The 211,522-nt window shown below is 70.3% G+C and carries 210 protein-coding genes, 5 tRNA genes and 4 pseudogenes (1 of these 219 running past the window's edge); 121 read left to right on the top strand and 98 right to left on the bottom strand.

Features of this window, described 5'->3' with window-relative positions; translation table 11 throughout:
• Window positions 1–143: 143 nt before the first annotated feature.
• The 3 genes and pseudogenes from ADL03_RS34865 (at window position 144) to ADL03_RS34860 (ending at window position 1,305) form a co-directional block, all read left to right on the top strand.
• Window positions 144–332 (top strand): hypothetical protein, encoded by a 189-nt coding sequence (locus ADL03_RS34865; RefSeq protein ID WP_157529574.1) that lies wholly within the window; start codon window positions 144–146, stop codon window positions 330–332.
• Window positions 305–397, top strand: a pseudogene (locus ADL03_RS49960) (transglutaminase family protein); the annotation flags it as partial. The gene ADL03_RS34865 and the pseudogene ADL03_RS49960, both read left to right, overlap by 28 nt.
• A 62-nt stretch (window positions 398–459) precedes the next feature.
• On the top strand, window positions 460–1,305 hold the full coding sequence (locus ADL03_RS34860; protein WP_197288905.1) for a helix-turn-helix transcriptional regulator: 846 nt from the start codon (window positions 460–462) through the stop codon (window positions 1,303–1,305).
• A 47-nt stretch (window positions 1,306–1,352) separates the two neighbouring features.
• Here ADL03_RS34860 and ADL03_RS34855 read toward each other — a convergent pair whose 3' ends face one another.
• Window positions 1,353–1,775, bottom strand: coding sequence for a type II toxin-antitoxin system PemK/MazF family toxin (locus tag ADL03_RS34855; RefSeq protein ID WP_053737874.1), 423 nt, complete (start codon window positions 1,773–1,775; stop codon window positions 1,353–1,355).
• 89 nt (window positions 1,776–1,864) lie between these two features.
• Between ADL03_RS34855 and lepA the strand changes: the two genes are divergently transcribed.
• From lepA to ADL03_RS34835, 4 genes are all read left to right on the top strand, one after another.
• On the top strand, window positions 1,865–3,700 hold the full coding sequence (lepA, locus tag ADL03_RS34850; RefSeq protein ID WP_053737844.1) for a translation elongation factor 4: 1,836 nt from the start codon (window positions 1,865–1,867) through the stop codon (window positions 3,698–3,700).
• A 229-nt stretch (window positions 3,701–3,929) separates the two neighbouring features.
• Window positions 3,930–4,002: transfer RNA gene (locus tag ADL03_RS34845), tRNA-Asp, on the top strand.
• Window positions 4,003–4,023: 21 nt separating this feature from the next.
• Window positions 4,024–4,095 (top strand) — tRNA-Phe (locus ADL03_RS34840).
• Between the two features lie 50 nt (window positions 4,096–4,145).
• Window positions 4,146–4,796, top strand: coding sequence for a TetR/AcrR family transcriptional regulator (locus ADL03_RS34835; protein ID WP_053737873.1), 651 nt, complete (start codon window positions 4,146–4,148; stop codon window positions 4,794–4,796).
• 39 nt (window positions 4,797–4,835) lie between these two features.
• On the opposite strand, the gene ADL03_RS34830 is transcribed toward ADL03_RS34835, so the two are convergent.
• From ADL03_RS34830 to ADL03_RS34820, 3 genes are all read right to left on the bottom strand, one after another.
• A complete protein-coding gene (locus tag ADL03_RS34830) occupies window positions 4,836–8,045 on the bottom strand; it encodes a hypothetical protein (protein ID WP_157529573.1) in 3,210 nt (1,069 codons plus the stop codon).
• Between the two features lie 70 nt (window positions 8,046–8,115).
• Window positions 8,116–8,484: a PPOX class F420-dependent oxidoreductase gene (locus tag ADL03_RS34825; RefSeq protein WP_053737842.1), complete on the bottom strand. Its 369-nt coding sequence runs from the start codon at window positions 8,482–8,484 to the stop codon at window positions 8,116–8,118.
• A 32-nt stretch (window positions 8,485–8,516) separates the two neighbouring features.
• Window positions 8,517–9,107 carry a dihydrofolate reductase family protein gene (locus ADL03_RS34820; protein ID WP_053737841.1) on the bottom strand — a complete coding sequence of 197 codons (591 nt, stop codon included), beginning with the start codon at window positions 9,105–9,107 and terminating at the stop codon, window positions 8,517–8,519.
• A gap of 90 nt (window positions 9,108–9,197) precedes the next feature.
• Between ADL03_RS34820 and ADL03_RS34815 the strand changes: the two genes are divergently transcribed.
• Window positions 9,198–9,665 carry a helix-turn-helix domain-containing protein gene (locus ADL03_RS34815; RefSeq protein ID WP_053737840.1) on the top strand — a complete coding sequence of 156 codons (468 nt, stop codon included), beginning with the start codon at window positions 9,198–9,200 and terminating at the stop codon, window positions 9,663–9,665.
• Window positions 9,666–9,703: 38 nt separating this feature from the next.
• On the top strand, window positions 9,704–10,318 hold the full coding sequence (locus ADL03_RS34810; RefSeq protein ID WP_053737839.1) for a bifunctional 2-polyprenyl-6-hydroxyphenol methylase/3-demethylubiquinol 3-O-methyltransferase UbiG: 615 nt from the start codon (window positions 9,704–9,706) through the stop codon (window positions 10,316–10,318).
• A 63-nt stretch (window positions 10,319–10,381) separates the two neighbouring features.
• Here ADL03_RS34810 and ADL03_RS34805 read toward each other — a convergent pair whose 3' ends face one another.
• Window positions 10,382–10,609 carry a hypothetical protein gene (locus tag ADL03_RS34805; protein ID WP_053737838.1) on the bottom strand — a complete coding sequence of 76 codons (228 nt, stop codon included), beginning with the start codon at window positions 10,607–10,609 and terminating at the stop codon, window positions 10,382–10,384.
• A 73-nt stretch (window positions 10,610–10,682) separates the two neighbouring features.
• Window positions 10,683–11,114: an HD domain-containing protein gene (locus ADL03_RS34800; protein WP_053737837.1), complete on the bottom strand. Its 432-nt coding sequence runs from the start codon at window positions 11,112–11,114 to the stop codon at window positions 10,683–10,685.
• A gap of 97 nt (window positions 11,115–11,211) precedes the next feature.
• Between ADL03_RS34800 and ADL03_RS50570 the strand changes: the two genes are divergently transcribed.
• Window positions 11,212–12,687 carry a chitinase gene (locus tag ADL03_RS50570; RefSeq protein ID WP_053737836.1) on the top strand — a complete coding sequence of 492 codons (1,476 nt, stop codon included), beginning with the start codon at window positions 11,212–11,214 and terminating at the stop codon, window positions 12,685–12,687.
• Between the two features lie 13 nt (window positions 12,688–12,700).
• Here the strand turns inward: ADL03_RS50570 and ADL03_RS34790 are convergent, their stop codons facing one another.
• Window positions 12,701–13,834, bottom strand: coding sequence for an alkaline phosphatase family protein (locus tag ADL03_RS34790; protein ID WP_197288904.1), 1,134 nt, complete (start codon window positions 13,832–13,834; stop codon window positions 12,701–12,703).
• A gap of 113 nt (window positions 13,835–13,947) precedes the next feature.
• Between ADL03_RS34790 and ADL03_RS34785 the strand changes: the two genes are divergently transcribed.
• Genes ADL03_RS34785 through ADL03_RS34775 form a run of 3 tightly spaced genes read left to right on the top strand, consistent with a single transcriptional unit; the run spans window position 13,948 to window position 18,069 of the window.
• Window positions 13,948–14,994, top strand: a complete 1,047-nt coding sequence (locus tag ADL03_RS34785) for a nitronate monooxygenase (RefSeq protein WP_053737834.1) — start codon at window positions 13,948–13,950, stop codon at window positions 14,992–14,994.
• A gap of 10 nt (window positions 14,995–15,004) precedes the next feature.
• Complete coding sequence (locus ADL03_RS34780; RefSeq protein ID WP_197288903.1) at window positions 15,005–16,531, top strand: DUF885 family protein; 1,527 nt, start codon at window positions 15,005–15,007, stop codon at window positions 16,529–16,531.
• Between the two features lie 20 nt (window positions 16,532–16,551).
• Window positions 16,552–18,069, top strand: a complete 1,518-nt coding sequence (locus ADL03_RS34775) for a DUF885 family protein (RefSeq protein ID WP_197288902.1) — start codon at window positions 16,552–16,554, stop codon at window positions 18,067–18,069.
• Here ADL03_RS34775 and ADL03_RS34770 read toward each other — a convergent pair.
• Together ADL03_RS34770 and ADL03_RS34765 are read right to left on the bottom strand one after the other, a co-directional pair.
• Window positions 18,050–19,462, bottom strand: a complete 1,413-nt coding sequence (locus ADL03_RS34770; RefSeq protein ID WP_053737832.1) for an amino acid permease — start codon at window positions 19,460–19,462, stop codon at window positions 18,050–18,052. The two genes, ADL03_RS34775 and ADL03_RS34770, sit on opposite strands and share 20 nt — an antisense overlap.
• 108 nt (window positions 19,463–19,570) lie before the next feature.
• Complete coding sequence (locus ADL03_RS34765) at window positions 19,571–20,539, bottom strand: quinone oxidoreductase (RefSeq protein ID WP_053737871.1); 969 nt, start codon at window positions 20,537–20,539, stop codon at window positions 19,571–19,573.
• Window positions 20,540–20,609: 70 nt separating this feature from the next.
• Between ADL03_RS34765 and ADL03_RS34760 the strand changes: the two genes are divergently transcribed.
• From ADL03_RS34760 to ADL03_RS34745, 4 genes are read left to right on the top strand one after another with little or no spacing between them, the layout of a single operon-like run.
• The gene (locus ADL03_RS34760) at window positions 20,610–20,819 is read left to right on the top strand and encodes a hypothetical protein (protein WP_053737831.1); all 210 of its coding nucleotides are present in this window, start codon (window positions 20,610–20,612) and stop codon (window positions 20,817–20,819) included.
• Window positions 20,816–21,274, top strand: a complete 459-nt coding sequence (locus tag ADL03_RS34755) for a ribonuclease domain-containing protein (protein ID WP_053737830.1) — start codon at window positions 20,816–20,818, stop codon at window positions 21,272–21,274. The genes ADL03_RS34760 and ADL03_RS34755 overlap by 4 nt, the downstream gene beginning before the upstream one ends.
• On the top strand, window positions 21,271–21,534 hold the full coding sequence (locus ADL03_RS34750; protein WP_053737829.1) for a barstar family protein: 264 nt from the start codon (window positions 21,271–21,273) through the stop codon (window positions 21,532–21,534). The genes ADL03_RS34755 and ADL03_RS34750 overlap by 4 nt, the downstream gene beginning before the upstream one ends.
• Before the next feature lie 43 nt (window positions 21,535–21,577).
• A complete protein-coding gene (locus tag ADL03_RS34745) occupies window positions 21,578–21,994 on the top strand; it encodes a DUF2690 domain-containing protein (RefSeq protein ID WP_157529572.1) in 417 nt (138 codons plus the stop codon).
• A gap of 7 nt (window positions 21,995–22,001) precedes the next feature.
• Here ADL03_RS34745 and ADL03_RS34740 read toward each other — a convergent pair whose 3' ends face one another.
• Window positions 22,002–22,778, bottom strand: a complete 777-nt coding sequence (locus tag ADL03_RS34740) for an enoyl-CoA hydratase family protein (protein WP_053737827.1) — start codon at window positions 22,776–22,778, stop codon at window positions 22,002–22,004.
• On the opposite strand from ADL03_RS34740, the gene ADL03_RS34735 reads away from it, so the two are divergent.
• Complete coding sequence (locus tag ADL03_RS34735; RefSeq protein WP_053737826.1) at window positions 22,777–22,974, top strand: hypothetical protein; 198 nt, start codon at window positions 22,777–22,779, stop codon at window positions 22,972–22,974. The two genes, ADL03_RS34740 and ADL03_RS34735, sit on opposite strands and share 2 nt — an antisense overlap.
• 30 nt (window positions 22,975–23,004) lie before the next feature.
• Here the strand turns inward: ADL03_RS34735 and ADL03_RS34730 are convergent, their stop codons facing one another.
• Complete coding sequence (locus tag ADL03_RS34730) at window positions 23,005–23,616, bottom strand: hypothetical protein (RefSeq protein ID WP_053737825.1); 612 nt, start codon at window positions 23,614–23,616, stop codon at window positions 23,005–23,007.
• Between the two features lie 186 nt (window positions 23,617–23,802).
• Between ADL03_RS34730 and ADL03_RS34725 the strand changes: the two genes are divergently transcribed.
• Entirely contained in the window at window positions 23,803–24,285 is a 483-nt protein-coding gene (locus ADL03_RS34725) for a nuclear transport factor 2 family protein (RefSeq protein ID WP_053737824.1), read from the top strand.
• Window positions 24,286–24,304: 19 nt separating this feature from the next.
• Here the strand turns inward: ADL03_RS34725 and ADL03_RS34720 are convergent, their stop codons facing one another.
• The 9 genes from ADL03_RS34720 to ADL03_RS34680 are packed head-to-tail and all read right to left on the bottom strand — an operon-like array spanning window position 24,305 to window position 32,539.
• Entirely contained in the window at window positions 24,305–25,006 is a 702-nt protein-coding gene (locus ADL03_RS34720; RefSeq protein WP_053737823.1) for a sirohydrochlorin chelatase, read from the bottom strand.
• Window positions 25,003–25,875 (bottom strand): ABC transporter permease, encoded by an 873-nt coding sequence (locus tag ADL03_RS34715; RefSeq protein ID WP_082373714.1) that lies wholly within the window; start codon window positions 25,873–25,875, stop codon window positions 25,003–25,005. The genes ADL03_RS34720 and ADL03_RS34715 overlap by 4 nt, the downstream gene beginning before the upstream one ends.
• Window positions 25,859–26,635, bottom strand: a complete 777-nt coding sequence (locus tag ADL03_RS34710; protein ID WP_053737821.1) for an ABC transporter ATP-binding protein — start codon at window positions 26,633–26,635, stop codon at window positions 25,859–25,861. Before ADL03_RS34710 ends, ADL03_RS34715 begins: the two co-directional genes overlap by 17 nt.
• Window positions 26,636–26,656: 21 nt before the next feature.
• On the bottom strand, window positions 26,657–27,706 hold the full coding sequence (locus tag ADL03_RS34705; RefSeq protein ID WP_053737820.1) for an ABC transporter substrate-binding protein: 1,050 nt from the start codon (window positions 27,704–27,706) through the stop codon (window positions 26,657–26,659).
• Window positions 27,707–27,720: 14 nt separating this feature from the next.
• Entirely contained in the window at window positions 27,721–29,064 is a 1,344-nt protein-coding gene (locus ADL03_RS34700; RefSeq protein WP_053737819.1) for a sulfate adenylyltransferase subunit 1, read from the bottom strand.
• The gene (gene cysD, locus ADL03_RS34695; protein WP_197288901.1) at window positions 29,065–29,991 is read right to left on the bottom strand and encodes a sulfate adenylyltransferase subunit CysD; all 927 of its coding nucleotides are present in this window, start codon (window positions 29,989–29,991) and stop codon (window positions 29,065–29,067) included.
• A complete protein-coding gene (locus tag ADL03_RS34690) occupies window positions 29,973–30,668 on the bottom strand; it encodes a phosphoadenylyl-sulfate reductase (RefSeq protein WP_053737817.1) in 696 nt (231 codons plus the stop codon). Before ADL03_RS34690 ends, cysD (ADL03_RS34695) begins: the two co-directional genes overlap by 19 nt.
• Window positions 30,665–30,823, bottom strand: coding sequence for a hypothetical protein (locus tag ADL03_RS34685; RefSeq protein ID WP_030472080.1), 159 nt, complete (start codon window positions 30,821–30,823; stop codon window positions 30,665–30,667). Before ADL03_RS34685 ends, ADL03_RS34690 begins: the two co-directional genes overlap by 4 nt.
• A gap of 36 nt (window positions 30,824–30,859) precedes the next feature.
• Window positions 30,860–32,539: a nitrite/sulfite reductase gene (locus ADL03_RS34680; RefSeq protein ID WP_053737816.1), complete on the bottom strand. Its 1,680-nt coding sequence runs from the start codon at window positions 32,537–32,539 to the stop codon at window positions 30,860–30,862.
• A gap of 369 nt (window positions 32,540–32,908) precedes the next feature.
• On the opposite strand from ADL03_RS34680, the gene hemW reads away from it, so the two are divergent.
• A complete protein-coding gene (hemW, locus tag ADL03_RS34675) occupies window positions 32,909–34,117 on the top strand; it encodes a radical SAM family heme chaperone HemW (RefSeq protein WP_053737815.1) in 1,209 nt (402 codons plus the stop codon).
• Between the two features lie 47 nt (window positions 34,118–34,164).
• Here the strand turns inward: hemW and ADL03_RS34670 are convergent, their stop codons facing one another.
• Genes ADL03_RS34670 through ADL03_RS34660 form a run of 3 tightly spaced genes read right to left on the bottom strand, consistent with a single transcriptional unit; the run spans window position 34,165 to window position 36,329 of the window.
• Window positions 34,165–34,368: a hypothetical protein gene (locus ADL03_RS34670; RefSeq protein ID WP_053737814.1), complete on the bottom strand. Its 204-nt coding sequence runs from the start codon at window positions 34,366–34,368 to the stop codon at window positions 34,165–34,167.
• A 31-nt stretch (window positions 34,369–34,399) separates the two neighbouring features.
• Window positions 34,400–35,140 (bottom strand): 3'(2'),5'-bisphosphate nucleotidase CysQ, encoded by a 741-nt coding sequence (locus ADL03_RS34665; protein WP_053737813.1) that lies wholly within the window; start codon window positions 35,138–35,140, stop codon window positions 34,400–34,402.
• 19 nt (window positions 35,141–35,159) lie between these two features.
• Window positions 35,160–36,329 carry an MFS transporter gene (locus ADL03_RS34660; protein WP_063798808.1) on the bottom strand — a complete coding sequence of 390 codons (1,170 nt, stop codon included), beginning with the start codon at window positions 36,327–36,329 and terminating at the stop codon, window positions 35,160–35,162.
• Window positions 36,330–36,376: 47 nt separating this feature from the next.
• On the opposite strand from ADL03_RS34660, the gene ADL03_RS34655 reads away from it, so the two are divergent.
• Window positions 36,377–37,534 (top strand): ROK family protein, encoded by a 1,158-nt coding sequence (locus tag ADL03_RS34655; RefSeq protein WP_197288900.1) that lies wholly within the window; start codon window positions 36,377–36,379, stop codon window positions 37,532–37,534.
• On the opposite strand, the gene ADL03_RS34650 is transcribed toward ADL03_RS34655, so the two are convergent.
• The 3 genes and pseudogenes from ADL03_RS34650 to ADL03_RS50920 all read right to left on the bottom strand — a co-directional run.
• Window positions 37,531–38,835 (bottom strand): FAD/NAD(P)-binding protein, encoded by a 1,305-nt coding sequence (locus ADL03_RS34650; RefSeq protein ID WP_063798815.1) that lies wholly within the window; start codon window positions 38,833–38,835, stop codon window positions 37,531–37,533. The two genes, ADL03_RS34655 and ADL03_RS34650, sit on opposite strands and share 4 nt — an antisense overlap.
• Window positions 38,832–39,848 (bottom strand): AAA family ATPase, encoded by a 1,017-nt coding sequence (locus ADL03_RS34645; RefSeq protein WP_231642623.1) that lies wholly within the window; start codon window positions 39,846–39,848, stop codon window positions 38,832–38,834. Before ADL03_RS34645 ends, ADL03_RS34650 begins: the two co-directional genes overlap by 4 nt.
• Window positions 39,849–39,908: 60 nt before the next feature.
• A pseudogene (locus tag ADL03_RS50920) lies at window positions 39,909–40,106 on the bottom strand (helix-turn-helix transcriptional regulator); the annotation flags it as partial.
• A 228-nt stretch (window positions 40,107–40,334) separates the two neighbouring features.
• On the opposite strand from ADL03_RS50920, the gene ADL03_RS34640 reads away from it, so the two are divergent.
• Complete coding sequence (locus tag ADL03_RS34640; protein WP_063798806.1) at window positions 40,335–43,202, top strand: BTAD domain-containing putative transcriptional regulator; 2,868 nt, start codon at window positions 40,335–40,337, stop codon at window positions 43,200–43,202.
• Between the two features lie 536 nt (window positions 43,203–43,738).
• On the opposite strand, the gene ADL03_RS34635 is transcribed toward ADL03_RS34640, so the two are convergent.
• From ADL03_RS34635 to ADL03_RS34590, 10 genes are read right to left on the bottom strand one after another with little or no spacing between them, the layout of a single operon-like run.
• Window positions 43,739–44,968: a sulfate adenylyltransferase subunit 1 gene (locus ADL03_RS34635; RefSeq protein WP_053737808.1), complete on the bottom strand. Its 1,230-nt coding sequence runs from the start codon at window positions 44,966–44,968 to the stop codon at window positions 43,739–43,741.
• A complete protein-coding gene (gene cysD, locus ADL03_RS34630) occupies window positions 44,968–45,894 on the bottom strand; it encodes a sulfate adenylyltransferase subunit CysD (protein WP_053737807.1) in 927 nt (308 codons plus the stop codon). The genes ADL03_RS34635 and cysD (ADL03_RS34630) overlap by 1 nt, the downstream gene beginning before the upstream one ends.
• Window positions 45,891–46,460 carry an adenylyl-sulfate kinase gene (gene cysC, locus ADL03_RS34625; RefSeq protein ID WP_053737806.1) on the bottom strand — a complete coding sequence of 190 codons (570 nt, stop codon included), beginning with the start codon at window positions 46,458–46,460 and terminating at the stop codon, window positions 45,891–45,893. The genes cysD (ADL03_RS34630) and cysC overlap by 4 nt, the downstream gene beginning before the upstream one ends.
• Complete coding sequence (locus ADL03_RS34620) at window positions 46,457–47,710, bottom strand: FAD-binding protein (protein WP_053737805.1); 1,254 nt, start codon at window positions 47,708–47,710, stop codon at window positions 46,457–46,459. Before ADL03_RS34620 ends, cysC begins: the two co-directional genes overlap by 4 nt.
• Entirely contained in the window at window positions 47,707–49,314 is a 1,608-nt protein-coding gene (locus ADL03_RS34615) for an alpha-amylase family glycosyl hydrolase (RefSeq protein WP_063798805.1), read from the bottom strand. The genes ADL03_RS34620 and ADL03_RS34615 overlap by 4 nt, the downstream gene beginning before the upstream one ends.
• Window positions 49,311–50,285 carry an aldo/keto reductase gene (locus ADL03_RS34610; protein ID WP_053737804.1) on the bottom strand — a complete coding sequence of 325 codons (975 nt, stop codon included), beginning with the start codon at window positions 50,283–50,285 and terminating at the stop codon, window positions 49,311–49,313. The genes ADL03_RS34615 and ADL03_RS34610 overlap by 4 nt, the downstream gene beginning before the upstream one ends.
• Window positions 50,285–51,694 (bottom strand): glycosyltransferase, encoded by a 1,410-nt coding sequence (locus ADL03_RS34605; RefSeq protein ID WP_053737803.1) that lies wholly within the window; start codon window positions 51,692–51,694, stop codon window positions 50,285–50,287. Before ADL03_RS34605 ends, ADL03_RS34610 begins: the two co-directional genes overlap by 1 nt.
• Window positions 51,687–55,124 (bottom strand): DUF4915 domain-containing protein, encoded by a 3,438-nt coding sequence (locus ADL03_RS34600; protein ID WP_053737802.1) that lies wholly within the window; start codon window positions 55,122–55,124, stop codon window positions 51,687–51,689. Before ADL03_RS34600 ends, ADL03_RS34605 begins: the two co-directional genes overlap by 8 nt.
• Window positions 55,124–57,352, bottom strand: coding sequence for an HAD-IA family hydrolase (locus ADL03_RS34595; protein ID WP_053737801.1), 2,229 nt, complete (start codon window positions 57,350–57,352; stop codon window positions 55,124–55,126). Before ADL03_RS34595 ends, ADL03_RS34600 begins: the two co-directional genes overlap by 1 nt.
• A gap of 3 nt (window positions 57,353–57,355) precedes the next feature.
• A complete protein-coding gene (locus tag ADL03_RS34590; protein WP_053737800.1) occupies window positions 57,356–57,985 on the bottom strand; it encodes a transaldolase family protein in 630 nt (209 codons plus the stop codon).
• Between the two features lie 265 nt (window positions 57,986–58,250).
• Between ADL03_RS34590 and hrcA the strand changes: the two genes are divergently transcribed.
• From hrcA to ADL03_RS34560, 6 genes are all read left to right on the top strand, one after another.
• Entirely contained in the window at window positions 58,251–59,273 is a 1,023-nt protein-coding gene (hrcA, locus tag ADL03_RS34585; RefSeq protein ID WP_053737799.1) for a heat-inducible transcriptional repressor HrcA, read from the top strand.
• 39 nt (window positions 59,274–59,312) lie between these two features.
• Window positions 59,313–60,458 (top strand): molecular chaperone DnaJ, encoded by a 1,146-nt coding sequence (gene dnaJ, locus ADL03_RS34580; RefSeq protein WP_053737869.1) that lies wholly within the window; start codon window positions 59,313–59,315, stop codon window positions 60,456–60,458.
• The gene (locus ADL03_RS34575) at window positions 60,455–61,186 is read left to right on the top strand and encodes a 16S rRNA (uracil(1498)-N(3))-methyltransferase (protein WP_053737798.1); all 732 of its coding nucleotides are present in this window, start codon (window positions 60,455–60,457) and stop codon (window positions 61,184–61,186) included. The genes dnaJ and ADL03_RS34575 overlap by 4 nt, the downstream gene beginning before the upstream one ends.
• 653 nt (window positions 61,187–61,839) lie before the next feature.
• A complete protein-coding gene (locus ADL03_RS50915) occupies window positions 61,840–62,496 on the top strand; it encodes an alpha/beta hydrolase (RefSeq protein ID WP_053737797.1) in 657 nt (218 codons plus the stop codon).
• Window positions 62,497–62,505: 9 nt separating this feature from the next.
• Window positions 62,506–63,096 (top strand): TetR/AcrR family transcriptional regulator, encoded by a 591-nt coding sequence (locus tag ADL03_RS34565; protein WP_053737796.1) that lies wholly within the window; start codon window positions 62,506–62,508, stop codon window positions 63,094–63,096.
• Window positions 63,097–63,107: 11 nt separating this feature from the next.
• A complete protein-coding gene (locus ADL03_RS34560; RefSeq protein WP_053737795.1) occupies window positions 63,108–63,425 on the top strand; it encodes a histidine triad nucleotide-binding protein in 318 nt (105 codons plus the stop codon).
• Here ADL03_RS34560 and ADL03_RS34555 read toward each other — a convergent pair.
• On the bottom strand, window positions 63,422–64,225 hold the full coding sequence (locus tag ADL03_RS34555; protein ID WP_063798804.1) for a GNAT family N-acetyltransferase: 804 nt from the start codon (window positions 64,223–64,225) through the stop codon (window positions 63,422–63,424). The genes ADL03_RS34560 and ADL03_RS34555 overlap by 4 nt on opposite strands.
• A gap of 18 nt (window positions 64,226–64,243) precedes the next feature.
• Window positions 64,244–65,005: a GNAT family N-acetyltransferase gene (locus ADL03_RS34550; RefSeq protein ID WP_157529569.1), complete on the bottom strand. Its 762-nt coding sequence runs from the start codon at window positions 65,003–65,005 to the stop codon at window positions 64,244–64,246.
• A gap of 145 nt (window positions 65,006–65,150) precedes the next feature.
• Here ADL03_RS34550 and ADL03_RS34545 point away from each other — a divergent pair, with 145 nt between their 5' ends.
• Genes ADL03_RS34545 through ADL03_RS34495 form a run of 11 tightly spaced genes read left to right on the top strand, consistent with a single transcriptional unit; the run spans window position 65,151 to window position 74,658 of the window.
• A complete protein-coding gene (locus ADL03_RS34545) occupies window positions 65,151–67,283 on the top strand; it encodes a PhoH family protein (protein WP_053737792.1) in 2,133 nt (710 codons plus the stop codon).
• Between the two features lie 5 nt (window positions 67,284–67,288).
• A complete protein-coding gene (ybeY, locus tag ADL03_RS34540; protein WP_053737791.1) occupies window positions 67,289–67,849 on the top strand; it encodes an rRNA maturation RNase YbeY in 561 nt (186 codons plus the stop codon).
• 22 nt (window positions 67,850–67,871) lie between these two features.
• Complete coding sequence (locus ADL03_RS34535; RefSeq protein WP_053737790.1) at window positions 67,872–69,161, top strand: hemolysin family protein; 1,290 nt, start codon at window positions 67,872–67,874, stop codon at window positions 69,159–69,161.
• Window positions 69,154–69,501 carry a hypothetical protein gene (locus ADL03_RS34530; protein WP_053737789.1) on the top strand — a complete coding sequence of 116 codons (348 nt, stop codon included), beginning with the start codon at window positions 69,154–69,156 and terminating at the stop codon, window positions 69,499–69,501. The genes ADL03_RS34535 and ADL03_RS34530 overlap by 8 nt, the downstream gene beginning before the upstream one ends.
• Before the next feature lie 54 nt (window positions 69,502–69,555).
• Window positions 69,556–70,452, top strand: coding sequence for a GTPase Era (era, locus tag ADL03_RS34525; protein ID WP_053737788.1), 897 nt, complete (start codon window positions 69,556–69,558; stop codon window positions 70,450–70,452).
• Window positions 70,452–71,204, top strand: a complete 753-nt coding sequence (recO, locus tag ADL03_RS34520; RefSeq protein ID WP_053737787.1) for a DNA repair protein RecO — start codon at window positions 70,452–70,454, stop codon at window positions 71,202–71,204. Before era ends, recO begins: the two co-directional genes overlap by 1 nt.
• 48 nt (window positions 71,205–71,252) lie before the next feature.
• Entirely contained in the window at window positions 71,253–72,071 is an 819-nt protein-coding gene (locus ADL03_RS34515; protein WP_053737786.1) for an isoprenyl transferase, read from the top strand.
• The gene (locus ADL03_RS34510; RefSeq protein ID WP_053737785.1) at window positions 72,068–72,466 is read left to right on the top strand and encodes a YbjN domain-containing protein; all 399 of its coding nucleotides are present in this window, start codon (window positions 72,068–72,070) and stop codon (window positions 72,464–72,466) included. Before ADL03_RS34515 ends, ADL03_RS34510 begins: the two co-directional genes overlap by 4 nt.
• Before the next feature lie 13 nt (window positions 72,467–72,479).
• Window positions 72,480–72,905, top strand: coding sequence for a hypothetical protein (locus ADL03_RS48955; protein ID WP_063798802.1), 426 nt, complete (start codon window positions 72,480–72,482; stop codon window positions 72,903–72,905).
• Entirely contained in the window at window positions 72,902–73,912 is a 1,011-nt protein-coding gene (locus ADL03_RS34500) for a permease (protein ID WP_053737784.1), read from the top strand. The genes ADL03_RS48955 and ADL03_RS34500 overlap by 4 nt, the downstream gene beginning before the upstream one ends.
• The gene (locus ADL03_RS34495; protein WP_053737783.1) at window positions 73,909–74,658 is read left to right on the top strand and encodes a TIGR03943 family protein; all 750 of its coding nucleotides are present in this window, start codon (window positions 73,909–73,911) and stop codon (window positions 74,656–74,658) included. The genes ADL03_RS34500 and ADL03_RS34495 overlap by 4 nt, the downstream gene beginning before the upstream one ends.
• Window positions 74,659–74,741: 83 nt before the next feature.
• Here the strand turns inward: ADL03_RS34495 and ADL03_RS34490 are convergent, their stop codons facing one another.
• From ADL03_RS34490 to ADL03_RS34480, 3 genes are read right to left on the bottom strand one after another with little or no spacing between them, the layout of a single operon-like run.
• Window positions 74,742–75,140 (bottom strand): Fur family transcriptional regulator, encoded by a 399-nt coding sequence (locus tag ADL03_RS34490; RefSeq protein WP_053737782.1) that lies wholly within the window; start codon window positions 75,138–75,140, stop codon window positions 74,742–74,744.
• A complete protein-coding gene (locus ADL03_RS34485) occupies window positions 75,137–75,487 on the bottom strand; it encodes a helix-turn-helix transcriptional regulator (protein ID WP_053737781.1) in 351 nt (116 codons plus the stop codon). The genes ADL03_RS34490 and ADL03_RS34485 overlap by 4 nt, the downstream gene beginning before the upstream one ends.
• Before the next feature lie 11 nt (window positions 75,488–75,498).
• Window positions 75,499–75,777 (bottom strand): hypothetical protein, encoded by a 279-nt coding sequence (locus ADL03_RS34480; protein ID WP_197288897.1) that lies wholly within the window; start codon window positions 75,775–75,777, stop codon window positions 75,499–75,501.
• Between the two features lie 17 nt (window positions 75,778–75,794).
• Here ADL03_RS34480 and ADL03_RS34475 point away from each other — a divergent pair, with 17 nt between their 5' ends.
• Window positions 75,795–76,172 carry an antibiotic biosynthesis monooxygenase gene (locus ADL03_RS34475; protein ID WP_053737780.1) on the top strand — a complete coding sequence of 126 codons (378 nt, stop codon included), beginning with the start codon at window positions 75,795–75,797 and terminating at the stop codon, window positions 76,170–76,172.
• A gap of 10 nt (window positions 76,173–76,182) precedes the next feature.
• Here ADL03_RS34475 and ADL03_RS34470 read toward each other — a convergent pair whose 3' ends face one another.
• Window positions 76,183–76,860, bottom strand: coding sequence for a tetratricopeptide repeat protein (locus tag ADL03_RS34470; RefSeq protein ID WP_053737779.1), 678 nt, complete (start codon window positions 76,858–76,860; stop codon window positions 76,183–76,185).
• Between the two features lie 94 nt (window positions 76,861–76,954).
• Between ADL03_RS34470 and ADL03_RS34465 the strand changes: the two genes are divergently transcribed.
• Window positions 76,955–78,340, top strand: coding sequence for a glycine--tRNA ligase (locus tag ADL03_RS34465; protein WP_053737778.1), 1,386 nt, complete (start codon window positions 76,955–76,957; stop codon window positions 78,338–78,340).
• Window positions 78,341–78,488: 148 nt separating this feature from the next.
• Window positions 78,489–79,376, top strand: coding sequence for a hypothetical protein (locus ADL03_RS34460; protein ID WP_053737777.1), 888 nt, complete (start codon window positions 78,489–78,491; stop codon window positions 79,374–79,376).
• Here the strand turns inward: ADL03_RS34460 and ADL03_RS34455 are convergent.
• Together ADL03_RS34455 and ADL03_RS34450 are read right to left on the bottom strand one after the other, a co-directional pair.
• Window positions 79,366–80,256, bottom strand: a complete 891-nt coding sequence (locus tag ADL03_RS34455; RefSeq protein ID WP_197288896.1) for a serine hydrolase — start codon at window positions 80,254–80,256, stop codon at window positions 79,366–79,368. The two genes, ADL03_RS34460 and ADL03_RS34455, sit on opposite strands and share 11 nt — an antisense overlap.
• Window positions 80,257–80,272: 16 nt before the next feature.
• Window positions 80,273–81,004 (bottom strand): peptidase E, encoded by a 732-nt coding sequence (locus tag ADL03_RS34450; RefSeq protein WP_053737867.1) that lies wholly within the window; start codon window positions 81,002–81,004, stop codon window positions 80,273–80,275.
• Window positions 81,005–81,055: 51 nt separating this feature from the next.
• Between ADL03_RS34450 and ADL03_RS34445 the strand changes: the two genes are divergently transcribed.
• The 4 genes from ADL03_RS34445 to ADL03_RS34430 all read left to right on the top strand — a co-directional run bounded on the left by ADL03_RS34445 (window position 81,056) and on the right by ADL03_RS34430 (window position 84,684).
• Window positions 81,056–81,730, top strand: coding sequence for a YdcF family protein (locus ADL03_RS34445; protein WP_053737775.1), 675 nt, complete (start codon window positions 81,056–81,058; stop codon window positions 81,728–81,730).
• On the top strand, window positions 81,730–82,968 hold the full coding sequence (locus ADL03_RS34440) for a deoxyguanosinetriphosphate triphosphohydrolase (protein ID WP_053737774.1): 1,239 nt from the start codon (window positions 81,730–81,732) through the stop codon (window positions 82,966–82,968). The genes ADL03_RS34445 and ADL03_RS34440 overlap by 1 nt, the downstream gene beginning before the upstream one ends.
• A 67-nt stretch (window positions 82,969–83,035) precedes the next feature.
• A complete protein-coding gene (locus tag ADL03_RS34435; RefSeq protein ID WP_053737773.1) occupies window positions 83,036–84,043 on the top strand; it encodes a serpin family protein in 1,008 nt (335 codons plus the stop codon).
• A gap of 122 nt (window positions 84,044–84,165) precedes the next feature.
• Window positions 84,166–84,684 carry a Scr1 family TA system antitoxin-like transcriptional regulator gene (locus ADL03_RS34430; protein WP_053737772.1) on the top strand — a complete coding sequence of 173 codons (519 nt, stop codon included), beginning with the start codon at window positions 84,166–84,168 and terminating at the stop codon, window positions 84,682–84,684.
• Between the two features lie 11 nt (window positions 84,685–84,695).
• Here ADL03_RS34430 and ADL03_RS47630 read toward each other — a convergent pair whose 3' ends face one another.
• Window positions 84,696–84,872: a hypothetical protein gene (locus tag ADL03_RS47630; RefSeq protein WP_157529567.1), complete on the bottom strand. Its 177-nt coding sequence runs from the start codon at window positions 84,870–84,872 to the stop codon at window positions 84,696–84,698.
• 82 nt (window positions 84,873–84,954) lie between these two features.
• On the opposite strand from ADL03_RS47630, the gene ADL03_RS34425 reads away from it, so the two are divergent.
• Both ADL03_RS34425 and ADL03_RS34420 read left to right on the top strand, forming a co-directional pair.
• Window positions 84,955–85,512 carry a carboxymuconolactone decarboxylase family protein gene (locus ADL03_RS34425; protein ID WP_053737771.1) on the top strand — a complete coding sequence of 186 codons (558 nt, stop codon included), beginning with the start codon at window positions 84,955–84,957 and terminating at the stop codon, window positions 85,510–85,512.
• A gap of 40 nt (window positions 85,513–85,552) precedes the next feature.
• Window positions 85,553–86,329 carry a class I SAM-dependent methyltransferase gene (locus ADL03_RS34420; RefSeq protein WP_053737866.1) on the top strand — a complete coding sequence of 259 codons (777 nt, stop codon included), beginning with the start codon at window positions 85,553–85,555 and terminating at the stop codon, window positions 86,327–86,329.
• Between the two features lie 20 nt (window positions 86,330–86,349).
• On the opposite strand, the gene ADL03_RS34415 is transcribed toward ADL03_RS34420, so the two are convergent.
• Together ADL03_RS34415 and ADL03_RS34410 are read right to left on the bottom strand one after the other, a co-directional pair.
• Entirely contained in the window at window positions 86,350–86,979 is a 630-nt protein-coding gene (locus tag ADL03_RS34415; RefSeq protein ID WP_053737770.1) for a hypothetical protein, read from the bottom strand.
• 114 nt (window positions 86,980–87,093) lie between these two features.
• Window positions 87,094–87,978 (bottom strand): sigma-70 family RNA polymerase sigma factor, encoded by an 885-nt coding sequence (locus tag ADL03_RS34410; protein WP_053737865.1) that lies wholly within the window; start codon window positions 87,976–87,978, stop codon window positions 87,094–87,096.
• 40 nt (window positions 87,979–88,018) lie between these two features.
• Between ADL03_RS34410 and dnaG the strand changes: the two genes are divergently transcribed.
• The 3 genes from dnaG to ADL03_RS34395 are packed head-to-tail and all read left to right on the top strand — an operon-like array spanning window position 88,019 to window position 91,165.
• Window positions 88,019–89,905 (top strand): DNA primase, encoded by a 1,887-nt coding sequence (gene dnaG / locus ADL03_RS34405; RefSeq protein ID WP_053737769.1) that lies wholly within the window; start codon window positions 88,019–88,021, stop codon window positions 89,903–89,905.
• Window positions 89,906–90,400: a hypothetical protein gene (locus ADL03_RS34400; protein ID WP_053737768.1), complete on the top strand. Its 495-nt coding sequence runs from the start codon at window positions 89,906–89,908 to the stop codon at window positions 90,398–90,400.
• A gap of 24 nt (window positions 90,401–90,424) precedes the next feature.
• Window positions 90,425–91,165 (top strand): trans-aconitate 2-methyltransferase, encoded by a 741-nt coding sequence (locus ADL03_RS34395; protein WP_053737767.1) that lies wholly within the window; start codon window positions 90,425–90,427, stop codon window positions 91,163–91,165.
• An 8-nt stretch (window positions 91,166–91,173) separates the two neighbouring features.
• Here ADL03_RS34395 and ADL03_RS34390 read toward each other — a convergent pair whose 3' ends face one another.
• Window positions 91,174–91,443, bottom strand: a complete 270-nt coding sequence (locus tag ADL03_RS34390; protein ID WP_053737766.1) for a hypothetical protein — start codon at window positions 91,441–91,443, stop codon at window positions 91,174–91,176.
• Between the two features lie 137 nt (window positions 91,444–91,580).
• Here ADL03_RS34390 and ADL03_RS34385 point away from each other — a divergent pair.
• Together ADL03_RS34385 and ADL03_RS34380 are read left to right on the top strand one after the other, a co-directional pair.
• A tRNA-Asn gene (locus ADL03_RS34385) sits at window positions 91,581–91,653 on the top strand.
• Between the two features lie 70 nt (window positions 91,654–91,723).
• Window positions 91,724–92,581, top strand: a complete 858-nt coding sequence (locus ADL03_RS34380) for an oxygenase MpaB family protein (protein ID WP_082373708.1) — start codon at window positions 91,724–91,726, stop codon at window positions 92,579–92,581.
• Here the strand turns inward: ADL03_RS34380 and ADL03_RS34375 are convergent.
• Window positions 92,536–92,997, bottom strand: a complete 462-nt coding sequence (locus ADL03_RS34375; RefSeq protein ID WP_053737764.1) for a GNAT family N-acetyltransferase — start codon at window positions 92,995–92,997, stop codon at window positions 92,536–92,538. The two genes, ADL03_RS34380 and ADL03_RS34375, sit on opposite strands and share 46 nt — an antisense overlap.
• A 105-nt stretch (window positions 92,998–93,102) precedes the next feature.
• Between ADL03_RS34375 and ADL03_RS34370 the strand changes: the two genes are divergently transcribed.
• Window positions 93,103–93,180 (top strand) — tRNA-Ile (locus ADL03_RS34370).
• A gap of 90 nt (window positions 93,181–93,270) precedes the next feature.
• The gene (xerC, locus tag ADL03_RS34365) at window positions 93,271–94,557 is read left to right on the top strand and encodes a tyrosine recombinase XerC (protein WP_053737763.1); all 1,287 of its coding nucleotides are present in this window, start codon (window positions 93,271–93,273) and stop codon (window positions 94,555–94,557) included.
• On the opposite strand, the gene ADL03_RS34360 is transcribed toward xerC, so the two are convergent.
• Window positions 94,546–95,697: a hypothetical protein gene (locus ADL03_RS34360; protein WP_053737762.1), complete on the bottom strand. Its 1,152-nt coding sequence runs from the start codon at window positions 95,695–95,697 to the stop codon at window positions 94,546–94,548. The two genes, xerC and ADL03_RS34360, sit on opposite strands and share 12 nt — an antisense overlap.
• A gap of 329 nt (window positions 95,698–96,026) precedes the next feature.
• Here ADL03_RS34360 and ADL03_RS34350 point away from each other — a divergent pair, with 329 nt between their 5' ends.
• The 3 genes from ADL03_RS34350 (at window position 96,027) to ADL03_RS34340 (ending at window position 98,157) form a co-directional block, all read left to right on the top strand.
• The gene (locus tag ADL03_RS34350) at window positions 96,027–96,290 is read left to right on the top strand and encodes a hypothetical protein (RefSeq protein WP_197288895.1); all 264 of its coding nucleotides are present in this window, start codon (window positions 96,027–96,029) and stop codon (window positions 96,288–96,290) included.
• Window positions 96,291–96,407: 117 nt separating this feature from the next.
• A complete protein-coding gene (locus ADL03_RS34345) occupies window positions 96,408–97,280 on the top strand; it encodes a helix-turn-helix transcriptional regulator (protein WP_053737760.1) in 873 nt (290 codons plus the stop codon).
• 136 nt (window positions 97,281–97,416) lie between these two features.
• A complete protein-coding gene (locus ADL03_RS34340; protein ID WP_157529565.1) occupies window positions 97,417–98,157 on the top strand; it encodes a DUF5753 domain-containing protein in 741 nt (246 codons plus the stop codon).
• Window positions 98,158–98,353: 196 nt separating this feature from the next.
• Here the strand turns inward: ADL03_RS34340 and ADL03_RS34335 are convergent, their stop codons facing one another.
• The 5 genes and pseudogenes from ADL03_RS34335 to ADL03_RS50910 form a co-directional block, all read right to left on the bottom strand.
• Window positions 98,354–100,504, bottom strand: a complete 2,151-nt coding sequence (locus tag ADL03_RS34335) for an FtsK/SpoIIIE domain-containing protein (protein ID WP_053737863.1) — start codon at window positions 100,502–100,504, stop codon at window positions 98,354–98,356.
• Entirely contained in the window at window positions 100,497–101,327 is an 831-nt protein-coding gene (locus ADL03_RS34330) for a hypothetical protein (RefSeq protein ID WP_053737758.1), read from the bottom strand. The genes ADL03_RS34335 and ADL03_RS34330 overlap by 8 nt, the downstream gene beginning before the upstream one ends.
• Window positions 101,324–101,641: a hypothetical protein gene (locus tag ADL03_RS34325; RefSeq protein WP_053737757.1), complete on the bottom strand. Its 318-nt coding sequence runs from the start codon at window positions 101,639–101,641 to the stop codon at window positions 101,324–101,326. The genes ADL03_RS34330 and ADL03_RS34325 overlap by 4 nt, the downstream gene beginning before the upstream one ends.
• Window positions 101,638–101,979 (bottom strand): WhiB family transcriptional regulator, encoded by a 342-nt coding sequence (locus tag ADL03_RS34320; protein WP_231642620.1) that lies wholly within the window; start codon window positions 101,977–101,979, stop codon window positions 101,638–101,640. The genes ADL03_RS34325 and ADL03_RS34320 overlap by 4 nt, the downstream gene beginning before the upstream one ends.
• A 103-nt stretch (window positions 101,980–102,082) precedes the next feature.
• Window positions 102,083–102,241 (bottom strand): annotated as a pseudogene (locus ADL03_RS50910) (helix-turn-helix domain-containing protein); the annotation flags it as partial.
• Between the two features lie 167 nt (window positions 102,242–102,408).
• On the opposite strand from ADL03_RS50910, the gene ADL03_RS46075 reads away from it, so the two are divergent.
• The gene (locus ADL03_RS46075) at window positions 102,409–102,783 is read left to right on the top strand and encodes a helix-turn-helix transcriptional regulator (RefSeq protein ID WP_082373723.1); all 375 of its coding nucleotides are present in this window, start codon (window positions 102,409–102,411) and stop codon (window positions 102,781–102,783) included.
• Window positions 102,784–102,929: 146 nt separating this feature from the next.
• Window positions 102,930–104,102 carry a hypothetical protein gene (locus ADL03_RS34315; RefSeq protein ID WP_053737755.1) on the top strand — a complete coding sequence of 391 codons (1,173 nt, stop codon included), beginning with the start codon at window positions 102,930–102,932 and terminating at the stop codon, window positions 104,100–104,102.
• Here ADL03_RS34315 and ADL03_RS46070 read toward each other — a convergent pair.
• Window positions 104,070–104,642 carry an NUDIX hydrolase gene (locus tag ADL03_RS46070; RefSeq protein ID WP_082373706.1) on the bottom strand — a complete coding sequence of 191 codons (573 nt, stop codon included), beginning with the start codon at window positions 104,640–104,642 and terminating at the stop codon, window positions 104,070–104,072. The genes ADL03_RS34315 and ADL03_RS46070 overlap by 33 nt on opposite strands.
• A gap of 47 nt (window positions 104,643–104,689) precedes the next feature.
• Between ADL03_RS46070 and ADL03_RS46065 the strand changes: the two genes are divergently transcribed.
• The 3 genes from ADL03_RS46065 (at window position 104,690) to ADL03_RS34295 (ending at window position 109,307) form a co-directional block, all read left to right on the top strand.
• Window positions 104,690–107,047, top strand: a complete 2,358-nt coding sequence (locus ADL03_RS46065) for a restriction endonuclease (protein ID WP_082373705.1) — start codon at window positions 104,690–104,692, stop codon at window positions 107,045–107,047.
• Window positions 107,048–107,553: 506 nt separating this feature from the next.
• Window positions 107,554–108,159, top strand: a complete 606-nt coding sequence (locus tag ADL03_RS34300; protein WP_157529564.1) for a hypothetical protein — start codon at window positions 107,554–107,556, stop codon at window positions 108,157–108,159.
• Window positions 108,160–108,443: 284 nt separating this feature from the next.
• The gene (locus ADL03_RS34295; protein WP_231642618.1) at window positions 108,444–109,307 is read left to right on the top strand and encodes an exodeoxyribonuclease III; all 864 of its coding nucleotides are present in this window, start codon (window positions 108,444–108,446) and stop codon (window positions 109,305–109,307) included.
• On the opposite strand, the gene ADL03_RS34290 is transcribed toward ADL03_RS34295, so the two are convergent.
• The 5 genes from ADL03_RS34290 to ADL03_RS34275 all read right to left on the bottom strand — a co-directional run bounded on the left by ADL03_RS34290 (window position 109,282) and on the right by ADL03_RS34275 (window position 112,664).
• Complete coding sequence (locus ADL03_RS34290; protein ID WP_053737750.1) at window positions 109,282–110,595, bottom strand: HAMP domain-containing sensor histidine kinase; 1,314 nt, start codon at window positions 110,593–110,595, stop codon at window positions 109,282–109,284. The genes ADL03_RS34295 and ADL03_RS34290 overlap by 26 nt on opposite strands.
• Window positions 110,592–111,269 carry a response regulator gene (locus ADL03_RS34285; RefSeq protein WP_053737749.1) on the bottom strand — a complete coding sequence of 226 codons (678 nt, stop codon included), beginning with the start codon at window positions 111,267–111,269 and terminating at the stop codon, window positions 110,592–110,594. The genes ADL03_RS34290 and ADL03_RS34285 overlap by 4 nt, the downstream gene beginning before the upstream one ends.
• 3 nt (window positions 111,270–111,272) lie before the next feature.
• The gene (locus ADL03_RS50320; protein WP_255353443.1) at window positions 111,273–111,404 is read right to left on the bottom strand and encodes a hypothetical protein; all 132 of its coding nucleotides are present in this window, start codon (window positions 111,402–111,404) and stop codon (window positions 111,273–111,275) included.
• A complete protein-coding gene (locus ADL03_RS34280) occupies window positions 111,401–111,763 on the bottom strand; it encodes a hypothetical protein (protein WP_157529563.1) in 363 nt (120 codons plus the stop codon). Before ADL03_RS34280 ends, ADL03_RS50320 begins: the two co-directional genes overlap by 4 nt.
• Before the next feature lie 112 nt (window positions 111,764–111,875).
• Window positions 111,876–112,664 (bottom strand): hypothetical protein, encoded by a 789-nt coding sequence (locus ADL03_RS34275; RefSeq protein WP_053737747.1) that lies wholly within the window; start codon window positions 112,662–112,664, stop codon window positions 111,876–111,878.
• A gap of 211 nt (window positions 112,665–112,875) precedes the next feature.
• On the opposite strand from ADL03_RS34275, the gene ADL03_RS34270 reads away from it, so the two are divergent.
• Window positions 112,876–115,080: a LuxR C-terminal-related transcriptional regulator gene (locus ADL03_RS34270; RefSeq protein ID WP_053737746.1), complete on the top strand. Its 2,205-nt coding sequence runs from the start codon at window positions 112,876–112,878 to the stop codon at window positions 115,078–115,080.
• A 21-nt stretch (window positions 115,081–115,101) separates the two neighbouring features.
• Here ADL03_RS34270 and ADL03_RS34265 read toward each other — a convergent pair whose 3' ends face one another.
• On the bottom strand, window positions 115,102–116,160 hold the full coding sequence (locus tag ADL03_RS34265; RefSeq protein ID WP_053737745.1) for an LCP family protein: 1,059 nt from the start codon (window positions 116,158–116,160) through the stop codon (window positions 115,102–115,104).
• Between the two features lie 35 nt (window positions 116,161–116,195).
• Between ADL03_RS34265 and ADL03_RS34260 the strand changes: the two genes are divergently transcribed.
• The 7 genes from ADL03_RS34260 (at window position 116,196) to ADL03_RS34235 (ending at window position 121,877) form a co-directional block, all read left to right on the top strand.
• Window positions 116,196–116,615, top strand: coding sequence for a DUF6542 domain-containing protein (locus ADL03_RS34260; protein ID WP_053737744.1), 420 nt, complete (start codon window positions 116,196–116,198; stop codon window positions 116,613–116,615).
• Window positions 116,576–116,701 (top strand): hypothetical protein, encoded by a 126-nt coding sequence (locus ADL03_RS50315; RefSeq protein WP_255353442.1) that lies wholly within the window; start codon window positions 116,576–116,578, stop codon window positions 116,699–116,701. Before ADL03_RS34260 ends, ADL03_RS50315 begins: the two co-directional genes overlap by 40 nt.
• Complete coding sequence (locus tag ADL03_RS34255) at window positions 116,698–118,587, top strand: glycosyltransferase (protein WP_053737862.1); 1,890 nt, start codon at window positions 116,698–116,700, stop codon at window positions 118,585–118,587. Before ADL03_RS50315 ends, ADL03_RS34255 begins: the two co-directional genes overlap by 4 nt.
• Before the next feature lie 19 nt (window positions 118,588–118,606).
• Window positions 118,607–119,155: a TetR/AcrR family transcriptional regulator gene (locus ADL03_RS34250; RefSeq protein WP_157529562.1), complete on the top strand. Its 549-nt coding sequence runs from the start codon at window positions 118,607–118,609 to the stop codon at window positions 119,153–119,155.
• A gap of 95 nt (window positions 119,156–119,250) precedes the next feature.
• Window positions 119,251–120,444, top strand: a complete 1,194-nt coding sequence (locus tag ADL03_RS34245) for a cytochrome P450 (protein ID WP_053737742.1) — start codon at window positions 119,251–119,253, stop codon at window positions 120,442–120,444.
• A gap of 2 nt (window positions 120,445–120,446) precedes the next feature.
• Window positions 120,447–120,641: a ferredoxin gene (locus ADL03_RS34240; RefSeq protein ID WP_053737861.1), complete on the top strand. Its 195-nt coding sequence runs from the start codon at window positions 120,447–120,449 to the stop codon at window positions 120,639–120,641.
• 402 nt (window positions 120,642–121,043) lie between these two features.
• On the top strand, window positions 121,044–121,877 hold the full coding sequence (locus ADL03_RS34235; RefSeq protein WP_157529561.1) for a hypothetical protein: 834 nt from the start codon (window positions 121,044–121,046) through the stop codon (window positions 121,875–121,877).
• A 118-nt stretch (window positions 121,878–121,995) separates the two neighbouring features.
• Here ADL03_RS34235 and ADL03_RS34230 read toward each other — a convergent pair whose 3' ends face one another.
• Window positions 121,996–122,433: a hypothetical protein gene (locus ADL03_RS34230; protein WP_053737740.1), complete on the bottom strand. Its 438-nt coding sequence runs from the start codon at window positions 122,431–122,433 to the stop codon at window positions 121,996–121,998.
• A gap of 72 nt (window positions 122,434–122,505) precedes the next feature.
• Between ADL03_RS34230 and ADL03_RS34225 the strand changes: the two genes are divergently transcribed.
• Both ADL03_RS34225 and ADL03_RS34220 read left to right on the top strand, forming a co-directional pair.
• The gene (locus ADL03_RS34225; RefSeq protein WP_053737739.1) at window positions 122,506–125,427 is read left to right on the top strand and encodes a BTAD domain-containing putative transcriptional regulator; all 2,922 of its coding nucleotides are present in this window, start codon (window positions 122,506–122,508) and stop codon (window positions 125,425–125,427) included.
• A gap of 132 nt (window positions 125,428–125,559) precedes the next feature.
• On the top strand, window positions 125,560–125,991 hold the full coding sequence (locus ADL03_RS34220) for a hypothetical protein (RefSeq protein ID WP_053737738.1): 432 nt from the start codon (window positions 125,560–125,562) through the stop codon (window positions 125,989–125,991).
• A 31-nt stretch (window positions 125,992–126,022) separates the two neighbouring features.
• Here the strand turns inward: ADL03_RS34220 and ADL03_RS34215 are convergent, their stop codons facing one another.
• The 5 genes from ADL03_RS34215 to ADL03_RS34195 form a co-directional block, all read right to left on the bottom strand.
• Entirely contained in the window at window positions 126,023–126,823 is an 801-nt protein-coding gene (locus tag ADL03_RS34215) for a phospholipid scramblase-related protein (RefSeq protein ID WP_053737737.1), read from the bottom strand.
• A gap of 153 nt (window positions 126,824–126,976) precedes the next feature.
• Window positions 126,977–127,168 (bottom strand): ferredoxin, encoded by a 192-nt coding sequence (locus tag ADL03_RS34210; protein ID WP_053737736.1) that lies wholly within the window; start codon window positions 127,166–127,168, stop codon window positions 126,977–126,979.
• Between the two features lie 2 nt (window positions 127,169–127,170).
• Entirely contained in the window at window positions 127,171–128,373 is a 1,203-nt protein-coding gene (locus ADL03_RS34205; RefSeq protein WP_053737735.1) for a cytochrome P450, read from the bottom strand.
• Window positions 128,374–128,392: 19 nt separating this feature from the next.
• Window positions 128,393–129,964 (bottom strand): ABC-F family ATP-binding cassette domain-containing protein, encoded by a 1,572-nt coding sequence (locus tag ADL03_RS34200; RefSeq protein ID WP_063798800.1) that lies wholly within the window; start codon window positions 129,962–129,964, stop codon window positions 128,393–128,395.
• 106 nt (window positions 129,965–130,070) lie between these two features.
• Window positions 130,071–130,607 (bottom strand): TetR/AcrR family transcriptional regulator, encoded by a 537-nt coding sequence (locus tag ADL03_RS34195; RefSeq protein ID WP_053737734.1) that lies wholly within the window; start codon window positions 130,605–130,607, stop codon window positions 130,071–130,073.
• A gap of 69 nt (window positions 130,608–130,676) precedes the next feature.
• On the opposite strand from ADL03_RS34195, the gene ADL03_RS34190 reads away from it, so the two are divergent.
• The 6 genes from ADL03_RS34190 (at window position 130,677) to ADL03_RS34165 (ending at window position 136,925) form a co-directional block, all read left to right on the top strand.
• Complete coding sequence (locus tag ADL03_RS34190) at window positions 130,677–131,744, top strand: FAD-dependent monooxygenase (protein WP_053737733.1); 1,068 nt, start codon at window positions 130,677–130,679, stop codon at window positions 131,742–131,744.
• Window positions 131,745–131,931: 187 nt separating this feature from the next.
• Window positions 131,932–133,095, top strand: coding sequence for a nitric oxide synthase oxygenase (locus ADL03_RS34185; protein ID WP_197288891.1), 1,164 nt, complete (start codon window positions 131,932–131,934; stop codon window positions 133,093–133,095).
• Window positions 133,096–133,099: 4 nt separating this feature from the next.
• Complete coding sequence (locus tag ADL03_RS34180) at window positions 133,100–134,170, top strand: APC family permease (RefSeq protein ID WP_255353441.1); 1,071 nt, start codon at window positions 133,100–133,102, stop codon at window positions 134,168–134,170.
• Between the two features lie 39 nt (window positions 134,171–134,209).
• Window positions 134,210–135,307 carry a Re/Si-specific NAD(P)(+) transhydrogenase subunit alpha gene (locus tag ADL03_RS34175; RefSeq protein ID WP_053737860.1) on the top strand — a complete coding sequence of 366 codons (1,098 nt, stop codon included), beginning with the start codon at window positions 134,210–134,212 and terminating at the stop codon, window positions 135,305–135,307.
• A complete protein-coding gene (locus ADL03_RS34170; RefSeq protein WP_053737731.1) occupies window positions 135,304–135,570 on the top strand; it encodes an NAD(P) transhydrogenase subunit alpha in 267 nt (88 codons plus the stop codon). The genes ADL03_RS34175 and ADL03_RS34170 overlap by 4 nt, the downstream gene beginning before the upstream one ends.
• Window positions 135,567–136,925: an NAD(P)(+) transhydrogenase (Re/Si-specific) subunit beta gene (locus ADL03_RS34165; RefSeq protein WP_053737730.1), complete on the top strand. Its 1,359-nt coding sequence runs from the start codon at window positions 135,567–135,569 to the stop codon at window positions 136,923–136,925. Before ADL03_RS34170 ends, ADL03_RS34165 begins: the two co-directional genes overlap by 4 nt.
• On the opposite strand, the gene ADL03_RS34160 is transcribed toward ADL03_RS34165, so the two are convergent.
• The 3 genes from ADL03_RS34160 to ADL03_RS34150 all read right to left on the bottom strand — a co-directional run bounded on the left by ADL03_RS34160 (window position 136,891) and on the right by ADL03_RS34150 (window position 140,767).
• Window positions 136,891–138,864 carry a diguanylate cyclase domain-containing protein gene (locus ADL03_RS34160; RefSeq protein ID WP_082373699.1) on the bottom strand — a complete coding sequence of 658 codons (1,974 nt, stop codon included), beginning with the start codon at window positions 138,862–138,864 and terminating at the stop codon, window positions 136,891–136,893. The genes ADL03_RS34165 and ADL03_RS34160 overlap by 35 nt on opposite strands.
• 52 nt (window positions 138,865–138,916) lie before the next feature.
• Entirely contained in the window at window positions 138,917–139,720 is an 804-nt protein-coding gene (locus ADL03_RS34155) for an SAM-dependent methyltransferase (protein ID WP_053737729.1), read from the bottom strand.
• A gap of 75 nt (window positions 139,721–139,795) precedes the next feature.
• Entirely contained in the window at window positions 139,796–140,767 is a 972-nt protein-coding gene (locus tag ADL03_RS34150) for an MFS transporter (RefSeq protein WP_053737728.1), read from the bottom strand.
• Between the two features lie 123 nt (window positions 140,768–140,890).
• On the opposite strand from ADL03_RS34150, the gene ADL03_RS34145 reads away from it, so the two are divergent.
• The 3 genes from ADL03_RS34145 to crcB are packed head-to-tail and all read left to right on the top strand — an operon-like array spanning window position 140,891 to window position 141,970.
• Window positions 140,891–141,331: a MarR family winged helix-turn-helix transcriptional regulator gene (locus ADL03_RS34145; protein WP_053737727.1), complete on the top strand. Its 441-nt coding sequence runs from the start codon at window positions 140,891–140,893 to the stop codon at window positions 141,329–141,331.
• Window positions 141,315–141,635 (top strand): CrcB family protein, encoded by a 321-nt coding sequence (locus ADL03_RS34140; RefSeq protein WP_197288889.1) that lies wholly within the window; start codon window positions 141,315–141,317, stop codon window positions 141,633–141,635. The genes ADL03_RS34145 and ADL03_RS34140 overlap by 17 nt, the downstream gene beginning before the upstream one ends.
• Window positions 141,632–141,970, top strand: coding sequence for a fluoride efflux transporter CrcB (crcB, locus tag ADL03_RS46060; protein ID WP_082373698.1), 339 nt, complete (start codon window positions 141,632–141,634; stop codon window positions 141,968–141,970). The genes ADL03_RS34140 and crcB overlap by 4 nt, the downstream gene beginning before the upstream one ends.
• Window positions 141,971–143,507: 1,537 nt before the next feature.
• On the opposite strand, the pseudogene ADL03_RS49945 reads toward crcB, so the two are convergent.
• The 3 genes and pseudogenes from ADL03_RS49945 to ADL03_RS34125 form a co-directional block, all read right to left on the bottom strand.
• A pseudogene (locus ADL03_RS49945) lies at window positions 143,508–144,101 on the bottom strand (NACHT domain-containing NTPase); the annotation flags it as partial.
• A 679-nt stretch (window positions 144,102–144,780) separates the two neighbouring features.
• The gene (locus tag ADL03_RS34130; RefSeq protein ID WP_231642632.1) at window positions 144,781–146,976 is read right to left on the bottom strand and encodes an AAA family ATPase; all 2,196 of its coding nucleotides are present in this window, start codon (window positions 146,974–146,976) and stop codon (window positions 144,781–144,783) included.
• A 153-nt stretch (window positions 146,977–147,129) separates the two neighbouring features.
• A complete protein-coding gene (locus ADL03_RS34125; RefSeq protein WP_053737724.1) occupies window positions 147,130–147,558 on the bottom strand; it encodes a MarR family winged helix-turn-helix transcriptional regulator in 429 nt (142 codons plus the stop codon).
• A gap of 135 nt (window positions 147,559–147,693) precedes the next feature.
• Between ADL03_RS34125 and ADL03_RS34120 the strand changes: the two genes are divergently transcribed.
• The 3 genes from ADL03_RS34120 (at window position 147,694) to ADL03_RS34110 (ending at window position 149,223) form a co-directional block, all read left to right on the top strand.
• Window positions 147,694–148,296, top strand: coding sequence for a hypothetical protein (locus ADL03_RS34120; protein ID WP_053737723.1), 603 nt, complete (start codon window positions 147,694–147,696; stop codon window positions 148,294–148,296).
• Window position 148,297: 1 nt separating this feature from the next.
• A complete protein-coding gene (locus ADL03_RS34115; RefSeq protein WP_053737722.1) occupies window positions 148,298–148,516 on the top strand; it encodes a DUF6343 family protein in 219 nt (72 codons plus the stop codon).
• A 95-nt stretch (window positions 148,517–148,611) separates the two neighbouring features.
• Window positions 148,612–149,223: a TetR/AcrR family transcriptional regulator gene (locus ADL03_RS34110; RefSeq protein WP_053737721.1), complete on the top strand. Its 612-nt coding sequence runs from the start codon at window positions 148,612–148,614 to the stop codon at window positions 149,221–149,223.
• On the opposite strand, the gene ADL03_RS34105 is transcribed toward ADL03_RS34110, so the two are convergent.
• From ADL03_RS34105 to ADL03_RS34095, 3 genes are read right to left on the bottom strand one after another with little or no spacing between them, the layout of a single operon-like run.
• Window positions 149,211–150,551: an NAD(P)/FAD-dependent oxidoreductase gene (locus tag ADL03_RS34105; protein WP_053737720.1), complete on the bottom strand. Its 1,341-nt coding sequence runs from the start codon at window positions 150,549–150,551 to the stop codon at window positions 149,211–149,213. The genes ADL03_RS34110 and ADL03_RS34105 overlap by 13 nt on opposite strands.
• A 21-nt stretch (window positions 150,552–150,572) precedes the next feature.
• Complete coding sequence (locus tag ADL03_RS34100) at window positions 150,573–150,935, bottom strand: VOC family protein (protein WP_053737719.1); 363 nt, start codon at window positions 150,933–150,935, stop codon at window positions 150,573–150,575.
• A 12-nt stretch (window positions 150,936–150,947) separates the two neighbouring features.
• On the bottom strand, window positions 150,948–152,186 hold the full coding sequence (locus ADL03_RS34095; protein ID WP_053737718.1) for a hypothetical protein: 1,239 nt from the start codon (window positions 152,184–152,186) through the stop codon (window positions 150,948–150,950).
• A gap of 668 nt (window positions 152,187–152,854) precedes the next feature.
• Here ADL03_RS34095 and ADL03_RS34090 point away from each other — a divergent pair.
• Window positions 152,855–153,358 carry a DUF3145 domain-containing protein gene (locus ADL03_RS34090; RefSeq protein WP_157529558.1) on the top strand — a complete coding sequence of 168 codons (504 nt, stop codon included), beginning with the start codon at window positions 152,855–152,857 and terminating at the stop codon, window positions 153,356–153,358.
• A 17-nt stretch (window positions 153,359–153,375) separates the two neighbouring features.
• Here ADL03_RS34090 and ADL03_RS34085 read toward each other — a convergent pair whose 3' ends face one another.
• The 4 genes from ADL03_RS34085 to lanKC form a co-directional block, all read right to left on the bottom strand.
• Window positions 153,376–155,094 carry an ABC transporter ATP-binding protein gene (locus tag ADL03_RS34085; protein ID WP_053737717.1) on the bottom strand — a complete coding sequence of 573 codons (1,719 nt, stop codon included), beginning with the start codon at window positions 155,092–155,094 and terminating at the stop codon, window positions 153,376–153,378.
• Window positions 155,094–156,713 carry an ABC transporter ATP-binding protein gene (locus tag ADL03_RS34080; RefSeq protein ID WP_053737716.1) on the bottom strand — a complete coding sequence of 540 codons (1,620 nt, stop codon included), beginning with the start codon at window positions 156,711–156,713 and terminating at the stop codon, window positions 155,094–155,096. The genes ADL03_RS34085 and ADL03_RS34080 overlap by 1 nt, the downstream gene beginning before the upstream one ends.
• 143 nt (window positions 156,714–156,856) lie before the next feature.
• The gene (locus ADL03_RS47625; protein ID WP_157529557.1) at window positions 156,857–157,018 is read right to left on the bottom strand and encodes a SapB/AmfS family lanthipeptide; all 162 of its coding nucleotides are present in this window, start codon (window positions 157,016–157,018) and stop codon (window positions 156,857–156,859) included.
• Between the two features lie 39 nt (window positions 157,019–157,057).
• Window positions 157,058–159,625, bottom strand: coding sequence for a class III lanthionine synthetase LanKC (gene lanKC / locus ADL03_RS34075; RefSeq protein ID WP_053737715.1), 2,568 nt, complete (start codon window positions 159,623–159,625; stop codon window positions 157,058–157,060).
• 600 nt (window positions 159,626–160,225) lie between these two features.
• Here lanKC and ADL03_RS34070 point away from each other — a divergent pair.
• Entirely contained in the window at window positions 160,226–160,792 is a 567-nt protein-coding gene (locus tag ADL03_RS34070; protein ID WP_063798797.1) for a hypothetical protein, read from the top strand.
• 96 nt (window positions 160,793–160,888) lie between these two features.
• Here ADL03_RS34070 and fabF read toward each other — a convergent pair whose 3' ends face one another.
• The 5 genes from fabF to ADL03_RS34045 form a co-directional block, all read right to left on the bottom strand.
• Window positions 160,889–162,124 carry a beta-ketoacyl-ACP synthase II gene (gene fabF / locus ADL03_RS34065; protein WP_053737713.1) on the bottom strand — a complete coding sequence of 412 codons (1,236 nt, stop codon included), beginning with the start codon at window positions 162,122–162,124 and terminating at the stop codon, window positions 160,889–160,891.
• Window positions 162,121–162,357 (bottom strand): acyl carrier protein, encoded by a 237-nt coding sequence (locus tag ADL03_RS34060; protein ID WP_053737712.1) that lies wholly within the window; start codon window positions 162,355–162,357, stop codon window positions 162,121–162,123. The genes fabF and ADL03_RS34060 overlap by 4 nt, the downstream gene beginning before the upstream one ends.
• Before the next feature lie 31 nt (window positions 162,358–162,388).
• On the bottom strand, window positions 162,389–163,366 hold the full coding sequence (locus ADL03_RS34055; protein ID WP_053737711.1) for a beta-ketoacyl-ACP synthase III: 978 nt from the start codon (window positions 163,364–163,366) through the stop codon (window positions 162,389–162,391).
• Window positions 163,363–164,292 carry an ACP S-malonyltransferase gene (locus ADL03_RS34050; protein WP_082373695.1) on the bottom strand — a complete coding sequence of 310 codons (930 nt, stop codon included), beginning with the start codon at window positions 164,290–164,292 and terminating at the stop codon, window positions 163,363–163,365. Before ADL03_RS34050 ends, ADL03_RS34055 begins: the two co-directional genes overlap by 4 nt.
• Window positions 164,293–164,486: 194 nt before the next feature.
• Window positions 164,487–165,701, bottom strand: coding sequence for a CdaR family transcriptional regulator (locus ADL03_RS34045; RefSeq protein WP_053737709.1), 1,215 nt, complete (start codon window positions 165,699–165,701; stop codon window positions 164,487–164,489).
• Window positions 165,702–165,823: 122 nt separating this feature from the next.
• Between ADL03_RS34045 and ADL03_RS34040 the strand changes: the two genes are divergently transcribed.
• The 4 genes from ADL03_RS34040 (at window position 165,824) to rfbB (ending at window position 170,526) form a co-directional block, all read left to right on the top strand.
• On the top strand, window positions 165,824–167,386 hold the full coding sequence (locus ADL03_RS34040) for an alpha/beta fold hydrolase (protein WP_197288887.1): 1,563 nt from the start codon (window positions 165,824–165,826) through the stop codon (window positions 167,384–167,386).
• Window positions 167,387–167,599: 213 nt separating this feature from the next.
• Window positions 167,600–168,367 carry a hypothetical protein gene (locus ADL03_RS34035; RefSeq protein ID WP_053737708.1) on the top strand — a complete coding sequence of 256 codons (768 nt, stop codon included), beginning with the start codon at window positions 167,600–167,602 and terminating at the stop codon, window positions 168,365–168,367.
• 132 nt (window positions 168,368–168,499) lie between these two features.
• The gene (locus ADL03_RS34030) at window positions 168,500–169,555 is read left to right on the top strand and encodes a glucose-1-phosphate thymidylyltransferase (protein WP_053737707.1); all 1,056 of its coding nucleotides are present in this window, start codon (window positions 168,500–168,502) and stop codon (window positions 169,553–169,555) included.
• Window positions 169,552–170,526 (top strand): dTDP-glucose 4,6-dehydratase, encoded by a 975-nt coding sequence (gene rfbB / locus ADL03_RS34025; protein WP_053737706.1) that lies wholly within the window; start codon window positions 169,552–169,554, stop codon window positions 170,524–170,526. Before ADL03_RS34030 ends, rfbB begins: the two co-directional genes overlap by 4 nt.
• On the opposite strand, the gene ADL03_RS34020 is transcribed toward rfbB, so the two are convergent.
• Window positions 170,516–171,565 carry a winged helix DNA-binding domain-containing protein gene (locus tag ADL03_RS34020; protein WP_053737705.1) on the bottom strand — a complete coding sequence of 350 codons (1,050 nt, stop codon included), beginning with the start codon at window positions 171,563–171,565 and terminating at the stop codon, window positions 170,516–170,518. The two genes, rfbB and ADL03_RS34020, sit on opposite strands and share 11 nt — an antisense overlap.
• A 9-nt stretch (window positions 171,566–171,574) precedes the next feature.
• On the bottom strand, window positions 171,575–172,666 hold the full coding sequence (locus ADL03_RS34015) for a phytase (protein ID WP_053737704.1): 1,092 nt from the start codon (window positions 172,664–172,666) through the stop codon (window positions 171,575–171,577).
• A 55-nt stretch (window positions 172,667–172,721) separates the two neighbouring features.
• On the opposite strand from ADL03_RS34015, the gene pnuC reads away from it, so the two are divergent.
• The 3 genes from pnuC to ADL03_RS49940 all read left to right on the top strand — a co-directional run bounded on the left by pnuC (window position 172,722) and on the right by ADL03_RS49940 (window position 175,568).
• Window positions 172,722–173,345, top strand: coding sequence for a nicotinamide riboside transporter PnuC (pnuC, locus tag ADL03_RS34010; protein WP_053737703.1), 624 nt, complete (start codon window positions 172,722–172,724; stop codon window positions 173,343–173,345).
• Window positions 173,342–174,514 carry a M14 family zinc carboxypeptidase gene (locus ADL03_RS34005; protein WP_053737702.1) on the top strand — a complete coding sequence of 391 codons (1,173 nt, stop codon included), beginning with the start codon at window positions 173,342–173,344 and terminating at the stop codon, window positions 174,512–174,514. The genes pnuC and ADL03_RS34005 overlap by 4 nt, the downstream gene beginning before the upstream one ends.
• 127 nt (window positions 174,515–174,641) lie before the next feature.
• Window positions 174,642–175,568: a GNAT family N-acetyltransferase gene (locus ADL03_RS49940; protein ID WP_231642616.1), complete on the top strand. Its 927-nt coding sequence runs from the start codon at window positions 174,642–174,644 to the stop codon at window positions 175,566–175,568.
• A 229-nt stretch (window positions 175,569–175,797) separates the two neighbouring features.
• Here the strand turns inward: ADL03_RS49940 and aceE are convergent, their stop codons facing one another.
• Window positions 175,798–178,587, bottom strand: a complete 2,790-nt coding sequence (gene aceE, locus ADL03_RS33995; RefSeq protein WP_197288909.1) for a pyruvate dehydrogenase (acetyl-transferring), homodimeric type — start codon at window positions 178,585–178,587, stop codon at window positions 175,798–175,800.
• A gap of 294 nt (window positions 178,588–178,881) precedes the next feature.
• Here aceE and ADL03_RS33990 point away from each other — a divergent pair, with 294 nt between their 5' ends.
• The 10 genes from ADL03_RS33990 (at window position 178,882) to ADL03_RS33945 (ending at window position 184,782) form a co-directional block, all read left to right on the top strand.
• Complete coding sequence (locus tag ADL03_RS33990; RefSeq protein ID WP_053737700.1) at window positions 178,882–179,313, top strand: DUF3052 domain-containing protein; 432 nt, start codon at window positions 178,882–178,884, stop codon at window positions 179,311–179,313.
• Between the two features lie 86 nt (window positions 179,314–179,399).
• Entirely contained in the window at window positions 179,400–179,864 is a 465-nt protein-coding gene (locus tag ADL03_RS33985) for a peroxiredoxin (protein ID WP_053737699.1), read from the top strand.
• Between the two features lie 37 nt (window positions 179,865–179,901).
• Window positions 179,902–179,973 (top strand) — tRNA-Val (locus ADL03_RS33980).
• A 351-nt stretch (window positions 179,974–180,324) separates the two neighbouring features.
• Window positions 180,325–180,696, top strand: a complete 372-nt coding sequence (locus tag ADL03_RS33975) for a hypothetical protein (protein ID WP_053737698.1) — start codon at window positions 180,325–180,327, stop codon at window positions 180,694–180,696.
• A gap of 31 nt (window positions 180,697–180,727) precedes the next feature.
• On the top strand, window positions 180,728–181,924 hold the full coding sequence (locus tag ADL03_RS33970) for a cytochrome P450 (RefSeq protein ID WP_053737697.1): 1,197 nt from the start codon (window positions 180,728–180,730) through the stop codon (window positions 181,922–181,924).
• 13 nt (window positions 181,925–181,937) lie between these two features.
• Window positions 181,938–182,438 (top strand): GNAT family N-acetyltransferase, encoded by a 501-nt coding sequence (locus ADL03_RS33965; RefSeq protein WP_053737696.1) that lies wholly within the window; start codon window positions 181,938–181,940, stop codon window positions 182,436–182,438.
• Window positions 182,439–182,504: 66 nt separating this feature from the next.
• Complete coding sequence (locus ADL03_RS33960; protein WP_053737695.1) at window positions 182,505–182,798, top strand: hypothetical protein; 294 nt, start codon at window positions 182,505–182,507, stop codon at window positions 182,796–182,798.
• Between the two features lie 9 nt (window positions 182,799–182,807).
• On the top strand, window positions 182,808–183,833 hold the full coding sequence (locus ADL03_RS33955) for a trans-acting enoyl reductase family protein (protein WP_053737694.1): 1,026 nt from the start codon (window positions 182,808–182,810) through the stop codon (window positions 183,831–183,833).
• A gap of 209 nt (window positions 183,834–184,042) precedes the next feature.
• Complete coding sequence (locus tag ADL03_RS33950) at window positions 184,043–184,366, top strand: hypothetical protein (protein WP_053737693.1); 324 nt, start codon at window positions 184,043–184,045, stop codon at window positions 184,364–184,366.
• On the top strand, window positions 184,363–184,782 hold the full coding sequence (locus ADL03_RS33945; protein ID WP_053737692.1) for a MerR family transcriptional regulator: 420 nt from the start codon (window positions 184,363–184,365) through the stop codon (window positions 184,780–184,782). Before ADL03_RS33950 ends, ADL03_RS33945 begins: the two co-directional genes overlap by 4 nt.
• 55 nt (window positions 184,783–184,837) lie before the next feature.
• On the opposite strand, the gene lipA is transcribed toward ADL03_RS33945, so the two are convergent.
• The 3 genes from lipA to ADL03_RS33930 all read right to left on the bottom strand — a co-directional run bounded on the left by lipA (window position 184,838) and on the right by ADL03_RS33930 (window position 187,300).
• Window positions 184,838–185,839 carry a lipoyl synthase gene (lipA, locus tag ADL03_RS33940; RefSeq protein WP_053737855.1) on the bottom strand — a complete coding sequence of 334 codons (1,002 nt, stop codon included), beginning with the start codon at window positions 185,837–185,839 and terminating at the stop codon, window positions 184,838–184,840.
• A 241-nt stretch (window positions 185,840–186,080) separates the two neighbouring features.
• A complete protein-coding gene (locus ADL03_RS33935) occupies window positions 186,081–186,971 on the bottom strand; it encodes an oxidoreductase (RefSeq protein ID WP_053737691.1) in 891 nt (296 codons plus the stop codon).
• Window positions 186,968–187,300, bottom strand: a complete 333-nt coding sequence (locus ADL03_RS33930; RefSeq protein ID WP_157529556.1) for a hypothetical protein — start codon at window positions 187,298–187,300, stop codon at window positions 186,968–186,970. Before ADL03_RS33930 ends, ADL03_RS33935 begins: the two co-directional genes overlap by 4 nt.
• Window positions 187,301–187,364: 64 nt before the next feature.
• Between ADL03_RS33930 and ADL03_RS33925 the strand changes: the two genes are divergently transcribed.
• The 3 genes from ADL03_RS33925 to ADL03_RS33915 all read left to right on the top strand — a co-directional run bounded on the left by ADL03_RS33925 (window position 187,365) and on the right by ADL03_RS33915 (window position 189,586).
• Window positions 187,365–187,955 (top strand): TetR/AcrR family transcriptional regulator, encoded by a 591-nt coding sequence (locus ADL03_RS33925; protein ID WP_053737689.1) that lies wholly within the window; start codon window positions 187,365–187,367, stop codon window positions 187,953–187,955.
• Between the two features lie 65 nt (window positions 187,956–188,020).
• Window positions 188,021–188,701, top strand: a complete 681-nt coding sequence (locus ADL03_RS33920; protein ID WP_063798812.1) for an SDR family NAD(P)-dependent oxidoreductase — start codon at window positions 188,021–188,023, stop codon at window positions 188,699–188,701.
• A gap of 279 nt (window positions 188,702–188,980) precedes the next feature.
• Window positions 188,981–189,586, top strand: a complete 606-nt coding sequence (locus ADL03_RS33915) for a DNA-binding response regulator (RefSeq protein WP_053737687.1) — start codon at window positions 188,981–188,983, stop codon at window positions 189,584–189,586.
• Window positions 189,587–189,590: 4 nt separating this feature from the next.
• Here ADL03_RS33915 and ADL03_RS33910 read toward each other — a convergent pair whose 3' ends face one another.
• Window positions 189,591–190,511, bottom strand: coding sequence for a sensor histidine kinase (locus ADL03_RS33910; protein ID WP_157529555.1), 921 nt, complete (start codon window positions 190,509–190,511; stop codon window positions 189,591–189,593).
• Window positions 190,512–190,964: 453 nt separating this feature from the next.
• Here ADL03_RS33910 and ADL03_RS33905 point away from each other — a divergent pair, with 453 nt between their 5' ends.
• From ADL03_RS33905 to ilvN, 3 genes are read left to right on the top strand one after another with little or no spacing between them, the layout of a single operon-like run.
• Window positions 190,965–191,780 carry an AfsR/SARP family transcriptional regulator gene (locus ADL03_RS33905; RefSeq protein ID WP_053737685.1) on the top strand — a complete coding sequence of 272 codons (816 nt, stop codon included), beginning with the start codon at window positions 190,965–190,967 and terminating at the stop codon, window positions 191,778–191,780.
• 42 nt (window positions 191,781–191,822) lie between these two features.
• Window positions 191,823–193,541: an acetolactate synthase large subunit gene (locus ADL03_RS33900; RefSeq protein ID WP_157529554.1), complete on the top strand. Its 1,719-nt coding sequence runs from the start codon at window positions 191,823–191,825 to the stop codon at window positions 193,539–193,541.
• Window positions 193,542–193,548: 7 nt separating this feature from the next.
• Entirely contained in the window at window positions 193,549–193,818 is a 270-nt protein-coding gene (gene ilvN / locus ADL03_RS33895; RefSeq protein WP_197288886.1) for an acetolactate synthase small subunit, read from the top strand.
• Window positions 193,819–193,890: 72 nt separating this feature from the next.
• Here ilvN and ADL03_RS33890 read toward each other — a convergent pair whose 3' ends face one another.
• A complete protein-coding gene (locus ADL03_RS33890) occupies window positions 193,891–194,376 on the bottom strand; it encodes an SRPBCC domain-containing protein (RefSeq protein WP_053737682.1) in 486 nt (161 codons plus the stop codon).
• A gap of 155 nt (window positions 194,377–194,531) precedes the next feature.
• Between ADL03_RS33890 and ADL03_RS33885 the strand changes: the two genes are divergently transcribed.
• Window positions 194,532–194,954 (top strand): nuclear transport factor 2 family protein, encoded by a 423-nt coding sequence (locus ADL03_RS33885; RefSeq protein ID WP_053737681.1) that lies wholly within the window; start codon window positions 194,532–194,534, stop codon window positions 194,952–194,954.
• A 36-nt stretch (window positions 194,955–194,990) separates the two neighbouring features.
• Entirely contained in the window at window positions 194,991–196,112 is a 1,122-nt protein-coding gene (locus ADL03_RS33880) for an acyl-CoA dehydrogenase family protein (RefSeq protein WP_063798796.1), read from the top strand.
• A gap of 135 nt (window positions 196,113–196,247) precedes the next feature.
• On the opposite strand, the gene ADL03_RS33875 is transcribed toward ADL03_RS33880, so the two are convergent.
• Together ADL03_RS33875 and ADL03_RS33870 are read right to left on the bottom strand one after the other, a co-directional pair.
• Window positions 196,248–197,666, bottom strand: coding sequence for an alpha/beta fold hydrolase (locus tag ADL03_RS33875; RefSeq protein ID WP_197288885.1), 1,419 nt, complete (start codon window positions 197,664–197,666; stop codon window positions 196,248–196,250).
• A 19-nt stretch (window positions 197,667–197,685) separates the two neighbouring features.
• A complete protein-coding gene (locus ADL03_RS33870; protein WP_053737678.1) occupies window positions 197,686–199,092 on the bottom strand; it encodes an MFS transporter in 1,407 nt (468 codons plus the stop codon).
• 130 nt (window positions 199,093–199,222) lie between these two features.
• Here ADL03_RS33870 and ADL03_RS33865 point away from each other — a divergent pair, with 130 nt between their 5' ends.
• The 5 genes from ADL03_RS33865 to ADL03_RS33845 are packed head-to-tail and all read left to right on the top strand — an operon-like array spanning window position 199,223 to window position 204,463.
• Complete coding sequence (locus ADL03_RS33865; RefSeq protein ID WP_231642614.1) at window positions 199,223–200,656, top strand: NDP-hexose 2,3-dehydratase family protein; 1,434 nt, start codon at window positions 199,223–199,225, stop codon at window positions 200,654–200,656.
• Window positions 200,657–200,658: 2 nt separating this feature from the next.
• Window positions 200,659–201,624 (top strand): Gfo/Idh/MocA family protein, encoded by a 966-nt coding sequence (locus ADL03_RS33860; protein WP_197288884.1) that lies wholly within the window; start codon window positions 200,659–200,661, stop codon window positions 201,622–201,624.
• On the top strand, window positions 201,621–202,469 hold the full coding sequence (locus tag ADL03_RS33855) for a superoxide dismutase (protein ID WP_157529553.1): 849 nt from the start codon (window positions 201,621–201,623) through the stop codon (window positions 202,467–202,469). Before ADL03_RS33860 ends, ADL03_RS33855 begins: the two co-directional genes overlap by 4 nt.
• 16 nt (window positions 202,470–202,485) lie before the next feature.
• Window positions 202,486–203,115 (top strand): VOC family protein, encoded by a 630-nt coding sequence (locus tag ADL03_RS33850; RefSeq protein WP_082373689.1) that lies wholly within the window; start codon window positions 202,486–202,488, stop codon window positions 203,113–203,115.
• A 55-nt stretch (window positions 203,116–203,170) separates the two neighbouring features.
• On the top strand, window positions 203,171–204,463 hold the full coding sequence (locus ADL03_RS33845) for an acyltransferase (RefSeq protein ID WP_053737675.1): 1,293 nt from the start codon (window positions 203,171–203,173) through the stop codon (window positions 204,461–204,463).
• 69 nt (window positions 204,464–204,532) lie between these two features.
• Here the strand turns inward: ADL03_RS33845 and ADL03_RS33840 are convergent, their stop codons facing one another.
• Window positions 204,533–205,129, bottom strand: a complete 597-nt coding sequence (locus ADL03_RS33840; protein ID WP_053737674.1) for a malonic semialdehyde reductase — start codon at window positions 205,127–205,129, stop codon at window positions 204,533–204,535.
• A gap of 196 nt (window positions 205,130–205,325) precedes the next feature.
• Between ADL03_RS33840 and ADL03_RS33835 the strand changes: the two genes are divergently transcribed.
• The 3 genes from ADL03_RS33835 to ADL03_RS33825 all read left to right on the top strand — a co-directional run bounded on the left by ADL03_RS33835 (window position 205,326) and on the right by ADL03_RS33825 (window position 209,176).
• On the top strand, window positions 205,326–206,804 hold the full coding sequence (locus ADL03_RS33835; RefSeq protein WP_053737673.1) for an MFS transporter: 1,479 nt from the start codon (window positions 205,326–205,328) through the stop codon (window positions 206,802–206,804).
• A gap of 78 nt (window positions 206,805–206,882) precedes the next feature.
• Window positions 206,883–208,043, top strand: coding sequence for a nucleotide disphospho-sugar-binding domain-containing protein (locus ADL03_RS33830; RefSeq protein ID WP_053737672.1), 1,161 nt, complete (start codon window positions 206,883–206,885; stop codon window positions 208,041–208,043).
• Window positions 208,040–209,176, top strand: a complete 1,137-nt coding sequence (locus ADL03_RS33825) for an epoxide hydrolase family protein (RefSeq protein WP_053737671.1) — start codon at window positions 208,040–208,042, stop codon at window positions 209,174–209,176. The genes ADL03_RS33830 and ADL03_RS33825 overlap by 4 nt, the downstream gene beginning before the upstream one ends.
• A 95-nt stretch (window positions 209,177–209,271) precedes the next feature.
• Here ADL03_RS33825 and ADL03_RS33820 read toward each other — a convergent pair whose 3' ends face one another.
• Window positions 209,272–210,426 carry an RNA-guided endonuclease TnpB family protein gene (locus tag ADL03_RS33820; protein ID WP_197288883.1) on the bottom strand — a complete coding sequence of 385 codons (1,155 nt, stop codon included), beginning with the start codon at window positions 210,424–210,426 and terminating at the stop codon, window positions 209,272–209,274.
• A gap of 118 nt (window positions 210,427–210,544) precedes the next feature.
• Here ADL03_RS33820 and ADL03_RS33815 point away from each other — a divergent pair, with 118 nt between their 5' ends.
• Window positions 210,545–211,522 carry the 5' portion of a winged helix DNA-binding domain-containing protein gene (locus tag ADL03_RS33815; RefSeq protein WP_053737670.1) on the top strand. Its footprint extends 168 nt past the window's final position, so only the first 978 of its 1,146 coding nucleotides appear in the window; the start codon lies at window positions 210,545–210,547; the stop codon falls past the right edge of the window.

Raw genomic sequence — 211,522 nt, 5'->3', positions numbered from 1 at the left:
GATGGTACTGCACTGGTTACGGTGTGGGAGAGTAGGTCGCCGCCGAACTTAATTTAGCCCTGCGGGTTGAGCGCCATGAGCGCTCCCCGCAGGGCTTTTCACGTTCTCGACAAGCCAGCCGCTCGGCAGGAGAGCCAGCGTCGGTGCGAGTGGGCGCGCGGGCGGAGACGTTGCGGCTGCTCGGCAAGGCGCTCAGCGGCCTGGAGCTGCTGCGGCCGCACCCCGGCCTGCCGAAGAGGCTCTCGGTGCTGCAGAAGACGGCCAGGGGACGCCTGCGAGGCCGTGTCGCAGCACTACTCCCACTCGTGACTACGCTGACGTGGCGCCGTTGAAAGGGGGCTGCTCCGGCGGTGCGGCGACGGCGTTGGAGGCCACGGTCGCCATCACGAGGCTTGCCCAGCGGTTTTTCACCCGAACGAGCCCGTACCATGGAATTAATACAAGCCATAACTTTCTGGCGTGACTGCATTTACTTCTACCGCGTACAGCAGGGATCTTGGCGACGAGTTGCGCCGGCTACGGGAGACCGGCACGGGCATGAGCGGGGCCGCGCTCGCGATGCGGCTGGGGTGGGACCCGAGCAAGGTGTCCAACCTCGAACACGGCAAGGTGCGGGCCACCGAGATGGACCTGGTGCAGCTGTTCACCATGTGCGGCAAGGACATCCAGACCATCGACGAGTTCCGGAGCCGCTACCAGTACGCCTTCGACGAGTACCTCGTGCACGGGCCGGACGACGTGCGCACGGTGGCGATAGCCGAGTCCACCGCCACGTCGATCACGTGCTACTCGGCGACGAAGGTGCCCGGCCTCGTGCAGACCGAGGAATACGCCGACGCGCTGCACCGGCTCGGCGGATTCTCGACCAAAGAGCGAATTGCCGAGGCTGTGCGGCGCCGGATGGACCGGCAAACCGTTCTCCGCCGGCCCGACCGGCCGAAGTGCCTGTTCTACGTCCACGAGTTCGCGTTGCAGCAACGGGTCGGCGGCAAACGGGTCATGGAGGACCAGTGCGCCCGGCTGCTGTCCGAGGAGCACATGATCAGGGTCGTGCCCGCGCGCGTCGTGGTGCCGTCGAACGGCTGCCTGCTCTGGGAGTACGAGAAGGCGATGCCGGTCGCCTTCAGCGAGAACGAGATCGCGCAGGTGTTCGTGCAGGACCCCGCCGTCATAGCGCGGGTCAGGTTGCTGTTCGACCGCCTGGCCGAGGTGGCGCTGGATGCGGAGCAGTCGCGGGTCAAGCTCGCTGACTACGCCGGCCGGGCGCGGAAGGGCAACGACGACCAGGGGCCGCACGCGGCGTGAGAGACGGCTGCGGGGGCACCGCCGGGTGTCCCCGCAGCCGGGTGCGGTCAGCGCCAGCCGTGGCGGTCGCGCAGGGCGTCGACGACCTGGCCGAAGGCGACCGGGGCGAGCACGGCGCCCTCGCGGCGGATGTCGTCGTCGGAATCGAGCGCGAAGACGCGGTCGAGCCGCAGGTAGGAGGGGCGGCCCTCGCGGTCCCAGGCGCCGGCGCCCAGCTCCAGGTAGTCGTCGCGCGGCTCCTTCGAGGAGAGCATCAGGGCGACCAGTTCGCCCTTCGCGCGGCCGACCACCAGCAGCGGGCGGTCCTTGCCGCGGGAGGCGTCCTCCTCGAAGGGCACCCAGGCCCAGACGATCTCACCGGGGTCTGCGTCGCCGTCAGCGGAGGGCTCGTACTCGAGCTTCGCGGCCTCGGCGGCGTCGTGGATCTCGCGGACCGCGCCCTTGGCCGGGCGGGGGTCCTCACCGTTCATCAGCACGGACGCACCCTAGTGGTGCAGAGCACGGCGGGCTCTATGGGACCATAAGGGGACACCCGTCCGATTTCCTGCTGAGGACCGCCTTGACCACGTTCGCCGACACGACGTTCACGCCGCCGGAGCTCATCCGGAACTTCTGCATCATCGCGCACATCGACCACGGCAAGTCCACGCTGGCCGACCGGATGCTGCAGCTCACCGGCGTCGTCGAGGCGCGGGCGATGCGCGCTCAGTACCTCGACCGCATGGATATCGAGCGTGAGCGCGGTATCACCATCAAGGCGCAGAACGTGCGCCTGCCGTGGCAGCTCGAAGGGCAGGACCACGTCCTGCACATGATCGACACGCCGGGCCACGTGGACTTCACCTACGAGGTGTCCCGCGCGCTGGAGGCCTGCGAGGGCGCCGTGCTGCTCGTCGACGCCGCGCAGGGCATCGAGGCGCAGACGCTGGCGAACCTGTACCTGGCGATGGAGAACGACCTCACCATCATCCCGGTGCTGAACAAGATCGACCTGCCGGCCGCCGACCCGGACAAGTACGCGAAGGAGATCGCGCACATCGTGGGCTGCGAGCCCGAAGAGGTGCTGCGCGTCTCCGCGAAGACCGGTCTCGGCGTCGAGGCGCTGCTCGACGAGGTCGTGCGGAAGGTCCCGTCCCCGGTCGGTGCGGCGGACTCCCCGGCCCGCGCGATGATCTTCGACTCGGTCTACGACACCTACCGCGGCGTCGTCACCTACATCCGCGTCGTCGACGGCAAGATCACGCCGCGCGAGCGCATCAAGATGATGTCGACCGGCGCCACCCACGAGATCCTCGAGGTCGGCATCGTCTCCCCGGAGCCGAAGCCGTCGCAGGGCCTCGGTGTCGGCGAGGTGGGCTACCTGATCACCGGCGTGAAGGACGTGCGCCAGTCGAAGGTCGGCGACACCGTCACGTCGGAGCGCAAGGGCGCCACGGAACCGCTGGCCGGCTACCGCGAGCCCCGCCCGATGGTCTACTCCGGCCTGTACCCGGTCGACGGCTCCGACTACCCGGAGCTGCGCGAGGCGCTGGACAAGCTCCAGCTCAACGACGCCGCGCTCACCTACGAGCCGGAGACCTCCGCGGCACTGGGCTTCGGCTTCCGCTGCGGCTTCCTCGGCCTGCTGCACCTGGAGATCACCCGCGACCGCCTCGAACGCGAGTACGGCCTCGACCTGATCTCCACCGCCCCGAACGTCGTGTACCGCGTCGTGATGGAGGACGGCACCGAGCACGTCGTGACGAACCCGTCCGACTGGCCGGAGGGCAAGCGCGCCGAGGTCTACGAGCCCGTCACCAAGTGCACCATCATCGCCCCGTCCGACTACATCGGCGCGATCATGGAGCTCTGCCAGTCCAAGCGCGGCCAGCTCGGCGGCATGGACTACCTGTCGGAGGACCGCGTCGAGCTGCGCTACACGATGCCGCTCGGCGAGATCATCTTCGACTTCTTCGACTCCCTGAAGTCCCGCACCCGCGGCTACGCCTCCCTCGACTACGAAGAGGCCGGCGAGCAGGACGCGGAGCTCGTCAAGGTCGACATCCTGCTGCAGGGCGAGACGGTCGACGCGTTCAGCGCGATCGTGCACAAGGACTACGCCTACGCGTACGGCACGCGCATGGCGACCCGTCTGCGTGAGCTCATCCCCAGGCAGCAGTTCGAGGTGCCGATCCAGGCCGCGATCGGTGCCCGCGTGATCGCCCGCGAGACGATCCGCGCCATCCGCAAGGACGTGCTGGCCAAGTGCTACGGCGGTGACATCACCCGTAAGCGCAAGCTGCTGGAGAAGCAGAAGGAAGGCAAGAAGCGGATGAAGATGGTCGGCCGCGTCGAGGTGCCGCAGGAGGCCTTCGTCGCCGCGCTGTCCACGGACGAGCCGAAGGGCAAGAAGTAGGCTTTCCGCTGAAAGAGCCGGACCTGCGGGTCCGGCTTTTTATTTGGTTGACCGGTGTCGTTGTCGTGGCTGATGCTGTGGGCAACGTCGAGCTGAGAGGGGACCGCCATGACTGACTTCTTCGATCTCCGGTCCGACGTGTTCGCCCTGGTGGCGGCCCACTGCTGACCTTTTTCCGGTCAGGTGGCCGTCCGTTCGGGTGATCCGATGCGGGCGGCCTTTTTCATTTGCTCACGTGGCCCAGCGGCTAGGCACCGCATTGTCGATGCGGCGATACGCGGGTTCGAGTCCCGTCGTGAGCGCGCGTTTTTCTACGCAGAAAAGGCTCTTCAGCTCAACTGGCAGAGCACCGGGGTGAAGATCCGGAGGACAGGGTTCGACTCCCTGGGGAGCCACGCACGAGCACGTACCGGACACCCCCGTCCGTTTGGCTAGGGTGGGTGGGGTGACCGCTGCTCCGTCCCACCCGCGCCGTTCCGACGCGCGCGACAACCGCGAACGCATCCTCGAAGCGGCTCGCGCGGTGTTCGCCACCGCCGGCCTGGACGTGCCGATGCGGGAGATCGCCCGGCGCGCCGAGGTGGGACCCGCCACCGTCTACCGGCACTTCCCGACGAAGGAGGTGCTGGTCACCGAGGCGTTCACCGACCAGATGCGCGCGTGCAAGTCCGTGGTGGACGAAGGCCTCGCCGACCCGGACGCGTGGCACGGCTTCTGCGTCGCCATCGAGAAGCTCTGCGACCTCTACGCACGCGACCACGGCCTCACCGCGGCGTTCATGTCCACCTTCCCGCACGCGATGGACTTCGCCGCGCTGCGCACCTCCGCGCTGACCGCCGCCGCCGAGCTCACCCGCCGCGCCAAGGTCAGCGGCCGCCTGCGGCCCGACGTCGTGCTGGACGACCTGATCCTCATGATCATGGCCAACAGCGGCATCCACGCCACCACCCCGGCGGCCCGCGTCGCGGCGTCCCGGCGCTTTGCCGCGCTCATGATCCAGGCGTTCGAGGCCTCGCCCACGTCGTCGCCACTGCCGCCGATGCCACGGCTGGCTCCCGCGTTGGTGACGGGACGAACCAAACCTGCGGGCGCGTAGGTCGCCGGGGTGCCGGAACGGCGTGGTGCGAGTCGAGCATCACCTGCCCCCACCGTGGAGCCGATCCAACTCGTCGGTGATAGCGGCGTAGACGTCCGGGTCCTCGTCGACGGCCCGGTCGACTACGTCGAGCCAGCTGCCGATGGTGAACGCCTTGGCGAGCCGTGCCCGGAACGGGAGGCCTGACGAACCCGCGAACAACGGCGGTGCTCCGAAGCGGACCATCGGAGCCTCCGCATCCCACAAGTCTGGATCGTAGCCACGTGCCAGCCGTTCTGCGAGTTCGGTCAGTGTGTTCAATCGGCGAGGCAGGTACACCGTCCGAGCGTGATCGCCGGCGCGTCGCGCTTCGGCGGACATCTGGTCCTGGACGGTGCGCAGCCTGTCGAGCAGGAGATCGGCTGTGGTCCGGTCGCCCAGGTCGGCTGCGGTTCGGAGTGCGGAGCGCAGGATCGTTGCTTGTTCGTCGAGGTTGGTCGATTTCGCCGCCAGAGCGATCACCTCGTCGAGCAGTGCCCGGTCGCGGTTGGCTTCCGCGATGAAGTCGAGGGCCGCCGCGCGTTGGCTGATGACTTCTGCTGCTCGTGCGAGTCGGACGGCCTCACCCTCCTCACCGCCGGCCAGCAGCATCCGGATCATCTCCATGCGCGGCCGACGTTGCTGTGACGGACGGGTGACCTGGGCCAGGGCGGCTTCGAAGCGGCGGGCGTCGCCAGTGGTCGCGATGGTCTCGGCGAGCCGTTCCCAGGCCGCCGAGCGGATCTCGGCGTCCTGGAGCGGGCGAACCTCCGCTTCGGCGCGATCGAAGTCTCTGAAGTCCGCCATAACGTCGATCCACCGCAGGAGTGCGCGCTCGTCCGCGTCCGATGACGTCGAGCGGGCCGCCTGCTCGATGGCCTCGAGGAGGCGCTCGGCCTGGTCGCGTTCGTCGCGGCGCAGGAGCGCGGTGGCCACTGACAGTGCTCCAGTGAAGTCCCCGGTGGGGAGCAGGTGCGTGAAAGCCGCATTCTCAGCCCGGTCACCATGTCCCGCGTCCGCGGCGGCCACCGCAGACGCCATGACGGCGTACCGGCGGAAGCCGTCTTTCGGCAGTCGGTCGAGAGTTGCCTCGACCTCGACTCGGAGGCGGTGAGCTCGGGCCGGCTCTCCACGCCTGCCTGCTGAAAGCGCAACGGCCGCGAGCCGGGCGCTTCGGTGCTTTGTCTGCGCGGCGGTCCGGGCGAACGCCTCCACGCCGTCAAGGTCGTCGATTTCTGCCATCATCTGCACGATGTTCAGCAACGCGTCTTCGCGATCCTCCACGCTGGCGCAGGTATTGGCGATCGCCCGCGCCAAATTGCAGAAACCGCCCTGGGTCAACATCTTCACCACGTCGGCCACATTTCTTCGTGACCGCAGTTCGAAGGCCACTTCGGGATCAATGGCGGTGGCGGCCAGTTCTGCCGCCCTCTGCTGGTGCCCCAAAGCCGCAGCGACGGTCGCCATCGTGGCGAAAACGATGGCGTCCGCTCGGTTGATGCGCCAGCCAGACGGCTTCGTCGGCGCGGGCTTGACCGCGAGCGCTTCCTCGGCGGCGTGGTACAGCTGTTCAGCCTGCCAGCGTTGCGCGGAGGACAACGCCGTGAGAGCTGCCGCAGCGCATACATGAGCTTTGCTGACGGCATGCCGGAGTTCGTCGATCACACGCCAGGTCCTGTTGTAATCCCCTGTCCGCGTTGCCGCTTTGGCCAGCTCAAGGTGCAGCCAACTGCCCAAGGTCTGGTTGAAGGCCGACGTTATGGCCCCGGCAGCGTCGAGCATCTGGGCTGCGCGCTCCGGATGACCCGCGTGGTGCAGTTCCTCCGCAGTGCCCATCAACGCACGGGCACGCGTGACAGGAGCGTTGATCAAGTTGATCAGCATCTGGGCGTGTTCGACCCGCCCGCATATGACCCACAACTCCGGGAGCGAGTCCGGGATCGAGTTTCCGCTTGCCTGCAGGCTGGTCCGGTGCACGGCGAGCCGGGCCAGTGCGGTGAGATCCGGCTCGTCATCGTCGAGGAAGACCGCTTGCGCGATCTCGATCTCGCCCAGAGAGGCGTCGTGGTGACCGAACACCGTGTACGCGGTCTGGTGCCGACGAGGGTCGGTGACGTGGTCGAGCAGACGGTCCCTGGCGCCGACCGCGGCCAGCACCGCGGCATGGCCTTGCAGCAGGTGGCGCGGTGTGCTCGGTGGCCATCCCCGCGCGCGGTAGGTGATGGCCCACCGGTCCAGCCGCTCGCGGTAGGAGCCCAGCCGGTGATCGAGCATTCGCACGACCTCAGCGTGCAGCTGGTCGTGGGCCAGGAGGTGGACAGGGGGATTCCCGGGACGGCGGGCGAAGCTGCGTCCTGCGGTGGTGCGCAGGTCTTCCTCGATCTGCCACGGCGAGGCGCCGGTCAGTTCGGCGAGGTCTGCCGTGGAGAGGCCGCCGCCTGCCGCGGTGACGAAACCGAGCAGGTCCTGCTGGACTTCGTTGCCGTGCAGCAGTCGTTTGAGATCCCTGATCATCACGTCGCGCACGGCTCTTGCCTCCGGCGAGGGGGACAGTGGGACAACGCGTGCGGTGGTGCACAGGGGGTGATCCGCCGACACGTCCGCGGGCAGTGCCGGAGTGGGGCGTCCGGCGACGACAACGCGGACACCATGGCGTGGAAGCAGCGCGGCGATGCTGTGGGCGTCGGCTGATCCGTCGAGGCCCCGGTCCTCGTCCAGACCGTCGACCACCAGGACGAGGTGCTCACCTCGCGCGCGGATTTGGTTTGTCACGTCCGCGAGCAGGTGCAGCAGGTACGGCTCTCGGGTGGCGTCGGTGAGGTCGGTGCGGGGAGGAAGCTGTGCGAGGTCGTGCAGTTGGTCGAGAACGTTGTCCACGAAACCGCGCCGGTCGTTCTGGCCCGGCAACCGGGAGGTGACGAAGAACGACACCACCCGCACGCCGGCAGGCGGGTGCAGGACGAACCACGACAACAACGCGGACTTGCCCGACCAGGCCTCCGCTCGCCACCACAGGTAGTCCTCGGCGGTCGCCTCGGAGGAGCAGAATTCCGCCAGGACGGCCAACTCGCCGTCCCTGCCGCTGATGTGGTCAGGTGCGAGTGCACGCACCTGGGCGGAGTAGGCGGAACGGACCGGCCGCGCGGCGTCCACCCGGACGTCTCCCAGCACCACGCCGGCCTGCACCAGGTGCCCGTCGACCCGGCCGGACACCTCGTTGGTCCACGGCATGCGGACGATGATCCCGCCATCCACGGGCCCGTGACAGAGACGTAAGGGTGAGTCTCGAACCCCACGCCGGTCACGGTTGAGCGTTGGGCTCGATCAACGCCACAACGCGTTCCTCGTCACGGCTGTAAGGGCCGCCGATGTACTTCTCGGCGATCCGGTCGACAACCTCCCACGCCTCGTCGCCCGTCAGCCACCGCACCACGCGGCCGCGCAGGACGACCGGCTGGTACGGGTTGTCCGGCGGGGTCAGGGAGATCGCGGTCCGCGGGTCGCGGCGCAGGTTGCGGGCCTTGCGGGAGGACGGGCCGGTGAGGATCGCGACGTGGTCGCCGTGGGTGCCGATCCAGACGGGGACGGAGTGCGGTGCGCCGTCGGGCAGCACGGTGGCGAGGTGGGCGATCGGGGTGCCGTCGAGGACGGTGCGGACGTCGGGGGTCATGGCGGGCTCCCAAGGGTCAGTGCTGGAGGGACTCAGTGCCGGACGGCGTAGTGCAGGTGGGTGACGCCGGGGGCGGGTACGGCGTTGAGCAGGTCGAGGCGGATGTGGGACGGGAGTTCGCGGAAGAACGGGCGGCCTGCGCCGAGCAGGACCGGGACCTGGTGCAGGACGATCTCGTCGACCAGGCCGGCCGCCAGGGCCGAGGTGAGGACGCCGCCGCCCATCAAGCTCACGTCCTTGCCGCCGGCGAGGGTGGGGGCGGTGGCGATGGCGTCCTCGATGCCGGTGGTGACGAGGGTCTGGCGGTCGCTGACCTCGATCCGTTCGTGGCTCAGGACGACCACGTGCGTGCCGGGGACCGGGCTGGCGCCGCCGAAGCGGTCGGAGTCCTCGAAGGTGGTGCGGCCGGCGACGATCGCGCCGACGCGGGTGGCGAGGGTGTCGAAGAGCGGGGCGCTGGCGGCGCTGAGGGTGAAGCCGTCGAAGGCCTGGCTCGGGGTGTCGCCGGTGAAGTACCAGTCGAAGAGCGTGCCGCCGTCGCCGAGGCCGTGTCCGGCGCGGGGGTCGCGGCCGGTGATGTAGCCGTCGACCGAGACCGAGTGGGCGCTGATGACCTTGCTCATCGGGCGGCTCCTTTTGAGTTCCTTCAAGAGACTCAGGAACCGTAGCAGGTGTCAGTTCCTTGAGGGAACCCCAATTGCTAGGGTGGTGGCATGCAACGGACGAGCTTCGGTGACATGGCGTGTTCCATCGCGCGCACGCTGGACGTCGTCGGGGAGCCGTGGTCGCCGCTGATCCTGCGGGACGTCTGGGTCGGGATGAGCCGGTTCGAGCAGATCCAGGGCGACCTCGGGATCTCCCGCAAGGTGCTGACGGAACGACTGAACCACCTGGTGGAGCAGGGTGTGCTCGAACGGCGGCCCTACGACAAGCGGCCGCGCTACGAGTACGTGCTGACGCAGAAGGGGGTCGAGCTCGTGAGCCTGCTCATGGTCATGACGGCCTGGGGTGACCGGTGGCTGGCGGGGGAGGCCGGCCCCCCTGTGCTGTACCGGCACCACGCCTGCGGGGAGATCGCGCAGGTCGAGCTGCGGTGCAGCCACTGCGGTGAGCCGATGGGTCCCAGTGACGTCGATCCGCTGGCCGGTCCGGGCGCTGCTGTTGCCGGATCAGCAACATAGTTTGCCACTACGGCACAGCGCGCAGCATCGTGAACGGCATGACGACGACTGCGCAGGAGTTCTGGGAAGCCTTCTACTCCGAGCGGGACCAGGTGTGGTCCGGCAAGCCGAACCCGTTGCTGGTGCGCGAGACCGAGCACCTCGAACCGGGCAGCGCGCTCGACCTCGGGTGCGCCGAGGGCGGTGACGCCGTGTGGCTCGCGAGCAGGGGGTGGCGGGTGCTCGGTGTCGACGTGTCGCAGGTGGCGCTGGACCGGGCGCTCCGGCACGCGCGGGACGCCGGCGTGGAGATCTCCGTGGAGCGGCACGACCTGAAGGAGACGTTCCCGGAGGGGGAGTACGACCTGGTCAGCGCGCAGTTCCTGCACTCGCCGGTCGAGGAGGACGGGGAGCGCGACAGCATCCTCGGGCGGGCCGCACGGGCGGTCGCGCCGGGTGGGGTGCTGGTCATCGGCGGGCACGCCGGGGCGCCGTCGTGGTCGGAGCACCGCGACCACTACTTCCCGACGACGAAGGACGTGCTCGACCACCTCAAGCTCGCCGACAACTGGATCGTCATCACCGACGACGTGGTCGAACGGCCGCTCGTCGGGCCCGACGGTCAGCGGGAAGCGCGCAAGGACAACGTCCTGACCGTCAAGCGGCTGTACTAGGAACCCGGAAACGCAAAGGCCACCCGCGGCGTCGTTGCCGGGGGTGGCCCACACATGTACCGGTCAGGCGGTGCGGATCAGCCGATCCATGGCCTGCCGGTTGATGATCGAACGGAGCTCGGTCGTCTCGTCCGCGCTGTGGCGGGAGAGGATGGCGTCCAGTTCGAGGCGGTCGCTCTCGGAGGTGTAGCTGGCCAGCTGCCGCTCCAGGCTCTGGCGCTTCAGCCGAGCGTCACGGCGGGTCGCCAGGCTCGAGCGCAGGGACTTCACGGACAGGTCGTGGCGGGTCATCGCGTCCTTCCAATCTTGGTTACGATTCGATAATACACCCTGCTCACGGCATCTGTACCGATGAAGAAGTCGGCTATCTCACGAACTTGTCGAGCAACCTCAGCGCCTGCGCGTACTTGGCCTTCAAGCGATCTTGCGTGGCGGCGTCGAGGCGGGCGATCCGGGCCGGCGAGAGGTTGTCGCCGATGTCCGCGCGCTTCACCGTGACGGCCAGCGGGTTGGCGGCGACGCGGCGCAGGTAGTCCTCCTGCGGTTCGTCCGGCAGGTGTGACAGCGCCACGACCGCGTCGACGACCTCGGGCGGGCAGCCGCCGGCGAGCAGGTCCGCGGCCGTGACCTCGGTGTCCTCGACGACGTCGTGCAGGACGGCGGCCATCTGCTCGTGCTCGCCCGTCACGGCGGCCATCACGCGCAGCGGGTGCCCGATGTACGGCCGGCCCGACTTGTCGACCTGGCCGTCGTGGGCGGCGGTGGCGATCGCGACCGCGTCTTCGAGGGTGAACACGGCCCCAAGCTAAACCAGGGCTTGACCAAGTGCAGTGGTCTAGTCCATTTTTAGTCCACTCACAACATGGCCGCCGCATGATGTGTGGAGGTGGACCATGTCCAAGACCAGACGAGCAGCGATCGCGCTGCTGTCCGCGTTCATCGCCTGTGCCGGTCTGGTGTTGGTGATCAACGGCAGTGCCGCCGCGGCGAACCTCGCCGCCAACAGCGGGTTCGAGGCCGGCAACCTGAGCGGCTGGACGTGCACCGAGGGCACCAGCGCCACTTCCGGCACCAAGCGCACCGGCAGCTACGCGTTGCAGGGCGCTCCCGCGGGCCAGAGCAAGGCACAGTGCCAGCAGACCGTCTCGGTGCAGCCGAACACGGCCTACAAGCTGTCGGCGTGGGTGCAGGGCAGCTACGTCTACCTGGGCGTCACCGGCGGGGTGGAGAAGAACACCTGGACGCCCGGCTCGAGCAGCTTCACCCAGCTCACCCTCGACTTCACGTCCGGCAGTGCCACCAGCGTGACGATCTACCTGCACGGCTGGTACGGCCAGACCGCCTACTACGCCGACGACGTGAGCCTTGACGGTCCCGGCACGCCGCCGACGACCACGAGCACCACCACGTCGACCACCACCACCACCACGACAACGACGACCACTACCACCACCACGACCAGCAACCCGCCGAACACCGGCCTGCCCAAGCACGTGCTCACGGGCTACTGGCAGAACTTCTACAACGGTGCGCGCGCTCTGCGCCTGTCGGACGTGCCCACCACCTACGACATCATCGCGGTGTCGTTCGCCGATGCGACGGCCACGCAGGGCCAGGTCGCTTTCAACCTCGACCCCGGCCTGAGCAGCCAGCTCGGCGGTTACACCGACGCGCAGTTCCGCGCCGACGTCAAGACCGTGCAGGCCCGCGGCCAGAAGGTGATCATCTCCGTCGGCGGTGAGAAGGGCACGATCAGCGTCGGCAACTCCACGGCGGCGACCAACTTCGCCAACAGCGTCAAGTCGCTGATCTCCACCTACGGCTTCAACGGCGTCGACATCGACCTGGAGAACGGCGTCAACGCCACCTACATGGCGCAGGCGCTGCGCAGCATCCACGCCGGCGGCGGCACCGTCATCACGATGGCGCCGCAGACGATCGACATGCAGAACGTCAACGCCGAGTACTTCAAGCTGGCGCTGGCCACCAAGGACATCCTGACCGTCGTCAACATGCAGTACTACAACTCCGGCGCGATGCTCGGCTGCGACGGGCAGGTCTACAGCCAGGGCACGGTCAACTTCCTGACCGCGCTCGCGTGCATCCAGCTGCAGAGCGGCCTGCGCGCCGACCAGGTCGGCCTCGGCCTGCCCGCGTCACCGTCGGGCGCCGGTGGTGGCTACCAGTCGCCGGCCAACGTCAACAACGCGCTCAGCTGCCTGGCCCGCGGCACGAACTGCGGGACGTTCAAGCCGAGCACGACCTGGCCGTCGATCCGCGGCGCCATGACGTGGTCGATCAACTGGGACGCCTCCAACAACTGGCAGTTCGCCAACACGGTCGCCCCTCATCTGGACTCCCTGCCCTAGATGATGGTCCGGCTCAGATGACGGACTGCCCGTCATAACCGCCCGGCGGCTCGGGGAGGCCGAACAGCCTCCCCACCGTCGGTGCGACATCCACAGTGGACACCGGCGTGGCGGAGACCCCGCGCCCCACCACCGGATCACCGCCCGCGACGAGCAACGGGACCGGTGCCGGCGCGGCGAGGTGCCGCCCTGCCTCGCGGAGCACCACCAGGTCGCCGGCGTCCGGACCGAGCCGCAGCTCGGCCGGCCGGTGCACCGACAGCACGCCGGGCGCCCGTGACACCACCGACTCCAGGTGCCGCAGCGCCAGGTCGCGGTCCGAGGCGGGCCCGGTCCAGGACACCAGGTCGGCACCGGCGTTCTCGGCGATGACGACCCTGTTGCGCAGCAACGCATCCGCGTCAAGACGACCCCGCAGCGACCCGTCCGGTGACGACCGGTCCACCGGGTGGTCCGCGGTGACGACGAGCACGGACCGTTCCCACCGGCCGGAGGCTTCGAGGTGCCGGACCAGCTTGCCCAGCTGCTCGTCCGCCGTCCGCACGGCCAGCGGACGCCCGAGACCGCCCTCCCGGTCGTGGTCGCCGAAGTGCACGAGCACCAGGTCGGGGTCGGCCTCGTCGATCATGGCGTGCAGCGCGTGCGAGGTGAACGCGTCCGGCGCGTTCCCCTCGACCGGCGGTCCCGGCTCCCAGCGGTACGACGCCCGCGCGCCGAACACGCCGCGCAGGTTCTCCTTCGGCAGCACGGAACCCGTGCGGAAACCCAGTGCCGGCAACCGTTCCAGCACCGTGGGAAAGGTCAGGTCGCTCGCGCGGCCGAGCGTGCGCACCACGCCCCTGGCGCGGTCGAAGATCGTGTCCGCGGACACCCCGCCTCGGTCGGGCCGCACCCCGGTCATCATCATCACGTGGTGCGGGATCGTTCCCACGGCCGGCGCCGACCGGGCGCGCGGGAAGTACGTGCCGTTCGCCCGCAGCGCGACGAGGTTCGGCGTCAGCGCGGTCCCCACCTCGTCCGGTCGCAGCCCGTCGACCACGACCACGTACACCCGCCGGCCCACGCCGGTCGTGCCGAGGGCGACTCCCGGTGCGGCGGACAGCAGCACCGACCCGGCGGCGGCTTTGAGCAGACTGCGGCGTTTCACGGCCGGGAGTGTCACCCACCGGCATGACCGGCAGGTGAACTGCGTCCCTTGCGTCATCAAGGACACAGCCACTTCACCGGGCATCCACCGGCCGGTCCAACTAGGTTGAGCTCATGTTCCACACGCTGGCCGTGCCCGTGATCGCCGCGCCCATGGCGGGTGGCGCCTCCACCCCCGAGCTGGCCGCCGCGGTGAGCGACGCCGGAGGGCTCGGGTTCCTGGCGGCCGGGTACGTCACGGTCGAGCAGCTCGCGGAGAAGATCAAGCGCACCCGGGAGCTGACCTCGGCGCCGTTCGGGGTCAACCTGTTCGTGCCCGGCACCCGGCCGACAGCGGACATCTCGTCGTACGTGCGGCGGGTGACCCAGTGCGCGGACAAGGTCGGTGCGGTGCCGGGCGATCCACGCTGGGACGACGACAACTACGGCGCGAAGCTCGAACTGGTGCTGGCGTTGCGGGTACCGGTGGTGTCGTTCACGTTCGGGCTGCCCGACGCCGATGACGTGCAGCGGTTCAAGGCGGCGGGCACGACCGTCGTCGTCACGGTCACGACTCCGAGCGAGGCGCGGCAGGCGCAGCAGGTCGGCGCGGACGTGCTGTGCGTGCAGGGATCGGACGCGGGCGGGCACCGCGGCACGTTCACCGACGACGGCATCTCGCCCGGCGGTGGCGAGCTCTACGGCACGCTGGCGGCGCTGCGGCTGGTCCAGGGCGCGGTCGACCTGCCGGTGATCGCGACCGGCGGCCTGGTGCACGGCGCGGACGTCGCCGCCGTGCTCGCGGCGGGAGCGGTGGCGGCCCAGCTGGGCACCGCGTTCCTCGGCTGCCCGGAGGCCGGAACCGCCGCGCCGCAACGGGAGGCGTTGCGCGAAGGCGCCCGCAGGACGGCGCTGACCCGCGCGTTCAGCGGACGCCCGGCACGCGGTCTGGTGAACCGGTTCCTGATCGAGCACACCCCGCACGCACCCGCCGCGTACCCGAACGTGCACCACCTCACGAGGCCGGTGCGCGCCACCGGTGAGCTGGAGGTCATGTCGCTGTGGGCGGGCACCACCTACCCGCTCGCGACGGCGGAACCGGCCGGTGAGGTCGTGCGCAGGCTGAACGAGGAGCTGCTCGACGCCGTCAACTCGCTGGCGCGGCGCTTCAGCCGCGGCTAGAACTCGACGTGTGACCTCTCTCGCAGACGACATGTTCCGGGCCGCGATGGACCGCGACCCCATCTTCGCCTCGATGCTCGGGCTCTCCGGGTGGGACGACCGGGTCGAGGACCTCGGCGCCGACGGTGAGCAGGAGCTGCGCGCCCGGCTCGCCGGGATCCTGGTGCGGGCGGAGACCAGCGACGAGGACCCGGTCACGCTCGCGGTGGTCCGGCACCAGGCGACCGCGATCATCAACCAGATCGACGCGCGGCTGGTCGAGCACACCGTGGCCGAGGGGCTGGCCGCGCCGGTCAACCGGCTGCTCACGATGGCACCGCAGGTCGACATGTCGAAGCGGCTGCACCTGCTCCCGCGCTTCCTCGGCCAGGCGGGCGAGCGGCTGCTCGACGCCGAACGCCGGCCGTTGCGGCGGCACCTGCGCAGCAGCGCCGACCGGATCGCGGGGCTGCTGGCCGGTTCGGTCCAGCCGTGGGAGGGCGAGGCGGACCTGCGGCCGGCGTTCGCGCGGTTCCGCGAGGTGCTGCTGTCGGTGGACGGCCGCGACGACGAGCAGCCGGGACTGTGCTGGTTGCCGGAGGGCGAGGCGAACTACCTCAAGCTGGTGGGCGACTACACGACCACCTCCCACACCCCGGCCGAGCTGCACCGGCTCGGGCTGGACCTGCTCGCGCGGTTGCGGGAGGAGTACGCGGAGGTCGGTGCGCGGGTGTGGGGGACCACCGACGTGCCGGAGATCTTCCGCCGGTTGCGCACAGAGCTGTTGTGGGACAACGAGAACGACATGGTCACCAGTGCGGCCGACGCGATCGCGCGGGCCGAGGCCGTGGCGCCGCGGTGGTTCAGCCGGCTGCCGAGCGCCGGGTGCGAGGTCCGGCTCGTCGAGGAGTCCGAACGCGCGACCGCGCCGATCGCGTACTACCTGGAGGTGCCGCGGGACGGCAGCCGGCCGGGCACCTACTGGCTGAACCCGTTGGGCGCCACCGAACGCAGCCGCACCCAGGCGGAGACGACGGCGTTCCACGAGGGCGTGCCCGGCCACCACCTGCAGACGACCCTCGCGGCCGAGACCGACCTGCCCGACCTCCGCAAGTACGCGTCGATCGACGCCTACCTGGAGGGCTGGGGCCTCTACGCCGAACGCCTGGCCGACGAGATGGGCCTGTACTCGTCGCAGGAGCAACGCCTCGGGATGCTGTCCGCGGACGCGATGCGCGCGGCCCGGCTCGTGGTCGACACCGGCCTGCACGCGTTCGGCTGGTCGCGTCAGCAGGCGGTCGACCACCTGCGCGAGAACACCGTGATGCCCGAGCCGGAGATCCAGTCCGAGGTCGACCGGTACATCGAGGTGCCCGGTCAGGCGCTGGCGTACATGGTCGGGCGGATCGAGATCCAGCGGCTGCGGTCGGAGGCCGAGGCCGCGCTGGGGGAGCGGTTCGACGTGCGCGCGTTCCACGACCTCGTGGTGGGCACCGGACCGGTCCCGCTGAGCACCCTGGGCGACCTCGTGCGCGAATACGTTGGCGCCGGCCGGTGAGCACGGCTAAGAAGGACGGCGTGACTTCGCTCTCCGATGAGACGTTCCAGGCGATGATGGACTTCTCGCCCACCTTCGCGACGATGGTCGGCGTACCGGGCTGGGACGACCGGCTCGACGACCTCAGCGTCGACGGCCACGCCGCCCTGCGCGCCCGGCTCGCCGACATCGTGAGCCGCGTCGACACCAGCGACGAGGACGCGGTGACCAGGGCGGTGATCCGGCACGAGGCCGAGTCGATCATCACCAGGATCGACGCGCGGCTGGTCGAGCACACCGTCGCCGCCGGCCTGAGCGCACCGGTCGCGGGCCTGCTGGCGATGGCCTCCCAGGTCGACTTCTCGCAGCGGCTCGGCGCCATCCCGCGGTTCCTCGACCAGGCCGCCGCGCGGTTGCAGAACACCGACCGCAAACCGTTGCGCAGGCACGTGGCCAACGGCGCCGCGCACGTGGAGCGGTTCCTGGCCTCGCCGAAGCAGGAGTGGGAGGGCGACGCGGACCTGCGGCCGGCGTTCGCGCGGTTCCGCGAGGTGCTGCTGTCGGTGGACGGCCGCGACGACGAGCAGGCCGGGCTGTGCTGGCTGCCCGAGGGCGAGCAGAACTACGCCCGCCTGGTGCGCGACTACACGACCACGTCGTACACCCCGGCCGAGCTGCACCGGCTCGGGCTGGACCTCGTCGCGCGGCTGCGGGAGGAGTACGCGGAGATCGGCTCACGGGTGTGGGGGACCACCGACGTGCCGGAGATCTTCCGGCGGCTGCGGACAGAGCTGTTGTGGGACAACGAGAACGACATGCTCACCAGCGCGGTCGAGGCCGTCGCGCGGGCGGAGGCCGTCGCGCCGCGGTGGTTCGGGCGGCTGCCCCAGGCGCCGTGCGAGGTGCGGTTCGTGCCCGAGATCGACCGCGAGGTGGCGCCGCTCGCGTACTACATGGACGCCACGCTGGACGGCTCACGTCCCGGCATCTACTTCCTGAACCCGCTGGGCGCCACCGAGCGCAGCCGCACGCTGTCGGAGGTGACGGCGTTCCACGAGGCGATCCCCGGCCACCACTTCCAGCTCACGATCGCCGCCGAGACCGAGCTGCACAACGTGCGCAAGTTCGCGTTCATCGATGCCTACCTCGAAGGCTGGGGCCTGTACACCGAGCGCCTGGCCGACGAGATGGGGCTGTACTCGTCCGACGAGCAGCGGCTGGGCATGCTGTCGCTCGACGCGATGCGCGCGGGCCGGCTCGTGGTCGACACCGGCCTGCACGCGTTCGGCTGGTCGCGCCAGAAGGCGGTCGACTACCTGCGCGAGAACACCGTGATGCCCGCGCCGGAGATCGACTCCGAGATCGACCGGTACATCGAGGCACCCGGGCAGGCGCTCGCGTACATGGTGGGGCGGCTGGAGATCCTGCGGGTGCGCGCGGAAGCGGCCGCCCGGCTGGGCGACCGCTTCGACATCCGCGCGTTCCACGACCTCGTGCTGGCGAACGGGCCGGTGCCGCTCGCCACGCTCGACGACCTCGTCAGCTCTTGGACTCCATGAGGGAGTGGCGCTTCGAGTAGGTGAAGTAGATGACCAGGCCGATCACGAACCAGATGACGAACCGCAGCCAGGTCTCCGGCGTGAGGAACGTGATCAGCCAGATCGAGAAGATCACGCCGATCACCGGGACGACCGGCATGCCCGGCGTCCTGAACGTGCGCGGCAGGTCGGGCTGCTTGTAGCGCAGCACGATCACGGCGACGCAGACGACGACGAACGCCAGCAGGATGCCGATGTTGGTGAGCTCGGCGGCCTCCGCGATCGGCAGGAACCCGGCGATGACCGCGGAGGCGGTGCCCAGCACCCAGGTGATGCGCGACGGCACGTGCTTCACCGGGTGCGTCTTCGCGAACCACTGCGGCAGCAGGCCGTCGCGGCTCATGGAGTAGCCGACGCGGGCGGCGCCGAGGAGGAACGTGAAGAGCACCGTCGTGATGCCGAGGATCGCGCCGACGGAGATGACGATGCCCAGCGCGGGCAGGCCGACGTCGGCGAACGCGGTGGCGAACGCGGACTCCGCGTCGACGTCGCGGTAGTTGACCATGCCGGTCAGCACGAGGCAGGCCAGCACGTACAGCACCATCGACACCGCCAGGGAGTAGATGATCGCCCTGGGCATGTGCCGCTGCGAGTCCTTCGACTCCTCCGCGGCCGTGGACATCGCGTCGTAGCCGAACACCGCGAAGAACACCGTGGCCGCACCCGTGAGGGCGCCGGAGATGCCGAACGGGAAGAACGGGTTGTAGTTGTCGGTGTTGATGTGGAAGGCGCCGACGATGATCACCAGTGCCACCACGGCGATCTTCAGGTACACCAGCGTCGTCTCGAACCGTGCGGCGTTCTTCATGCCCTGGTTCAGCACGAACGCGATCAGCAGGCACAGCAGCACCGCGAACAGGTTCACCTTGTACGTGCCCGCGGCGACACCTTCGGCCTCGGTGCCGGGCGCGCCCAGCATCCACTGCGGCAGCTGGACGTGCAGCAACGACAGCAGCTCGGTGAAGTAGCCGGAGATGCCGATCGCGACCACCGCCACGATCGCGGTGTACTCCAGCAGCAGGTCCCAGCCGATGAACCAGCCGACGATCTCGCCGAGCACCGCGTAGCCGTAGGTGTAGGCGCTGCCGGCCTTGGGGATCAGACCCGCGAACTCCGCGTAGGAGAACGCCGCCGCCGCGCTCGCGACACCGGCGACCAGGAACGACACCAGCACGGCCGGTCCCGCTGTCTTGTTCGCGACGGCGCCCGCGAGCGAGAAGATGCCGGCGCCGATGATGCCGCCGATGCCGATCGCCGTGAGCTGCCACAGGCCCAGTGTTCTGGTGAGCCCGTCGCCCCGGTCCTCCGCGATCTGGTCGATGGGCTTGCGCCGGAAGACGCCCCGCGTTGTCATGCCTCAGCTCCCTTGGTGGTGGGTCCGGGCGAACCTATGCGTGCCCACTGTCACGCGGTTTGTCCGAACCCACCAATCAAGGGACCGATTTTTGGCTTGATGTGCTGTTTACGGGCGGGTGAACACGATCTTTCCCGCGGTCTCGCCGTCCAGCATCGCCCTCAGGCCCTGCTCGGCGTCCTCGAACCGCAGCTCGGAGCCGATCTGCGGCCTGAGGTCGTTCAGGGCGCAGAACCGGATCAGGTCGCCGAGCTCCTCGCGCGTGCCCATGGTCGAGCCGACCACGCGCAGCTGCAGGAAGAACAGCCGCTGCAGCTCGGCGGCGCTCGCGTCGCCGGACGTGGCGCCGGAGATCACGACGATGCCGCCGGGCTTGAGCGCCTTCATCGAGTGCGACCAGGTGGCCTTGCCGACGGTCTCGAACACCGCGTCGACCCGTTCCGGCAGGCGGGCGCCCGAGGAGAACGTGTCGTGGGCACCGAGCGAGGTGGCCAGCGCGCGCTTCTCCTCGGTGCGGCCGGTGACCCACACGCGGAACCCGGCGGCACGGCCGAGCTGGATCAGGGCCGTCGACACACCGCCCGACGCGCCCTGCACGAGCATCGTCTGGCCGGGGCGCAGGCCGGACTTCACGAACAGCATCCGGTACGCGGTCAGCCACGCCGTGCCCATGCACGCGGCCTCGGCGAACGACAGCCCGGCCGGCTTGGGCAGCGCGTTGCGGGCCGGGACCACCACGTAGTCGGCGAACGTGCCCTGGTGCTTCTCGGTGAGCAGGGTGCGCTTCGGGTCGAGCGTCTCCTCACCCGACCAGTCCGGGTCGCCGATGACGGAGTGCAGCACCACCTCGGTGCCGTCGTCGAGGACGCCCGCGCCGTCGCAGCCCAGGATCATCGGGAACTGGTCGGGCTTGATGCCGACCCCGCGCAACGTCCACAGGTCGTGCATGTTGAGGCTCGCTGCCTTGACCGCGACCCGCACCCACCCGGCGGGCACCTCGGGGTCGGGGCGCTCGCCGACGCGGAGCGAGGCCAGCGGGTTCTCGGGACTGGGTTCTGCTGCGTAAACGGCGAACATGGTCCGCAACATACCCAGCCGCGCACCGGCCGGACGTCGTGACGCGGGTCACGGGACTAGGCTCGGGTGCGTGGACTGGCTTTGGCAGTGGTGGGACGGGGTCGAGCTGTGGCTCGTGCAGCTGCCCGTCGCGGTGCAGTTCCCCATCGTGATGGTCGTGGTGCTGCCGCTGTGCCTGGGCGTGGCGCGGCTGGTCGACCGGGTCGCGGACCTGGGGGCGAAGAACCCGGCGTCGCCGGCACCCGAGTCCGACCCGGAGCCCGAGAAGGTGCCGGTGTGAGCCCCGGCCGCCGCCTCACCGTCGCACTCGTCGGCCTGGTCCTGCTGGTCCTGGTCGGCTGGTTCGTGCGCGACGGCGCCTCGGAGCCGCAACCGCAGAGCAGCCCCGCCACCAGCACCGCGAGCAGTGCGGTCAGCACGCCCGCGGAGGTGCCGGGCGCGAAGTCGGGCCTGGAGGTCAAGCCGCTGTCGGCGCTGCCGCCCGAGGCCGCGAAGACGTACAAGCTGATCGGCTCCGAGAGCCCGATGCCGTACCCGAAGAACGACGGCGTGACGTTCGAGAACCGCGAAAAGCGGCTCCCGCAGCAGAAGTCCGGGTACTACAAGGAGTACACCGTGCCGACGCCGGGCAGTCCCGACCGCGGCGCGCGGCGGCTCGTGACCGGCAGCGCGCGTGAGGTCTTCTACACCGGCGACCACTACGCCACGTTCGTCGTCGTGGACGTGAAGAAGTGAAACGGCACATTCTCGTTTCGGAGAAGAAAGCGGCGATCCGTGCCATCGCCGAGGCGTTGTCGTTCCCTTCCTGGTTCGGGCAGAACCTCGACGCCCTCTACGACAGCCTGACCGACCTCTCCTGGTTGCCGGCGGGGAAGTACGTGCTGGTCGTGCCCGCCGACCTGGACCCGTCGGTGGCGGACGTGCTGCGCGACGCCGCCAGGCGGAACGCCGGATCAGGTGACCGGACGCTGCGGGTGATTCGCACAGAACGGTGACACGGGCTGCGCATTCGCTGTCCGGAGTGGACAGTGCGGGCCTATGGAAACGCAATTCCGCCGCATGGGCTATGCGCTCATGGTCGTCACGGCTGCGGCCGTCTTCTGCCCGGCCGTCTCGTTCGCCGGCGACCCCGGTTGCTCGCAGGAGGAGGCGTTCACGCCGTTCGACACGAGCGACGGCGACAACCCCGTGACCACGCAGACCGGCCGCGTGGTCGAGCTGCGCGCGTCGAACCGGTCGCACTGCGCGTGGGGACGCATCTCGTCCGGCACGCCCGGCGAGGAGATCTGGACCGACCGCAGGGAACCCTCGTCCCAGTCGCACGAGGGTTTCCTCGGGTACACGCGGATCGACTCGGGCTCGGCCAAGTACACCGAGGCGTTCAAGAACGACGGGCGCGTCATGCGTGCGTGCGGCTCGTCACGGGGCGTGATCGAGTGCACCGGCTGGTTCTGACGCCGGCTCAGTCCTCGGCGGGCACCCAGGACGGCTTGCGCTTCTCCTTGAACGCCGTGATGCCCTCCTGGCCCTCGGGGCCGCCGAAGTGCCGCGCGGAGAGCTTGAGCATGTCCGCGAACACCTCGCCGAGGTCCGTGGAGCGTTCCTGCTGGAGCATCCGCTTGGTCGCCGCGAGCGCGTTCGGTGCGCCGAGGGCGAGCATGTCGGTGTAGCGGCGGACCTCGGCGTCGACGCCGTCGACGGGCACCGCCGAGTTGAGCAGGCCGATCTCCACGGCGCGCTGCGCGTCGAAGGTCTCGCCGGTGAGGAACAGCTCGTGCGCGGCGCGCGGGAGCAGGCGGGGCAGCACGGTCACCGAGATCACCGCGGGCACGACGCCGATGCGGACCTCGCTGAACGCGAACGTCGCCTCACGTGCCGCGACCGCGATGTCGCAGGCCGCGACGATGCCGACGCCACCGGCGCGGGCCGGACCCTTCAGTGCGGCGACGACCGGCTTCGGGCTGGTCCAGAGCTGTTCGAGGATCGCGGGGAACTCGTTGACGCCCTGGTCGCCGGCGCTCGCACCGGCGGCCTCCTTGAGGTCCATGCCGGAGCAGAACACGGTGCCCGTGTGGGTCAGCACGACCACACGCACCCCGTCGTCGTCGGCGGCCGCCGTCAGGTGCTCGCGGAGCTCCCGGCGCAGCTGCGCGGACAGGGCGTTGCGGTTGTGGGGGGAGTCCAGCGTGATCGTCGCGATGCCACGCCGCACCTCGTAGTGGACCAGCTCGTCTGCCATGGCGCTGACCTTAGCCGCCGGTCCGTCGACGACGACGCCGGCGGACGGCTTCGCGGACCGGGAGCACGGCCACGAGCAGGACGAACACGCCCGCAGCGTTCGGGGAGCCGACTGCGTGCCGCCCGGCACGGGCGAACCGCGTCGGTGCGCAGGTCTCGCCGGAGACCTGCGCACGACGACCGCGGCTCACCTCTGATGCCCGGCAGGGGGTGGGCATCGCCGAGGGTCAGCCGATCGTGGTGCTCGTGAGGACGGGGCTGGGGTCCGGGTAGCCCTTCGCGGGGGCGTTGACCGGGAACCCGATGACCGAGATGACGGCGGTGAACGTCAGTCCGGGCGCGTCGTAGCTCGTGCCGCCCAGCCTCGTGGTGACGGTGCCGGAACCGCCGGCCTGCAGGGTGATCGTGACGACCGGCAGCTCGAAGTCGGCGCCGCCCTTGATCGGGCCGGGCACGCTGAGCACGACATCGTTGCCCTGCAAGGCGATCGACGGAGTGCCACCCAGCCCGGAGCCACCGGACAGCTTCGCGGACCGGAACGCCGAGTTGGCCGGCACCGGCAGCCGGAGCGCGAGCCCCCTGATCTCCCGCACCTGCCGCCCGGCCGCCTCGGACGGAACCTTGTTGAGCGCCGGGTCGATGGTGACCGTGAGCGTGCCGTTCGGTGCGACCGCCGACGGCGCCGAGGCGTCGAGCCCCTGGTCGAGCGTGAAGTCCGCCGTCTGCCCGACGGCACTGGCCCGGAGCTTGAAGGTGATGGTCTGCGGAGCTGCTGACGCGTCGGTGGCGAACATCAGCATCGGTACCAGTAGCAGCGAAGCGATTCCGGCTAGCTTCATGGCCTCTCCCCGTTGAGTGGTCGAGGGGCATTTCCAGCACGCGGGGCAATCACTTGACTACTCATGAGTAGGTTTCACGTCAACGGTTCGGGGTGCACATCGCCCGAACGGCGCTGTGGGTTCGATCTCGTGGCGGCGGCCGGAAGTGTCACGTCCCGCAACACGAAAGCCGCGACAGTGGCGGGCATGAGCGACATGCGTGATCTCAGCGCCAGGCTGGAACGGGTCGAGGCCGAGCTGGCGTTGCACCGGCTCGCGTACCGGTACTGCGTCGCGGCGGACCACCGCGACCTGGACCTGTGGCGTGCCGTGTGGACGCCGGACGCCGTGTGGGACACCGGCGGCCTCGACCACGAGCACAGCGGGATCGACGCCATCTGCGCGGCCGTGCAACGCCAGTGGCAAGCGTTCCCGGTGATGCAGCACGGCACCGTCAACCACGTCGTGGACCTCGGCACCGCGCCGGAAGGCATCACGTCGGAAGGCACCGCGACCGGCCGCAGCGACGTCATCGTCCACGTGCGGACCGGCGACGGCTGGATCACCGGGGGCGGGACCTACCTCGACCGGTACCGGCGGCACGACGGCGAGTGGCGGATCTCGCGCCGGACCGTGACCCGGCCGTTCGACCTCGGCCCGCTGCCGGGCCTGCCGCAACCAGCCGGGTGAGCCCACCCGGTGGCGCGGCTCAGGCCGAGCGCGCCACCGTCTGCCGGGCCAGCGCCTCGTCGTACCGGTCCAGCACCAGCTGCGCGACCTCCACGTCGTCACCCAACGGCCCTGCCACCACGGCATCCCCGGCCAGCGAGGCGACCTTGTCCGGCAACCGCCCCGGCGCGAGGAACCACGACGCGACGGCGATCCGTTCGGCGCCGCGGGCCTTCAACCGGGCCACGGCTTCCGGCACGGTCGGGGTGGCCATCGATGCGAACGCCGCCTCCACCCCCGCCCAGCCCGACTCGCGGGCCCAGCGCCGGGCGACGCGGGCCACGGCCTCGTTGGCCGGTGCGTGTGACGAGCCGGCGCCGGCCAGGACCACGCCCAGGGAGCGGTCGTCGAACGACACGCCGGCCTCGGACAGCCGCCGCAGTGCCGCGGACTCCAGGCGCGGGTCCGGGCCGAGCACGTCCGCCACGACGGCGGGCACGCGGGACTCGGCCACCGCGGCCGGCACGTCCACCCGTGCGTGGAAGGCCTTGCCCAGCAACAGCGGCACCACGACCGAGGGGCCGCGCAGGACGTCGTTCAGCCGTGGCGCGCACAGGTCCAGGAACGCCCCGCGCACGTCCAGCTCCGGCCGCAACCACCGCACGACGTCCAGCAGCGCGTGGATCGACGCGGCCGAGCGGGGGTCACGGCTGCCGTGCGCGACGGCGACGAGCGCGGTCACAGCGCCCCGGTCAGGCCGCGTGCCCGCAGCACCGCGCGCTCCAGCGGGCGGAACAGCAGCAGCTCGATCCCGATGCCCACCAGCAGGATCAGGAAGATCGCCGCGATCACCATGTCGATGTCGTTGAGCGACGAGCCGTTGTGCAGGTACTGACCCAGGCCGGTGCCGAGCTGCGGCGAGGTCGCGATGATCTCCGCGGCCATCAGCGACCGCCACGAGAACGCCCAGCCCTGCTTGAGGCCCGCCAGGTAGCCGGGCAGTGCCGCGGGCAGCAGGATGTGCCGCGCCGACGCCAGCCGGCCCGCGCCCAGGGCACGTCCGACCCGGGGCAGCAGTGGCGGGATCTGGTCGATGCCCGCCACCAGGCCGTTCGCGATCGACGGCACCGAGCCCATGAGCACGACGAAGTAGATCGTCGACGGCGTCACGCCGAACCACAGGATCGCCGCGGGCACCCAGGCCACCGAGGGCAGCGACTGCAGACCGGTCAGCAACGACCCGATCGCCGCGCGCACCACCCTGACCTTGGCGACCAGCAACCCCAGCGGCGTCGCGATCAGCACCGCCGCGACGAACCCGAGCACCGCGCGGTGCAACGAGGTCCACAGGATGCCGAACGCCTCGCCCGAGCCGACCGAACGCACCAGCTCGTCCCACACGTCCACCGGCGCGGGCAGCTGGAACTCCGGCAGGACCGCCGAGGCCCACAGCGCCTGCCACACGCCGAGCAGCAGCGCGAACGCGATGATCGGCGGCACGCCCGTCTTCAGGAACCGGCGCCACAACGGCGGCCGGTAGGCCTCGACGGGCACGTCCAGCGCGTCGAGACCGGCGCCGACCTTGTCGAGCGTGTCAGGAGGCGTGGCCACTGATGACCTCTCGCAGATGCGTGTTGATCTCGTCGAGGGCCTCGTCGCGCGAGTCGGTCACGTCCCACTCGCGCACCACGCGACCGGGACGTGAGGACAGCAGCACGACCCGCTGGCCGAGCCGCACCGCCTCGCGGACGTCGTGCGTGACGAAGATGATCGCGGTGTTCGTGGTCTCCCACACGCGCAGCAGCTCGCTCTGCAGCACGTCACGCGTGATGGCGTCCAGCGCCGCGAACGGCTCGTCCATCAGCAGCAGGGCGGGCGCGCCGTCCGCGGAGACGGTGGTGGAGGCCAGCGCGCGGGCCAGTGCCACGCGCTGGCGCATGCCACCGGACAGCTCGTGCGGCCGCTTGTCGGCGACGTCGCCGAGCCGCACCAGCTCCAGCAGCTCCAGCGCACGGCGCTTGCGCGCCAACCGGCCGACACCCGCGAACCGCAGCGCCAGCTCGACGTTGCGGATCGCGGTGAGCCACGGCATGAGCGCGGGCTCCTGGAACATCACGGCCGGGCGCGACGTGTTGAGCCGCAGCTCACCCGACGTCGCGCCGTCCAGGCCGGCGACGATGTTGAGCAGCGTGCTCTTGCCGCAGCCGGAAGCACCGAGCAGGCACACGAACTCACCCGGCTTGACCCTGAGGTCGACGCCGTCGAGCGCCACCACGGCCGAGCTGCCGTGGCCGAACACCTTGCGGACGCCGGTCAGTTCGACGGCTGTATCCACAGTGGACTGAAAAGTGGTCTCGAGCGTGGCGGTCATGTCCGTGGTCCCCTCGGAGCGTTACTTCCGGTCCAGTCCGGCTGCTTGCACCTGCGGCTTGCCCTGTGCCTGAAGAACCTTGTTCAGCAGCGTGAAGTCGGCGTACCCGGCGACGTTCGCGGCCTCCTTGGCCACGCCCGCCGTCACGGCGTCCTTCGCGAGCTGCGGGAAGTGCTTGGCCTGCGCGTCGGTCGTGAGCTCGATGTTCTCCCACGCGGCGTCGAGGATCTTGTCGCCGAGCTTCTTGGACGTGAGCTTCTCCAGCGCGGCGTTGGCCGTCTTCTTGGCCTCGTCCTTGTTGGCCTTCGCCCAGTCGATGGCCGCGACGTGGCCCTTCAGGACGGCCTCGACGGTCTCGGGGTGCTCCTGCAGGAACTTGGTCCGCACGATGACCACGGTCGTCGGGAAGGCCCCGCCCTCCCACAGCGTCTTCTCGTCCAGCAGCACCTTCGCGCCCGCCTCGGCGACCAGGCGCGCCGACCACGGCTGCGGCGACCACGCGGCCTGGATGTCGCCCTTCTTGAACAGGTCGAGCGAGGCCGCGTTCTCGACGTTCTGCACGGTGACCTGGCCGGTGAGGTTCTTCTCCGCCAGGTACTTCTTGAGCGACACGTCCTGCGTGTTCGCGAGCTGCGGCGTGGCGACGACCTTGCCCTTGAGGTCCTCGATCGAGTTGATCTCGGGCTTCACGACGAGCTGCGCGCCACCCGAGGTCGCACCCGCGATGAGCTTCACCGCCTCGCCCTTGGACTTCGCGTAGGCGTTGATCGCCGGGCCGGACCCGATGTAGGCGATGTCGAGCGACTCGCCGAGCAACGCGTTGACCTCGTCGGGACCCGCGTTGAACGTCTGCGTGGTGAGCTTGGTGCTGCCGAGCTCCTTGGCGAACAGGCCCTTCTCGACGCCGATCAGCGCGGCGGCGTGGGTCACGTTCGGGAAGTACCCGAGGCGGACCTCGGTGGCTGCGCCCTGGGACTGGGCGGCGGCCGGTTCCTCGGCGGCGCGGCGGCTGCAACCGGACAGTGCTGTCAGTGCGACGAGTGCGATGGCGACGGCGGGCTTGAGGTTCACGGGGATGTGGCCTTTCAGGGACCGGGGGAGACGAGGGCGTGGTTGTCAGGGGTAGCCGCGCTACCCCCGGTACAGCTCTCCACGCCGTTCTCGAGCAGCGGCAGCGGAGCCCCGACCAGTCCGGCGGCGAGCGTGGAACCGTCACTCGCGTCGATCACCAGGAAGGACCCGGTGCGCCGGCTGAAGCTGTAGTCGTCCAGCGGTACTTCCTCCGCGAGGCGCAGCGCCACGCGGCCGATCTCGTTCAGCTCCAACGAGCTGGGGCTGTCCACACTGGACAGGTTCTGCTCGTCGAAGCGGTCGCGCAGTTGGGTGACCACCGCCTGCACGGTGCGCGTGCCGTGCTTGACGAGGACTCGGGCACCGGCGCGCAGCGGCTTCTCCGCGAGCCAGCACAGCGTGGCGTCCAGCTCGTCGGTGACCTTGGGCTCGTTGCCCGCCACCGCGATCAGGTCGCCGCGAGAGATGTCGATGTCGTCGGCCAGCAGCAACGTCACGGACTGGCCGGCCGCCGCCTCCGCCAGTTCGCCGTCCGCCGTGTCGATCCTCGTGACCGTCGAGCGACGGCCCGACGGCAGCACCACGACCTCGTCGCCCGGCTTGACCGTGCCGGCCGCGACCAGACCGGCGTAACCGCGGTAGTCGAGGTACTCGGGCGTGCGCGGGCGGATCACGTACTGCACGGGGAAGCGGAACGGCGCGTCATGGGGGTCGGGCTCGACCGGCACGTTCTCCAGGTGCTCCAGCAGCGTCGGGCCGGAGTACCACGGCGTGTTCGCGGACTTCTCCACGACGTTGTCACCGGCCAGCGCCGACACCGGGATCTCGACCACGGCGTCCTCGGTGTAGCCGAGGGCGGTCGCGTGCGCGGTGAACTCCTTGGCGATGCGGGAGAACGTCACCTCGTCGTAGTCCACGAGGTCGATCTTGTTGACCGCCAGCACCAGGCGCGGCACACCCAGCAGCGCGAGAACGGCCGCGTGGCGCCGGGTCTGCTCGATGACGCCCTTGCGCGCGTCGACCAGCAGGACCGCGAGCTGCGCCGTGGAGGCGCCGGTGACGGTGTTGCGGGTGTACTGCACGTGGCCGGGGGTGTCGGCGAGCACGAACGACCGCTTCGGCGTCGCGAAGTACCGGTACGCCACGTCGATCGTGATGCCCTGCTCGCGTTCCGAGCGCAGGCCGTCGACCAGCAGCGACAGGTCCGGCGCTGCGAGACCGCGGTCGGCGCTCGCGCGGTGCACGGCGTCGAGCGTGTCCGCCAGCACCGACTTGGTGTCGTAGAGCAGCCTGCCCACGAGCGTGGACTTGCCGTCGTCCACGCTGCCCGCGGTGGCCAGCCTCAACAGGTCGCTCATCTAGAAGTACCCCTCCCGCTTGCGGTCTTCCATGGCGGCCTCGGACATCCGGTCGTCGGCCCGCGTGGCGCCGCGCTCGGTCAACCTGGAGGCGGCGACCTCGGCGATCACCGCGTGGATGTCGGCGGCGTCGGACTCGACGGCACCGGTGCAGGAGCCGTCGCCGACCGTGCGGTAGCGGACCGTCTTGCGCACCAGCGTCTCGCCCTCGCGCGCGGTGCCCCACGGGCCCTCGGCGAGCCACATGCCGTCGCGCAGGAACACTTCGCGCTCGTGCGAGTAGTAGATGTCCGGCAGCTCGATGCCCTCGCGCTCGATGTAGTTCCACACGTCGAGCTCGGTCCAGTTCGACAGCGGGAACACCCGGACGTGCTCACCGGCGCGGTGCCGGCCGTTGTACAGGTTCCACAGCTCGGGCCGCTGGCGCTTCGGGTCCCACTGGCCGAACGCGGTGCGCAGGCTGAAGATCCGCTCCTTGGCACGGGCGCGTTCCTCGTCGCGGCGGCCGCCGCCGAACACCGCGTCGAACCTGTGCTGCGTGATGGAGTCCAGCAGCGGCACGGTCTGCAGCGGGTTGCGCGTGCCGTCCGGGCGTTCTTCGAGGCGGCCGTCGTCGATCCAGTCCTGGACCTTCGCGACCTCCAGGCGCAGCCCGTGCCGTGCCACCACCCGGTCGCGGAACTCGATGACCTCGTCGAAGTTGTGCCCGGTGTCGACGTGCAGCAGCGGGAACGGCACCGGCGCCGGGTAGAACGCCTTGATCGCGAGGTGCAGCAGCAGCGTCGAGTCCTTGCCGCCGGAGAAGAGGATCACCGGCCGGTCGAACTCGCCCGCGACCTCGCGGAAGATGTGGATCGCCTCGGATTCGAGGCGTCCCAGGGTGTCCAGTGCTCCAGGAGTCGTGACCGTCATCCGTGCAACCCGCATTCCGTCTTGGCCTGACCCGCCCAGCGGCCGCTGCGGGCGTCCTGCCCCGGCAACGGCTTCGCGGTGCACGGCAGGCAGCCGATCGAGGGATACCCCTCCTGCACCAACAGGTTCTCGAGGATGCCCTTCTCGCGGATGTAGGCGTTGAACTCGTCGTCGGACCACGGCGCGATCGGGTTGACCTTCACCAGGCCGTTGCGCTCGTCCCACTGCACGATCGGCGTGTTCGCCCGCGTCGGCGCGTCCACCCGGCGCACACCGGTGACCCACGCGTCGTACTTCGCGAGCTCACGCCGCAGCGGCACGACCTTGCGCAGGTCGCAGCACCTGGCCGGATCCGTCCGGTGTAGCAGGCCGAACTCGCGTTCCTGGTCCTCCACCGACTGCTCGGCCTCGGCGTTCACGATGCGGACCTCCGGGTAGACGACCCCGACCGCGTCGCGCACGCCGATGGTCTCCGGGAAGTGGTACCCGGTCTGGAGGAACAACACGTCGAAGTCCGGCTTCACCTGAGCGGCGAGGTCGATCAGCACGGCGTCCTGCATGTTCGACGCGACGATGTAGCTGTCGCCGAACGTCCGCGCGGTCCACTCCAGCGCCTCGATCGCCGTGGCGCCGGCCAGCTCCTCCTGAGCGGCTTCAGCGACGATCCTGAGGTCTTCCTTGAGATCGCTCACTTCTTCACCTCCTGCGGCAGGTTGAGACCGACGAACGAGACCTTGAAGACCCGGCGGCAGCCGGTGCACAGCCACGCGTAGCTGGGCTCCTCCTGCGGGCGCAGGTCCTCGTCGCCGCAGTAGGGGCAGTAGAACGGCGTCGCGCGTTCACTCATCGCAGCCTCCGCTGAGACACGTACGTCGGCTGGCACTCACCTGAGAGCACCTTCCTCGGCACGGGCGACCCACTGGGCGAACCGCTCGTCCTGCTCGCGCTGCGCGACGAAGTTGCGCACCACGCGTTCGACGTAGGCGGACAGCTCGGTCGCGGTGACCTTGTGGCCGCGCAGCTTGCGGCCGAAGCCGGCGTCGAGGCCGAGGCCGCCGCCCAGGTGCACCTGGAAGCCCTCGACCTGGTTGCCGTCGTCGTCGGTCACGATCTGGCCCTTCAGGCCGATGTCCGCGGTCTGGATGCGGGCACAGGAGTTGGGGCAGCCGTTGATGTGCACGGTGATCGGCGCGGTGACGCCGTCGACGATGTCCTTGAGGTTGGCTTCGAGCGTGGTGACCAGCTCGTTCGCCCGCGCCTTGGTCTCGACGATCGCGAGCTTGCAGAACTCGATGCCGGTGCAGGCCATGATGCCGCGCCGCCACGGTGACGGGTCGACCTGCAGGCCCAGCTTGGCGAGGTCGCTCTTGAGCGCCGGGACCTCGGTCTCCGCCACGTCCAGCACGATGATCTTCTGGTGCGGCGTGAACCGGACGCGGCCGGAGCCAGCGCGTTCGGCGACCTTCGCGACCTCGACCAGGACCGAGCCCGACACCCGGCCCGCGACCGGGGCGGCACCGACGTAGAACAGGCCGTCCTTCTGCCTGTTCACGCCGATGTGGTCCACCTGCTGGTCCAGGACCTCGGGTGCCGGACCGTCGAGCATCTTGCGCTGGAGGTACTCGTCCTCCATCACCTGGCGGAACTTCTCCGGGCCCCAGTCGGCGACGAGGAACTTGATCCGCGCGCGGTGCCGCAACCGGCGGTAGCCGTAGTCGCGGAAGACGCTGATGACCGCTTCCCACACGTCCGGGACCTCGTCGAGCGGCACCCAGGCGCCGAGTCGCTTGCCCAGCATGGGGTTCGTGGACAGGCCGCCGCCGACCCAGAGGTCGAAGCCGGGCCCGTGCTCGGGGTGGTGCACGCCGACGAACGCGACGTCCTGGATCTCGTGCGCGACGTCCTGCAACCCGGAGATGGCGGTCTTGAACTTGCGCGGCAGGTTCGAGAAGCGCGGGTCGCCGATGTAGCGCTCCAGGATCGTGTCGATCGCGGGCTGGCCGTCGACGACCTCGTCCTGCGCGATGCCCGCGACCGGCGAGCCGAGGATGACGCGCGGGCTGTCGCCGCACGCCTCCATCGTCGTCAGGCCGACCGCTTCGAGCTGCTGCCAGATCGTGGGCACGTCCTCGATCCGGATCCAGTGGTACTGGATGTTCTGCCGGTCGGTGATGTCCGCAGTGTCCCGCGCGTAGGTCTGGGAGATCTCGCCGAGCACCCTCAGCTGCTGCGTGGTGAGGGCGCCACCGTCGCTGCGCACCCGCATCATGAAGTACTCGTCGTCCAGCTCCTCCGGTTCGAGCGTGGCCGTGCGGCCGCCGTCGATGCCGGGCTTGCGCTGGGTGTAGAGGCCGTACCACCGGAACCGGCCACGCAGGTCCGCCGGGTCGATCGAGTCGAAACCGCCGTGGGCGTAGATGTTCTCGATGCGGGCGCGGACGTTGAGCGGGTTGTCGTCCTTCTTGCTCCGCTCGTTGGGGTTCAGCGGCTCTCGGTACCCGAGCGCCCACTGCCCCTCGCCGCGACGCTGCTTGGCGCGCGGTGACGTCTGCGGCGGGACCATCGCCATCCTCCGGGTTTTCGAGGCGCTCGGTGCGCGTGCGAGCCCGGAGGTGCTTGTGGTGGGGGCGTCGTCAGCGCGCCGGGCGCCGACGGGAACAAATCAGCGCGCGGTCAGGCCGAACGACGGCACATCGCGCTGGAGACACGACGGAAGTCGACGTGGCGGCGGGCCACCAGGCGGACTCCGGTCGAATGCATGACCTCAGCGTGCCACGCGTCCAGAACCTGGTCCACCGCCAACCGAATGCTGGGATTGACCAGCGGAGGTTGACATTCTAGGATGGTTTCGCTCAGTGATATCTCTGTCACCGACAGACACATCCGCTGGCTGGACACCGCCGTTCGGGGCGTGTGGGGGACACTGGGCGTCATGCCCTCCGCTTTGCCCGAAGGCGAGCCCGTGCCCGCCGACGGTTCGCTCCCCCCGTCCGCTCTCGCCGGTGTCGGCTCCCGCCCGTTCGGCATCTACGTGCACGTGCCGTTCTGCGCGACCCGCTGCGGCTACTGCGACTTCAACACCTACACGCCCGGCGAGCTCGGCACGTCCGCCTCGCCGCAGTCGTGGCTGGAGGGCCTGCGCCGCGAGCTCGACCTGGCGGCCGCGGTGCTCGGCTCGCCACCGCCCGCCGAGACCGTGTTCGTCGGCGGTGGCACGCCGTCGTTGCTCGGAGCGTCCGGGCTGACCGACGTGCTGGACGCGGTGCGCCACTCGTTCGGCCTGGCACCGGGAGCCGAGGTGACCACCGAGTCGAACCCGGAGTCGACGTCACCGGAGTTCTTCGCGGGCATCCGGGAGGCGGGGTACACGCGGGTGTCGCTGGGCATGCAGTCCGCCGCACGGCACGTGCTGCGGGTGCTCGACCGCAAGCACACGCCCGGCCGTCCGGTCGACGCCGCCCGCGAGGCACGCACCGCGGGCTTCGAGCACGTCAACCTCGACCTGATCTACGGCACACCGGGGGAGCGCCCGGACGACCTGGCGGCCTCGCTCGACGCCGTGCTCGCCGCGGGCGTCGACCACGTCTCGGCGTACGCGCTGATCGTCGAGGACGGCACCGGGCTCGCCCGCCGGATCCGCAGGGGCGACCTGCCGATGCCGGACGACGACGTGCTCGCGTCGTCCTACGAGCTGGTCGACTCGGTGCTGGGCGGCGCCGGGTTCTCCTGGTACGAGGTGTCGAACTGGGCCACCTCCGCGCAGGCGCGGTGCCGGCACAACGTCCTGTACTGGAAGGGCGCCGACTGGTGGGGCTTCGGTCCCGGCGCGCACAGCCACGTCGGCGGCGTGCGGTTCTGGAACGTGAAGCACCCGGCGCGGTACTCGGCGTTGCTGGCCGAGGGGCAGTCGCCGGCCGCGGGACGTGAGCTGCTCTCCGCCGAGGACCGCCGGGTGGAACGGGTGCTGCTGGAGCTCCGGCTCGCCGAGGGCCTGCCGATGGATGTCCTGGACAGCGCCGGACGTGAAGAGGCCAAGCAGGCGGTCGCCGACGGGTTGCTGGAACCGTTCGACGACCGTTGCGTGCTCACGGACCGGGGCCGGCTGCTCGCCGACGCGGTCGTGCGCAGGCTGCTGCCGTAGCTGCTGTTGACCGCCGGCTGCCCACAGCCGGCGGTCAACAGCCGTTCTCACTGGGCGCGCACGTCGTGCTGGCTGCGCACCTCCGTGACGAGCTGGCCGTCGCGCAGGTACGTGACCGCCGCCCACCAGAGGCCGTCGGCGCGCTTGGCCGGTTCCCACGTCAGCGTGCCGTGCTGCCACTCGCCGTCGCTGAGCACCAGACAGGGTTTTCCGGGGTTGTCGCCGTCGACGGACGACAGGTGCCTGGACACGTTTGGACCCTAGTGACCGGCACCGGTCGAGTCAGCCGCCGATTGCCGCCTGTACCGCTGACAGGACGGCCTCGGCGTGCCGTGGCGAGCAGATCAGCAGGTCCGGCAGGTACGGCTTGGGCTGGTTGTACTCCAGCGGTGATCCGTCGACGCGGGACGCGTGCAGCCCGGCGGCGAGCGCGACGCCGACCGGTGCGGCGGAGTCCCACTCCCACTGACCGCCGGCGTGCAGGTAGACGTCGGCCTCGCCGCGCACCACCGCCATCGCCTTCGCACCCGCCGACCCCATCGGCACGAGCTCGGCGTCGAGCTCGGCGCTCACGGCGTCGGCGAACGCGGGTGGTCTGCTGCCGCTCACCAGGATCCGCAGCGGGCCCCTGCGTTCGGCGGCCGTCGTCGCGGAGCTCGTGTAGACGGCGTCCAGCGCGGGCTGGGCGACGGCGGCGTCGGTGATGCCGTGGCCGCGTTGCCACAGCGCCACGTGCACGGCCCAGTCGCTGTGGCCGGGCAGCGCGTACTCACGGGTGCCGTCGAGCGGGTCGATGATCCACACCCGGTCGGCGCCGAGGCGGCGCGGGTCGTCATCGCCCTCCTCGGACAGCACGGCGTCGGACGGGCGGGCCCGCGCCAGCGCTGTCATCAGCGCCTCGTGGGACTGTTCGTCACCGGCCTTGCCGAGCTCGTCGCCGCGCAGCGGGCCCTCGCGCAGCTCTTGCAGCAGTTGCCCGGATCGTGCGGCCAGCGTCGCGGCGAGCTCGACGTCGGAAACCATGGGCACCCCTCCCGGTCGGTCAGCGGTTGCGGACGATGAACCCGATCGTCGCCGCGGCCGCGACCATGAACGCGATCAGGCTCAGTGCGATCGGCAGGCCGACCTCGCCGGCCAGGAACCCGATCGTCGGTGGTGCCAGCAGGATGCCCCCGTAGCCGAGGGTCGATGCCACCGCGACGCCGTTCGGTCCGCCGAGCTGTCCCGCGCGCGCCATGGCGACCGGGAAGATGTTGGCGAGACCGAGGCCGGTCGCGGCGAGACCCGCGAACGCGAGGGTGAGGTCGGGGGCGAGTGCGGCGACCAGCGTGCCGGCGCAGGCGAGCGCGCCGCCGAAGACGACGACCCTGGTCTGGCCCAGGCGTTCCAGCAGCCGAACACCGCCCAGGCGGCCGACGGTCATGGTGCCCTGGACGACGGCGTAACCGGCGGCGGCGAGGCCCTGGCTCGCGCCGAGGTCGTCGCTCAGGTGCAACGGCACCCAGCTGTCCAGCGCACCCTGGCTGTAGGCCGCGCACAGCCCGACCAGGCCGAAGAGCAGCACACCCGAGGTGAACCTCGGCAGCCGCAGCCCGGTGGCGCCGTCGTCGGCGTGCGAGCTGGGCAGCGGGTGCGCCAGCAGGACCCGCCCGAACCACGCCGTGAGGAGCAGGCCGACGGGGGCGAGGAGCAGCATGTGCGCCGTGGGTGTCAGGTGGGAGGCCAGCAGGCCGCCGAGTCCCGCGCCGGCGAGGCTGCCGAGGCTGTTCGCCGCGTGCAGGCTCGGCATGACCGGTCGCTGCATCGCGTCGACCAGGTCGATGGCAACGCTGTTGACGGCGACGTCGATGCCGCCGTACGCGACACCGAACAGCAGCAGTGACAACCCGAGGGTCAGCGCCGAGTGCGTGAACGTCGGCAGCACCACGCTGACCGACAGCAGCGCGGCCGTGGCGATCGTGACCTGCTTGCTGCCGAAGCGCTGGCAGAGGCTGCCGGCCACGCTCATCGTCGCGACCGCCGAGCCCGTCATCGCGAAGAGCGCGAGGCCGAGGGCACCCGGCGAGGCCGCTGTCTGCTCCTTGATCGCGGGGATGCGCACCGCCCACCCGGCGAAGAGGAAGCCGCCGAGCGCGAAGAACATCGTCACCGCGACGCGCAGCCGCACGAGGGCCGCTGGCGCCGGATTCGTGGTCGTGGATAATTTGTTCATCGGCGACACAAAATGAGTGTAGGGGCATGGCGGAGACGAGGCCAAGGTTGAAGCGCGGGCACGCGGTCCTGGGACAGGTGCTCTCGCTGGTGCACGGCGGGCAGGTGGCGACCCGTGCCGACCTGACCGCTGAGCTGGGCGTGACCCGTGCGACGACGGGTGCCGTGACCGGTGAGCTGGAGGCGCTCGGACTGATCCGCAACGTCACCCGTCCGGGGGGTCCCGCAGCGGCGCGCGGCCGGCCCTCGCACCGGATCGTGCTCGACCCGGACGGCCCGGTCGTGCTGGCGGTGCAGGTGCACGTGGACGGCTACCGGGTGGCCGTCGTGGGTCTCGGCGGGGTGGTCGCGGCGACCACGGCGCGACGGCACCGGGTCGGCGCCGATCCCGCGGACGTGCTGTCCGCCGCCGTCGGTGCCGGGGCCGAGCTGGTCGGGCGGACCGGCAGACGCTGCCTGGGCGCCGGGCTCGCCGTGCCGTCCGCGGTGGCCGAGCCGGACGGCACCGCGCTGAACCCGTTGCACGTGGCGTGGCCGGTCGGCGCGCCCGTGCGGGACGTGTTCACCGAGCAGGTCGCGCTGGCCGGGCTCGACGTACCGGCGTTCGTCGCGAACGACATCAACCTCGCCGCGCTGGCCGAGCACAGGCACGGCGCCGGGCGGGGCGCCACGCACCTGCTGATGACCGCCACCGGTCATCGCGGGGTCGGCGGGGCGTTCGTGGTGGGTGGGCGGCTCTACACGGGTAGTTCCGGGCTGTCGATGGAGGTCGGTCACGTCACGGTCAACCCCTCTGGTCGGCGTTGTCACTGCGGCAACCGCGGCTGTCTCGACGTCGAGACGGACCCGGTGGCGCTGCTGGAGGCGGCTGGGCTGGAGGTGGGACCGGACGTCGCACCGCTGGTCAGGGCCGTGGAGCTGGTGCGGGCCGGTCATCCGGCGGTGGAGGGCGTGGTCGAACGGCTCGCCGTCGGCCTCGCCGGGCTGGTGAACGTGCTGAACCCGGACCGGATCGTGCTCGGCGGCCTGCACGCCGCGCTGCTCGACCGGGACCCGGAGCGGTTGACGGGGCTGGTCGCCGACCGCGGCCTGTGGGAGCGCAGCGTGCCGCTCGTGCCGTCGGCGCTGGAGCACAACAGCCTGGTGGGCGCGGCGGAGCTGGCGTGGCAGCCGGTGCTCGACGACCCGCTGGGCGTGCTGGGCTAGCACGACGGCACCTCCGAGGACCACGCCGTCGTGGTGACCGACCTGGCCACGTCCGCTGCCTGGGCGCGGATCTCCGGGTACGCCGTAGTCTCCCAGAGGTTCCCGCGCCGCAGCGCGCCGAGCGTCCACAGTGGAGCGTCACCGCGCACGCGGCCGTCGGGCAGCGTGTCGAAGCCGAGCCCGAGCGGGCCGGGGGCCGCGATGCCGTCCGCGAGCAGGCCGGCGACGAGCGGGTCGGGGCAGCGGCGCACGTCGTGGCGCAGGCCGGTGCAGTTGATCACGGTGCCCGCGGTGAGCTCCGTGCCGTTGCCCAGGTGCAGCACGACGCCGTCGGGGAGCATCCGGACGGCGGTGACGCCGGTCCGGTGGGTGCGCAGGGTTCCGTTGCGGCGCAGGCGGATCAGCGTGCGCGCGGTGGTGCTCGGCATGCGGTGGCGGTGGACCTCCCACGAGCGCAGGTCCTCCGCCAGGAAGCGGGACCGGTCACGCAGCGGCAGCAGGTCCCACAGCCGGGCGGTGACCGGGCGCAGGCTGTCCACCGCCGGGCGCCAGTCGCCGTGCCGCCGCACCGACTCCCGCACGTGCGCCGAGACCAGGCGGCGCACGTCGTCCAGACCGGTGCAGCCGGTGAGCTCCGGCGGGCGCATCGGCTCCGCCGGCCGGTGCCTGCGGGGCAGCAGGCCGGTGCGCGACACGGCGTGCACCACGCGGCCGGGGCGGTTGAGGGTCATCGCGAGGTCGACGGCGGTGAGGCCGGTGCCGACCAGGACGACGTCGCGGTCGTCGCGCACGCCGGTCAGCGCGCCGGGCGCCCACGGGTCCGGGACGAACGCGGCCGAGTCCGGGGTGTCGGTGGGCACCCAGTCGTCCCGGTCGCCAACCGCGCCGATCGCGAGGACGGCGGCGTCGGCGGTGACGAAGTCCCCTGCTGCCAACGAGATCCGCACACCGTCGCGTGAGCGTTCGAGCCGGGTGGCGCGGTCCCGCACGACCCGCAGCCGGCCGGGGTTGCGCGCCGACGCGCCGTCGAGGTGCGCGGCGAGGTAGGCGCCGAAGACCCGGCGCGGCACGAACTCCGTCACCGCCACCCCGGCCCACCGCGCGAAGTCACCGGGATCGTCCTGCAGCGCGCTCATCTTCCCCGCGGGAACGTTGAGCAGGTGCCGCGGGTCGTCCGTGCGGTAGGCCACCCCGCGCCCGCGTTCCTCGGCCGGGTCGACCAGGCACACCGACGCCCCGCGCTCCAGCAGGCGGGCCGCGGTCGTCACCCCCGCGGCACCGGCTCCGATGACGGCGATCACGCGGCACCCACCGTGGCCGGTTCGGCGCACCGCAACGACCGCACCAGGCTGAGCACGCCGAACCGGGACCGCCCCTCCGCGGAGGCCGGCCGGACCAGGCCGGTGACGAGCAGCGCGCGCACGAGACGGGCGCAGGTGCTCGGCGGCAGGCCGGTGGCACTCACGGCGTCGGTGACCGACCAGGCGCTGTCGAGCACCGAAAGCCGTTCCAGCAGCAGGCGTTCGGCGCCGTCCAGGGTGTCCAGGCGGGCGGTGATCCGTTCCCGCAGGCCCTCGAAGAACCCGAACGGGTCGTCGTTCATCTGCTCGCACAACGCTTCCGGCTCGTACACGGCGAGCCACTGGGCCACCGAGGCGAGCACCGCGGGGATGCCGTCGGCGCCGCGGGCGAGCCCCGTGACCGCGGGCAGGTTGGCGTCGGTGAGGCGGAAGCCGGGCCGGACCTGGCGCGCGTAGCGGGTCAGCAGCTCCACCGACGGCACGCGGGCGAGCTCGGCCGGGTCGGTCTGGCGGCGGCTGGGCACCGTGAGCGGGCCGAGCGGGAAGACGCGTTCGCCCGGCAGCCGCAGCGGATCGGGCGCGGTGATCAGCACGCGGACCCGCGGGCAGTCGTTCAGCAGCGCCAGCACCAGCTCCGGGCGGTGCGCCGACCACGCGTCCAGCACGACCAGGGCCGGTTGGTCGGCGATGACCTCGGCCAGCGTGCCCGCCCCGTGCCCGCGCAGCGCGTCGAGGCCGGCCCGCAGCGCCGCGCCGAGCTGCGCGGACGCGCGCACGGACGTCGGGTGCAGCGAGTCCGGCGAGGACCACAGCACGGCGAGGCCGTCCATGTCGTGCAGCGCCACCGCCACTTCCAGCGCGAGCCGGGTCTTGCCGACGCCGCTGAGACCGGCGATCGTGACGAGGCGGTCGCCGCCACCGCGCAACGACCCGGCCAGCGCGGCGAGCTCCGCGCGCCGGCCGACGAGTGCGTCAATGGGAGACGGTGGTGGTAATGCGCTTGTAGCGAACACGAAACGCAGATCGTCCGTTGTCGCACGACGACCTGAGGCTGCCTCTAATCGTGTGTGTTCCTCACTGGACAGGCCAAGGGCGTTGGACATCAGCCGGACCGTCTCCCGGCGAGGTTGCTGGGAGGTGCCGAGCTCGATGTCCCTAATCGTGCGCACACTGACACCCGACAGTTTCGCCAATTGGCGTTGCGTCAGGTGCCGTTCTGTTCTGTAGGACCGGAACAGCAAGCCGAGCTGCCGCTGTGCTGAAGAATCCATGCAGACCAAGCCCCCGAGAGTCGGTTGCTCACCAGAGTGCTGTGCGCCTGTACCGCATCGATTCCGTTTCTGCTCCCGTCACCCTGAGCAACCCCGACTGGTATGGACGGGTGAATATTCCACTCGCGTGTTTAAATGGATCGAATTCCGTTGAATCCACTGTCCAGCGGTGCTCTGGGTTCATTCTGGCTGATGTGGAATGGTTACCGCTGATCATGGGGGGCGTGCGTGGAATTTCGTTTGCTCGGCGCGTTCGAAGCGTGGTCGGGTGGGGCCAGGGTTCCGCTGGGTGGCGCACGCGCGGAATGCGTGCTGGCGGTGTTGCTGCTGGAGAGAAACCGTGCGGTCATGGTCGAGCGGCTCGTCGAGGCCGCGTGGGGCGAACAACCGCCGATGACCGCGGCGACCCAGGTCCGCAAGATCGTCGCGGACCTGCGCAGGCGGCTGCCGGGCGGTGCGGGTCTGATCGTCACCGATGGCGCCGGCTACCGCGCGGTCGTGCAGGACACCCAGATCGACCTCGGCATGTTCGACCGGCACGTGCGGCTGGCCCGTGAGGCCGACGAGGCCACCGGGGTGATCGAGCACCTGACGGCGGCGCTGTCGCTGTGGCGCGGCCCGGCGCTCGCGGGCATCGACAGCCCGGTCGTCCGCGCGGCCGTGGCGGTGCTGCACGAACGCCGCATCGCCGCCGCCGACCAGCTGATGGAGACCCGGCTGGGCATGGGCGCGGCCCGCGAGCTCGTCGCCGACCTGCGCGCGTTGCTCGACGAGTACCCGTTGCGGGAGACCACCCGCGCCCAGCTGATGCTCGCGCTGTACCGGTCGGGACGGCAGGCCGAGGCGTTGCGGGTCTTCGAGGACGGCCGCCGGCTGCTCGCGGACGAGCTGGGCATCGACCCCGGCCCGGAGCTGATGCACCTGCACGAACAGATCCTGCGCAACGAGCCGGAGCTCGACATCGTTCCGTACACGGCGCCGGAAAGGCTCGCACCGCAAGCGTTGCCGTACGACATGACCGACTTCGTGGGCCGCGTGAGCGAGCAGCGCCGGATCAGCGAGTTCGTCGGCGGTCAGGCCGGCAAGGGCCTGATGATCGTCGCGGTCGACGGCATGGCCGGTGTCGGCAAGACCTCGCTGCTGGTGCACATGGCGCACCGGCTCGCGGACGGCTTCCCGGACGGGCAGTTCTACGTCGACCTGCTCGGCTACGCCGTCGACCGCAAGCCGATGCACCCCGTCGAGGCGCTCGGCACGTTGCTGCGCCAGGCCGGCGTGTCCCGCGACGAGCTGCCGGACGACCTGTCCGCGCGGGCGGTGCTGTGGCGGATGCGCACGGCCGGGCGGCGGATCATGGTGCTGCTGGACAACGTTGTCGACAGCGCGCAGGTGCGTGCGCTGTTACCCGGCTCGCCGGACGGCCTCGTGATGATCACCAGCCGCTCCCGGCTCACCGGTCTCGACGGCACGCTGTCGTTGTCGCTCACGCCACCACCGACCGAGGAGGGCCTGCAGCTCGTCATCGGCATCCTCGGCGCCGACCGCGTCGCCCGCGAACCGGAGGCGGCCCGCGCGCTCGTCACCGTGTGCGACCACCTGCCGCTGGCGATCCGGATCGCGTGCACCCGGCTGCACAACCGGGAACGCTGGACCATCCGGTACCTCGTCGGCCGGTTGCACGACGAGGAACGCAAGATGAGCGAGCTGGCCGTCGGCGACCGCAGCGTGGCGGCCGCGATCGGCCTGTCCTACGACGCGCTCGAACCCGGCCACCAGCGGGTGTTCCGGCTGCTCGGCCTGGTGCCCGCGACCGAGTTCGACGTCCGCGCCGTCGCCGCGCTGGCCGACATGGCGGTGAGCAGGGCCGAGACCGTGCTGGAGGACCTGCTCGACATGCGGCTCGTCGTGCAGCTCGCACCCGGCCGCTACGGCCTGCACGACCTCGTGCACAGCCTGGCCCGCACCCTGGTCGGCCGGGTCGAACCGCCGGCCCTGCGCACCATCGCCGTGCACCGGCTGCTCGACTACCAGCTCAGCGCCGCCAACGCCGCCGCCGACCTGCTGGTCCAGCGCCGGGCCCGGCCACGGCAGCGGTACGTCTACCCACCCGCGCAGCTACCGCGGTTCCGCGGCAAGAACGGTGCCGTGAAGTGGTTCGACGCCGAATGCGGCGGACTGCTCGCCGCCGTGCGCGGCGCCGCGGACAACGAGCTGCACGAGCACGTGTGCCACCTGTCCGAGGCGCTGCACCCGTACCTGCGGATGCGCGGCCGCATGTCCGACATGCTCTGGGTGCACGAACACGCGGTGGAGTCGGCCCGCGCGTTCGGCGACCGGACCCTGGAGGGCCGCGCGCTGCACCGGCTCGCCACCCCGCACTGGCACTTCGGCCGCCTCGGCCAGGCGTTCGACTGCGCCGAGCAGGCCCTCGCCATCGCCCAGGACAACGACGACGTGCTACTGCGCCGCGCCGCCGAGGCCGCGCTCGGCAAGCTGCTCAACGAGTTCGGCCGCTTCACCGAGGCGCTGCCCTACCACGAGTCCGCCGCACGCGACGCCCACCGCCTCGACCTCTCGTGCGAGGTGGCCGTCCTGGCCGACTACGCCTCCGCCCAGGCCGCCGTCCACGACTTCACCGCGGCCCGGCTCACCCTCGACTCCGCACTGCGCCTGGCCAGGGACACCGCCTCACCCGGCGACGAGGGCGTGGTGCTCGCCCGCTACGCCGACGTCTGCCGCCGCGAAGGCAACCTCGACGAGGCCGGCCAGTTCAGCTCCTACGCCTCGTCGTTGCTGCGGCACCTGGGAAACCAGGCCCAGGCCGCCTGGGCCACGAACCTGATCGGCCGCGTGCACTACGAACGCGGCGAGCTGGACGTGGCACTGGAACGGCACAACCGCGCCCGCAAACTCGCCGAGGACACCGGCTTCCGGGTGGAGATCGCCCGCGCGCTGGATGGTGCGGCACGGGTCCTGGCCGACCGCGCCGACGCGGGTGGGGCGGCGGAGAACTGGCGGATCGCGTTGGGGCACTTCGAGGAGATGGGTGTGCCGGAGGCCGCGGGGGTGCGGCAGGGGCTGGCGGCGGTGAGCTGACCGGCGTTGCGGTTCGGCGTTCGGGGGGTGGGTGCGCTCGCGCTCTCGGTTTACCACTCGTGCTCAGAGCCCCGTCGCGAGCCAGCTGGCGTGCTAGCGGCTCGCTGGTCGTGGGCTGGGCACCGCATATAGGCCGCCAGCGTCCCGTGAGTCAGCCACGTCCTGTGTGGCAGCCACGGTGTGTGAGTCGGGGCCGCGCGTGCGCCGCCCACCGCTAGTGGCCTGCCACCACCCGTGGGCTGCCCACCGCGTGTAGGTCTGCCGCCGCCCGTGCGCCGCCCACCGCCAGTGGCCTGCCATCGCCCGTGAGTCGCCCACGGCGCATGCGTTGCCCAGCGCTCGTGAGCCGGTCGCCGCCCGTGGGTCGGCCACCGCTGCGGGGCTGCCTAGCGCCCGTGAGCTGCGCACCGCCCGTGGGTCGCGCACCTCCTGTGGTCGCCCACCGCCCGCGAGCCGCCCCGTCCGCGAGCCGCCCACCGCCCGCGAGGCACGCACCACCAGTGGGCCGGACACCACGCCGTGCCCGGCCCACCGCGCTACACCGCCTCGATCAACCCAACGGCCGCCGTCCCGCCGCTGCTCTCGTCGACCAGCACGAACCCGCCCGTCGCGCGGCTGTCGCGGTACCGGTCCACCACCAGCGGGTCGGCGAACCGCAGGCGGATGGTGCCGATGTCGTTGAGCGCCAACGACTCCGCGGGCTCGGAGCCGAACGTGGTCACGTTCAGCCGGCTCTCCACCGCCTCGACGACGGCCCGTGACTCGCTGGTGGTGTGCCGCACGACGTAGCGGGCGCCTGGTTCCAGCGGCTTCTCGGTCATCCAGCACACGGTCGCGGACACCGCCGACGTCACGGTGGCGGGGGCGCCGGTGCTGAGCATCGCGCCGCGGCCGGCGTCGAGGTCGTCGGCGATGCTGATGACGACGGACTGGCCCGTGGTGGCGCTGGGCAGGGGGCCGTCGTAGGTGTCGATCGAGGTGATCGTGGTCTGCCAGCCGCCGGGCTGCACGACGACCGGGTCGCCGACGTGCAGGGTGCCGGCGGCGACCCGGCCGCCGTAGCCGCGGAAGTCGCGGTGCTCCGGTGTGCGGGGGCGGATCACCAGCTGCACGGCGAACCGGCCGCCGGGTGCGGGGGCCGGGGGCAGGGAGAGCTCCTCCAGGTGCGTCAGCAACGGCGGGCCCGCGTACCACGAGGTCCGCGACGACGGCGACACGACGTTGTCGCCGCGCAGCGCGGAGATCGGGATGGCGGTCCAGGAGCTGTTGCAGACCTCGGCGAACTCGGTCACCACCGAGTCGAACACGTCCTCGCGGTGGTCGACGAGGTCCATCTTGTTCACGGCCAGCACCACGTGGCGGATGCCGAGCAGGCCCGCGATCGCGGTGTGCCGCCGGGACTGCTCGGTCAGGCCGGTGCGCGCGTCCACCAGCACGACCGCGACGTCCGCGGTGGACGCGCCGGTCACCATGTTGCGGGTGTACTGGACGTGGCCGGGGGTGTCGGCGAGCACGAACGAACGCCGTGGCGTCGCGAAGTACCGGTAGGCCACGTCGATCGTGATGCCCTGTTCCCGTTCCGCGCGCAGGCCGTCGACCAGCAGCGCGAGGTCGGTCTCGGCGTAGCCGCGTTGCCGGCTCGCCGACGTCACGGCCTGGAGCTGGTCGGCGAGCACGGCCTTGGAGTCGTGCAGCAGCCGGCCGATCAGCGTGCTCTTGCCGTCATCGACGCTGCCCGCCGTCGCTACCCGCAACAATCCTGGCATCAGAAGTACCCCTCCCGTTTGCGGTCTTCCATGGCGGCCTCGGACGCGCGGTCGTCGGCTCGGGTGGCGCCGCGTTCGGTCAGCGTGCTGGCCGCGACCTCGTCCACGACTTCGTCCACTGTGGACGCCTCGGAGCGCACGGCGCCGGTGCACGTGGCGTCGCCGACGGTCCGGTAGCGCACGGTCTCGACGTGGACCTCCTCGCTCTCAAAGGGAGGCGTGAACGGGGTGACCGCGATGAGCATGCCGTCGCGCCGCACGACCTCCCGCCGGTGCGCGTAGTAGATGGACGGCACCTCGATCTCCTCGCGCCGGATGTAGCCCCACACGTCGAGCTCGGTCCAGTTCGACAGCGGGAACACCCGGACGTGCTCACCGGCGCGGTGCCGGCCGTTGTACAGGTCCCACAGCTCCGGCCGCTGGTTGCGCGGGTCCCACCGGCCGAACTCGTCGCGCACCGAGAACACCCGTTCCTTGGCGCGGGCCTTCTCCTCGTCGCGCCGCGCGCCGCCGAGCACGGCGGTGAACCGGTGCTCGGCGATCGCGTCGAGCAGCGTGACGGTCTGCAACGGGTTGCGCGACTGGCCGGGCCGCTCGCTGACCCGGCCGCTGTCGATCGACTCCTGCACGGACGCCACGACGAGCTGCACGCCCAGCTCGGCCACCCGGCGGTCGCGGAACTCGATGACCTCGTCGAAGTTGTGGCCGGTGTCGACGTGCATGACCGGGAACGGGATCCGGCCCGGCCAGTACGCCTTCTCGGCCAGGCGCAGCATGACGATCGAGTCCTTGCCGCCGCTGAACAGCAGCACCGGCCGGTCGAACGTCGCCACCACCTCGCGCAGGATGTGGATCGACTCGTCCTCCAGGTCGGCGAGCGCGGCCTCGCGGTCGCTCACCCTGGTGTCCACCGCGGTCAGCGTCATCGCAGGATTCCCTTCTCGCGCAACAGGGCCACGACCGCGTCCGCGCTGTCGTCGACGGTGTTGCCGCGGGTGTCGATCCGCAGCTCCGGTGCGGGCGGCGGCTCGTAGACGTCGTCGACGCCGGTCAGGCCGGTGATCGCACCGGCGCGCTGCTTGGCGTACAGGCCTTTCACGTCCCGTTCCGCGCACTCCTCCACGGGGGTCGCGACGTGCACCTCGACGAACGGCGTGCCGCTCGCCCGGTGCCGCCTGCGCACCTGCTCGCGTGCGGCGCGGAACGGGGAGATCACCGCGGCGAACACCAGCACGCCGTTGCGCGCCAGCAGGTCCGCGACGAAGCCGATGCGGTCGATGTTGGCCTCGCGGTCGGCGCGGGAGAAGCCGAGGCCGGCGGACAGCGTCCGCCGCACCTCGTCCCCGTCGAGCAGCTCGACCCGGCCGGCCGGCAACCGGTCGGCCACGGCGCGGCTGAGGGTGCTCTTCCCCGCGCTGGGCAGGCCGGTGAACCAGACCGTGCCGCCGCCGGTGATGGTCAGCGGCGACGTGAAGCTGGCAACGTTCGTCACCTGTTCCTCCCAGAAGTCTCAGGTCCGGAGAAGTGGCGTTCGGTGAACGCGTTGGCGAACTTCCCGGCCGGGTCGTAGCGGCCCATCAGCGCGCGGAAGTCCGGCAGCCGTTCGTACTCGCCGGTCGCCACCGAGGTCTTGGCCCAGTGCGGCCGCGGCGAGAACGGTGCGAGCCGCTCCTCCACGAGCCGGACGACCGGCAGCACGACCGACAGGTCGGACACCCACGTGAAGTGGATGCTCACGGTGTCGCGGCCGGTGCAGGTGCTCAGCCACAGGCCGTCGCGCGCGACGGTGCGGACCTCGCAGATCTGCAACGCCGGCCGGATCCGCTCGCGCACCTCGTCGAGCGCGTGCAGCGCGGCCACGGCGTCGGTCGCCGGGATCATGTACTCGGACTGCAGCTCGTCGCCGGAGCTGCTCGGCGGCTGGTCGGAGCGGAAGTGCGGCAGCCGGTCGAACCACGGGCCTGCCACGCCGCCCTGCGTGGTGCAGCTGACCGGGTCCATGCCGTCGACCGGGTGCCGCGGCCCCTCGGCGGGCTCCGCGGTGAACCACGACGGCAGCGCCGCGGGCTCGTCCACGCGTTCCTGCACCCACACCTGCGTGAGCGCCGGTGCCCGCCAGTCGGTGAACAGGCACACGCTGTACGCGCACGACATCAGCTCGGCGAAGTGGTCGTCGAGCGCCTCCAGCGCCAGGCCGCCGTACACGCGTTGCCGCATCTCGTACGCCGGCACCAGGTCCAGCGTCACGTGCGTGACCACGCCCAGCGCCCCGAGCCCGACGACGACGCCCTCGAAGTCGGGGTCGCCGCGGCCGATCGTGACGACGTCGCCGCCCGCGGTCACCAGGTCGAGCTCGGTGACCGACGCGGACAGCACCTGGTTGCGCACCCCCGAGCCGTGCGTGGCCGTCGCGACCGCCCCGCCGACGCTGATGTGCGGCAACGACGCCATCGACGGCAACGCGAAGCCCGCCGCGTCCAGCCGGGGCGCGAGCTCGGCGTAGCTCAGGCCCGCGGCCACCCGTGCCGTGGCACGGGTGGTGTCGACGTCGACGATTGGCGGCAGGTCGGCCACCGACAGCAGCACGCCGGGGGAGTCGGCCAGGTCGTTGAACGAGTGCCGGGTGCCCAGCGCCCGCACCCGGCCGGCGTTCGCGACGGCCTTGCGCACCTGCTCGACGGTGAACGGGCGCACGTACTCCGACGCGGTGTAGCGGACGTTGCCGGCCCAGTTCACGGTCACGGCGCCGCCTCCGCCGCGTCCTGCCCAGGAAGGTTCTGCCCAGGAAGGTTCTGCCCAGGAAGGTTCTCCACGGAGAGCCGCAGCACGACACCCTCACAGGCCTCCAGCTCCAGCGGCCGCATCGAGACGACGCCCTCGCGGTCGAGGCGGGTGGACACCTCGACCCGGCCGGCGGCGTCGCCCGGCACGTCGAACGCCACCGGGTGGTCGGCGAAGTTGAGCGCCACCAACAGGTCGCCCCGCCGGTACGCGAACACCTCCGCCGGGCTGTCCAGCGACACGTAACCGCCGCGCCGCAGGTCCTCGCTGCCGCGCCGGTAGGCGATCAGCCGCCGGTACAGGTTGAGCAACGAGCCGGGGTCGTCGGCCTGAGCGGCGACGTTGACGACGTGCTGGTCCGCCGCCAGCGGCAGCCACGGGTTCCCGGTCGTGAACCCGCCCGTGGCGTCCCACTGCATCGGCGTGCGCTGCCCGTCGCGGCCGTCGACGTCCTGCTCCAGCGCGGGCGGGGCGTCGGCCATGCCGATCTCCTCGCCGTAGTAGACGCAGGCGACGCCGCGCAGGGTCAGCATCATCATCGCCGCGACCGGGGCGTGCTCGATGCCGTACCTGCTGACCGTCCGCGAGATGTCGTGCGTGGACAACGCGTACGTGGGCAGCGCATCGGTGCGTGTGCGAGCCACCAGCCCGTCGATGCACCTGCGGAACGCCCTGGCGTCCCACGGCTGCTCCCAGAACGCGATGTGGAACGCCGTCTGCATGCCGTCGCCACCGAAGTAGGTGGCCAGCCGGGCGTCGTCGCTGATGGGCACCTCGCCCAGTGCGAACCGGTCGCCGTAGCCGTCCAGCACGACCCGCAGGTCGCGCAGCACGTCGTGCACCTCGGGCAGGTCCAGGTTGCGTTGCCGCACCACGGGATGCGAGAAGTGCCGGCGTGCGTGCGCGACCTCCGGCGGGTTGTCGCGCAGCTGCGGGTCCTTCATCAGCCGGTGCGCGACGTCGATGCGGAACCCGTCCACGCCGCGGTCGAGCCAGAACTGCCACACCTTGTGCATCGCCGCGTGCACGTCCGGGTTGCGCCAGTTCAGGTCCGGCTGGCCGGGCGTGAAGCTGTGCAGGTAGTACTGGCCGGTCGCCGCGTCGAGCTTCCACGCGGTGCCGCACCGCTCGAACGCGCTGAGCCAGTTGTTCGGCGGACCGCCGTCCGGCGCGGGGTCGGCCCAGATGTACCAGTCCCGCTTGGGGTTCGTGCGGTCCGACCGCGACTCCAGGAACCAGGGGTGCTCGTCCGAGGTGTGGTTCATGACGATGTCGATCACGACCCGGATGCCGCGCGAGTGCGCCGCGGTGACCATCGCGTCGAAGTCGTCCAGCGTGCCGTACACCGGGTCGACCGACTCGTAGTCGCTGATGTCGTACCCGAAGTCGGCCTGCGGCGACGGGTAGAACGGCGAGAGCCAGATCGCGTCGGCACCGAGCTGCGCCACGTGGTCGAGCCGGGCGGTGATGCCGGGCAGGTCGCCGATGCCGTCACCGTCGGAGTCGGCGAAGCTGCGCGGGTAGATCTGGTAGAGGACGGCGTCGCGCCACCACTGTCCACTCATATGTCCACCTTCGTCATGCCTGCCGCGAAGTACCGGTCACCCCGCACGGCGCCGGGCGGCGCGATCTCGTCGAGCAGCGCCAGCTCGTCGGCCGACAGCTCCACGTCGAGCGCGCCGACGTTCTCCTTGAGCCGCACGGAGTTCTTCGTGCCGGGGATGGGGACGACGCCCTGGCTGCGCACCCAGGCGATCGCGAGCTGTGCGACCGAGACGCCCTTGGCCCACGCCAGCTCGGCCACGCGCGCGACGATCTCGTTGTTGTGCGCCAGGTTCTCCGGCTGGAACCGGGGCAGCTGCCGGCGGAAGTCGTCCGGCCGCAGGTCGTCGAACCGGCCGAACCGCCCGGTGAGCATGCCCCGTCCCAGCGGCGAGTACGCCACGAACCCGATGCCCAGCTCCCGCAACGTGCCGAACAGCCCGGCCTCCGGGTCACGGCTCACGAGCGAGTACTCCGTCTGCACCGCGGTGACCGGGTGCACGGCGTGCACCCGCCGCACCGTCGGCTCGGCGGCCTCGCAGATGCCCAGGTGCCGGACCTTGCCCTCGGCCACCAGCTCCGCCATGGCACCCCACGTCTCCTCCACCGGGACGCCTTTGTCGATGCGGTGCTGGAAGTAGAGGTCGATGTGGTCGACACCGAGCCGCCGCAACGACCCCTCGCAGGACGTGCGGACGTACTCCGGGTTGCCGTTCACGCCGACGTTCTCGCCGGCGCCGTTCTTGAGGTTGCCGAACTTCGTCGCGATCACCACGTCGTCGCGGCGGCCGCGCACGGCCCGCCCGACCAGCTTCTCGTTGGTGTAGGGGCCGTACATGTCGGCCGTGTCCAGCAACGTGATGCCGAGGTCGACCGCCTCGTGCAGCGTGCGGATCGACTCGGTGTCGTCCCAGGTGTCGTAGAACTGCGACATCCCCATGCAGCCGAGTCCGAGGTCGGACACGACCGGCCCGTTCGCTCCGAGCCTGCGCATCACACCACCTCCATCGTGACGGCGGACCGGATGAGGCCCGCCCAGTCGGTCAGGTGCCGGTCGGGCAGGTAGCACTCGTTCACCCGCCGCCGCGCGCCCTCGCCCAGGCGGTGCGCCAGGGCGGGGTCGGTGAGCAGCTGCCGGATGAGCTGCGCCGTGGTGGCGAGGTCGTGCGGGTCGTCGACCAGCAGGCCGGACTCGCCGTGCACGATCTGCTCGCGCAGCCCGCCGACCGCACTGGCGATCAGCGGCCGGCCCTTCCACATCGCCTCGGTCGCGGTGAGCCCGAACCCCTCGGCGATGCTCTTCTGCACCACCACGGTCGCGTGCCGCTGCAGGGCGTTGACGACGACCGCGTTCTCCCGCAGGTCGGTCATCGGCAGGCACAGCAGCTGCACGCGCCGGCGCTGCTCGACGGGCAGCGCCCTCCACTGCGCGACGCACTCGTCCCAGAACCGCTGTGCGTCCGGGTCGTCGGCGACCCCGACGACGTCCGCGCCGGCCAGCGTGAGGTGGGCGCCCTCGACATCGGCGTCCAGGAACGCCCGCAGCACGCCGGCCATGTCCTTGAGCTCGTCCCACCGCGACACCTGCACCACCATCGGCGCGTCGGCCGGCGGTGCGCTCTCCCGGACGACGGTCGCCCTGTGCCGCACGAGGATCTGCTCGCCGACCGGCGGGCGGATGGTGAGCGGTTCGGCCGAGCCGTCGAGGATTCCGGTGCACCGCAGTACGTCCAGCGTCTGCTCGTCCGTGAGCTCCATGTTCTTGGGGGCGCACGGGTCGATCGACGGCGGGATGATGTGCGGACGCGGCGCCCAGTCCGGGCAGGCGCTCTGCGTGAGGAACACCGTGGCGTCGGCGTTCTCCACGAACCTGCGCAGGAACGCCCAGCCCTCCTCGGTGTGCTCGTTCGGCTCGTCACGGCCGATGTGCCGGCGCCACACGGCGGTGGCGCCGAGCCTGCGGGCGATGTCGACCAGCCCGGCCGGCTGTGCCTCGTGCACGATCACCAGGTCGCCGGGCCGCACCCGGTCCGCGAGCGCGAGGCCCTCCAGCTCGGTGATCGCGCGGTAGTGTTGCAGCTGCTCGGGTCCCAGCGGCTCCGGGTCGCCGGGAGCGCCGTACAGCCTGGTGCACAACCGTTTCGCGATGGCGAAGAACTCGGTGTCACCGTCGATGACCAGCCACCGGCAGTCGATCCCGACCGCGCGGGCCAGCGGCATCAGCGCGTGCAGCAGCTCGGCCACACCACCGCCCGCCGCGGTCGAGTTGATGTTCCACACGGTCCGGCCGTGCAGTGCTCCGGACGCCTCCGCGGCGGTGTCCCGCAGGGCTTCCATCCGCTCGTCCCCGAAGACCTTCCGGTACGGCGTCAGCGGTGCCGCACCTATCGCGACCTCATGCACTGGCCACCTCCTCCGCCGGTGCCGCCTTCTTCTGCTGCTCGAAGCCCTCGGTGATCCACACGCCGGTCCAGAACTCCGGGTCGGAGGGCAGCACCAGCTCGATCAGCGTCGGCCCGGTCTCCTCCGCGGCCACCTGCAACGCCTGCGCGAACGTCTCCAGCCGGGTCGTGGAGCGGTCGTGGTCGAGCCACTCGCTCAGGTCCACCCGCCAGCTGCGCACGCCCCACGCCTCGGCGATGTCGACGTACCGCATGCCCGCGGCGTTGTCGAGGTACTGCCCGTGGCCCGCGTCCAGCCAGCCCTCGGGCCGCGACTGCTTGCGCAACGACACCGCGCCACCGTTGTTGCACACGATGAACGTGACCGGCGCGGACTCCTGCACCGCCGCGGCGAGGCCCTGCACGGAGTTCGTGAAGCCCTGGTCACCGAGCGTGCAGAACACCTTGGCGGCCGGCTCGCCCAGCGCGAGGCCGGTCGCGATCGTGATGCCGCAGCCGACGAACCCGCCGTGCCCGCCGAACACCCGCAGCCCGTGCGGGAACTGGTCGTAGTCCTCGGCGAGCATGCCGCCGAACATCTGGCTGTCGTCGACCAGCACGGCCCGGCGCCGCGACCGTGCGGCGACCTCGCCCAGGGCCCGTGCGACACCCGTGCGGATCACCGCGGCCTCGGCGGGCACGGGGTCTCCCGCGGGAGCCGGCTCGTCGGCGATGCCGGTGTACCAGGTGCCGTCGAGGTCGGGCGCGCCGTCGGTCAGCTCGCGCAGCGCGGCCACGATGTCACCGGCCAGCAGCACGTCGCCGGCAGCGAGGTAGCCGTTCTTCTCCACGGCGGTGGGCTTGGTGTTCACCGCGATCTTGGGGCAGTCCGGCAGCGGACCGACCACGCGCGGGTACATGTTGCGGTCTTCCAGCGTGATCAGCAGGTCGGTCGTGTCCAGCACCGCGCGGTGCATCGGCGACTTCGGGTCGTACCAGCCGATGAACTCCGGCACGTCCGCGGTGTGCAGCCGTTCGAACAGCATCGGGCCGCGGCGGTACTTCACCTGCAGCACCGGTGCCCCGGTGCGGGCGCAGAACGCGGCCAGCGCGGCCTGCACGCCCCGGTGGGTCAGCGCGTAGTCGTCGATCAGCACCGCGGGCCTGCGGGCGTCGGCGAGCAGCTCGGCGGCCCGGTTCAGCGCGTTCTCGTCGCACACCGGCTGTTCGGCGGCCGGGATCGCCGGCAGCGCGGTCAGCGGCAGCCACTCGGCCTCCGCCACGTCCTGCGGCAGCGCGAAGAGCACCGGTCCGTGCGGGGCCTCGCGGACGTCGTCGATCGCCCGCAGCAACGACGAACCGAAGTTCTCGACGTACTCGCGCAGCGCGGCGGGGTCGTCCTTCGGCACGGCACCGAGGTCGTACCACGACTTGGCGAAGTCACCGGAGGTCGCGACCAGGTCCGGCTCGCCGTGCGGCGGCAGGAACGGCTGCGAGCCGGTCGACGGCATGCCGACCACGGCCAGCGTGCCCATCTCGTTGCGCCGCAGGTCGGCCAGCGCGCCCAGGGCGTTGGTGAGACCACGCGCGCCGTGCAGGATCGCGGCACCGGTGCCCGCGCTCAGCCGGCTCGCGCCACCGGCCTGGAACAGCGACTCGCGGTCACCGCGGCCGTTGACCAGCAACCCGACCCGTGCCAGCGCGTCGCACAGCGCCAGCTCGGACGTGCCCGCGTAGGCGAACGCGACCCTGGTGCCGCAGCGGTGCAGCGCCAGCGCGACGGCCTCGGCGCCGGTGAGCTTGACGTCGTCGTACTCCGGGATCGCGGCCAGCACCATGTGCTCGATCGCGGAGGCGGACCCGCGCAGCACGGCGGCGACCGCCTCGACGAACGCGCCGGTGCCGTGCTCCTGCACCAGGCCCAGCGTGAGGCCGTTGTAGGTGCCGCCCGGCCGGGTCAGCAGCGCCCGCACGACGTCGGACACCGTGCCGCCGGAGTTGCAGGCGGTCCTGACCTCGTTGGGGTACAGGCCGAAGCTGTTCAGCGCCTCGTAGTCGGGGTGACCGGAGACGACGCTCAGGTCGAGCACCAGCGCGCTGTCCGGGTCGATCTGGTCGAACGGCACGCCGTTGTCCTGCGCGAGCGTGATGTGCAGCCGGTAGCGGCCGGGCACGTCCGGCACGCGGGTGCGCACGGGCACACGGGTGACGGCCTCCGGCGGCAGCGACTGGGGGAGCGCGGAGCGGATCGGCTGGGTGGTGACCTCGCTGCCGTCGGCGGCGACCCAGCGGTGCACCACGCGCACCGGGAACGGCGGCGCCGGCGTCAGCATGCCCGAACCGGTGTTGCGCACCAGGCAGTCCAACGTCAGCAGGCCGCCGGCCTCGGCGTCGTCGACGACCGGGCCGTCCAGCGTGATCGAGGCCTGGCACTCGTCCTCGGCCAGCGGGTCGCCGACCGCCCACAGCCGCCGCGGCCGCACGCCGAGCCGGTCGAACATCTGCCACTGGCCCTGCTCGTGCACCCGCGTCTGGTTGGCGCCGAAGCCCTGCCGCGCCCCCTCGACGAGCGCGGCCGGTGCCAGCGCGAGCGCGTAGACCTCGCGGGCGGGCAGGTTGACCGTGCCGAGGACCGACCAGTTCGCCCGGTCGACCACCGCGACCGCCGCCGTCTCGACCGAGGTCGCGGCGTGCCGGTGCGGGCTCAGCCCGACGAACAGGTGGTCGCCTGAGACGACCAGGCCGCGCGGCCAGCCGGGCAGGGCGAGCCTGCGCTGCTGGGTGCGGTCGGTGTCGTCGATCTCGACCAGGTCGCCGGTCGCGGAGTCGCAGACCAGCCACGTCCCGTCGGCGTAGTACGGGTTGTGCGGGGCCTTGAGGCCTTCCAGGACCGGCTCGCCGGTCTCCAGGTCGACCACGCGGCCGCTCGCGGGCTTGCCGTTCTCGTCCCAGCCGCGGCGGCGCAGGAACTCGCCGAACCCGCACACGACGGTGCGGTCGCGGTAGCGGGCGAGGCTGTTGAGGTGCCAGCTGTCCGCCTCGCCGGGGGCCTGCCAGCGCCACGCGACCTCGCCGTCGGGGCCGACGCACTGCACCTCGTTCTGCATGGTCGCGGCGACCAGCACGTTGCCGTCGACGACGAGGATGTCGTGCGGCGTCGAGACGTTGTCGAGCCGGTGGTAGCGGCGCACGCCGGTCTCGTCGTAGACCACGAGCTCGGCCGGGCTGCCGTCGGCGCTCCACAGGCAGCGGTACAGCAGGCCGTCCTCGGCGCACAGCCCGGAGCTGGAGATCCGGTCGATCTCCTCGACCGCCTCGCCGATCGCGAACAGCCCGCCGCCGATCGTGTGGTGGGCGTCGAAGCACGACGCCAGCAGCCGGAGCCCGCCGGGCAGCAGCCCGTCGAGCCCGATCAGCTCCGCGGTGCTCTTCTTGTCGGTCGTGAGACTCATCAGGCCTCCTGCCTGTCGTGCGTTGCCGGAAGTGGTGTCGATGCGGAAAGAACTGCGTGGGCGAGTGCCTCGGGGTCGGTCCCGGTGTCGACGACGACGTCGAAACCGCCGTACGCCAGCACCGCCTCGCGCTCGGGGTCGTTGCCCGGCAACGCGACCGCGCGCCGTTCGCCCTGCTGCTTCTGGATGTCCTCGACCGCCGCGGCGATCCGGGCGTGGTCGCGGCCCGCGATGGCGACGTGCGCGGCGGCGGCGGTGAGCCGTTCCGCGAGGCCGATGGCGACGTCGTCGTCCAGGCCGGTGACCAGCACGACCTTGCCCGCGAGCCGGCCGTCGCGGGGGACGAGCTGCGGCTTCATCCGGATCAGCGGCCAGTACTCGTCGGCGATGCTCTGCTGCTCGGTGAGCGTGACGTAGCCGCCGGCCGCGTCGGCGGCGCGGATGACCGTCATCGTCTGTCCGAAGTGGTCGGCGCACAGCCGTGCCTTCGCCGCGTCCGGGCCGGAGGAGACCACGCCGATCCCCGGCAGCACGACCACGTGCGGTGCGCCGGTCCGTTTGGCGGTGGGGAAGGAGATGTACCGCTCGAACGCGGCGTCATACCACTCGCGGTGGCGTTCGATGCCGTCCACCATGGACTCGCCGGGCGCGAGCACGAGCGGCCGGTGCCCGGCGGTGACGACGTGGTCGGGACAGCCGGGCCCGGCCTGGCTCAGCTCGGGGCCCCGTGCCGACGAGGCGAACGCGACCGCCTGCTCGCTGCGGTCGACGTGCAGGATCGCGCCGTCCAGCGCCTTGCGCAGCACCGGGAGCACCTCGACGAGCACGTCCTCCGCGTTCTGCGCCGGTGCGACGACCTGGCCGCCGAGGTCGGCGGGCCGGGTGATCGCGCGGCGCAGCGCTGCGGTGGACCGGGAGACGGCCTCCAGCGAGTTGCGGTAGCACTGCTCGCTCGTGGCGGCCCAGGTGAAGATGCCGTGGTTGGCCAGCAGCACGAACCGGGCCTTCGGGTTCGCGCGGATCTTGCGGCCAAGCTCCCGTGCCACGTCCACGTCGAACTGCCGGTAGTCGAACCAGATGGCCTCCTCGCCGAACTCCTCCTCGGCGTGCTCGCGGCCGCCGGGGAACGACGTCAGCGCGATGACCGCGTCCGGGTGGCAGTGGTCGACGTGCTTGGCCGGGATGAACGCGTGCGTCAGCGTCTCGATCCCCGGCCGCTTCTGGTCGGCGGTGAGGCCGCTCGCGACCAGGTGCTCGACCATCTCGCGCTCGTCCATCGGCCCGCCGTCGAGCGCCGGCAGCAGGGCGTCCAGGCGCAGCACCGGGAAGTCCTCGTGTGTGGTCACCGCGCCGTCACAGCCCCACGAGCTCATCCACAGCACCGTGGTGGGCTCGCCGTGCTCGTCGGGCGTGATGCCCTTGACGGAGAAGTTGCCGCCGCCCTCCCTGGTCAGGGCGGGGTCGGCGCCGACCAGGTGCGAGCGGTAGAGCACCTCGTCGCGCCCCACGAGCGTGTCCGCGACCGCCGCGTCCCAGCGGTCGCGCGGCTCCACGAACAGGTCGTTCGGCACGAACGGGAGCTCACGCTCCGGCGTGCGCAGCGCGGTGCCGCTGAACGAGACCTCCCGGAAGTCGCGGACGACCGCCGCCGCCCCCGCCTCCCGCACGTCGGTCTCGCGCTGCGGCGGGGCCAGCGCGACGCACGTGGCGCCCGCGGCGACCGCCGAGGTGATGCCGCTGACGGCGTCCTCGAACACGACGCACCGCTCGACCGGCACGCCGAGCCGCCGCGCGGCCAGCGCGTAGCAGGCCGGGTCGGGTTTGCCGTGCTCGACGTCGGTCGCGGTGACCGTGACGTCGAAGCGGAGCCCGAGCTGCTTGAGCACCGCCGTCGCCTTGTACGGCTCGGCGCCGGTGACCAGCGCGGTCGGCGTCCCGGCCGCGCGCAGCGACCCGAGCAACGGCAGGACACCGGGGATCGTGGAGTAGTGCAGTGTCTCGTTGTCGACCCGCATGAGGTCGTAGACCTCGTCGTAGCGGTCCGGCGGCAGCATCGGGAACAGCTCGCGCAACGTGTGCAGCGCGCTGCGCCCGTACACGTGCCGGTCCAGGTCCTCCGCACTGATCGCGAAACCGTGAGAACGCGCCAGGTCCTGCCAGAAGTCGGCGACCGACGCCTCGGTGTCGACCAGCACCCCGTCCATGTCGAAGAGCACCGCCTCGAACACGGCTCAGCCCCCGTACTCGCCGGCGAAGGCCTGTTCTGCCTCCAGCGCGGCGGGGTGGGCGAGCACCTGGGTGAGGACGCTCAGCGGTGCGGTGACCGCGTCCGCGCCGTCGGCGAACGCCTGGGTGAACTGCCCGGCGTTCTTCACCGACGCCGCGACGACGCGGGTGTTCTTGCGGCGCAGCGAGCTGAGCTGCCGCACGAGGTCGTTGCCGATGCGCGGGTCGCGCCACGCGCGGTCGACGTACGGGATGACGCTCGCCGCGCCGATCGCCTCGGCGATGATCATCGCGTTCGGAGACTGCGCCGCGGTCAGCGAGACGGCGACGCCCTCGCGGACGAGCTGCCCGGCCAGAACGGCGCCGCCGGGAGTCGCGGGCACCTTGAGCACGATGCGCTCCGGCGCGAGCTTCCAGGCCTGCAGCGCTTCGTCGAACAGCTCGCCGTGCGCGCCGGTCGGCTGGTAGTAGATCTCGGGGAAGTCGGTGGCGGCCAGCAGTTCGGCCGCGTGCTTGAGCGGGTCGTCGGTGACCTGCCGCAGCAGCGTCGGGTTCGTCGTGACACCGGTGACGAAGCCGAGCGCCGCGGCAGCGGACACGTCGTTCAGGTCAGCGGAATCCAGCAGAACAGTCATGTGGATCGAAGCCCCCGTGTCGTCGGCAGGTGACCTCGACGCTAGGGAGACCGGTGCCCCGCCGAGGGGGTCCGGCGGCGGTCCTGCCGCCGAACTGCCGCTCCCGCTGCCCGTCCGCCGCCTCCCCGATATCCCATATATTGGATATCGCCCGACCTGGCCGGGTATCCGCTTGAGCCCGGCTGGAGCAGGTCCGCCGAGCGGGCACCGCGCAGGAAATCGGCTGGGTAAACTCGGGAGTAGAGGGACACGGAGGTGAACAGCGGTGAATTCCGATGAGCGTCGGTTCGAGGTGCTGCGCGCCATCGTCGCCGACTACGTGTCCAACCAGGAGCCCGTCGGGTCCAAGGCCCTGGTCGAGAGGCACAACCTGGGTGTGTCGAGCGCGACCGTGCGCAACGACATGGCCGCGCTGGAGGACGAGGGCTACATCGCCCAGCCGCACACCAGCGCGGGCCGCGTGCCGACGGACAAGGGCTACCGCCTCTTCGTCGACCGGCTGAGCGAGGTCAAGCCGCTCTCGCAGGCCGAGCGGCGGGCCATCCGCAGCTTCCTGGACGGGGCACTCGACCTCGACGACGTGATGCGCCGCAGCGTGCGGCTGCTCGCCCAGCTCACGCGGCAGGTCGCGGTGATCCAGGTGCCGACCCTGTCACGTGCGGCGGTGCGGCACGTCGAGGTGCTGCCGATCACACCGGCCCGGCTGATGCTGGTGCTGATCACCGACACCGGCCGGGTCGACCAGCGCATCGTCGAGATGGGCGACGTCGTCACCGAGCAGGACGTGGCCGAGCTGCGCTCGTCGCTGAACCAGGCGATGGCCGGCAAACGCCTGTCCGACGCGAGCGCCAAGGTCGCCGAACTGCCCGACGAGGTCCGCCAGGACCTGCGCGACCCGATGCTGCGGCTCGCGACGGTGCTGATCGAGACGCTCGTCGAGCACCCGGAGGAACGGCTGGTGCTCGGCGGCACGGCGAACCTCACCCGCAACGTCGCGGACTTCCCCGGCTCGCTGCGCCAGGTGCTGGAGGCGCTGGAGGAACAGGTCGTGGTGCTCAAGCTCCTGGCCGCCTCGCGCGATCCCGGCCGTGTCATGGTGTACATCGGCGAGGAGAACGAGGCCGCCGAGATGCGCAGCACGTCCGTGGTGTCCATCGGGTACGGCAGCCGCGACAACCCGCTGGGCGGCTTGGGCGTCGTCGGACCCACACGCATGGACTACCCGGGAACCATGGCGGCCGTCCGCGCGGTCGCCAACTACGTCGGTGAGATCCTGACCGGTCGTTGAACCAGGACTTCAGCTGAGATGAACACGAAAGCGAACAAGGTGGCCAGGGATTACTACGGCATCCTCGGTGTTGCGCAGAGCGCGACACAGGATGAGATCAAGCGCGCCTATCGCAAGCTCGCCAGGCAGCTGCACCCGGACGTCAATCCCAACGAGGAGGCCCGCTTCAAGGAGGTCACGGCCGCCTACGAGGTGTTGTCGAACCCCGAGAAGCGCCGCGTCGTCGACCTCGGCGGCGACCCGCTCGACTCCGGTGGTGGCCGCGGTGGCGGCGACCCGTTCGCGGGCTTCGGCCTCGGCGACATCATGGACGCGTTCTTCGGCGCCTCCACCGGTGGTGGCCGCGGACCGCGCAGCCGCGTGCAGCCGGGCTCCGACGCGCTGATCCGCCTCGACATGACGCTGGAGGAGTGCGCCGCCGGCGTCACCCGCGAGCTGACCGTCGACACCGCGATCCTCTGCGACCGCTGCCACGGCGCCGGCACCGCGGGCGACTCCAAGCCGATCCGCTGCGACACCTGCAACGGCCGCGGCGAGGTCCAGTCCGTGCAGCGCTCGTTCCTCGGCCAGGTCGTCACGTCCCGCCCCTGCCCGGTCTGCCGCGGCTTCGGCGAGGTCATCCCCGACCCGTGCCAGCAGTGCGCCGGTGACGGCCGCACCCGCTCGCGCCGCACCATCTCGGTCAACATCCCCGCCGGTGTCGCCGAGGGCATGCGCGTGCGCCTCGCGGGCCAGGGCGAGGTCGGCCCCGGCGGCGGCCCGGCCGGCGACCTCTACGTCGAGGTCGAGGAACACCCGCACGACATCTTCGAACGCGACGGCGCCGACCTGCACTGCGTCGTGCAGATCCCGATGACGACCGCCGCACTGGGCGCCACGCTGCCGTTCAAGACGCTCGACGGCGAGGAGGAGCTGCAGATCGACCCCGGCACCCAGCCGAACACCCAGCTCGTGCTCACCGGCCGCGGCATGCCGAAGCTGCGCTCCACCGGCCGCGTCGACGGCCGCGGCGACCTGCACGTGCACCTCGACGTCGTGGTGCCCACCAAGCTCGACGCGGCCCAGGCCACGCTGCTGCGCGACCTGGCCGACCTGCGCGGCGAGAGCGAACCCTCGTTGTCGCACAACGGCAAGGGCGGCGGAGGCCTGTTCTCCCGCCTCCGCTCCTCGCGCGGCAACCGGTGACCCTGCCGGTCTTCCTCGTCCTCGCGCTGCCCTCGGGTGAGTCGTTCGTCCTGGACGGCCCCGAGGGCCGGCACGCGGCCACCGTGAAACGCCTGCGCGTGGACGAGGAGCTCGTGCTGTCCGACGGCTCCGGCACCCAGGTCCGGTGCGTGGTCGTGGCCGTGGAACGCGACGCGCTGTCCCTGCGCGTCGCCGAACGCTGGACCGAACCCGAGCCGTCCCCCCGCGTCGTCCTCGCCCAAGCCCTCGTGAAGGGCGACCGCGGCGAGCTCGCCGTCGAGCTCGCCACCGAAGCCGGCGTCGACGAAGTGGTGCCGTGGCGTGCCGCGCGGTGCGTGGCCAAGTGGGAAGACGGCCCCCGCGGCGACAAAGCGCTGGGACGCTGGCGCTCCACCGTCCGCGAAGCAGCCAAACAAGCCCGCCGCGCACGCGTGCCGTCCGTCGACCACCCCGTCACCACCGCGCAACTGGCGCAGCGCGTGTCGTCCGCGGCACTGACGCTCGTGTTGCACGAAAGCGCCGCAGAACGCCTGTCCGACGTACCACTGCCCGAAACCGGAGACGTGCTGCTCGTCGTCGGTCCAGAAGGCGGAATCTCACCCGACGAGCTCGACGCGTTGCGATCTTCGGGTGCACGCGTGGTCCGATTGGGCCCAACCGTCCTGCGTGCATCTACCGCCGGTGCGGTTGCTCTCGGTGCCATCGGGGTACTCACCGCGCGGTGGTGACCCCGATCACTCGAAAGAGGAACACCGGATGGATTGGCTCGAAGAGAGCTGTAGCGAATCGCAGGATCCGGGGTTACCCTAGTCCGCAGAGGGGACGATTGGTCTATCCGGAAACGGAGTAGACGATTAGGCCCTTCTGCCCACAGACTCGCCGGACACCTCCCCCCTCGGTCCGGCGTCGGCGCCTCGCGGCGAAGCGACCCCCAGGCTTCGGACCGCGAGGCGCCTCCACCTCGCCTCTGGCTTGTGCTGCTTCGGCGCCTTTGGCGCCTCGCCAGCGGTCGCGAGGTGGCTGTTTTTTGGGGGCCGAGCCCCCAAACCCCAGCCGGGCGGCTAGCGCCCCCGGACCCCCGGCCGGCTCGCCTTCGGCGTCGCGGCCCATCAGACCCGGCTCGCCTTCGGCGTCGCGGCCCATCCACCCCGCCTGGCTCGCCTTCGGCGTCGCGGCCCATCCACCCCGCCGGGCTCGCCTTTGGCATCGCGGCCAATGCCTGGGGGATTGACCGGCTCGCCTTCGGCGTCGCGGTCCAATCAACCTGCCTGGCTCGGCTTGGCGTCGGGGCGCATCGGCCCGGGCTGTCTGCGGCCAATGTCGCGGGTCATTTTGTGAGTCGTCTTTGAGGTGGCCGGGAATGAGTGGGTAGCGTTTGGGGGTGCAGCGGATTGCTTACGGTGAGCACGAGAGTCAGTTCGGCGAGTTGTTTGTTCCTGAAAGGGCTGCGGAGGGTGGCGTTGTCGTCATCCACGGTGGTTTTTGGCAGCAGCGGTACGGGCTGGAACTCGGGCGGCCGTTGGCTCGCGAACTGGTGTGGGCCGGGTTTGCTGTGTGGAACGTCGAATATCGTCGCCTTGGGGGTGGCGGTGGGTGGCCGGCCACCGGGCAGGACGTGCTGGCCGCGATCGAGGCCGTGGACATCGGGCCGGTTGTGACGCTGGGGCACAGTGCGGGCGGGCATCTCGCCGTGTGGGCGGCCAAGCACAGCGAGCGTGTGGTCGGGGCGGTCGCGCAGGCCGCGGTGCTCGACTTCACCAAGCACATCACCGCGCGAGCGCTGGAGCTGTGCACCGAGGAGCAGTTCGCGCAAGCGTCGCCGGCGGCGCTGGTGCCGATCGGCAAACCGGTGATCTGCGTGCACGGCGACCAGGACGAGGACGTGCCGGTCGAGCAGAGCGTCGGGTTCTGCGCCGCCGAACCGCAGGCGGAGCTCGTCGTGGTCGAGGGCACCGGGCACATGGACGTGATCACACCGGGAACGGCCGCCTGGCAGCGGTGCGAGGAGGCGGTCGTCCGGCTTGCGCGCGGCTGCTAGAAAGGGCCGGTGCCGAAGGTTGTCGACCACGAGCAACGCCGCCGCGAACTGGCCGAGGCCGTGTGGCGCATCGTGCGACGCGACGGGATCGACCACGCGTCCGTGCGGGCCGTAGCGGCCGAGTCCGGGTGGTCCAGCGGCTCGCTGCGCCACTACTTCCCGACGCAGGACGCGTTGCTGGGCTTCGCGATGGAGCTCGCCTACCGGCGGTTCCTCGCGCGGTTCGAGCAGATCGACAGCACCCTGGGCAACCGCGAGCTGGTGCGGGCGATCGCGCACGAGGTGCTCGCACTCGACGACGATCGGCGGGTCGAGGCGGCGGTGCTGCTGGCGTTCCTGCCGCGCGCCATGGTGGAACCGTCGCTGCACGAGCTGGAGCGCTACGGCACACGCCGGCTCTACGACGAGGTCGCACGGGTGTTCGCCGCCGCGCACGAGGCCGGCGAGCTGCGTGCCGGGGTCGTGCCGCTGAAGGCGGCCCGGCGGTTCATCGCACTGGTCGACGGCCTCAACATCCACCACCAGCTCGGACCGGACGAGCTCACCGCCGACGACCTGACCGAGGCGGTCGACCACCACCTGGACACCGTTTTCGCCTAGCGTGTGGGCGCATGGCCTGTCTGTTCTGCAGCATCGTCGAAGGCGAGATCCCGGCGACCGTCGTGCACGAGACCGCGACGACGCTGGCGTTCCGCGACATCCACCCCAAGGCACCGGTGCACGTGCTGCTCATCCCGCGCGAACACGTGCCGCACGCCGTGGCGCTCGACCGCGACCAGCTCGGCGACCTCTTCGCCGCCGCGAAGGAGGTCGCCGACGCCGAGGGCGTGGCCGAGAGCGGCTACCGGCTGCAGTTCAACACCGGACCCGACGGCGGCCAGGAGGTGTTCCACGCCCACCTGCACCTGCTCGGCGGCAAACGGCTCTAACCCAGCGCCTGCAGCAGCGGAGCGTGGTAGCGGGCGCGGTCACCGGGCAGCCGGTCCGCGCCCATGACCATCCAGGTGCACTCGCCCCACGACTCCAGCCCGTGCGCCCGCACGAACGCGACGACCTCGGGGTCGTGCACGTCGACGCGCACGCCGCGCGACCCGGCAGCGCAGTCCGCGATCAGGTCGCAGGCGTCGCGCGGCGTGCCGGCGAGGACCGGGCCGATCAGCAGCCGCTCCGGCCCGGCCTGCCACGAACCCGCCACGCCGTGCGCCGAGATCCGGACCGTCCCCCTGGCGAGCAGCCACTCCCACAGGAACGGCCGCGTGATGCCCGTGACCTCGATGTCCAGCGCGACGAGCTCGTCGAGGTCGGCACGCGTCGCGATGCGCGACGTGTTCGGCATCGGTGCGGTCAGCTCACCGGCGTGGATGTCGGTGAAGCCGACGGCGTGGAAGCCGAGCTGCTCGTACAGCGGACGGCCCATCGCCGTCGCGAACAACGTCGACACACCGCCGTCCAGCACGTGCGACACCAGCCGCCGGGCCAGGCCCTGACGCTCACGGCGTTGCGCGACGAGCACCATGCTGACCGAGGCCACCTCCGGATACCGCGTCACGACCGTCGTGCCGACCAGGCCCCCGGAGTCGAAAAGCCCCCAGCCCTCGCCGTGGGTGAGCAGGAACCCCCACTTGCCCTCCTCACGCGGCCACGACCGGCTCTCGGCCAGGTCGGAGCACGCCGTGAGGTCGTCCAGCGTCAACCGGCGCAGCTCCACCGGCTCTCCCTCAGTTCCCACCGGTTCCCCCAACGCAAGTCACCCCAGCGCGTGCGACGCGGGCGCGAAGTAGCGCGACCGGTCACCCGGCACGTCGTCGGCACCGCGCACCATCAACGTGCAGCCACCGCCACCCTCCTCGAAGCCCCGCCCCCGCAGGAACGCCGCCACCTCCGGGTCGCCGGTGTCCACGCGGACGCGCCCCGCACCGGCGGCCAGGTCCGCGACCAGCGCGCACGCCACCGCCGCCGAGGGCGCGATCAGCGGCCCCACCGTCACCCCGCCGGGGTTCGGGCGGGAGGCGACCACCCCGGAGTCCGACATCAGCACCCGGTAGGGCGAGGCCGGGTCGAGCAGCCGCTCCCACAACGCGGGCCGCGCGAACCCGCTCACCTCGTGGTCGAGCGCCGCGAGCACCGCCAGGTCGGCCGGCGTGGCCGGTCGCGTCACCCCGGCGGCGGCACCGGCGAACTCGCCGTGCAGCTCGGTCGTCCCCCCGACCGGGTGAAAGCCGAGCCGGGTGTAGATCGGCTCGCCCATGGCCGTCGCGAACAGCACGCTGCTCAGCCCCGGCGGAGTGACGTCCAGTACGTGGGTCATCAGCCCGGTGCCGACACCCCTGCGCGCGGCCCACGACCCCACCAGCACACCGCTGATCGCCTGCATCCGCGGATAAGGCGTGGTCAACGCCGTGCCGAGCAGCCCGGTCGCGTCGAACGCGCCCCACCCCGGACCCAGCGCGAGCATCATCTCCCACTGCTCCGGCGGCCACGCCCAACCCCGGTCCGTGATGAGCTTCATGCAGTCGGGTACGTCGGCAACGGTCAACCTGCGGATCTCCACGGTCAATGAGCACACACGGTGAGCAATCCGGTAGCCACTCATTTTCGGCCGGACTAGCATCGTGGCCATCAGATCCGAGCGACAGGAAGCAGGCCGGGGCCACGTGGCCGAAGAGACACAGCAGAGCAACAAGGAAGGTCAGTCCCGGTTCGCCGTGCCCGACGGCGCGGTGCTCAGCCTGCTGGGGTCGCGCGACGAGAACCTCCGGCTCGCCGAGGAACTGCTCGACGCCGACGTCCACGTGCGCGGGAACGAGATCACCCTCTCCGGCGCCCCCGCCGACGTCGCTTTCGCGGAACGCGTGTTCACCGAGCTCGTCACCCTCGCCAGCCGCGGCCAGGCCGTCGACACCAACACCGTCCGCCGCACCGTCGCGATGCTGAGCGCCAACGCCGACGAGTCGCCCGCCGAGGTGCTGAGCCTGGACATCATCAGCCGCCGCGGCCGCACGATCCGGCCGAAGACGCTGAACCAGAAGCACTACGTCGACGCCATCGACAAGAACACCGTGGTGTTCGGCATCGGCCCCGCGGGCACCGGCAAGACCTACCTCGCCATGGCCAAGGCCGTGCAGGCCCTGCAGGCCAAGCAGGTCAACCGGATCATCCTCACCCGCCCCGCGGTCGAGGCCGGCGAGCGCCTGGGCTACCTGCCCGGCACGCTCTACGAGAAGATCGACCCGTACCTGCGCCCGCTCTACGACGCGCTGCACGACATGGTCGACCCCGAGTCGATCCCGCGCCTCACCCAGGCGGGCACGATCGAGGTCGCACCCCTGGCCTACATGCGTGGCCGTGCCCAGCCGATCTTCACGCCGGTGCTCACCCCGGACGGCTACCGCCCGATCGGCTCGCTCCAGGTCGGCGACCTGGTCATCGGGTCGAACGGCGAGCCGACGCCGGTGCTGGGCGTGTACCCGCAGGGCGAGAAGGACGTGTACCGGGTCACGGCCCAGGACGGCTCCTCGACCCTCGCGTGCGGCGAGCACCTGTGGACCGTGCGCACGGCTTCCGACCGTCGGCGCAACAAGCCGTGGCGCGTGCTCCAGACGCAGGAGATGATCGGCAACCTCCGCGCCGCGCACGCCCGCCGCTACGAGCTGCCGGTGCTCAGCGCCCCGGTGTGCCTGCCGGAGCGCGAAGTGCCGATGGACGCGTACGCGCTCGGCCTGCTGATCGGTGACGGGTGCCTCACGGGCTCGACGACGCCCTCGTTCTCGACCGCCGACCCCGCTCTCGTCACCGCGCTGCAGCGGGCACTCGCCCCGCAGGTCGCGGTGACGAGGAAGAACCGGATCGACTACACGCTGAACCGGGTCAGGACGCCTGGCGACGTGATCACGATCGCGAACCCGGTGACCGCGGTGATGCGCGAGCTGGGGCTCAGCGGAACGCGCTCGCACACCAAGTTCGTACCTGAGCTCTACCTCCACAACAGCGCCGACGTGCGGCTGGCGTTGCTCCAAGGTCTGCTCGACTCCGACGGCGGACCGGTCACCCAGACCGGTCGGACATGCCGCATCCAGTACACGACGACGTCGGAGCGGCTGCGGGACGACGTGGTCGGCCTGGTGCGTTCGCTTGGTGGTGTCGCCTACTGGCGGTGCCGTCCCGCGGCGGGTCGCAAGCCGGGCATGGCCAACGGCCGGGAGGTCGGCTACCGCCACGACGCCTACGTCCTCGACATCAGGCTGCCCGAGGGTGTCGAGCCGTTCCGCCTCGAGCGCAAGCGCGAGAAGTACCACGCCGCCGGTGGCGGTGGCCGTCCGATGCGGTTCATCGACAGCATCGAGCCGGCGGGCCGCACGGAGACCGTGTGCATCCAGGTCGCGGCCCAGGACTCCCTGTACGTGACCGAGGACTACCTCCTCACGCACAACACGCTCAACGACGCGTTCATCATCCTCGACGAGGCGCAGAACACGACGCCCGAGCAGATGAAGATGTTCCTCACCCGCCTGGGCTTCGGTTCGAAGGTCGTCGTGACCGGTGACATCACCCAGGTCGACCTCCCCGGCGGCCAGCGCAGCGGGCTCAGGGTCGTCAAGGAGATCCTCGACGGCGTCGACGACGTGCACTTCTCGGTGCTGACCAGCCAGGACGTGGTGCGTCACCGCCTGGTCGGCGACATCGTCGACGCGTACGAGAAGTGGCAGGTCGAGCAGGACGTGCTGGACCAGGACGGGCGGCACCAGGGACCCGGTGCGCGGCGGGGGAACCAGCGGCGGGGACGATAGGCGCCGTGAGCATCGAGATCGCCAACGAGTCGGGCGTCGCGGTCGACGAGGGTTCCATCGTCTCCGCCGCCCGCTTCGCGCTGGACCGCATGGGCGTGAGCCCGCTGGCCGAACTGTCCGTGCTGCTCGTGGAGCTGGACGTCATGGCCGACCTGCACGAGCGCTGGATGGACCTGCCCGGTCCCACGGACGTCATGGCCTTCCCCATGGACGAGCTGGACTCGGCCCGCCGGCCGGATGCGGCAGGGCTCGGCCCGGCGTTGCTCGGGGACATCGTGCTGTGCCCGGCGTTCGCGAAGGACCAGGCCAAGAAGGCGGGTCACGGCCTGCTGGACGAGCTGCACCTGCTGACCGTGCACGGTGTGCTGCACCTGCTCGGCTACGACCACGCCGAGCCCGCGGAGGAGCGTGAGATGTTCACGTTGCAGAACCGCATCCTCGCGGACTTCCGCAACGCGCGGGACGAGGCGGAACGGGCGGCGCACCAGCGCAGTGCCGACGACAAGGTGCTCGGCGCCGTCGGTCTCGACGAGCAGAAGCCGCCGCAGCACCCCGAAGAAGACTGATCGCGGTCAAGAGAGACTGAGAATGAGCGAGAGCCCTGCCAGTCTCCTGCCGCTGGCCGTCGTCCTCGTGCTCGCCGCGGGCCTGTTCGCGTGTGCTGACGCCGCGCTGGGCACCGTGTCGCGGGCGCGGGTGGAAGCGCTGCAACGGCAGGGGCGCTGGGGTACCGGACAGCTGTTGCAGGTCCTCAACGACCGGCCGCGGCACGTCAACCTGTTGCTGTTGCTGCGGCTGTTCTGCGAGTTGTCCGCGACGGTGCTCGTCACGGCCGTGTTCCTGCAGTACGTGGAACGTGAGTGGCTGGCGGCGCTGTACTCGTGCCTGAGCATGCTCGTCGTGTCGTACGTGCTCGTCGGTGTGGGGCCGCGCACGATCGGCCGTCAGCACCCGTACGGGGTGAGCCTGCTCGCCGCGGGCACGGTCCGTCAGCTCGGGCGGGTGCTCGGGCCGTTGTCGAAGCTGCTGATCGTCATCGGTAACGCGATCACGCCCGGCAAGGGCTTCCGCGAGGGGCCGTTCTCCTCCGAGGTGGAGCTGCGCGAGCTGGTGGACATGGCGCAGGAACGCGGCGTCGTGGACGAGGGCGAGCGGGAGATGATCCACTCGGTGTTCGAGCTGGGTGACACGATCGCCCGCGAGATCATGGTGCCGCGCACCGAGATCGTGTGGATCGAGCAGGCGAAGTCGTTGCGGCAGGCGCTGGCGTTGTCGTTGCGCACCGGCTACACGCGTGTGCCGGTGATCGGCGAGAGCGTGGACGACATCCTCGGTGTGGTGAACCTCAAGGACCTGATGCGGGCGACGCTCGCGGAGGACGAGGACCCCAAGCACGTCGCGGAGCTGATGCGGCCGGTGAGCTTCATCCCGGACACCAAGCCGATCGCGGACCTGCTGCGCGAGATGCAGCTGTCGCGGCGGCACATGGCGATCGTGGTGGACGAGTACGGCGGCACGGCCGGTCTGCTGACGATCGAGGACATCCTGGAGGAGATCGTCGGGGAGATCACCGACGAGTCCGACACCGACGACCGGCCGCCGGTCGAGCACCTGGCCGACGGCGCGGTGCGGGTCAGCGCGCGGCTGCCGGTCGACGACCTCGACGCGTTGTTCGGCACCGAGCTGGACGACCACGAGGTGGAGACCGTCGGCGGTCTGCTCGCGCAGCGGCTGGGCCGGGTGCCGCTGCCCGGTACGGAGGCCGAGATCGCGGGCCTGCGGATGCGGGCGGAGGGCGGCAAGGACGAACGCGGGCGCATCCGGGTCACCACGGTGCTCGTGCGGCCCGTGCAGAAGGAGGCGGAAGAAGATGACTGACCCCGGTTTCGAAGGCCTGGGCGCCGAGGACGCCAAGCTGGTCACGCTCGCGCGGTCGGTGCGTGCGCGCAACGGTGCCGCGGAGGGTGCGGCGGTGCGGGACCTCGACGGCCGCACGTACAACGCGTCCACGGTGGCGTTGCCCTCGTTGAAGCTGACCGCGCTGCAGGCCGCCGTGGCCGCGGCGGTGTCGAGCGGTGCGGAGGGGCTGGAGGCGGCGGCCGTGGTGAGCGGTGCGTCCGCGGTGGACGCGGAGTCGCTGGCGGCGGTGCGGGACCTGACGGCGTCCGGTCCGGTGTTCCTGGCCGACGCCGCGGGGGAGCTGCGCGAGCGGCTCTGAGCGCTGGCGGCGGCCCCGCGAACGGCCGTGGCGGGCTAGAGGGACAATGGTCTGATGGATGGTTACCGCTCCGGGTTCGCGTGCTTCGTCGGCCGCCCGAACGCAGGGAAGTCGACGCTGACGAACGCGCTGGTGGGCACGAAGGTCGCCATCACGTCGAGCAAGCCGCAGACCACCCGGCACACGATCCGCGGCATCGTGCACCGCGAGGACGGCCAGCTGGTGCTGGTGGACACGCCGGGGCTGCACCGGCCGCGCACGTTGCTGGGGCAGCGCCTGAACGACCTGGTGCGCGAGACGTGGTCGGAGGTCGACGTGGTCGGCTTCTGCGTGCCGGCCGACCAGAAGGTGGGTCCCGGTGACAAGTTCATCGCCGCCGAGCTGGAGAAGGTCGCGAAGCGCACGCCGGTGGTCGGCATCGTCACCAAGACGGACCTGGTCTCGCAGCAGCAGGTGATGGAGCAGCTGCTGGCGTTGCAGAAGGTCATGGAGTTCGCCGAGATCATCCCGGTGTCGGCGGTCGACGGCTTCCAGGTGGACAAGCTGAGCGACCTGCTGCTGCAGAAGCTGCCGGAGGGTCCGCAGCTGTTCCCGGACGGCGACCTGACCGACGAGCCGGAGCAGACGCTGGTCGCCGAGCTGATCCGCGAGGCGGCGCTGGAGGGTGTGCGCGACGAGCTGCCGCACTCCATCGCCGTCGTGGTGGAGGAGATGCAGCCGCGTGAGGGCCGCGACGACCTGATCGACATTCACGCTTTCGTGTTCGTGGAGCGGCCGTCGCAGAAGGCGATCATCCTGGGGCACCGGGGTGAGCGGCTCAAGCAGGTCGGCACGACCGCGCGCAAGCAGATCGAGGGGCTGCTGGGCAGCCGCGTGTACCTGAACCTGCACATCAAGATCGCCAAGGACTGGCAGCGCGATCCGAAACAGTTGCGCCGCCTGGGGTTCTGATGGCGAACCTGTACCGCGACACCGGGATCGTGCTGCGCGTGCAGAAACTCGGTGAAGCGGACCGGATCATCACCTTCCTCACCCAGCGCCACGGCAAGCTGCGCGCCGTGGCGAAGGGTGTGCGGCGCACGACGTCGAAGTTCGGTGCGCGGCTGGAGCCGTTCTGCCACGTCGACGCGCAGTTCCACCCCGGCCGCTCGCTCGACATCGTCACGCAGGTGCAGACGCTCGACGCGTTCGGCGTGGGCATCGTGGACGACTACCAGCGCTACACGGCCGCGTGTGCGGTGCTGGAGACCGCTGACCGGCTCACGGCCGAAGAGGGCGAACCGGCCGTGCGGCTGTATCTGCTCGTGGCGGGTGCGCTGCGCGCGTTGGCGGCGGCCGAGCGTGATCCGTCGTTGGTCCTGGACGCGTTCTTGATGCGTGCGATGTCGTTCGCCGGGTGGGCGCCCGCGGTCGACGAGTGCGCGAAGTGCGGTGATCCCGGTCCGCACCGGGCGTTCAGCGTGCAGGCCGGTGGGTCGGTGTGCCCGAACTGCCGTCCGCCGGGGTCCGCGTCGCCGTCGGGTGACACGTTGTCGTTGCTGTCGGCGCTGCTGCACGGGCAGTGGGACGTGGTCGACAAGATCCCGCACGTGGCCCGCAGGGACGCGAGTGGCCTGGTGGCGGCGCACCTGCAGTGGCACCTCGAACGGCAGCTGCGCTCACTGCCCCTGGTCGAGCGGAAGGCCCGGCCGGACGACGGCTAATGTGGCGCCTACCGACAACCATTTTCGCTCGAAAGGATGCCTGGTTCCATGCTGCGTCGACGTCGTGCCGAGGCTGAGAAGCGCGTGCCGCGCCCGCCGGAGCCGCACCCGTCCGGCGCCGTGGCTCCGGCGATCCCCGCGGAGTTCGTGCCCAAGCACATCGCGATCGTGATGGACGGCAACGGCCGCTGGGCCAACCAGCGCGGGCTGTCGCGGGTCGAGGGGCACAAGCGCGGCGAGCAGGTCGTGGTCGAGGTCGCCAAGGGTGCGATCGAGATGGGTGTGAAGTGGCTGTCGTTGTACGCCTTCTCCACGGAGAACTGGCGCCGCAGCCCCGAAGAGGTCCGGTTCCTGATGGGCTTCTCGCGTGACGTGATCCGCCACCGCACCGACGAGCTCGACGAGCTGGGGGTGCGGGTGCGCTGGGCGGGGCGGCGGCCGCGGTTGTGGCGCAGCGTCATCAAGGAGCTGGAGGTCGCGGAGGAGCGCACCCGCGGCAACGACCGGCTCAACCTCGCGATGTGCATCAACTACGGCGGGCGGGCCGAGATCGGTGACGCCGCCCGCGAGATCGCGCGGCTGGTCGCCGCCGGGCAGCTCAACCCGGACAAGGTCGACGAGAAGACCGTCGCGCGGTACCTGTACCAGCCCGAGATGCCGGACGTGGACCTGTTCATCCGGCCGTCCGGAGAGCAGCGGACGTCGAACTTCATGCTGTGGCAGTCCGCGTACGCCGAGCTGGTGTTCCAGGACATCCTCTGGCCCGACTTCGACCGCCGCGACCTGTGGCGTGCCTGTGAGAAGTTCGCCGAGCGCGACCGGCGCTTCGGTGGTGCGATCGACAAGCCCGATGCGGAGGTCTCGTGAACGCGACAGGTGACGCCCTGGAGGCCGCGCGCAAGGCGTTGGAGCTGTTCCACGACGTGGCGGTGGACGACGACGGCGCGCTGAGCTTCCGCCACGGCGACGTGCCGTGCGCGGTGCAGGGCATGGAGCTGGCCGAAGGGCTGACCGTGCTCTCGCTGACCTGCGTCGTGGCGTGGGACCTGGTCGGCGATGTCGCCTTGTGGGTGGCCGAACGCGCTGGTCAGGGCCTCTTCGGCACGCTCGGTGTGATCGCCTCGGACCGCGGCACGGACGTGATGCTGCGCTACGCGTTCCCGGCCGACGGGCTGGAGCCCGAACCGCTGAGCACGCTGCTGATGCTCGTCGTCTCGACCGCGTCGCAGGTGCGCGGCGAGCTCCTCTCCCGCTTTTCCTAGAAAGGACCCCCCGATGGGTGGCGTGATCATTTACGAGCCGGAAGAGGACTCCGAGGTCAACGAGTTCCCGTGGACGGTGACGTTCGAGCCGTCGGGCGGGGACGAGTGGGACTCGTTCATCTGCGGGCCGTACGAGCGCGACCACGCGGTGGCGCTGGCCGAGGCCGTGGCGCTGGACGACACCGAGGGCGGCGTGCTGGCCGTCGTGGCGCCCATGCTGCCGGCCCTGAGCGCCGCCGACGTCACCGCGACGATCGAGGACCTGCGCGAGGCCGCCGCCGAGGAGGAAGAGGCCGAGGACGACACCGTCAACGGCACTCCCGTCGACTTCGACGACGACGACCTCGAAGAAGAGGCCGAGTTCGCCGAGCCGCCCTCGCGCGAGGAGATCCGCGCCGGGATGGAGCGCACCTACCGCAGGTTGCTGGAAGCGGAATGACGATCACCGGCGAGATCCGCTCGTCGAAGCGGCGCTCCGGCCCGCCTCGGCTGAAGATCACGTCGTTGGAGGTGCTGTGCGGGGTGCTGATCCTCGCACTGCTCTTCCAGTCCCGGCTCGTGGACCTCCTCGACGTGCCGAAGCTGCGCACCGCGTCGACCGTGTTCGTCGCGATCTGCGTTCAGGCCATGCCGTTCCTGGTGCTGGGCGTGCTGATCTCCGGCGCGATCGCCGCGTTCGTGCCGGCCTCGGCACTGCGGCGGCTGCTGCCGTCCCGCACCGCGCTGGCCGTGCCGATCGCCGGTGTCGCCGGGGTGGCGCTGCCGGGCTGCGAGTGCGCGTCGGTGCCGGTGGCGCGGCGGCTGATGCAGCAGGGCGTGGCCCCCGCGGTGGCGCTGACGTTCCTGCTCGCGGCACCCGCGGTGAACCCGATCGTGCTGGTGGCGACGGCGGTGGCGTTCACCGACACCCCGATGATGGTCGTCGCCCGGTTCACCGGGTCGCTGCTGACCGCGGTGGTCATGGGCTGGCTGTGGGTCCGCTTCGGCAAGGCCGAGTGGATCGCGGAACGGGCGCTGGCCCGCCTGACCGACCACTCGGGCACCAACCGGTGGGCCGTGTTCGCCGAGAGCGCGCGCCACGACCTGGTCGACGCCGGTGGGTTCCTCGTGCTGGGTGGCCTGTTCGCGGCGGCGTTCAAGACGTTCGTGCCGGTGGCGTGGATGGAGACCATCAGCGGGCAGATCGTCCTGGGCGTGTTGGTCATGGCATTCCTGGCCGTGGTCATGGCGCTGTGCTCCGAGGCCGACGCCTTCGTGGCCGTCGCGTTCTCCGCCCTGCCGCTGCTGCCGCGCCTGGTGTTCCTGGTCGTCGGCCCGGCCGTCGACGTGAAGCTGATCGCGCTGCAGGCGGGCGCGTTCGGCAGGTCCTTCGCCTTCCGGTTCGCACCGGCCACGTTCGTGGTGGCGATCCTCTGCGCGGTCGTGACCGGGGTGGTGCTGCTGTGAGGCGGGAAACCCAGAACATCCTGCTGGTCCTGCTCGGCGGTGCGCTGCTGAAGATCAGCTTCTCGGGCCTGTACCTGCGCTACGTGAAGCCGGGCCTGCTGCCCCTGCTGATCGCGGGCGGGGCCGTCATGATCGGCCTGGCGCTGTTCGCGATCATCACCGACATCCGCCGCGGCAAGCCGGCCACCGAGGCCGACGCTGCCGACGAGCACGCCGAGCACGGCGGTCACGCCGATCACGGTGCTGAGCACTCGCACTCGTCGCGCTCGACGTGGCTGTTGCTGCTGCCGGTGCTCGCGGTGTTCCTGATCTCGCCACCCGCGCTGGGCGGCGACGTCGTGGGCTCCGCGGCCGACACCAACCAGACCCAGCGCGCCCGCAACCTGCTCGGCGAGCTGCCCTCCGGTGAGGTCATCCCGCTGTCGATGACCGAGTTCGTCACCCGCACCGCCTGGGACGAGTCCGGCACGCTGGACAACCGCCGGGTCAGGCTGACCGGCTTCCTGACCCGCGCCGAGGGCACCACGTACGTGGCCAGGATCGCCATCTCGTGCTGCGCCGCCGACGCCCGCCCGCTGAAGGTCAGGCTGCTCGGCGACGTGCCGGCGCTGCCGGACGAGCAGTGGGTCGAGGTGACCGGCCAGGTGGTGCCGAAGTCGGCGTCGGAGCAGACGTCGTGGGTGCCGAGCTTCACCGTGGAGTCGGTCAACCCGGTGGCCGAACCGACCGAGCCCTACGAGTCCTGACCCCGTCGTTCGAGTGTGCACGCGGGGGACCTTTCGCACCCCGCATCGGTGCGAAAGCTCCCCGCGTGCGCTGGGCCGGTGGGCTACTTGAGGCCCTTCGCGGTGCACTCCGAGCACGTGCCGAAGATCTCGACGGTGTGCGAGACCTCGGAGAAGCCGTTCTCCGCCGCCACCCGGTCCGCCCACTTCTCCACGGCGGGGCCCTCGACCTCGACGGTGCGGCCGCAGTGGCGGCAGACGAGGTGATGGTGGTGGTGCGCGGAGCAGCGGCGGTAGATGGCCTCGCCGGTGTCGGTGCGCAGCACGTCGACCTGGCCGGCGTCCGCGAGTGACTGCAGGGTGCGGTAGACGGTGGTCAGGCCGATGCCCTCGCCGCGGCGGCGGAGCTCCTCGTGCAGTTCCTGGGCGCTGCGGAAGTCGTCGAGCTGGTCGAGCAGGTTCGAGACGGCCGTGCGCTGCTTGGTGGACCTGAGTCCGGTCACAACTTCTCCTCGACGTGCGTCACGGCGTCCACCACGATGTGCGCCAGGTGTTCGTCCACGAGCCGGTAGACGACCTCGCGGCCATGCCGTTCACCGTGCACCACGCCCGCCGACTTGAGCACGCGCAGGTGCTGGCTGATGAGCGGCTGTGCGACGCCCAGGGCCTCGACGAGCTCGTGGACGCAGCGGTCGTGCTCCTGGAGCTGGAGCACGATGGCGATGCGCACCGGGGCGGCGAGCGCCCGCAGCAGGTCGCCGGCCGCGGCCAGGGTCTGCGTGGAGCGTGGCGGCAGGGGCGCGGGGGCCGCGCGTTCGGGGGAGTGCTCGCCGTGCAGCTGGACGGTCATGGCGGCACACCTCACCTGGTAGGGATTTTCAGAACCAATTCTAGTGCGATGACGGCGAGAACCAGCAGGACCACCACACGCAACGTGCGTTGAGCTGGGGAAAGCACCTTCCAGGTGGCCGCCAGCAGGGCTACGGCGCCGAGGATCAGCACGCCCAGCAGCACCGCGCCGACGGTGCCACCGACGAAGACGCCGGTGATGAACAGGCCGAGCACGACGAGGAACGCCACCACCGGGCGCACCCGCGCGAGAGGGCCGTCGCCGGGCAGGAGAGGGCGCTTGGAGTTCACCGTGCCATCCTTGCACCGTGCTGCTCGTGTCCCGGTTCCGCGTGTCCGACCCGGCGTCGTTCACCGCGCGCGTCCGGCGTGCCCTCGAACTGCTGACGGCCCAGCCGGGGTGCCGCGCCGGCACGCTGGCCCGCTCCACCGACGAGGACGACCGCTGGGTGCTCACGGTCGAGTTCGAGTCCGTCGTGGCCTACCGGCGCGCGATGTCGCCGTTCCCGGTGCGCGAACACGTCATCCCGCTGCTGTCCGAGGCGCTGACCGACGAGCCCGCCATGTACGAGCCGACGCTGACCGGCACCGGCGGCGAGGTCGAGGAGCACACGAGCGTGCTGGCGCAGGACGCGTTCACGGTGCGGCTCGGCGAGGCGAGCGGGCCCGCCACCCCGCGGTCCTAAGGCTGCGGTCCTAGGCTTCGGCGGCGATGGCTTCCATCTCCTCGACCCACTCGTCGTGCGAGTCGTGGGGGAGCAGCTCCAGCGCCTTGCGCGCCGCCTGCGCGGCCTCGGCCGTGCGGCCCAGCGCGTGCAACGTCTTGGCCTTGCCGCTCTCCGCGTAGGCCTCCGGCGTCTTCTCGAACGCGTCCAGCGCCTCGTCGAAGCGGCCGTTCTCGAAGTAGTACCAGCCCAGGTTGTTGTGCAGCGGGCCGAGCCAGCGCGCGAGCTCCGGGTTCGCGCCGACCAGCTCCAGGCCCTGCTTCGTCCACGTCTCGGGGTCGTCGACCAGCGACGCCATGTGCGCGGCGTCCACGGCCAGCGACAGGTCACCGCGGGTCTTGGCGAGGATGAACGCCGCCACGAACAGCGGTTGCGCCGCCGCCGGGTCGCCGGCCGAACGGTGCAGCCGGCCGCGTTCGAGCAGCACCCGCACCCGGCCCGTGGAGTCGGGCGCGATCAGCGTCTCCGCCTCGTCGATCAGCGTGTGACCTGCGGTGAAGTCCTCCCGCAGGCCCTCGACGCGGGCGAGCTGGGTCAGCACCTCGGCCCGCTCGTCGTCGCTCTCGACGTTCTCCAGGAACGCGCGGAACCGCGCCTCGGTGCCGTCCAGGTCGGCGAAGTCCCACAGCTCTCGCAGCCGGTCTTCCATTCGTGCAGGGTAAGGCTCCGGTCGCCCGTTCGGGGTGCGACGTGACGGGCTAGGCTGTGGCCCCCGATTCTCATTCCCCCGATGGAGTCCGAAGTTGGCCGCCGATCGCATCGAGACCGTTGTCAGCCTCTGCAAGCGCAGGGGGTTCGTCTACCCGTGCGGCGAGATCTACGGCGGTACCCGTTCTGCGTGGGACTACGGTCCCCTGGGCGTCGAGCTCAAGGACAACATCAAGCGCCAGTGGTGGAACTTCATGGTCCGCGGCCGCGAGGACGTCGTCGGCCTGGACTCGTCGGTGATCCTGCCGCGTGACGTGTGGGTCGCCTCCGGTCACGTCGAGGCGTTCGTCGACCCGCTGATCGAGTGCGAGTCGTGCCACAAGCGGTTCCGCGCGGACACGCTGTCCGAGGAGTACGCCGAGCGCACCGGCAAGGCCGTCGCCGAGGGCGACGTGTCCGACGTGCCGTGCCCCAACTGCGGCGTGCGCGGCAAGTACACCGAGCCGAAGATGTTCAACGGCCTGCTCAAGACGCACCTCGGTCCGGTCGAGACCGAGGAGGGCCTGCACTACCTGCGCCCGGAGACCGCGCAGGGCATCTTCACCAACTTCCTGAACGTGCAGACGACCTCGCGCAAGAAGCCGCCGTTCGGCATCGGCCAGATCGGCAAGTCGTTCCGCAACGAGATCACGCCGGGCAACTTCATCTTCCGCACCCGCGAGTTCGAGCAGATGGAGATGGAGTTCTTCGTCGAGCCGGGCACGGACGAGGAATGGCACCAGTACTGGATCGACGAGCGCACCCGCTGGTACACGGACCTGGGGGTGTCGAAGGAGAACCTGCGCCACTACGAGCACCCGCGGGAGAAGCTGTCGCACTACTCGAAGCGGACCGTCGACATCGAGTACCGCTTCCAGTTCGGCGGCCAGGAGTGGGGCGAGCTGGAGGGCATCGCCAACCGCACCGACTTCGACCTCACCACGCACTCGAACGCCTCCGGCGTCGACCTGTCGTACTTCGACCAGGCCACGAACTCGCGCTACAAGCCGTTCGTCATCGAGCCCGCGGCCGGTGTCGGCCGGCCGATGATGGCGTTCCTGCTGGAGGCCTACACCGAGGACGAGGCCCCCAACGCCAAGGGCGGTGTCGACAAGCGCGTCGTGCTGAAGCTCGACCGCAGGCTCGCGCCGGTGAAGGTCGCCGTGCTGCCGTTGTCGCGCAACGCCGACCTCTCGCCGAAGGCCCGTGACCTGGCCACGGCCCTGCGCCGCAACTGGAACGTCGACTTCGACGACGCGGGCGCCATCGGCCGCCGCTACCGCCGCCAGGACGAGATCGGCACGCCGTTCTGCGTGACGGTCGACTTCGACACGCTGACCGACCTCGCCGTCACGGTGCGGGAGCGGGACACGATGTCGCAGGAGCGGGTGGCGATGGACCAGCTGGAGTCGTACCTGGCCGCACGCCTGGTCGGCTGCTGAGTCCGACGCGGTGTCGCGAAGCGGGCCGGGCGTCTTGCCCGGCCCGCTTCCGCGTGTCCGGGGCGTGCGCTGTCGGGTTTGTGCCGCTCTGAGGGGACGTGTCGGCCGGGCAAGGCAACACAACGGCGGCCGTGGGCGTGTAGTGGGCATGACGGGGGAGCGGGCGCACGGCCCCGCGCAGGTCGTGGCGGGGATCGGGCTCGTCGCGTGGGTCGTGGCGTTCGCGGTGACGACCGACGTGGGCAACCCGCCGGTGCTGGTCGCGGCGGCGGTGAGCGCGGGGCTGGTGTGCCTGTGCCCGGTGGCCGCGGGGGTGCTGACGGCGCGGGTGGTGGACGCGGTGTCGGCGCGGCGGTGGCGGCCGGTGTTCGTGGTGCTGGAGGGGACCTCGCTCGCGGTGTTCTCCCCGTTCTACTGGTCGGTGTTCGGCGTCGAGCAGGCCGGCCCGCCCGGTCGCCTGGCGGTGGGGGTCGTGGTGGTGCTGGCGGTGCCGGTCGTCGGCGCGCTGTGGCTGACGATGCGGGCGAGCCAGGCCGTGCACAACGTCGTCCTCGACGCGAATGGGCCGCTGGTGCCGGGAACGGGCGCGGGTGCCCCGGCGCGGCGGATCTGGGTGCTGGGGACCGTGCTCGTCACGGCGGGGACCGCGTTGTCGGTCGCGGTGGTGGCGGTGGCGCTGACGGCGGAGCGCTACCAGGAGGTGTACCTGGTCGCCGGGCTGCTGGGGACGCTCCCACCGGTGCTGCTCGGGGTGGTGCTCACGCGGGTGCAGGACGTCCGTTCGGCCCGGCGCGCGAACGTCGGTGCGTTCCTCGCGGTCACCGGCACGGGCGGGATCGGCGTGGTCACGTCCGGGTTCGGGGCGGGGGTGACCGGGGTGCTGATGGCGGCGGTGCTGTTCGGCGGGACCGTGCTCGTCGTGATCGCGTACGTGGTGGTGCGCGAGTACACCGGCGCGTGGGAACGGCCGCGGCAGGGACGGGCGCCGCAGGGACGGGCGCGGCAGGGACGGGTGCTGAGCCTGCTCAGCCGTTGACGCCGAGCTTCGCGAGCAGGGCGGTGGAGACGGCGTCGACGGCCTGCCGCGCGGTGCTCCACGACCCGGTCGGGCTGGTGGTGAGGACGGCGACGGCGTAGCGGTCGTCCAGCACGCCCGTGCTGTGCAGGTAGACGTCGTCGGGCAGGTAGTACATCCAGCCCTGCTTGGCGTAGGCGCCGGTGACACCGAGCAGGCCGAACGCCTGGTCGAAGCCGTCGGCCGCGGTGGCCGGGGCCGCGGACAGCGCCTCGACGACCGCATCGCGCACGGGCGAGCCCAGGATGAACCGGTAGAGCCGCACCATGTCGTTCGCGGTGACGACGACCTCGCCCCACTGCGTCGGGTCGGCCGGGGCGTGCGTGCCGGTGAGGCCGGCCTCGGCGGCGACGCGGCCGATGGCGGCCATGCCGTCGAACCTGGTCCAGAGCTCGTCCATCGCCTCGTCGTCGCTGACGCTCAGCGCGCGATATATCAGTTCGCGGTCCTCATCGGACAACGGCTGCTGCAACGCATCGACCGCCAGCACGAGCTTCGACAGCGACGCCGAGTAGAACGGCCGGTCACCCTGCTGCCCGATGAGCTGACCGGACTCCAGGTCCAGCACCGCGACGCCGACGTCGGACGCTCCACCCGCGGCCACCGCAGCCGATATATCAGTGGCTGATATATCGGATATCGCCGACGGGCTCAGAGGTGATCGGTCCGGTCCGGTGGGCGAGATGTCGCCGCCGGCCGCGGCTTCGGGGCTCGGGTCCACCTCGTCGGGACCGCGGAACACCGCTGTGTCCGATGCCGGTCCGCTGTGGGCGAAGCAGGGGGCGGCGTCCGGAACCACGTAGACGGCCGCCGTGACGAGGAGGATCAGCAGCCGGCGCACACCTCCAAGATCTGCCTCACAGCAGCCGGGTGTCGAGCTTTTCCTCCTGTGCGGTTGCTGAAGAATCATCCCTGGTCACGACGTACGCGCCGCTCCCGCGGCGTTCCGAGACGGCCTCGACGAGCTCGGTGCCGCGGTAGAGCAGCCCCACCCCGTCGTCGGTGCAGTAGGTCGTCGGCAGCACGCCCGCCGCCACCGCCTCGTGGATCTTCGGGCGGCGCTGCTCCTCGGAGTCGTAGTGCACGCCGTTGCCGTAGGGCAGCAGGCCGAGGCCGTTGGTGACGATGCGCAGGTCCGGGCCGAACGAGTCAGTCGCACCGCCGAGGTGCCAGCACAGCGAGCCCGCCGAGACACCGCTGAGCACGACACCGGCCTCCCACGCCCTGCGGAAGATCGGGCCGAGGCCGTGCACCTCCCACACCGCGAGCAGGTTCGCCACCGACCCGCCGCCCACCCACACGACGTCCTGGGACAGCACGAACGACTCCAGGTCGTCGGTCGGCGGCATGGTGAACAGGTTCAGCATCGACACGTCGACGCCCGCGACGCCGCCGGCCTCGGCGACGTTGGCGTTCATCGCCCGCTGGTCACCCCCCGCCGTCCCGACGTGGCAGAACCGCGGCCTGCGGCCCTGCACCCCGGACAGCTCCAGGGCGAAGTGGATCAGCTTGTTGAACTCGAGGGTGGTCCGGCGGCCGGAGCGCCAGCCGCCGGACGTCGCGAGGATCGTGGGCTGCTCAGCAGGCATGACGTGCATCCTCGCAGGGGCGTCAACGCGAGACTCGCGCGGTCTGGAAGCATGCGGGGTGTGCGGACGACCTCCCTGAGACCACTCGCCAGGATTCGCCGGATCGTGTTGCGCCTCGTCTTCGGTGCGGTCGTCATCGGTCTGCTGGTCGTGGGTGGCACGGCGGTGCGCGTGTGGCAGGTCGCGCGGGTCGACGACTGGACGAAGGCCGACATGGCGATCGTCCTGGGTGCTGCGCAGTACAACGGCGTGCCCTCCGACGTGCTCGAAGCCCGGCTGGAGCACGCCCTGGGCCTCTACCAGGAGGGAGTCGTCGGCTACATCGCCACGACCGGTGGGCGGCAGCCCGGCGACAACTTCACCGAGGGCCAGGTCGGCAAGCTGTGGCTGGTCAAGCGCGGCGTTCCGGAGGACCGCGTGCTGCAGGTCGGCGAGGGCGCGGACACGCTCGGCTCGCTGCGCGCCGTCGCGTCGGTGGCCAAGGAACGCGACCTGAAGACCGCCGTGATCGTCAGCGACCCGTGGCACTCGCTGCGCGCCCGCACCATGGCCGTGGACGCCGGTCTGCGCGCGTGGACGTCGCCGACCCGCGTCGGCCCGAACGTGCAGACGCGCGGGACGCAGTGGTTCTACATCAAGCGCGAGACCGGAGCGTTGCTGTACTACCGGTTGATGAAGGCCCACGCCGGCGTGTTCGACGAGCTCAAGCTCCCTAAAATCGGCTGATGGGATACACCGGCCACGACGCGGAACGCCTGCTCCCCGAGGGACCCAAGAGCGCCGCGTTGCCGGGTGCCCGCACGGAGACCCGCACGCCGTTCGCCCGTGACCGCGCCCGCGTGCTGCACTCCGCCGCGTTGCGCAGGCTCGCCGGCAAGACCCAGGTCGTCGGCCCCGGTGAGGGGTCCGAGGTCACCGGTGTGCCGCGCACCCGCCTCACGCACTCGCTGGAGGTCGCGCAGATCGGCCGCGGCATCGGCGCGGAGCTCGGCTGCGACCCGGACATCGTCGACACGGCCGGTCTCGCGCACGACATCGGCCATCCGCCGTTCGGCCACAACGGCGAGAGGGCGCTCAACGAGCTCGCGGGTCCGTGCGGTGGCTTCGAGGGCAACGCGCAGACGTTCCGCATCCTCGCCCGCCTCGAACCCAAGTCGCGGCACGGCCTGAACCTCACCCGCGCGGTGCTCGACGCGGCGACGAAGTACCCGTGGCCGCGCACGCCCGGCATGGTGAAGTTCGGCGTGTACGAGGACGACATCGAGGTGTTCGAGTGGATGCGCGCCGGGGCACCGCACCGGGAGAGGTGCATCGAGGCGCAGGTGATGGACTGGGCCGACGACGTGGCGTACTCGGTGCACGACGTCGAGGACGGCGTGCTGGCCCACCGCATCAGCCTCGCCGCGCTGGCCCGTCCCGACGAACGCACCGCGATCGCCTCGCTGGCCGCGAAGACGTTCTCCGACGAGTCCGTCGCGACGCTGGAGGCCACCGCCGAGCAGCTGCTCGAACTGCCGGTGATCGCCTACTTCACCGAGAACGAGTACGACGGCTCGCTCGGCGCGCAGGTGGCGTTGAAGAACCTCACCAGCGAGCTCGTCGGCCGGTTCGCGAGCGCCGCCGTCACCGCGACCCGCGATGTGCACGGCGACGGCCCGCTCACGAGGTACCGCGCCGCGCTGGAGGTCCCCAGCCAGGTCGCCGCCGAGGTCGCGCTGCTCAAGGCGATGGCCGTGCGCTACGTCATGAGCGACCCGGCCCGCCTGGCCATGCAGGCCGTGCAACGCGACCTGATCACCGAGCTCGTCACCCGGCTGCTGGACCGCCCGGCGCTGCTCGACCCCGCGTTCCGCCCGGTGTTCGCCGACGCGCCCTCCGACGCGGCCCGGCTGCGCGTGGTCATCGACCAGGTCGCGCTGCTGACCGACGCGCAGGCCGTGGCCTGGCACCGCGCATCGGCGTAGCTTCGAGGGCATGGGGGACGGGTAACCGCCGGAATCACGCCACGCGCTTCGTTGGAGGAGACTCTTCGTGACCGATCAGGCCGACTTCGCCCTGACCCTGCACCGCGTCGCCGTCCCTGATCCGTCCGAGAACGCGTGCTGGTCGCCGTTCTCGGTGGCCTCCGCGCTCGCGCTGGCCCGCGAGGCCGCCCGCGGCCAGACCCGCACCGAGCTCGACGCGCTGCTGGCGGGCTTCTCCGCCGCCGACTCGCTCGACGTGTCCGAGCTGGCCGTCGCGAACACGCTGTGGGCCGACGACGACCTGACGCTGAACCCGGACTTCTCGCTGGCGGACTCGGTGCGCCGCACGGCGTTCTCGGACCCGCAGACCGTGCGCAAGCTCGTGAACACCGACGTCGCCGAGACCACCCGCGGCCTGATCCCCGAACTGCTCGCCGCACCCCCGCCCGCCGACGCCGCCGCGATCATCGTCAACGCGCTGTACCTCAAGGTCGGCTGGCTGAACCCGTTCCCCGCCCACGACACCGAGCCGCGCCCGTTCCACGCGCCGGGCGGCGACGTGGACGTGCCGACCATGCGGGTGACCGAGAAGCTCCGCTACGCCCACCACGCGGGCTGGCAGTCGATCGCGCTGCCCGCCGACTCCGGCGTCGAGACGGTGGTCCTGCTGCCGGACGACTCGCTGGACCAGCCGCTCGACCCGGCCGTGCTCACCGCGGGCCGGCACGTGCGGCTGGAGCTGTCGGTGCCCACAGTGGACGTCCGGGCGCGGTTCACCCTCAAGGGAACGCTGCGGCAGCTCGGCGTCGAGCGGATGTTCACCCGCGAGGCCGACTTCTCCGGGCTCTCCCCCGACGAGCGGATGTTCGTGGACGACGTGGTGCACGAGGCGGTGCTGCGCCTGGACGAGGAGGGCCTCGAAGGCGCCGCCGCGACCGCGGTCACGTTCCGCACGGTGTCGATCGAGATCCCGGCGGACCCGGTCGTGGTCAACGTCGACCGGCCGTTCCTGCTCGCCGTGCGCAACGTCTCCTCCGGCGCCATCTACTTCCTCGCCCAGGTGAGCCGGCCCTAGCGGTGCGCAACCGCCCACAGTGGACGCGGAGAGTGCGCGGGGTCGCCCATCCGTGACCATTCGCCCTGATGGGCGAGCGTTTCGCCCGGCAAGATCATGATCTTGCCCTTACCGTTCCACGCATGACCCAGCACGGTGCCGGCGAGCAGTACGTGGTGCTCGCCGCGGCGGGCGCCACGCGGATCACCTGCTTCAGCGGCATCACCATCCCGGTCCTGCTGCGCACCGAGTGCTACTCGAAGGCGCTGACGGCCGCGCTGGGCCTCGCGCCGACACCGGAGCTGCTGCGCGACGGCGTGCTGCCGCACTGCGTCTTCTTCATCCACGAGTACGCGCTGCGCACCGTCGTCGGCGGCGACCGGCTGATGGAGGACCAGGTCCTGCACCTGCTGTTCCACGCCCCGTCCATCCGGGTCGTCCCGGCCAGCGCGGGCGGGGCGGCGGCGATCGGCGCCGACCTCGCGCTCATCCAGTACGCCCACGAGCCGCCGCTGGTCTACCTGGCCAACTGGACGGTGACCAGCGACACCGAGACCGTCGAACGGTGCGTGCGCGCCTTCCGGCGGCTGCACGACGTGGCCCTCGACAACGAACGGTCCCGTGACGTGCTGATGGAGTACGTGGCCGTCTACGACCGCTAGCCGAAGAACGGTCACCGGGTGTTGCGCCGCAGGTAGAGCCGCATGCCGTCCTCGGCGGGCAGCGCGCACAGCAGCAGGCGGACGTTCTGGTGCCGCACCGGCACCGCGCACGAGTCGCCCGCCAGCAGCGTCCCCGCCAGCAGGCCGGCCGACTCGTGGTCGATGTCCAGCACGAAGTCGTTGCTCATGCGAGGACCCTATGAGCTGCCAGGTCCGCGACCCAGTCACCCAAAGGTGTCACGTTCCGGCGGGCTGCCCCGTCCACCGGTCATGACGAGGATCAGGACAGTCACCAAGAAGGACGCGGGCCTGCTGACCAAGGCCGTCTACTGGTTCGCACGCAGGGAGTTCGGTGCCGTGCCCGAGCCGGTCACGGTCATGGCGCACCACCCGCGACTGCTGATGGCGAGCAGCCGGCACGAGCTCGCGGTCAAGAAGGCCGCGCACGCGCCGTTGTTCGAGCTCTGCGTCTACCGCGTGGCCGTGAAGCTCGGCTGCTCGTGGTGCGTGGACTTCGGCGCGATGCTGATGAAGCACGGCGGGCTGGACGTCGAACGCCTCCAGCACATCGACGACTACGCCACCTCCGGGCTGTACACCGACCTCGAACGCAAGGCGCTCGCCTACGCCGACGCGATCACCGGCACGCCCGTCACCGTCACCGACGAGCAGGTCGCGGAGCTGGAGGGGCTGCTGGGGCGCAAGGAGCTCGTCGCGCTGACCTACCAGGTCGCGCTGGAGAACCAGCGGGCCAGGTTCAACAGCGCGTTCGGCATCAGGGACCAGGGGTTCGCCAGCGGCGACGCGTGCCGGGTCCCGGCACACTAGAGGCGTGGAGAAGATCACGCTCACCGGAGCGCAGGAGACCATGCTCGCCACGCTGTACGGCCGTGCGCTGGACAGCGGGCGAGCGGCCTCCGTGCTGCACGACGTGGAGGCCCAGCGCGCCGTCGACCGGATCGACTACGACTTCGCCAAGACCGGCATGAACACCACCAGCGCCGTCGGCGTCGCCATCAGGGCGAAGGTGCTGGACGACTGGACCGCGGACTTCATCCGGCGCACCCCCTCGTGCACGGTGCTGCACCTCGCGTGCGGCCTCGACACCCGCGTGCACCGGGTGCGGTGGCCGGAGACCGTGCGGTGGGTCGACGTCGACATGCCGGACGTGGTCGCGTTGCGGCACAAGCTCCTGCCGGTGCCGTCGGGGGAGTACCGGCTCGTGGCGTCGTCGGTCACCGAGGACGAGTGGCTCGACGCGGTGTCCCCCGCACGGCCGGTCGTGGCGGTGTTCGAGGGGCTGTCGATGTACCTCACGCGGGCCGAGGGGCACGCGTTGGTCCGGCGCATCACCGAGCGGTTCGACAGCGGCGAGCTGCTGTTCGACGTCTACGGGGAGTGGGGGATCAAGATGCAGAAGCTCGTTCCGGCCGTGCGCAACGCCGGGGCGACGCTGCACTGGGGCGTCGACGACCCGCGCGAGATCGAGGCGCTGCACCCCGGACTGACCACTGTGGACGCCTGGCGCAGCGTGGACCTGCCGCACCTGGACGCGTTGCCCAGGTCCGGCAGGATCCAGATGAAGATCGTCAGCGCGCTCCCGAAGCTCCGCGACGTCGGGAAGCTGCTGCGCATGCGGTGGTGACTACCCGTGCGGCCACATCGTCAGCCCTCCACGACGAAGTCGAACTTCGCGGTGTAGCGGTTGCCCACGAGCGGGCCGAGCGCGACCTCGCACTCGCGGTCGAGGTAGGCGTCGCGCCGGTTGAGCCAGGCCACGTTCATCCCGTACGCCCTGAGGTTGTCCGGGAAGAACAGCTGCGTGGTGAGGATCGGGCCGTTGCGGGCCTGCACCTTGACGTGGATGTGCGGGGTGCGTCCCGGGTAGTCCTTCGGGATGATCGTCTCCAGCACGTACGCGCCGGAGGCGTCGGTGAACTGGTGACCGCGCATCTTGAACGTCGTGTTGTCGTACACACCGCGGTCGTCGGCCTGCCAGAAGTCCAGCAGGACGTTCTGGATCGGCGCGCACTTCATCGTGTAGACGAACCCGGTGAGGCTCAGCACCACACCGGTGACGCCGGGCGTGCGCAGGTTCGTGCGCTGCGGGGAGTTCCGCTTGAAGTAGGGACCCTCGATGTTCGACGGGGTGTCGTCGTCATCGACGCAGGTCGGGGTCAGGGGCAGGGGCGCGCTGCGCGCCGTGGTGGTGCCGGCGGCGGTCAGTGCGACCACAGCGGCCGCACCGGTCGCCAGGAACGCCCGGCGGGTGGGGACTTCGTCGTGTTCGGGCATGTTCGAACTCCGGTGGTTGCAACCCGCGGCAGGGGGGCTTGGGCTGGCCAACTCGATCGAACGTAAGCGACGAAACGATCCCGGCACCAGTAATGGTCCAAACCAAAACGCGGGCTAGAACGACACGTGCCCGAGCTTGTCCGGGTTCACCACGTCGTAGACGGCGAGCACCCTGCCGTCGTGCACGGTCATCGTGACCACGCGCCGGGCCGCGTCGCCCGTCGCGGCCACGACCACGCCCAGCTCGCCGTTGACGAGCACCGGGCGGAGCTCGGGCATGCCGGTCTCGTCGAAGCCGTACTTGCGCATGAGCCCGAGGAAGAAGCGCGCGACCTTCTCCGCGCCCGTGACCGTCTGCACGGCCGTGCGCGCCTTGCCGCCGCCGTCGCCGACCATCACCGCGTCCGGGTGCAGCAGCCCCAGCACGGCCTCGATGTCACCGCTGGACATGGCCCGCAGGAACTTCTCCAGCACCTCCTGCTGCTCGGCCAGCGCCGCGCGAGGCGGTGGTTGCGCCCCGGCCACGGCCTTGCGCGCACGGGAGGCGTGCTGGCGCGCGGCGGCCTCCGAGACGCCCAGCACGTCCGCGATCTCACCGAACGGCAGGGCGAACGCGTCGTGCAGCACGAACGCCACGCGCTGGTCGGGGGTGAGCCGGTCGAGCAGCACGAGCGCGGCCATCCGCACACCGTCCGCCTGGACCACCGCCGCCAGCGGGTCGTCCTCCGCGCCGGTCGTGAGCAGCGGTTCGGGCAACCACGAGCCCACGTACGTCTCCCGGCGCACGGCCGCGGACCGCAGCCGGTCCAGGCAGATGCGGCTCACGACCGTGGTGAGCCAGGCGCGGGCGTCCTGGACGCCGGTGGCCGCGGCGAACCTCGGCCACGCCTCCTGCACCGCGTCCTCGGCGTCCGCGACGCTGCCGGTCAGCCGGTAGGCGACCCCGATCAGGTGCGTTCGGTGGAGTCCGAAGACGTCGGCCGCGGTCACGGGACGCAGTCTGCCACTCCCGGATTTCGGCAGGCCGTAGACTCGGGGTGTGGCAGGACGCATCAGGGAAAGCGACATCGCGTTGGTGCGTGAACGCAGCCGCATCGACGAGGTCGTCGGTGATCAGGTCTCGCTCAAGCGGGCCGGCGGGGGAGCGTTGAAGGGCCTGTGCCCGTTCCACGACGAGAAGACGCCGTCGTTCAACGTGCGCCCGTCGCACGGCACCTTCCACTGCTTCGGCTGCGGCGAGGGCGGCGACGTGATCGCCTTCGTGATGAAGGTCGAGCACCTGTCGTTCGTGGAGGCCGTCGAGCGGCTCGCCGACCGGGCGGGCATCCAGCTCACCTACGAGGGCGGCGGCAACACGATCCAGCGTGACCGGGGCACGCGCAGCCGGCTCATCGAGGCGCACAAGGCGGCCGCCGAGTACTACGCCGAGCAGCTCGCCACCCCGGAGGCCCAGGCGGCGCGCGAGTTCCTGGCCGAGCGCGGGTTCGACGAGGCCGCGGCACGCCAGTTCGGCTGCGGGTTCGCCCCCGGCGGCTGGGACAAGCTCACCAAGCACCTGCTGGGCCGCGGGTTCGAGCTCGCGGAGCTGATCAAGTCGCAGCTGGTGAAGGAGGGCCGCCAGGGCCCGATCGACCGGTTCCACCGGCGGCTGCTGTGGCCGATCAAGGACATCGGCGGCGAGGTCGTCGGCTTCGGCGCGCGGCGGATCTTCGACGACGACCCGATCCAGGCGAAGTACCTCAACACCAGCGAGTCGATGATCTACAAGAAGTCGCAGGTGCTGTTCGGCCTCGACCAGGCCAAGCGGGAGATCGCCAAGCGCAAGCAGGCCGTCATCGTCGAGGGCTACACCGACGTGATGGCGATGCACCTGGCCGGCGTCCCGACGGCGGTCGCCTCGTGCGGCACGGCGTTCGGCACCGACCACATGAACGTGCTGCGCAGGCTGCTGATCGACGACGACGTCAACGGCGAGGTCATCTTCACCTTCGACGGCGACGAGGCCGGCCAGAAGGCGGCGCTCAAGGCGTTCGAGGGCGAGCAGCAGTTCTCCGCGCAGACCTACATCGCGGTGGCACCCGACGGCATGGACCCGTGCGAGCTGCGCCAGGCCAAGGGCGACGTGGCCGTGCGCGACCTGGTGGCCCGCCGCACACCGTTGATCGAGTTCGCGATCAAGGCCCAGCTGCGCTCCTACGACCTCGACTCCGTCGACGGCCGCGTCGAGGCGCTGAAGAAGATGGTGCCGTTCGTCGCACAGATCAAGGACCGCGCCAAGCGCGACGGCTACGCCACCCGCCTGGCCTGGTGGGTGGGCTGGGACGACGAGGCGATGGTCGTGCGCCGCGTGCGCCAGGTCGCGGGCGGCAAGGCCCCGGTCGCCGCACCACGCGCCGACCCGAACCAGATGGCGCTGTCCGTCGACGTCGACGGCCCCGCGCGCCCGAACCCGCGCGACCCCCGCCTGGTGCCCGAACGCGAGGTGCTGAAGGTGGCCCTGCGGCTGCCCGAGTACGCGGGCCCGCTGTACGACTCGCTGCCCGACGAGGCCTTCACCGACCCGGCCTACGTCGCCCTGCACCGCGCGATCCGCGCCGCCGGTGGCGCCTCGTCCGGCCTCGCCGGCTCGGCCTACCTGGACGCGATCTCCCAGAACTGCTCGCACGCCTCGGTGCGGTCGGTGCTGACCGAGCTCGCCGTGGAACAGCTGGCGGTCAAGCAGGACGACGAGTTCCGCTACGTGTCGATGGTCATCGCGCGCCTGCAGGAGGTGCAGGTCGGCAAGCAGATCGAGGACGTGAAGTCACGGCTGCGGCGCCTGTCGCCGATCAAGGACGCCGACGAGTACCGGGCGCTGTGGGGCGACTTGGTCGCGTTGGAGGAGTACCGCAAGGCGCTCCTGCAGCAGAGTGCCGGGGTGCTGTAGATGGGCCTGTGGCAGCGGTTGTTCGGCTCCGGCGCACCCGACGGTTTCACCGGCGAGCTGGAGCCCGACGAGACGGTGGTGGCGTTCACCGCGGTCACCGGCGGCGGCCACGTCGTGGTGACGTCGCTGGGGCTGTGGGTGCCCGGACCGCGGCGGATCGGGTGGCACCTCATCAGCAAGGTCAAGTGGGAGGGCTCGCTGCGGGTCGTGGAGGCCCGTGAAGCCGGCGTGCTCGACTCCGTGGTGCTGCTGGAAGACCTTGCACCGCAACGGTTCGCGCTGGCGGAGCCCGGCCGGGTGATGCGGGCGATCTCACAGCGCGTGGAGGGCTCGATCCGGCACCGCGAGCGCGTCGAGCCGCCCGGCGTGTGGGTCGTGCAGCGCAAGATCCCCGGCCGCGACGGCGCGGTGTGGCAGGCCCGTGGCGACGCCGGGGTGGACGAGGCGGCAGTGCGCGCGGCGGTGTCGTCGTTCGTCGAGGGACTGGCGCGCTAGCAGTACGCGTGTACTGTTAGCGGCATGTGGGATCCGGCGCAGTACCTGGCCTTCGCCGATCACCGGGCGCGGCCGTTCTACGAGCTGGTGGCGCGCGTCGGGGCCGAGGCTCCGCGCCGCGTGGTCGACGTCGGGTGCGGGCCCGGCAACCTGACGGTGTCGTTGCGCGAACGCTGGCCGGACGCGGCGATCGAGGCGTTCGACTCGTCGGCGGAGATGGTCGAGGCGGCGCGGGCGGCCGGTGTGGACGCGCGGGTGGACGACGTGACGACGTGGGAACCGTTGCCGGACACCGATGTCGTGGTGTCCAACGCGGTGCTCCAGTGGGTCGCGTCACATCCCACGATCGTGCAGCGGTGGGCCTCCGTGCTGCCCGGCGGGGCGTGGCTGGCGTTCCAGGTGCCCGGCAACTACGCCGACGCCTCGCACCGGTTGATCCGGGAGGTGGCGGGGCCGGGGCTCGCGCACGTCTTCCGCGCCGAGAAGCCCGTGCTGGACCCGGTGGAGTACGCCGAGCTGCTGGCCGGCTGCTCCTCCGTGGACGCCTGGGAAACCACGTACGTGCAGCGGCTGTCCGGCCCCGACCCCGTGCTGGAGTGGGTGTCCGGCACCGCGTTGCGGCCGGTGCGGGCGGCACTGTCCCCATCGGACTGGGACGCGTACGTCGCCGAGCTGGCGCCGCGGCTGCGCGAGGCCTACCCGCGGCGGGCCGACGGCACGACGTGGTTCCCCTTCAGGCGGATCTTCGCGGTCGCTCAGGTGTGACGACCGTCTCAGCCGACGGTCTGCCCGTTGCTCCAGGTGGCCTTCTCCTTCACCCAGGGAGCCTTCTCCTTGGCGACGTGGGCCGCCTCGACCGACTTCTCCTTGGCGAGGTGAGCCGCCTCGAACGCCTTCTCCTTGGCCGTACCTGCGGCTTTGCGCACGGTCGGGCTTTCGGTGAGCCGGTGCCAGGCGCGCACGATCTGGTCGTAGCGCTCCCGTCCGGCCTTCGCTCCGAGCACATAGCCGGCGGCCGCTCCGAGCAAGATGGCCTTCATCATCCGGGTTCCCTCCGCATCGTGCCTGGTCAAGTGGTGTTTCTGGGCTAAACGGGGGGTCCTTGCAGAACCCGTTTTGAGCCTCATGTAGAGTTACCCACTGTCAGGAGGAACCAAGCCTGACAGATACAACAGAACATTCCCCCATAGCTCAATTGGCAGAGCATGCGACTGTTAATCGCAGGGTTACTGGTTCGAGTCCAGTTGGGGGAGCTCACCGAGTAGGCCTCAGTCATCCGACTGGGGCCTTTCGCTTTGCGCGGCCGTGGGCGAGGTTGGACAGGTGCCGCGCTTCGCCAACCTCCGCCGCATCACGGCGCTGGACCCGCAGACCGACCACGAGGAGATCCTGCGCATCTCCGCGGGCCTGGAGTTCCCGTGGGACTACAAGAAGGCGCTGGAGCTGGCGCTCTTCCGCACCTACTGCGTCCCGACGATCTCCGGCCTGCTGGAGCGCACCGGCGAGTTCGAACGCCGCCCCCAGAAGCGCTACGACGACACCGCCGTGCTGATGGCCGAGCTCGTCGAACACGGCTACGACTCCCCACGCGGCCGCGAAGCCCTCCGCGTCGTCAACCGCCAGCACGCCCGTTACGACATCTCCAACGACGACATGCGGTACGTGCTCGCCACGTTCATCTACGACCCGATCGACTGGCTCGACCAGTACGGCTGGCGCCCGCTCTCCCGCACCGAGCAGCTCGCCGCGTTCCACTTCTACCGCGCGGTCGGCGCCCGCATGGGCATCCGCGACCTCCCCGCCGACTTCGGTGAGTACCGCGCCTTCAAGGCCGCCTACGAGGAACAGCACTTCGTCCACGCGGCCTCGAACCGCCGCATCGGCCAGTACACCCTCGACCTGTTCTGCTCCTGGTACCCGTCAGCAGCCCGACCGGCCGTCGCACAGGCCGTGGTGGCACTGCTCGACCCACCCATGCTCCGCGCCTTCGGCTTCACCCCGGCCCCGGCGTGGGTCAGCACCCTCGCCCACCTGGCCCTGCGCACCCGTGCCGCGGTGGTGCGCCACCTGCCCGCGCGCCGCACCCTGAAACTCACCACCACGCGCAACCGCACCTACCCCGGCTACCCGAACGGCTACCGCCCCGCGGACCTCGGCGCGAGCTCCAGCACCGCACGCTGACCGTCGGCCACGAACCCCATCGCCCTGAGGAACTCGTTGCCCGGCTTGAAGTCGCTCAGCGCCACGTGCACCCGCGTGACCGCGGGAAAGCGCTCCCGCAACGCCCGCACCATCTCACTGCCGATCCCCCACCGCCGCAGGTCCTCCGGCACCAGGAAGAACCCGACGCTCGCCTCCCCGGCCTCCGGGTGGCCGACCACGAGGTCCACGAACCCGATCATCCCCTCCGCCTCGGCGACCAGCAGGTGCTTCTGCTCGAACGCCGCCCCCTCCGGCAACGCGTAGAACAACCCCTGCACGTCCCCCGGCCCCGACGGATGCCCCGTGACAGCCTGGAACCAGTCATCGCAGCCGGCGAACAGCCGCAACACCTCGGCCTCGTCCGCCGGCGTGAAGTCGCGGAGGGTCAAACGCACGCGTGCAGCCTATGTGGCGCTCGCCACGGGGGCGCGCAAGGCCCGATCGGCGTGATCGGTATCCTGCCTCACGCGGTGTGAGCCGGTCGGACGGCCGCTGCGACGGGGGCAGTAGCTCAGTTGGTCAGAGCAGCGGACTCATAATCCGTCAGGTCGTGGGTTCGAGCCCCACCTGCCCCACCAACTTGACCTGCGAATACGTGGCTTCTCAAGATCTTGAAGTGATCGCTTGTCCATGGCGCTGTCCATTGACAGTGGGCTGACCATGAGGTCATGACCAGGGCAGACGGCTCGCAGGACCGCCGGACACGGGGCAGCATCCGCGTTCGCGGCAACTCGCTTCAGGTCCGCGTGTTCGCGGGCAAGGACCCGGTGACGAACAAGGACGTCTATCTCACCGAGTCGGTGAGGGGGACGGACAAAGCGGCCTACAAAACTGCTGACAAAGTGCAGACGCGGCTGCTGGCTGAGGTCGACGCACAGCAGTCAGCCAGCACCACCGTGACGTTCTCCTACGCTGTCGACGAGTGGTTGCGGACCTCTGATCTTGAGGACAGCACGCGCGACGGCTACAAGGGGTACATCGAACGCACGATTCGTCCCGCGCTCGGCAGGGTGCAGGTGAAGAAGCTGACCGCGCGGATGCTCGAAAACCTCTACGCGGATCTTCGACGCTGTCGCACGCGATGTGATGGCAAGCCGTTCGTGGAGCAGCACAAGGCAGCCGGAGAGCACGACTGCAAGGAGTCGAAGTGCAAAGCACACAAGTGCTCTCCGATGGCCGCTTCGACCGTGCGGCAGATCCACTCGATCATCAGTGGTGTTCTGAACGCGGCGGTCCGCTGGGACTGGGTCACGAGCAACCCGGCCAAGGTGGCGAAGAAACCGGCTCAGAAGCCGCCACAACCTGATCCGCCGTCCTCGGCTGAAGCCGCCCGCTTGGCTGAGGAAGCGTTCGTCATGGATGACGACTGGGGAACGCTGGTGTGGCTCGTGATGACCACCGGTGTGCGGCGCGGCGAGATCTGTGCGCTGAAGTGGTCTCGCGTCGATCTGGACGAAGGCGTGATCGAGGTTCGCCGCAGCTACACCCTGCGTCGCGGCGTGGGCAAGGAGAAGGACACCAAAACCCATCAGATGCGTCGGATCGCGCTCGACACGGAGACCGTGGTTCTACTGATGGAGCACCGGCAGCGATGCGAGCAGCGGTTCGCCGAACTCGGGATTGAGCTGACCGACGACATGTACGTGTTCACCGGCGTGCGGAATGTCGATCCCACGACGCCCTATTCGCCGCACGCCGTGTCGAGCCGCTACAAGGACATGGCGGAACGCCTCGGGATCAAGACGCACATCCACGCCCTGCGGCATTACTCCGCGACTGAACTGCTCACGGCCGGTGTCGACCTCCGCACCGTCGCTGGCCGTCTCGGGCACGGCGGCGGTGGCGCGACAACGCTGCGCGTCTACGCGGCCTGGGTTGCGGCGTCCGACCGCAAGGCAGCCGAACTGCTCGGGTCGCGCATGCCGAAGCGGAAGCCGAAGAAGTCAGCCGACTAGGGCGGCGAGCCGTTTGCGCTGACGCACCGAACCCACCTGAGCCGCCAGCAGCCGCGCACGTTCCGCGTGCGCGGCTGCGGCGTCTTTGTCGCCGGTCGCGGTGAACACCTGAGCAAGGTCGATCCTCAGAGCGGTCTCGGCGCGCGCGAAACTGGGGTCAAGGCGTTCCAGGACGTCGGAGAGAACGTCGATCGCTTCAGGTGCTCCCAGTCGAGCAAGGGCGTTGCCACGCCACCGTGACAGGTGGGTGCCGTCGAAGACGAGGTACGGGGTCTCGCTGCTGTCGGAGGCGGACATAGTCCGCAGCGCATCGTCAAAGGCCCTCATGGACTTCGCGTGTTCACCGTTCGCGGCACACGCCTCGCCATGGCCCGCTGTGAGCCACGAGAACAGCAGACGCGGCACTCGACCTCTCGCGATGTGGCGCGCGTGATCCGTCAGATCAACGGCTGCCTGAGTCTCGCCGAGATCGAGCAGAACGACCGCTTTGCCAGCGCTCGCATAGGCCTCAAGCGCGGGTGATTCTGCGTGCCTCGCTGCCCGCACAGCCCTGTTGTAGAAAGCCCACGCGTCCTTTGCATCTCCCTGGTCGAGCAACTGCCATCCGGCGAGCGCGGACGCATCGACCACGACCGCGGCCAAGCTCGTCTGAACCGACCGATCAAGGACGTCATCCAGCATTCCGTCCATCTGCTCGACCTGTGCTCGAAGCTCGCCGAGCAACCCGGACGCGCCCAGTCGGCGATCAATCACGCGCGTGAGGTCGAGCTTCTGCTGAAGGAGTCGCACGGTCTCGCGGTCGAGATTTCTTCCTCGGGTGATCCGCGCCAGCAACTCCAGGTCTTCGGAGACCGATGGGGCCGGAGCCTTCACGGGGGCAAGAAGGCGCTCAATCGACACGCTGAACATCTCTTCGAGCAGGCTCTGAGTGACGGGCCGGGGAAGACCAAGCGGACGACCGTCCTCCCGGACGCCAGACGCCAGGCGCTGAACCTGGCGTGCTCCTAGCGTCACCTTCATGCCGCGTTGCCGTGCGAACAGTTCGGCTTGCCGGCTGAACTGCTCGGCTGTCAGGTGACGCTGCCGCAACAACTCCCCGAACAGCGTCCCCGGCCGTCTGCCTCGCTCTGACGAACCCATGGGCTGACCTCTCCGTCTCGCTAATGTCAGCGCCAACGAGTGTAGGTCGCTTTATGTCGCCTTAGGTCGCTGCCAGGTTATTTACGCCCGATCTGCCGTCCGACACGCTGATGTTGGCTGATCTGACGTCAACGGAGGCGGGTGGCTGTCGTGGTGTGGGACGAGACCGGACTTCTGCTGTTCCTTCTCTGGCTTCTGCTGCCTCCTCTGTACGCCGTGGCGCTCGGCAGGGCCTACGTACGACGGTGCTCCGAGATGCTCCACCGCACGGCCACCATTCGTGACGAACTGCTGGACCTCATGGAGGGCCTTGAAGGCGTACGGGAGCCATGCGCACCGCCCGAAGTCCTGATCTCGGTCAGGCGGTGATCGTGATGGTGCAGGGCTCCGTCTTCTTGCTCGTGCGTCTGCTGCCGGGACACGTGGGCGAGTCGCAGCGCACCTGTCACGTGATCTCGATGCCAGCGACAGACGTGACACCCGAGCGTCTTACCGCCCACTGCGGCCTTGTGATCGAGCGCGGCACCGCCGAAGTGGTTGAGCGAGGTGAAGGCATGCCTTGCGTCAACTGCCTGCTGCGGGCGCCTCGCTGACCTTGTCAGCACTCATGACCACCAGCTCCGCCTCAACTCCGTCTCAGGAGCTGGTCAGGGGAGCCGACGCGGCTCACGTCGCGTCGGCTTCCCCCTCACCACCTAGCGGGATGCGTTATGCCGAAGAACTTCAAGTCCAACCTGCAGAACCGCGCTGTTGCCCGCGCGCTTGCGTTGTGGCGGCAGGAAAGCGGCTTGAGCCTGTCTGAGGTGGGCAAGCGCGTGCACTGGTCGTCGGCCAAGACGTCGATCATGCAGAACGGGCTGACTCTGATCACTGACACGGACGTCATAGCGCTTGCGCTCGCATACGGGATCGACGATGAGCGGCGGGCACCTGTGTTCCACGGCGCACAGCGGGCACGAGACCCCCGGACGTTCGACCTGCTGACCGGCGGCAGTGTGCCGTGTGTCGAGTGGACCTACCCCGAGGTCGAGCGCGAGGCGAACTACCTGCAGCTCGTGGCGCTGGACGTCTTGCCGCCGTTGGTCCGCACTCCCGAGTACTCGGCCGGGCTTGGTGGCGCTCAGGTCGAGTCCGTGGCGGAGCGTGGTCACCGGCAGTACCCGGACAGCCATCGTGAGCAGGTTCTGCGGAAGCTCGCTGACGGCGTGTCGCTGCGGATGGACCTCGTGGTGGGTGAGTCGGTGTTGCGGAAGCCAGTCGGCAGCGCGCTGGTGATGGCGGACCAGCTGTTCGGGCTGGCGTCACTGGCCGAGCTTGCCGCCGTGCAGGTCTTCCTCGTGCCGGATGACGTGACCACGTTCGCGGGGGCCGTCTCCTTCTCCGTCCTGTCGTTTCGCGAGACGCAGTTCGACACCGTGGTCTACCTCGACCACCTGCACGGCTGCACGTGGTTGGAGAGCGAGTTCGAGCGGCGTCCCTACGTGGATACGCACGAGCGGTTGATGGACGTGGCGCTTCCGGCAGACGTGACGACTGAACGGATCGTGGAAGCCGCGCAGAACTTCAAGAACATCGCGTCCTGACCGGCCGCGACTCAGAAACCGTTGCAAGGAAACAGGTATGCCGAAGCGAGTCTCAACCGCGCGTGGCCGTGAGTTTGGTGAAGGCCTTCGCGTGGCCCTCGAACGCACGGGCTTGGCATCGCACACAGTCGCCAAGATGCTCGACTGGGACCCGGCCAAACTGTCCAACGCCGTGAACGGCAAGGGCGGCGTCAGCCAACTCGAAGCCGCCGCGCTGCTCGGCATCTGTCGGGCGGATTCTGCTGAACTCGCCCACCTGTTGGCGCTTCACCAGGACTCGCACATCCGAGGATGGTGGCAGCAACATGGTGTGTGCACGCCCGTACAGCTTCGGACAGTGGTTGAGCATGTTCGGTTGACCAAGACGCTGATCAGCTGGCACACGCACATGGTGCCGCTCTTCCTTCAGACCGCCGACTACATGCGAGCGGTGCTGATCGCGTCCGCCACAGTGCCGTCGGACGAGGTCGAAGATCGAGTTCAGGCGCAGCTCGGGATCCAGGAGGCGCTTCAGCGCAGCGGGGCACAGTGCACGTTCTTCATCCACGAGCTGGCGCTGCGCCTCAAGATCGGTGGTCCTGCGGTCCATGACAAGCAGTTGCTGCACCTGTTGTTCATGATGAACTGGCAGAACATCCGGGTGCGGATCGTGCCTGCCGCGTTGGGCGCTCATGCGGGTCTGGCTGGACCGTTCACGCGGATGACCTTCGCCAAGTACGAGCCGTTGGTGTGGGTGGCCGCTGAGAACTCCAGCCTGTTCGTTGAGTCGGCAGACGCGGTTGCGGGCTATGGGCGGCTCGTTCGCGCGCTTGAGGAGACGAGTTGGGACGAGGAAGAGTCCAGGGCGTTCCTGGTCCGTGAGTGCGACGACTTGTAGGGATCGACGCAAGGCGTGCTGGTGCCGTGCCCTTCTCGAAAGGGCACGGCACACGGCTGTCCGAGGTGGTTGTGACGGGTCATCCGTCACGTGTCACACCCGTCACGGCGGCTTGTTTCCGCTGGTGAGTGCTGGTTGCTGAGCTGTCACAGGGCGTGTGACGGGTGCCGGGTTCGGTGGGACGGGTTGTGACGGGTCAGCGGTCGTCATCGGGTCCCTCCGGATCTATCACCGCGCCGCGTCGGACGCGTTCGGCCGCCGCGAGGATGTCCACCACGTCGTATCCGCGTACCTGCTTCACCCCGTCTTCGGTAAGCACCCGGTCACGGGTGGGCCGACAGCCGAACCCCGCCATGTCGAGCCCGAAGCTCTTGGGTTCAACGCCGAGTGCTTCCACGAGTTCGGCTGTGGGCACGAAGTCCCGGCCGTCTTGACCGCTGAGGTAGTCCACTACGGACCTCAGTGGCTCTGGCAACTCGACCTCCGTGAGTCGTTCGGCACTGGCAGAGGCACCGCCGCCGATCGCCTTTGCGACGGCCATGCGGTCGACCATCGGCGGTGTGGCCTGTCCCGCAGCGTGGCCGGTGAGGGTTCCTTCCTGTTCTCGTAGTGCTCGGCCTTGTGCGCAGATCGTGCGCCAGTCCTCATTGGGCATGTAGAACGTGCGCACCGTCAGCGCCAGCACGTCCGCACCGGCCTGGGTTTCGCCGTCCGGGCGCAGGATGCCCACACCCTTGTGAGAAGGCAGCAGGCGACTGGAGTCGTATCCGCGGGTGTTCATCTGCTCTCCGAGGATGATGTTGCTGTCGCGCCAGTCCATGACTCGCAGTGCGAATCGCGATCCGAGTACCGCCCGCAGCCCGGACGGGATCGTCTTGCCGTCCGGCCGTTGCGTCGCCAGCATCAGGATCACCCCGGCCGCCGGTGCCTTCTTTGCGAGCCACATCAGCAGTTCGCCGCAGTACTCCCCGGCGGTGAGCTTCTTGCCCTGCACCTCCACCGGCGTGCGGTCTTCCAACGGGATTTGGACCTCGTCCACGACCAAGGCGGTGATCGGCATGCCCAGCGTGATGTCGCGGGTCATTGCCGGCGTGACCTTTGACTCGGGGCAGGTGATGTCGTCGAGCTCCTGCATCCGCCGGTACCGGGCCTGCACGTCGGCCACGAGCTCCACGAGCCAGTCCACGAACCTCAGCACGTGCTCGGAGTCGTCCCCGGCCATGAACCGGTGCGCCACCTGTTCGGCTGCCTTCCAGTCCTTTCCGTTCTTGAAGTCGGCGACGTAGAGCCGCACGTGCGGGTCCAAGATCAAGCCCGCGGCCGCCAGCCGTTCGGCCATCGTCTTGCCCTGCCTCGGTATCGCCCCGATCAGCACCGACGTCCACACCAACGGCAGGTCGATCCGGCGCCCGCGCGCGTCGGTGCCGAACGGCACCGGCCGCCACGCATCCCACCGCTGCACCGCCAACAGCGGCGTGCGGACCGGCGGAGCGCTGTAGGGGTCTTCGTCGGCGACCCACAGGGCTACCCGGCCGGCGTGACCGCCGCTGCCCCGGACGCGCTCTACGTTGAGCTGGATCTCGTCCACGGCGAGCGCGGAGGCCAGCGCGTCGCGGTTCTTGACCACGTCCATCGCCTTGCGGGTGGCGGGCAGGTCGACGGTGACCGCCCACCCGGCGCCATGCCGGGTGGCGCGGTGGACCAAGCGCAGCGTCTCGTCCTTGCCGATCAGCTTCGCGTCCCGGAACGCGTCCACGAGCACCTGCGGGTCCAGCGTCCACGTCAGCGTGCGCGGCCCGGCCAGCACCGCCCGACGCCCCGGACTGCCATCCTTCCGGCGACCCAGCACCGCCAACGTCACCGCCACGACCAAACCGGCGAGCCACAACGAACGCGGCCCGTAGAGCACCCACAGCACCAGACCCACCGTCGGCACGACGGCTGCCACGGCCCCGGTGACCTTCCACCGGAACAGGGTCAGCGCGCGAATGTCACCGAACTTGTCCGCCAGCTTCTCCGACTGCTCGGCAGCCTCGCGGTAGTCCCGCACCGTCACCCACGACCGCCACCACCGCAACGCCACCACCAGCCCACGCACCACCGCCCCAACGAACCGGAACGGCGAACGCAGCACCGCCACGACAACATCCTTCGCGGCCTGCACCGCGTGAACACGGTCCTTCGCCCACAACGGCACACGCGGTGAACGCCGCCATGCGTTCACGAACCGCCGCCACCACGAAGGCCGTTCGGCAGGAGCAGCGTCGTTCACGAACTCACCCTCGAACACCTTCCGCACCGGAAGATCACGCCCGATGTCGGTGAGTTCCCGACCCTGTTCAGTCATCGCCGCCACCGCCCTCAACCTCAGCCGTGAGCGTCGCTGCTAGGCGTGACGACAGTCCGCGTGAGCACCCGGTGACCTCACGAACCCACGCCGGACTCACGACGACATCAGGCGACCACGCTTCCCGCGCCACTGTCAGATAGTCCGCAAACGACACCCGCGCCTGCCGTGACTTTCTGTTGCGAGGTATGGGCTTCGTGGGTTCATGAACCGTCACCGCACGTGAATCCGCGGTGACGTGTACAGCCCGTGTGGACGCTTCCGTGAACGCCGCCGACACCGCCTCCGTGAGCTTGTCCCGCAGGTCCGTGACCGCCTCCGCCGCGACGAAGACCACGAGCGGTGGAACCGAGTGCAGCACGACACCGGACACCGATCCGGCCGCCCACGAGTGCCAGGTGTTCATGACGTAGGTGGCGGCGAGCGTGAACCACTTCGCCCGCCTCGTCCACGCACCCGTGCGCACCCGGTACCGCGCGGTCACCTGCTCGGCCCGCAGGATCGCCAGCAACACCAGTGAGACGGTGGGATCGAGCAGCCACGCCGCCAGCCACGGCAGCGACCACGCCGGCGTGCCCGCCGCCGCGAACGACTGCACGTTGGTCATCGTGAACCCGAGACCCAGCACGATCCCCGACCAGCACAACCGGTCCACCTGAGCGCGCACCCGCTCCACCCGCAACGCGATCACATCCGGATGCGTCGCATACGCCCGCAGCTCCGCCGCCTCCGCCGCATCAGCAGCCAGCCTCTCCGCCGCCGGGGCGGCGGGTGGCCGCCCGAAGGCGGCCACCCCTTCCCGAACCTTGCCCAGCGTCCTCATCGCCGGTCACCCCGACGGGGACTGTCGTGCGTGGTGATCGTGAGCGCCTTCGTCAGCGTGTACGCCGCGAACAACGCGGGCAGCCCCAGCACCACGAGCAACAACGTCACGTCACCCCGGTGCGTGATCACCACCCACTGCACACCCACAATCGCCCCGGCCATCACCAGCACCCGCCCGGTCAGCGACAACAACCGAGCACCGGCACCCGCCGCTGCCTTCGCCCGCCGGGCACTGGCCCGCCAGACCCATAGCAACACCACGACCACACCCACAACCGCGAGGATCTGCGTCGGCGTCAGGTTGATCGTCATGACGACCCACCACCCTCACGGCGAGCACACCACACCCGGAACACCTCACGGCGGTCCTCCTGCGACAGACCACCCCACACACCCACGGTGTCCTCACCGGCCGTGCGCAACTCCAACTCCAAGCACACGCCCCGGACCGGGCAATCCGCGCACAGCCGCGCAGCCGCTTCGCGGTCGGTGATTTCCTCCTGCTCCCACTCCGGACCGCCCTCATCACTGGCCCACAACCACATGCACGCGCCGTCCCGCGTCACGATCTCCAACAGGATCTCGTCCGGCACCTTCGCGTAGCGGTCCAGTTCGGCCGCCACCACCTCGTAGTAGTTCTCCGGGCTCACCACGCCCCCCGGTCGCCCGCTCGAAGTCACGGGCGTTGCGCCGGTCTGCGGCCATCTGCGCGACGTCGACAACGCCGCTCGACTCCGCCGCCTGCCGGGCCAGTTCCTCAACCGCCCGCGCGGGCACCACGTACCTGGTGCGCACCCGCACGGCGGGAAACGCGTCCTCCCGGATCGCCCGGTAGATGGTGGCCGCGTCGACGCGCAAGATCCGCGCGGCCTCTGTCACCGTGTAGAAGATCGGCGAGCGCTCGCCCGCCATGCTGTTCGATGTCATTGCGGTAAGCCCTTCAGAAGACTGATTTCTTCGATGAAGGCGCTGACATTGGCGGCAATAACTGCTGATTCTCCGCTGATGTCTGCGCAAACTCCGTTTCCTGCTCGCAGGCCGCGCTAATGTCGGCGCTGAGGCGGAGCACGGAGGCGCACGTGGCGGAGGACTGGTCGGCAGTCGCGAAGGCAATCAATGCCCGCGCGGCAGAGCTGGCTTTGAAGCAAAAGGAAATCGCCGAGAGGTCCGGCGTATCGCACGCGATCGTTCGCGAGATGCAGCAAGGCCGCATTGAGCGCCGGCGAAACCCGCGCACTCTCGAAGCGCTGTCGATCGCGCTCGACTGGCATCCGCAGCACCTGACCGCTGTGCTGCAAGGGAAAACGCCACCCGAGGCGGACTCTGCGGCCACAGCCGCGGAGGACCCTCTGGTTCCATTGCTGCAAACCATCATTCGTGAGCTTCGGGGTCTCCGAGCTCAGGTCGGAACGCTGGCAAGTCGTCTCGACGATGGGAGTCGTCGAAAGGACTAGACAGAATTCCTGAATCAGTCGCGGTGTTGCTGTCATGCGAATAGCAGACCGCTGAGAAGGGGGTGTAAATAATTGCTCGCGGTTAGCAAGCCGCGTGTTAGGAGGAGTTAAGTACGCAGGTCACGACCGTTGGGGAGCGGGGGAACGTGACGAGAAGAAGACCGGGAGAACCGCCGCGTACGCGCTTGCAGGCGGTCCGTGAAGAGCTGGGCCACACCCAGGAACACGTCGTCAGGTACTTCCTGACACGGGGTCCGCAGATCGGTGTTGGCGTGGCGTCGAAGTCAGCGCTGAACATCATGATCTCGCGCTGGGAGAACGGCCACGTAGAGGTGACCGAACCTGGCTACCGGCGGCTGTTCCGAGAGGTCTACGGCCGCTCGAACGAAGAGCTTGGCTTCCCACCGGAAGCCCTCAACCAGTCCGCCGAAGAGCTTCGCGACCGTCTGGTCGTCGCGCGCACCATCGACACCGCGACGCTCGACCTGTTCCAGCGTCAGGTCAACGACCTTCGCCGCTCCGACCGCCAGTTCGGCGCGGTCGTCGTGCTCGATCAGCTCAACAGCCTTGTGCGCCAGATCGAATCCGTGCGCGTCTTCAGCGTGAACTCACGGCTACGTGAGCGTCTAGCCGCGATCCTCACGGATGCTCGGACGCTGGCGGGGTGGACGGCGCTGGACCGGGGATCGCAACTCCAGGCATGGCAGTACCACGAAGACGCGAAAGTCTCTGCGCGAGAAGCGGATTCGCCGTACCTGCTGGCGCACGCGGCGGCTCAGCAGGCCGTGATCCTGCTCGACATCGGTGAGGCTGATGCGGCGGTCGAGCTGCTGGAGTACGCGCGGTACGTCGCGGAGAACCGTGCGCCATCATTGCTGCGGAGCTGGCTCGCTGCTGCGCACGGTGAAGGCTTGGCGGCAGCCGGCCGTCGTGACGAGTCGTTCCGTGCCTTCGACGCGGCAAGCTCTTTGCTGCCAACGAATTCGGTCGATCCGGCGATGCCGTTCCTGTTGCTGAACGAAGGCCAGCTCACGCGTTGGCGTGGCAACGCGCTGCTCCGGCTGGGAGATCCTGACGCGATCGTTCAGCTTGAGGCGTCAGTGCGGGATCTCGCCAACCCGGAGTGGTCGGCGATCCGTGGACTAACGAACACCTATGTGGACTTGGCGTTCGCGTACGCCGCCGCTGGCGACAGCAAGGGAGCGATGCGGCACGCGCAGACTGCGCGTCAGCTCGCCAAGCGCATCGGGTCTGACCGTCAGCGGCAGCGTCTCGCGAGTTTGGAGCTACCGGGTCCCGGAGGTCCCGGTGTTGCGTGAGGCTAGGTAGTAGAGCAGGGGGATGATTGCGCCGGAGCCGAGCACTTCGCCGCGCCGAACGAGGTCCAGGACGCGGTCAACCGGAATCCACTCGATCCGCGCAGCCTCTTCGCCATCGGTCGGTTCGCCTATCTTCTCGGCCGTGCGCCAGAGATAAGCGTCTACTGGCGAATCGATGATGCCGGGCAGTGGCTGGAATGTTCCGATGTGCTCAGGCTCACCAATCGGGCGCCATCCGGTCTCCTCCACCGCCTCGCGTGCAGCCGTGGTTGCTGGCTCTTCGCCCTCCTCAACTAGACCGCCGATCAATTCGTATCCCCATTGGTCGATAGCGAACCTATATCGCCAGAGGGTAAGTACTTCCTCGCGCTCGTTTACCAAGAGCGCAACAGCGACGTGATCGAGCTTTACAACGTGGTGCTCGAATCGACTTCCGTCCGGCGGCTCGACATCGACGAGGTTTACTTTAACCCATCGGTTATCATACACACTCCGCTCGCCATGAACCTTCCACTTGAGTTCCTCTGGGTACTCCGTCACCGTGCAAGTGTAGGACCGGCGGGCATTCTTCAAAAGGTGAGGATCTGGTGCTGCGCAGCCACGGGTGTCTGATGTATTCTGTCGTGCCGGACAGCTGTCATCCTGGAGCGCCAATGCAACGCCGCAACTATCACGAGCTTTCGCCCTATGACTTCGAATGCCTCGTCAGGGATCTTCTGGGCGCGGAGTGGTCCGAACGGTTGGAATCCTTCCCTCCAGGCGCGGACGGCGGAATTGATGTTAGGCTCCTGAGAAGTGCTGAAAACTTCGAGACAGTTATCCAATGTAAGCATTCTCCGGGTAAGACCTGGACGGGTATCTCCGGCGCTCTAGCTCGCGAAGCCGAGAAGATCAAAGGGAAGCAGTGGTCCGAATACTGGCTTGCGACAAGCGCGTCCCTATCGCCGCAAGGTAAAGAAAAGGTAGCGAAGCTCTTTTCTTCTCAAAGCCTGGTTCCTGAGCATGTAGTTGCTAGCACGGATCTCGATGCTTTGCTTAATAGGCACCCAGATGTGGAACGTAGTAACTATAAACTATACCTGACTAGCGTCGCAGTCCTGGAAATGCTGTTGCATAATGATCTATTCATTCACGCTCAGGATCTTCTGACAGGTATTGAGTCTCGTCGTAAGTACTATGTTCAGGGGCGGTCCCTTGCGAAGGCGCAAGAGATTCTCGGTGAAAGCCGCGTTTGCATCATCAGCGGCCCTCCTGGCGTAGGTAAAACAACGCTAGCTGAGATGATCTCACTCAACCTAATCGAGGAAGGTTATAGGCCTTTCTGGATTAGTGAGGATCCGCGGGAAGCGGACATTCTGTGGCGAAGCGGTGAGAAGCAGTTCTTTCTGTATGACGATTTCCTTGGCAAAAATGCCCTCGTTGAAAAGATGGGCGTCAAGGGGGATGCCAGGCTCCTGGCACTCATCGATCGGGTAAAGAATAGCACTAACCATTACCTCATTATGACTACGCGCGAGTATATTCTTTCTGCCGCGCGACAGACCTACGAGCTGCTTCGCAGTCCAACGATCGATTACTCTAGGATAATCGTCGACCTTTCGTCTTACAGTGTCTTTCATAAAGCTCATATTTTGTACAACCATGTCTACTTCTCCGGCTTGGGTGCTGATGCCAGGAAGTCACTGGTTACAGGCAAGCAATACAAGAAGATAATCTCGCACTGGAACTACAATCCTCGCCTCATCAGGTTCATCGTTGACTCGGCGGTAGCAGCTGGCGGTCGAGAGGCCGGGGCTGGATTTGCGGAGTTTATGTTGAAAAGCCTGATGAACCCGACTGAACTCTGGGGGCATATTTTCACCCATCAGATCAGTCAGGTCGCCCGCGACATGTTGATTGTTTTGCTCACTTTTGAAGGGGTTGTCGAGCTTTCTGAATTTCGTTCTTCTGTTAAGTTCTACCGCGAAGCTGTTCGTGGTGGGAATAGCGCCATGGAGGACATTCAGAACGGACTTTCAGTGCTCGACGGGGCGTTCATAGATGTATTTGAATCCGATCTTAGGGGGCGTATGGTTCGCTTCGCTAACCCTGGTATCGCTGACTATCTCTACCGATACTTGCGCGACAACCCTTATCTCTACGAGGGTCTTGCGAATGGTTCACGTTCATCGGGACAAGTGATCGCAGTCTGGAAATTTGTGCATGCAGACAGGGCTGTTCAGGGAGAGTTGTATCTTCCTGAGCTTGCAAGTGAGTTTAGGCAATCTCCTCACGTTCTGCTCGATGCCATGGTTCGTGTGATTGGCGAAGCTGTAGAAAGTCAAAGCTATTCCTTCCGGATTCCGTCTCTTTCCTTCTCGCTAGAGCGTGTGGCGACGCTTGCAGTCAGCTTGGCAAAGACCCTTACTGTGGCAGTGCTATCGGAGACTGTGTCGAAGATTTGTGAAACACTTAGTGGGCGCTGGCAATCTAAATCTGGCGATAAGTACTGGGCTCTTTCTCTGGTCGGTGCTTCCTATGCAATTCTTGCGCAAAGTGAGTCTGGGGTTCGGCTGGTTGAGAGTGCGCGTACATGGTTTTCGGAAACCTTGGACGAGGCTGATGACTACGTTAAGTACAGAGAATTTGAGGAGGTGACAGGAAGTCAAAGTGATGAAGATGACGAGTGGATTCGTGAAGATTTCGTTGAATTTGCGAAGAGTCAACTGGATGCAATGTATGAATCTGATGATCTCGACACAATTGTACGGGACTTTGACGAGCTGAAGTCGGCGCTTATCGACTTTGATATCTCGGGTGAGATCGAGTCCTACATTGAGTCTGTCGAACAACGTATCTCTGAGCTTGAAGCACAGGATCCGGATGAGGAAGATGATGACGAATGGAGAGGTAAGGGAGAAGATGGTGATGGTGATATCGATAGCTTGTTTGCGTCTCTCGAATGATCGTCTGTAGTGGAGTGTGGTGTCCATGGCCTTGTCCATGAACTGCTGCCTGGCGGGCCGAACATGCGGCAGTTGGCCTCAGCACCGTCGCGAATAGTCGCAGTTCGCCGCACGATCAATGTGACCTTGGACACTCATAATCCGTCAGGTCGTGGGTTCGAGCCCCACCTGCCCCACCAACTTGACCTGCGGATACACGGATTCTGAAGATCTCCTGGTGATCCACTGTCCATGGAAGCGCGGCTCGGAAGCCGGCCGCCGTGGCGAACCCCCAACAGCGCGCTGGTCGGACTGACGGTGGACGCCGCGGCGATCGCTTGGGCGAACGTCGGGCAGCTGCAACGAGACCTGTGGGATGTTTTCGGCGATGCCAGACTCACCTCGGGTCGAGGTGTGACAGCGGCGAGCCCGTCCAGGCGTCGCCCTTGTCCCGAGGAAGCCGATCCAGAGTAGGACCTGTGGAAGGGGCTGGGGGCGCAGTGAACCGATCCGCTGGGATTGTGGCCGTGGCAGTGCTCGCGTTGAGTGCGGCGGCGTGCACCGGCGACGGCGCGGGGAGCGGCAGTTCGAAGAGCACGTCGATCGTCCCACCGCCGTCCACCACGTCGTCCGCATCCGCCCACGCCAAGTACACGGCACTGCCCACCTGCCGGGAGGTGACGCAGAGGATGCCGGGTCTGCCGCCGTTCCGGTCCGGCAATGAGAAGCCCTTGGTCTCCGACTTGCTCGCCGCATGCGAGTTCCAGCGCATCCCGGACTGGCCACGAGTGAATCTGAAGGTGTCAGCGTGGCGAGACGAGAACGGCGACATCTCGTTCCCGGCTGGTCCCGGCCGAGGAGCGCTCAAGGCCCGTGAAGCGTATGACGTGACTTCCAAACCAGGCGCCGATCCGGCAGACGACGGCGCAGCCGAGGACGTGGAGGTCGGCGAAAAGGCGAAGTGGCTGACGCCGAAGGACAAAGGCAGTTGCACGCTGGTGATCCTCGACGCGAACGCCGTGCTGGTCATCGAGAACAAACCTGCGGACAAGCCAGAGCCGAGGTCGCAGGAGTGCCGAGGGCCGCTACGTGAACTCGCGAAGTCGTTCTACGACGCGGTCCGGATGCAGTGAGCGCCGAGAAGGCTCCGTTGCCCACAAGAGTGGGTGACCCAGCGTTGCCGCGGATGTCGACGATCTCCCCGGACGCGGTTTGCGGCGACCACCAGCGCGGGGGCGATCGGGCTGCGGTGGGCCCTGCTGTCGCTGACCGTGCCGCCGCTGGTCACCCGAGTCGTGGGCCCGGCAGAGTCAAGTCCACAAAGGACTTCCCCTGTGGTCCGGTCTGGGCACCCGCGTGACCAGGCCCATCGGCCGCCTCCAAGCAGACTCCAGGCCGGATGACTACCGTGGTGGGCGTGCGAGTGGCGACGTGGAACGTGAACTCCGTCAAGCAACGTGTGCCGAGGTTGTTGCCGTGGCTGGACCAGCGGCGGCCCGACGTGGTGTGCCTGCAGGAGACCAAGCTGGCCGACGAGGCCTTCACCGCCCTGCTCGGCGAGGAACTGGGCAACCGCGGGTACGAGGTCGCGTTGGCCGGTGAGACGCAGTGGAACGGGGTTGCGATCCTGTCGCGCGTCGGGCTTGAGGACGTGACGGTCGGTGTTGCGAACGCGCCGGGCTTTCCGCACCAGGAGGCACGGGCGGTGGCCGCGACGTGTGGTGGTGTGCGGGTGCATTCGCTGTACGTGCCGAACGGGCGTGAGCCGGAGTCGGACCACTACAAGTACAAGCTGGAGTGGCTCGCCGCGCTGAAGGACGTGCTGGCGGCGGGGCCGGCGGACGCGCTGGTCTGCGGTGACATCAACATCGCGCCCGCGGACGCCGACGTGTTCGATCCCGAGGCCTTTGCCGGGCACACGCACGTCACGGAGCCGGAGCGTGCGGCGTTGCGGGCGATCGAGGCGCTCGGGTTCCACGACGTGGTGCGGGAGCGGTGGCCGGACCAGCGGATCTTCAGCTACTGGGACTACCGGGCCGGGATGTTCCACCGCGACCTGGGCATGCGGATCGACCTGGTGCTCGCGAGTGACAGCGTGGCGCCGCGGGCGAAGGCGGCGTGGATCGACCGGCAGGCGCGCAAGGGGACCGGGCCGAGTGACCACGCGCCGGTGGTCGTGGACCTCGACGAGGCGCCGGACGGCGACGTCGGGCCGGTCGTGCCGCCGCCGTCGGCGCCGGGTGCGAAGAAGAAGGTCAAGCTGCCGCAGGCGAAGGACTGAGCGGCAGCGTCACGGTGAACGCGGCCCCGCCCTCGGGAGCGGGGCCGGCCTTGATCGTGCCGCCCATCCGGGTCACCAGGCCGTGCACCAGCGCCAGGCCCACGCCGGTGCCGACCGGGCGGGTTTCCTGGTAGCGCGCGTGCAGCACGCCGCGGTCGAACGCCACGTCGTAGTCCTCCGGTGCCAGGCCGGGGCCGCCGTCGCGCACTTCGAGGACCGACGACACCGCGAGCACCACCGGGCGGCCGGGCGGTGTGACGCGCAGGGCGTTCTCCAGCAGGCCGTCGATCACCTGGCGCAGCCGCCGGGCGTCCGCGCGCACCACCGGCGAACCCTGCACGTCCAGCGAGAACCGCACCCCGGCGGCGTTGCAGCGGGCGTGCCAGACCTCGGCGGCCGAGCGCGCCACGGGGTCCAGGTCGACGGCGGCGAGGTCCAGGCGGAAGTCGTCGGCGCCCAGCCGGGCCAGGTCCAGCAGGTCGGACACGAGCCGGTCGAGCCTGCGGGCCTCGGAGAGGATCACCGCGCCGACCGGGGCCACCTGCTCGCCGGAGACCACGCCGTCGGCCAGTGACTCGGCGAAACCGGTCACCGCGGTCAGCGGCGTGCGCAGCTCGTGGGAGACCGACAGCAGGAAGTCGCGCTGGCGGGACTCGCTGTGCTGCAACGCGTCCGCGAGGTTGTTCACCGACTTCGACACCTCGGCCAGCTCGTACGGGCCCGACACCGGAACGCGCAGGTCGCGGCGGCCGCCGCTCATCGAGTGCGCGACGCCCGCGACCCGGCGCAACGGCCGCGCCAGCACCGTGCCCAGCGCCAGCCCGGCCACGCACGCCACCACGAGCCCGATGACCAGCGCGAAGAGGATGTTGCGGATCAACGCGCGGGCGTTGCCGCCGGTCTCGGTCTCCTGCACCAGCGCGAACCCGCCGTTGCCCGACGGGCGTGCCTCCACGAGCAGCCGCCCGCTCGTCCTCGACACCCGCTGACCGGCCAGAACGTCCTCGGCGTGCACGGAACGGGCGGCGCGCACGGCCGCCTTGTCCTGGCCGGAGACCTCGCCCGCGGCGGACACCTTGACGATCGCGATGCCCTGCCCCTGGAGCACCTGCTCGATGCGGTTGTTCGACACCTGCCCGGCGACGACGTCGGCCTGGTTCGCGAGGATCTCCCTGCTGACCTCGCGGGAGGTGTTGAGCACCAGGCGCGTGGACACGAACCCGGCGACGAGGACCGCGACGAACGCGACCCCCAGGCACAGCAACGCGATCCGGGTGGCGAGGTTCACGACGCGTCCGCCGAGTACCCGACGCCGCGCACCGTCCGAATAGGACTGGACGCGCCGAACTTCGCACGCAGCTGGGCGATGTGCACGTCGACGGTCCTGGTGCCGGCCACGGAGGCGTACCCCCACACCGCGCTGAGCAGCTGCTCACGGGAGAACACCTGGCGCGGGTGGCGCATCAGGTGGGCGAGCAGGCCGAACTCCGTCGAGGTCAGCGCGACCTCGGCGGAGCCGGCCCACGCGCGGCGTTCCCCGACGTCCAGCCGCACGTCACCCACCCGCAGCGCCTCGGCGGCAGCGGCGGGGGCGGTGGCCCTGCGCAGCACCGTCCGCACCCGCAGCGCGAGCTCGCGCGGGCTGAACGGCTTGGTGACGTAGTCGTCCGCCCCGAGCTCCAGCCCGAGCAGGCGGTCGACCTCGTCGTCGCGGGCGGTCACGAACAGCACCGGCGTCCAGTCGCCCGCCGCCCGCAGCGCACGGCAGACCTCGATGCCGCTCAGCCCCGGCAGCCCCACGTCCAGCACGACCGCGACCGGCGCGAGCGAGCGGACCGCGGCCAGTGCCGCGTCCCCCGACGACTCCAGGTGCACGCCGAACCCGTCGCGCCGCAGGTAGAGGGCGACGAGCTCGGCGATCGCCGGTTCGTCCTCCACGACGAGCACCAGGCCACGTTCCACTGCTCACCCCGGCTGGTTGATCTCGGACTCGACGCTGTTCAGCGTTGATTCCACAGCATCGAGGTCCGACGCCGGTTCCTCACCCCGGCACGCCGTCAGCGACACCAGCAGCACGGCCGCGAGCACCCACCTCACTTGGCACCGCAGTGCTCGGTCTTGAACTTCGACACCCGCTCGGAGGCCTTGCCGAGCTGCACGAGCTGGGCCGCACGCAGCTTCACCCGCGCGTCCAGCACGTCCGCACGCGCCGTGTTGCCGGCCTTGCGCGCGTCGGCCGCCTTCTGCTCCAGCCACTTGGTGGAACCGAGCGTCTCGGGCGTTCCGTTGATCTTGTCGGTCAGCGCCTTGACCTTGGCCTCGACCCGCGGCACGCGCTGCTCACAGATCTTGCGCACCTTCTCCGGGCTGATCGTGATCGGTTCCTGGGCCACCGCGGTACCCGTCCCGAGCAGCAGCATTCCGGCCACGACCACGCCGATTCGCGAAATGTTCATGACAGGAACGATGACCGCCCGCGATCAGGGACAGGTCCGCCGGATGTTCGGGTTCTGCAAAGATCAGCTCGACCGAGAGGCAAGTCACTCCGGGTAGAACGACCCGGCCAGGTTAAGCCTGGTGGGTGAAGACGGTGGTCTCCGTGAGCCGGCTCGGTGGCCGCCGGCTGTCCTCCGGCACGTCGAGCAACGTCCAGATGATGTGCCGTCCGCCGCCCGCGGGCGTCTCGCCCATGGTGAAGTTGCAGACGGCGATGGACGCGACGTTGCGCCGCATGATGTTCCACTGCCGCAGGTCCAGCCGTGTCGTCGTGCGCACGGCGACGGACATCTTGTTGTCGTGCATGCGCAACAGCAGTGAGACCGGCTGCTCGTCCTCGACGTGCGACACGAGCTCGACGGCGAGCTGCGGGGCGACGTCCAGCAACGCCTGCACGCCCCACCGTTCGCACGCGCGCTCGGTGACCCGTTCGGCCACGTGCGGCATGCACCGGCAGGTCGGCAGCACCGTGTCCACCCGGTCCTCGTGCCGCGGCCGCACCAGGCCGGAGAGCGCGTCCCGCGTCGTGGTGTGCATCGGGATGTGCCGCGGCAGGCCGCGTGCGCGCAGCGTCGACCGCAGCAGCTGGTCGCTCACGACCAGGCTCAGCGAGATGCCCGGCCAGCGCGCCGCCGACAGCCACACCACGTCGAACACCACGAGCAGCGCGGGCGACTCGGCCACGAGGTCGTCGAGCTCGACGACGACGCCGACGAGCTCCTTGGTGGCGCAGTCGAGCAGCACGTCCTGCACGCGCAGGTAGGTCGACCAGTCCAGCCGGCCGGTCAGGCGCACGACCACCACGCCGTTCTGCTCGCGGATGTCGATCTGCAGATCGTGGTCGGCGATCTCGACGGTCATGGTCCGCCCTCCCCGGAACGCGGTGGCCTCCTCCGCTCCACCCTGATGGCGCCGGCACGGGTGCCCTAGGGGGTAACTACCCGTGTTTCGGCGTTGGTGCCTCCGGGGGACCGCGTTGCAGCGGTAGATCGCGCCGACCTAGGGTTCCGCTGTGGGCAGCGCGCTTTCCCCGGGTCGCAACGGCAACTTGCCTGCCGACACAAGTACTTTTGTGGGCAGGAAACAGGATGTCGCCGAGGTCAGGAGACTCCTGGCGGACTCGCGCCTGGTCACGCTGACCGGTGTGGGCGGGGTCGGCAAGACCCGGCTCGCGCTGCGGGCCGCCGCCGAGCTGCGCAGGGCCTTCCACGACGGCGTGTGGTTCGTGGACCTGAGCCGGGTGGTCGACCCGGACCTGGTGGTGCACAGCGTGCTGGAATCGTTGGGCGTGCACGACGACACGGTCCGTCAGCACCGCACCGTCCTGGTGGAACACCTGCGCGACCGGCAGGTGCTGATGGTGCTGGACAACTGCGAGCACGTCATCGGTGCCACCGCCGACCTGGTGGACGCCCTGCTGCGCGGGGTGCCCGGCCTGCGGGTGCTCGCGACCAGCAGGGAACGGCTGGGCGTGGACGGCGAGCACCTGTGGCAGGTGCTGCCCCTGTCACGCGACCCGGCCGTGGCGCTGTTCGCCGAACGCGCGTCCGCCGTCGAACCGGGGTTCACCCTCACCAGCGGCAACCTGGACAAGGTGAATCAGATTTGCGTGCTGCTGGGCGGGATTCCACTGGCCATCGAACTGGCCGCGGTGCGCCTGCGGGTGCTCACGCTCGACCACCTCCTGTCCAGATTGGACGACACGTTCCGGGTGCTGGCGGAGGGCAGGCGGGGCGGCGACCCGCGTCACCAGACGTTGCTCGCCGCGGTGGACTGGAGCTTCCACCTGTGCACCCGCGCCGAGCAGGTCCTGTGGGCGCGGGCGTCGGTGTTCTCCGGCACGTTCGACCTCGCGGCCGCGGAACGGGTCTGCTCCGGCGACGGCGTGGAGCGGCGGGAGGTCATGCGGTCGCTGGCCGGGCTGGTCGACAAGTCCGTCGTCGTGGCCGAGCAGCACCCGGCGGGCACCCGGTTCCGGCTGCTGGAGCCGCTGCGCCAGTACGGCCTGGACAAGCTGCGGTCCGCCGGTCGCGAGCAGGTGCTGCGCGAACGGCACCGCGACCACTTCATCGAGTGGGCGCAGCGGCGTGAACAGGAGTGGTTCGGACCGGCCCAGGCGCAGATCTTCGCGCTCACGCACCTGGAGAGCGCGAACCTGCGGTCGGCGCTGGACTTCTGCTTCTCCGCCGAGAACGAGGACTGCGTCCACCTCGCCGGCACGCTGTGGTTCTACTGGGCGGGCTGCGGCATGCTCGGCGAGGGCCGCTACTGGCTCGACCGGGCCCTGGCGGCGTCGAAGCAGGGCCCGCTGAGAGCCAAGGCCCTGTGGGTCAACGGCTACGTCTCCACCCTGCAGGGCGACCTCACCTCCTCCGTGCGCATGCTGGAGGAGTGCCGCAGCTACGCGCGCACGGCCGGCGACGAGTCCGCGCTCGCCTACGCCACCCACAGGCTGGCGTGCACCCATCTCGTCGGCGACGACCTCGACCTCGCCGACGAGCTGTTCGAGGAGGCGCGGGCGCGGTACCGCAGCCTCGGCACGGTCAACAGCCACACCATGCTCGCCGGCATCGAGCTCGCGATCTCGGCGACGTTCCAGCGCGACTTCGCCACCGCCGAACGGCTCTGCGTCGAGGCCAAGGCCATCGGCGAGGAGCACGGCGAGCTGTGGGCGCAGGCGTACGCGATCTACGTGCTGGCGCTGTGCGCGTGGGTCAGCGGCGACCTCGACCGGGCCGACGCGCTGGGCCGCGACTGCCTGCGGATCAAGCGCACGTTCCACGACCTGCTCGGCATCGTGCTCGGCATGGAGGTGCTGGCCTGGATCGCCGCCTCACGGGGTGACGCCGGCCGCGCGGCCACGCTGCTGGGCGCGACCAGCGAGATCTGGCAGTCGGTCGGCTACCCGATGTTCGGCTCCCGCCACTTCGGCACACCGCACGGCGAGTGCGAGTCGACGGCGGTCTCCGAGCTGGGCGAGGCGGAGTTCCGCGCGGCGTTCCGGCGCGGCATGGACCTCGGGCTGGACGACGCCCTCTCGTTCGCGATCGGCGAGGAACCGGCCGAACCGGAGCCCGTCGCGCCACCCACACCGCTGACCCGCCGCGAGCAGCAGGTGGCCGACCTGATCGCCGGTGGCATGTCGAACAAGGAGATCGCCGCCCGGCTGGTGATCGCGCGGCGGACCGCGGAGGGGCACGTCGAGCGGATCCTGCAGAAGCTCGGGTTCACGTCACGGGCGCAGATCGCGACCTGGGTGACCGAACGCCGCAACTAGGCGTCCGCGGGCACCACCGGGTCAGTCGACGCAGGGCACGCCGTCGTTGGCCGGGGGCGGTGGGGGAGCCGTGGCCAGCTCGGTGACCCTCGCCTGCACCTTCGCCGGGTCGACCCGGTTCACGTCCTGCCCGCCGACGTGCGCGCCGCCCTCGACCGGCAGCGTCTCGAAGCGGACCTCCGAGGGCAGGTCGCGGGCGAGCTCGGCCAGGTCGAGGCCCGCGTCGAGCACGACGTCCTGCTTGGCCATGTCGATCATCGCCGACACCGCGGCCGGGTCGTCGAGCCGGCGGGCCACGGCCGACAGGAACGCCTGCTGGCGGCGGGTGCGTGCGAGGTCTCCGCCGGGCAGGCCGTGGCGTTGCCGCACGAACGACAGCGCCTGGCCCGCGTCGAGGTGCTGTGGCCCGGCCGCGAAGTCGGCGCCGGACAACGGGTCCCGGGTGGCCTTGCGCACGCACACGTCCACGCCGCCGAGGCCCTGGGCGATGTGGAAGAAACCGATCAGCGAGATCTCCACGAGGTGGTCGACCGGCTGGTTGAGGAACGCCGACACGGTCCGCACCTGGGCGCGGCGGCCGGCCTCGCGGCCCGCGTGCTCCAGCTCACGCGGGTCGGCCAGGCCGGCCGCCCGCAGGCGGTCCTCCTCGGCGATCTTCGCCCGGCCGTAGGCCTCCTTGATCTTGCCCTCGCCGCCGGACGCCAGCGGCACGAGGTTGTCGCGCGGCACCGACATCGCCACGGCCGGGCCGGAGGTGGGGATGTGCACCAGGATCAGCGTGTTGGCGTTGTAGCCGCCGCGGTCGCTCTCACCGGCCTGCATGCGCCGCAGCACGTCGTCGGGCAGCGGTTCACCGTGCAGGTCGAGCCGAGTGGTGAGACCCATGACCAGGATGTTGCGGCCGGATGAGGACCGCGGCGCGTCGTCGGCGATCGCGTGCGAGCGCTCGACACCGGTCGAGATCGTGGACACCGTCGACCACGCGACGCCCGCCACGACCAGCACTGCGGCGCACGCGGTGACCCACGCCGTGCGCAGCATCACCAGCAGCGCACGCCGGAAACGGCCGATCGATCGCATGGAATCCCCCATCCCCTCCTCTAACCTACGTCCTCATGGGGGTTCAGCTGCCCAGCTTGGCAGCGTTGGCGGTGCTGGCGGTGTTCGCCCAGACGGGGATCTGGGTGGACGGGGGCAACCTCGGCTGGCCGTTCGGCGTCTGGTTGGTGCTGGGTGCGGTGATCGCTTCGGCGTTCGTGCGCCGGGTCGGGCTGTGGACGGTGGCACCGGCGCCACCGGTCGTCTTCGTCGTCGTCGCCGCCGGCGACGCGGCCTGGCGGCGGCAGTCGACCGGACAGCCGTTCTGGGGAAACAGCAAGGAGTTCGCCGCGGACGCGGTCCCGTGGTTCGTCAACGGGTTCCCGTGGCTCGCGGCGTCGGTCGGCGCGGCCGTCGTGGTCGCGCTCGTCCGCACGGTTTCTGGGGGGAAGCGGAAATGCAGGTCTTCGTCGACGGCAACGGCGGCAGACGGGTAGTCGCGAAGCTGGTCAGCGTCACGCTGGCGAGCGGGTTGATCGTGTTCGCGACGGTGGTCGGTGGCACGCTGCTGGCGGTGTGGTGAGGCGCGCGCCCCGGTTGCACTGGGTGTCCCTGCTGCTCGCTCTGCTGGTGCTGATGTGCGTCGTGTCGTTCCACGCGTACACGGCGCTCCGGCCGGAGCCGGTGCAGGTCACCCGTGCCACCCACGAGCTGCCCGAGCACACGGTCGCGCTGGCGTTCCACGGCGGCCCGGATCCGAAGTGGACACCGCACCTGCTGGACGCCCTGCGGGAGGTCGACGTCAAGGCGACCTTCTTCGTGCTCGGCACGCAGGTGACCCGCAACCCGGAGGTGACGCGCAGGATCGTCGCCGAGGGCCACCGGATCGGCATCGACGGCTTCCGCGCCGAGGGCGACTGGACGAACCCGCTCGACCTGGCGTTCGCGCAGGCCGCGCTGGCCGACGTGCTGGGTGTCCACACGGGACTGGTCGGCGCGCCGGTCGAGGTCGACAGCGGCGACCGCGACCACCAGGACATCGGCACGCTGGTGCGGATGTCGCTGCGGGAGGGCCGCGGTGTGGTCCGGCTGCACGACGACGGCAGCATCGGCGCGGACGTCGCCCGTGCGCTGGCGACGACACCCGGCCACCGGTTCGCCCAGCTCGACGACGGCCTGGCGCGGGCCGGTGCGGCGGACCGGTTCACCGGCGCCGTCACCGCGTGGTCGCAGCGCAACGGCGGCATCGTGCTCTCGTTGCTGGGCACGGCGATCGCGGTCGCGGCACTGCTGGGCATCCTGCGGACCCTCATGCAGCTCGGCCTCGCGCACACCGACCGCCGCCTGCGCCGCGAGAGCGAACACGCGCCACCACCGTGGATCGCGCCACCGGTCTCGGTGATCATCCCGGCGTACAACGAGGCGGTGAACATCGCGGCCACGGTGCGGTCGATCGCCGCGAACACCCACCTCGCCGACGTCGAGGTGGTCGTGGTCGACGACGGCTCCACGGACGGCACCGCGGACCGGGCGGAGGAGCTGGGCCTGCAAGGCGTCACGGTCATCCGCCAGGCCAACCAGGGCAAGCCGGCCGCGTTGAACACCGGAATCCGCGCGGCCCGCCACGAGCTGCTGGTGCTGCTCGACGGCGACACGATCTTCGAGCCGGACACGATCGGCCAGCTCGTGCAGCCGTTCGCGGACACCGGCGTCGGCGCGGTGTCGGGCAACGCCAAGGTCGGCAACCGGCAGGGCCTGCTCGGCCGCTGGCAGCACCTGGAGTACTGCGCGGGGTCCAACCTGGACAGACAGATCCTGCACGCGCTGCGGTGCGTCCCGACCGTGCCCGGCGCGGTCGGGGCGTTCCGGCGCAGCGCGCTGACCGACGTCGGCGGCGTGCCGGAGCACACGCTGGCGGAGGACACCGATCTCACGATGGCCATCACGCGCGCGGGCTGGCGGGTCGCCTACCGGCCGGAGGCCAGGGCGTGGACCGAGGCGCCGGTGACCGTCCGCGGGCTGTTCCGGCAGCGCTACCGGTGGTCCTACGGCACGTTCCAGGCGATGTGGAAGCACCGCGGCGCGTTGCTGGAGAACGGGCCGATGGGCCGCTACGGCCTGCTGTACCTGCTGGCGTTCCACCTGCTGCTGCCGCTGCTCGCACCGGTGATGGACCTGTACGTGCTGTACGGGTTCATCGTCGCTGACGCACCGCTGGCGCTCGTCGTGTGGGCGGTGTTCCTGTTGCTGCAGACCGCGAGCGCGGGCTATGCGCTGCGGCTGGACGGTGAGTCGCTCAAGCCGCTGTGGGCGTATCCGTTGCAGCAGGTGGTCTACCGGCAGCTGATGTACGCGGTGGTGATCCAGTCGTTGGTCACGGCCCTGCACGGGACGCGGCTCGAATGGATGTCGGTCCAGCGCACGGGTCGGCTCGCGGACGCACCCGGCGGTAGCGTGGCCCGCACCTGAACCGGCAACTAGGAGCGCCGTGGGCCGCACGCCTTTGGACACGCCTGCGCGTCAGCAGGAGGTCTTCGCCGCCGTGCTCCACGTGTTCGCCGACGTCGGGTACGCCCGGTTCAACATGGACCTCGTCGCGAGCCGGGCCAGGGCGAGCAAGGCGAGCCTCTACCAGCGCTGGCCCTCGAAGGCGCGGCTGATCGTGGACGCGCTGAAGGCGAACATGCCGGTGCTGGCCCAGCCGGACGAGGGCTCGTTCGCCGAGGACGTGCGGGCGATCATGCGGTCGTGGGGCGAGCCGATGCCGTTCGACCTGGCGGGGATCTTCCTCGGCCTGCTGGAGGGCAGCAGGCAGGACGCCGACCTCGTGCGGCTGCGCGAGGAGCACATCGACCGCACCTACACCGAGCCGCTGCGCGTGGCCGTGGACCGGGCGAAGGCCCGCGGTGAGCTGCCGCGCGACCTCGACGCCGAGTTCCTGCTGACCGCGCTGGTCTCGACGTTCGTGCTGCGGTCGGCGGAACACGACGTGGTCGGGGGCATCGTCGACGGCCTGCTGAGACCGCTGATCGGCTGATCCTTCGCCACCGAACCACTCGTCACGGAGTAGCTGCTGCGCTACGTTCGGTCATGGACGCAAAAGAACAGTTCTGTTCTGTTGAAGGGAACACCGTGACCGAAGCCGCTGTCTGCCCCGTTCACCACGAACGCGACCACCCCCTCCAGCCGCCGATCGGGTTCGCGGAGGCCGTCAGCGACGGCCCGGTCAAGATGCTGTGGCCCAACGGCGTCGAGGCGTGGGTGGTCTCCAGCTACGCCGGTGTGCGGAAGGTGCTGTCCGACCCGCGCTTCAGCACCCGCAAGGGCGGCCACCCGGAGATGCGCACCGACGACGGTGAACCGGTCCTCGACGCCGACCAGCCGGGCAACATCAACGCCATCGACGGCGAGGCGCACCTGCGGCTGCGCCGTCCGCTCTCGCGCGGGTTCATGGTCAAGCGGATGAACCAGCTGCGTCCACGCATCCAGCAGATCGTCGACGAGCACCTCGACGCGATGGAGGCCAAGGGCGCACCGGCCGACCTGGTCAGCTCGCTGTGCCTGCCGCTGCCGTCGCTGGTGATCGCCGAGCTGCTGGGCGTGCCGCCGGAGCACCAGGAGCTGTTCCAGGCCACCGCGGGGGAGATGTTCGGCAAGAACGGCTCGAAGGACGAGTACCTCGCGCACGCCACCAAGCTCGCCGAGGTGCTCGCGCCGATCGTCGCCGCGAAGAAGGCCGCCGGCACGAACGACGACCTGATCGGCCTGATGGCCAACGACACCGACTTCAGCATGGAAGAGCTGATCTTCCTGTGCATCGGGCTGCTGGCGGCCGGGCACGAGACCACGTCGAACTTCCTCGGCCTGTTCACGCTGCACCTGTTCGAGCGCCCCGACCAGCTGGAGGTCCTGCGGCGCGACCCCGGCCGCGCCGACGTGGTGGTCGAGGAGCTGATGCGCTACACCATCGGCCAGCTCGGCGGTCCCGGCCTCACCCGGCGCGCGACCGAGGACGTCGAGGTCGACGGCGTGCTGATCAAGGCGGGCGACTGGGTGAGCGTGTCGCTGATGGCGAACCTCGACGAGGAGCTCTGCCCGCGGGCCGGGGAGCTCGACCTGGAGCGCGACGCCGTGTCGCACCTGGGTTTCGGCTTCGGCCCGCACCAGTGCCTGGGCGCCAACCTGGCCCGCGCCGAGCTCCAGATCGGCCTGCGGTCGCTGTTCGAGCGGTTCCCGGACCTGCGCCCGGCCGTGCCCGTCACGCAGCTGACCTACCGCAACGACATGATCACCTACGGCGCTGCCGAGATCCCGGTGGTGTGGTGAGCATGGTCGTCCGGATAGACCAGGAGAGGTGCATCGGGGCGGGCCAGTGCGTGCTCGCCGCACCGGAGGTGTTCGACCAGTCCGACGAGACCGGCACGGGTCTCGTGCTGCTGCCGGAACCGCCGGCGAGCCTGTTGCCGGGGGTGCGTGACGCGGTGGACCGGTGCCCCGCCGGGGTGGTGACCCTGGAAGAGTGACTTGATCGGCCGTTCCGGTGAGGCGTCATCACCGGGAATGGAATCAGCACCCTTTCGCTGACACCTCGATGGCCCTTTCCCGTCACGCTGTTCGTCCAGAATCGTGGGCGCGCCCGCCACACCGCTGTGGCGGGCGCGCCCACGTCCGTTCCCGGAGCCGAAAGACCCTTCCCGGCCAGGGCGGACGACGAGATGGTGACGACGGGGCGGTGAGTACCGGTGGTGTGGCGGGTACCCGTTCCGGCGGGTGGCCGACGCATGTCAGGAGGGCCAGCGATGTTCGACGGTGACGCATTTCCCGCTCGCGTGGACAGAACAGACGTGCGGCACGTGGAAACGTTGACCAGCGCGCTCCGTGCGCTGGACCACGAATACGGTGGCGGTGCCTGCCGGGACGCCTGTGTGGCCCTGTTGAACTGGGCCACCCCGTTGCTCGGCACCGGCGAGCCGGCCCGTGTGCTGCGGCGCCTGCAGGTGGCCGTCGCGGACCTGCACAACCTGGCCGGCTGGGCGTCGTTCGACCTGGGCCTGCTGGAGTCGGCGCACCTCCACTTCGGCCGTGCGATGGACCTCGCGCGCGCGGCCGGCAACTGCGCGTTGGAGGCGAACATCCTCTACCGCATGGGCCGCGTGCACCTGCACCACGAGCTCGCCGAGGACGCGCTGGCCTCGTTCCGCCGCGGCCTGCCCGTCGCGCAGGCCAGCGGCTCCACGCTGGCGATGGCGATCCTGCACGCCAACGAGGCGTGGGCGCTGGCGAAGATGGGCGCCGAAAAGCACGCTTTGCGCCAGTTCGCCTGCGCGGAGGAGGAGTTCCACCGTTCGTCCCGGGAGGACCCACCGCCGTGGGCCCGGTTCTTCGACCTGGCCGACCTGGTGTCCATCGGCGGCATGGTGCACACCGAGCTGGCCCGCACCTGCGATGTGAGGTACGCGCGGTCCGCGATCCCGTTGCTGACGCGGGCGATCGCCTCCTGCGGTGCGGACGCGGCGCGCAGCCAGTCGTTCCGGCTGGCCGCGCTGTCGATGAACCACCTGGTGCGCAACGAGGCCGAGCAGGCGCGGGACGTCGGGGTGCGGGCGATCGAGGTCTCCGGGCCGATCAGGTCGGTGCGGACGCGGGACCGGATGCGGCCGTTGAAGAAGGAGGCGGAACGGCTGCGCGGCAACGAGGCCGCCGACGAGCTGTGCGCGCGGCTGGGGGAGTTCATGGCGGCACCCAGGGGCGCGGCCTGAGCCGTGGAAGGCGTCGCCAGGGCCCGAGGAGAGGTTGGGCTTCGAACCCCGGCGACGCCGTCGAGCAGGAGCGGCACCCCGCTGGGGGGCCAAGGGTGCCGCTCCCGGTTCAGGGGTGTCAGCAGCGGATCTCGGTGCTGGCGCGGTAGACCATGGCGCCGGAGTTCCACTCGGCGTAGGCGGAGGTGCAGGTGTTCAGCGTGTCCGTGCCGGACGACCACAGCTCCTGCTGCCGGTAGCCGCCGTCCCTGCGGCCCGCGTGGCCGTACGGCTCACGTGACCACTCGTTGCCCCACTTCTCGATGATGACGAACTCGGGCGTGTACGGCGCACCGCCGCCGTGGACGCTGTCCCAGGTGTAGATGTAGGCCCAGTTCTTGCCACAGCCCTTGAACTGCTTGACCGAGGCCCACTTCTGCCCGCCGGACCCGATGTAGGCGGTCTTGCCGATCTGCGTCACCGGCCCGCAGCCGGGAGCGCTCTCGGCCTGCGCCTCGCCGGACGTCACGACACCCAGGAGCAACGCGGCGACGGCGAGGAAGGTTGTCCTCTTCATGGGCGAGAAGCATCACGTCACCCGCTGACATTTCGCTGACACCTTGGGTTACCGGCTGGTTAGGATCGGGCCATGCCGCGGTGGGAGTTCAAGGTTCTCGGATCGTTGCAGGTCATCGACTCGGGCCAAGCTGTGGAACTGCGCTCGGCCAAACAGCGCGTCCTGCTCGCCGCGCTGCTGATGAAGGCCAACGCGCCGGTGTCGTCCTACGAGCTGATGGAACACCTGTGGGGCGAGGAACCTTCCGGCTCGGCGCGCGCGACACTGCAGACGTACGTCATGCGGTTGAGGCAGTCGCTGGACGACCTCGCCGACCGCAAGCTCGTCCGCACGTGGCCGACCGGCTACTCGATCCACGTCACGGACGACCAGCTCGACCTGCTGACGTTCCAGCGGCTGCGGGCCGAGGCCAGGCGCGCTCCGGACCTGGAGACCGAGGCGCGGCTGCTCGGCGAGGCGGCGGCGTTGTGGCGGGGGCCCGCGCTCGACCAGCTGTCGTCGTTGCGGATGGAGCAGACCGACGTGCAACGGCTGAACGAGCAGCGCTGGGAGGTGCTGGAGCGGCGCAACGACGCCGAGCTCCAGCTGGGACGGCACGACCAGCTCGTCGACGAGCTGCGCTCGCTGGTCGCCCAGCACCCGCTGCGCGAACGCTTCTGGTACCAGCTGATGCTCGCCCTGCACCGCACCGGCCAGCAGGCGCAGGCGCTCGACGTCTACCGCAGGGCCAGCGAGGTGCTCGCCGACGAGCTGGGCATCGACCCGAACGCCGAGCTGCGCGCGTTGCACATGGAGGTGCTGGCGGGGTCGTCCGCACCGGTGTCCGTCCAGTCGGGACCGTCGTGGCTGCCGCCCGCGGTCGGCGACTTCTCCGGCCGCGCGGACGAGGTGGCGCGGCTGACGGCCGGGCTGCGCCGCGGTGGCACGTGGACGATCACCGGGTCCGGCGGGGTCGGCAAGACCTCGCTGGCCGTGCACTGCGCGCACCTGGTGCGCGACGCGTTCCCCGACGGCCAGCTGTACCTGAACCTGCGCGGTGGCGAGCAGAAGCCGGTCGAACCGGCGGCGGCCCTGGACCGGCTGCTGCGCGGCCTCGGTGTGTCCGGCGGCGCCATCCCGTCCTCTGTGGACGACCGGGTCGACCTGTACCGGGACCTGTTGTCGGACCGGCGGATCCTGGTCGTGCTCGACAACGCGGTCAACGAGGCCCAGGTGCGGCCGTTGCTGCCCGGCACGTCCTCCGGTGCGGCGCTGGTGACGTCACGGGCGGCGCTCGCGGGCCTGGAGGCCGCGCACGTCGTGCCGCTCGACGTGCTGCCCGCCGCGGACGCGCTGGGGCTGCTGCGATCGGCACTGGGTGACGCGCGGGTGGCCGCGGAACCCGCTGCGGCGCAGGCGATCGTGACCTACTGCGGGCAGCTGCCGCTGGCGTTGCGCGTCGCGGCCGCCCGGCTGGTCGCCCGCCCGCACTGGCAGCTCGCGAAGCTCGCCGGCCGCCTGTCCGACGAACGCCGCCGCTTCGACGAGCTGTCGCTGGGCGACCTCGACGTGCGGGCGTCGCTGGCCCTGTCCTACGACGGCCTCGGCGAGACGCACCGCCGCGCGTTCCGCCTGCTGTCACTGGTCGACACGCCGGACTTCCCGGCGTGGGTGGCGTCGCCGTTGCTGGGCCTGGACCTGGACGACGCCGAGGACCACGTCGAGGCCCTCGTGGACGCCCGCCTCGTCGACTACGCGGGCCGCGACGCCGTGGGCCAGGTGCGCTACCGCCTGCACGACCTGCTGCGCGCGTTCGGCCGGGAAGCCGCCGACGAGGACCCGGCCGTCGCGCTGAAACCGCTGTTCGAGCACTGGCTGAACCTGGTCGCGCGTGCCGACGCCGACCTGCCGCACCAGGGCATCCGGCTGGAACCGCTGCCACTGCGGCCGTTCGACCTGGGCGACGCCGCCGAGTGGTTCGACGCGGAGTGGCTCAACATCCAGGCGGTGCTGACCCAGGCCGCCGCGCTGGGCCACGGCGACCTGGCGGCGGACCTGGCGATCCGCTCGTCGGCGTTCTGCGACCTGCGCGCCCGCTTCGACGACTGGGAGCAGCTCAACCAGATCGGCCTGACCCACGGCCCCGCCTCCCGCAAGCCCGTGCTGTTCCAGCAGCGCGGCATCCTGTGCGTGCGACTGCACGACTACACCGAGGCGTCACGCAACTTCCAGGCCGCCCAGGAGGGGTTCGCGCAGGCCGGCGACGCGTGGGGCGAGGCCTACGGCTGGTACGGCATGGGCTGGATGCACGAGTGGAGCGGCCGGTCGCTGGAGGCCCGCGCGGCACACCGCGAGGCGATGGCCCGGTTCGTCGCCTCCGGCAACCCGCACGGCGAGATCGAGGTCCTCTGCTCGCTGGGCGCCATCGAACGCCGCGCCGGCGGGCTGACGGCCGCGCAGGGCTACCTGGAACGCGCGCGGCGCCTGGCCGGGCAGCTGGGCGACGAGCAGAGCGAGCTGATGGCGACGCTCGAACTGGGGCGGCTGCACCAGTTCACCGGCGAGCTGGACCTGTCGGCGACGTTCCTGCGGTCGTCGCTGGCGGCGGCGCAGAAGCTCGGCGACCCGGACATGGCGGCGAACATCCGGCTGTTCCTGGCGGACACACTGGTGCGCTCGGGGGCTGCCGGGCCGGCCGAGGAGCAGCTGCGGCAGGCGTGGGAGTTCTTCGAGGAACACGACGACCGGCAGGGGCGGATCTGGGTGTGGCGGCTGCGGTCCGGGCTCGTCTCGGCGCCGGAGGAGGCGTTGCGGCTGGCGACGCTCGCGCTGGACGAGGTGCGGCAGATGGACTCGCCGCCAGAGCTCGGGCGGTCGTTGCGCGTCATGGGGGATGCGTTGGAGCGGTGCGGGCGGGGGGAGGAGGCTCGGGGGTACTGGCGGCGGGCTGAGGAGACGTTGACCGCGGCCGGGTTCCAGGCGGAGGTGGATGAGCTGCGGGTGGCGATGTCGTGACGGGAGCGTTCGTCTGTCGCCTTGGGGCCGGGGTTGGGTTGCGTCCGTTGGCCTGTCGCGGGGCATCGGCCGTCCGGCCGTATTCGCGCTGAACCGTCCCGCTGAAACCCACGACGTGTTTAAGGTGGCGGAATGGCGGAGGACGGGTTCGTCGTGGTGCACGGCGCCAACCGGGGCAGCAACGTGTTCCTGCACCTCTTCGCCGTGGCGTTGATGCTCACCGGGCCGATCGTCTACGTGACCAACGACGGCAGCACGGTGGGGATCGTGCTCACGGTGCTGCTGGTGCCGCTGGGCATCGGGGTGTGGCGAGGTGTCGGGCGTGCCAAGCGGCGGTTGCTGCGGCTGGACGAGGTGGGGTTGCCCGCGACCGCCGTGGTGCTGTCCATGGAGCCGATCAGCGAGGACGCCACGGTGCGGGCGCGGCTGTGGATCAGCGGGCCGGACGTGCCCGCGTTCGGGGCCGAGCACGACGCCCGGTACCACCCCGCCCTCAGGCCGGGGAACAGGCTCGCCGCCGTGGTCGATCCCGACGACCACCACGACTTCGAGCTGGACTACTAGTCGGCAGCCGGTCAGCGGACGTGCGGCGGCGCTAGCCCTGGTTCTGGCTGAGCACCGTGTCGACGGTGACGCCGGAGGCCACGATCATGCTCAGCAGCGGGTCGGGGACCTGCCGGTGGAACTGCACGACGTAGTTGTCGGCGGTGGAGAAGAGCGCCTTCGTCATGCCCTGCCAGGTCTTCGTGATCCGCGCGACCTCGGTGTCGGTGTGGTCGCAGATCGAGAAGTTCCACGCGCGCCAGTTCTCCGCGTAGATGCCGCCGACCTTCATGCCGTTCGACACGAACGCGAACCGCACCTTGCCGAAGACGTTCTCCTGCACGATCTCGCCGATCGGCATGCCGTCGCCGCGTTCGACCAGGACCTTGGACTTCCACATGGTCGCAGGGCGGGTGAGGCGGAGCAGGGGGCGGCCGTGGACGTCGCGGATCTCCAGGCGGACGTCGAGCATCGAGTCGAGCTTGGTGAAGGCGCGCAACGCTTTCGCCGCGCCGCTCTGGCCGACCTGTTCGACGGTGCCGATGTGGCGGGCGTGCTGGTCGTAGACGACGTAGGAGTTCGACATCTCCACGAGCTTCGCCTTCTGGTTCACGACCAGGACCGGCTCGGTGAAGAGGGTTCCGCCGCCGCCCGCGACCGGTTGCCCGACGCCCGCGCGCTGGACCTGCTGGGCGACGCGGTCCTGGCCGGTGCCGCCCACCGCCAGTTCCAGGTGGTGGGCGTCGGTCTGCTGCTGCCGCGGCTGGACGTGCTGGGTCCACTGGGTGCCGTCCCACCAGCGCACGAAACGCTGGTCGGCGTTGTCGGGGTACCAGCCGGGCGCGAAGTTCATGCGCACGAGACTAGTGTGGGAGTTGTTGTGGCACGCCGAGATGCACGGGTTCGCGCAGCGCAAATGGCCTGAGGTGGCAGGAACCGGACAGGGTGGCGGAGCCAGGCGACGAGGTGTCGCCTGGCTCCACGCCCCACGGCTACCGCGCGCGGATCAGCTGATGGTGATCGCGCTCGCCGGGCACAGGCCCGCCGCTTCCTTGGCGGTGGCCTCGTGCGCGGCGTCGGGGTGCTCCTGCAGGAGCACGACCGTGCCGTCTTCCTCGTTCTGGTCGAAGAGGTCCGGGTCGGTCAGGACGCACATCCCCGATCCGCAGCACTTCGACTGGTCGACCGAAATCTTCATGCTCACCACGCTACTGGCAACGAGTGGACCCCGTAGATGCCCATGTCGCTGCGCAGCGGCACCTCCTCCGGCTCGACGTCGAGGCGGAGGTCGGGGAACGCCGCGAACAGCTTCGTGAACCCGACCCGCATCTCGATGCGGGCGAGCTGCTGGCCCAGGCACTGGTGGATGCCGTGGCCGAACGCGACGTGGCCGGTGGCCGGGCGGCGCAGGTCGAGCTCGTCGGGGTTGTCGCCGAACTTCTCCGGGTCGCGGTTCGCGGCCGGCACGTGCATCAGCACGGTGTCACCGGCCTTGATGAGGTGGCCGTCGATCTCCACGTCCTCGGCCGCGGTGCGGACCGGTCCGAAGTGGATGATCGACAGGTACCGCATGAGCTCCTCGACGGCGTTGTCGATGACCTCCGGCTCGTCCTTGAGGATCTTGAGCTGGTCGGGGTGCTGCAGCAGCGTGAACGTGCCGAGGCCCAGCATGTTCGCCGTGGTCTCGTGACCGGCGAGCAGCAGGAGCATCGCCATGTTCGACGCTTCCTCGTCGGTCGGCTCCCCGGTGGCGAGCAGGTCGCTGATCATGTCGTCGCCGGGGGCGGCCTTCTTGCGGTCGATCAGCTCCCGCATGAACTCCTGGATGCGCGCGAACGCCGCCATGGCCTCCTTGAAGGTGGTGTCCAGGGACAGCATCTTCGCCGTGTCCTCCTGGAAGCGGTGCCGCTCGTCGTAGTCGACGCCCAGCAGCGCGCAGATCACCAGTGAGGGCACCGGCAGCGCGAACTCCTTGACCAGGTCCGCCTTGCCGCCCAGCGAACGCATGTGCGCCAGCTGGTCGTCGACGATCTGGCCGATCCACTCGGACAGCTGGTTCATCCGCCGGACGGTGAACTGGCCCTGCAGCATCCGGCGCAGCCGGGTGTGGTCCGGTGGGTCCTGGCTCAGGAACATGCCGGGCTGGGTCTTGCGGCCCTCCTCCGGCGCCTCGCCCTGGAACCGGGCGTCGATCAGGTGGTGCTTCTCCGGTGCGTTCGTGAACTTGGGGCTCCCCAGCACCTCGCGCACCTGGTGGTGCCCGGTGACCAGCCAGCCCAGGTGGCCGTCGGAGAACCGCAGCCTGCTGATGCGGGCCTGTTCCCGGATGGCCGTGATCCCGGCGGGCGGGTCGAACGGGGCCTGTCGCGTGATGGGCAGTTCCTCGGAGATCAGTTCGGTCATCTCGCACACCTCCCAGTGCTCAGTAGAAGACCTGTTCGGAAGCTACAGAAGTTTCACGACTTTGTGAAGGTGAATTGGGGGTGACGGTCCGCCACCGGCCGAAATCTGTCCGCATCTGCCGGTCGTGGGTCGCTACGGCCACGGCCGCCCTCGTCCGCAGCAGTGCCTCGGTCAGCTCGTCGACCAGGGCGATCGACAGGTGGTTGGTCGGTTCGTCCAGCAGCAGCACGTCCGGGCCGCCGCTGAGCAGGACGGCCAGCTCCAGCCGCCTGCGCTGCCCAGTGGACAGGTGGCGGACCGGGCGCGCGAGGTCTTCCGCTGTCAGCAGACCGAGTTCCGCCGCCCGCGAACACACCTGTGCCGCGGTGGCGTCCTCGTCCTCGAACGCCGACTCCTGCGCGAGCAGCGCGATCTTGCCCGCGTGGTGCACGGTGCCGTGGGCGGGCCTGATGCGGCCGGCGAGGACGTTGAGCAGCGTGGTCTTGCCCGCGCCGTTCGGTCCGGTGATGAGCAGCCGGTCGCCCGCGCCGAGCGAGATCGGCTCGGCGAGGACCAGCCGTCCTGGCACCTCCAGTGGCGTCGCGTGCAGGAGGTCGCCGTCGGCGGTCAGCTCGGGCGGGGTGAAGCGCAGCGGTGGCGGGGGAGCGGTGACGCGGTGCTCGTCCAGCTCGTCCAGCCTGCGGGCGACGTTGCGCATCTTGCTCGCCGCACGGGTGCCGCGCTTGTGCTTGGACGCGCCCTTCGGCGGGCGCCAGGCGTCCTGGAGCCGGCTCTGCGCGCGGTCGACCTTCTCCGCGAGCTCGTCGTGCTCGGCGGCCTCCTGGGCGAACCGCTGCTCCCAGCGCCGCCGTTCGGCGCGCTTGGTCTCCTTGAACGCCCGGTAGCCGCCGCCGTGCAGGCGCACCTCGCCGTCCGGCGTCGGGTCGAGGTCGAGCAGCTGGGTGCAGACGTCGTCGAGCAGCGTGCGGTCGTGGCTGACCAGCACCACCACGCCGGGGTGCCGCAGCAGGCGTTCGGTGAGGAAGCCCAGCGCCGCGGCGTCCAGGTGGTTGGTCGGCTCGTCGAGCAGCAGGACGTCGGCGCGTTCGGCCAGCAGGCAGGCGAGCCGGACCCGGTAGCGCTGGCCCACCGAGAGGTGCGCGAGCCGGGTGGCCGGGTCGTGGTCCGCGCCGAGCGCCTTGAGCGCGACGTCGGCGCGGCGGTCCGCGTCCCACGCCTCGATGTTCTCGGCGTGCGCGAGGGCCTCGGCGTAGCGCTGCTCGTCGAACGGCGCCGCGGCACTGTCCAGTTCGGACAGTGCCGTGCGGCTCGCGTGCAGCGCCTCGGTGAGCAGGTCTCCGACCGCCTCCTGTTCGTGGAACGGCATCTCCTGCCGCACCAGGCTCAACGAACCGTGCCGCGTGACGGTTCCGTGGTCGGGTGCCAGGTCGCCGGCGAGCAGGCGGAGCAACGTGGTCTTGCCGCGGCCGTTCTCGCCGATGACGCCCAGGCGCTGGCCCGCCGAGACCGTCAGCGAGATGCCGTCGACGACGGGGCCGGCCTCATAGCCCTTGGTGAGGTCATGGGTCGTCAGGTGAACATGCGAACGCATGGGAGATCTTCTTCCGGGTACGCGAAATCAGGACGTGTGGCTGGGCGACACGTCCTGGCTCAGAGGTAGAAGACCCCGTACCCGAATCCCATGAGGACCAACGTACCTACGGTCGCAACGCCTTTTCGATCGCCCTGCGCAGGTCCTGGCGGCTCTCCTCGGTGCCCGGCCGCGGGCCGCCGGTGCTGCCGCCGCCGACGAGCCGGTAGAACAGCAGGCCTTCGAGGAACGCCATGATGTGCCCGCCGGACGCCTCCGGGTCCTCGTGCCCCAGCGCCCGCGCGAGCTCCGTGGCCCGTTCGCGCGGGGAGTGGACGAGGATCGACCTGAGCTCCGGGTGGTGTGTGGCCTCCAGCATCGCCGCGTACCGGGCGAGCGTGCGGTTGCGCCCGACGAGCCAGCTGTCGATGGTCTTCGCGAGGCTGCCGGCCAGGTCGTCGGTGTCGAGGACGACCTCCTCCTGCTCCTGGACGGCGAGCCGCTCCACGAGCCCCTCGATCAACGCCTTGCGCGTGCGGAAGTACGCGCTGGTCGACCCCTCCGGCAGCCCGGCGTGGCGGTCGACGGCCCGGTGGGTGAGACCGCGCATGCCGGAGGTCGCCACCAGTTCGATCGCGGCGTCGGTGATCAGGTCCCTGCGCATGTGCTCCCCGGCATCTCTACAGCTGTAGTCTACAGGTGTAGTGTCCTCTACGCCTGTAGAGGAGGAACCGTGAAGGCGATCGTGGTCGGCGGCGGCATCGGTGGGCTGGCCGCGGCGGTGTCGTTGCGGCGCGTGGGCTGGGAGGTCGAGGTCCGCGAACGGGCCGCCGCGTTCGGCGAGATCGGCGCCGGTGTGGGTGTGATGCCGAACGCGCTGCGGGCGCTGGCGTGGATGGGCCTGGAGGACGAGGTCCGGCGGCTGGGCACCCCGCGCGTGTCGGGTGGCGTGCGCGCGTCGGACGGCCGTTGGCTGGCGCACGTGCCCGACGTCGGCCAGGAGAAGATCATCGCGATGCACCGCGCCGACCTGCACGGCGTGCTGCTGCGCGCGTTGCCGCCGGAGATCCTCTTCAAAGACGCCGAGGTGACCAGCGCCGAGGAGCTGGACGCCGATCTCGTGGTGGCGGCGGACGGGATCAACAGCCGCCTGCGGGCGGAGGTGCTGCCCGGCGCGCCGGGGCCGGTGTACGCGGGCGCCACGGCGTGGCGAGGGGTGGCGCCGGGGCCGCACGTCCTGCCGATCACACAGACCCTCGGTCCGGGCGGCGAGGCGGGGGTCCTGCCGCTGGGTGACGGCCGGGTCTGCTGGTACCTCGCACGGGTGGCGCCGCCCGCCGCGGAACTCGACCCCGTGGCGTTGTTCGCCGACTGGCACGACCCGATCCCGGAGCTGGTGGCGTCGACCGCGGACGTGATCCGGCACGACATCCACCACCTGCCGCCGCTGCCGACGTTCGTCTCCGGGCGGGTGGCGCTGCTCGGCGACGCGGCGCACGCGATGACGCCCTACCTCGGGCAAGGCGCGTGCATGGCGCTGGAGGACGCCGTGACGCTGGCGGTCTGCGACGGTGACCTGGCCCGGTACGACGCGGTGCGCCGGCCGCGGACGCAGGCGGTGTGGCGGGGGTCGTTGCTGGCCGGGCGGTTCGGGATCGAGGTGCGGTCGCCGCTGGCCGTGGCGGTGCGCAACCTCGTGTTCCGGGCGGTGCCGTCGAAGCTGGCCGTGCGCGGGATGGCGCGGTTCACCTCGTGGGAGGTGCCTGGGGTTGTCACTCGAACGGGTCGGATTCCGTCGTGAACTGGATCACCGGTCACCGTTCGGTCGCGGCGAGATAACGGCTCAAAACCACTCCATGTCCCCGCCTCCGCCACCCGGTTGCGGTATCAAGTAGTCGCTGAGCGTGTCGGACGCGGTCCGGTGCTCCGAGCGGCGTAGCACGTCAGGCGGTTTCCGGCACCCGGAAGCGCAACTACGGTGCCTCGCCATGATCCCCGTCCCGACTGATGTGATGCCCCGTTCCCTCACCGCGTTCCCCCCGGCGCAGGTCGAGATCGACATCGCCGAGGTGGAGGACTTCGTCCGCCTGCACCACGCAGAACACCCCGACCTGGGTCCGGTCGAAGCCCGTCTCGCCGAGGTGCACGCCGAGATCGCGGCGACCGGCACCTACCGCCACACCACCGCCGAGCTGACCTTCGGCGCGCGGGTGGCCTGGCGCAACAGCTCCCGCTGCATCGGCCGCCTCTACTGGCGCAGCCTGAAGGTGCGCGACCTGCGGGAGGTGTCCGCCCCCGCCGACGTGGCCGCGCAGTGCGTCGAACACCTCCGCCTGGCCACGAACAAGGGCAAGATCCGGCCGCTCATCTCGATCTTCTCCCCGGCCGAGCCCGGCATGCCCGCCCCGCGGATCGTGAACGAGCAGATCGTCCGCTACGCCGCCTACCGGGGCCCCGACGGCGGCGTGCTCGGCGACGCCCGCAACCTCGCCCTCACCGACCTGGCGGTCGAACGCGGGTGGCGGCCGCCCGCCGTGCGCGGGCCGTTCGACGTGCTGCCGCTGCTGGTGTCCTGCGAGGGCCACGACCCCGCGCTGGCCGAGATCCCGGCCGACGCGGTCCTGGAGGTGCCGCTGTCGCACCCGGAGCTGCCGTGGCTGGCCGCGCTGGGCGTGCGGTGGCACGCGGTGCCCGCGATCAGCAACATGCGCCTGCGCATCGGTGGCATCGACTACCCCTGCGCACCGTTCAACGGCTGGTACCTGGGCACCGAGATCGGCGCCCGCAACCTCGCCGACCACGACCGGTACGACCTGCTGCCCTACATCGCCAAGCGGATGGGCCTGGACATGTCGTCCGAGGCGACGCTGTGGCGCGACCGCGCCCTGATCGAGCTCAACCGCGCCGTCCTGCACTCGTTCGGCGAGTCCGGGGTGACGATCACCGACCACCACACCGAGTCGAAGAGGTTCCTGACGCACCTGGAGAAGGAGGAGGCCGCCGGACGTTCCTGCCCGGCCGACTGGTCCTGGATCGTGCCCCCTGTGTCGGGCGGCCTCACGCCGGTCTACCACCGCTACTACGACACCGGTGAACTGCTGCCGAACTTCTTCCCCGCAGAGACTCCCGGGAAGTGCCCTGTCGCACACTGACCAGGTGCAGCTCGCCAGAAGCCTGACCCTCACCGACGCCGTCTTCGTCGGGCTCGGCTCGATGATCGGCGCCGGCGTCTTCGCGGTGTTCGCCCCGGCCGCCGCGGCCGCCGGGTCCGCGCTGCTCGTCAGCCTCGTGATCGCCGGCGTGATCGCCTGCTGCAACGCGTTGTCGAGCGCCTGGCTCGCGGCGCGGTATCCGCGGTCCGGCGGCACGTACGTCTACGGCAGGGAACGCCTCGGGCGGGTGTGGGGCGACCTGGCCGGGTGGGCGTTCGTGCTGGGCAAGACGGCGTCGTGCGCGGCGATGGCGCTGACCGTCGGCACGTACGCCGGAGCGCCGAAAACCGTTGCCGTGGCGGCGGTCGTGGCGCTGACGGTGCTCAACCTGACCGGCGTCCAGAAGTCCGCGCTGGCCACCCGGATCATCGTGGTCGCGGTGCTGCTCGTGCTGGTCGCCACCACCGTCACCGCACGCGATGCCACACAGCCAGCACAGTTCCTGCCCGCGGGAATCCTCCCCGCCGCCGCGCTGCTGTTCTTCGCGTTCGCCGGCTACGCGCGCATCGCGACCCTCGGAGAGGAGGTCAAGGAACCGGAGCGGACGATCCCGCGTGCGGTGGTCATCTCGCTGGCGATCACCCTGGTCGTCTACGCGGTCGTGGCGGTCACGGCGTTGTCCGCGCTGGGCGGTGACCTCGCCACGAAGACGCTCGCCGACGTGTCACCCGCGCTGGCGCCGGTGATCAGGATCGCCGCCTGCCTGGCCGCACTGGGATCGCTGCTGTCGCTGCAACTCGGCGTGAGCCGGACGGCGCTCGCGATGGCGCGCGATCGCAGGCTGCCCCGGCAGCTGGCCGACCTGCGCGCCGCCGAGGTCGCCACCGGCGTGGTCACGATCGCGTTGGTGCTCACCGTCGACGTCACGCGTGCGATCGTGTTCAGCTCGTTCTGCGTGCTGCTCTACTACGCCATCGCCAACGCCAGCGCGTGGACGCTCGGTAAGCGGGTCGTGCCCGCCGTTGGGCTCGTCGGGTGCCTCACCCTGGCCGGTGCGGTGCTCTGGCAACTGTGATGTGGCCCAGGTCACCTTTGATCGCGTAACGTGCGTACGGTGAAAGTGGGAACACCCGCAGAGTCGCGGCCCGCCGAGCGTCGCGTCGCCTGCGTACCGGAAACGGTGTCGTCGCTGGTCGATGCCGGGCTGACCGTGCACGTCCAAGAAGGTGCGGGGCGCCACGCGCACGCTCCCGACGCCGCGTACCGCGCGGCCGGGGCGACCGTGACGCCCGAGGACCCGTCGGCGGAGTCGGACGTCGTCGTGTCCGTGCAACCGCTGACCGTCGAACAGGCCGGGAAGCTCAAACCCGGCGCCGTCACGATCAGCTTCCTGCAGCCCGCGACCGAGCGGGACCTGATCGACACCTACCGGGAGCGGCGGGTCACCTCGTTCAGCTTCGACCTGCTGCCCCGCGTCACCCGCGCCCAGACCGCCGACGCGTTGTCCTCGCAGGCACTCGTCGCCGGCTACCGGGCGGTTCTCGTGGCGGCGGAACGGCTTCCGCGCTTCCTGCCGATGTTCACCACCGCCGCGGGCACCGTGCCACCGGCCAAGGTGCTCGTCCTGGGCGCCGGGGTCGCGGGCCTGCAGGCCATCGCGACCGCACGCCGCCTCGGTGCCGTGGTCGAGGCGTACGACGTGCGCAAGGCGGCGGGCGAGGAGGTCCGCAGCCTGGGCGCGAAGTTCCTGGAGCTCGACCTGGAGACCCAGTCCGGCGTCTACGCGTCCGTGCAGTCCGAGGAGTTCCTGGAACGCCAGCGGGAGCTCATCGGCGAGCACGTCGCCGCGTCCGACGTCGTGATCACCACGGCCGCGATCCCCGGCCGCAAGGCGCCCGTGCTCGTGACCACCGACATGCTCAAGGCGATGGCACCCGGTTCCGTGGTGGTCGACCTGGCGGCGGAGTCCGGCGGCAACTGCACGAGCTCCGTTGCCGGAGAGGAGACCTGGGTCGGCGACGTGCTCGTGCACGGCGTGCGGAACCTGCCGTCGACCATGCCCGTGCACGCGAGCCGCCTGTACTCGCGCAACGTCCTCAACCTGCTCAAGCTGATGGTCGTGGACGGCGTCGTCATGCCGGACCTCGCCGACGAGGTGCTCGCCGGCTGCTGCGTCACCCACGACGGTCAGATCCGCAAGGAGCTGCCGTGATCGACCTGCTGACGATCTTCGTGCTGGCCGTGTTCGTGGGCTTCGAGGTGGTCTCGAAGGTGTCCACGATCCTGCACACGCCGCTGATGTCCGGCGCCAACGCCATCCACGGCGTGATCCTGGTGGGCGCGATCCTGATCACCGGGTCGGCCGAGAGCACGCTGGAGCTCGTGCTCGGGCTGCTCGCGGTGTTCCTGGCCACGGTCAACGTGGTCGGCGGCTTCGTGGTGACCGACCGGATGCTGGAGATGTTCAAGAGATGACCGTCGGGCTGATGTACCTCGTCGCGGCGCTGTGCTTCATCCTGGCGCTGAAAGGCCTGAGCTCGCCCAAGTACGCGCGCCACGGCAACTTCATCGGCGCGTTCGGCATGCTCGTCGCCGTCGTCACCGCGTACGTGCACGGCGTCGTCCACAACGGACTGTGGATCCTGCTCGCCGTCGCACTCGGTGTGGTGGTGGGCGTTCCGGCGGCGCGGTCGGTGAAGATGACCGCCATCCCGCAGATGGTGGCCCTGTTCAACGGGGTCGGTGGCGCCGCGGCCGCGCTCGTCGCCCTCGCCGAGTTCTTCGCGGTCCCCGTCCCCGGCCTGCTGTTCACGCTCGCGACCGTGCTCACGGTGCTGATCGGCTCGGTCAGCTTCTCCGGTTCGGTGGTGACGTTCCTGAAGCTGCAGGAGCTGATGACGACCAGGCCGGTGCTGTTGCCGGCCGGTCAGCAGCTCGCGATCGCCGCGGGGGTGTCCTCGGTCGCCCTGGGCGCGCTCGTGGTGACGTCGGGGTCGGGGCTGCTGCTGTGGTTGCTGGCCGTCGCGGGGCTCGCGCTCGGTGTGCTGTTCGTGCTGCCGGTCGGCGGTGCGGACGTGCCGATCGCGATCTCGTTGCTGAACGCGTTCACCGGGCTCGCGGTCGCGGCCTCGGGCTACGTGCTGGCCAACACGCTGCTGATCGTCGCGGGCACGCTCGTCGGCGCGTCCGGCACGATCCTGACCCGGCTGATGGCGCAGGCGATGGGGCGGCCGCTCACCAACATCCTGTTCGGGGCGTTCAAGGCCACGACCGCCGCCGTGCAGGGGGAGGAGCAGCGGTCGGTCAAGTCGGGCACGGTCGAGGACGTCGCGATCCTGCTGGGGTACGCGAACAACGTGGTCGTGGTGCCCGGCTACGGGCTGGCCGTCGCCCAGGCCCAGCACGCCGTGCGCGAGCTCGTGGCGCAGCTCGAACGCCGCGGGGTCTCGGTCTCCTACGGGATCCACCCGGTCGCCGGTCGCATGCCGGGGCACATGAACGTGCTGCTGGCCGAGGCCGACGTGCCCTACGAGCAGCTCAAGGAGCTCGACGACGTCAACCCCGGCATCACGTCGGTCGACGTCGCCGTGGTGGTCGGCGCGAACGACGTGGTGAACCCCGGTGCGCGCGACGAGCCGTCGAGCCCGATCTACGGCATGCCGATCTTCGACGTCGACCGCGCGAAGTCCGTGGTGTTCATGAAGCGGTCGATGCGGCCGGGTTTCGCGGGTGTGGACAACGAGCTGCTGTACAACCCGAAGACGACGCTGCTGTTCGGTGACGCCAAGGAGTCGCTCACGAAGCTGCTGGCGGCGGTGAAGCAGCTGTAGCCAGCAGCTCGGTCACCTCGGCCGCGGTCAGCGCGGGCAGCAGCCCGATCACGGCGTCCGCGCCGGCCTCCCGCCAGTGCCCGGCGTCCTCCAGCGTGTGCACCTCGTCCACGCCGAACCGCACGCCGAAGCTGTGCACGGTCGCCACCAGGTCGCGCATCGCCTGGCGCAGCGGGGAGTCCGGGCCGGGAGCGGGCGCGCGGGCGATCACCGAGCGGACCGGGACCTCGGCCAGCACGGCCAGTTCGTCGTGGCCGCCCCGGAAGCCGTCGAGCGCGACGACGATTCCGTTGTCGTGCAGCACCACCGCGTTGTCGTCGCCGGCCAGCACCGAGGAGATGTCGAGCGCGATCCGCAGCCGTTCCGGTGGCAGGCCGGTCTCGTCGAGGGCGCGTTTGACGTCGGCGACCAGGTCCTCGTCGCGCGACTGCAGGGCGCCCAGCGCGACGTGCAGCGTGGGCGCGCGGTCACCGAACTCCGCCACCCACCTCGCGGCCTGTCCGCACGCCTCGCGCAGCAGCCACCGGCCCAGCGGCAGCGACAGGCCGGTCGAGTCGGCGAGCGCCATGGTGTCGTTGTGGCTCAGGTCGTCCCAGTGCAGGCGGGCGACGGCGCCGAGCACCGCGCGGTTCTCCAGGTCGTGCGCCGGCGCGTAGACGATCTCCAGCTCGCCGTGCTCCCACGCGCCCGGCATGGACGCGGCCAGCGCGTACCGGCCACGTCTGCGCGCGTCGTCGTGCGGGTCGTGCAACGCCCACTGCCGCTTGCCGCGGGCTTTCGCCTGGCGCAGGGCGGCGTTCGCGCACCGCATCAGCTCGCCGGCGGTCGCGAACGCCGGCGGCCGGTCGACCACGCCGATGCTGACCGACAGCGCGATGCCGTGATCGTCCACAAAGGTCGGTTCGGTGAGCGCGCCCTGGATCTCCTCGATCGTCGCGGTGACGTTGTCGGAGGTCGTCATCAACGCGAACTCGTCGCCGCCGATCCGTGCCAGCACGGCGCGCTTCTCGCCGGCCAGGTTGCCGAGGCGGCTCGCGACGATCTTGAGCAGCTTGTCGCCGGTGTCGTGCCCGAGGCCGTTGTTGACCACCGAGAACGCGTCCAGGCCCAGGTGGTAGAGGGTGATCTGGTCGGTGTCGCGCCGTCGTTCCACCTGCGTCATGAAGTGCTGGCGGTTCGACAGGCCGGTCAGCGAGTCGTGCAGCAGCTGGTGGTCGAGGCTGCGCTGCAACAGGTGCAGCTCGCTGATGTCCTCGACCATCGTCACGAAGTGGGCCGGCTCGCCGTCCGCGTCGCGCAGCAACGACACCGCCAGGAGCACCCACACCGGTTCGCCGTCCACGCGGATCAGCGTGCGCTGGTCGCGGAACCGGTCGGCGCGCCCCTCGCGCACCCGCTGGTACGAGACCCCCAGTGCGGCGGCGTCCTCCGGGTGGAAGAACTCGATCAGCTCGCGGCCGGCGAGCTCGGTACCCGCCTCCAGCCCGACGATCTCGGCCAGCGTGTCGTTCGCCTCCACGCACCTGCCGTCGAAGCCGGTGATCACGATGCCCAGCGCGGAGGAGGCGAACACCTCCCGGAACCGCGCCTGGCTCACCTTCAGCGTGCGCTCGACCCGCTGTTTGGCCCGCACGATCGCGACCTTGATCTGCTCCTGCTGGTCGAACGCGTCCAGCCGCATGGCGTGTGCGTACGCGGAGCTGAGCCGGGCGAGCACGGGCAGCCCGAAAGCGGGGGAGAGCTCCTCGATCGTGACACGCAACGAGTCGGGACCGGTTGCGTGCAGTGACACCAATCGATTCGCGACCGTTTCAGGGGACTCCGGCAGCTCCCGCAGCGCGTCGAGCAGCGTGCGCTCGATCTCGGCGTGGGACAGCGGGATGTACGCGGTCGAGATCAGCGCGTGCATCCAGCGGCGGGCGAGCGGCGGAAGTTCCATGCTGTCACAGAGCGTACGGATTGACCGCCGCCCGGCCAACATGGAACGGGGGCTAGACCTTGCGGCCGACTACTGCGTAGATGCCCGCCTTGTCCGGATCATCGGTGTTCGTGCCCTCCGGCCGCCACAGCGGCAACGGCACGATGCCCGGCTCGACCACCTCGAACCCGTCGAGGAACCCCTCGATCTCGCTCCTCGTGCGCGGGAACATCGGGTTCTGGCTCTTCTTCATGACCTCGACCACGCCGGCCATCTCCTCCGGCTGGAGGTCCTGCGTGAACTGCGAGAACGCCAGGTAGCTGCCCTCGGGCACGGCGTCGCGGTAGGCGGCCACGACCGCACGCGGGTCAGCCTGCGGCGGCACGAAGTGGAAGACCCCCACGGTCAGCACGCCGACGGGCTGGGAGAAGTCGACGAGACCGCTCTCCCGTGCCGCCGCCAGCACCGCGGCGGGCTGGGTCATGTCCTCCTGGATGATCGTCGCGTTCGGGTGGTCCTCCAGGATGAGCTGGCTGTGCGCGACCGCGACCTCCTCGAAGTCCACGTACACGACCCGAGCGCGCGCGTCCGCCGTCTGCGCGATCTCGTGCACGTTGCCGACCGTCGGGATGCCGCTGCCGAGGTCGAGGAACTGCCGGATCCCGTTGACCATCATGAACAACACCGCCCTGCGCAGGAACGCCCTGTTCAGCCGCGCGATGGTGCGCGCGTTCGGCTGCGCCTGCAGGAACCTCTCCGCCAGCGCCCGGTCGGCCGCGAAGTTGTGCCCCCCGCCGAGCAGGTAGTCGTACAGGCGAGCGGCACTCGGCTTGCCGGTGTCGACGCCCTCAGGAACCCAGCTCACCCGTTCAGACATGCGCCACAGGCTACTGAGACGGAGCCCGCACATGGCAGGGGTGGCGCCCTTTTGGACTAGTGGATGTTGGTGCGGTCATTGGAAAACGTGAACCACCAGCGACGCGACGGCGACACCGAGCGCGGTGCCGAGCCCGCGCGAGACGTTGACCATCCCGCTGCCCACCCCCGCCTGCCGGTCCGGCAGCGCGGTCATCACCCGTTTCGTGCAGGACGGCGCGACGATCCCCAGCCCGATGCCCGCCGCGAGCAGCTGGAGCACCGGCGGCACCGGCAGGACCACCGCGGTCGCGACGATCAACGCCCCCGTCCGCGCCCCCGGCCCGTGGACGAGCGTGGCGGCGATCGCGAACCCGATCGGCAGCGCGGCGACCGTGAGCCCGATGTGCGCCAACGGCTGGTTCATCGTGAACGGCAACAACGTCATCGGCGCGAACAACGCCGCGTACGTGAGCCCGACCCCCACGAGCCCCGGCAGCACCTTGACCGTGGGCCTGGCCCGTTCCTCCGGCGTGGTCCTGGTGCGGGGGAGCAGGTAGTGGCCCGCGATCATCGCCGTGACGCCGATCGGCACGTTGATCGCGAACACCGCCTGCCACCCGTGGTGCTCGACCAGGTACCCGCCCAGCAACGGCCCCGCCGCGAGCCCGGCCGCCTGCGCCGCGGCCTGGATCCCCAGCGCCTTGCGCCGCTGGCCGACCGGCACGTTCGTCGTCACCAGCGCGACGCTGTTGGCCTGCAGCATCGCCGCCCCCGCCGCCTGCGCGATCCTGGCCCCGACGAGCAGCTCGAAGCTCGGCGCGTACGCGCACGCCACCGACGCCGCCGTGAACAACGCGAACCCGTAGATGTAGACGATCTTGCGTCCGGCCCGGTCCGCGATCCTGCCCATTGGGACGAGCAACGCCACCAGCGTGACCAGGTAGCTGATCGAGATGAGCTCCGGGTCGTGCCCGAAGTGCTCCGCCATCGCCGGGAACGCGAGCGTGACGATCGAGGCGTCCAGCTGCCCCATGAACGCCCCGAAACACACCGTCGCGATGACCAACCAACGCGCCCTCGGCCAGCGCGCGATCCACGCCGGCCGGGGAGACTCCGTGACGAACCAGTTAATCGTACCCAGATCATATCTGACACAGAGCTATTAGCCGGTGTTCAGTAGGATTTCCGCATGTCAGACGAAGCCCGCACGCTCACCGACGTCGTCACCCGCCTGCGCCGGGCGCTGCGGACGAGCATCCGGGCGGACTGGCCGTGGGAGTCCCTGCCGATGGCGCAGGTAGAGCTGCTGCAAACCCTCGCGGAACGCCCGCCGATGAAGGTCGGCGACCTCGCCGCGGTCCTGCGCTTGGCCCCCAACACGGTCTCCGGCCTGGTGTCCCAACTGATCGACTCGGGCCTCGTGGTCCGCGGCGCCGACCCCAGGGACCGACGGGTAGCACGGCTATCCGTCTCACCCCGTGGACACGAACAGCTGCTCGTCTGGCAGCGCGAGCACGAGAAGCGCATCGGCGCCGCCCTGGGCAAGCTGGAGGCGTCCGAACGGGAGGACGTCGTGCGCGCGCTGAAGGCCCTGGACCACCTGGTGGAGCACCTTGCCGAACCGTCCTGACCCCCGGTTCGTGGCCCTGGTGTCGCTGGGCGGCGGCATCGGCGGTGTCGCGCGCTACGGCCTGTCGGTGTTCGTGCCGGGGGCGCTGGGGCTGTTCGTCATCAACGTGCTGGGCTCCTTCCTGATCGGCGTGCTGATGGGGACCGTGCCGCGGCCGTTGGTCCGGGCGTTCTTCGGGGTCGGTTTCCTGGGCGGGTTCACGACGTTCTCGTCCTACGCCGTCGCCGGGCGGCCGTTGTTCCTGCTGCTGACGCCGGTGTGCGCGATCGCCGCGGCGTTCGTCGGGTTGCGGGTGACGCGGTGACGGTCGTGGCGGTGTTCGTGGGCGCGGCCCTGGGGGCTCCGGTGCGGTACCTGATCGACTGGGCCGTCAAGGCGCGGTACGGGTCCGGCTTCCCGTACGGGACCCTGGTCGTGAACGTGCTGGGGTGTTTTCTGATCGGGTTCTTCGCAGGGACGGCCTGGATGCCGTTGCTCGGGGTCGGGTTCTGCGGTGGGCTGACGACCTATTCGACGTTCAGCTATGAGACGGTTTTGCTGCTGGAGCAGGAGAAGTACCGGCCGGCACTGGTGAACGTGGTGGTCGGCGTGACACTCGGCGTGGGAGCGGCGGCGGCAGGTTTGGCTCTGTCACGCTGATCTCGTCCCGCAGCCAGCGACCGATGAACGTGCGCACCGCGGCGGTCAGTTCGGCTTTGTCCAGCCACCGAAGTGCGTCGGCACGCGAGGATGCCTCCATCCTGCCGTTCATGAGCATCGTGTGGACCGGCCCGCACGTTCCAGACGCCCGATAGGTGTCGAGCAGCTCCAAGTACGGCAAGGCGAGCATGAGGCGCAGGCTGTCGGTGCGCCCCGCGCACGTGTTCAGGAAGACGTCCGATTCGGCGAACGTGGTCGCCGGCGCCCACGGGACCGGCTGCTCGGCGATGGTGTCGGCGATGGTGTCGGCCGCGCTGTCCGCGAACGGCAGCGTGTGGGGGTAGAGCAGGTTCTGCGCCGCGCTGGGATGGGTGTCGCGGTGGAATGTGCCGCGGACGTACATGGCCGCCACTCCGAAGCGTCGTACCAGCCGCTCCAACGACTCGGGCTGTGCGAAGAGGACCGCCGCTCCCCAGGGCGAGGTGTTCCACACCTGGACGAGGTCCTCGCGGTGCCGGGCGACCAGCTCACGCTGCACCGCCGCCCACCTGGTGTCCTCCGACGTGGCGCCGCGGACGAGGTTGGCGAGCACGACGGCGGCACTGACGGCGTGCTCCCGGATGTGCCGTCCGAGCTCGTCGGCCACCGCTGTCTCGATCACCCGGAGGTTGGCGGGTGAGGCGGTGTGCAGGCAGTTGTACAGCGCGTCGTCGATGTCGGAGAGATCGGCTCTCGCGATCGTCACCCGGCCGCGGACACCGACCGACCTGTTCACGGCGGCCGCTGCGATGGCCTTCACCGTTCGGGTGCGCGGGTGCACGTAGTGCAGTGATCGCGCGGCGAAGTCGAGGCCACCGTGGTCGAGTGCTTCGGCCAGCAGCTCGTCGGCGCCGCCGGCGACGTTGCGGTCGTGCAGCTGCAACGCGATCTGGGCCACCACCTCCCACTGCGCGATGTTGGGGCCCAGCGCGGACCACAGGTCCTTCGCCGTGCGGTGGCTGCGCACCAGGTGCTCGGCGGCGAAGTACTCCAGGAAGGTCCGGTGCGTGAAGCCGAACTGCGGTTCGAACCTGGTCGCGCCGACATCGGTGAGGATCCAGGCGCGTCCGGTGCAGAACTCGAGGAACTCCTCGGCGGTCGCGGTGGACTCGTCGTGGTCGTCGAGGATGCTCTCCAGGTAGCTCGTCAGCGTCTGCACGATCGTGGTCCGAGACTGGGCCTGGCCGGGCTCGGGCGCGGTGAACACCTTCCAGGCGAGGTGCTGCACGGCGCCACGCAGTCGTCCGTGGAAGTTCATGGGCAACGGGATGCCGCGTTTGGCGTCCCACTGCTCGAACAGCATCAGCGCGCAGCGTTCGTAGACCTGCGCGAGGTTGCGCGGCAGGTAGCGGTCGCTGGAGTACATGGCGCACAACAGGGTGAGCAGCAGCGGGTTGCTCCGCAGGTCCGGGATCTGGCTGCTGTCCTCCATGAACGAGGTCACGAGCCGCTGCCGTTCGGCGGGTGAGGTGGCTTCGTCCAGCACGAACCACCGTTCGACGTACGCCTTCACCTCCTGCTCGCCGAAGTCGAGGATGCGCGCCGTGGTGAACAGCTCGTCCGGCAGCGGTGCCTCGCCGTATCCGATCCGCCGTGCGGTGACGAGGATCGGGACCAGGGGGTAGGTGTGCGCGAACCCCTCGACCAGCTTCACGACGCGGCGGCGCAGCTCGGTCCGCACCACCTCGTCCAAGCCGTCGAGGACCACGACGGCACGCCCGCTGCGCAGCAGGTAGTCGACGGCGTCCTGCGGCGGCTTGGTGTTGTAAGGCGCCTGGCACAACATCTCCAGGTAGTGCACGAGATCGCGGCCACCCTCGTCGAACGTGGCGGTGAACTCCCGCAGCACCAGCAGGAACGGCACCCGTCCCGACCCGTCGGACGCGATGTCGTGCGCGAACTTGGCCGCGAAGGTGGACTTGCCGGCGCCGGGGTCACCCAGGACCACCCGGCGGTCTCCCGGAGCGCCGAACGGGCCGGGATGGGTCCGGATCGACGGCCGCACGTAGAGCTCCTCGTACCGCACCGCCCGGCTGACCCCGATGTGCGGCAACCTGATCCTGCTGTGCAGCGCGACGACCTGGCTGCGCATCCGGGCGGCGAAGTCGTGGCACTCGGTCAACGACTCCAGCTGGGCCAGCACGCGGCTCGCGCCCGTCGCGGAGACCGCCACGTCGTTCGGGAGGATGCGAGCGCTCGGCCGGTGGAAGAGCCAGAGCGCCTCGCGGCAGGCCGCGTCGAGCACCTCCCGGACGACCCCCACGGTCCGCGTCCGCAGGTGCTCGGGCAGCCCTGCCAGCCGGAGCCCTTCCCGCAGCTGGCGCGTGACGGCCTCCGTCGCCGTCGGACGGACCCTGAGCTGGGCGATCAGCACCGCGAAGTCCGGCGACCGCAGGTACTCCAGCAGGGTGCCGGCCTCGTGGCCCAGTTCGTCCAGCAGCTGTTCGGTCGCCGCTCTGGAGATCCCGCTGCAGCGGATCCGCGGATTGACCTCGAGGCTCGGAGCCAGCTGTCTGCTGACGTTGACGACAATGCGGCTGATCGTCGACTCGACGCTGGGCACCCAGGTCTCCGTTCCCGTACGTGGACTCAGTCCAGCTGGAATAGCACACCGGACAGCACGCGACGGGGCACAACGCCGTTTTCGTTTGCGGTAAAACAAAGACAATAAGTGGACACGGGGTCGCCCGCCCGGCCTCCTCCGCGCACGGTCCACGCCAACGACGTCGCTGACGGCACCGCGATCGGCTCGCGCAGGAGGCCGGACCGGCTCAGTTCTTCAAGCGGGACAACACGTCCGGCAGATCGTCGCTGTGCACGACCCCCAGCCGCTGCGTCGCACGGGTCAGCGCCACGTACAGGTCCGAAGCCCCCCGGGGCGACTCCGCCAGGATGCCCGACGGGTCCACCACGACCACGGAGTCGAACTCCAGGCCCTTGGCGTCGGTCACCCCCAGCACCACGACCTGCGCGTCCTCCAGCTCGCCCGTGGACGAGCTCGGCACGCCGTCCACGACCGCCGCGCCCACCGACGGCAGCAGCGCGGCCGGCACGATCACCGCCACCTTGCCGTCACCGACGGCCGCGACCTCGGCGGCGATCAGCGCGGGCACCTCGGCGGCGTAGGAGGCGACGGTCGAAACCCACGGCGGCACACCGGTTTCGCGCACGGAGGCGGGTGGGACCAGGGACGGGTCGACCGACGCCAGCACGTCCGCGGCCACCTCCATGATCTCGGCCGGGGTGCGGTAGTTGACGGTGAGCTCGGTGAGCCGCCAGCGGTTCTGCACGTACGGCGAGAGGACGGTGTCCCACGAGGTCGCGCCGCCGATGTCGCCGGTCTGCGCGATGTCGCCGACCACCGTCATGGACTTGCTGGGGCAGCGGCGCATCAGCGTGCGCCACGCCATCGCCGACAGCTCCTGGGCCTCGTCGACGATGATGTGGCCGAAGGTCCACGTGCGGTCGGCCGCGGCGCGTTCCGCGGCGGTCTCGTAGCGGTCGACGCCGTGGCGTTCGGCCAGGCGGTAGGCGTCCATCAGGTCGGTGGCCATCAGGATGTCGGGGTCGGCGTCGTCCTCCAGGTCGAGGATGTCCAGCACGCCCTGGGCGTACTCGATGGCCTGGCGGCGCTGGCGTTCGGCGCGGGCCTTGGCCTCGGTGTCGTCCTCGCCGAGCAGCTCCGCGGCCTCGTCCAGCAACGGCACGTCCGCCGGGGTCCAGTCGTCGGAGGTGCGCTGCAGCAGGTCGCGTTCCTCGCGGGTGAACTTCGCCATGGCGCGGTTGCGGCGCTTGGGGTTCGCGTAGAGCTCGGAGAGCAGCGTGAACGGGGTCAGCACCGGCCACAGGGACGCGATCGCGGCCTGGACCTCGTCGGACTCGCGCAGCTCGCGGCGGATGTCGTCCAGGTCCGCCTTGTCGAGCAGGTGGCCGCCCAGCCGGGACGCCACCAGGCCGGCCAGCGTCGAGATGATCTCGCGCGCGAACGTGCGGCGGGCCTCGTTGTGCGGGCGGCGGGTGCGGCGGGCCCGGCCGCGGGCGTCGGAGATCGCGCGGCGGTCCAGGCGCAGCACGTCGTTGTCGAACCGGATGTCGCAGAACTGCGGGGCTTCCTGGCGGTCGCGGATCGCGGCGGCGATCACGTCGGCCATCTGGACGCGGCCCTTCAGCGCCGCGACCTCGGGTGCCTCGCGGCCGGTGGCGGTCAGGCCGGGGAAGAGCTCGCCGACGGTCGAGAGCAGCACGCCGGTCTCGCCCAGCGAGGGCAGGACCTGGCTGATGTAGCGCAGGAACGTGGTGTTCGGGCCGACCACGAGCACGCCGCGTTTGGCGAGCTGGCGGCGGTGCGTGTACAGCAGGTACGCGGCGCGGTGCAGGGCCACGGCGGTCTTGCCGGTGCCGGGTCCGCCCTGCACGACGACGACGCCGTTCAGCTCGGACCGGATGATGATGTCCTGCTCGGCCTGGATCGTGGCGACGATGTCGCTCATCTGGCCGGTGCGGGAGGCGTTCAGCGCGGCCAGCAGGGTCGCCTCGCCGGTCAGTCCCTCGTTGCGGGACGGCTCGGCCGAGTTGATGTCGAGGACCTCGTCGTCGAGACCGATGACCTTGCGGGAGCGCGTGCGCAGGTGCCGGCGGCGGCGCACGCCGTCGGGGGAGGCGGCGGTCGCGAGGTAGAACGGGCGGGCCGCGGGGGCGCGCCAGTCCATCAGCAGCGGCTCGTATTCCTTGTCCTCGTCGAAGAGACCGATTCGGCCGATGTAGAAGCGGTCGCCGTTGTGGAAATCGAGCCGGCCGAACGCGAGGCCGTTCTCCACCGCGCTGTACTGGGCCAGCTGATCTGTGTACATCGCGACGGAGGTGTCCCGCTCGGACCGCATCTGGTGGGTGCCGCCGGTTTGTCGCAACGATTGTGCGAGTCGTTTCGACGTCTGTTCACGGAGGTCGTCGAGCCGGCCGTACAACATGGCCACGTATTCCTGCTCCGGCTCCATTTCGGCCAACCGGAGGTCATCGGAGGGGCTTGACAACGTGCCTCATTTCTCGATACCGTGCGATGTCAGGTTTTATCCTGCGTCGCTCATTCCTGCCCGCGCCATCTAGTGCCGTGCGCAGACTGGCTAATCTACACGCATATCAGCGTGGTGCAGGTAGGCCTTCCGCAGCAGTGTGGTCAGCGCGACCCGCTCGGTCTCGGTCAACGGCGCCAGCAGCTCCTCCTCCGACGCCCGCGCCGCCTCCATGCGCTCGCGCAACGCCTCCCGGCCCGGCCCGGTGATCGACACGGTGAACCGCCGCCGGTCCCGCTCGTCACGCCTGCGCTGCGCGAACCCGTGGCGCTCCAGGTCGTCGAGCACCGACACCAGGTCGCTGGGGTCCATCCGCACCTGCTCGCTGATCCGCTTCTGCGCCACGGCCTCCTGCTCGGCCAGGCACGCCAGCACCGTCACGTGCGGCCCGCGCAGGCCGCCCCGGCTCAGCCGCCGCGCCTCGCGCACCAGCTGCAGCATCAGGTAGCTGGGCAGCCGCAGAAGCTGATCGATGCTCATCAACTCAGCATAGGAAAGATCTGTCACACGATCGTGGATAGCGCTGCGTGGTCGACACCCCCGGACGAGGGCCGCACGGGTGAGCATCGGGGTGACGTTTCTCCACAAACCACCGGAAAGCGGCAAGGTGGGGGTATGACGCGCGCGGAGATCGTCCGGCTCGCCCGGTGTGTGGTGCGCCGGCCCCGGTGGCAGCTCGCACTCGCGGTGCTGCTGTCGGCGTGGCTGCTCGCCTGGGTGCTGGCCCAGCTCACCGAGCACCCGCCGACACCGCTCGGCCTGCTCGCCTGGACGGGCATCCCCCTCGACGCGGCCACGGACTGGGCGCGCGACCGGGCCGACGTGCTCGCCTGGCTCGCGACGATCGGCGGTCTGAGCTGGGCCGCGACCACCGAGCAGGGGCAGCTGCCCGCCCTGGCCGGCTGGTTCGCGGTGCTCGTCGCGGGCGAGGCGGCCGGGTACGAGCACGCGGTGCAACGGGCGATGCTCAGCATGGTCGCGTTCCTGCTGGTCCTCGCGGCCGTCTCGCTCACCGGCCGGCGCGCGTTCGTCGTCGACCGCGTCGCCGTCATGCCGCGGGACGTGCTGCGGGCCGGCGTCACCGCCGCCGTGCTGACCGCCGTCGTGCCGCTGATCGCGCCCGGCCTCGCGCTGACCCGCCTCGTGCGGCCCTACGTGACGAAACCGCCGCGGCCGCTGAGGTCGGTTGAGGCGCCCCTGCTGCGGGAAACCGGGTGACGTGAGTGACCACCTGCCGCCCCCGGCGCCGCCGCGCAGTGCTCTGACGCTGCGGCTGTGGCTCGCCGGGTTCGGTCTGGTCTTCAACTCGGTCGCGGGCTGGCTGGCCCTGCGCGCCGACCTCGGCTGGCTCGGTGTCCTGCTCCTGCTGCTCGCCGTCGTCTGCCTGGTGGACTTCGGCTGGGTGCTGCGCCGCAAACGCCGCGGGGAGCCCGGCTGAAAACTGCCGGGAAACTGTGCTTGGGTCTACCCGGTCGTATGGATAAAGATGTCGGAGTGCATGAAGACCCGGCCAGGGGCAGGTTGGCCAGGGTGATGCGTCGGCAGCCGGTGCAACAGCGTGGTGCGGCTACTGTCTCCGCGATCCTGGACGCTTGTGCGAGCCTGCTGAACGAATACGACTACGACGACATCACCACGGCGCGCATCGTCGATGTGGCCGGAGTGCCCATCGGTTCTTTCTACCAGTACTTCCCGGACAAACGATCCGTGGTGCACGCTCTCGCGTTGCGCGGCATGGAGGCATATCTGCGCGAGGTCGAGGAGCTGTTCGCCGGCGACCTCATCGCGGACACGTGGCGCGGGGCGATGACGCAGATCGTCAGCGTGTACCTGCGGATGCTCGCGGAGCTGCCCGGTTTCGGCCGGGTGCGGTTCGGCGACATGCTGGACAGCCACCGGCTCGACTCCAGCGTCGACCAGTACGAGCTGATGGCCGAACGGCTCGCCGAGCTGTTCGTCAACCGCTTCGGCGCGCACGGCGACGCCCCGGTCATGCTGACCTTCCGCATCGCCGTGCAGACCGCGGACGCGTTGTTCAAGCTCGCCGAACGGGTCGACGAGGACGACCGCGCGTACGTGGTCGGCACGGCGAACGAGCTGCTCACCGACGTGCTCGGGAGCGTGCTGGAGCCTCAGAGCCCGTAGGCCTCCAGCATCCGCAGCCACACCTCGCTGATCGTCGGGTACGCGGGCACCGCGTGCCACAGGCGGTCCACGGTCACCTCGCCGACGATCGCGACGGTGGCGGAGTGCAGCAGCTCGGCCACGTCCTGGCCGACGAACGTGACGCCGACCAGCGTCCGCGTGCGTTCGTCGACCACCATCCGCGTCTTGCCGTGGTAGCCGTCCGCGTGCAACGACGACCCGGCCACCGCGATGTCGAGGTCCACGACCTTGACCTCGCGCCCGGCGGCCCGCGCCTCCTCCGCGGTGTGCCCGACGAACGCCACCTCGGGGTCGGTGAACACGACCTGCGGCACCGCCACGTGGTCGGCGCTGGCCTGACCGGCCGACCACGGCTTCGGCTCGCCGCCGCGGGAACGCTCCAGGATCGCCGACCCGACCGCGCGGGCCTGGTACTTGCCCTGGTGGGTGAGCAGCGCCCGCCCGGTGACGTCACCGGCCGCGTACAGCCACTGACCGTCCACACCGGACACCAGGCCGGTGTCGTCGGTGCTCAGCGGCTTGCCGTCCTTCGTCGCCGGGATCCGCCCGGTCGCGACGAGGATCTCCGCCCCCGTGACCACCCGGCCGTCCTGCAACGTCAGCGCACCCGGCGCGACGGCGGCGGCACGGGCGTTCAGCAGCACCTCGACGCCGTCGGCCTGCAGGCCTTCCACGACCAGCGGCCCGACGAAGTCCTCCAGCCGCGGCAACGGCCGGTCACCCGACACCACCAGCGTGACCTTCGACCCGAGCCGGGCCCACGCCTGCGCCATCTCGACACCGACCACGCCACCGCCGAGCACCACGAGCGACTCGGGCACCGTGCGCGCCGACGTCGCCTCGCGGGAGGTCCACACCGGAGTGTCGGCGATGCCGTCCAGCGGCGGCATCTTCGGCACGCTGCCGGTGCACACGACCACCGCGACCCGCGCCCGGTGCACCTCGCCGCCGACGGTGACCTCGCGTTCGCCGGTCACCTCGCCCTCGCCGCGCAGGACGTGGATGCCGACCGACTCGGCCCACTTCACCTGGCCCGCGTCGTCCCAGTCGGACGTGAACTCGGTGCGCCTGGCCAGCACCGCCTCCGGGTCGAGGTGGCCGCCGACCACGCCCTTGACGCGCTGGGCGGCGGCGAGAGCGTGACCGGAGCGCAGCAACGCCTTGGACGGCATGCACGCCCAGTACGAGCACTCGCCGCCGACCAGCTCCTTCTCGACCATGGCGGTGGACAGGCCTCCCGCGGCCGTCCGCCACGCCACGTTCTCACCTACGGGGCCACCACCGATGACGATGACGTCGAAATCCATGGCCGCCAGACTAGGCCCGAACTACGTGAGCCACACGAGGCAGAAGGTGTGCCCCACCGGGTCGGTGTAGACGCGGTAGGTGTCGTCGTTGTCGCGTGAGAGGAGCTTGGCGCCGAGGGCGAGCACCTTCTCCTCCGCCTCCTCGACGTCCTCGACCAGCACGTCGAGGTGGAACTGCTGCGAGCCGTGCGGATCGGGGAACACCGGCGGCACGTACTCGGGCGCCCGCTGGAACGCGAGCCGGACACCGCTCGCGACGACCACGACCCAGTTCGGGTCGCTGCCGTCGGCGACGCGGTCGCCCCCGAGCAGCTGCTCGTAGAACGACGCCAGCTCGGAGGGGTCGGGGCAGTCGACGACCACGGAACGAAGTTGACCGATCATGCTCCCCACCCTCTACCGGGAGGCGGGCAGCCGCAACGCCTGCTTGGCGATCGGGTCGAGCGCCGGGTCGCCCGCACCGCCGGACCACACGACGAACGCGAGCTGCACGTGGCTGCCCTTCATGCCGCTCGCGAACGCCGCGTTGGCCAGCGGGGTGCCGTCGGGCCCGTTGACGCCGCCGGAGCCGGGTGCCGCGACGATCGCGTGGAACGCCTTCGCGCTCGGGCCGTCGAGCACGTCGAGGTCCGCGACCAGCACCGTGGCCTTGCGGGTGCTGACGGTCGTCTCGTAGGTGGCGCGCAGGATCTGGCCGCACTCGTTCGCGACCAGCCACGCCTTCACGTCGCCGAACGCCTGTGCAGCGCAGTCCTTGTCCTTCTTGGTGTCTTTCGGCACGAACGTCGTGCCGTCCACGACCACCGTCGTCGGTCCCGGCGGCGGTGTCTCCGTCGCACCGACCTGCGCGTCACCGCCGGGCAGCGCGACGACCAGCCACCCGAGCAGGACCAGCACCAGCAGGCCGGCGGCCGCGAGGTAGGGCCAGCGCAGCCGCGCCCAGTTGTGCGGCAAACGTTTGCCCACCGGCGGACGTGCGTTGATCTTCGGGATCAGCATGGTGCTGGCCGAGGCCAGGTCGGGGGAGACGGCGTCGGTGAAGCCCTCGCTCAGCAGCAGCGCGGCGTCCGGCGGCGTGCCGGTGGTCTGCAGGACGGCGAGCAGCTTCGCCGCGTGCTCGGCCGAGCACGGCACCGCCGACGTCGCGAGCTCGCGGGCGGCGGTGAGCAAAGTGGACGGTTTGGGGTGCAGCACCCGCACGCCGCGGTTGAGGTCGGCGGAGGGCTGCACGACCTGGCTCACGAACGGGCCGACCGCGACGACCGTGCTCACCGGCAGCGGTTCCGCGCGCATCGCCTGCAGCCGCTGCGCCACCGCGGTCGCCGCCGCCACCGCCTCGGTCGCGGGGTTCGGCGAGCCGTCCTGGCTGACCAGCGGCCACCCGTCGATCGACCACGGCCCGCCGAGCGGGGCCTCCAGCTTCACGGCCGGGTCGGGCAGGTCCACGCCGACGATCACCAGCACGCCCTTGGGCAGCACGACGACCGCGTCCAGCGGCAGCGGGCAGTCGGGCGGCTGCACGCCGGTCAGCGCCACCCCGCCGAGCACCTCCGTGCCCGCGCCGCACGCAGTGAGGGCAGCACGGACGTCCGCCCCGATGGCCGAGGGTTCAGCGCCCAGACGGATCAACCGCACGAGTCCCCACCTTTCCGCACGGGGGCACACGGTAGCGCTCCGGGGGCGGCCGGAAGGAATCGAACGCCACTCCCAGCAGTCGAGACGTTGCGCGACCGCGTCACCTGAAAGTGGATCACTCGTTGGACGGATTGTCTGTCCAAGCTCACGGAGGGTCCATGTACGGACACGCCGTGGTGCTCGTGGCCGCCGCATCCCCCTGTCGCGGCGGCCGCGACCACCACCACCTCAGCGGCGCGGACCACCGGCGGCCCGGTGGTCCGCGGCGCGGCGCCCGGCGCGAAGGGCGTTGCCGATCAAGGTCCTCACCAGCTCCTGTGGGCCGTCCGGCGGCGGGGCTTTCGGCCCCGGGCGGGTCACGGCCGAGCCGCGGCGCGGTACGGCACCACCGGGTCGTCGGCCCGCACACCTCCTCTTCCAACAGGGCACCGGCCTCGTCGGCGTCGTCGCCGCGATAAACGCGTTGTAGATCACGATCAGGCATCACTCGGCCGCTGAGATCGGGACTTTAGACCTGTATCTGCCCCGGTCGGGTGATGATCGAGCTGGTTCTTATGGCGGACATGCCTCAAGTCGAGGCAGAATGCAGCGAACGGGTTTCACGGTGATCACCTCACTCGGCAAAGGCGTAGGGGAAGACGTCCCTCGTCGAGTAGCGGAGGTCAGCAGTGAGCACCCGTGGCAGCACCAGTGGCGTGGTCTACGTCCACTCGTCGCCGTCTGCGGTCTGTCCGCACGTCGAGTGGGCGATCTCGGGCACCCTTGGCGAACGAGTGGACCTCAGGTGGGCAGCGCAACCCGCGGCACCAGGCCAGTTGCGCGCTGAATGCGCATGGGCCGGAGATGCCGGCACCGGCGCCAAACTCGTGGCTGCGCTGCGCGCGTGGCCGATGCTCCGTTTCGAGGTGACCGAGGAACCGTCCCCAGGACAGGACGGCGAGCGGTTCTGCTTCGCGCCCGTGCTGGGGCTGTGGCACGCGCGCACCTCCGCCAACGGCGACATCGTCGTCAACGAGGACCAGCTGCGCGCACTCGCGGCACGCTCCCGCGGCGGTGAGTCCTTCGCGCACGGCGTCGACGAGCTCCTCGGCGCGGCGTGGGACGACGCGCTGGAGCCGTTCCGCCGCGCGGGCGACGGCGCGCCGGTCACCTGGCTGCACCGCGTCGGATGAGTCCTGAGTGGACCCCGCTACCGGTTGGGCAGCGGGGTTTCCTCGTGGTGCGTGGGATCCCAGGCCAGCATCAGCCGGCCGTAGGTCGGTGAGGTCTTCAGCAGCTGCTCGTGGGTGCCCAGAAGTGGTGCGCCACCGTCCATGACCAGCACCCGGTTGGCCCTCAAAGCCGAGCTCAGCCGGTGTGCGATGACCACCAGGACGCCTTGTCGTGCCGCGAACGCGCGCTCGACCCGTGCCTCGGCCGCCGGGTCCAGGTGCGAGGTCGCCTCGTCGAGGATGACCACCGCGGCGGCCGAGACGTGGACCCGTGCGAGTGCGAGGAGCTGCGCCTCACCGGCGGAAAGCCCTTCGCCCGCGTGGCCCAGCCGTGCGTCCAGGCCACCCAGCCGGTCCAGAAGTGGTTTGGCCCCAACGCTTTTCACCGCGGCGACCAGCTCGTCATCGGTCGCCTGCGGTGCCAGCAGGGCGAGGTTCTCCCTGACCGTCCCGGTGAACAGGTAGGTCTCCTGCGGGATCAACGCGATCGCGTGGTGCCGGATCGCCGGGACCACCCGGTCGACCGGAACGCCACCGAACAGCACCTCGCCGTGCCCCGGCGGCATCAGACCGGTGAGCAGACCGGCCACTGTGGACTTGCCGATGCCGGACGGTCCGACGACGGCCAGGTGGTCGCCCGGCACGACGCGCAGGTCCAGGTCCCTGACCACGGGCTCGGCGTCCGGGCTCCAGCCGAACGTGACGTCCTTCAGCGTGAACTCGCAGTTCGAGGGGATCTCCGTGCCGTCGGCTCGGGTTCGCTGCGGCGCGGCCTCCTGCAGTCGTTTGAGGGCGACCATCAGCCGCATGACCACCGTGCTGGTGGTGCGGGCCAGGCCGTGCAACGCCGGGTTCACGCTGTTGGTCAGGTAGATGACGGCGGCGAGCACCGCGCCCGTGGTGAGCTCGCCGGAGCGGACCAGCGGCGGTGCGAACGCCACCAGCAGCACGATCGGCGCGAAGCCACCCACCGCGATCACCGTGGCACGCAACGCGTTCGCCCACGCCACGGTGATCGTCGCCGCGGCCTGCTGGTCGACCTGCGCGCGGATGTCCTCGAACGCCTCGCGTTCGGCGCGGCACGCGGCCACGTCGCGCAGCCCGGTCAGCACGCCACCGGTGGCCTCGGCGGTGCGCTCGTCGGCCATGACCGCGTTGCGCTGCCGCTTCGCCAGCGACGGCAGCATGAGCCCGAACAGCACGAGCGCCACGACGATCGGGAGGACGACCAGCCACGTGAGCGCGGCCGCGGTCGTGGCGAGCCCGACGAGCGCGGCGACCGTGGTGACCAGCAGCGCGCGGGCCTGCACCAGCACACCGGCGGTGGCGTCGCGGACCACCTCGACGTGCCGGGTGATCATCGCGACGGCGCTGGCGTCCGGGGTGCGCCGGTGCGTGTCCGTGGTCAGCACGCCCCTGACGACCTGCGTGACCAGGGCGTCGCGCATGGGTTCGACGACGTCGCCGAGCCGGGCGAACACCTGGCGCTGGCCGAGCGCCCCGGCCACGGCCAGAGCGGCGAACGCGAGCAGCCAGAGCAGGCCGGCCACCGGACGGCCGGCCGCGAAGCCCCGGTCGACGGCGGTGCCGACGAGCTTGCCGCCGAAGAACGCCGGAATGCCCTCCAGCGCGGACCAGGCGAGCAGGACCAGCACGCCGCGGCGGTGCCCGGCCAGCGTGGAGAGGTAGAAGCGCATCACTCGCCCCCGGTGAACACGGCGCGGTAGTCCTCGTCGTTCCACAGCTCGCGGTGGGTGCCGGTCGCGCGCACCCGGCCGTTCTCCAGCCACACCACCAGGTCCGCGCGCGCGGCCGTGGCCGGCCGGTGCGTCACCACGACACGGGTGCGGCCGGGCAGTGCGGTGGTCAGCGCGGTGTCCACCCTGGCCTCGGTGACCGTGTCCAGACTGGCGGTGGCGTCGTCGAGCACCAGCACCTCGGGATCGCGCACGATCGCGCGCGCCAGGCCTATTCGCTGCGCCTCACCGCCGGAGAGCGGGGTGTCGGCGACCGGTGTCTCGTAGCCCCGGGGCAACCGGATCAGCACGTCGTGGACCTGCGCGGCGACGGCGGCGTCGCGGATCCGGGCGTCGTCGGCGTCCGTTCCGTAGCCGATGGAACGGCCGATCGTCGCGCCCAGCAGCACCGGCCGTTCGAAGGCGTACCCGACGTCACCGGACCGCCGCACCTCACCGGAGTCCACTGCGGACAGTCCGCCGAGCACCGCGGCCAGCACCGACTTGCCCGCGCCGGAGCTGCCCACGACCGCGCAGAACGCACCGGCCGGGACGACGAGGTCGACGTCGTGGAGCGCGCCGTCGACGCTGACGGCGCGCAGTTCGAGGGCCCCGGCCACGGGAGGCCGGGCGCGGGGGCGTTGCGGTGGCGCGGTGTCGAGCACCTCGGCGATCCGACCGGCGGAGGCGCGGGTGCGTTCCAGGACCGTGAGCTGGGTGATCTGGCCGACGATCCCCATGCCCAGCGCGGCGTAACCGAGGGCGGCGAGCACGTCACCGGTGCTCAGCCTGCCCTGCAGCACCCCGAAACCGGCGGCCGCGAGCACCGCGACCTCCACGGCGGGCAGCAGCAGACCGGCCCGCCACATCATCTTCGCCTGGGTGCGCCACATCCCGGCGCCGGCCGCGGCGAGCCGGGGGAGCGGCTGCAGCACGCGGGCCGTCTCGCGGTCGGCGATACCCGCGGCGGAGATCGTGCGCAGGCCGGACACGGAGTCGAGCAGCCGGGCCGAGACCTCGCCGGAGACCTCCTGGTAGGTCAGCACGTCGTCGGCGGTGAGGCGCATGTGCGTGCGGATCAGCAACGCGGCGACGGGGGCGCTGACCAGGAAGACCACCGCGAGCCGCCAGTCCAGCAACGCCAGTGCGACGACCGAACCTGCCGAGGACACGACGGTGACGACCAGACCGGTGAACGTGACGGCGACGCTGCCCGCGTTGCCGCAGTCCCCGGTGACGCGGCTGACGGCGTCCCCGTGGGCGAACGGCGCGGGATGACCGAGCGTGAGGAGGTGCTCCGACAGCCGCCGGCGCAACCACGCGGTCCCGCGGGCGGTGATGCTGGCGGCGAGCACGATGCCGATCGCGTCACCGAGGATCTCGACGGCCGCGAGCACCAGCAGGAACAGGATCGTGGCCGGCACGAGCTCGCCGCCGAGCGCCATGTCCACGGCACGGGCCAGCGCGGTCGGCAGCAGCAGACCGGCGGCGGTGGTGACCGCGGCGTTGAGCAGCAGCAGCCACGGCCGGTAGTCGCGCTTGACGGTGGAGAACAGCAGAGCGTCACCGGGTTTGGTCATCGCTGTTCCTCCGGGAGGTGATCAGGGCGCATCATGAGCGAGGGCCCGACAGCTGGCCGGCTGCCGGGCCCTGCAGGTGGCGGGTGAGCGGCATACTTCGCCTATGCCGCTCACCGGCCGGAGTGGATCAGTTGTGACGCAGCTCAGCAGGCCAGCAGGCTGACGGTGCTGTGCGAGCAGGGGAGCAGCAGCGAGGCGTTGGACGCGGTCGTGGAGCCGCCGCCACCGCCGCTGGAGCCGCCGGCCAGCACGTTCGCCGGCGCCTCGGGGGTCTCGAGGTCCTGCATGTCGAGGATGAAGCCCATGACGGTCTCCTTGCTCAGAGGGATCTTGCTGGATTACTGCTACCGGTCCGCGAGGACCGGGGTCTGGGTCCTCCCCAGGAAGGGGAGGGGTGCGCGGCCGTCCACAGTGGACGCGATGGCGAGCAGGACGCCCGCACCGCCGGTGGTGAGGTCCATCGACAGCCGGCGCAGCTGCACGCCGGGGAACGCGAGCCCGCCGCCGAAGCGCACGGCGTGCCAGCCCAGTGCCCGCAGGTGCCGCCGGATCGACCGGTCGTACCGCTCGTCCGGCGCGTGCCGGACGGCGTGGGCGAGGGTGGCCAGCTGACCGGCCCTGCCCAGCGTCAGCGCGGGCTGGATCACGAACTCGCTGGTGCAGGCGTCGAGCAGCCCGGGGAGCTGCTCGACGCACGGCCGTTCCGGCGCGATCGCGGCGAACTCGGTGAGCACGAGCGCGATGCCCGCACCGCCGATGCCGACGTAGGGCAGCGACCGGAAGTTGCCGTCCCGCACCTGCACCGAGCCGTCCAGCGCGATCATGGTCTCGGCCAGGTCGCGTTCCAGCGCCTGTTCGGCGAGCCGGAGCCAGCGGCGTTCGGTGGTGCGCTCGAACAGCCGCAGGAAGAACAGCGCGGGACCCGACCAGCCGTGCAGCAGTCCCGCCTTCGCCTTGCCACCGGGGCCCGGCGCGTCGGCGAGCTGTCGTGCGAGCCGCTCGGCCAGCTCCTCCGCCCGCACGGCGAAACCGTCGTCCTGACGGGTGTCCGCGAAGTGCAGCAGGTTGAGCCCGACACCGGACAGGCCGGCGCTCAGCCCGTGGTCCTTCGTGGTCGCGACGAGCGGCGCGTAGCTCTCGACCAGGTCGGTCGCGAGGTCGTGGTGGCCGAAGTTCTCCAGCACGTGGGCGATGCCGTGCGCGCCGACGTAGAAGCCGGGCTGCTTCGGGGGTTCCCGCCGGACCGACCTGATCAGCCAGTCCTCGTGCTCGGGGTAACGGCCCTCGCCGCTCACGTCGAGCGCGTGCAGCACACCCGCCGCGCCGTAGGCGAAGCACGCGCCGCCGACCTCGAACTGCTCGATGTCGCCGGGGAAGAGCCGGTCGGTCCGGTTCGGGGTCGCGCTCTGCAGCACGGCGGTGGCGATCTCCTTGCGCACCACCGTCCAGTCCGGTTCCGCGTCGTCGAACGCGGTGAACGCCGGCTCCGACGGCGGGTCGACCCGCGGCCGCAGCACGTCGACGATGCCCTGGCAGTACTCGTCGCTCAGCCCGAAGCGGTCCTTGACCACCCGCACGTGCTGGTCGAGCTTCGCCGGGGAGAGCTCCAGCACCGCGTTGAGCGGCAGGAAGATCCACAGCTTGAGCGCGGCCAGCGGGTAGGCGTCGATGTCGAAGCCCTCGCGGTCGTTCGGTGCCTGGAAGCCGGGAGCGCCCAGCGTCGGCCGGTGCACGTCCTCGATCGTCGACGACAGCTCGAAGTCGATCAGCGAGACCTCGTCGTCCTCGTCCACCAGGATGTTCATCGTGTGCAGGTCGCCGAAGACGACGCCGCGCTCGTGCACCCGCGCCATCAGCGCCTCGACCCTGCCGACCAGCGCGAGGGCCCGGTCGCGGTAGGCGGTGACCTTCTCGTCGCCGGCTTCCTTGTGCGTCAACGGGTAGTTCATCCCGAGCCACTGCCCGAGGGACCGGCCCGGCATGAACTCCATGGCGACGAACAGGTGCTCCCACTCGGTGAAGCGGTCGTACACCGCGGGCACGCCCTCGACGCCGGCGAGCCGGGTGAGGACCTGGTGCTCGAGCTCCAGCCGTGCCACCGCGTCGCGTCCCTCGCGGTCGAGCCCGGCGTGTGGCCGCGCCTCCTTGAGCACGACCTCCCTGCCGTCGCTCTTGCGGGTCGCGAGGTAGACGCCGCCACCGTTGGAGAAGTGCAGCGAGCTCTTGATCTGGTACGGGAACCGCTGCGGGTCACCGGCGTTGCGCTCCGCGAGGTGCGGCGCCAGGAACTCCGGCAGCTCCACCCACTCCGGCAGGCTGAAGACCGGCTTGCGCTGGTCGGCCACGAGCTCGCCGTCCGGCCCCTCGATCGCGAGCACCTGCTGCCCGTCGACCTCGAGCCACTGCTCGGAGAACCCGCCGTAGCGCACGTACAGCGGGCCCTTGCCGTAGCGCAGGTCGCTGAGGATGTACGCGCCGTGCTGGCCGTCGAGCACCGCGGCGAGCTCGGACAGCACCTGCTCCAGCTGCTCCGTGCTCGTCGGGTAGATCGTGACCAGCTTGCCGCTGCCCTCCCGGGGCGCGTACTTGGAGTTGCGCGCCAGCACGATCGAGACGGTCTGCAGGTACTTGAAGGGGATCTTCCGTTCGACGCAGTAGTCGAAGGTGGTCTTCAGCACCGCGCTCGCGTTGTCCAGGCCGGCCGAGACGTGGATCTTCCAGCCCTGCTTCGGCAACTGCACGCCGTGCGGGTGCAGGTGCCGCCACACGTTGCGTTCCGCCTGCACCCAGCCGTCCGGCAGAGGCGGCAGCTCGTGGGAGAAGTCATCACCGGGGAGGCCGCTTTCGGTGCTGCTCTGCAGATCGTAGAACCGTCGATCCGCGAAGCAGAACGCCTCGTATCTGAGGTCCACCGAATTACCTCCCTCGCTGTTTCGCATTTTGTTTACGCCGCATATTCCCGCACATTCGCGCAGCGATGGCCAATCCGCCATTCGAGGCATATGGGTGGGCCGTTCGAGACCGAAAGACCGGTGGTTACCGGCGCGTATGCGACTCTGGGTGAAGAGGTTTGGGACCACATCACCCGGTTGAGAGGTTTGCTGAGTGGCGAGTCAATGACGGTCAGATCGACCGCCGCTAAACGAAACGAGATCGTTCCTCAAATCGCAGACCGCTGATCTGCACTATTCCAGATGAACGGCGACGTATAGTTAGGGGTGGGCAACGGTCGGGCACAGCGCGTGTTGTTTGAGCTGTTCGGGTGAAGCTGCAAATCCCGGCAAATGCGTGTTTGGTACGGCCGAACGGCGTAGTCCTCTCCCCCGGAAGAACTAATTCGTAGTATGGGATTGGTCATCGGAAATTTATGTGCCAATCATTGTCTTGCTGCATGCAACGGGGACCGACCGGACAATCGAATCTTTCGGGTGAATCTTTCTATTCCGCGTAACGGCCACCCTTTGTGAGCGGTCCCCCGCGTCCTGCGCCTGCCTGGGGCTAGGCTTCGGCGGGTGGGGAGCGCAGCGAGTCGCTGGCTGGTGCCGGCCGTCGTGGTGATCACCGGTGCGGCGGTGGCGGCCGGGATGGTCGGACGGGCCGTGTACCTGCGCCCCGCGGAGGCTTCCGGGGAGCCGGCCGTGGCGTCGTCCGCCGGCCAGCAGCCGGGGTCGGGAGAGGTCCGGCTGAGCGCCGACTCGTTCACGCACCCCGACCGGCAGCAGGTGCAGGCCGTGCTGCAGCGGTACTTCGACGCGATCAACGCGCGGAACTTCGACGCCTGGGCCGGTGCGGTCACGGAACGGCGGGCCTCGCAGGCGGTCGAGGAGACCTGGCGGGCCGCCTACGAGACCACGCGCGACAGCGGGATGGTCGTGCAGCGGATCGAGTCGGACGTGGCCGGGCGGCGGGTCCGGGTGCTGATCTCGTTCGTGTCCACCCAGGACGTCGCCAAGGCACCGGTCGCGCTGCCGGAGGGCTGCATCCGGTGGCGGGTGGTCTACGTGGTCGTGCGCGAGGGCGGGGACTGGCGGGTCGACGAGGCCCCGGAGAACCGGATGCCGCAGATGGAGCGGTGCTGAGGCACACCGGGCGCTGAGCGCGGCCCCGATCACCGGCGAACGGCAGTGCCCCGGTCCGCGTGGCGGGCCGGGGCACTGTGCGTCGTGCGGTGGGAGCTAGGCCGGGGTGAAGGCCAGCGCCACGTTGTGACCGCCGAAGCCGAACGAGTCGTTCACGGCGGCGTCGAGCTTGACCTTGCGGGGCTCTCCGGCCACCACGTCCAGCGTGACCGCGGGGTCGAGGTTCTCCAGGTTGAGGGTCTGGGGAACGATGCCGTCGCGGATCGACAGGACGGTGACGATCGCCTCCACGGCACCCGCCGCGCCGAGCAGGTGCCCGAGGGCGCCCTTCGGTGCGGTGAGGACCGGGTGGTCGCCGATGGCCTTGCGGATGGCCACGGTCTCCGCCACGTCGCCCACCTGCGTGGAGGTGGCGTGGCAGTTCACGTGACCGACGTCGGACGGGTCGAGGCCACCGGACCGCAGGGATGCGGCGATGGCACGCGACTGGCCGACACCCTCGGGGTCGGGGGCGGTGATGTGGTAGCCGTCGGCCGAGGTGCCGATGCCCGCCAGGCGGCCGTAGATCTTGGCACCGCGGGCCTCCGCGAACTCGCGGCGCTCCAGCACCATGACGCCCGCGCCCTCGCCGAGGACGAAGCCGTCGCGGTCCGTGTCGAACGGGCGCGAGGCCTTCTCCGGCTCGTCGTTGCGGGTGCTCATGGTGCGGGCCTGGGAGAAGCCCGCGACCGGGATCGCGGTGATGCAGGCTTCCGCCCCGCCCGCCACGACCACGTCGGCCTCGCCGGCCTTGATCATGCGGTACGCCCAGGCGATGGCCTCGGCGCCGGACGCGCAGGCCGAGACCGGCGCGTGGACGCCCGCCTGTGCCTTCAGCTCCAGGCCCACGTGCGCGGCCGGGCCGTTCGGCATCAGCATCGGGACGGTCAGCGGCGACACCTTGCGCAGACCGTGCTGCTCCAGGAGGTCGTCCTGGGTGAGCAGGGTGATCGCGCCGCCGATGCCGGTGCCGATGATGACGGCGAGGCGCTCGCGGTCGACGGTGTCGTCGTTGTGACCCGCGTCGGCCCACGCCTGGCGTGAGGCGACGATGGCGACCTGTTCCGAGCGGTCCAGGCGCCGCGCCTCGACGCGGGGCAGGACCTCGGTGGGATCGACGACGAGCTGCGACGCGATCTTGACCGGCAGGTCGTACTTCTCGACCCACTCGTGGGTCATGGGGCGGACCCCGCTCTTGCCTGCCAGCAACGCGTCCCAGGTGGACGTCACGTCACCACCGAGCGGGGTGGTGGCACCCAGCCCGGTGATGACGACGTCGATGGTCGAACTCATGCGTGGCTGGTGATGTACGTCACCGCGTCACCAACGGTCTTGAGGTTCGCCAGCTCGTCGTCCGGGATCTTCACGCCGAACTTGTCCTCCGCCTGGACGGCGATCTCGACCATCGACAGCGAGTCGATGTCGAGGTCGTCCACGAAGGACTTCTCAGCGGTGACGTCGTCGGCGGCCACACCGGCGACCTCTTCGACGATCTCGGCAAGACCGGTCAGGACGTTGTCGCTCACTGAAGTTCCCTTTCGATTGACACGTGAAAAATCATGGGCAGCGGACCACCTGTCCCGCGTAGGACAGGCCTGCGCCGAACCCGACCATCAGCACCACGTCTCCGCTGGAGATCTCGCCCGCGGTCCGCATGTGGTCCAGTGCCATGGGGATCGAGGCCGAGGAGGTGTTGCCGGACTCCACGATGTCACGAGCGACCTTCAGGTCCTCGCGAGCACCGCCTTTCCTGAGCCGCTTGGCAATCGCCTCGATGATGCGCAGGTTCGCCTGGTGCGGCACGAGCACGTCCACATCGGACAGTTCGACGCCGGCGAGCTGGACGGCCCTGATCGCGACGGGCGCGACCTGGGTCGTCGCCCAGCGGAAGACCGTCTGACCCTCCTGGTGGATGAACGAGTCGCGGTCGTCGATCCTGATCACCTCGGACATCGTGCCGTCCGAGCCCCAGGCGACGGGGCCGATGTGGTTCTCCTCGCTGGCTCCGACCACGACGGCACCCGCGCCGTCCGCGAAGATGATCGCGGTCGAGCGGTCGTCCTGGTGGGTCCAGTCGGTGAGCTTCTCGGCTCCGATGACGAGAACGTTCTTCACCGTACCCGCGCGGACGATGTCCGCGGCGGTCGCGACGGCGTAGCAGAAGCCGGCGCACGCGGCGTTCAGGTCGAACGCGGCGGCGGCCGTGATGCCGATCCGGGTGGCCACCTGGGCGGCGGCGTTCGGGATCGTCGACGGCATGGTGCACGTCGCCACGATCACGCCGCCGATGTCGGCCGGGGTGAGGCCCGCGTCCTCGATCGCCCTGGTGCCCGCCGCGACGGACATGTCGACGACGCCCTCGTCCTTGGCCGCGACGTGCCGGTTCACGATGCCGACGCGCTCGCGGATCCACTCGTCGGAGGTGTCCATGCGCTGCGCGAGGTCGTGGTTGCTGACCACCGTCTCGGGCTGGTAGCTGCCGAGCCCGACGATGCGGCACCCGGCGGACGCCACAGGCGCCTGGAAGGTCGTCACTGAGCGGCTCCAGCGGTGTCGAAGAGCTCCGCGACCTTCTCCAGCTGGTCGGGCGTCTTCAGGGCGAGGGTGGCGGTGCCCTTCATCGCGCGCTTGGCCAGACCGGTGAGCGCGCCGGCGGGCGGCAGCTCGACCGAGCCGGTCACGCCCTTCTCGACGAGGGTGGCCTGGCAGACGTCCCAGCGCACCGGGCTGGTGACCTGGGAGACCAGGCGGCTCAGCACCTCGGCGCCGTCGGTCACGACGGCGCCGTCCCTGTTGGACAGCAGCGGCAGCGCAGGGTCCTGCGTGGTGACCTCGGCGGCACGGGCGCGCACGGCGTCCTCGGCCGGAGCCATGTACCTCGTGTGGAACGCACCCGCGACGGCCAGCTTGCGGACCTTCGCCGTGCCCGGCGGGTTCTCCGCGAGCTCGTCCAGCGCGGGGCGCGGACCGGCGGCGACGATCTGACCGGCGCCGTTGCGGTTGGCGGGCACGAGACCGAGCTCCTCCAGGCGGGCGAGCACCTCCGCCTCGTCGCCACCGAGCACCGCGGCCATGCCGGTCGGCTCCAGCGCGCACGCCTCGGCCATCGCACGGCCGCGCACGGCGGCCAGCGCGACCGCGTCGTCGGTGCTGATCACACCGGCGACCGCCGCGGCGGCCAGCTCGCCGACGGAGTGGCCGGCGACGACCACGTCGGAGGGCAGCGCGACGCGGCGGCGCAGCTCACCGAACGCGAGCAGCGCGAGCGCCACGACCAGCGGCTGGGTGATGGAGGTGTCGACGATCTCCTCGGCCTCCGCGGTGGTGCCGAGCCGCACCAGGTCGAGCCCGGTGAGGTCCGACCACGTGCGCACCTGCTTCTCGGCCCCCTCCAGTTCGAGCCAGGGGCTGAGCATGCCGGGCGTCTGGGACCCTTGTCCGGGCGCGAGGAGTGCGATCACGTGGGCTACTAAAGCCGGTCGCCCCGCCGCAACCCCATGCCGCAAAGGACGAAGTACTGCGATCGTATTTGTAGAGACCCTACAAAAGTGTCCGCGCGGTGCGCGCTGCGCGACATAAGGCCAGCTCAGCGTGGTCGACGGTCGTTTGGCCCTCACCCCAACGGATGTGTGCGAAGTCCGTCACAGCCCGGCGGCTACCACAGGCCGCGGGAGCGGGCCAGGCGTCCTACGGACAATGCGACGCGAAGCACAAGTGCGTCTCGAGCGTCATGTGCATTTCTTCCCGTCATTTCCTGAACGCGCCGAAGGCGATATCTGACCGTGTTCGGGTGCACGAAGAGTCTTTTGGCGCACGTCTCCAGCACGCCGCCGACCTCCAGGAACGCGTCCACGGTCTCCAGCAGCGCGCCGCCCGCGTCCTCCAGCGGCCGCGCCACCCGGTCGACCAGCTGCCACTCCGCCTCCGGGTCACCGGCCAGCGCCCGTTCCGGCAGCAGGTCGAGCGACCGCACCGGCCGCGGTGCCGCCGGCCAGCCGACGACCGCGCGCAGCCCGCTCAACGCGTCACTGGCGCTGCGGTGCGCCTCGGACAGGCTGCTCACCGTGGGTCCCGCCACCACCGGGCCCTCGCCGAAGCCCTCGGAGATGCGGCCCAGCACGTCCTCGCCGGTCTCGGTCGGCCCGCCCAGCACCACCACGAGCCGCGAGCCCTGCACGGACAGCAGCACCGGCCGTCCCGCCCGCGCCGCCTTGCTGCGCACCGAGTAGATGATCGCCGGCGGGTCCTCGCCGCCGGGGTTGCCCACCAGCACGGTCGCCTCGGCCGCCGGGTCCCAGCCCAGCGCGGCCGCCCGCGACAGCAGCGACTCCTCGGGGTCGCCGCGGACGATGCCGTCCACGACGAGCGCCTCCAGCCGGGCGTCCCACGCACCGCGCGCCTCGGCCGCCGCCGCGTACGAGGTCGCCGCGGAGAACGCGATCTCCCGGCCGTACCGCAGCACGCCCTCCATCAGCATCGCGCGTTCGGCCTCGTCGGCCGCCATCTGCGGCATCTGCTCCTCGAACAGCTCCAGCGCTATCCGGACCAGCTCGACGGTCTGGCGCAGGCTCACCCAGCGGGAGATGTCCTTGGGGGCGCTGCGGAACGCGTCCGCGGTCAGCCGGATCGCCTGCTGCCGGTCGTGCAGCCACTCGACGAACCCGGCCACGCCGTTCTGGATCAGCAGCAGCACGCTGGCCCGCTGGTCGGCCGGCATCCGCGCGAACCACGACAGCCGCTGCTCCATCTCGGCGACGCTGGCCGTGGCGAGGTTGCCGGACGCGCGTTCGATCTTGCGCATCGTGCGGGCGGACAGGACGGGAGGGTGAACCTCCTTCTTCGCGTTCGCCGAGGCCGGGCCGGTCGTCATACCCGCACCCTATGCGGTTGCCGGAGACACCACCGGAACAGGTGACAGAACCCGTGGCGGCGTCTGCGCGGCCATACCTTCGGGCACTGATGGTCCAGTCAGTCCGGCGCGGAGGTTTCGACTTGCGTACGTTCCCGGCTCTTGTGATGGGGGTCGTCGTGCTCATGACCGCGAGCACGACCGCTTCCGCCGACCCGCCCGACCCGTTGGCCGACTTCACCGCCCAGCCGGTGAAGTGGGCGCCGTGCGGGGGAAAGCTCACCGAGCTGGAGTGCGCCACGCTGACAGCGCCGCTCGACTACGCCAGGCCGGCCGGCGACCGGATCAACCTGACCATCAGCCGCAAGAAGGCGACGGCACCGGACCGGCGCCGCGGTGTGCTGCTCACCAATCCGGGTGGACCTGGGGGGTCCGGGCTCGGCCTGCCGCAGTTCCTGGCGAAGACCGAGCTCGTGCAGGCCTACGACGTGATCGGCTTCGACCCGCGCGGCGTCGGCGGCTCGACCATGATGAACTGCCGCACCGCGCCCGCCATCGCCGCGCCGGACTCCCGCCCGGCCGACAGCGAGTTCGGCAAGTGGGCGGCGGAGGCGCGCGAGTCGGAGGAGGCGTGCCAGCACTCCTCCGGCGGGATCCGGCAGTACGTCAGCACCATGAACACCGCGCGGGACATGGACGTCATCCGCGGCGTGCTCGGTGAGGCGAAGATCAACTACCTGGGCTACTCCTACGGCACGTACCTCGGTGCGGTGTACGGCACGATGTTCCCGAGCCGGCTGGACCGCAGCGTGCTCGACAGCTCCGTGCACCCGGAGTGGATCTGGCGCGAGCAGTTCCGCCAGCAGGCCGTGGCCTACCGGCGTGACGTCGACGCGTGGGCCACGTGGGTGGGGGAGCGCAACCAGAAGTTCGGGCTGGGCCGGTCGCAGGCCGAGGTGCTGGCCGAGGTGGAGAAGGTCGCGGCCAAGCTGTACGCCACCCCGGTCGAGGGGCACACCCGGTCCTCGTTCGACGGCGCGGTCGGGGTCGGGTCCCGCTACCGTCCACTGTGGAGCGAGCTGGCGGACATCGTGGTGCAGCTGCGGTCGGGGGAGAAGCCCGCGAACGCCCAGGGCGCCCAGGCCGCGCAGCTGCTGGCCCAGTCCGGGCTCGAGGAGCTGCGGTCGGGTGTGTTCGACACGGTCACGTGCGAGGCGGACTGGCCGACCGACCTGGACATCTACTACGAGGACATGCGCACGTTCCGCGAGCGCTACCCCTACGGCTACGGCGTGATCCGCGCGGCGCCGATGACCTGCACGTTCCGCTCGTTCAGCCCGCCGGAGCCGCCGGTGCGGCTCGTGCGCGACGGCTACCCCGTCGGCATCGTCGTGCAGGCCGAGGGCGACACGCAGACGCAGTACGCGGGCGGCCCGGCGATGGCGGCGCGGCTGGGCCACAACCTGATCACCGTCGTCGACGAGGGCAAGCACGGCCTCTACGGCGGCAACGCCTGCGTCGACGCGAAGGTCAACCGGTACCTGCTCAGCGGCGCTCTGCCGGGCAGCAGCTCCGAGTGCCGCGGCGACCCCCGCCCGAACGTGCCGAAGGACGGCGAGGGGGCAGCGACGGGACCCGCGCCCGCCCTGTCCGTCGAGCACATCCAGGAGTACCTCGACGGCCGCGGCCTGAGCGCTCAGCCATAGGGCCGGAAATGCGGAAGCGCCCGACACGGAGCGTGTCGGGCGCTTCCCTCTCCCCGGTCCCCACCGGTGGTTCCACTCTGGACTGAACTACGACGAAAATCCACGTCAGCCACCCTTTCGTGTCACAGTGTCGCGGTTGCCCGGTGGTGTGATCCGCGACACGATCAACCGGTCGGATCTTCACTCACCGCAACTTCGTATCCGGGAGGGCCCGTGGGCTCGCAAATCACCGAGGGCCTGGGCCAGGCGTGGGCGATGGTGGCCACGTTCGTGCCGAAGCTGCTCGGCTTCCTGCTGGTGCTCGTCATCGGCTGGTTCATCGCGAAGGCGCTCTCGAAGGGCGTCAACTTCCTGCTGACGCGGCTCGGCTTCGACAGGCTCGTCGCGCGCTCCGGCCTGACCGGCGCGATGAAGCAGTCGTCGATGGACGCCACCGGCCTGATCGCCAAGCTCGTGTACTACTTCGTGCTGCTGATCGCGTTGCAGCTGGCGTTCGGCGTCTTCGGTGCCTCGAACCCGGTCAGCACGCTGCTGAACGAGGTCATCGCCTACCTGCCGCGCATCGTCGTCGCGCTCGTGCTCGTGATCGTCGCCTCCGCGATCGGCACGGCGCTGCGCGGCCTCGTCACCGGCGCGCTGGGCCAGCGCTCGTACACCAAGCTGCTGGGCAACATCACCTACGGCTTCGTGATGGCGCTGGGCGTCATCGCCGCGCTCAACCAGCTCGGCATCGCCGTCTCGGTGACCATGCCGGTGCTCGTCGCCGTGCTCGCCACGGTGGCCGGCGTGATCATCATCGGTGTCGGCGGCGGTCTGGTCCGCCCGATGCAGTCGCGCTGGGAGGGCTGGCTGAACCGCGTGCAGGAGGAGGCGCGGACCCAGTCGCCGATGCCGCGCGCGTCGCAGGAGGTGCCCGCGACCATCTCCGGCCGGATGGACGCCCCCACCCCGCCGTCGGGCACGCCGATGTCCGACCGGTAGTTCCCCCTTCGCAGCGGGGCCCGCGCCGAGCCGGTGCGGGCCCTGCCGCGTCTTGAGATCGTTCTCCAGCTGCGGTCCACCACGGACGGGAAACCTTCGGTCCCACGTGACAGTCGGTGGAGGAGACGTTCCATGAAGGCTCTGGTGCTGTCCGGAGGCGCGGGAACACGCCTGCGTCCTTTCAGCTATTCGATGCCGAAGCAACTCATCCCGATCGCCAACAAGCCGGTGCTCGAGTACGTCGTGGACAACCTGCGCGGGATCGGGATCACCGAGATCGGCATCATCGTCGGCGACCGCGCTCACGAGATCTCCGACGTGCTGGGCGACGGGGCCGCCCTGGGGGTGGCGATCACGTACATCCCGCAGGACGCGCCGCTGGGACTCGCGCACTGCGTGAAGATCGCGCGGCCCTTCCTCGGTGACGACGACTTCGTGATGTACCTGGGCGACAACATGCTCGTCGAGGGCATCTCCGAGATCGCCGACGAGTTCGCGGCCGTGCGGTCGTCCGCGCAGGTCGTCGTCTACAAGGTGCCGGACCCGCGCGCGTTCGGCGTCGCCGAGGTGGACGAGAACTCGCGCGTGACACGGCTCGTGGAGAAGCCGCAGGAGCCGCGCAGCGACCTCGCCATGATCGGCGTCTACTTCTTCACCCCGGCCATCCACGAGGCGGTGGACGCCATCGAGCCGTCGTGGCGGGGCGAGCTGGAGATCACCGACGCGCTGCAGTGGCTGGTGACGCACGAGCGCGACGTGCGGGCGCGGATCTACTCGGGGTTCTGGAAGGACACCGGGAAGGTCGAGGACGTGCTGGAGTGCAACCGCGAGGTGCTCATGAGGGTCCGCACGGACATCCAGGGCATCGTCGACGACGAGAGCACGCTCATCGGCGACGTCGTGGTCGAGGAGGGCGCGCGGGTCGTGCGGTCCTGCATCGTCGGTCCCGCGATCATCGGCGCGGGCACCCTGGTCGAGGCGTCGGTCATCGGGCCGTACACGGCGATCGGCGCGGACTGCCGGATCACCGAGGCCGGGGTGTCGGACTCGATCGTGCTGTCCGGTGCCTTCGTCCACAACGTCTCCGGCATCGAGGCCTCGCTGATCGGGCGCAAGGCCAGGATCGGGTCGGCCAAGCAGCACCGGCTCGTCGTCGGCGACGACGCGCACGTGGAGGTGGCGGCGTGAAGCTGCTGGTCACCGGGGCGGCCGGGTTCATCGGCTCGCACTACGTCCGCACCCTGCTCGACGGCGGGTACGCGGGCTACGAGGACGCGCACGTCACCGTGCTCGACAAGCTGACGTACGCGGGCAACCGCGCGAACCTGCCCGAGACGCACCCGCGGCTGTCGTTCGTGCAGGGCGACATCTGCGACCTGGAGCTGCTGCTGGAGCTGCTGCCCGGCCACGACGCGGTCGTGCACTTCGCGGCCGAGTCGCACGTGGACCGTTCGCTGACGGCGGCCGCGGACTTCGTGCTCACCAACGTGCTCGGCACGCAGACGGTGCTGGAAGCCTGCCGCCGCACCGGGGTGTCCCGGGTCGTGCACGTGTCGACCGACGAGGTGTACGGGTCGATCGACGAGGGCGCCTGGACGGAGGACTGGCCGTTGCGGCCGAACTCCCCCTACGCCGCCTCGAAGGCGTCCAGCGACCTGATCGCCCGCGCGTACTGGCGCACGCACGGGCTTGATGTGTCGATCACGCGCTGTTCCAACAACTACGGGCCGTACCAGCACCCGGAGAAGCTGATCCCGCTGTTCATCACGAACCTGTTCAACGGTGTTCCGGTGCCGCTGTACGGGGACGGGTCGAACGTGCGGGAGTGGCTGCACGTGTCCGACCACTGCCGGGCGATCCAGCTGGTGCTCACCTCGGGGCGGGCCGGCGAGGTCTACAACGTCGGTGGCGGCAACGAGCGCACCAACCTGCAGATCACCCAGGCCCTGCTCGACCTGTGCAGCGCGGGACCGGCGCTGGTGAAACGGGTGGCCGACCGGCTGGGGCACGACCAGCGGTACGCGCTGGACGACACGAAGATCCGCGCCGAGCTCGGCTACGAGCCGCTGGTGCCGTTCGAGCAGGGGCTCGCCGACACCGTCGCCTGGTACCGCGACCACCCGGTCTGGTGGAAACCGTTGCGCGACTTCACGTCCTGAGCCAGTGCCGCAGGCGGTCGCACTCCTCGGCGACGGCCTTGCGCCTGCTCTGCGGCACGGGGCCGAGGTAGTCGACGGTGATCGACCGGTCCGCGTCCCTGCCGGCCGACCAGGTGGCGGCGACGTAGCCGTCGACCAGGACCGTGGGTTTGCCGCCGACGACCACGGCGAGCCGGTCGTCGGCGATGACCCTGTGGCGGTCGGCGTGGGCGAGCAGGATGTTGTCGAACTCGGGCAGCAGCCGCACCGGGACCGGGGTGTCCTGGCCGGGGCGCGGTGCGTCCGGGAGGTCGAACAGCTCCCGGCCGGCCTCGTCGCGGAAGGTCACCAGCCGCGGGCGCAGCGCCTCGAACGTCTCCGCGAGCCTGGTGAGGCCCGACCACTGCTGCGCGTCCCTGACGGTGGCCGGGCCGAACGCCCCGAGGTAGCGCAGCACCACCTCCCGCAGCGCGACGGCCCGCTGGGGTTCGCCCAGCCAGTTCTCGACGGTCGTGCAGACGACCCGGCCGCTGCGGTGCCACAGCCCGCGCGGCGGGAGCTGGACGAGGGCGAGCTTGTTGCGCAGGGCGTTGCCCAGGACGGTGTGCTCGCGGTCGGGCCAGCGCTGCCGCAGCTGCTTGCCCGCGTCCGAGGGTCCCAGCGGGGTGCCGTCGAGGATCTCGCGACCGGTCGCGGCGACCTCGTCGAGGTCGAGCCCGCGGAGCCGGGCGGCGAACGGGCCGCTGCGCAGCTCGCGGTCGAGCCGGAGCTGGAGGTGCGGCCGCAGGCCGAGTGCGTCCCGCGCGCTGACCAGGTGGATCGTGCCGCGCATCAGCAGGATGCGCACGGCCGCGCGGGTGGTGAGGAGGTCTTCGAGCTCCTGCGCCCGGAAGCCGGTCAGCCGGGTCCACAGGCCGATGTAGGGCGACTTCGGTTCCTGCGCCTGGATTCCGACGAGGTGCTCGATGGTGGCGAGCGCGCTGTGGTCGGCGCGCTCGCGCAGCAGCTGGCGTTCGATCAGCGCCCGGTTGAGGGCGTCCTGGCTCAGCGTGGTCCCCATCGGGCCAGACTAGAACCTGATGAACGCGAACCCGGTGCCGTTCTCGCGTTCGCCGTCGTGGACGACGAACAGGTTCAGCTTGCCCAACACGACGTCGGCGCCGTCGGAGTGCTCGACGTCCTTGACGCGGAAGTCCCGCAACGGCTTCATGTCGGCCGTGCGGTAGGCGACGAACCGCGAGTCGCCCTGGCTGGAGACGATCAGCACGTCACCCGCGATCGCGAGCCCCTCGGCGTCGGCCTCGATCCACCGGCCGCCGAAGCCGGGGTTCGGACCGTCGGCCTCGCACTCCTCGGTGTCCGGGTTGTACCTCTGCGGCGCACCGAACGAGCGGACCTTCTCGACCAGCTGCGGCTTGCCGAAACCGTTGGCGCGCAACGGGATGCGCCAGATGCCGACGTCCTCCTGCGCGGCGTAGAGGGTGCCGGTCCGCTCGTCGATCACCATGCCCTCGACCTGCGGGCCCTCGCCGGGCTCGCCGCACACCGTCCAGCTCTTGCCGTCCGGCAGGGTGAAGGTGTCCGGCAGCTCCACAGTGGACACCTTCCGGGTGTCGTACCGGGCGCCCTTCACGACGTGCAGCAACGCGATCGAGGTCTCGTTGCGGCGGCTGGTGACGACGACGTCCCTGCCGCCGGCCCGTCCGGCGGCCAGGCCGTAGACGGTGTGCTGCCGCTCGACCTCGGCCTCGGTCTTCGAGAACACGGGCCTGGTCGCGGGGTCGGTGACGTCCTTCGCGCCGTGTTCGTCCACCTGGAACACCCGGACGCGGTCACGGCCGCGGTCGCTGACGAACGCCAGGTTCCCGAGCACGTCGACGTTGTTGAACCGGCCGGGCTTCGCGCCGGGCGCCGGCGCCTGCGGTGCCGGGGAGACGCCGATCGTGCGACCGGCGAGGTCGAACGCCGCCAGCCCGCCCTCCTTGAGCGTGCCCAGGACCACACTGCGTTCGGTGTCGTGCGGGTTCACCCAGATGGCCGGGTCGTCGGCGTCCGCCGGCTCCTCGAACGTCTGCGTGAGGACCGTCGGTGTGATGACCGGCGGTGCCGCGGCCGGAGTGAGGAACAAAGGCACGAGCGCCAGTGCTAAGGAAGATGACATGGTGGGACCGTAGGAAACACCGGTATACGGCGACTGAACCACGGGGGAACAAGCCGTGTGGTACGAGTTGGGATTGACGATCTTCGGGCAGAAGATCGCGTACACGGAGCTGGTCGGCCAGGTGCTGGCGCTCGCCGTCGTCTTCCTGGCGCAGCGCCGCTCGCTCTTGACCTGGCCGGTGCAGCTGGTGTCGGTGGCGCTGCTGTTCACGGTCTACCTGTCCTCGCACCTGGGCGGGCTGGCCACGCGGCAGGTCGTCGTCGGCCTGATCGCGGTCTACGGCTGGTACGCGTGGGTGCGCCGGCGTGACCCGGTGTTCGGCGTCGTCGTGCGGACGGGCACCTGGCGGGAACGTGCCGCGGTGGCCGGTGCCTTCGTCGTCGGCACGGTCGCGTTCGCGCTGCTCCTGGACGCGCTGGACGCCTCGTGGGCGCCGTGGCCGGACGCCGCGATCTTCGTCGGCACGATCCTGGCGTTCGCCCTGCAGGGCCTGGGCCTGGTGGAGTTCTGGCTGGTGTGGCTGGTGGTCGACGCGGTCGGCGTGCCGCTGCAGATCCAGTCCGGCCTGTACTTCAGCGCGTTCGTCTACGTGATCTTCGCGGGCCTGGTGATCCACGGTTTCCTCGACTGGACGCGCACCGCCCGCCGGTTGACACAGGCGGCAAAGTCTCCCCTATGAGGGGACTGATCGCGTTACTCGCCGCTGCTTCGCTGCTGGTCACCGTCCCGGTCGCCGCGGCAGCTCCCGCGCCGCGCACCGGTTTCGAGCTCACCGGCAGGTGGACCACCGAGGCCGAGGAGCAGACCTACCTGCGGTCCCTGGGCCTGCCGCTCACCCAGATCGGCGTCACGGCCCAGGGCCGGCCCGTCCAGCTCGTCCGCGTCGGTCCCGCCTCCGCCCGGACCGTGGTGCTGTTCATCTGCTCCCAGCACGGCGACGAACCCGCCGGCCGCGAGGCGTGCCTCATCCGCATGCGCTCCCTGCCCCGCTCCGGCCCGGTGACCTACCTGTTCGTCCCGAACGCCAACCCCGACGGCCGCGCCGCCGACACCCGTGGCAACTCCGCCGGCATCGACATCAACCGCGACCACCTGCTGCTGCGCACCGCCGAGGCCCGCGCGATGGCCGCCGTGATCCGCGACTTCCGGCCCGACGTCATCCACGACCTGCACGAGTTCGGCCCCACCCCGCCGTACTACGTGAAGGACGTCCTCTGGCTCTGGCCGCGCAACCTCAACGTCGCCGACGGCGTCCACTCGCTGTCCGAGACCCTGTCGCGCTCGTACGTACGGCCGTCCGTCGAAGCCGCGGGCCGCACCTCGGGCGTCTACGGCATCCACGTCGATCCGGTCACCGGCGAACCCGTCCGCCAGGTGGCGGGTGACGGCCAGGAACGCATCCTGCGCAACACCGGCGGCCTCAAGCACGGCATGGGCTTGCTGGTCGAGACCAACGCCGACGGCGCCCCGTCGTTCCGCGTCGACTCGCACCTGCGCGCACTGGACGGCACGCAGTCGTTCGTCCGCGACCACCGCCAGGCCATCGAGTCGGCGAACGCCGCCTCCCGCGCGGTCCGCTCCGGCCCGCTGTACTTCGGCGGCGCCGACAACCAGCCCCCGGACCCCGCCGACGTCCTCACCACCCCGCCGTGCGGGTACGTCCTGACCGGCGCCCAGTACGCCGACGTGCGTGACGAGCTCGACCTGCACGGCATCAGGTCCCAGTACCTGCGCGGCGGCGGCCGCATCGTGCCGCTCAAGCAGGAGGCCCGCGCCCTCATCCCGTTGCTCCTCGACGCCCGCGCCGACCAGCCGTTGCTCCACGCCGAGCCGCGCGTGCAGTGCTGACGCTCTGACCAGCGCTTATCGGTCTCATTGCAAAAGACGTTTGCGGACGTCCGCAAACGTCTTTTGCACAACTGATATATCGGCGTGCTGATATATCGCTCGCGAGCAGCTGCCCGGCCGTGGTCGGATGGCCGCTGTGCGAGCCGAGGAACACAGCGCCGACGACGGCAACGCGGACGCCGGCGGGTGGCTGCCGCCGGAGGCCCTCGCGGTCCGCGCCACCCCCGATGTCGACGAGCACGACCTGGCCGGGCCGGACGACGACCACCAGCGCACCGCCGGCCTGCTCACGAGCATGGAGCAGAACCTCGCCGAGCACGCGTGCCACCTCCACCGCCATCTGCCGCGCGCGACGGTGACGCGGACCGGCGACCTCCTGATCGCCGACAGCGGCCTGGACGACGACACGTTCAACCTCGTCGCCTCGGCCCGCTTCACCCCGGCCACCGCCACCGCCCGCGTGACCGAGACGGTGAACGCGGTCAAGGCGACCGGCCGCCCGTTCTCCTGGTGGGTCGGCCCCGCCACCACCCCGGCCGGCCTGCACGACGTGCTCGTGCGAGCCGGTGCCACCGCCGCGGAGACCGAGGCGGCCATGTGGAGGGACCTCACCGGCACCGGCCTCCCGCACCCGTCCGCCGACGGCCTCGACATCCGCCGCGTGCGCACCGAGCAGGAGCTCGCCGACCACGCGACCGTCCTGGCCGCGAACTGGGACCCGCCCGCCGCCACGGTCCGCCGCTTCTGCGCCGACACCGCCCCGCACGCGCTGACCGGTCAGGCCCGCTACCTCGTCGGCTATGTGGACGGCCGCCCGGTGTGCACGGCGGAGGTGTTCCCGCACGCGGGCGTCGCAGGGATCTACAACATCTCGACCCTCGCCGCGGACCGCCGCCGCGGCTACGGCGGCGCGATCACGCTGGCCGCCCTGCACACCGCACGCACCGAAGGCCACCGCATCGCCGTCCTGCAGGCGTCCCGGGACGGCGAACCGGTCTACCGGCGGCTGGGGTTCACGATGGCGGGTCAGTTCACCGAGTACGCCCTCGCCTGAGGCGGTTTTCATCGGCCGCCGATGATCATCAGAGCCTCTCAGCGGCCCGTACACCCGTCGCCGCGCCCGGCGGCGGTGGTCCCGCGGGGAGCGGCTGCCAGGGCCGTCACGGCCGCGCTGACGGCCTTCCCGGCCCGTCTGTCCCGCCGCGCCTGCCCGCGGGAGCCCTGAAACGGCCGAGGGGCCGTCCCGCGCGAAGCGGAACGGCCCCTCGGCCGAGCGACGACACCTACGCGAGACCCGCGTCCGACGTGGACGGACCGGCCGCCTGCACGTCGTCGATGCGGTACTTGCGGGCCGCCTCGACGACCTTCGACTGCTCCACCTCGCCGCGCTTGGCCAGCGCGGCCAGCGTGGCGACGACGACCGACTCCGCGTCCACCAGGAAGTGGCGGCGGGCGGCCGGGCGCGTGTCGGAGAAGCCGAAGCCGTCCGTGCCCAGCGTCGTCATGTCGGTCGGCACGTACGGGCGGATCAGGTCCGGGATCGCCGACGCCCAGTCGGACACGGCCACGACCGGGCCCTGCACGTCCTTGAGCACCTGCGTCACGTACGGCACGCGCGGCTCGGCGTCCGGGTGCAGCAGGTTGTGGCGGTCGGTGTCGACGGCGTCGCGGCGCAGCTCCGAGTACGACGTGGCGGACCACACGTCCGCGGAGACGCCCCACTCGTCGGCCAGCAGCTGCTGGGCCTTCAGCGCCCACGGCAGACCGACGCCCGAACCGAGGATCTGGGCCCGCGGACCGTCCGTCGAGGGGCCGTCCTGGTACTTGTAGAGGCCCCGCAGCAGGCCCTCCACGTCCAGGTTCTCCGGCTCGGCCGGCTGCACGTACGGCTCGTTGTAGACGGTCATGTAGTAGAAGACGTTCTCGGCGTTCTCGCCGTACATCCGCCGCAGACCGTCCTTGACGATGTGCGCCACCTCGAACGACCACGCCGGGTCGTACGAGATCACGGCCGGGTTGGTGTGCGCCAGCAGCAGTGAGTGGCCGTCGGCGTGCTGCAGGCCCTCGCCGGTCAGCGTCGTGCGGCCCGCGGTGGCACCGAGCACGAAGCCGCGCGCCATCTGGTCCGCCGCGGCCCACAGGCCGTCGCCGGTGCGCTGGAAGCCGAACATCGAGTAGAAGATGTAGATCGGGATCATCGGCTCGCCCTGCGTGGCGTAGGACGTGCCGACCGCCGTGAACGACGCCGTGGAACCCGCCTCGTTGATGCCCTCGTGCAGGATCTGGCCCTGCTCGGACTCCTTGTAGGCGAGCATCAGGTTGGCGTCCACCGAGGTGTACGCCTGGCCGTTCGGGTTGTAGATCTTCTGCGTCGGGAACATGGAGTCCATGCCGAACGTCCTGGCCTCGTCCGGGATGATCGGGACGATGCGCGGGCCGATCTCCGGGTCCTTCGCGAGGTCGCGGACGAGCCGGACGAACGCCATCGTCGTGGCGACCTCCTGCTTGCCCGAACCGCGGCGGACGCCTTCGTAGACCTTGTCGCCCGGCAGCACCAGCGCCTTGGACTTGGTGCGGCGCTCCGGCACGAAACCGCCCAGCTGACGGCGGCGCTCCAGCATGTACTGGATCTCCGGCGCGTCCTGCCCGGGGTGGTAGTACGGCGGCAGGTACGGGTCGGCCTCGAGCTGCTCGTCCGAGATCGGAATGCGCAGGCTGTCCCGGAAGCCCTTGAGGTCCTCCAGGGTCATCTTCTTCATCTGGTGCGTCGCGTTGCGGGCCGCGAAGTGCTTGCCCAGCGAGTAGCCCTTGATCGTCTTGGCGAGGATCACGGTCGGCTGGCCGACGGTCTCGGTCGCCGCCTTGTACGCCGCGTAGACCTTGCGGTAGTCGTGGCCACCGCGCTTGAGGTTCCACACCTCGTCGTCGCTCATGGCGTCGACCAGGGCCTTCGTGCGCGGGTCACGGCCGAAGAAGTGCTCCTTGACGTACGCGCCGTCGTTGGCCTTGTAGGTCTGGTAGTCACCGTCGGGCGTGGTGTTCATCAGGTTGACCAGCGCGCCGTCGCGGTCGGCGTGCAGCAGCGAGTCCCACTCGCGGCCCCAGACGACCTTGATGACGTTCCAGCCGGCACCGCGGAAGAACGACTCCAGCTCCTGGATGATCTTGCCGTTGCCGCGCACCGGGCCGTCGAGGCGCTGCAGGTTGCAGTTGACCACGAACGTGAGGTTGTCGAGCTGCTCGTTCGCGGCGAGCTGCAGCAGGCCGCGCGACTCCGGCTCGTCCATCTCGCCGTCGCCGAGGAACGCCCACACGTGCTGGTCGGAGGTGTCCTTGAAGCCGCGGTCGCGCAGGTAGCGGTTGAACCGCGCCTGGTAGATCGCGTTCATCGGGCCGATGCCCATCGAGACCGTGGGGAACTCCCAGAAGTCCGGCATGAGCCGCGGGTGCGGGTACGACGGCAGACCGCCACCCGGACCGGCGTGCGAGTACTCCTGGCGGAAGCCGTCGAGCTGGTGCTCCGACAGCCGGCCCTCGAGGAAGGCGCGCGCGTACACACCGGGGGAGGCGTGCCCCTGGATGAAGATCTGGTCACCGCCACCGGGGTGGTTCTTGCCCCGGAAGAAGTGGTTGAAGCCGACCTCGTACAGCGACGCGCTGGAGGCGTAGGTCGAAATGTGTCCACCGACACCCACACCGGGCCGCTGCGCGCGGTGCACGGTCATCGCCGCGTTCCACCGGATCCACGCGCGGTAGCGGCGCTCGGTCTCCTCGTCACCGGGGAACCACGGCTCCCGCTCGGTGGGGATGGTGTTGACGTAGTCGGTGCTGGTCAGCGAGGGCATGCCGACGTGGTTCTCGCCCGCTCGCTCCAGCAGCCGCAGCATCAGGTACCGCGCGCGTTGCTGTCCGCCGCCCTTGAGGACCTCGTCGAAGGACTCGAGCCACTCGGCCGTCTCTTCGGGGTCGATGTCCGGCAGGTGGGCTGCCAGACCGTCGCGAATGACACGTACCCGCTCGGGGCCTGTGTTCTGCGGGCTCAAGGTGTCTCCTCGGCTTCGTTGGCGGTACACGCGTGGGCCCGGAAAACCGTGCCCCGCGCACCTATCGTTGTCCTTGCGCGACGACTTCGTCACCGCTACTGATCGGTAGTTCTGGATCGTGTCGCTCACGCGCGCGCGATAAGAGGTATGTAGAGCATGCCTCCTGCCAGTGTAGGCACCTCCACAGGGGTCGGTGTTGCGGCGTGTCACGTGGTCAACAGTTGCGCCGGGGGTAGCTGACAGTGTTCGCTGTCCCGTGTAGTGGACTTTCCGGCGACAGTCTTCACAGGCTGTCGCCCTTGCGTAGTTGGAGGAGTGAAAACCGTGGTCGCCGCGGAAGACGCCGGCAAGATCGGCGTCGCCGAGAAGCTCGGGATCGAATCGGGCATGGTCGTCCAGGAGATCGGTTGGGACGAGGACGTCGACGACGCCCTGCGTGCCGCGGTCGAAGAGCAGATCGGGGCCGACATCCTCGACGAGGAGGCCGACGAGACGGTGAACGTCGTCTTGCTCTGGTTCCGGGAGGACGATGGCGACCTGGTGGACTCTCTGCTCGAAGCCACCAACCTCCTGGCAGAGGACGGCACCATCTGGGTGCTGACCCCGAAGACGGGCCGCCCCGGCCACGTCGAGCCGAGTGACATCGCCGACGCCTCCGGGACTGCGGGCCTCTCGCAGACCTCGAACATCAGCGTCGCCGACGACTGGGCCGGCACAAAGCTGGTGTGGCCGAAGTCCGCCAAGGCCAAGCGCTGACACGAGCGCGGCTGACATAGGCTCTGGGCCACGGGCGGTTGTCACCCGTCCGTGCTCAGTCCTGGTCAACCGGAGGGTTCTTTTCCATGGCGGTCGAGGTCGGTTCGCAAGCCCCGGACTTCACGCTCAACGACTACAACAAGCAGCCGGTGACGCTGTCGTCGTTCCGAGGCTCGAAGAACGTGCTCCTGGTGTTCTACCCGTTCGCCTTCAGCGGCACCTGCCACGGCGAGCTCTGCCAGCTGCGCGACGAGATCTCGGCCTACGAGGACGAGGACGTCCAGGTGCTCGGCGTGTCCGTCGACAGCGTGTTCGCCCTGAAGGCGTGGGCGACGCAGGAGAACTACACGTTCCCGCTGCTGTCCGACTTCTGGCCGCACGGTGCCGTCGCGCAGGCGTACGGCGTCTTCAACGACGCCGTGGGCATGGCGCTGCGGGGCACCTTCCTGGTCGACACCGAGGGCGTCGTGCGGTTCGCCGAGGTCAACGCACCCGGCGAGGCCCGCGATCAGGCCGGCTGGAAGAAGGCCGTAGCCTCCCTCAAGGCATGATGTACCTGTCCGGTGCCGTGATCGGCGCCGGGTGGACGGGCGTGTAGCTCAGCGGAAGAGCACTCGGTTTACACCCGAGCGGTCGCAGGTTCGAACCCTGTCGCGCCCATTCCGCTCTGGGCGAGGTGTGTCGACGGAAAGCGTCGACCACCTCGCTCCATTGTGTTTCCCGGGGGTGCGACCCCCAAGCCCCGCCCGGCGGGCTCCGCCCCCGGACCCCCGGTTCGGCCTCGCTTCGCTCGGCCGTCCGGTTGGTGTGAAAGGGCCTCAACGAAGCCCATCGAGCTTCGCCACTAGTCGTCACTGCGCGCTCAATCGCAGCGGATCGTCGGCAGTTCCAGTGGCGCACGTCACTTCCGCGGCGAGCGTTTCCACAGCGTCTGGAACGGGCCAGGCCGGTGCCGTACCTTTACCGGCTGTCGGGGACGTTTGGGCCCACCTCTCCGAAGGACGACGAACCGTGAAGCGCAAGGGCAAGACCGCGAAGCCCGTTCCCCGCACCGTCACGCAGGAGCAGGTGAAGCTGCTCGCGCTGGTGGAGCAGGGCGGGGTGCACCGCGGCGCGACCAGCTGGTACCTGGAGCACCGGCCGGCCAAGCCGTGGGACGCCGACGACCTGGAGGTCCTGCAGTTGCGCGGGTGGGTCACGTGGGTCAAGCCGGACCGGGCGATCGACCACGGGATGGCTGCTCCGGTCGACATCACGCCGCAGGGGCGGGTGGCGTTGCAGGACCACCTGCCCGGCTGGGTGCTGGGGCGCAAGGCGATCGCCGCGTCGCCGCCGCGGTTGCCGGCTGTCGAGACGATCGGGGTGTTCGACGCGCTGCGGTGACAGTGCAACACGTGTCGCCTGGAGGAAGACGATGACGAACCTGCTGACCGGCGGCGAGCTGCGGGCCCGTGAGCACCACCGGGTCGAGGACGAGGCGCGCGCGTCCGGGCCGGTGCACCCCGTCACGCTGCCCAACGGCGTGCGCTTGCACGTCGTCACCGTCGGGTTGGAGGCCACCCGCAGGCTGCTGGCCGATCGGCGGCTGTCGAAGGACAGCGGTGCGTTGCAGCGGGAGATGAAACGTCAGCTCGCCGCGCTCGGCAGCGGCCAGACCGAGCTCGCGGGGTTGTTCGGGCCGAGCATGCTCAACAGTGACAACCCGCAGCACGCGCGGTTGCGCGGGCTTGCGGTCAAGGCGTTCGGCGGGGAGGCGGTGCGGCGGCTCGCGCCGCGGGTCGAGCAGGTCACCGCGGAGCTCGTCGGCGCGGTGCCGGTGGGGGAGGTGGTCGACGTCGTCCGCGCTGTGGCCGTGCCGGTGCCGTTGCACATCATCGGTGAGGTGCTCGGTGTGCCCGAGGACGACCGTGCGCGGGTGCGGGCGTTGATCGAGACGATGATGTCGATGGAGCCGGAGGTGTCGCAGCCGGCGAGCGACGCGCTGGGGCTCTACTTCCACACCCTGCTGAGCGGCAACGGGCTGGACGAGGGCTCGCTGTTCGGTGCGTTGGTGGCGGCCGAGGACGACGGCGACCGGATGACGCACGACGAGTTGATGGCGATGGCGTTCCTCCTCGTCGTGGCGGGCCACGAGACGACGGCGGGCCTCATCACGAACGTCGTGCACGACGTGCTGGACCACGGCCTGTGGGAGCGGGTCGCCGCCGACCCCGGGCTGGTGCCGGTGGTGGTCGAGGAGACGCTGCGGCACAACTCGCCGGTCCGCAGCGCCACGCACCGCATCACGACCGAGCCGGTCGAGATCGGCGGTGTGGTGGTCCCGGAGAACACGCTGCTGCTGATCAACCTCGGCGCCGCGGGACGGTGCCCGGTCGCGCACGAGGACGCCGCGCGGTACCGGGTCGACCGCGGGGCGGCGGGGCACGCGTCGTTCGGCCACGGGCCGCACTTCTGCCTGGGGTCGGGGCTCGCGCGGCTGGAGACCGAGACCGTGTTGCGTCGGCTCACCGCCCGGTTCCCACGCGCGCGGTTCGCCGGTGACCGGCCGCCCGCCGTGACGCACAACGACATCATGGTCAGCGTGACGTCGCTTCCCGTCGTGTTCGGCTGACTAGCCTGCGTGCGTGGAGATCGTCCAAGGGGGACCGGAACACGTCGACGCGGCCGCGCTCATCTGGGCGCACGGGGTCGCCGCGCGTGATGGGCACGCCGAGGTGCCGACGCTCGCGCAGGCCCGTCCCGGCGTGGAGAACGCGCTGGCGCACGAGCCGTCGTTGTTCCTGCTGGCGGTGCGAGGCGGTGTGCCGATCGGGTTTCTGGCCGGTGGTCCACTGCGGACGGACAGCGGTGTTGCCTACGTGAACTACGTCGGCGTGCACCCGGACGCGTGGGGCGAGGGCGTGGGCGAGGCGTTGCTGAGAGCGCTCCCAGGTGCGCTGGCCGAACGTGGGTACGAAGCGGCGCAGTTGCACGTCTTCGTCGACAACGTGCGTGGCGTGCGCCTGTACGAACGGCTCGGCTGGCGCAAGGCCGGTGCCGCCGCGCCGCATCCGCGCACCGGCCGGGTGGAGCAGCGCTACGAGTTCTTCGCCGTAACGCCGGCGCGGCGTTCAGCGGGGGATTAGGGGATCAGCCCCCAATGCGGCTGACCAGGGCTATCCCCGAGTCCATTCGAGACGTAATTTCCATTCATGTCACTGCGCACGTTCGCCGTCGTGGTCGGTCTCGCGTTCTTGCTCGGCGGGGCTGCGATCCTGCTCGTGGCACTGGCGGTCGAGTCGCCGAGCGGGGCGCTCGTCCAGTGCGGCAACGGTCTCGGCCTCGGCTTCGACGAACCCGCAGCCGCCGCTGTCGGATCGGCCTATGTGGACATCTGCGCCGACCTGCGGCAGCGCCGGTTGCTCTGGGCGCTGCCCGTGATCGGGGTGGGCGCGCTGCTGCTGATCGGCTCTTTGGTCGCTGCCCGTGACGCTACTCGCCGGTAAGGTCGCGGCATGACGTGGATGGTCTACGGCGCCAACGGCTACACGGGCCGCCTCATCGCAGAGCTCGCGGTCAAGCGCGGTGAACGCCCGGTTCTCGCGGGCCGCTCGGCCGAGAAGGTCGGGCCGATCGCCGCCGCGCTGGGCCTGGAGCACCGGGCGTTCGACCTCGCCCAGGCCCGCGCGCACCTGGAGGACGTCGACGCCGTCGTGCACTGCGCGGGCCCGTTCGCCCACACCGCGACCGCGATGGTCGACGCCTGCCTGAAAACCCGCACGCACTACCTCGACATCACGGGTGAGATCGACGTCTTCGAGTCCATCAGCCTGCGGGACGCCGACGCGCGCAAGGCCGGCATCGTGCTGTTGCCCGGCGCCGGCTTCGACGTCGTCCCCACCGACTGCGTGGCCGCGATGCTGAAGAACGCCCTCCCGACCGCCACGCACCTCGATCTCGCCTTCGTGGTCGGGGGAGGAGCGAGCGCGGGCACCACCAAGACCTCCGTCGAGGCGGCCGCCGTCGGTGGGCGCATCCGCGAGGACGGCGAGCTGAAGGCCGTGCGCATCGGCCACCGGAGGCGCACCGCGTACTTCCGCTCCGGCCCGCGCGAGGTCGGCAGCATCCCGTGGGGCGACGTCAGCACCGCCCACCGCTCCACCGGCATCCCGAACATCACGACGTTCACCCCCGTGCCGGGACTGCTGGGCCGGCTCCAGCAGGTGTTCGCCCCGGTGCTGCAGACGCCGCTCGTGCAGAACGCCGGCAAGTCCGTCGCCGCCAGGGTGAAGGGCCCCGACGAACGCAAGCGCGCGAACACCCGCGCCGAGGTGTTCGGGGAGGCCTGGGACGCGGACACCAAGGTCGAGTGCGCCATCACCACCCCGAACGCCTACAGCCTCACCGCCGACTCCGTGCTGCGCGCCATCGGCAAGATCGACGGCGTCGCACCGGGAGCTCACACGCCGTCCAGCGCGTTCGGCGCGGACTTCCTCCGCGAGCTCGACGGCGTCGTCGTCGGCGAGGTCCGTCGGAGCTAGCTCCGACGTAGCTCCCGAGCACGAGGCCAAGGCCGATCGCCTGATGGACGGCTAGCTCGCTCATGCCCGTGACCAGCGCAAATATCCTCTTATGCAAAATACGTTTGCGGACGTCCGCAAACGTATTTTGCATAAGCCGCCATCCGGCGAGCCAAGGCGGCGGCGTCGGACTTGCATCCGGTATATGGGTACGGGCTTACCGTCGGACCATGAGCGCGGAAGCGGAGTGGGTGCCGGAGTCGTGCACGTTGCCGACGGCGGAGAGGCCGTCGCGGGTGGCCGAGTTCGACGAGCTGTTCGCCACGGCGGTGCGCGGCGCCGAGCGGCCGGACCGGACGCGGCTGGTGCTGGAGCTGGAACCGGGGCCGGACGTCGCCGCGACCGCGGCCGGTCTGATGGTCAGGGAGACGGGGTGCTGCTCGTTCTTCACGTTCGCGCTGACCGCCACCGGCGGGCGGCTGACACTGGAGGTCGCGGTGCCCGGCGCACGGGCTGAAGTGCTCGACGCGCTGGAAGCACGGGTCACCCGGTGAGCGGGCTGCGCACCGGGCAGGTTGCCGAGGCCGCCGGGGTGAACAGGGAGACGCTGCGGTACTACGAGCGGGTCGGCCTGCTGGCCCGGCCGCGGCGGTCGCCGGGTGGGCACCGGCTGTACCCGGAGGCGGCGGTGACGGTGTTGCGGGTGGTCAAGGCGGCGCAACGGCTCGGCTTCAGCCTCGACGAGATCGCCGGGCTGCTCGACCTCGGCACCCACCGGCACGGCGCCGGGCTGCGGGAACGGGCCGGGGACAAGCTCGCCGAGGTCGAGGCGAAGATCGCGGACCTGGTCGTCGTCCGCGACACCCTGCGGGCCGCGGTCACCGCCGGGTGCGATGACCTGGTCGCCTGTTCGCACGAGCCGTTGTGCCCGTTGCCGTTCGACGGCCTCCCGCGAGGGTCGGCGACCTGATGACGAAGAAGCAGGCCGGCCACGAAGGCCGGCCTGCTTCTCGGTGTGCGGAACGTCAGCGGGGCGCGAGCAGGCTGGTGATCTCCTGCGAGGCCGAGACGGTGAGCAGGTGCTGGAGGTTCTCCGGCAGTTCCTCGCCGCGCTTCTGCTTGGCCTGCGCGTACAGGCGGCCGGCGCGGTAGGACGAGCGGACCAGCGGGCCGGCCATCACGCCGAGGTAGCCGATCTGTTCGGCCGTCTCCTTGTGCTGGACGAACTCCTCCGGCTTCACCCAGCGCTCCACCGGGTGGTGCCGCGGCGAGGGGCGCAGGTACTGGGTGATGGTGATGATGTCGCAGCCCGCGTCGTGCAGGTCGCTGAGCGCCTCGGTGACCTCGTCGGGGGTCTCGCCCATGCCGAGGATCAGGTTCGACTTGGTCACCAGGCCGAACTCGCGGGCCTTGGTGATGACCTCGAGGGAGCGCTCGTAGCGGAACGCGGGACGGATGCGCTTGAAGATGCGCGGGACCGTCTCCAGGTTGTGCGCGAGCACCTCGGGGCGGGACTCGAAGACCTCGGCGAGCTGTTCGGGGACCGCGTTGAAGTCCGGGATCAGCAGCTCGACGCCGGTGCCGGGGTTCAGCTCGTGGATCTGGCGGACGGTCTCGGCGTACAGCCAGGCGCCGCCGTCGGCCAGGTCGTCGCGGGCGACGCCGGTGACCGTGGAGTAGCGCAGGCCCATCGCCTGGACCGACTCGGCGACGCGGCGGGGCTCGTCGCGGTCGAGGTCGGCGGGCTTGCCGGTGTCGATCTGGCAGAAGTCGCAGCGCCGGGTGCACTGCTCGCCGCCGATCAGGAACGTGGCCTCGCGGTCTTCCCAGCACTCGTAGATGTTGGGACAGCCGGCCTCTTCGCAGACCGTGTGCAGGCCTTCGCGTTTGACCAGGCCCTTGAGCTCACGGTACTCGGGGCCCATCTTCGCCCTGGTCTTGATCCACGAGGGCTTCTTCTCGATCGGCGTCTGGCTGTTGCGGACCTCGAGCCGCAGCAGCTTCCGACCCTCAGGTACCACAGTCACCACCTCACCCTACGCTGCGCCCCCGCGTGTCCGGCGTCACGCACGTCCGACCGCACGGTAGGTGCGCCTGCCGGACGTCCGGCGGAGCGGTTCGTTGTTCACGATCTGTTGTTCACGCACGTCACGTCGACCATGAACAACAGGCGACGGCTGAAGATGGTGCCTGCCCGGAGGTGACGACCGGGTAGCCGGTGTCTTCCCACTCCCCCCAGGCGGAGGCACCGGCCCCGGTACCTCTCACCTACGGCAGCTCGGGCGTGATCCCGGTCAGCTTGACGGTGAGCTCCCAGAGGCGGCTCGCGGCGAGGTCGTCGCGAGCCGCCGGGGTCATCCCGGCGACCGCGGGGTAGCCGCGCAGGCCCCGCAAGCCGCCCGGACCGTAGTACTGGCCGCCGCGCGCGTCGGGTGAGGTCGCGGCGTAGAGCTGCGGCAGCGCGCCCATCTCGACCGACTGCGAGAACAGGTGGCTGAGGCGGCCGCCGATGCGCAGCACCGACGAGTTGTGCGCGCTCGCCATGTTGTCGGTCAGGTCGGTGGCCGTCATGCCGGGGTGCGCGGCGAGCGACGTCACGTCCGGGCAGCGGCGGTCCAGCTCCCGCGCGAACAGGATGTTCGCGAGCTTCGACTGGGCGTAGGCGCCGCGCGAGCTGTACGGGCGGCGTTCCCAGTTCGGGTCGTCGAAGTTCATGCGGCCGTACTGGTGCATGAGCGAGGCCACGGTCACAACGCGCGCGCCGGGCCGTTGCCGCAGGGCGGGCAGCAGCAGGAACGTCAGCGCCGCGTGCCCGAGGTGGTTGGTGCCGAACTGGCGCTCGAAGCCGTCGGCGGTCTTGCCGTGCGGGACGGCCATGATGCCCGCGTTGTTGACGAGCACGTCGAGCGAGCCGACCCGCTCCGCCGCGGCGCGCACGGAGGCCAGGTCGGCGAGGTCGAGCGGGAGGACCTCGGCGGACCCCCTGACCTGGCGCCGGGCCGCCTCGCCGCGTTCGGCGGAACGGCAGCCCATCAGCACGTGGGCGCCCTTGGCGGCGAGCACCAGGGCGGTGCGCAGGCCGAGGCCCGAGTTCGCACCGGTCACCAGGACGGTGCGGCCGGTCTGGTCAGGGATGTCGGCGTCGGTCCAACGACTCATGGGGTCATTCCTACCGCCCGGTAACTGCCGAGCGAAAGGTGGGCGTCGAGTACCGCTCGCAACACCGGCTCGTCCGCGGCGAGCTCGGCGGTGATCCGCTCCTCGTCCACGGGGCCGTCGAGGGCGGCGGTCTGCACGCGCGCGGCCAGCTTGTTGTGCCAGCGGTGGTCGAGCGCCAGCAGCAGCTCGTTGAGCGAGGAGAAGACGTCCGGATCCACGATCAGCGGTGCGGACGGGTCGCGGCGGGCGTCGTGCAGCACTGCGTCGAGCGCGTCGCGGCGGCGGTAGTGGTCGGCCCAGCCCATGGTCGTACCCCCGGTTTCTCGCATACCCTCGGTATGACACGACCATACCACCGGTACGTACCCTCGGTATGTGAGATACGTTTCGTCCGTGCGAACACGACGCGCCGAGTACTCCGAGTCGACCAGGCAGGCGCTGGTCGACAGCGCGGTCGACCTCTTCACCAAGCGCGGCTACGCCGGCACCTCGCTCGACGAGGTCGTCAAACGCGCGCGGGTGACCAAAGGCGCGCTCTACCACCACTTCAGCGGCAAGCAGGCGTTGTTCGAGGCGGCTTTCACGCAAGTCGAGACCCAGGCGATCGAACCGTTGACCGCGCTCGTCACCGGTGCCGGCGAACCGTGGGACGTCGCCGTCGCGGGTCTGCGCGCCTACGTCCGCAAGTGCCTGGACCCCGAGTACCAGCGGATCATCGTGCACGAGGGGCCCGTGGTGATGGGCTGGGAGCGCTGGCGGGAAGCCGAGGAGCACTTCAGCTTCGGCCTGCTGCGCACCGCCGTGCAGCTGCTGGTCGACGCCGGTGAGATCGAGGAGGCGCCGGTGGAGATCATGGCGCGGCTGCTGTTCGGGGCGTTGTCCGCGGCCGCGAGCACCATCGCCAGCTCGTCCGACCCGAAGCGCACCGGCCGCGAGGTCGAGCGCGCGATTCTGCGGGTGCTGGACGGTTTGCGCAAGAGGTAGTCGAGTTCGGCGCTAGCGACCAGGCGCACCGTCGACCACCACCCGACAACGAGGTGGTCAGCATCATGATTGAACCTGTCAGCACACGCCTGGGACTCGACGGGAAGATCGCTGTGGTCACGTCGGGAACGCACGGGCTCGGCCTCGCCATCGCGAGCAAGCTCTGCGACAACGGCGTCCACGTCATCCTCACCGCGGCCCCCGGCGACGTCGACGCCGACCGCGCCCTGCTCGTGCTCGGCGGCAAGCCGGGGTCGGCCTCCGTGGTGCCGCTGGACATGCAGGACGAGAACGCCGTGCGGGCCCTGCTGGAGCGGGTGAAGCAGGAACGTGGGCGGCTCGACGTGTTCGTGCACCACGCCGTCTCCCCGGACCTGACGCCGCTGCTGAACGTCGTGAAGCCGCTCGCGAAGACGTTCGTCGACGGCGGCCGCGTCGTCGTCGCCGGCTACGCGGTCACCCCCGTGCACGGCGTCATCCGCACGCTCGTGCTGGAGATGGCCTGGTACCGGGTGGCGGTCAACGCGGTCGTCACGACGATCGTCGACAACGGCCCGATGAACATCGACCCCGACCTGGTCGACCGGCTGGCCATCAAGAGCCCGTCGGGCCGGGTCACCGTTCCCGAGGACGTGGCCGACGTGGTCGCGTTGCTGTGCACCGATGAAGCGGCGTGGATTCAAGGTCAGGTGATCACCGCCGACGGTGGGCTCGAACTTCTGGAACGGTGGGGAGAGACGCGGTGACACGCGCGACTTGAAAGTGCGTCGAGGCGAGCCATATTGGATTCGAATAGCACCCGCGGCGCCGCGGGTCGCGCAGCGTGCCCGTCGATCAGTGGCGCATCAACGCCGATGCGCTGCGCAGCAGGTGTGACAGGACGTCACCACTCGATTACTGACCTGTAGTGCGGTTGAGGCATTCGGACGAGCTTGCCTCCCGTTGACCCCGTTTGCTTGTCGCATCTTGTCACCGAGTGTAAAACTCGGTCCAGGTCGAACACGCGCCAGGCAAGGGGGGCCTTGATGATTAGCGTGTTACTCGCGGAGGACGTGCAAATGGTCCGCGGTGCGCTGGTCGCACTGTTGAATCTTGAACATGACATCGAAGTTGTCGCCTCGGTGGCGACCGGCGACGAAATCATGCCGGCGGTTACCGAGAACAAGCCGGACGTGGCGGTGCTCGACATCGACCTGCCGGGGATCGACGGGCTGACGGCGGCCGCGCTGATCCACGAAAACGTGCCGCAAACCCGGACGCTGATTCTGACGAGCCTCGGTCGTCCCGGAACGCTGCGCAGGGCGCTCACCGCCCGCGTCAACGGCTTCATCCTCAAGGACGCGCCGGTCAGCGAGCTGGCCGACGCGATCAGGGGCGTTTCGGTCGGCCGCCGGGTGATCGACTCGCAGCTCGCGCTGGCCGCGTGGGACGGCGACGAATGCCCGCTCACGCCGCGGGAGCTCGAGGTGCTGCGGCTCGCGGCGGACGGCGCCGACGCGATGGAAATAGCGGGCACTCTTTTTCTGTCCGTCGGCACGGTTCGCAACTACTTGACCAACGTGACCGCGAAGCTGGACGCGCGCAACCGCGTCGACGCGGTGCGGATCGCCAGGAAGTCCGGCTGGTTCTGACGGCTCAGACCAGGTCCAGCGGCACGGACACGTGCAGGTGGAACCAGTCGGCCCCCAGCTGTGCGGCACGCAGCCGGCCCCCCAGGTGCTCGACCCGTCCGGCCATGTTGCCGACGCCGGAGCCCGCCCTGCCGCCGCCCTCCACCACCCCGTCGTTCCAGATGTCCAGCTCGACGTGCCGTGCCCGGTCGCACACCGCCACCCGGCAGTTGCCCGCCTTGCTGTGCCGCAGCACGTTGGTGATGCCTTCCCGCAGGACCGCGGCGAGCACCGTCTCGACCGGCTCCGGCAGCGGCCCGTGGTCGAGCCGCACCACCGCCTCGATCTCCGCGGCCGCGAGCAGCGCTTTCGCCGAGTCCGACGCCTCGGCCAACGACAACGGCTGGTACCCGCGGGCGATCGTGCGGACGTCGGCGAGCGTGCACCCGACGATGGCGAGGATCTCGGCGAGCTCGCCCTGCGCGCCCTCCGGGTCCTTGAGGACGAGCTTGTGCGCCAGCTCGCTCTTGACCTGGATGGCGGAGAGCCCGTAGCCGAGCAGGTCGTGCAGGTCACGCGACACCCGCAGGCGTTCCGCGGCGACCGCGGCCCGCGTGTGCTCGCCGCGACCGGTCGCCCGCGCCGCCGTCATCCGTGCGAAACCGTGCAGGACCAGGCCCGTCGTCGCGGTCGAGACGACGGCGAACGCCGTGGTGGCGAGCCCGCCGCGCCACGCCTGCGCCGCGCCCGCCGTGAGCACCGTGGCGCCGAACGCGAGCCACCGCGTGCGGTCGGAAAGCGTCCTGAGCCCGTTGCCCGCGAGGATTCCCCCCGCGGCAACCCACACGTGACCGATCAGCAATGCGGGCAGGAAGACGAGCGCCGCCTGAAGTGCGAGCGCCGGAAGTCGAAGTCGCGCTGATCTCCGGGAGAACAGCGGTTGCATTACCAGGATTGCCGCCAAATCAGCCGCGCCCAGCGCCGAATGGAGCAACCCGTAACCCTGCAGGGCCAGATGTGACAGATCGATGAGGCCGAGCACGCATATCACGGCGGAGATCGTCCTAGCGACCCCCGGAAGCGTGAACGAGTGGTTCGGTTGCATCATTGTGTGACCCCCCGGAGCAGCCGGCGCACCCCCATGCGCGCAGGTTCCTCTTCCGGAGCGGGAATGTTACGGGTGTCCGGCGCACTTCGGGTGATACTCGCGGCTCGTATCAGCGGTATTGCCGTACGTAGTCATTTGGGGTCACGTGACCGCGACATGATTTTTTCATCCCCCGAGCAGTAGACAGCCATCTCACGCAGGTGTCGCCGTCCGTGGCGACCTGCGTCCCCACTCGGGTGAACTTGTGGTGCGCATCTAGTTCCGCCGCACTCGTAGCTGGGGAGGGCTCCAATGGAGATCAAGGTTCTCGGGCCGCTGGAAGCTCGTGAGAACGGCATTTCGATCACGCCGTCCGCGAGCAAACCGCGGCAGCTGCTGGCAATGCTGGCGCTGCAGGTGGGCAACGTCGTCACCGTCCCGACGCTCATCGAGGAACTGTGGGGAATGGCCCCTCCCCGCAGTGCCCTCACCACCCTGCAGACATACGTCCTGCAGGTCCGCCGGAAGATCGACGCCGCCATCCAGAGCGACCAGCCCGACGCCGCCAAGGCCGTGCTCGTCACCCGCTACGGCGGCTACATGCTCGACGTCGCGCAGGAGAACGTCGACGTCCGCAGCTTCGAACGGCTCGCGTCGGCCGGCCGCCGTGCGATGGAGGTCGGCGACCTCAAGTCGGCGTCGCGGCTGCTGCGCTCGGCCCTCGACGTGTGGCGCGGCCCGGTGCTCGTCGACGTGCAGATCGGCAGCTGCCTCGCCATGGAGGTCACCCGCCTGCACGAGGCCAAGCTGTGCGTCGTCGAGTCGCGCATCGAGGCCGACATCCGCCTCGGCAGGCACCAGTCGCTGCTCAGCGAGCTGTCCATGCTGACCGCCCAGCACCCCATGCACGAGAACCTCTGCGGCCAGTACATGCTCTCGCTGTACCGCTCCGGCCGGCAGTGGCAGGCGCTGGAGATCTACCAGTCGCTGCGCGACACGCTGATCAACGAGCTCGGCCTGGAGCCGTCGGACCGGCTGCGCCGGCTGCAGCGGGCGATCCTCAACACCGACCCGGCGCTCGACTCGCACATCTCCGACTCCGACCTCCAGCGGCAGCTCGCCGGATAACCGGGTCCCGGTCAGCGCGAAATCGGAAGAGGGGCGGTAGACGTGGGTAGGGGTGCACAAGCGCTCATCCGGGCACTGGAAGCGGTCGACTGCGAGGTGATCTTCGGTATTCCGGGCGGTGCGATCCTGCCGGTGTACGACCCGCTGTTCGAGTCCACGAAGATCAGGCACGTGCTCATGCGCCACGAACAGGGCGCCGGGCACGCGGCGGCGGGGTACGCGCAGGCGACCGGCCGGGTCGGCGTCTGCATGGCGACCTCGGGACCGGGCGCGACCAACCTGGTCACGCCGCTCGCGGACGCGTACATGGACTCCGTCCCGATCGTGGCGATCACCGGCCAGGTGGCCCGGCCGGTGATCGGCACGGACGCCTTCCAGGAAGCCGACATCAACAGCATCACGCTGCCGATCACCAAGCACAGCTTCCAGGTCACCGACGCGGCCGACATCCCGCAGGTGATCGCGGAGGCGTTCCACCTGGCGGCGACCGGGCGGCCCGGCCCGGTGCTGGTGGACATCCCGAAGGACGTGCAGGTCGCCCGCGCGGCCTACCGGGAGGCGCGGCCACCGGCGCACAGCCGGACCGCGCCGTCCGCGGCCGAGATCGACCGCGCCTCCGTGCTGATCGCGTCGGCCCGCCGCCCGGTGCTCTACGTCGGCGGCGGCGTGATCCGCTCCGGCGCGGCCGACGCGTTGCTGGACTTCGCGGAGCTGACCGGCATCCCGGTCGTGACCACGCTGATGGCCAGGGGAGCGTTCCCCGACTCGCACCGCCAGCACCTCGGCATGCCGGGCATGCACGGCACGGTCGCCGCGGTCGCCGCGCTGCAGAAGTCCGACCTGCTGATCGCGCTCGGCACCCGGTTCGACGACCGCGTCACGGGCGTGCTGGCGGAGTTCGCGCCGGACGCCCGCGTCATCCACGCCGACATCGACCCCGCCGAGATCAACAAGAACCGCCGCGCGGACGTCGGCATCGTGGGCGACTGCCGCGACGTGCTGGCCGCGCTGATCTCCGCCGTGCGCACCGTCGGCGACCTGCGGGACTGGTGGGCGCAGCTGGACGCGCTGCGCGAGACGTTCCCGCTGGGCTACGACTGGCCGGCCGACGGCGCGCTGGCGCCGCAGTACGTGATCGAACGCATCAGCGCGCTCGCGGGCCCGGAGGCGATCTACACCTCCGGCGTCGGCCAGCACCAGATGTGGGCGGCGCAGTACGTGAGGTACGAGCGGCCCGGCTCGTTCCTCAACTCGGGCGGCCTCGGCACGATGGGCTACGCGGTGCCGGCCGCGCTGGGCGCCAAGTGCGGTGCGCCGGACCGGCAGGTGTGGGCGATCGACGGCGACGGCTGCTTCCAGATGACCAACCAGGAGCTCGCCACCTGCGCGCTGGAGAACATCCCGATCAAGGTCGCCGTGATCAACAACGGCAACCTGGGCATGGTCCGGCAGTGGCAGAACCTGTTCTACGGCGAGCGGTACTCCAACACGAACCTCGGCACGCACACGCGGCGCATCCCCGACTTCGTCCGGCTCGCCGAGGCACTGGGCTGCGTCGGGCTGCGCTGCGAGTCCAGGCAGGACGTGGACCGCGTCGTGCGCGAGGCCATGGCGGTGACCGACGTGCCGGTCGTCGTCGACTTCGTCGTCGGCGAGAACGCCCAGGTGTGGCCGATGGTGGCCGCGGGCACCGGGAACGACCAGATCATGGCGGCACGCGGGATCCGGCCGCTCTTCGACAGCGACCCCGGCGAGGAATGAGATGGCCATGACCAGTCACAAGCTCATGATGCTGGTGCGCAACAAGCCCGGTGTGCTGGCGCGCGTGGTGGTGCTGTTCTCGACGCGCGGCGTCGAGGTCGAGTCGCTCAGCTTCGACCCGGTCGGCCACGACGACCTGTCCAGGGTGGACGTCGTCGTGGGCCTGCGCGAGGAACGCGCGGTGGACCAGCTCGTGAAGCAGCTGAGCCGGCTGGTGGACGTCGTCCGCGTCGTCGACGTGGAACCGGCCGCGACCATCGAGCGGATCGGCGCCTGAGCCCGATCCGGTGCCACGAAGAAGCCCCGCGACTCGCATCGGGTCGCGGGGCTTCTGTGCTGGAGGCGCTGATCAGGCGGGCTGGGGAACGTGCTTCGCCACGACCTCCGCGTACCTCTCCAGCGTCTCGCCAGGGCTCGGGCCGTCGAGAGCGGAGTGGATGCTCTGCGCGATCTCGCCGTGGCGGTGCAGCTGGGCGTGCGTCAGCGTCACCTTCGTGGTGTCGGGGCCGACCGCCTCGAAGTCGACCTCGATGAAGCTCGCCGCCTCGTCGTCGAAGATGGGCTGCCAGTACGGGCCGACGCGCCACGTCATGACGAGGCGCTCGGGCGGGTTCCACTCGGTGATGGTGCCCCACGCGATCTCCTTGCCGTCGGCACCGCGCTCGTAGTAGCGGCCACCGACGCGCGGCTCGATCGTGATCGCCTGGCGGTCCTCGACGAACACGTGCTTCTCGGGCCACCACTCCAGCGGCCGTTCCGCGAAGATCGTGAAGGCCTGCTCGATCGTCGCGTGCACCACGACCGACTTGGCGACGTCTCGAACGTCGTTGGACATGGACCCTCCCTGCGATTCGGTTTCGCGACCAGGGTTTCCGGTGCGGCTGGACATCAGGTCGAACGCCGATCGAGCGGGTTTGTCCCGCGCTCCACCGGGTTTCCAGCCCCGGTGAGCACTGTGGAGGGCGACCACCGGATCGGGAGGAGCCCGTCGTGTCCAACGTCAGCGCGCAGACCTACTTCGAGGTGCAGACCTTCTACGCACAGCAGATGCGGCTGCTGGACCGGCTGGACGTCGAGGGCTACGCCGCGACGTTCACCGAGGACGGCGTCACCGACCACGCCCACCGCGGCGAGAAGGTCGAGGGCCGGGCCGCGCTGATCGCCGGCGCGAAGCACGCGTTGCCGCGCTACAAGGGTGTCGCCGTCCGGCACTGGAACGACCACTACCTCATCGAAGAGGTCGACGAGAACACCCTCACCGTGTCGTACTGCTCGCTCGTCACGCGGACCAGCGCCGACGGCAAGGTCGACTTCGAGCCGACCTTCGCCATCGAGGACGTGCTGGTGCGCGTCGACGGTGAGCTCTACACGAGGTCGCGCACGATCCACCGGGACCTGCCGGTCGCCATCTGACCGCGTCCGGGCAAAACCGCTTCCAGGAGGTGTCAGATGTCTGCAGGGACTCATCCGGCGGGGGCCGACCCGGACACCGGGCTCGTGCCGGTCGCCGAGAAGGTCCGGCTGCTCGCCGCCGAGCACGCGGCCGCCGCCGACCGCGACCGGCGGCTCGCGCCGGAGGTGATCGAGGCCCTGCGCGAGGCGGGGTTCGCCCGGCACTTCGTGGCCGCCGCCCTCGGTGGCAGCCAGGGGACCTTCACCGAGCTGGCCCGCGCCGTGCGCACCGTCGGCGAGGGCTGCGCGTCGACGGCCTGGTGCGCCTCGCTCGCCGCGCTGTCCTCGCGGTTCGCCGCGCACCTGCCGGCGCAGGGGCACCAGGAGATCTGGGGCGGGAGCGCGGACACGTTCGTGGTCACCGGCCAGCCGCCGATGGGCAAGGCGTCCGTTGTGGACGGTGGGCACCGGCTGAGCGGGCGGTGGACCTACGTCAGCGGCGCCGACTTCGCCGAATGGGCCCTGCTGTGCGGCATGGTCGCCACCGGCGGTGAGCCGGAGGCGCGGTTCTTCGCGTTGCCGCGCGCGAGCTTCACGGTGCTGGAGACGTGGGACAGCGTCGGCATGAAGGCGACCAGCAGCCACTCCGTCGTCGTGGACGACGTCTTCGTGCCGGACCACCTGTCGTACGCCCGCGCGGACATGCTGAGCGGCCGCAACAGCTGGTCGGACGTGCCGTCGCACAACGTGCCGTTCCAGGCCGTCGGCGGGCTCACGTTCATCGTGCCCGCCGTCGGTGCGGCGCAGGGCGCGCTCAACGCCTGCGTGACCGCGCTGGCCGGCAAGAAGCTCTCCACCAGCGCGGGCATCGACCTGGTGCGCGCGTCGGCGCAGATCGAGTCGGCGCGGCTGCTCGTCGAGCAGAACACCGCGGTGCTCGACGAGCGCGCCTTCACGCCCGAGCTGATGGCCCGCAACGAGCGCAACGCCGCCTACTCCGCCGACTCGCTGGTCGAGGCCGTGGGCGCGCTCGTCCGCGCCGCCGGCACCAGCGGCCTCAGCGAAGGCGGTGCGCTACAACGGTTCTGGCGCGACGTCGTCGGTGCCGCGAGCCACGTGGCGCTGCGCTACGAGACGGCGTCGGCCCGCACCTACCCGGCCGCGCTGCTCGGCACCTGAGACCCTTCTCCACCCCTCACCGCGGGAGCCCTCCGGGACATCAGGTCCGGGAGGGCTCCCGTTCTCGTGCCCCGGGCACGACGAAGGGCGCTTCCCACCACCTGACGTGGCGGGAAGCGCCCTTCGCGAGGTCCCTCAGCCCACGGGGATGTCGGGACGCTTGACCGTGCCGGGCACGGAGACCCGTTCGGCCGGCAGCTCGCCCTCGGCGAGGTAGCGGTGCACGATCGCGTCCAGCTCGGCGTTGCCGGCCAGCGCGTACACCTCGTGGTCGCCCGAGTCCTCCACCGTGATCAGGTGGTGGCCGAGCCGCTCGGCCATCGCGACGCCACCCGCGTAGTGGTCCAGCGGGTCGCCGTCGGCCTGCACGATGAGCCCGACCGGGTAGCCGTCGCGCTTGATCTCGACCGGCGGCTCAGGGGCCTCGAACGTGCGGAACGCGCCGACCCACGGCTGCGCGCGCAGCACGCCGTACCCGTACGGGAAGCGCTTCCGGAAGTCGCGCATGTCCTGGTAGTAGACCTCGATGTCCGACGGCCACTCGTGCTCCAGCGTGATGGCCTCCAGCACGCCGATGCGCAGGTCGCCCTCCTGGTCCTGCGGCCGCCACGTGCCCTGCTCCCGCAGCAGCTCGGCGGACTTCGCCGTGTCACCGGCACGGGTGGCCGCGCGCAGGTCACCGACGAGCTCGCCGAGCTCCGCCCACCGCGACCGGTCACCGGCCCGCGTGCCCACGGCACCGTCGAACAGCGTGCGCGGCTGCGGCGTGTCGTGCTGGGCCTCCAGCGCGGCGACGACCTCCTCCACGACACCGAGCACGGCGGCGGCGTTCCCGCCCAGACCGAAGTGCCCGTCGCGCTCACCGACCCACGCGGCCCACCGGTCGACGTTGCGCTGCACGGCGTCGCCCTGCCACAGGAACTGCTCGCGCCACGTCCAGTCGGGGTTCACGCACGAGTCGAGCACGCTGCGGTCGAGCCGCGCCGGGAACAGGCTGCCGTACACGGCGCCGACGTACGCGCCGTACGCGTAGCCGACGAAGCTCAGCTGCTCCTCGCCGAGCACCGCGCGGATGACGTCCATGTCCCGCGCGGTGTTGCGGGTGCTGATGTGCTTGCGCAGCTCGCCGCCACCACGTTCGCAGGCGAGCTCGCGCAGCCGCATGTCCTCGGCCAGCGCGTCGAACGCCGAGTCCGGCGGCCGCGAGTCGAAGGGGGACTTGGCGATGGCGACCTCGGCGTACAGCTTGGTCGAGTCACCGGTGCCGCGCGGGTCGAACCCGATCAGGTCGTACACCTCGTGCACGGGCGTGCCCGCGAACTTCTCCGCCAGACCGCGGCCGAAGCCCCAGTCGCCGCCGGGACCTCCGTTGACGGACAGCAGGATGCCGCGGCGGCGCGCGGAGTCCGTCGCACGGCGCCTGGTGACCGCGATCTCCAGCCGTTCGCCGCCGGGATCGGAGTAGTCGCGCGGCACCTCGACGACGGCGGACTCGATGCCGTCCTCGCCGGTCGACCACCGCGGCCGCTGTGAGTAGAACTTGCCTGTTGTCACCACAATCCTCCGGGTCTTGTCAGGTGTTCAGCGTTTCGCCGCCGCCTCGAGCCGTCCTGGAACGCGGCACCAGCAACGCGGCGCCGAACCCGGCGGCGGTGAACACCGCCGCACCGAACACCGCGAGGCCGTACCCGGAGACGAGCGCGTGCGTGCCGAGGCCGCCCTCCGCGTCGATCCGGGTGGCCGAGATCGTCGCGAGCGTCACCAGGCCGAGCGCGCTGCCGAGCTGCCGCGTCGTGTTGAGCAGTCCCGACGCGAGACCGGCCTGTTCGCGCGGCAGGCCCGCGGTGGCGGCGTTCGTCGTGGCGTTGAGGACCATGCCCATGCCGAAACCGAGCAGGAGCGCGGGACCGAGCAGGTGCGCGGCGAACGTGGCGTGCTCGTCCACGGTGGACAGCCACAGCAGGCCGGCGCAGGACAGCGCGAGCCCGATCAGCAGGACCGGCCGGGGTCCGGTGCGCGGCACGACGGACGAGACGCGCCAGCCGCCGATCGCGATGCCCGCGGACAGCGGCAGGTAGCTCAGCCCCGTCTGCAACGGGCTGTAGCCCAGCACCTGCTGCAGGATCAGCGTGAAGAAGTAGAACGTGCTGAACAGCGCCGCGATGCCGAAGAACGCCACCAGGTTGGCCGACCACACCGACCGGGTGCGGAAGATGCCCAGCGGCACCAGCGGCTGCGCGGCGAACTTCGCCTGGTGCACCAGGAACGCCGCCAGCAGCACCACCCCGGCGACCGCCGCGACCGGCACCTTGCTCGAAATGCCGAAGACCAGTGCCAGCAGGCCCGCGGTCACCAGCAACGCACCCGGCACGTCGAGCTTCTGCCGCCTGCCGGGGGTCTCCGGCACGGCCCACCACACCCCGGCGAGCAGCACGACGCCGATCGGGACGTTGATCAGCAGGATCCACCGCCACGAGAACCACTCGGTGATCACGCCGCCCAGCAGCACCCCGATCGCGCCCGCCGCACCGGACACCGCGCTCCACATGCCGAACGCCTTGGCACGACCGGCGGGGTCGGTGAACGTCGTGCTGAGCACGGTGAGCGTGGCGGGCGCCATCACCGCCGAGCCGAGGCCCTGGAACGCGCGGGCGAGCACGAGCGTCACCGGATCGCCCGCGAGGCCGCCGACGCTGCTCGCGAGCGTGAACAGCAGGACGCCCGCGAGGAACATCCGGCGTTGCCCCAGCAGGTCCGCGAGCCGGCCGCCGAGCATCAGGAAGCCCGCGAACGCGATCGCGTAGGCGTTGTTCACCCACTGCAGGTTGTGCACCTCGAAGTGCAGCTCGGCCGCGATGCTGGGCAGGGCGACGTTCACCACGGAAGCGTCGAGCACGACCATGAACTGGCCCAGGCAACAGGCGGCCAGCACCAGTCCGAGCCGGATGGCGGCGGTCGGCCGCGTCAGCTGAGCAGTCATGTGACCGCACACTGCCGACCACCGGTGGGGTGTCTCTGGAGCCGGGGTGTTTCCGCCCGCGCTGTCCCGCCGCTCTAGCGGCCGATCGGACGCTCGGCACCAGCGAATGTCGTCAGGCGGAGGTGTCCACGTGACTGCCCTGGAAGAACAGCCGACCACACTGTCGCCACGAGAGGACCGCAGTCTGCCCGCCCGGCTCGCGCTGTCCGCCGCGGCGACCGATCGTGGTGCGCAGATGCGCACCGAGGAGTTCGACACCTGGCTCAAGGAGCGCGCCGACGCGTACTCGTTCGAGGTCAACCAGATCCCCTTCCACGAGATGAAGGGCTGGTTCTTCAACTCGGAGACCGGCAACCTCGCCCACCAGAGCGGCAAGTTCTTCAGCGTCGAGGGCCTGCGGGTGCGGTCGAAGGACGACCAGTTCCCCGTCTGGCACCAGCCGATCATGAACCAGCCCGAGGTCGGCATCCTGGGCATCCTGGTCAAGGAGATCGACGGCGTCCTGCACTGCCTGATGCAGGCCAAGATGGAGCCCGGCAACCCCGGTCTGATCCAGCTCTCGCCGACCGTGCAGGCGACCAAGAGCAACTACAGCCAGGTGCACAAGGGTTCCCCGGTGCGCTACCTCGACTACTTCGCCGGCAAGGAGGGCACCCGCGTCATCGTGGACGTGCTCCAGTCCGAGTGCGGTGCCTGGTTCTACCGCAAGCGCAACCGCAACATGTTCGTGGAGTACGACGGCGACGTCGAGGTCGACGACGACTTCTGCTGGCTGACCCTCGGCCAGGTCAACGAGCTCGTCAAGCGCGACAACGTGGTGAACATGCCGGCCAGGTCGGTGCTGTCGTGCCTGCCGCAGCCCGAGCAGGACCACTCGGCCCAGCCCGACGCGTTCCGCGCCGCCCTCGCCGCGTCCCGTGACCCGCACAAGGGCGCGTTGCACGCCAACAGCGAGGTGCTGAGCTGGTTCACCGTCGAGCGCTCCACCTACGACCTCGACATCACCCGCGTGCCGCTCTACGACGTGCCGCACTGGCAGCGCACCGACAAGGAGATCGCCCGCGAGGACGGCCGGTTCTTCCGGGTCATCGGCGTCGACGTGCAGGCGGGCAGCCGCGAGGTCACCGGCTGGAGCCAGCCGCTGTTCCAGCCGCACGGCGTGGGCATCGCCGCGTTCATCGTCCGCGAGTTCGGCGGGGTGCTGCACGTGCTGGCGCAGGCGCGGATGGAGGGCGGCTTCATCGACGTGATCGAGCTGGGCCCGACCGTGCAGTGCGTGCCGTGGAACTACCAGCACGTCAAGGCACCGCTGTTCCTGGACACCGTGCTGCACGCGGACAAGTCCCGGATCCGGTACGCGGCGGTGCACGCCGAGGAGGGTGGCCGTTTCTACGAGGCCGAGACCCGCTACCTCGTCGTGGAGGCGGACGGCGAGGTCTCCGCGGAGCCGCCGCCCGGCTACGCGTGGGTGACCGTCGGCCAGATGACGGAGCTGCTGCGGCACGGCCAGTACGTCAACTCCCAGGCACGCACGCTGATCGCCTGCGTCAACGCGATCGGCTGACCGTGCTGCGAATCGGGGTGCTGGGCTGCGCGGACATCGCACGCCGGCGGATGCTGCCCGCGTTCGCCGCGTCGGCGGCCGTCGAGCTGGCGGTCGTGGCGAGTCGTGACCTGGCCAAGGCGGAGGAGACCGCGGCGCCGTACGGCTGTGCCGCGGTCGCCGGGTACGGGGCCGTGCTGGAACGGTCCGATGTGGACGCCGTGTACGTGCCGCTGCCCGTCGCCCACCACGCCGAGTGGGTCGAGCGCGCGTTGCTGGCCGGAAAGCACGTGCTCGCGGAGAAACCGCTGACCGGCGACCTCGCCTCGACGGTCCGGCTGACCGAGCTGGCGGCCGCGCGGGGCCTGGTGCTGCGGGAGAACTTCATGTTCCCCTTCCACGGCCAGCACGCGGAAGCGCTGTCGTTGCTCGACGGCGAGCTCGTCGGGCTCACCGCCGCGTTCACCGTGCCGCCGCTCAAGGCCAGCGACATCCGGCACCAGCCCGAGCTGGGCGGTGGCGCGCTGAACGACCTCGGCGTGTACCCGCTGCGCACCGCGCAGCTGTTCCTGGGTGCCGGGCTGGAGGTCGTCGGCGCGCGGCTGCGCATCGACGAGAAGCTCGGGGTCGACGTGGCGGGGGCGGTGCTGCTGGCCAGGGAGGACGGCGTCACCGCGCAGCTCACGTTCGGCATGGAGCACTCCTACCGCAGCTGCTACGAGCTGTGGGGCAGTGCCGGCGCGGTCAGCGTGGACCGCGCGTTCGCACCACCGGCCGACCTCGCACCGCCCGCCCGGCTCACCGGCCGCGACGGCGTGCGGCAGGTCGCGCTCGGGCGCAACGACCAGTACGGCAACGCGGTCGAGTCCTTCGCCGCCGCCGTGCGCACACCGGGGGAACAGCAAGCGGCCGCCGATGCGGTGGCACTGGCCAGATTGGTGGACGACGTGCGCCGCGCCGTCGATCTCGAAGGGATTCCCCGCCCATGACCGCTCGTAGAACGCTCACGCTCCCGGACGGCTTCCGGCCGGAGTCGCTCGCGATCGGAGCAGAACCGATCGCGTACTTCGGCTCGCTCGCCGACGGCACGATCCACTCGGTGGACCTGCTCGACGGCACCGGGCGCACGATCAGCCCCGGCCGCGGCGAGCAGGCGGGAGGACTGCAGCTCGACAGCAGGGGCAGGTTGTTCGTCTCCGGCTGCTTCAACGGCGACGCCAGGGTCGTCGACGCGCGCACCGGTGAGCTGCTCGCCCGCTACCGGCTGGCGCGGACGCACCCCAGCGTCGTCGCGGACGTGATCCTCACCGAGGACTCCGCGTGGTTCACCGACTCGTTCAACCCCGTGCTCTACCGCCTCCCGATCGGGGCGGACGGGGAGCTGCCCGCCGAGGACGCCGTCGAGACGCTCGAGCTCTCCGGCGACCTCGTGTACTCCGAGGGCTTCAACATCTGCGGCATCACGACCACCCCGGACGGTTCGGGGCTGCTCGTGGTGCAGGCCAGCACCGGTCAGCTGTTCAGGGTCGACCCGGCGAGCGGTGTCGCCACGGTGGTCGACCTGGCAGGGTCCGGTCTCCCCAGCGGAGACGGGATGTTGCGCGTCGGTTCGACGCTTTACGTGACGCTCGGCCTGGGCAACACCATGGCCGTCGTCCGGCTCGACGCCCGCGGTGGCAAGGGGGTGGTGGTCGAGCGGATCTCGTTGCACGAGTTCGACGTTCCGACCGCCGTTGCCGCGTACAGCGACAACCTCGTCGTCGTCAACTCCCGCATCACCACGGAGCCGACGCCGACGACCGCCTACACCGCGGTGGTGTTCCAACGCGAATAGGAAGGCAGTCCTGGGGATGACAGCACAACGGCTCGACACCTTGCTCGACCCCTCGGCCCTGTTCCACACCGGACTTGTGGTGGGGGACCTCGACGAGGCGCAGGAGAAGCTCAGCCAGCTGGTGGGGTACAGCTGGACGCCGGTCATGGAGCTCGAGGTGACCGCGCGCACGCCGGACGGTTCACTCACGAACGCAACCCAGCGCTTCGTGGTGTCACTGGAGGAACCGCGGCTCGAACTGGTGGAGGAGATCCCCGGCACCGTGTGGGTGTCGGACGGCACCAACGGCGCACATCACATCGGCTACTGGGCTGAGGCCGGCGAGATCGAGAAGATCTCGTCGGCTCTGGTGGAGCTCGGCCTGGAAGTCGAAGCGACCAACGACTTCGAGCAGGACGGCCAGGTCCTCTGGTCGTACCACAGGGGGCTCGGGGGAATCCGGATCGAACTGCTGTCGACGCTCATCAAGCCGTCCCATCAAGCCGTCCATGGACGCCTGGACGTCCGGCACCGATCCGGCGCTGCTCGCGAACGCGCCCCTGTAGCACGCACCGCGGCACCGGCAGGAGCCCCCGTCGTCACGGCGGGGGCTCCTCGCTGTGCGTGCTCTTGCGCAGTTCAAGACAGTCGCGAGTGGACTCGGTGACATTGGGGCGAATTCCCCGTCCGCACCGCGTCGCCGCATCGAAAGGTGATCCCCCGTGTCCGAGACAACCGAGACCACCAAGGCACCACCCAAGCTCAAGTCGCTGCACGGCATGCGTTTCGTGGCGGCGCTGCTCGTGTTCGCGTTCCACGGCGCGATCTCGTTCGTCTTCACCGACCAGACCGTGGGCGGCATCTACATCTGGCTCACCAGCGGTGCGTCGGCGGCGGTCGCGTTCTTCTTCGTGCTCAGCGGATTCGTGCTCACCTGGTCCTACCGGCCGAACGACACGACGCCGCGGTTCCTGCGCCGCCGGCTCATGCGCATCCTGCCGGTGCACGTCGTCACGTGGGCGGTCGCGATCGTCTCGCTGGTCGCGTTCGGCGCCGAGGTCGGGCTCTGGCAGTCGCTCGCGAACCTGTTCCTGGTGCAGGCCTGGGTCCCCGACAACTCGTTCCTGGACAGCGCGAACGGCGTGAGCTGGTCGCTGTCGGTCGACCTGCTGTACTACCTGACCTTCCCCGCGCTGATCTTCCTCGCCCGCAAGGTCAGGGACAACCTGCTGTGGCTCGCGCTGGTCGCCACGGTCGCGCTGGTCATCCTGATGCCGCTGGTGTCGAAGACGTTCCTGCCGTCCACGCCGCAGTGGCTCTGGGGCGAGGGCGCGTCGTGGACGCAGATCTGGTTCGTCTACCTGTTCCCGCCGGTGCGGCTGCTGGAGTTCTTCGTCGGCATGCTGCTCGCGCGGATCGTCATGACCGGCCGCTGGATCGGCTTCCCGCTCACCGGCGCCCTGGTGCTGACGGTCATCGGGTACGTGCTGACCACGCTGTCGCCGTGGAGCTTCCTCTACAACTACGCGGCCTCGATGATCATCCCGATCGCGCTGCTCGTGCCGGCCGCGGCCGTCGCGGACATCAAGGGGCGCAAGACGTGGGTCAACGGCCGGAAGATGTTCTTCCTGGGCGACCTGACGTTCAGCTTCTACCTGGTGCACGACCTCGTGCTGAAGAACGGGCACCGGGCGTTCGGGGTGGAGGCCGGGCCGTACGGCGGGCTGGCCGGTCCGGCGTGGAGCACGCCGATCGCCGTGCTGTTCCTGGTGGGGGCGTTGGTCGCGTCTCTGGGCGTGGCGTACCTGACCTACCGGTTCGTCGAGCTGCCCGCGATGGTGCGGTGGTCGCTCACCAAGGCCGAGAAGCGGGAACGGGCGGCCGCGAAGGCCGCCAAGGCCGCGGCGGCGGCTGAGGCGGTGGAGGCCGTCGTGGCGGCCGAGGTGGCCAAGGCCAAGGCCACGGAGGTCGCCGGCAAGCCCCAGGACGAGCCGCAGCCCGTCGTGTCGTCCTGAGCGGCGCACACGAACCGGGCCGCCTCGCGAGGATCTCGCGGGGCGGCCCGATACGTGTGGTCCCGTCGGTCAGACGGTGGTGAACACCTCGTCGTACTCCAGCCGCGGCAGACGCGGGTAGTAGGCGTCCTCCGCCGGCGTGCCGATGACCATCACGCAGACCGCGTGGTGCTTGCCGTCGCCGAAGAACTCCTTGTTCACGCCGTCGACGTCGAAACCCGCCATCGGGCCCGCGCCGAGGCCGGCGGCCCGCACGCCGAGGATGAAGTAGCCCAGCTGCAGCGTCGCGCTGCTCACCGCGTGCGGCACCCGGTCGTCGCGCTGGGCGAAGAAGATGTCCTTCGCCTGCGGGAAGTGCGGGAACAGCCGGGGCAGCTCCTCGTGGAAGTCGAGGTCGGCGGCGACGATGGCGACGAGCGGCGCGCCGGCCGTCTTCTCCTTGTTGGTGTCGATCATCTGCCGGACCAGGCGCTCGCGCGCGTCGTCCGACCGGACGAGTACGACCCGCAGCGCCTGCATGTTCATCGACGTGGGCGCGTACTTGATCAGGTCGTAGATCGCCTGGACCGCCTCGTCCGAGACCGGCTCGTCGGTGAACCGGTGGGCCGAGTGCGCCTCCCGGAAGAGCAGGTCCTGGGCGGCTGAGTCGATTGCGATATTGGCCATCGCGGTCCCTCACAGTTCCTGAATCGTGGACAGACCTCAGTCCGTCAGGGTTTTCGCGCCCACGATCCCGGCACGCTCTCGAGCGGCACTAGAGCCGTGATCGGCCGGCTCGCTCAAGCACGGGTCTAGCGCACAGGGCGATCCTCAGGACGCAGACAACTGTCTTCATGCGGCCAGCCGCACAGAGGAGATTCACATGACCACGACCGAATCCAGGTCGGTGACGTCGCGGGAGGCGACTCCCGCCGCCGGCGACCGAGCCCGTTGGTTCGCGCTCGTCACGTTGCTCGTAGCGGTGTTCATGGACATGCTCGACGGGAACGTGGTCAGCGTGGCCATCCCGTCGATCCAGCGCACACTCGGTGCGAGCTACTCGTCCATCCAATGGATCTCGGCGGGCTACGTGCTTGCGTTCGCCCTGCTGCTGATCACCGGTGGCCGGTTGGGCGACATCTACGGCCGCAAGCGCGTCTTCCAGACCGGCGTGATCGGCTTCGTGGTGGCGTCACTGCTGTGCGGCATCGCCCTGAACCCCGAGATGCTCATCGCCTCGCGCCTGCTGCAGGGGGCGATGGCGGGTCTGATGGTGCCCCAGGTCCTCTCGATCATCCACGTCACGTTCAGCGCCGGTGAGCGCGGCAAGGTGTTCGCCATCTACGGCATCGTCGGCGGTCTCGCGGCCACCGTCGCGCCGCTGATCGGTGGCGTGGTCGTGCAGGCCAACCTGTTCGGCCTCGACTGGCGCCCGGTGTTCCTGATGAACGTCCCGATCGGCGTGCTGGGCCTGTTCTTCGGGTGGAAGTACATCACCGAGTCCAAGGGCGAGAAGAAGACCAGGCTCGACGTGCTCGGCGTCGTGCTCGCGATGGGCTTCGTCGTCGCCCTGCTCTACCCGCTCACGCTCGGCCACGAGCTGGGCTGGCCCGCGTGGACGTTCTGGTCCATCGGCGCGTCCGTGGTGCTGCTCGTCGCGTTCATCGCGTTCGAGCGCAACAAGGAGCGCAAGGACGACGCGCCGCTCGTGCCGCTCGGCCTGTTCAAGGCCCGCAGCTTCGCCGCGGGCAACGCGCTGCAGCTCGGCCTGTTCATGTTCACCGGCGCGTTCTTCCTCGCCTGGTACCTGTTCATGCAGATGGGCCTGGGCTGGACGGCGCTGCACGCCGGTCTGACCGCGCTCGCGTTCTGCGTCGGCGCGTTCATCACCTCGGGCGCGTCGGTGACGGTGCTGGTGCAGAAGTTCGGCCGCGCGGTGCTGCAGATCGGTGCCGTCATGACCGCCATCGGCCTGGGTGTGTTCCTGCTGGTGCTCAGCCCGCAGGTCAGCACCTGGCAGATGGTGCTGCCGCTGCTGATCATCGGTCTTGGCTTCGGCCTGGTGGCGCCGCCCATCACGATGTTCGCGCTGACCGACGTCCCGCACGAGCACGCCGGCTCGGCCTCCGGTGTCATCAACACGATGCAGCAGCTCGGTCTCGCGTTCGGCATCGCGCTGGTGTCGTTCGTGTTCCTGACGCCGCTCGACGAGGCCACCGGCACCACGGCCGAGAAGTTCGCGACGGCGTTCCAGCCCGCGCTGTACAGCACGCTCGGACTGGCCGTGGTGATCCTGCTGCTCACGTTCGCGCTGCCCAAGCGCGCCGCGGAGGAGCAGCTGGAGACCCCGGCCGCCGCCTGACCGGTGCTCGCCCTCGGTGGAAGGCCCGCTGTCCCGGGCCTTCCACCGATCCGTCGTCCGTGCTCGTGAAGAGGAGCCATGAAGATTCTGTTCCTGGCCGGTGGAAGCCCGGCGACAGTGTTCGCGCTCGCCCCGCTGGCGCAGACGGCTCGCAACGCGGGCCACGAGGTCTTCATGGCCTCCAGTGAGGAAATGCTCCCGTACGTCGCCGGTGCGGGCCTTCCGGCCGTGCCGGTCACCGACGTCACCCCGCCGGAGTGGATGTTCACCGACCGCGACGGCAGCAAGCTCGCGCTGCCGCACGAGCCCGTCGAGGAGATGCGGTTCGCCGGCCGCGGGTTCGCCCGCCTCGGGCTGCACAGCCTGCCCCGCCTGACCGCGCTGGTCGAGGCGTGGCGGCCGGACCTGGTCGTCGCCGGCATGCTGTCGTACGCCGCGGGCCTGATCTGCACGCGCTACGGCATCCCGTTCGTGCGGCACGCGTGGGACCCGGCCGCGCCGACCGAGATGGACTTCGGCGCGAACCAGGTGCTGCGGCCCGAGCTCGACGAGCTCGGCCTCGACGCGCTGCCCGAACCCGACCTGTGGATCGACATCTGCCCGCCGAGCCTGCGGCCGCCGGACTCCGTGCCCGCGCAGATGATGCGCTGGATCCCCGGCAACCAGCAGAAGCGGCTGGAACCGTGGATGTACACCAAGACGCCCGGCAAGCGCCGCGTCGCCATCACCGCGGGCAGCCAGGCCGGCGGCAAGGTCGCCCGCGGCCAGTACGGCGGGCTGCTGCGCGAGATGTACGAGAACCTGAAGTCCGTCGACGCCGAGATCGTCGTCGCCGCACCGGAGTCGATCGCCGCCGACCTGCGCGACGAGCTGCCGGGTGTGCGCATCGGCTGGATCCCGCTCGACGTGCTGGCGCCCACCTGCGACGTCATCGTGAGCCACGGCGGTGGCGTCACGAGCATGACCGCGACGAACGCGGGCGTGCCGCAGCTGCTGGTGCCGACGCTGATGCACACCGTCGCGCCGTCCGAGCGCTGGGCCGAGTACGGTGCCGCGCTGACGATTCCGCGTGGTGAGGACACACCGGAACGCTCCGCCGCGGCCGTCCGCGAGCTGCTGGCCGACCCGTCGTACCGGCTGCGGTCGCAGGAGCTCGCCAGGGAGATCCACGCGCTGCCCCTGCCCGTCGACGTCCTCGTACTGCTGGAGAAGCTGGTGGCAGAGGGAGGAAGGGCATGAGCGCCGAGGTGAGGCCGTTCCGCATCGAGACCCCGCAGGAGGCGCTGGACGACCTGCGCGACCGGCTCGCCCGCACGCGGTGGCCGGAGGCGGAGACCGTCGGCGACTGGTCGCAGGGCGTGCCGCTCGCGTTCGCCAAGGAGCTGTGCGAGTACTGGCAGCACAAGTACGACTGGCGGGAGACGGAGGCGCGGCTGAACTCGTTCCCCCAGTACCGCACGGACTTCGACGGCCTCGGCGTCCACTTCATCCACGTCCGCTCCCGGCACGAGCACGCGATGCCGCTGCTGGTCACGCACGGCTGGCCCGGCTCGGTCGTCGAGCAGCTCGACATCATCGACGCGCTGGCCGACCCGGAGGACCCCGCCGACGCGTTCCACGTCGTCGTGCCCTCGCTGCCCGGCTACGGCTTCAGCGACCGGCCCGTCACCACCGGCTGGGACATCCCGCGCATCGCCGACGCGTGGGCCGAGCTGATGACCCGCCTGGGTTATGAGAAGTTCGCGGCCCACGGCGGCGACTGGGGTTCGTACACGACCGCGACCCTGGCGATCCGCCACCCGGAGCGGCTGACCGGCATCCACCTCACCATGCCCGTGGCGCCGAAGCCGGAGGAGCCCGTCGAGCTCGACGCGGCCGACCAGGCACGGCTCGGTGTCGCGTACTCGATGTGGCAGAAGGGCTCCGGCTACGCCTCGATCCAGTCGACCCGCCCGCAGACCCTCGGCTACGGCCTCGCGGACTCGCCGGCCGCACAGGCGGCGTGGGTGGCGGAGAAGTTCTGGGAGTGGGCCGACCACGACGGCGACCTGGAGCAGGCGATCCCGCGCGACCGGCTGCTCGACTCGGTCACCGGGCACTGGCTGGCCGGCACCGGCGCGTCGTCCGCGCGGCTGTACTGGGAGAGCTACCAGAAGGTGCCGACCGACCAGGTCCACGTGCCGACCGGCTGCTCGATCTTCCCGAAGAACTCGTGGGTGCCGCGCGCGTGGTGCGAGAAGCGCTTCACGGACCTGCGGTACTGGCGCGACCTGGACGAGGGTGGCCACTTCCCGGCCATCGAGCAGCCGGGCGTGCTGATCGACGAACTGCGCGAGTTCTTCCGGGGGCTGCGGTCAACTACTCGGCCTTGAAGTCCGAGCCTGGAGGCTCGATCCCGGTAGGCGTTGTTCGCGTTCCTCGAGCACGGCTGGCTGCGCGTGCGCGGGCCGCATCTCCTGGTCTCCGATTAGGCGGGGACCAGGTCGGGCACGTTGACATGTACCCACACCGACCGTGCCCGGTTTCGGACGTTCACGGCGGCGACGACGTCGGCGGGTCCAGCGAGACCGCACCGGCGACAGTGGAAGTTGTCCCTGGAGGGACGGTTGGCGCGTTCGCTATGCCGACACCTCGGACACATCTGGCTGGTGTACCGAGCATCGACGGTCAGCACAGGAACACCCGCGCGCCGGGCTTTGTAGCGGATGTGTCGTTCGAGTTGGTGGAACGGCCAACTGGCGAGTGTGGCCCGCTGGTGCCGGGAAACCGTGACCCGGTCACGGATGCCGCCCAAGTCTTCCAGGGCGATACCGCGACCGGTGCGTTCGGCAACAGCCACAACCTGCTTGGCAACCCCATGGTTCACGTGCGTCGCGTGTCGGGATTCACGCTTGGCGCGGCGCTTCAACCGGCGCCGCGCCGACTTCGTCTGCTTGGCCTGCAGCTCAGCGCGTTTCCTGGCGTGCCAGCGCCGATAACGCCGCAAGCCGCGTCCCTGAAAGTTGTCCAGGTCGCTGGTGGTCGCCAGGTTCACGATGCCGCGGTCCACTCCGATCCAGTCGACCGGTTCGAACTCGGGCTTCTCCTCGATGTCGCAGGTGGCGATCAGGAACCACATACCGTCCCGCGACACCAGATCCGACTCGCCTCGCCGATGTGCCCTCAAGATCGCGAGCTGATCCGGCGAACCTGTGAACCTCACGTTCTTCATCCGGCCGGTGACGGTCCAGATCGAGACTGTCCGTCGATCGTGCTGCCACGACAGGCAGCGGTCATCGAAAGGCTGCGCCGCATCGTGGCGGAATGTGATCGGTGTCGACTCCGCCTTTGCTCGCCGTCCGCTACCTGTAGAGCCGAGGTTGCCGCCGCGGATGTTCGCGTGCAACGTGGCATAGGCGTCTGCGACCTTCTTGATGACATGCTGGGCGGCTTGCGCGCCCAGACCTCGCGCCCTCAGTGCGGCGTAGGTGAGCTTGCGCAGCGCGTATTCGCGAAGCACACCTGTCTCGAACCCGACCTGGGACACGTCACCAGCGGCGTCGTTGCACGCGCGCAGAGTCGACCGCAACGCTGCCGCCTGCGCAGGGGTCGGTAGCAGCTTGATCTGCACGACGAGCTTCACACAGGCGACCGTACCGAACGCGTGTTCGAAACGCTTGGCTGGGTCCGGGCAACGTCCCGGCCGCAAACGGCGGGCTTCCCGCGACAGGACCGCTGCACCATCTGGAAGGATCCACGACATGACTTCGGCCACGGCACGGTTGAGCGTCCGCACGCTCAACCGTGCTCTGCTGTCCCGGCAGTACCTGCTGCGCAGACTCGACCTGCCCGAGCGCGACGTGGTCGAGCACCTGGTCGGCATGCACGCGCAGATCCCGACCGGCCCGTACATCGGCCTCTGGTCGCGGCTGCGCGGGTACCGGCCGGAGCGGCTGTCCACAATGGTCGCCGACCGGCAGCTGGTCCGCACGGCGCTGATGCGCTCGACCATCCACCTGGTGACCCCGGACGACTGCATGACGCTGCGCCCGCTCGTGCAGCCGGTGCTCGACCGCGACCTCTACACGAACTCCAGCCACGGCGCGGTCGTGAAGGGCCTCGACCTGGACGCGGTCGTGAAGGCCGGCCTGGAGCTGCTGGACGAGCAACCGCGCACGCCCGCCGACCTCGGCAGGGCGCTGCACGAGCGCTGGCCGGACCGCAAACCGGACACGCTGGCCTACGCGGTCCGCAACCTGGCCGCACTGGTGCAGATCCCGCCCCGCGGCACCTGGGGCGGCACGAGCCGCACGATCCACGCCTCCGCGACCACGTGGCTGGACCGGCCGGTCGACCCGGCGCCGTCGGTGGAGGCGATGATCCGCCGCTACCTGGCGGCGTTCGGGCCGGCGAGCGTCAACGACGTGCAGGCGTGGTGCGGCCTGACCAGGCTGAATGAGGTGGTCGACCGGATGCGGCCGTCCCTGCGGGTGTACCTGGACGAGAACGGCAAGGAGCTGTTCGACGTGCCGGAGGGTGAGCTGCCCGACGACGGGGTGCCGGCGCCGCCGCGGTACCTGCCGGAGTTCGACAACGTGCTGCTCTCGCACGCCAACCGGGAGCGGATCGTCCCGGACGGGCTGTCGTTCGCCGAGTGGTGCCGCCGGTACGGCCTGATGATGACGGTGCGCGGCGGCGTGCTGCGCGGCAACCTGCTGATCGGCGGGCTGTTGCAGGGC

The sequence above is a fragment of the Nocardia sp. NRRL S-836 genome, assembly GCF_001279525.1.
Lineage (GTDB): Bacteria > Actinomycetota > Actinomycetes > Mycobacteriales > Pseudonocardiaceae > Lentzea.
The sequence above is the reverse complement of the archived record's forward strand: the minus strand, read 5'-3'. Positions and strand labels throughout refer to the sequence as shown.

Excerpts from the sequence above, each read along its gene's own strand:
- ADL03_RS34530 (WP_053737789.1), top strand. The coding sequence starts at position 69,154 with ATGACTGACCCCGGTTTCGAAGGCCTGGGCGCCGAGGACGCCAAGCTG.
- ADL03_RS34240 (WP_053737861.1), top strand. The coding sequence starts at position 120,447 with ATGGTCGTCCGGATAGACCAGGAGAGGTGCATCGGGGCGGGCCAGTGC.
- ADL03_RS34400 (WP_053737768.1), top strand. The coding sequence starts at position 89,906 with ATGGGCCTGTGGCAGCGGTTGTTCGGCTCCGGCGCACCCGACGGTTTC.
- ADL03_RS34430 (WP_053737772.1), top strand. The coding sequence starts at position 84,166 with ATGACCCAGCACGGTGCCGGCGAGCAGTACGTGGTGCTCGCCGCGGCG.
- ADL03_RS34445 (WP_053737775.1), top strand. The coding sequence starts at position 81,056 with ATGCGGGGTGTGCGGACGACCTCCCTGAGACCACTCGCCAGGATTCGC.
- ADL03_RS34665 (WP_053737813.1), bottom strand. The coding sequence starts at position 35,140 with ATGGTTTCCGACGTCGAGCTCGCCGCGACGCTGGCCGCACGATCCGGG.
- ADL03_RS34215 (WP_053737737.1), bottom strand. The coding sequence starts at position 126,823 with ATGAACTTCGCGCCCGGCTGGTACCCCGACAACGCCGACCAGCGTTTC.
- ADL03_RS34515 (WP_053737786.1), top strand. The coding sequence starts at position 71,253 with ATGCTGCGTCGACGTCGTGCCGAGGCTGAGAAGCGCGTGCCGCGCCCG.
- ADL03_RS33855 (WP_157529553.1), top strand. The coding sequence starts at position 201,621 with ATGACCGCTCGTAGAACGCTCACGCTCCCGGACGGCTTCCGGCCGGAG.
- ADL03_RS33830 (WP_053737672.1), top strand. The coding sequence starts at position 206,883 with ATGAAGATTCTGTTCCTGGCCGGTGGAAGCCCGGCGACAGTGTTCGCG.
- ADL03_RS33960 (WP_053737695.1), top strand. The coding sequence starts at position 182,505 with ATGTCACTGCGCACGTTCGCCGTCGTGGTCGGTCTCGCGTTCTTGCTC.
- ADL03_RS34805 (WP_053737838.1), bottom strand. The coding sequence starts at position 10,609 with ATGACCCGCCACGACCTGTCCGTGAAGTCCCTGCGCTCGAGCCTGGCG.
- ADL03_RS34110 (WP_053737721.1), top strand. The coding sequence starts at position 148,612 with ATGCGTCGGCAGCCGGTGCAACAGCGTGGTGCGGCTACTGTCTCCGCG.
- ADL03_RS34830 (WP_157529573.1), bottom strand. The coding sequence starts at position 8,045 with ATGCCGTGGACCAACGAGGTGTCCGGCCGGGTCGACGGGCACCTGGTG.
- ADL03_RS34825 (WP_053737842.1), bottom strand. The coding sequence starts at position 8,484 with ATGACCCCCGACGTCCGCACCGTCCTCGACGGCACCCCGATCGCCCAC.
- ADL03_RS33905 (WP_053737685.1), top strand. The coding sequence starts at position 190,965 with ATGGAGATCAAGGTTCTCGGGCCGCTGGAAGCTCGTGAGAACGGCATT.
- ADL03_RS34735 (WP_053737826.1), top strand. The coding sequence starts at position 22,777 with ATGGCGCTGACCTTAGCCGCCGGTCCGTCGACGACGACGCCGGCGGAC.
- ADL03_RS34535 (WP_053737790.1), top strand. The coding sequence starts at position 67,872 with ATGAGCGAGAGCCCTGCCAGTCTCCTGCCGCTGGCCGTCGTCCTCGTG.
- ADL03_RS34470 (WP_053737779.1), bottom strand. The coding sequence starts at position 76,860 with ATGGAAGACCGGCTGCGAGAGCTGTGGGACTTCGCCGACCTGGACGGC.
- ADL03_RS34275 (WP_053737747.1), bottom strand. The coding sequence starts at position 112,664 with ATGACCGTCGAGATCGCCGACCACGATCTGCAGATCGACATCCGCGAG.
- ADL03_RS33935 (WP_053737691.1), bottom strand. The coding sequence starts at position 186,971 with ATGAGTCGTTGGACCGACGCCGACATCCCTGACCAGACCGGCCGCACC.
- ADL03_RS34120 (WP_053737723.1), top strand. The coding sequence starts at position 147,694 with ATGACGCGCGCGGAGATCGTCCGGCTCGCCCGGTGTGTGGTGCGCCGG.
- ADL03_RS34145 (WP_053737727.1), top strand. The coding sequence starts at position 140,891 with ATGTCAGACGAAGCCCGCACGCTCACCGACGTCGTCACCCGCCTGCGC.
- ADL03_RS34350 (WP_197288895.1), top strand. The coding sequence starts at position 96,027 with ATGCGCACCGCCCGAAGTCCTGATCTCGGTCAGGCGGTGATCGTGATG.
- ADL03_RS49940 (WP_231642616.1), top strand. The coding sequence starts at position 174,642 with ATGGCCGCTGTGCGAGCCGAGGAACACAGCGCCGACGACGGCAACGCG.
- cysD (WP_197288901.1), bottom strand. The coding sequence starts at position 29,991 with ATGCGGGTTGCACGGATGACGGTCACGACTCCTGGAGCACTGGACACC.
- ADL03_RS34220 (WP_053737738.1), top strand. The coding sequence starts at position 125,560 with ATGGCGGAGGACGGGTTCGTCGTGGTGCACGGCGCCAACCGGGGCAGC.
- ADL03_RS34345 (WP_053737760.1), top strand. The coding sequence starts at position 96,408 with ATGCCGAAGAACTTCAAGTCCAACCTGCAGAACCGCGCTGTTGCCCGC.
- ADL03_RS34260 (WP_053737744.1), top strand. The coding sequence starts at position 116,196 with ATGGGGGTTCAGCTGCCCAGCTTGGCAGCGTTGGCGGTGCTGGCGGTG.
- ADL03_RS34200 (WP_063798800.1), bottom strand. The coding sequence starts at position 129,964 with ATGCGTTCGCATGTTCACCTGACGACCCATGACCTCACCAAGGGCTAT.
- ADL03_RS48955 (WP_063798802.1), top strand. The coding sequence starts at position 72,480 with ATGGGTGGCGTGATCATTTACGAGCCGGAAGAGGACTCCGAGGTCAAC.
- ADL03_RS34230 (WP_053737740.1), bottom strand. The coding sequence starts at position 122,433 with ATGAAGAGGACAACCTTCCTCGCCGTCGCCGCGTTGCTCCTGGGTGTC.
- ADL03_RS50570 (WP_053737836.1), top strand. The coding sequence starts at position 11,212 with ATGTCCAAGACCAGACGAGCAGCGATCGCGCTGCTGTCCGCGTTCATC.
- ADL03_RS34020 (WP_053737705.1), bottom strand. The coding sequence starts at position 171,565 with ATGGGGACCACGCTGAGCCAGGACGCCCTCAACCGGGCGCTGATCGAA.
- ADL03_RS34280 (WP_157529563.1), bottom strand. The coding sequence starts at position 111,763 with ATGAACATTTCGCGAATCGGCGTGGTCGTGGCCGGAATGCTGCTGCTC.
- ADL03_RS34105 (WP_053737720.1), bottom strand. The coding sequence starts at position 150,551 with ATGGATTTCGACGTCATCGTCATCGGTGGTGGCCCCGTAGGTGAGAAC.
- ADL03_RS34745 (WP_157529572.1), top strand. The coding sequence starts at position 21,578 with ATGGAAACGCAATTCCGCCGCATGGGCTATGCGCTCATGGTCGTCACG.
- ADL03_RS34085 (WP_053737717.1), bottom strand. The coding sequence starts at position 155,094 with ATGCGCTTCTACCTCTCCACGCTGGCCGGGCACCGCCGCGGCGTGCTG.
- ADL03_RS34335 (WP_053737863.1), bottom strand. The coding sequence starts at position 100,504 with ATGACTGAACAGGGTCGGGAACTCACCGACATCGGGCGTGATCTTCCG.
- ADL03_RS34210 (WP_053737736.1), bottom strand. The coding sequence starts at position 127,168 with ATGAAGATTTCGGTCGACCAGTCGAAGTGCTGCGGATCGGGGATGTGC.
- ADL03_RS34710 (WP_053737821.1), bottom strand. The coding sequence starts at position 26,635 with ATGACCGCCACGCTCGAGACCACTTTTCAGTCCACTGTGGATACAGCC.
- ADL03_RS33825 (WP_053737671.1), top strand. The coding sequence starts at position 208,040 with ATGAGCGCCGAGGTGAGGCCGTTCCGCATCGAGACCCCGCAGGAGGCG.
- ADL03_RS33970 (WP_053737697.1), top strand. The coding sequence starts at position 180,728 with ATGACGAACCTGCTGACCGGCGGCGAGCTGCGGGCCCGTGAGCACCAC.
- ADL03_RS34485 (WP_053737781.1), bottom strand. The coding sequence starts at position 75,487 with ATGACCGTCCAGCTGCACGGCGAGCACTCCCCCGAACGCGCGGCCCCC.
- ADL03_RS33985 (WP_053737699.1), top strand. The coding sequence starts at position 179,400 with ATGGCGGTCGAGGTCGGTTCGCAAGCCCCGGACTTCACGCTCAACGAC.
- ADL03_RS34615 (WP_063798805.1), bottom strand. The coding sequence starts at position 49,314 with ATGAGTGGACAGTGGTGGCGCGACGCCGTCCTCTACCAGATCTACCCG.
- ADL03_RS33835 (WP_053737673.1), top strand. The coding sequence starts at position 205,326 with ATGACCACGACCGAATCCAGGTCGGTGACGTCGCGGGAGGCGACTCCC.
- ADL03_RS33890 (WP_053737682.1), bottom strand. The coding sequence starts at position 194,376 with ATGTCCAACGACGTTCGAGACGTCGCCAAGTCGGTCGTGGTGCACGCG.
- ADL03_RS34360 (WP_053737762.1), bottom strand. The coding sequence starts at position 95,697 with ATGGGTTCGTCAGAGCGAGGCAGACGGCCGGGGACGCTGTTCGGGGAG.
- ADL03_RS34420 (WP_053737866.1), top strand. The coding sequence starts at position 85,553 with ATGCTCGCCACGCTGTACGGCCGTGCGCTGGACAGCGGGCGAGCGGCC.
- ADL03_RS34765 (WP_053737871.1), bottom strand. The coding sequence starts at position 20,539 with ATGTTCGCCGTTTACGCAGCAGAACCCAGTCCCGAGAACCCGCTGGCC.
- fabF (WP_053737713.1), bottom strand. The coding sequence starts at position 162,124 with ATGAGTTCGACCATCGACGTCGTCATCACCGGGCTGGGTGCCACCACC.
- ADL03_RS34770 (WP_053737832.1), bottom strand. The coding sequence starts at position 19,462 with ATGACAACGCGGGGCGTCTTCCGGCGCAAGCCCATCGACCAGATCGCG.
- cysD (WP_053737807.1), bottom strand. The coding sequence starts at position 45,894 with ATGACGCTGACCGCGGTGGACACCAGGGTGAGCGACCGCGAGGCCGCG.
- ADL03_RS34185 (WP_197288891.1), top strand. The coding sequence starts at position 131,932 with ATGATCCCCGTCCCGACTGATGTGATGCCCCGTTCCCTCACCGCGTTC.
- xerC (WP_053737763.1), top strand. The coding sequence starts at position 93,271 with ATGACCAGGGCAGACGGCTCGCAGGACCGCCGGACACGGGGCAGCATC.
- ADL03_RS47630 (WP_157529567.1), bottom strand. The coding sequence starts at position 84,872 with ATGAGCAACGACTTCGTGCTGGACATCGACCACGAGTCGGCCGGCCTG.
- ADL03_RS34415 (WP_053737770.1), bottom strand. The coding sequence starts at position 86,979 with ATGCCCGAACACGACGAAGTCCCCACCCGCCGGGCGTTCCTGGCGACC.
- ADL03_RS33880 (WP_063798796.1), top strand. The coding sequence starts at position 194,991 with ATGTCTGCAGGGACTCATCCGGCGGGGGCCGACCCGGACACCGGGCTC.
- ADL03_RS34160 (WP_082373699.1), bottom strand. The coding sequence starts at position 138,864 with ATGGAACTTCCGCCGCTCGCCCGCCGCTGGATGCACGCGCTGATCTCG.
- ADL03_RS34390 (WP_053737766.1), bottom strand. The coding sequence starts at position 91,443 with ATGATGAAGGCCATCTTGCTCGGAGCGGCCGCCGGCTATGTGCTCGGA.
- hemW (WP_053737815.1), top strand. The coding sequence starts at position 32,909 with ATGCCCTCCGCTTTGCCCGAAGGCGAGCCCGTGCCCGCCGACGGTTCG.
- ADL03_RS34205 (WP_053737735.1), bottom strand. The coding sequence starts at position 128,373 with ATGACCGAACTGATCTCCGAGGAACTGCCCATCACGCGACAGGCCCCG.
- ADL03_RS33920 (WP_063798812.1), top strand. The coding sequence starts at position 188,021 with ATGATTGAACCTGTCAGCACACGCCTGGGACTCGACGGGAAGATCGCT.
- ADL03_RS34815 (WP_053737840.1), top strand. The coding sequence starts at position 9,198 with ATGCAACGGACGAGCTTCGGTGACATGGCGTGTTCCATCGCGCGCACG.
- ADL03_RS34500 (WP_053737784.1), top strand. The coding sequence starts at position 72,902 with ATGACGATCACCGGCGAGATCCGCTCGTCGAAGCGGCGCTCCGGCCCG.
- ADL03_RS34590 (WP_053737800.1), bottom strand. The coding sequence starts at position 57,985 with ATGACTGTTCTGCTGGATTCCGCTGACCTGAACGACGTGTCCGCTGCC.
- ADL03_RS34130 (WP_231642632.1), bottom strand. The coding sequence starts at position 146,976 with ATGTTGTACGGCCGGCTCGACGACCTCCGTGAACAGACGTCGAAACGA.
- ADL03_RS34635 (WP_053737808.1), bottom strand. The coding sequence starts at position 44,968 with ATGCCAGGATTGTTGCGGGTAGCGACGGCGGGCAGCGTCGATGACGGC.
- ADL03_RS34550 (WP_157529569.1), bottom strand. The coding sequence starts at position 65,005 with ATGAAGCTCATCACGGACCGGGGTTGGGCGTGGCCGCCGGAGCAGTGG.
- ADL03_RS34700 (WP_053737819.1), bottom strand. The coding sequence starts at position 29,064 with ATGAGCGACCTGTTGAGGCTGGCCACCGCGGGCAGCGTGGACGACGGC.
- ADL03_RS33850 (WP_082373689.1), top strand. The coding sequence starts at position 202,486 with ATGACAGCACAACGGCTCGACACCTTGCTCGACCCCTCGGCCCTGTTC.
- ADL03_RS50315 (WP_255353442.1), top strand. The coding sequence starts at position 116,576 with ATGCAGGTCTTCGTCGACGGCAACGGCGGCAGACGGGTAGTCGCGAAG.
- ADL03_RS34600 (WP_053737802.1), bottom strand. The coding sequence starts at position 55,124 with ATGAGTCTCACGACCGACAAGAAGAGCACCGCGGAGCTGATCGGGCTC.
- ADL03_RS34855 (WP_053737874.1), bottom strand. The coding sequence starts at position 1,775 with ATGAACGGTGAGGACCCCCGCCCGGCCAAGGGCGCGGTCCGCGAGATC.
- ADL03_RS34015 (WP_053737704.1), bottom strand. The coding sequence starts at position 172,666 with ATGTCATCTTCCTTAGCACTGGCGCTCGTGCCTTTGTTCCTCACTCCG.
- ADL03_RS34440 (WP_053737774.1), top strand. The coding sequence starts at position 81,730 with ATGGGATACACCGGCCACGACGCGGAACGCCTGCTCCCCGAGGGACCC.
- ADL03_RS34730 (WP_053737825.1), bottom strand. The coding sequence starts at position 23,616 with ATGAAGCTAGCCGGAATCGCTTCGCTGCTACTGGTACCGATGCTGATG.
- recO (WP_053737787.1), top strand. The coding sequence starts at position 70,452 with ATGGCGAACCTGTACCGCGACACCGGGATCGTGCTGCGCGTGCAGAAA.
- ADL03_RS34155 (WP_053737729.1), bottom strand. The coding sequence starts at position 139,720 with ATGTCTGAACGGGTGAGCTGGGTTCCTGAGGGCGTCGACACCGGCAAG.
- ADL03_RS34100 (WP_053737719.1), bottom strand. The coding sequence starts at position 150,935 with ATGATCGGTCAACTTCGTTCCGTGGTCGTCGACTGCCCCGACCCCTCC.
- ADL03_RS34560 (WP_053737795.1), top strand. The coding sequence starts at position 63,108 with ATGGCCTGTCTGTTCTGCAGCATCGTCGAAGGCGAGATCCCGGCGACC.
- ADL03_RS33950 (WP_053737693.1), top strand. The coding sequence starts at position 184,043 with ATGAGCGCGGAAGCGGAGTGGGTGCCGGAGTCGTGCACGTTGCCGACG.
- ADL03_RS34045 (WP_053737709.1), bottom strand. The coding sequence starts at position 165,701 with ATGACGACCGGCCCGGCCTCGGCGAACGCGAAGAAGGAGGTTCACCCT.
- ADL03_RS33840 (WP_053737674.1), bottom strand. The coding sequence starts at position 205,129 with ATGGCCAATATCGCAATCGACTCAGCCGCCCAGGACCTGCTCTTCCGG.
- ADL03_RS34610 (WP_053737804.1), bottom strand. The coding sequence starts at position 50,285 with ATGCGCAGGCTCGGAGCGAACGGGCCGGTCGTGTCCGACCTCGGACTC.
- ADL03_RS34425 (WP_053737771.1), top strand. The coding sequence starts at position 84,955 with ATGACGAGGATCAGGACAGTCACCAAGAAGGACGCGGGCCTGCTGACC.
- ADL03_RS33930 (WP_157529556.1), bottom strand. The coding sequence starts at position 187,300 with ATGCGAGAAACCGGGGGTACGACCATGGGCTGGGCCGACCACTACCGC.
- ADL03_RS34080 (WP_053737716.1), bottom strand. The coding sequence starts at position 156,713 with ATGACCAAACCCGGTGACGCTCTGCTGTTCTCCACCGTCAAGCGCGAC.
- ADL03_RS33915 (WP_053737687.1), top strand. The coding sequence starts at position 188,981 with ATGATTAGCGTGTTACTCGCGGAGGACGTGCAAATGGTCCGCGGTGCG.
- ADL03_RS34330 (WP_053737758.1), bottom strand. The coding sequence starts at position 101,327 with ATGAGGACGCTGGGCAAGGTTCGGGAAGGGGTGGCCGCCTTCGGGCGG.
- ADL03_RS34820 (WP_053737841.1), bottom strand. The coding sequence starts at position 9,107 with ATGAGCAAGGTCATCAGCGCCCACTCGGTCTCGGTCGACGGCTACATC.
- ADL03_RS34225 (WP_053737739.1), top strand. The coding sequence starts at position 122,506 with ATGCCGCGGTGGGAGTTCAAGGTTCTCGGATCGTTGCAGGTCATCGAC.
- ADL03_RS47625 (WP_157529557.1), bottom strand. The coding sequence starts at position 157,018 with ATGGGCTTCATCCTCGACATGCAGGACCTCGAGACCCCCGAGGCGCCG.
- ADL03_RS34395 (WP_053737767.1), top strand. The coding sequence starts at position 90,425 with ATGTGGGATCCGGCGCAGTACCTGGCCTTCGCCGATCACCGGGCGCGG.
- ADL03_RS34725 (WP_053737824.1), top strand. The coding sequence starts at position 23,803 with ATGAGCGACATGCGTGATCTCAGCGCCAGGCTGGAACGGGTCGAGGCC.
- ADL03_RS34810 (WP_053737839.1), top strand. The coding sequence starts at position 9,704 with ATGACGACGACTGCGCAGGAGTTCTGGGAAGCCTTCTACTCCGAGCGG.
- ADL03_RS34660 (WP_063798808.1), bottom strand. The coding sequence starts at position 36,329 with ATGAACAAATTATCCACGACCACGAATCCGGCGCCAGCGGCCCTCGTG.
- ADL03_RS34325 (WP_053737757.1), bottom strand. The coding sequence starts at position 101,641 with ATGACGATCAACCTGACGCCGACGCAGATCCTCGCGGTTGTGGGTGTG.
- era (WP_053737788.1), top strand. The coding sequence starts at position 69,556 with ATGGATGGTTACCGCTCCGGGTTCGCGTGCTTCGTCGGCCGCCCGAAC.
- ADL03_RS34125 (WP_053737724.1), bottom strand. The coding sequence starts at position 147,558 with ATGAGCATCGATCAGCTTCTGCGGCTGCCCAGCTACCTGATGCTGCAG.
- ADL03_RS34195 (WP_053737734.1), bottom strand. The coding sequence starts at position 130,607 with ATGCGCAGGGACCTGATCACCGACGCCGCGATCGAACTGGTGGCGACC.
- ADL03_RS34680 (WP_053737816.1), bottom strand. The coding sequence starts at position 32,539 with ATGGTCCCGCCGCAGACGTCACCGCGCGCCAAGCAGCGTCGCGGCGAG.
- ADL03_RS34450 (WP_053737867.1), bottom strand. The coding sequence starts at position 81,004 with ATGCCTGCTGAGCAGCCCACGATCCTCGCGACGTCCGGCGGCTGGCGC.
- ADL03_RS33870 (WP_053737678.1), bottom strand. The coding sequence starts at position 199,092 with ATGACTGCTCAGCTGACGCGGCCGACCGCCGCCATCCGGCTCGGACTG.
- ADL03_RS34340 (WP_157529565.1), top strand. The coding sequence starts at position 97,417 with ATGCTCGACTGGGACCCGGCCAAACTGTCCAACGCCGTGAACGGCAAG.
- ADL03_RS33955 (WP_053737694.1), top strand. The coding sequence starts at position 182,808 with ATGACGTGGATGGTCTACGGCGCCAACGGCTACACGGGCCGCCTCATC.
- ADL03_RS34785 (WP_053737834.1), top strand. The coding sequence starts at position 13,948 with ATGTTCCACACGCTGGCCGTGCCCGTGATCGCCGCGCCCATGGCGGGT.
- ADL03_RS34460 (WP_053737777.1), top strand. The coding sequence starts at position 78,489 with ATGACGGGGGAGCGGGCGCACGGCCCCGCGCAGGTCGTGGCGGGGATC.
- ADL03_RS34685 (WP_030472080.1), bottom strand. The coding sequence starts at position 30,823 with ATGAGTGAACGCGCGACGCCGTTCTACTGCCCCTACTGCGGCGACGAG.
- ADL03_RS34740 (WP_053737827.1), bottom strand. The coding sequence starts at position 22,778 with ATGGCAGACGAGCTGGTCCACTACGAGGTGCGGCGTGGCATCGCGACG.
- ADL03_RS34265 (WP_053737745.1), bottom strand. The coding sequence starts at position 116,160 with ATGCGATCGATCGGCCGTTTCCGGCGTGCGCTGCTGGTGATGCTGCGC.
- ADL03_RS34005 (WP_053737702.1), top strand. The coding sequence starts at position 173,342 with ATGAGGGGACTGATCGCGTTACTCGCCGCTGCTTCGCTGCTGGTCACC.
- ADL03_RS34030 (WP_053737707.1), top strand. The coding sequence starts at position 168,500 with ATGAAGGCTCTGGTGCTGTCCGGAGGCGCGGGAACACGCCTGCGTCCT.
- ilvN (WP_197288886.1), top strand. The coding sequence starts at position 193,549 with ATGACCAGTCACAAGCTCATGATGCTGGTGCGCAACAAGCCCGGTGTG.
- ADL03_RS34165 (WP_053737730.1), top strand. The coding sequence starts at position 135,567 with ATGACCGTCGGGCTGATGTACCTCGTCGCGGCGCTGTGCTTCATCCTG.
- ADL03_RS33910 (WP_157529555.1), bottom strand. The coding sequence starts at position 190,511 with ATGCAACCGCTGTTCTCCCGGAGATCAGCGCGACTTCGACTTCCGGCG.